The following is a 207,583-nucleotide window of genomic DNA, read 5'->3' on the forward strand; positions in this document are numbered from 1 at the left end:
ACGAGGGGAGGGACCGGTGCCGAACGGTGTGGCGTGCGCGATGTCGTGTGCAGTGCGCACCGGTCACTTTCCGCTCCTCGGTTCCCGAACCGGGTTGAGTTACCCCGGGCCCGCCGCCCTCACGCATCGATCCACCGTCGGGGCCACTTCCCGATCACCTTTGGCCGGGACTCGTCGCCGGGCGGCGCCGCGCCGCGGCACAGCGGGCCGTCGGACTCTGGTTAGCTGACGGCCCGTCAGTTATGGTCGCCCTGCCATGCCGACACGGAAGGGTAGGCGAGCGCCATGGAGACCCGACAGACCGGTCAGGCCCGTCCCCGGAGCCCGCAGCCGCCGGGGGCTCCCCGCTGGGTCGCGATGTTCCACGATCCGTCCTCACAGTCCTGGCGGGCCGCCGCGGAATCGCCCGACCGGGTGCCCGTGCTGTACGCGGTGGGCGAGATGACCCAGGTCACGCGAGCGCGCGGGGAGGACGTGACGGTCGATCTGTGGGGCCCTAAGGACGGCGCGTGGCACCGCTACGACACCTCCCCCGCTCCCGTGGCCGCCCCCGAGGCGCCCGAGCCGCCGCCTTCCGGCGACACCCCCGCGCCGACCAGGCTCGCGGAACGCATGGAGGACCGCCGGCACCAGGTCCTCATGGCGGGCCTGAGCAAGGCCGGTCTCTACGACCTCACCCCGGACGACGTCACGGCCGTCCGTGCCCTCGTGGACGGGGCCGACGAGACGACCCTGCGGCGGGTCGCCCACTGGCTGACCGTCGCCGCGGGTCAGCCGACGGCCGAGTAGCGCCTGTCTGGCGGGAGCAGGCCAGGTCAGGCCGGCGGGCGAGGCAGGTCCGGCGGAACAGGAGGGTCCGGCCGAGAACAGGAAGGTTCTGGCGGGACGGGCCAGGGCCGGAGTGGCGGCCGAGGCGGGCGAAGCAGGCCAGGCCGGGCCGGGCCGCTGGATCAGGCCAGGCCGACGGCACAGGCATGTCCGGCGGGTCGGCCGAGGCCGGCGGATCAAGCCGGGCCAGGCCGGCTGGTGAAGCCAGGCCAGGTCGGCGGGCCAGGCATGTCCGGCGGAACAGGCAGGTCCGGCGGGCCAGGCATGTCCGAAGGGTCGGGATGTCCGGCGGAACAGGGGATGTCCGGCGGAACAGGGGATGTCCGGCGGAACAGGGGATGTCCGGCGGGTCAGGCCTGGCCGGTGTCGACGGCGATCGCGGGGGAGCCTTCGGGGTAGCCCCAGCCGAACGACGCGAGGGCCCGGGCCCTGGCCTCCACGACCGCCATCCGCGCCTCCCGCTCGGCGGGGTCGACGTGGGCGGCCTGGCCCGTGGCCTGCCCGGCCCACTTGCGGTACAGGAGGCCGACCTCGGGGGTGAACCAGCCCCGGCTCACCGCGTTGAGCGCGAGCAGCAGACCGGTGTCCTCGGACGCGGGCAGCGCCATCCAGCCGCCCAGGGCCGCCAGCAGGTCCCGGCGGACGAAGAGGGAGGCCGGGTGGACCTGGGCGAGGAAGCCGTTCGCCTTCCAGTGGTCGAGCACGGCGCCCCGCTCGATCGGCCCGCCCGCGGGATCGCCAGGGAAGCCGACCGTGGAACCGTCCGGCAGCAGGTCCAGGACCCGGGAGGTCGCCCAGCCGAGGCCCGGATCGCCCTCCAGGGCGGCCAGGTCGCGGGCGAGGGCGCCGGGCGTGAGCCGGTCGTCGGCGTCCAGGATCTTCACGTACACGCCCCCGGCGTGCGCGAGCGCGACGGTACGGGCGACGCCGGGACCGCCGGGGCGCCCCTGGCGGAAGGTCACCCGCGGGTCGTCGGGGACGTGCGGGGCGACGGCGTCGGTCGTGCCGTCCTCCTGGACCACCCAGTGCCACTCCCAGCCCTCGGGCAGCTCCTGCTCGCGCAGCGATGCCCACGCCTCGGGCAGATACCGGGCCGAGGGGGCGTGGACCGCGGTGACGACGACGATGCGCCGGTCCACGGCGGCGTCGGCCGCCTTCCGTGTCGTCATGTCGGGCTCACCACCTCTCCAGACAGGTGGTGAACAGCAGCTCCGTACGGTCGGCGGGCAGTGTCACGTCGGCGATGTTCACGACCCGGTCGTCGATGTCGTACGAGGTCTTGCGCAGCAGGATCACCGGCGCGCCGGGCGGCAGCTCCAGCTCCCGGGCCTCCGCGGGGTGCGGTGCGCGGGCGGTGAGGCGTTCCTCGACACGGTCCACCTCGATGCCGACGGTGTGCAGCTGGCTCTGGGTGCCGCCGGGCCAGGGCTCGTTCGTCTCGTCCAGCAGCTCGGGGTTGGCGGCGATCATCTCGCGGACCAGATAGGAGGTGACCAGCGCGAAGGGCGCGCTCTCGGCGTCGTACCGGGTCCGGTAGGAACGCTCCAGGAGCACGGTGCCCGCGGGGACGCCGAACGCCTCCGCCAGCGCTCGCGGCGCCGCGAGGTCGCGGTACTGCGCGTGGAAGACCAGGTCGGGAGAGTCCAGGCCGGTGTCCTGCTCGGTCGCACCGGTTGTGGCACGCACTGTTCTCGGCGCGCGTGCTCGGTCCTTCTCCCACTGGTGCCGGCCGTTGTCGCGGACGACCGGGGTCCGTTCGCAGTTCTGGGGCACGGAGTCAGGTTAATGGGGGGCGTGGTGCGTACGGCGAAGGCCCGGGCGCTCCGGGGAGTCGCCGGGCCTGCATCGCGCGGTCGGTACGCAAGTCGCCGTCACGTCGTGCGTGGTGCTGAGCTGGTTTTCCTCAAGTCGGTGCTGCCAGGCGCTGCCTGGTGATGCCGTGTGAAGTTCCGTCTGTTCGTCACGTCCGTGCTGCTCCGGACGGGGGTGCGGCGCCCGGGGCTCAGCGCTGCAGCGGGATGGAGGGCTCGTCCGGTTCCGCGGTGTCGCAGGCGGTGGTGTCCTCGGCCGCGTCCGCGTCGGAGAGGGGACGGTGGCGGCAGCTGGGGGACTTGCCGTGGGCCTCGGCGAGGATGCGCTGCTTCATCGTGGGGGGCAGGGACCGGGTGGAGAACCAGTCCCAGGAGGAGGTCGCCGGCCAGTTCGTCGCCGAGGCGCTCCCGGTCGGCGCGCTGCCGGCGGTGGCCTCGCCGCGGGCGCGGGGGGCACCGACGTCGCTTCGGCTGCCGGCGTGGCCGACGTCGCCCACGTGGCGGGCGGTGCGCTCACCGACTCCGCTCGTGGGGCGGGCGTCGGCCTCAGCGATCCTGGTCTCACGGGCCCCGGTCTCACCAGCCCTGCTCTCAGCGGCTGTGCTCTCACCGCCCCTGCTCTCGCCGGTCTTGTTCTCGCTGCCGCCGGTGTTGCCGCCGCCGGTGTGCGTCGGTCCGGTCTGCGCCGTCGCGGTCGTGGCGGTCGACGTGATGAAGCCGAGCGCCGTGCACAGCGCGAGGAAGGCGGTGACGATGGCGGTCCACAGCTTCTTGACCCGGTTCTCGGTCATGCCCCTCACTTTCGGGTTGGGCGATTTGCGTACTTTGCTCATGATGTGTATGGGGGTCGGGAAGAGGGGGACCGACGCACACGACGGGGCGATGTTCCGATGAACACCACTCGGACGGGTGCACGTGCGACGACGGTTCATCGGGCTGCCGAAGGCGGGAGTTGAGAGGCCGACGCAGGTCACCGATCGATATCGGTCGGTGTGTATAGTCGGGCGCCAGAGGTCCCTTACGTCAAGGAAAGACGAGGTCGCGCGGTGAAGAAGCTTCTCCTGGTCGCACTGGCCGCCATCGGCGGGCTCCTCGTGTACCGCCAGATCCAGGCGGATCGCGCCGAGCAGGATCTGTGGACGGAGGCGACTGACTCCGTGCCCACGGGTTCGTGAGTACCGACACCAGAGACTGAGATCCAGCCAGACCCCGGCCGCCGTAGCGGTCGGGGTTTTGTGTTTCCGGTTGCGGACTCCTCGGCCCGGGGATAGAGGAGCGCGTTTCGGACGCTCGTACGGAATGCGGGGGCGGACGCCGGGGCGGCGGGGCAGGATGGGCCACGTTCGGACCAAGGCGAGGGGGCGGGTTTGATGGCCCGGCGGGCGGGGCGGGCGGCGGCTGGGCTGGGCGCCGTGGTCATGGGCGTGCTTCTGGCGGCGACGGTCCCGGCGCCCGGTGCCGTCGCCGCGCCGGACGTCCCGTCGTACGCCTTCGCCGACGACGTCCGTGACGCCCGCGCCGCGACCGGCACCGCGCAGGCCGCGCGCCTTGCGTCCGGAGCGACGTACAAGAGCGAGCTTCCGGCCGGTGAGAAGGCCTACTACCGCCTGGATCTCGACGCCACGTCGACCGCGTACGTCTCCGTCACCGCGATCCCCCGCCCCGGCAGCACGCCCGCCGTCGGCGACGGCGTCTCGGTCTCCGTCCAGGACGCTCGCGGCGCGAACTGCTCCTACGAGTCGGCCACGATCGGCGCCGCGCGCAGCCCGCAGCCGGTGACGGCCTGGGGCGCGCGGGAGATCAGGCCCGGGAAGGGGCTGTGCCAGAAGGCGGGCACGTACTACGTGGTCGTCGAGCGGACGGACACCGGCGCCGGCGAGGGTGTGGACGACCCCTGGGAACTGGAGCTCGCGCCCGTCTCCGAGCCGCCGCTCGTGCGGGACGACGCCACGAGCGTGCCCGAGGCGTGGGACTCCGCGACACCCGCGGCGCCCTCCGGGGAGCCGGTGGTGCGTTCCGGCGGCGCGGGCTTCACCGCGGCGACCGCCGTCGAGCAGGGTGTCTGGCGCGACGAGGTGGTCCCCGGCGAGACCGTCTTCTACAAGGTCCCCGTCGACTGGGGGCAGCAGCTGTACGCCGAGGCCGATCTGTCCGGCGGCACCGCGTCCGGGGCCGACTCCGCGTCCGCGTACGTGGTCGACGCGCTGGAACTGACGCTCTACAACCCGGTGCGGGCCAAGGTCGAGGCCCGGGGCACCGGCTACGGCGGCAGTGAGAAGTCGGCCTCCCTGGACCCCGTCCCGCCCGTCCGGTACGTCAACCGGTACGCCCCCACCGACCCCGTGAGCAGCCTGCGGTTCGCCGGCTCGTACTACCTCGTCGTCCATCTCGCCGCCCAGGTCGCCGAGCGGTTCGGCGACGGGCCCTACGAGGTGACGCTGCGCGTCCGTCTCGGCGGTACCGCGCAGGCCGGTCCCGGATACGCGTGGCGGCCGGTGCCGAGCGGGGTGTTCGGCGCCGACACGGGGTTGAGCCCGGCCGGGGGGTCCGCCGCGGGTGGGGGCGACGCCGTGATGACGGCGGTCGCGGTGGCCGGCCTCGGCACCGGAAGCGCGCTGCTGCTGTTCCTCGGCGGGTGGACCCTGACCGCCCGCCGGGCCTCCGCTCGGACTCGCGCCGGTCAGATACGGGCCAACGCCCAGAACCCCACGGCGTAGCAGGCCAGCGCGAGGAGCAGCAGCGGCACCGCGACCTTGGCGGGCGGTCCCGGCCGGCTCCGGCGCACGGCCCGGTGCCCCCGGCGCTGCGGGGCCGCCGGTACCGGGTCCTGGGCGGTGTAGGAGGCGGTGACCGCCTCGCCGTGGCGCCCCGGGGAGGCGGGCAGGGCGTAGGCGGGGTCGTGGGGGGCGGTGGAGAGGTACGGCTGCGGGGTGGGCGTGGGCGTGGGGGTGGCGGTGACCGTTGGCAGCGGGGGCGGCAGGTGGAAGCTGCCGGTGTCCGACATGGAGGGGGTGGGGGTGGGCGTCGGGGTGGGGGTGACCGTGGGGGGATGTGCGGGGAAGCGCGGCGCGCTCGGTGCGGAATGCGGCTCGGGCAGGCGGCCGGCGGTCCGCGGTACGGCTCCTGCCCCGGACTGACCGGCCGGGGACCCGCCCCCGGCGGCAGCCGACGAGGCGGCGCCGTGGCCGGCCCAGGCGGAGGGCGGGGTCCTGCCGGGAGCGGCCGGATGGGGAGCGGCGGCCGGGGTGTGAGGCGGGTGAGGTGTCTGAGGGGACGTTTCTCCTGGGCCGGCCGCGCCGGGGGGTGTGGCGGGCTGCGCGGGCAGGGAATCCGTGCCCGCAGGGACCGGGCCGGGGGGAGTGTCCGGCCGGAAGGGAAGCGACCCTCCGCCGGGGTGGGCCGTCCCGGGAGGCGTGGCCGGCTGGACCGGCGGGAGTCCCGCAGCCGGGTGGCCCGCGGGTGCGACGGCGCCGGGGTGGGCCGCGGCGGGCGGTGCCGTCGGCCGTGCGGGCGGGGTGCCCTCGGCGGGATGACCCGAGGGGGGAGTGGGGACCGGGCGCGCGAAGCCGGCGGCCGTACCCGCATGGCTGGGGGCGGGTGTCGTACCGGCGGGGCCGGGGGACGGTGTCGTACCGGCGTGGCGGGGGGTGGAGGTCGGACCGGGGTGGCCAGGGGTGGGGGGCGTACCGAGGCGACCGGGGGCGGACGTCGTACCCGCATGGCCGGGGGCCGGAGTCGCGCCGGGATGGCCGGGGCCGGGATCGGCACCGAGGTGGCCGGGGGTGGGGTTCGTCCCGGGGTGGCCAGGGCCCGGGTGCGCACCGGGGTGGCCGGGGGTGGGAGTCGTACCCGCGTTGCCGGACACCGGAGTTGTTCCCGCAGCGCCGGGTGTCGGGCCCATGGCCAGGTGGTCCGGGTGGTCCGGGTGGTCCGGGTGGGGTGGGGTTCCCGGGGGGACGGAGAGGGGAGCGGCGTCCGGGTGGCGCGGCGGCGGTGCTCCGCCCGGGCGTGTGGAGGGGGCCGTCCTCCGCAGTGGCTTCAGGGGGCCGTCGGGGGCGAAGCCCTTGGGGAGCGGGCCGAGTTGGTCGAAGATCTCGATGAGTTCGTCGTCCGGGCCGGGCTCGGGGAGGAGTTCGGCGGCGGCCGCCAGCGCCTTGCGCGCACCCGTGGCCGTACGGAAGCGGGCTTCGGGGTCGGGCTGCAGCAGCATGGCGACGACCTGCCACAGCGGTTCGGGAATTCCCTTGGGAGCGCCCGGGGTTCCGTGCTCGGTGAAGTACTGGACGAGCGCCTTGGTGTCCGGCTTGGCGCCTTCCAGGAGGTACAGCGCGACCAGGCCGACGGCGAACAGGTCGGCGGGGAAGGCGGGATCGGCACCCAGCATCTGCTCGGGAGCGAGGTAACCGGGCGTCCCCACCACGAGGTTGGTCTCGGTCAGGCGCGGTTCGCCCAGTCGCATCGCGATGCCGAAGTCGGAGAGCCGCAGCCGGGGACGGGCGGTGCCGGTGGCCTCCAGCAGCACGTTGGCCGGTTTGATGTCCCGGTGGACCACGCCTTCCGCGTGCACCGCCGCGAGCCCGGACAGCAACTGGTCGAGCAGGGTGCAGACGAACGCCGGCGGCAGCGGACCGTAGTCGCCGACGAGATGGACCAGCGAACCCCCGGCCACCAGGTCCATGGTGAACAGGACCTTGTCGTCGTCGGCGGCCCAGCTGGCGGGCGCGAGCACATGCGGGTGGTCGATCCTGAGCGCCTGTTCGCGGACGAACCGCAGCAGGGAGTGGGCGTCCCGCTGCTGGAGCACCTTGGCGGCCACATAGCGGCGACGGCGGTGGTCCCAGGCGCGCCAGACCGCGCCGACCCCTCCGCGCCCGATCGGGTCGGCCAGTTCGTACCGTCCGGCGAAGACCTCACCCATGGCAGTGCGTCGCTCCTCCCCCTCAGGTGTCCCCCCTGCTACCCCCTCGCTACCCCCGCGGCGAGCGATACGACCCCCGTGTCCCCCTGGTCCTCGGGGCGAGTACCCCGGGCCCCTCGGGTATGTCCCCCGTGCCCCCGTATGTGTCCCCCGTGGACCCCCGTGCGCGTCCCCCGTGGACGCCGTACTTGTCCCCCGTGGACCCCCGTACGTGTCCCCCGTCGGCCGGGCCGTGTGTCTCCACGCCCCTCCGGCCGCAGTCCTTCCCGCTGTTTCCGCGTCCGGCGCCGAACCCCCTTGGGGCGACCGGACCGGCGGATCAGTTCTGGTGGGACTGGTAGTGCGTGACCGCGTCCGAGGTACGGCCGGCGCCGTACACCCGGAGGAACTCTGCCAGTTCCGGGTGGGTCGGGGCGAGAGTGTCGGCGGCGTCGATGATGTCGCCCGCGGCGGCGACCGAGCGCAGCAGCGACTGGATCTCGCGGACCACCCGCTTGACCGTGGGCGCGCCCGAACTGCTCGTCGTGGCGGTGGTGTTGCTGAGCACGGAGCCCCCTTGCGACTGCTTGATCTCGTCCATCCGCTCGGTCGCCTCGGCGGCGCTGACGCTGCCGTCCGCGACCTGTCCGGCCAGTTCCTGGAGCAGCTGCACGCGCTGCACCACGGCCGGGTTTCCGATCTTCGCCCGCTGACCGCTCATCAGCTGGGACAGCATCGGTGCGGACAGTCCCAGGACTCCCGCGAGACGAGCCTGGTTGAGGCCAAGATCGTCGATGAGCTTACGGAAGAGCGCCCCCAGCGGCTCCCCGTACCAGTTCCGCTGCAGTTCCCGCGCTCTCGCGGTCGCTTCCTGCTGTGCGGCGTCCATTGCGTCTCCCCATCGCTTCCCCAGAACATCCACGGTTCGCTGTAGCGAACCACGTCGAGCATCTTACGGAGAGTGGTCATGCACGGGGACCCCCAATCTTTTTGCGAGATACCCCCGGTGACCCGGTACTCTGGTCTGCGGCGGCCGCCGGGACGGGTTCTCGGCCGGACGTCCCTTCCGGGGCCTTAGCTCAGTTGGTAGAGCGCTGTCTTTGCATGGCAGATGTCAGGGGTTCGACTCCCCTAGGCTCCACATCCGGAAAGCCCCTCTGACCTGTGGAAACACAGGACAGGGGGGCTTTTTCGACAGCCTGCCGGGGCAGCGTCGGCCGCCTGGCGGGTCCCCGGGCCGTTGTCCGCGGGGACGGGGGAGCCCGGACCGCCGCGCAGAACGGCCCCCGCCACGCAGGTCCGACCGCTGCCGCGGCGCAGGACGGCCGCCGCCACGCGGGACGGCCTCCGTGGCGCGTGCCGGAACCCCGCCCGGACCGAGGACGCCTCGCGGGAGCCGGTCCGCGGTCCAACCCCTCGGTCCGCGGGGTGATTTGGCTCCACGCTGCCGGGTGCACGGCGAAGGGCGGGAGACGTGGGAGTCTCCCGCCCCGGTGCGAGCCGTCGGTGGTGGGGCCGGTCAGCCGCGGTCGTCGCGGTCGGCCTCGTCCTCGGCCTGCTTCGCCTGGACCTCGGGGTCCAGGACGGAGGTGTCACCGCTGCCGTCCACCGAGGTCAGACCGCCCGATGCGGGGACCTCCGTGGGCGCGGGCGGTTCCACCAGCCAGTCGGGGTTGGCCTGCTTGTCCCACCACTTCCAGGCCGCGAAGGCACCTCCGGCGACCGCGCCGGCCACGGCCAGGGCCTTGGCGAGCTTGCCGGCCCGCGCCCGCCGCCGGTGCCGGCGCACGAGTTTCTCGATCTCCTTCGGTGTCACCTGGCCGCGCAGCGCGGCCAGCGCGGCGATGCCGCGGGCGGCGGCCTCGTCCTTCACGGGCAGGGCCGCGGCCACCGCCTGCTCGATCCTCGGCCGGGAGTACTCGGCGGCCTGGCGCGAGTACTCGGCGGCCTGCCGTGCGGCCAGGCGGGCACGGACCGCCGCCTCCTGCGCGGCCTGGTCGACCTTCGGTGGTACGTGCGTCCGCGCCTGTTCCAGCCGGGGCGCGACATGAGTGCCGTACTGCGTTCGGGCCTGCTCGGCGGCCAGCGACACCTTGGGCGCGAGTCGTACACGGGCCTCGTGCGCGTACTGCGAGGCCCTTTCCTTGGCCGTGTCGGCGTAGGGCGCCACCACTTCCGCGGCGTGCAGCACGCTGTCCTTCGCCGAGCCGGTCGCGGCGCGCACGCTGTCGATGCGGGTCACGGGTTCCTCCTCCTCGGTGGCGTACGGTATTTCGACTTTCCACCCTTTTACGGATCATGCCTGCCGAACGCCGACGGGGCACGTGCGGTCGGGCATCCGGGTGCCGGGGCACGTGCGACTGGGGCGAATTCGGGGCAACGGGGCCTTGTCGTCGACAATGCCACGGATCGGCTCCGGCCGCTCCCGTCCGTGCGAGGATCGGGGGATCACACGAGCACAACGGAAGGCACGATCGTGGCCGAGCAGCTCTACGCCACTCTCAGGACCGACAGGGGCGACATCGAGATCCGGCTCTTCCGGGACTTCGCCCCGAGGACGGTCGACAACTTCGTCGAGCTGGCCACCGGCGCGCGCGAGTGGGTCCACCCCGCCACCGGTGAGCGGACCACCGCCCCCCTCTACGACGGCACGGTCTTCCACCGGGTGATGAGCGGGTTCATGATCCAGGGCGGCGACCCGCTGGGCAACGGCACCGGCGACCCCGGCTACCAGTTCGCCGACGAGTTCCACCCGGAGCTGCGCTTCGACCGGCCGTATCTGCTGGCCATGGCCAACGCCGGCCCGGGCACCAACGGCTCCCAGTTCTTCATCACCGTCGCCCCCACGGCCTGGCTCAACCGCAAGCACACCATCTTCGGCGAGGTCGTCGACAAGGCGAGCCAGAAGGTCGTGGAGGACATCGCGGCCTCCGAGACCAACCCCCGCACCAACCGGCCCCTGAACGACATCGTCATCGAGTCGGTCGTCGTGGAGAAGCGCTAGGGATTGTCCGGGGCAGGAACCATCCGTCCCGCTCGTCCGTAAGGATGAGCAGGGCAGAGTCCCGTACGACGACGACCTAGGGGAGCCCATGGACCAGGCGCCAGGCAGCCGGCCGGACGACACCGACAGCGGCCTGCCCTCCTGCTACCGGCACCCGGGCCGGGAGACCGGCGTCCGCTGCACCCGCTGCGAGCGGCCGATCTGCCCGGAGTGCATGGTCAGCGCCTCCGTCGGGTTCCAGTGCCCCGAGTGTGTGCGGGCGGGCACGGGCACCGGGCATCCGCCGGCGGCGTCCCGCCCCCGCACCCTCGCGGGCGGCACGGTCGCGGGCGATCCCCGTCTGGTCACCAAGATCCTGATCGGGCTGTGTCTCGCGTTCTACCTGGTCCAGATGGCCGTGGGCGACGATTTCACCGTCCGCTTCGAGCTGCTCGGCCGGGCGTACGTGCCCGCCCTCGGGGAGGTCGAGGGCATCGCGGAGGGCCAGTGGTACCGCCTGCTGACCCCGATGTTCCTGCACGGCGGTGTCGTCCACATCCTGTTCAACATGCTCAGCCTCTGGTGGCTCGGCGGCCCCCTCGAACAGGCCCTCGGCCGCGCCCGCTACCTGGCGCTCTACTTCGTCTCGGGCCTGGCGGGCAGCGCGCTGACGTACCTGCTCGCCGAACCGAACCAGCCCTCGCTCGGCGCCTCCGGCGCCATCTTCGGCCTGTTCGGTGCCACGGCCGTCCTGATGCGCCGGATGCGCTACGACATGCGGCCGATCGTCACCCTGCTGGTGATCAACCTGATCTTCACCTTCGGGTGGAGCAACATCGCCTGGGAGGCCCACATCGGCGGCCTGGTCGCGGGTGTGCTCATCGGGTACGGCATGGTCCACGCCCCTCGCGGACACCGTGCCCTGGTCCAGTACGGGACCTGTGCGCTGGTGCTGGTGGCCGTGGTCGTGGTGACCCTCCTGAGAACCACCCAGCTCAGCTGAGCGCACTGTTGTCCACAGTGTGTGGCGAATCTTGTGCACAACGTGCGGGAACGCCGACGCCCCCTGTCATGGGCCTACGTTTACGCAGGTCAGGCAGGGGGCGAACGGGTTTTCGAAGAGTGGTGACTGCCGGTAGTTACGTCGTACCGGCGTCAACGTCCAGTGAGTTATCCACAGATCGTCGTTTCTTTTCCCCACTCTGTGGACAGCAACCTCGGGCCTGTGGATAACTCAGCGAACAGCCCTGGGGAGAGCTACTTCCACTGGGTGGAGACGCCGAAGCCCGCGGCGATGAACCCGAAGCCGACGACGATGTTCCAGTTGTCCAGGCTGTCGATGGGCAGCGAACCGTCGGTCACGTAGAAGACCACGATCCAGGCCAGCCCGATCAGGAACATGGCCAGCATCACAGGTGCGACCCAGGCCCGGCTGTTCAGCTTGATCGCGGTCGCCTGCTTGGCCGGCGGCGGCGTGTAATCGGCCTTCTTGCGGATACGTGACTTCGGCACGAGGGTCTCTCCTGTCGATGCGCTGCGTGGCCGCGCAGGTACTGGTCGGGCTCGGGGGCTGCGTACTAGGGGACTGAAGGGCTCCCCCGGGCGTCCGTTAGCGTAGTGCTTCTACGGCGCCGAAGGAGATAAGGGTACGTTGAGCAATTCTGCCGACTCCCCCGGGAAGGGTTCAACGCCCCGCTTCCGTCCCGTGCGGATGCTCACCGCGGGCGTCTTCGCCCTCGCCGGTCTCCTCTTCATCACCAGCTTCAACACGGCCAAGGGCACCAACCTCCGCACGGACGCGTCCCTGCTGAAGCTCTCCGACCTGATCCAGGAACGCAGTCACAAGAACGGCGAGCTCGACGAGTCCAACGCCGCCCTCCGCGACGACGTGGAGTCGCTGGCCGAGTCCGACGACGGCAGCACCAGCGCCGAGGACGAGAAGCTCGCGGGCCTGGAGAAGAAGGCCGGCACCCAGAAGCTCAAGGGCAAGGCCGTCACGGTCACCCTCAACGACGCCCCGCCGGACGCCACCGCCAAGCTCCCCGGCTACCCCGAGCCCCAGCCCGACTACCTCGTCATCCACCAGCAGGACCTCCAGGCGGTGGTGAACGCCCTGTGGAAGGGCGGCGCCGAGGGGATCAAGGTCATGGACCAGCGGCTGATCTCCACCAGCGCCGTGCGCTGCGTCGGCAACACCCTGATCCTCCAGGGCCGGGTCTACTCACCGCCGTACAAGATCCAGGCGGTCGGTGACCCGGAGAAGCTGCAGAAGGCCCTCGCGGACTCGCCCGCGATCCAGAACTACATGGTCTACGTCAACGTCTACGGACTCGGCTGGAAAGTCACCGAGGACGGGACGGTGACTCTGCCGGGCTACTCGGGCACAGTGGATCTGCACTACGCGAAGCCTGTGGAGTAACGAGTCCCTGTCGGAGCCGCCGGTGCGGGTGATCGTCAGAACGTTCAGCGAACTGTGCATCACCGTCGGCGCCGTCATCGTGCTCTTCGTCGCCTACGTGCTGTTCTGGACCGGCGTACGGGCCGACCGCGCCATGGGCGACCAGATCGACGCGCTGCACGAGCAGTGGGACCGGCACCCGGCCGCCGGATCCACCCCGGCCGCCGGCGCCTCCTCGCCCGCGCCGGAGCCGTACCGGGACGGAAAGCCCTTCGCGGTGATGTACATCCCGCGTCTTGGTTCCACGTGGAACAAGCCGGTCCTCGAAGGCACCTCGACCGGCACCCTGAAGAAGGGGCTCGGGCACTACACCGGAACGGCCCGGCTCGGGGCCACCGGGAACTTCTCCGTCGCAGGTCACCGGCGTACGTACGGCGACCCCTTCAAGGACTTCCCGAAGCTCGGACGCGGGGACGCGGTGGTGCTGACCGACGGGACCACCTGGTTCACGTATCGGATCGACAAAGGGCCCTACAAAACCGTGCCCTCGGACGTCGAGGTGATCGAGGCTGTGCCACGTAAGTCGGGGTATACGCGTCCGGGCCGGTATCTGACGCTGACCACGTGCGATCCGGAATGGGGGCACAGTCACCGGCTGATCGTCTGGGCGCACCTCGACTCCACACAGCCCGTGGAGGCAGGCGAACCGAAGGCCCTGCGCCGTTAGTCTGGTGGCGTACGGCGTGAGTCGGGTGCCGTGGTGCGACGGAAGGGACGGCATGTACGGCTGGATCTGGCGGCATCTGCCGGGAAACGCCTGGGTCAAGGCGTTGATCTCCATCGTGCTGGCGCTGGCTGTCGTGTATGTCCTTTTTCAGTACGTCTTCCCGTGGGCCGAACCGCTGCTTCCCTTCAACGATGTGACGGTGGACAACCAGTGAGCGCGCGCATTCTCGTCGTCGACAACTACGACAGTTTCGTCTTCAACCTGGTCCAGTACCTGTACCAGCTGGGCGCCGAGTGCGAGGTCCTGCGCAACGACGAGGTCTCCACCTCCCACGCCCAGGACGGCTTCGACGGCGTCCTGCTGTCGCCCGGTCCGGGCACCCCCGAGGAGGCCGGCGTCTGCGTCGAGATGGTCCGCCACTGCGCGGACACCGGCGTCCCCGTCTTCGGCGTCTGCCTGGGCATGCAGTCCATGCAGGTCGCCTACGGCGGTGTGGTGGACCGGGCGCCCGAGCTGCTGCACGGGAAGACCTCGCTGGTGGACCACGAGGGCAAGGGCGTCTTCGCCGGACTGCCCACCCCCTTCACCGCGACCCGCTACCACTCCCTGGCCGCCGAACCGGCGACCGTCCCGGCCGAGCTGGAGGTCACCGCCCGCACCCACGACGGGATCATCATGGGCCTGCGCCACCGCGAACTGCCCGTCGAGGGGGTGCAGTTCCATCCGGAGTCGGTGCTGACCGAGCACGGCCACCGGATGCTGGCCAACTGGCTGGTGGAGTGCGGCGACCAGGGTGCGGTGGCGAGGTCGGCGGGGCTCGCCCCGGTGGTGGGCAGGGCCACGGCGTGACCGCGCTGCGCCCCGAGCGCGAGGACTCGTACGGCACCGCGCCGTACGAGTCCTTCGGCGGTGACGCGTACGGCGGTCCCCGGGGGGACGGGTACGCCGGTGAGGCGTTCACGCAGCAGCTTCCGCCCATCGACGAGGAGACGGTGGCGCTGCGGATCCCGGAGCCGCCCCCGTCCGGATTCGGCGGCGCGGCCCTGTCGGCCTCTGGCGCCACAACAGCCTCTCCTGCCACCGGAACCACTCCCGGCGGCCGGGCGGCCCGCAGAAAGGCCGCCAAGGGCCGCCGTGGCCGTCACGGCGGCCCGCCGTCGGGCCCCGCGGACACCTCCGACCCCTCCCTCGCGCCGTCACAGGACGAGCGGCCGCTGTCGCGGATGGAGGCCCGCCGGCGGGCCAAGGCACGCAAGCCCAGCCCGGCGGTGGTGGCGAGCCGGGCGGTCGGCGAGGTGTTCATCACCACGGGCGTGCTGATGCTGCTCTTCGTCAGCTACCAGCTGTGGTGGACGAACGTGCGGGCGCACGCGCAGGCCAGCAGGGAGGCGGACAGCCTCCAGGACGACTGGGCGAGCGGCAAGCGCAACCCGGGCACCTTCTCCCCCGGGCAGGGCTTCGCGATCCTGCACATCCCCAAGCTGGATGTGGTGGTGCCGATAGCGGAGGGCGTCAGCAACAAGAAGGTGCTCGACAAGGGCATGGTCGGGCACTACGGCGAGGGTGCGCTCACCACGGCCATGCCCGGGGACAAGACCGGCAACTTCGGGCTGGCGGGACACCGCAACACGCACGGCGAACCGTTCCGGTACATCAACAGGCTCGAGAAGGGCGACGACATCGTCGTGGAGACGCAGGACGAGTACTTCGTCTACAAGATGGCGTCCCTGCTGCCGGTCACCTCGCCCAGCAACACCAGTGTCCTCGACCCCGTGCCGCCGCAGTCCGGGTTCACCGGACCGGGCCGCTACATCACCCTCACCACCTGTACGCCGGAGTTCACCAGCAAGTACCGGTTGATCGTCTGGGGCAAGATGGTCGAGGAACGGCCGCGCAGCAAGGGCAAGCCGGATGCGCTCGTCCAGTAGGAGCCTTGGGTAAGGGCCCTGCGACAGGGCTTCGAGTAAGGGCAGATGAACGTGGCAGCCACCACCGGCGACACCGAGCACGCACAGGACACGGACACGCCCGCGACGCCGCGGGGGCCGGGGCGCCGACGGGGCGGGAAGACCGCGCTCGCCGTCAGCTTCCTCGGCGAACTCCTCATCACGGCGGGCCTGGTCCTGGGCCTGTTCGTCGTCTACTCCCTCTGGTGGACGAACGTCATCGCCGACCGGCACGCCGACCGGCAGGCCGACAAGGTGCGCGACAACTGGTCCCAGGCGGACACCGGGCCGGGCGCGCTCGACACCAAGGACGGCATCGGCTTCCTGCACGTGCCCGCCATGAAGAACGGCGAGGTCCTGGTCGAGAAGGGCACGTCCGCGGAGGTCCTCAACGAGGGCGTCGCCGGCTACTACGTCGACCCGGTCAAGGCCACGCTCCCCGGCGGCAGGAACGGCAACTTCACCCTCGCGGCCCACCGCGACGGCCACGGCGCGAAGTTCCACAACATCGACAAGCTCGAGAAGGGCGACCCGATCGTCTTCGAGACGCGGGACAACTGGTACGTCTACAAGGTCTTCGCCGTCCTGCCCGAGACCTCGAAGTACAACGTCGAGGTCCTCGGCGCGGTCCCCAAGGAGTCCGGCAAGAAGAAGGCCGGCCACTACATCACGCTGACCACCTGCACCCCGGTCTACACCTCGCGCTACCGGTACGTGGTCTGGGGCGAGCTGGAACGGGTGGAGAAGGTGGACGCGGACCGGACGCCGCCGGAGGAACTGCGCGACTGACGCGGCTCCTTCGACGGCGGGAGGCATCCCCCGGCGGCCGGGCCGCTACTTCGGCTGGTAGTCCGAGCAGGTGTAGAAGCGGTCCCCCGGCTTGCTGGTGGCCTGCATGGTCACGATCCGCAGGCCGTGGGAGTTCTGCAGGGTGCTGGCCGTGTGCGTGACGACGTTGCGGCCCTCACCGCCCACGTGCCAGGGGTAGGTGGTGCTGGTGCCGTCGTAGTTGGCGGACACCAGCCGCAGCTTCGGCGCCCGGCCGTCGCTGCTCTTGTCGACGAGCTGGATGTCCACGTCGTACTTGGCCTTCGGCTTGCCGCTGCCGTCCAGCGTGACGTGCGCCTTGAAGGTGTTGTTCGGGTCGGTGCAGCTGAACTTGATCGCCACACTGGCCGCCGCCTCCGGAGCGGCCAGGCTGACCGCGCCGCCGGTGAGGGCGAGGGTGGTGACGATGGACGTGGTGATGCGGCGTGCAGCGGAACGCTTCACGGGTCTTCCCCCTGAAAGATCAGGAAAATCGGTCGCCCCCATCCGACACGTTCCGGCCGGCGTTCTGCAAACGAGAACACGAGCGGGGCCCGGCACTCGGAGGAGTGCCGGGCCCCGCTCGTCGAACCGCGAGGTCAGCGGCTAGTTGTTGCCGCCGATGAACCCACCGCCGTTGTTGCCGCCGTTGTTGCCGCCGTCGAACGCGACCAGGTTGACCGTCGTGCCCTTGTTCACCGTGCTGCCGGGGCTCGGGTCCGAGCTGAAGACGGTGGCGTTGTCGTCCTGGGAGCCGGTGATGCTGCCGACGTTCAGGCCGGCGTCCTGCAGCGCCTTCTTCGCGTCCTTCAGGCTCAGGCCCTGGAGGTTGGACGGGACCTGGGTCTGGGTGCTCTTGCCGATCTGGATCTGGACCGTGGTGCCCTTGTCGACCTGGGAGCCGATCTGGGGGCTGGTCGAGATGACCTTGCCGACCTGGTTCTGGTCCTGGGTGTCGACCTCGACGCAGTTGCCCGTCAGGTTGTTGGCCTGCATCTGGGCCTTCGCCGCGTCACAGCTCTGACCGGAGACGTCGGGGACGGTGGACTTCTCCTCGGCCTTGGCGATGGTGAGGGTGATGGTGGTGCCCTTCTCCACCTCGTCGCCGAGAGCCGGGTTCTGCTTCAGGACGGTGCCCGCCTTCTCGGTGGACGTCTCTTCCTTCGTCTCCACGGTGAACTGGTACTTGTCGTCCCCGAGGATCGACTTGGCCTCGTCCAGGGACTTGCCGAGGACACTCGGCACCGCCACCTTCGGCGCGCCCGTCGACACCACCAGATTGACCGTGGAGTTCTTCTTGACCTGGGTCTTGGGGTCGGGGTCCTGGTCGCAGATCTGGCCCTTGGGCTGGTCCTCGCAGGCCTTCTTCGTGACCTCACCGACCTTGAGGTCGACGTTGGTCAGCTGTTGCCGGGCATCCGCCTCGGTCTGCCCGATCAGGCTGGGCACGGGCACCGACTCGTTGTTCGTGTTGTTGCCGTCGAACGCCCACTTGCCGATCAGGATCGCTCCGACCAGCACCAGGACCGCGGCCACGATCAGCAGGATCGTCGAGGTGTTCGACTTCTTCTGGCGGCGCCGGTCCGGGCGGTCGTCGTAGCCGCCGTAGCCGTAGCCGCCGTCGTCCGGGTTCATGGGCGGCAGCATCGACGTGGCGCCGGCGTCCGCGGAGCGCATCGCCGTGGTGGCCTGGTCGTCGCCGTAGCCGTAGCCGACCGAGCCCATCGCCGCCGTGGCCGCGACCGGCTGGCCGTCGAGGCAGGCCTCGATGTCGGCGCGCATCTCGTCCGCGGACTGGTAGCGGTAGTTCGGGTCCTTGACCAGCGCCCGCAGGACGATCGCGTCCATCTCGGGGGTGATCTCGGGGTCGAAGACGCTCGGCGGCTGCGGCTCCTCGCGGACGTGCTGGTAGGCCACCGCCACCGGGGAGTCGCCCACGAAGGGCGGGCGGACCGTCAGCAGCTCGTACAGGAGGCAGCCCGTCGAGTAGAGGTCCGAGCGGGCGTCCACCTGCTCGCCCTTCGCCTGCTCCGGCGAGAGGTACTGGGCGGTGCCGATGACCGCCGCGGTCTGCGTCATCGTCATGCCGGAGTCGCCCATGGCGCGGGCGATGCCGAAGTCCATCACCTTGACCTGGCCGTTGCGCGTCAGCATGACGTTCGCCGGCTTGATGTCACGGTGCACGATGCCGCTTCGGTGCGCGTACTCCAGGCCCTGGAGGATGCCGATGGTCATCTCCATCGCACGCTCGGGCAGGAGCTTGCGGCCGCTGTGCAGCAGCTCACGGAGCGTGGAGCCGTCCACGTACTCCATGACGATGTACGGGATCGAGACCCCGTCGATGTAGTCCTCGCCCGTGTCGTAGACCGCGACGATCGCGGGGTGGTTGAGCGAGGCGGCCGACTGGGCCTCCCGGCGGAACCGGGCCTGGAAGGAAGGGTCGCGCGCGAGGTCCGCGCGCAGCGTCTTCACCGCCACGGTGCGGCCGAGGCGGGTGTCATGCGCGAGGTAGACCTCCGCCATGCCACCACGACCGAGCACATGGCCCAGCTCGTACCGGCCGCCGAGGCGACGCGGCTCTTCCATAGCTACCTACCAGCCCTCTCCGTCGGTCCCGACCGGCACACGTGTGCGGCCGGAGGCTGCCGTCCGGGCATACCGTACCCGGACGGCGCTGTGTGACCTGGCCAAGCCCGTCACCCGATGCAGGACCGGTATCGCAACGTGCACCGATGTGCAGGCAACGTGATGGGGGTCACTTCTTGCTGTCGATGACTGCCTTCATCACGCTCCTCGCGATCGGGCCGGCGAGACCACCGCCGGTGATGTCGCCGCGGTTGGCGGCGCCGTCCTCGACGACCACCGCGACGGCCACCGGCGCGCTGCCGTCGGACAGCTTCGCGTACGAGATGAACCAGGCGTACGGCTTCTCGCTGTTGTTGAGGCCGTGCTGGGCGGTACCGGTCTTGCCGCCCACCTTGACGCCGTCGATCCGCGCCTTGCCGCCGGTGCCCTGCGGGTCGTCGACGACCGTCTCCATCATCTTCTGCAGCTTCTGCGCGGTCTCCGAGGAGACGGCCTGCGACAGCTCCTGCGGCTTGGTGGCCTCCAGGGTGTCCAGGTTCGGGGCCTTGAGCTCGTCGACCATGTACGGCTTCATCAGCTTGCCGTCGTTGGCGACCGCCGAGGCGACCATGGCCATCTGGAGCGGGGTGGCGCGGTTGGAGCCCTGGCCGATGCCGTCCAGCGAGTTCTGCGGCCGGTTGTCCTCGGGGTAGATGGACTCGGCGGCGCGGACCGGGGTGTCCAGCTCCGCCTCGTTGAAGCCGAACTTCTCCGCCTGCGCGATCATCTTGTCGTTGCCGACGTTGTCGGCCATCTTCGCGAAGACGGTGTTGCAGGAGACCATGAGCGCGTAGCGCAGGGAGGCGTTCTCGCACTCACCGTGCTCGTTGGTGAGCTTGGTGGTGGACAGCGGCAGCGGGAACGGGTCCGGGGTGTCGGTCTTGTCGTCGATGTCGCCGACCTCGCCGTTCTCCAGCGCCGCCGCGGCCGTGACCACCTTGAACGTGGATCCCGGCGGGTAGGTCTCGCGCAGCGCGCGGTTGAGCATCGGGTCGTCGGGGTCGTTCTTCTTCTGGACCTTGTTCCACGCCTTGGCGTCCGCGTCGGAGGACCCGGCGAACTTCGACGGGTCGTACGACGGCGTGGAGACCAGCGCGAGGATCTTGCCGGTGGACGGCTCGATCGCGGCGACGGCGCCCTTCTTGTCGCCCAGGCCCTGGTACGCGGCCTTCTGCGCGGCGGCGTTGAGGGTGGTGACGACGCTGCCGCCCTCCTTCTCCTTGCCCGTGATCATGTCCAGGGTGTTGCGGAAGAAGAGCCGGTCGTCGTTGCCGGAGAGGATGCCGTCCTCCAGCCTCTCCAGCTGGTTGGCGCCGAAGGCCTGCGAGGAGTAGCCGGTGACCGGCGCCCACATGGCGCCGTTGGTCCAGGTGCGCTTGTACTTGTAGTCGCCGCTGGTCTCGACCGAGCCGGTGATGGCCTTGCCGTCGACGATGATGTCGCCGCGCGGGGTGGAGTAGCGGGTGATGTTGACGCGGCGGTTCTTGGTGTCGCTGGCGAGGCTGTCGGCCTTGACGTACTGCAGGTAGTTGTCGCGCAGCAGCAGGGTGAGGATCAGGAGGCCGCAGAAGATCGCGATCCGGCGCAGGGGCTTGTTCATGACGGGCGGACCACCTGGGTCATCTCGGCGTCGGGATTGGAGGCGGGGGCCGGGGCCGGGCGGCGTGCCGTGTCGCTGATCCGGATCAGGATGCCGATCAGTGCCCAGTTGGCGATGACGGAGGAACCGCCGTACGCGAGGAAGGGCATCGTCATACCGGTGAGCGGGATGAGGCCCATCACACCGCCGGCGACGACGAACACCTGGAGGGCGAAGGCGCCGGAGAGGCCGATGGCGAGCAGCTTGCCGAACGGGTCGCGGGCGGCGAGGGCGGTGCGCACGCCGCGCTCCACGATCAGGCCGTACAGCAGCAGCAGCGCCATGAGGCCGGCCAGACCCAGCTCCTCGCCGAAGGTGGCGAGGATGAAGTCGGAGTTGGCGGCGAACTTGATCAGTTCGGAGTGGCCCTGGCCCCAGCCGGTGCCCAGGGTGCCGCCCGAGCCGAACGCCCACAGCGCCTGCATGGCCTGCTCGGAGTGGCCGATGACGCCCTGCTGGGAGAGCGTGTACTCCTTCATCGGGTCGAGCCAGGCCTGGACACGCTGCTGGACGTGGCTCTCGAAGCTGGCCACGCCGACCGCGCCGACCGAGGACATCAGCAGACCGAAGACGATCCAGCTGGTCCGCTCGGTGGCGACGTACAGCATGATGACGAACATTCCGAAGAACAGCAGCGAGGTGCCGAGGTCCGTCTCGAAGACCAGGATCAGGATCGAGATGATCCACACGACGATGATCGGGCCGAGGTCGCGGCCGCGCGGAAGGTACAGGCCGAGCACGCGGCGGCTGGCGAGCGCGAGGGCGTCCCGCTTCACCATCAGATAGCCGGCGAAGAAGATCGCCAGGACGATCTTGGCGAACTCACCGGGCTGGATGGAGAAGCCGGCGACGGAGATCCAGATCTTGGCGCCGTAGATGTTCTGGCCGAGGCCGGGGACGAGCGGGAGCAGCAGCAGGAAGAGCGCCCCGACCATGGAGATGTAGGTGTAGCGCTGCAGGACGCGGTGGTCCTTGAGGAAGATCAGCACCACGACGAAGAGGGCGATGCCCATCGCCGTGTACAGCAGCTGCCGCGGCGCGGCCGTGCCGGCCTGCTTGATCTGCTGGAGCAGCTTGGACTGGTCCAGCCGCCAGATGGCGACCAGCCCGAGGCCGTTGAGCAGCGTGGCCAGCGGCAGCAGCAGCGGGTCCGCGTACGGCGCGAACTTGCGCACGACGAGATGGGCGACGCCGGCGAGCAGGCCGAGACCCAGCCCGTAGCTCAGCAGACCGGACGGCACCTGGTCGTTGATCGCGAGGCCCACGTTGGCGTAGGCGAACACCGGGATGACCACGGCGAACACCAGGAGCGCGAGCTCGGTGTTGCGCCGGCTCGGGGTGCCGATCGAGCCGATCGTGGACGTGTGGTGTGTCGGCGAATTGGTAGTACTGCTCATGGCGTGACAGGGCCTCTCACGGCTTGCCTACTGCTCACCGCACCGCGAGACGACCTTCTGCTCTTCCTCCGAGAGAGTGGGGCCGGGGCTGGGAGTGGCGGTCGCGGACGGGGACGGGGACGACGAACCCGACGGCTTGCTCGGGTTCGGGGTCGGGCTCGGTGATGCCTTGGACGTGAGGGACACGGGAGTGGTTCCCGTGCCGCCGGAGGCCTGGCCGGAGCCGGTCTTCGCACCGGCCGTGGTCTTGGCCGAGCCGGACTGCGCCTGCTTCTTGCACGCGGACGCCTGCACCGACAGTTCGTCGATCTTCTTCTGGGCGCTGTTCAGGCTGCCCTCGGGGATCGTCGCCTGGACCTGCTTCTGCTGGTACTCCGGGAGGTACTTGAGTTCGATCTCGGGGTGGTCCTTCTCCACCTTCGAGAGCGAGACCCAGGCCAGGTCCTGGCTGATGCCCCGGTACAGCGCGAGGTGCTCGCCGTTGGTGCCGACGTAGTACTGCGTCTGCGTCCAGCGCCAGCCGCCGTAGAGGCCGCCGCCGATGACGGCGAGGGTGAGGACGCTGTAGAAGGATCTCTTCAGCCACCTGCGGCCCTTGCGGGGCTTGACGAAGTCCTCGTCGGTGTAGTCCCCGAAGCCGTCGGTGGGGATGAAACCGGTCACGTCGCCGGAGCCGGGCGGGCCGAAGCCGCCCCCGCCGCCCTGGCCGTGGGAGCGCCTGCCGAGACCGGAGGCGCGGCCGGCCGGGGTCTGCATGATCCCGTTGTCGTGCAGCTGGTGCTGGTTCTCGGCGACGGCGCCGACCACCACCGGGGTGTCGGAGAGCTGTCCGGCGAGGGTGTCGCCGGTGTCCAGGTCGAGGACGTCGGCGACGATCACGGTGATGTTGTCGGGGCCGCCGCCGCGCAGTGCGAGCTGGATGAGCTCCTGCACGGTCTCCTGCGGGCCCTGGTAGCTGGCGAGGGTGTCCTCGAGGGTCTGGTGCGACACCACGCCGGACAGGCCGTCGGAGCAGATCAGATAGCGGTCGCCGGCCCGGACCTCGCGGATCGACAGATCGGGCTCGACGTGCTCACCGCTGCCCAACGCCCGCATCAGCAGGGAGCGTTGCGGGTGGGTGGTGGCCTCTTCCTCGGTGATGCGGCCCTCGTCGACCAGGCGCTGCACCCAGGTGTGGTCCTGGGTGATCTGGGTGAGGACGCCGTCGCGCAGGAGGTAGGCGCGGGAGTCGCCGACGTGGACCAGGCCGAGGCGCTGGCCGGTCCACAGCAGGGCGGTCAGGGTGGTCCCCATGCCTTCGAGCTGGGGGTCCTCCTCGACCAGGGAGCGCAGCTGGTCGTTGGCGCGCTGGACGGCGGTGCCGAGCGAGGTGAGGACGTCGGAGCCGGGGACGTCGTCGTCGAGGGCGACGATGGTCGAGATGGCCTCGGAGGAGGCGACCTCACCGGCGGCGGCGCCGCCCATGCCGTCGGCGATGGCGAGCAGGCGGGGACCGGCGTACCCGGAGTCCTCGTTGCCCTCCCGGATCATGCCCTTGTGCGATCCGGCGGCGAAACGCAGTGACAGACTCATGCGCACCTCGCCCGTCGGCCCCGGGTACAGCCGGTCGTGTCGAGCCACACTGCCCACCCTCCGGTCGGGAGCGCGCCGGGGGCCAGGGTGCCGGCCGCCGCGGCGTGCTCGCTCCGCTCGCACTCAGTCATGATGTAGCACTACTTCCGCAGCTCGATGACGGTCTTGCCGATACGGATCGGTGCGCCCAGCGGGATCGGCGTGGGGGTCGTCAGCCGCGTTCGGTCGAGGTACGTGCCGTTGGTGGAGCCCAGGTCCTCGACGATCCACTGGCCGTCGCGGTCCGGGTAGATCCTGGCATGGCGGCTGGAGGCGTAGTCGTCGTCCAGCACGATCGTGCTGTCGTGCGCGCGGCCCAGGGTGATGGTCTGGCCCTGCAGTGCGACCGTCGTGCCGGTGAGGGTGCCCTCGGACACGACGAGCTTCGTCGGGGCGTTACGGCCCCTGCGGCCGCCGGAGGCGGGCTGCTGGCGCTGCTGCGGGGGCGCCTGCTGGCGCTGTGCCTGCTGCGGTCGTCCCGCTTCCCGGCGCGAGCCGCGCTGAGTGACGCGCGTTCCGAACAGGTCGCTGCGGATGACCTGCACGGCCACGATCACGAACAGCCACAGTACGGCCAGGAAACCCAGCCGCATGACCGTGAGGGTCAGCTCTGACATTGCCCCCGCTTCACCCTTCGGCTTGCCTATAGATAACGGTGGTGCTGCCCACGACGATCCGCGAGCCGTCGCGGAGCGTAGCGCGGGTGGTGTGCTGCCCGTCCACCACGATGCCGTTGGTGGAACCGAGATCCTGGATCGTCGAGGGCGAACCGGTCCGGATCTCACAGTGCCGGCGGGACACGCCGGGATCGTCGATCCGCACGTCGGCCTCGGTGGAGCGGCCCAGCACGAGCGTGGCGCGGGAGATCTGGTGGCGGGTGCCGTTGATCTCGATCCAGTGCCGGGTGCGCGACCCGGGCGCCGGAGCGCCGGCGAGTCCGCCGCCCGCGGCGCCGGGGCGCTGGGCACCGGCGGCGGGCGGGTAGCCGTAGCCCCCGGGGCGGCCGGCGCCGGGCGGCGGCGCGGCGGGCATGGGGGGTGCGGCGGGGGCCCCGGCGGGCGGGTAGCCGTAGCCGTCGGCCCGCTGGCCGCCGCCGGCCGGCGCGGGCGCCTGCTGGCTGCTGGAGGAGGCGAGCGTACGGCTGCGGACCCGGTACAGGCCGGTGTCGAGGTCGTCCGCCTTCTCCAGGTTGACCTTGATCGGCCCCATGAAGGTGTAGCGCTGCTGCTTGGCGTAGTCGCGCACCATGCCGGCGAGCTCGTCGCCGAGCTGACCGGAGTAGGGGCTGAGGCGCTCGTAGTCCGGCGCGCTCAGCTCCACGATGAAGTCGTTGGGGACGACGGTCCGGTCGCGGTTCCAGATCGTCGCGTTGTTGTCGCACTCGCGCTGCAGCGCTCCCGCGATCTCCACGGGCTGGACCTCGGACTTGAAGACCTTGGCGAAGGTGCCGTTGACCAGACCCTCGAGACGCTGCTCGAACTTCTTCAGGACTCCCATGGGGCACCTCCTCCGTCGTGACTTGCGTCCCGCGTCCTGCTGCTTACCTGGTACTGCTTACTGATCGTATCCACGCGCCGGTGAATCGGCTGGTTCCCCCTGTCGGCCCCGTCGACGCGGCGTCGACACCTCTTCCGCACCTGCTTCCGTACCTGTTTTCTGCCCAGGATCGTAGAGGTGGCCGACGACCAGTGTCCCGCACCTGACTGTGGACCTCGTCCGGCTCCCGGGGAGACGGCCGCCACAGGTACGAGGTTGATACGTGAACCAGTCACCGCCGAGACGTACGAGGTTGCCGGCGGCCTCTCCAGGTGAACCTGTGCCCCGGATAAGGGATGTGAACGCACCCTGCCCAGCGTGCTAATGTTCTGCATGTCGGAAGGCGGCGGGACGCAGAGCCCGGAGCCCCAGGACACACCCAATGCGCGGGTGGCGGAATAGGCAGACGCGCTGGATTCAGGTTCCAGTGCCCGCAAGGGCGTGGGGGTTCAACTCCCCCCTCGCGCACCAGGGAGCACCGCAGGTGCTCCGGTTGCACCGACGGAACGGGCGGCATCGTGATCACGATGCCGCCCGTTCCTCTTTGTGTGGCCGGAAACACGTGGACCGCCGACGGCTCGGTGCCGTCGGCGGTCCGGCTTTTTTCAGGTGTGGATCTTCACTTGCCCTGCCGCGGGCCGGCCGGTCGTCCTGCCGCGGGCTCCGGCCGGCTTGTGAGGAAGGTCTCAGGGCGGGGTGACGTGGCCCATGGGGGTCCGGGTGCCCGGCGGCTCGGCGGCGCCGCGGGCGGGCTCGGCCGGGTCGAAGACCTCGTTCGGCGGGGATGCCGCAGTTCATGGGGAGTCCCCGCGCGTGGAGTCCGGAGCATGCGTCACGCCCTCTGAGGTCCGCGGGCTCAGGTCTGCGAGGGGCCGCGGAAGGGGCCGCGCAGAGCGGTGACCGTCGCGCTGAACACCTCCACGTCGTGCTGGGTGAGCGTCACGCGGGAGGAGACGTGGGTGGGGAGCTGGGAGGGGAGGATCTCGGCCTCGATCCAGCAGGGGGCGTCGAATTCGACGTAGCGGTGGAAGGTGCTGTCCATGCCCGTGATGACAGCGAAGTGCGGGTGGGCCAGGGCCTGGGCGGCCTGACGGGTGGCCTCGAGCAGCAGCATGCCGGGGGCGTGGTCGACGCGGTGGTCGAACAGGGCGGGGTGGCTCAGGTCGGTGCGGAGCTGGTAGCGGTGCTCGGTGTCCGTCGACGCGAGGACCACGTCCCGGGACCGGTCGCGGCCGACGCGCTGGGGCGTGAGGGGAGGGGGGAGCGGGATGGCCCGGGAGGCGGCGTGGTCGAGGTCGCCGTACGGACCGCGCAGCCGCTGGTACACCGCCGGGGCCTGGTTCGTGAAGTGGGTGTGGGCGGTGGCCAGGACCGCGCCGTCACGGATGACGTCGACCTTCATCGTCAGCGCGGCCAGTCGTCTGCCGCGGCGCACCACGTCGGTACAGGTGATCTTGGCGGTTATCTCGGCCGGAGTCGCCGTGCAGACCAGAGCCGCCGGGTCGGCGGTCCAGGTGAGGTGGTCCCAGATCTGCCGGTGGTCGAAGGGGGCGTCGTAGCCGAGGTGGCTCAGCAGGGGGACGGCCTGACGAATCGTTTCGGCGAGCAGTAGGGGATCGTGCAGGCTGTTGGCGGAATCGTAGAAACTGTGCGCTCGCGGCCACTGGGCGGTGACGGTGAAGGCGTCGTCGGCCTCTGCCTGGAAACCGGTCAGCAGCACTTCGCTCTGGGCTGCCTTGTGCACGTACTGCCGGGGGACGGTCGAGGTGAGGACCGGATGGTGCGCAGCGAGGACAGTCATCGAGTTGTCTCCCATACGGCGTGGCAAGCCTGTCGGATGGATGTGCTGCGTGCGTGGCGCGGACAGATGGCTCCGCAGGAGTGTCGCGAACGGCGCGACGGTCGATAAGATAAAGGACGATCATTTTTTTTGTCGAGAGGTTCAGCGTGAGTCCCAGGGCAAAGACCGAACGAGCCCCGCAGGAACGCGCGTTGCGTACTCGCGCGCTCATTCTGCGGGCTGCCGCGGAAGTGTTCGACGAGTTCGGCTTCAGCGGCGCGTCCATCAGCAAGATCATGAATCGCGCCGATGTCACGCAGGGCGCGATGTACTTCCACTTCGACTCGAAGGAGGAGCTCGCCCACGCGGTCATGGTGGGCCAGGGCGACGGGCTCCAGTTCCCGGAGGGTGAGGACGGCCTCCAGAGGCTGATCGACATCACGATCTACCTGGCGCACGAGCTGCAGACCAACCCCGTGCTGCGCGGCGGTGTGCGACTCGCGGTGGAGCAGGGCGAGTTCGGCATGCGCGACGCCCAGCCCTACCAGCAGTGGGTGGACACGTTCCGCGAACAGCTGTGTGCGGCCCGGGAGCGAGGAGAACTCAACCCGGCGGCTGACGAGGACGAGCTGGCGGTGCTGCTGGTGAGCGCGTTCTCCGGTACGCAGCTTTTCACCCAGGTCACCACGGGCCGCGCGGACCTGCCCGAGCGCATCTGCACGATGTGGCGGTATCTGCTGCCCGCAGCCGCGTCGGACGAGGCGCGCGGCTCCCTGACGGTCGATCCGGCCAAGCCCGGCACGCCCGGCCACCGCGGCACCTCCGACCGGTGAGAGCGACCGTTCTCGGCGCAACGGGCTTCGTGGGCCGGGCGGTGGTCCGGGACCTGCTGCTCCGGGGCGTCGCGGTCCGGGTGGCGGGGCGGCGTCCCGGACTCCGCCCGGGTGCGGACGGGCGGGGCTCCGAAGGGCCGGACGGCGTGGAACGGGTCTACGCGGACCTTCTGGAGCCCGGCTCGCTCCACGGGATGTGCGACGGCAGTGATGTGCTGTTCCAACTGGCCTCGTACATCGGTCCCGACGACGGGATGTGCCGGGCGGTGAACGAGCACGGCACGCGCGCGGCCGTCGCGGAGGCACGGCGCGCCGGGGTCGGGCACGTGGTGCTGCTGTCGACCACGGCCGTCTACGGCGCCGGCCCGCATCGTGGCATCGCCGTGGGCGAGATCGAGGCGGAGCCGGTGTCGGTGGTCAGCCGCACCCGGCTGGCCGGGGAGCGGTACGTGCTGGAGGCCGGCGGGACGGTCCTCAGGCCCGGCCTTGTCCTCGGCAGAGGGGACCGCTGGGTGGTGCCCGCGCTCGCGGACATGCTGCGCCGCGTTCCCGCCCGCTGGGACTCCGGGCGGGCGCTGCTCTCCGTGGTCGACGTCCATGACCTCGCCCGGCTGGTCGCCGGCGTCGGTGTGAGCGGCGAGGGGCTGGGGGTGCGGCACGCGAGTCACCCGACCCCGGTCCCGGTGAGCGACCTGATCGGCGAACTGGCCTCGCACGGCGTCCTCGACGTGCCCCTCGACGCATGGCCGCTCGACCGCTGCCTGGAACGGCTGAGGGCCACCGAGGGCTGGGTGAGCGAGCGTCAGTTCCGCCTGCTCGCCGAGGATCACTGGTACGCCGACTCCCAGGCGTGGTCCGCAGCCGGCGGGCCGCCGGCAGCGCATCCGCTGTCCGGCCTCGCCGGGGCGGCGGCCTGGTACCGCGCGCACATGGCCCACGCGGCCGCGGACGCCGGGACGGGCCGGCCGGCCCCGGCGGCCCGGGGCGTGCAGGGCAAGGTGCCAAATTCGCAACGAAGTAGTGGCGGGCAGCGGCCTCGATCCACCCAACCCGGTTAGATTCCGGAGTATCCGGTTTGGCGCCGGCGCGTCGTGCGGCCACTGGATGGCGTCGTGGGGGCGTTTCCGCCCGTTCGACCCGATGCCCGACGAGCAATCTTCCTCAGCTTCATACCGGGAGTGAACGTGGTGAGACAGGAGAGAGCCGAGCGGACCCGCCAGGCCCTCGTCGTCGCCGCCGCCAACGAGTTCGACCGGCATGGTTTCACCGGCACGCCGCTGTCCCAGATCAGCAAGGCCGCCGAGATGACCATGGGAGCGCTGTCCTTCCACTTCCCGTCGAAGATGGCCTTGGCGGTCGAAGTGTGTGCGCAGGGCTCCGTCGCCACCCGTGAGGCGCTCGACAGGGTGATGGCCGCGCCGCGGCCGGGACTGGCGGCCGTGGTCGATCTGACGGTGGAGCTGGTGCGGTTGCTGGAGCGGGATGTGCGCCCACGGGCGTTCGCGCGGCTGTCGCGCGAGGCGGTGTCGGAGTTGCCGAGCTGGAACTCGTTGTGGCTCACGGTGATGCGGGAGCTGCTGCACCGGACCCCCGCCGCTCAGGGGCTGGCGTCGGACCTGCGGGGTATGGAACTGCTGATGCGGTATCTGATGGCCGGGGCCGAGGCGTCCATCCGGGAAGGCGGCGCGTCGGGCGCCGTGGTGGACGAACTGAGGGACGTGTGGACGATGATCGGCCGCGGCCTGAACCTCGAGCCGCTCCCCGGGGTGGGGTCCGACGGCCTTCAGGAGTCTGACCGACCGGATCAGCGGCCGGCCGGGACTCGCTGACCCCGCCTGCGCCGTCGCCGCCCGGGCGCCCCCCGCTCACGCTGTTCGGCCGGGGTGGACGCGGTTTTGAAAAAAATAGAGATCGTTATGTATTCTTTTGGGGTCCGGCACTGAGGAGGAGTACCTCGCGAGTGGAGGAGATGTCCCATGTCCGCGCAGCGCTCGCTCTGGCCCCGGTCGGACATCACCGCCTTCGCGCAGCACCTGTTCGCGCTGCTGCCGCGCACCGACCAGCGCCAGTGGGCCGAGGCCTACCTGCGGGGCCTGCTGACCGTGTCCGGTCGCAAGTCGCTCCAGCGGCTGGCGTCGGCCGTTCCCGACTCCCCCACCGCCTCGCAGTGCCTGCAGCAGTTCATCAACGCCAGCCCCTGGGACTGGGTGCCGGTGCGCCGCGAACTGGCCCGCACCGTCGCGGCCGCGGGGCCGGTGACGGCCTTGACCCTCGGTATGGCCGTCATCCCGAAGCGGGGCGAGCACTCCGTCGGCGTGCACCGCAGGTTCGTCACCTCGGCCGGGCGCACGCTCAGCTGCCAGGTGGGCCTCGGGCTGTTCCTGTCGGACGAGGAGTGCAGCGTCCCGGTGGACTGGGAACTCGTCCTCGACCAGGGCTGGCGGGACGACGCGGACCGACTGCGCCGCGCCAGGGTCCCGGACGACGCGGCCCGCCGACCCGAGTGGGCCCAGGTGCTCGACCTGGTGGACCGGCGGGTGGCCGGCCCCCTGCCCTCCAGGACACCGATCGTCGCCGACCTCCATGACCTGCACGGCATGGACCGCTTACCGGCCGCACTGACCGAGCGGGGCCTGGACTACCTGCTGCGGCTCCCGCCCGGCCGGCTCCTCGTTCCCGCCGCCGGCACCCCGGTCCGCCCGGTGCCGGCACGCGGCACAGAAGCCCTCTTCCCCTCCGGTCCCGCCCGGCACCGGCCCCTGTCCCTTGCCTCGGTGCCGGTCAGGGTGGCCGGCACCGACGTCGCACACCGGCTCTGGTTCCACCGGCCGACGGCGGACCGCCGTGCGGTGCACCACTACCTCACGAGCATGGCCGACGCGGGAGCGGACCGGATCGCCTCCCTGCTGCGTCATGCGGAGCGCACCCGCGCCGCGGTGACGGCCCTGGGCGACAGCTTCGGCATGCTCCAGTTCGCCGGGCGTTCCTTTCCCGGCTGGCACCATCACATGACGATGACGTCCGCCGCGTACGCGTACAGCAGGCTGACCGGGGGCAGCGGGCCCGTCACGGCGCACACCACCACTCCCGCCTCGCCCTGGCACCGCCCGTACGACGGACCGGCGTCGCAGGGCCCCGTCGACCCGGGTCTCGCCGACGGCTCGACGACCGGCTGCCGTGTGGGCTCGAGGGCAGGATGAGAGAGGCCCCCGCGGCGGGCGGACCGTGATGATCCGCCACCGCGGGGGAGCCCCGCTTCCTGACACGAGCGGGTTCAGTCGCGCGGGCTCCGCGTGGCGCGCAGCAGCCCGGACACCGTCGGAGTCTCGAACAGCGCGTCCAGCGGCACTTCGGCGCCCAGCGCCTCGGTGGCCTGGGAGATCATCCGCAGCGCGTCCAGCGATCTGCCGCCCAGGTCGAAGAACGAGTCGTGCACGCCGATCGGCGACACCCCCAGGATCTCGGCGAAGATCCCGGCGAGGACGATCTCCTCCTCGCTGCTCGGCAGATCGGCGGCGGCCTCGCCCCGGTCCTGGAGATCCGTCGCCGCCAGTGCCGCCGAGTCCACCTGGCCGGAGGGAGTGAGGGGGATCCGTTCCACGGCGACGAAGGCGACCGGAGCGCCGGAGACCGGCACCAGCGCGCCGATCCAGCCCCGCAGGTCCTCTTCCCACGCCCCGCCGTCGGTCTGGTCCCCGGAGTCCAGCACGACGTAGGCTGCCAGACCGTCCCGTCCCCCGACCGGGCGGGCCTGCGCCACCGCGTCCCGGACACGAGGATGCGCACGGAGCCGGGCGGCGATGCCCGCGAGCCCGGTCGGCCGTCCGCCGAGCACGACCTGGTCGGCCGCGCGGCCCCACACCGTGATCGTGCCGTCGGGCAGGGGCCGGCCGACATCGCCCGTACGGCACAGCCGGGCACCGGGCTCGCCGTACGGATCGCCCGTGAAGCGGACCTCGGCATCGACCGGCTCCCCGCGATACGGCGAGGCGAGCCCGATGCCGCCGACGTGCACCTCTCCCACGCCGCCGACCGGTACGAGATTCCGGTCCCGGTCGAGGACCAGGAGACGGTCCCCGCAGGACGGGGAGACCGTGCCCCGATGCCGCACGAGCGGTCGAACCGACCAGGCCGAGGGCAGATAGCGGTCCACCACGCGGGTGTGCGCGCCGAACAGCGCGGTCACGATGCCCGTGTCCGCGTCGTCCAGACCGTCACCGTCGCAGACCACGACCCGCACCGCGTCGACGGTCGCCGTCACCTCGCGGCCGGAGGACCACCGGCGCAGGTCATGCGGGGTGGCGCCGAGGACGCAGGTGACCTTGTGGTGGTCGAGGACCTCGAAGACCGCCCCGGTGTCGGCCCGCTCCCGCGGGGGGACGAACGCGACCGCCGCCCCTGCGGCGAGGCTGCCCATCAGGTACCCCATGGCCACGGGGGACGTCGGCGGGGCGAGCAAGAGAACGACGTCCGAGGCCGACAGCTCGCAGGTCTTGACGACGTCCGCGGCGGACTGCGCGACGGCGCGGTGGGAGGAGACGGCCATGTCCGGCTCCGGCCCGGGCAGGACCGGCCAGACGCAGGCGGGGTCGTCGGGGCCCACCGTGACCTCCGGTGGGGTCGTCGGCAGACCGTCGTGCTCCACCGGGTCCGTGACACACGGCGTCCGGGGGTCCGTCATGCCGGTGCGCGAGCCGGCGGGACCGGGGTCGGCGCAGGCGAGCGGGTGCCCGGACCTGAGCACGCCGAGCGCGGCGACGACGGTGTCCGCGGAGCACGAGAGGCTGACCGCGACCGGCTCCCGGGCCGGGACGTCGCGAGCCGAGAGCCAGTGGGCGACCTGGTTTGCGCGGGCGTCGAGCTCCCCGTAGGTGAGCCGGCGATGCCGGCAGGTCACCGCCGGCGCGGCCGGGTCCCGCTCGGTGAGCGACACGTCCGGCAACACGGCGTTCTGCTCGCCGGGTGCCGGGCCGGGACGCGGGCGCAGCAGGACCGCCCGCTCGGCCGGCGGGACGGTGGCCAGCTCGGCCAGCCTGCGGTCCGGGTGCCGTGTCACCGTGTCGAGCGTGTGGACGACGTGGTCCAGCAGGCGCCGGGCGAAGTCGTCGGCATACCTGTGCCGGTCGTGGGTGAGGACGAGGTCCAGGCCGGGCCCCTCGACCGCCATCAGGGTGAGCGGGTCGTCGGTGCGCTGGAAGTACTCGATGCGCTCGACCGCGATCGCGTCGCGCTGCCAACGTGACTGGTCGATCGGGTAGTTCTGCACCATCACCGAGGTCTCGAACAGCGCCTGTCCTCCCGCCAGGCCGGTGGTGGCGAGCGCGGTGGGCAGCGGAAGGTACCCGTACTGCTGGAGTTCGAGCTGCCCGGCGTGGACGTCGGACAGCCAGTCCCGGACGCTCTGCCCGGGGGCCGTGCGGATGCGCGTGGGCAAGGTGTTGAGCAGGACGCCGACCATCTTGTCCGCGCCCGCGAGCTGCGGAGGACGTACCGTCAGCGCCGTTCCGAAGACGACGTCGGACGTGCCGGTGAACCGGCTGACCGTCAGGCCCCACGCGGCGTGGACCAGGGTGTTGAGGGTGACCCTGGCGCTCCGCGCTGCACCGCGCCAGCCGTCCGTGCGCTCCGGGGACACGGTGAGCCGCTGGTCCGTGTGGCGTTCCTGCCCGGGCTGGAGCCCGCCCCCGGCTTGCTCCGGCAGCACCGTCGCCACCCGGACGTCGCCCAGTCGGTACTGGAAGCTCTCCTCGGCCTCGACATGGTCCTGCCGGCCCAGCCACGCCACGTAGTCGCGATAGGGCCGGCGGCGGTCGAGCCGCACGGGACGTCCCCGGCTCGCCGCGTCGTAGGCGTCCAGCAGGTCGTTCAGGACGAGGTGCGTGCTCCATCCGTCCAGCAGGAGGTGGTGCAACGTCCACACCAGGACGTCGCGCCGGCCCGGAAGCCGCACGTGCGTGAACCGGGTGAGCGGGGGCCGCTTGAGGGAGAAGCCCCGTCGGCGGTCGGCCCGGACGAACTCGGCCAGAGCCGCTTCGGGGTCCTCGTGCCCGGAGAGATCGTGTGAGCTCACCGGTACGGGCGGGTTCCGGTGCACCACCTGCAGCGGGTTCCCGGGCGCCTCCGCGTGGAACGACGTGCGCAGGACGGGGTGCGCGTCCAGGACGGACGCGCAGGCCTGCCGCAGGGCGGAGTGGTCGAGCGGGCCGGCCAGCCTGCACACCAGCTGATTGACGAAGAGCTCGGGGTCCTGGTCGCGCAGGCAGTGCAGCAGCATGCCCTCCTGGAGGGAGGTCAGGGGGTAGACGTCCTCGACAGCGGGCTTCATCGTTGCGTCGTGTCCTCGTCGGTGTTCAGGCCGCTCAGCAGCTTGGTGAGCTGTTCCGAGTCGAGGCCGGACAGCGGGAAGTCATGCGGTGTGTAGGGGTGGTCCGCGCCACGCTCCAGTTCGCCGGCGGCCTTGTCCATCCGTGCCACGATCTCCTCCGCGAGCCGGTCGGTGAGCTTGTCGGACGCCAGGTCCCTGCGTCCGGTGACGGACACCCGCACCCGCCCGTCGTCGAGCCGGCCGGTCACGTCCAGCGCATGCCGGCCCGGCGCTCGTCCGGTCGCGACCTCGGTGAACAGGGGCGGCGGCGCCGCCGGGAGGCGCACGCGGATCGCCGCCTCGGGCCCTGCCGCCAACTGCTCCCGGACGGCCGGGTCGAGGCTGAGCGTGCGCAGCGCGCCGTGGCCCGCTCCGCCGTGCGGAACCGCGCGCCGGGCGGCCCGCACGGCCCGCACCTGCTCGCCCGTGGAACCGGCCTCGCCGAGGTCGGCGACGAAGGGGAAGGACGCCGTGCAGGCACCGATCGTCGTCGAGAAGTCGTGGTCCGCGGCCAGCCCTCGCCGGCCGTCGCACTCCAGGTCCACGAGGGTCCGGGAAACGCCGGTCCAGCTCCCGATCGCGCCCGCGGTGGCCGCGAGCAGGACGTCCAGCAGCTCGATCAGCGGCTGGTGCGCGAGCGTGTCGAGCAACGCGCGGGTGCGTTCCTCGCTCAGTTCGGCCGACGCGGTCACCTGCGCGTCCGGCCGCGGATCCGCCGGACCGGTGCCCCACGGCGTGCCGACCGACTGGGGAAGGCCGAGCCAGTACCGCAGTTCGCGGGCGGCCTCCTCGCTGCCCAGCCAGTCGTGGAGATGCCTGACCCAGCGGCTGAACGGCGTGGCCGGAGCGGGCGGAGCGGGCTGGGTGCCGTTCTCCAACTGCTCGTAGACGGACGAGATCTCGCCCAGGAGCAGCTCCTGGGCGTACCGGTCGGCGGCCAAGGGGTGAACGGCCAGGAAGAGATGGCCGGACTCCTCGGTGTCGAGCAGCGCCGCGGCGAGCACGGGGCCGGACGCCGGGTCCAGGCCGGCTGCCAGGTTCCGCACGAGGTGGCGCGCGGAGGCGGCGTACGTGTGCGTCGTAGAGCCCCGGATGTCGTGGTGGGCGAAGGCGATCGACCCGTCCGGCCCGGCCGCACTCTGGACCCACTGCGACGGGCCGTGCGTGAACCGGAGCCGCAGCGCCTCGTGGCGCTCGCACACGGTGGTGAGGGCGGTTCGCAGGAGCGCGGGGTCGAGTCTGCGCGCCGCACGCAGCTCGATCACGTCCGGCTCGGAGGGCTGTTCGAGGAAGGAGTGCTGGAACGGGCTCAGGGGGATGGTCTCCCCGCCGGTCCACCCGGCGACCGACAGACCGGGGTCCGCTTCGAGCAACGCGCTGCTCAGCGCGCGGATCGTCGGGTTGTCGAACAGCAGGCGGGTCGTCACCGCGAGCCCGAGGTCCCTGGCCCGGCCGCTGATGAGCACGCTGGTGATGGAGTTCCCGCCGAGATCGAAGAAGTGATCGTCCAGGCCGACCGCGGCTGTGCCGAGGGCCTCCCGCCAGAGCTCGGTCAGCACCGCCTGGAGTCGCTCGGTCCGCGGGCTCCCGGTGTCGGGCTCGATGCCGTCCCGAACGGTCATGACGTCTCCGTAGCGTGTCGGGCGGCCGGGGAGTGCGGGACGCGGCTGCCCGCGTTCCGCCGGACGCGGTTGAGATGTTCGAGTCCGGCGAGCACCTGGTCCGTCGGCACGCCGAAGTCGATGAAGCAGGCCAGCTCGTCGACACCGGCCGCCCGTGCCTGCTCCACGATCGCCCCGGCCTGCTCGACCGTGCCGAACAGCCCGCTGGTGCCGTAGTACCGGTCGAAGGAACGGCGGACCAGGAAGTCCACCTGAGCGTCGCTGAGGCTGCCCAGGTCCAGGCCTTGCAGGGTGTCGACGGCGGAGCGGGCTATCAGGTTGAAGGAACTCTTGAGATAGGCGATGAAGGGCTCGCGCACGGTGTCGAGCACGGCCTCCGGGTCGTCTCCCACGAAGGCGTGCAGCATGAGCGCGACATGGCCGGGCCGGCCGTCGTGATCGGGTCGTCCGGCGTGCGCCTCGCGGTAGACGGCGATCTTCTCGGCCAGCTCGTCCATGCTCTGCCCGAGCAGATGCGTGAGCACCCCCGCGCCGGCCTCACCGGCCGCGCGGAAGGTGTCCGGACTTCCGGCGCTGGTCAGCCAGACCGGGAGTTCCCGCTGCACCGGCCGTGGATAGACCTGTAGTTCGGCGGTGTTGCCGACGCCGTCGAGCGTCTTCATCGGGTCGCCCCGCCACAGCGCGCGCACCTGCTGCATGGTGTCGAGCACCGTCGTGCGGCGATCCGCGTACCCGCTCGGGTTCAGCGCGAAGTCCACCGGGTCCCAGCCGGAGGCGAAGGAGATCCCGGCCCGCCCGTGGGAGAGGTTGTCGACGATCGCCCACTCCTCGGCGATGCGCAGCGGATGGTGCAGGGCGGGAACGACGCTGCCCGCCCTGACCGAGACGCGTTCGGTGACCGCGGCCACGGCGGCACCGGTGACCGACGGATTGGGGTACAGCGCGCCGACCGAGTGGAAGTGGCGCTCGGGCGTCCACACTGCGGCGAAGCCGTTCCGATCGGCGAACTTCGCTCCCTCCAGGAGGAGTTCGTAGCTGTGACCCGCCCCGTCCGCACAGGTGCTGTCGGCGAAGTAGAAGAGGCTGAATTCCATTCTGCTCCCCAGTCCGGCTCGGCTCTTTCAGAGCGCGAGGCGCGCCCGCACCGCTGTCGGCCATTGCGAGGAGTCCGCGCCGTGTTCGTGCCGGAGGGCCAGAACGATGCGGTCCAAACCGAATGCCATGCAGGCGCTGTGTGTGTGGGAACCATCGGTGTTGCTGATGTCGAAAGCCTCACCGAAGTGTTCCTTGTGGTAATTGGCCGAGGCGATGGCCTGCGGCAGATCGTCGGTCAGCCGCGCGGTGATCTCCCATTTGAGCTGCTGCTCCCGTTGCGCGCGGCCCAGGAAGTCACCGGAACTCCCGAAGAACGGGTCGCTGGCCGGCACGGTCCGGGTGGACAGCCCCAGGTCGGTCAGCCATCGGCCGGCGGATCCCAGCGCCCGGTCCCGCCACCGTTCGACCGCGCTCGGCTGACCGAAGCGGACCACTTCGTACATCCGGAAGGAGCGCAGGCGCCCCGTCTCGAAGGTCTTCTCCTCCCGGTAGCAGGCCGCCTCGACGCTCAGGCAGGTCGGCGCGCCCAGGACCTCGCCGGCCAGCAGCGGATACAGGTGGTGGCATGCCGCCGAGGTGAGCACCAGGTCGGTGGCGGTCGGCTCGGAGCCGTCCGGGGAGCCGTGCACGGAGCCCAGCAGATGGGGGAAGGAGGCGGGGTAGCCCGCCCGCTCGGACGTGCTGCGGGAGATCACCGGCGGCGCGGCGAAGTGCTCCTGCCGTTCGGTGACGAACAGCGCGCCGATCCCGCGGCGCAGGCCGTCCACGATCTTCTCGTTCTCGCCGGAGGAGAGTGAGACACCCTGGGTTTCGGAGGTCGTTTCCTCCAGCCCGCGAATGTGCGACAAGCGTGCCATCAACGCCCCCACAATAATTTCCGGTCATCTGGCGCACGACACCGTAATGGCCGTGTGCGGCGTCTGACCAGACGGGTCTTCGATGGATTCCGGAAAATGCCGCCGACGCGGTGTTCAACTGATGCCCGGCCGCAGTTGAACACCCGGGTGTCCAACATCCGCTTGTTTCGGAGAATGGCGTCCATTAGGTTTTCGGCGGCTGTGCCGTCCGTCGGTCACGGGCCATCGATCCCGCGCAACCGAATGTGAAAGGCGATATGGCGTGACGAATTCCCCCACCTTTCACGACGTGCATTTCTCCGGGCTCAGGAGCAGAGTCTCCGAGCTCACCTGGGGACAGCGCTGGATCTGGGACGAGGTGCAGTGGTTCGCTCCGCACCACGAACACCTCAATGTGCCGCTGATCGTCGACGTGCCGGACGGCACCACGCTGCCCCGGGTGCTCGCCGCAGTGCGGACCCTGGTGGAGAGCCGGGAGTCCCTTCGCACGACCTACCCGCTGTCCGGGACGGGCGAGCCGCGCCAGAGTGTCGCCGCGCGGGGCGGGATCAGGGTGGAGGTGCGGTCGGCCGCCGGGGAGAGCCGTGCGGTCGCCGAGGCGTTCGCCGCGGAGTTGCGGCGCGTTCCGTTCGCGGTGGACGAACTGCCCTTCAGAGTCGGTGTCGTGGCGGACGAGGGCGGGCCCCGCCATGTCGTCGCGGTCGTCTTCCACATGTCGGCCGACGGCTGGGACATCGCCCACATCACCGCCGAGACGGAGCGGCTTCTCGCCGCACCGGCCACCTCGTCGATCCCGTCGGCCGGCGACCGGCTGCACCCGTCGGACCAGGCGGAACGGGAGCGCGGCGCCGAAGGGGCGCGGACGTCCGAGCGGTCGATCCGGTACTGGGAGGCGCAACTCGCCCGCGCTCCCGCCGTGATGCTGCCCGCCGGTGCGGGCGTTGCCGGCACACCGCGGTTCCAGGAGGTGGTGTGCGAGTCGGAGGCCATGGCCGTCGCGGTGCAGGTCCTGGCACAGCGGCTGCGGGTCAGCGAGACGGCGATCTTCCTGGCCGTCGCCGCCCTGCTTCTCGGCCGCCGCGCGGACGGCCCGGTGTGCTGCTTCACCGTGTGCTGCCACAACCGCATCGGCCCGGACGAGGTGGCGGCCACGGGCACCTTCGTCCAGGACGTGCCGGTGACGATCGATGTCGGTGACGTGACGTTCGCGGAGGCTGTGCGGCGGACGTGGCGGGCGCTTCTTCCCGCGTACGCGGCGGGGAAGTACGATCCGGTCCGGGCCGCCGCGGTGGTCGAGGAGGCCGTGCGCCGCCGGGGCTCGGACGTCGATCTGTCCTGCACGCTCAACGTCATGCTGGGCGCGAACGGTGACGGCCCCGACCTCGTCGGGTCGGCCGGAGCGGCCACGCGCGATGTCGTCCAGGCGTTGCGGTCGAGGACCCGGATGAGCGGGAAACCCGGTCGGGACCGGGACCGCTTCGGCCGGAGGTTCTATCTGCGGGCCCACAACTTCTCCGGGGCCGTGCTCATGTCGCTGCGGGTCGACACCCTGGCCATGCCCGTCGCGGACGCTGTTTCGTTTCTGCAGAGCATGGAGCAGACTGCGGTCGAGGCGCTGGCGGACACCGAGCGGACGCAGGGCGCCGGCGGACCCGTGTGAGCGGGCCGCACCAGGGCGTTCCCGCGTTCAAGTGCGGCTCGTCCGCACTTGCCCGGAACTCGGGAGGCGGGTGACCGGCAGGCTCCCCGCGAACACCCCGAGGAGCTCCGTGGCGAGCCGGTCGTCGGACTCGGCGCCGCGCAGCAGGGCGGTGAAATCGTCGTCCAGGGGTGCCAGCGAGGCCTGGCGGCACACGAACTCGAACATCGCCGCGCGACCGGTGTCGCGGCGCGCGGCATACCGGCCCAGGGCGCGTTCCCAGGGCAGTTCGCCGGAGAGTCCCTGGTGGACGGCGCGGGCGAGCAGGTCGGCGTCGGTGAAGGCGTCGGAGATCCCGTGCGCCCCGATCGGGTCCTTGTGCTGGCCCGCGTCCCCCGCCAGGGCCCAGCCGGGACCGTAGGGGCGCCGGAAGTAGTTGGGCAGACGGCCCGCGGCGCGGACCCGTTCAGCCGGGCGCCGGCCGCGCACCCGTGCGGCCAGTTCGGGAAGCCGCTCCAGTGTGCTCAGGTACAGCTGCTCGGGGCCGCCGCGGTGGGCGAGGAACTCGGCGCGGGGCAGGGTGAGCGCCACCGTGGTCAGCGCGTCATGGGTGGGCCACATCGCCGCTCCCAGCCCTGGCCGTACGAAGGTCCGCACTCCGTCGACGGGCAGGTCCGTCCAGTAGGCGTAGAGAGTCGCGGCGAGCGGACCCCGGTCGTGGGTGAACGGGGCGTCCACCGCCCGGGCGACCGTCGAGTTGCGTCCGTCGGCGCCGACCACCAGACGGGCCGTCGCGGTGAAGGGGACTCCCCGCTCGTCGTGGCCGCGGACGCCGGTGACGACACCGTCCTCCTGGACGACCTCGCGCACCGAGCAGCCCTGGCGCACCTCGGCACCGGCCTCGGCCGCGGCCTCCACCAGGAGCGCGTCCAGGACGTACCGCCGGGGCGCGTAGGTGACCGCCGGGGTGTCACGGGCGAGGGGGGTGCCCGCGAGGACGGTGTCGCCGAAGTCGACCCGGAGCCGCTCGATGGGCGGGCACCCGGTGGCCGCCAGGCGGTCCAACAGGCCCCATGAGGAGAGGAGTTCGACTCCTGGGCGCAGCACCCAGTGGGTCGAGAGCGTGTCACTGGGGAAGTGCGCGTGGTCCAGGACCAGCACGGAGTGCCCGGCTCGGGCGAGCAGCATCGCCAGCGGCGAGCCGGCGCACCGGGCTCCGACCACGATCACGTCGTACGAGGTCATGGCCGGTGACTGTAAGGGCCACCGGGTGCGCCGGTCGATGTCTGATGCGAACACGGGCACAACGGTGTGCGGTGGGCCGATCACCCGTAGTCTCCGTCGCGCTGTCAGGGAAACGGCGGCGGTTCAAGGAGACGCGACCATGCCGGAAGTCGAGGAGAGCCCTGCCGTCGGGCAAGGGGAATGCGATACGGCCGCTGCGGTGCTGCGGTCCCATCCCCAGGTCCGAGTGGCGGCTGTGGAGTACGTGGAGGACCCCGGGGGCGCCGGGGCGGGCCTGGTGGCCCGGGCCGTGCCCGAGGCGGGCCCCGGCCCGGTGGGGACGGGCACGGCCGACGCGGTCGTGGAGGCCTGGCAGGCGGTCTTCGACGACTGCTACGAAGTGGCGGGGCTGGACGACGATCCGGTCACCGCCGGCATCACCGGGTGGACGGACAGCCTCACCGGGCAGCCGGTCCCCGCCGCGCAGATGGCGGAGTGGGTGGACACGACCGTCGCCCGCCTGGCCGCCCTGCCGCACCGCAGGATCCTGGAGATCGGGGCGGGCACGGGCCTGCTCATGAACCCGCTGGTGCGCGCCCTCGCTCCGGAGGTCTACACGGCCACGGACTTCTCGGCGCGGTCGGTGGACCTGTTGCGGGAGCTGGCCGGTGAACTGGCCGGACCCGCGCCGAGGACCGGGATCACCGTCGAGCAGGCGGAGGCGACCGCGCCGCCGCCGGGTGGGCCGTACGACCTGGTGATCGTCAACTCGGTGGTCCAGTACTTCCCGTCGACGCTGTATCTGGAGGAGGTGCTGCGGCAGGTGCTCCCGTCGGTCGTGCCCGGCGGACACGTGTTCCTGGGCGACCTGCGGCATGCCGGTCTGCGGGAGGCCTTCGCCTGTCTGAAGCACCGTCGCAGGTCCGGGGCCGACTCCTCCGCCGTACCGGTGCGGGTGCGGGTCGACCGGGAACTGCGGCTCGACGGGGAGCTCAGCCTGCTGCCGGACCACTTGCACGCGCTGCCCGGCCGGTTCGACCGGCTGACGGGGGTGGACACCGCCCCGCGCAGGGGTGCGGCGCCGAGCGAGATGACGCTGTTCCGGTACGACGCCGTCCTGCACGTCGGCTGTTCGCTGCCGGCGGGCGAGGCGGAGTGGCACGACGGCGGGGAGTTGACCGCCGACGAGGTCCGGGCCCGGCTCGCGGACGCGGCCGCACCGTTCGGCTTCCGCGGAGTCCCCAACGCACGGCTGGCCGAAGCGCTCGCGCTGCGCGGCGTGCGGGGAGAGGCAGGCCCGGAGCGCGGCCGGGAGGTGCGGCCCGGAGCGGATCCCGAGCAGCTGGCCCGGCTGGTCGAGAAGGCCGGCTGGACGGCGGGGCTGCGGTGGACACCGGGCGACGGCGAGGGCAGGTACGACCTGTGGTGCACGCCGCCCGGCCGGGAGGGCAGCGCGCCGTGCCGGACCGTGCCGGGCGCCGCGGGCACCGCGCCGTCGTACCGGCAGCCGGTCTTCTCGCCGCGCGGGGAGCTGAGCTGGGCGCGGGCCGTGCTGTCGGCGGTCAACGCCGAACTGCCGTCCGGACTCGCCCTGCGACAGCTGAGCGCGGTCACCGCGCTGCCCTGATCCGGGCCGCGTCCTCGCAGCGGGGACCGGCAGCCCACCAGTCCGAAGGAGCAGAATGGTCGCGCACGTCCGACATGTGTCGCTCGGGGTCCCGGACCTCGTCGCGGCACGGGAGTTCTACGAGAAGCGCTGGCAGCTGGAGCCGGTAGGCACCGAGGGCGATCGGCTCTATCTCGGCGCGGGATGTCCGGAGAGCCACGTCCTGCGGCTGCGTGAGACCGCCGAACCGCGGGTCGACCTGATCTCGTTCGCCGCCTCGTCGGCGGCGGAGGTCGACGAGATCGCCGAGCGGGTGGTCCGTCATCCGCAGGCGAGGATGGTGCGGGAACCCGGGGTCCGCGAGGACCTCGGGGGAGGCTACGCGCTGTGGTTCCTCGACTGTGACGGTCGTACGGTCGAGGTGTCCGCGGACGTGACCGGCCGTCCCTTCCGGCCCGTGGAGGAGGAGGAGACCCGCCCGGTCGGGATCGGCCACGTGGTGCTGAACACCCCCGATCTGCAGGCGGCCCGTCTCTTCTACGAGTCCGTGCTGGGCTTCCGGGTCTCCGACTGGGTCGAGGACATCATGTGTTTCCTGCGCACCGGGCGCGCCCATCACGTCATCGCCTTCACCCGGGCACCGCACACGTCCCTCAACCACGTGGCCTTCGAGATGCGGGGCCTGGACGAGTTCATGCGGGCCACCGGCGCGTTGATGCGTGAGGGACTGGCGCCGCTGTGGGGGCCGGGCCGGCACGGGGTGGGGCGGAACACCTTCTCGTACTTCCGTGACCCGTCCTCGGGTTTCGTCCTGGAGTACACCACCGCGGCGCAGATGATCGACGACGAGCACGGGTGGACGCCGAAGGTGTATCCGGCGACGGCCCAGACCACCGATGTGTGGGGGACGGCCAACGCACGGGACGAGCTGGTCTCGACGGCCCTGCGGGGCGTTCCGGACGCCGGCCTGTGGTCGGCCCCGCCGGTATGAGCGCGCCGCGGGTCGGCCGGAGGGACCCGTCGGCGGGCGTGGCCCTGGTCACCGGCGGTTGCTCCGGCATCGGCCGGGCCGTCGTCGAGGACTTCGTCGCCCACGGGTACGACGTCGTCGTCCTCGATCAGGACGCTCCCTCACGGCCCCTTCCGGAAGCGGTGACGCTGGTCCGGGGCGATGTGTGCAGTGCGCGGGACAACGCGCACGCCGTGGCCGTCGCCGTGCGGGAGTACGGGCGTCTCGATGTGTTCGTCGGCAACGCGGGTGTCCACGACGCCGGCGCGGGGCTGCGCGACCTGCCCGCGGAGGAGCTGGCCGAGGTCGCGCGGCGGGTCCTGGACGTCGATGTCGTGGGCTATGTGCTCGGGGCTCGGGCCGCCGTCGGCGAGCTGGAACGGACCGGCGGCTGCATGGTGTTCACCCTCTCCGACGCGTCGTTCCTGGTGAGCGGCAACGGTGCCGGGCTGTCGTACGCGGCGGCCAAGCACGCGGCCCTGGGCGTGGTGCGTCATCTGGCGGCCGACCTGGCACCCCGGGTGCGCGTCAACGCCGTGGCCCCGGGCGGCGTCGTCACGGGGCTGCGGGCCGTGAGGGGGGCGGGCGCCGCGCCCAGCGCGGTGTTCGAGACCCCGGAGCCCATCGAGCGGGTCATCCAGGAGTACAACCCCTTGGGTGTCGTCCTGACGCCGCAACAACTGGCGCCTCTCTACCGCATGCTGGCCTCACCCCTCTCGGCGGGGATGACCGGCGAAGTGCTGCGTCCCGACGGCGGCCTCGCGGTGCGCTGAGCCCCGCCCTCCCCCGTTCCGTGCCCGCACCGGTGATCCACCGGTGCGGGCACGGTCGCGTTGTACACCTCTCAAAAAAAAGAGAATGAATGGTATCCTTTTTTCCTCGATCGTCGTGTGCATGTCGAACGTCTTCATCGGGGAGCCGCATTGGATGCCAGCGAGCATTGTGGGAAGACAGCTGACGACGCCCTCGCCTACGTGACGCGATGTCAGGCGGAGTCACTGAGTCGCGACGTGGAACTGATCGCGATCGACGAGCTGGTGACCGTCGGCTCGCCGCGGATCTCGGGCGAGGATCCCGCGTACGTACAGTCCCTGGCGGAGAGCGAGTCGGAGCTTCCGCCGATCATGGTGCATCGCCGCACCATGCGGGTCATCGACGGCACCCACCGCCTGCGCGCCGCCGAACTGCGTGGTCAGAAGCAGGTGGCCGTCCTCTTCTTCGAGGGCGAGGAGTCCGACGCGTTCGTCGTCTCCGTGGCCGCGAACGTGACCCACGGGCTGCCGCTGTCCCGGGAGGACCGCATCGCGGCCGTGCGGCACATCTTCGTCTCCCATCCGCACTGGTCCGACCGCGCCGTGGCGACCGTGACGGGCCTGTCGGCCAAGAAGGTCGCCGAGGTGCGCCGCGGCATGGACGAGGGCGCGGCGGCGCCGGCCGTGCGCGTGGGGCTGGACGGCCGCGTTCGCCCGGTCAACTCCGCGCACGGGCGGGAGCTGGCCAGCCGGCTCATCCGGGAGAATCCGGAGGCGTCCCTGCGCGAGATAGCCCGGCAGGTGGGGATCTCCCCGGCAACCGTCGCCGACGTACGCGAACGGCTGCGCCAGGGCCGGGACCCGGTGCCGCTGAAGCTGCGCGGCGGGCAGTCCCAGACGGAGCGCCTGCCCCGGTCGCTGGCCGACAACACCGTGCCCCTGCTGCGCAGCCGTCCGCTGTCGGACCTGACGCCGATCTTCGACACGCTGCGCCGCGACCCGTCCATGCGCTTCAACGACGTCGGCCGCATGGTCCTGCGGTTGTTCGACACGTGCGCGCTCGCCGCGCGCGAGCAGCAGAAGATCGCCGACACGGTGCCCCACCACTGCCGCGGCCTGGTCGCCGAACTGCTCGTCGGCTACGCGGAGGTGTGGCGCTACCTCGCCGAAGACCTCAAGGACAGCGACGGGTTCCCGCACTCGCCCGCCGTATGACCGCCCGGCACGTTCCCCTGTTCAACTGCGTGACCGCAGCGGTTGAACGGACACATCGCTCGACCCGAGCACGCAGCGAGGAGAGAACATGGTTCAGGCCACTGCCGATCCGGCGACCCGGCCCGTAGGCCGCGACGACGGACCCCGCCCGGCTCCGCCCTACCGGGCCCAGCCGCCGAGCGCCCCGGCCGCGTTGACGGCCCTCCTCCTGTCGGACGGCGAGAGTCCCGCCCTGCTGCACCTCGCGGGCCAGCTGACCCACGCACTCCAGCGGCGCGGGTTACTCGCGATACTGCACCCCGAGCCGGCCGGCCGGACCGAGCGGGAACGGTTCCGCGGCTGGCTGCGCACCCTGGGCGTCGGCGCCCTGGTGCAGGTGGGCGGGACGTCCCGGTGCGACAGGCCGTCGCGGCAGGTCCAGGCGTCCCTGTCGGGGGGCATACCGCTCTACGGTGTGCGGTTCCCCGCCGAGGAGTCCGCCGGGCTCCACTTCTGCGTCGACGACGAACTCGCGGCGGACCAGGTGCTGGGCTACCTCCGTGGTCTGGGGCACACCGCGATCGGCTGCCTCCTCGACGGCCCGGGACAGTCGGCGGCCACGGGCCGGGAATCGACGTACCGCGCCCGGGGCATCCAGCGGGTGAGCCTGACCTCCACCACCCCGGAGGGTGTGCGCGCGGCGACCGACGCCTTTCTCGACGCCGGGTGCACCGCCGTCGTCTGCGGGAGCGCCCTGCTCGCGCTCGGCGCGCTCGCCACGATCCGGGACCGGGGGCTGAGCGCGCCCGGCGACCTGTCGTTGATCAGCCTGGAGGACGCCCCGCCCGGCCGTTTCGCGGAACCGACCCTGACGGCCCTGCAGCCGCCCGTGCGGCAGATGGCGGAGAGCGTGGCGGACGTACTGCGCGAGGCGCTGGTCGACGCGCCGACCCCGGTTCCGCGGCTGCGGTTCCTCGGCGCCTCGGAGCTGCGCTACGCGCCGGACCTCGTCGTCCGCGGTTCCACCGGCCCGGCCCCGGTCGCAGGCCCGGCATGCTGAGGCTCGCGGCCACCGACCTGGACGGCACGCTCCTCAGGAGCGACCTGACCGTCGCCCCGCGCACCCTCGCCGCACTGCGCGCGGCCCGGCGGCGCGGAGTACGGCATCTGATCGTGACCGGCCGGCCCGCCGCCGACTGCGCGCCGGTCTTCGCGGCGCTGGACTACGAGGGAATCGCCGTCTGCGGACAGGGAGCCCAGCTGTACGACGTGTCGGCGCGGCGCATGCTGTGCACCGCGTCCCTCGAACGGGACCTGGCCCGTGCCCTGGTGGCGAAGGTGCGTGAGGAACTGGCCGCGCAAGAGGTGCGCGGTGCGCTCCACCTGGCCGTCAACACCTCGGGACCGGACGCCGAGTTCGTGCGGACGCCCGGATTCACCGTGGGCGGCGCCCTGTCGACCGTGCGCACCTGTTCCCCCGCCGAGCTGTGGAACCGTCCCGTCGACCGGGTGTTCCTGCGGCACGACGGGCTCGCCGACGACGCTCTCGCGGAGCTGGTCGCCAAGGTGTGCGAGCCCGGAGCCGGCGTCACGCACTCCGACCGGGGCGTGGTCGAGATCCTGCCCCCCGGCACCGACAAGGGAACGGGACTGGCCCGGGCCGCCGCGCTGCTGGGCATCGACCTCGCCGACGTGGTGGCGTTCGGCGACATGCCCAACGACATCCCCCTGCTCGGCCGGGCCGGCCACGGCGTGGCGATGGCCAACGGCCACTGGTCCCTGAAGGTCGTGGCCGACGAACTGGCGCCGCACCACGACGACGACGGAGTCGCCCGGGTCCTGGAGCGACTGACCGGCCTCGGCGCCGCGGGGGACGGGGCCGCCGTCCCCGTCCAGCCATCGGAAAGGAACTCCGCATGCGTGTCGACCTGTTGACCCGCGAGTACCCTCCCCACGTCTACGGGGGCGCGGGCGTGCACGTGGCCGCTCTGGTCGAGCATCTGCGCTCCCTGGTCGACCTGCGCGTCCACTGCTACGGGCCGGACGCCGGCACGGGGCCGGACGCGACCGGCGGGCCCCGGGTCCGCTCGCACGCGGTGCCGGACACCCTGCGCGGGGCGAACCCCGCCCTGCAGGCCGTCGCCGTAGGGGCGGCCATGGCCGACGCGGTGAGCGGGACCTCCGTGGTGCACAGCCACACCTGGTACGCCTGCCTGGCTGGCAGCCTCGCCCAGCGCCTGCACGGGGTCCCGCATGTGGTCACGGCACACAGCCTCGAACCCCTGCGACCTTGGAAGGCCGACCAGTTGGGCGGGGGATACCGGCTGTCCTCCGCCATGGAGGCGAGCGCCCTGAACACGGCCGACCGGGTCATCGCCGTCTCGCGGGCCATGGCACGGGACATCACCAGGCTCCACCCCGGGCTCGACCCCGGTCGCGTCACCGTCGTGCACAACGGCATCGACACCGAGGCGTACGCCCCCGATCACGGCACCGACGCACTGGAGCAGTACGGCATCCCCCTCGACCGCCCCATCGTCGCCTGCGTCGCCCGGATCAGCCGGCAGAAGGGCCTGGACCATCTCCTGCGTGCCGCACGGCATTTCGTCCCGGGCACGCGGCTGGTCATCGTCGCGCAGAGCGCGGACACGCCGCGGCAGAGCGCCGAGTTCGCCGAGCAGGTGGCCGCGCTGAGGGCGCAGGGGCACGCCTGCCACTGGATCAGCGGACCGTTCCCCCGCCGCGCCCTGGTGCAACTGCTCACCCACGCCCGGGTCTTCGTCTGCCCGTCGGTCTACGAGCCGCTCGGCATCGTCAACCTGGAGGCCATGGCCTGCGGCACCCCCGTGGTCGCCTCCGCCACCGGAGGCATCCCCGAAGTGGTCGACGAGGGGCGGACCGGCATGCTGGTGCCGCTGCGTCACGACGACACGCCGGACGGACAGCCGGACGAGCCGCTGGTCTTCGCCAAGGACTTCGCCGGCCGCGTCAACGGGCTCATCGAGGATCCCGGCGTCGCCGGGCGGATGGGCGAGGAGGGCCGGCGGCGGGTCGTCCGGGAGTTCTCCTGGCGGCGTGCCGCCCAGCAGGTCAGCGACATCTACACCGACCTGGTCGGCTCCGGCGCCGCCTGAGTCTGTTCCTCCGTCCACGGAGCACGCCGCTGCGTGGGCGGTTGAGCATCTCCTGGGCGGGCGGGCCCGCCGCTCGTATGGTCGGCCGAGGCGTGGGAGCCGACGCGGGAGGTGCTCGTGCCGGAATACGAAGTCCCGCTGGAGCGGGGTGCCGTGGGCGATGGGCCGCTGGACGGGGGAGAGCTGACATGACGAGACCGGTGACGTCCTCCGAACGGGCGGCCGGGACGGTGCGCGGCGACGGCTGGCTGACCGGGCCCCGGCCGCGCGACACGGCGGTGAGCCGTTTGTACTGTCTGCCCTGGGCCGGGGCGGGAGCGGCGGTGTACCGCGCGTGGGCCGAGTGGCTCCCGGCGGACGTCGAAGTGGTTCCCGTCGCCCTGCCCGGCCGGGAACGGCGGCTGCGGGAGGAGCCGTTGCGCACGGTGGAGGAGGTGGCCGAGGCACTGACTCCGGTGCTGCTGGAGGACGCCGATCGGCCCTACGCCCTGTTCGGGCACTCCATGGGGGCACTCGTCGCCTACGAGACCACCCTGCGCATGGCCGCGGCCGGCCTGCCGCCGCACCGCCTCTTCGTCTCGGGTTCGCGCGCGCCGCACCGCGCCCTGCGCTACGGCGGGCTGAGCGGCCTGGAACCGGGTGCGTTCCTGGCGGCCGTACGCCGCTTCCAGCCGGAGTCCGGCGGCGCCCTGGACGACGACGAACTGGTCGAGCTGATCCTGCCCGCGCTGCACGCGGACTTCGCCGCCGCGGAGAACTACCGTGCACCGGCCGGCCGCCAGGTCCCCTGTCCCGTCACGGCGTTCGGCGGTGACAGGGACCCGCTGGTCAGCGCCGCGGACGTGACCGCCTGGCACCGGCATGGCGGCGGCGCCTTCACCGAGCACACCGTCGGAGGCGGGCACCTCTTCGTGGTCACCGCGGGGAGGCGGGTGTGCGAACTGCTCGCCGAGTACCTGACGTGACACGGGTGGTACGGAAAGGGGAAGGCGCCGGAGCGGAAGTCCGCTCCGGCGCCTTCGCCCTGTGGGCCCGTGCCTCATGCCTCCTGGTGGTGCATCACGTGCTTGATCCGGGTGTACGCCTCGAAGCCGTACACGGACAGGTCCTTGCCGTAGCCGGAGTGCTTGAACCCGCCGTGCGGCATCTCGGAGGGGAAGCCGAGGTGGGTGTTGACCCATACGGTGCCGAAGTCGAGGCGGGTGGTCATGCGCATCGCCCGGCCGTGGTCGCTGGTCCACACCGCCGAGGCCAGCCCCTGCTCCACCCCGTTGGCGAGCTTCACCGCCTCGTCCTCCGTGACGAAGGACTGGACCGTGACCACCGGGCCGAACACCTCGGTCTGCACGATCTCGTCGTCCTGCCGGACGCCGCGGATCACGGTCGGTGCGAAGAAGTACCCCTCGTCGCCCACCCGTTCACCACCGGTGACGATCCGGGCGTGCTCCGGCAGCCGGGCGAGCAGACCGGTCACCCGCTCCAGCTGGGACGCGTTGTTCAGCGGGCCGTAACCGGCGTCCGGGTCGCCGGGCGGGCCGGGCCGCACGGCGTGAGCCGCGGCGGCCAGGCGCTCCACGAACGTGTCATGGACGCGCTCGTCGACCAGCACCCGGGTGGCCGCGGTGCAGTCCTGCCCGGCGTTGCCGAAGGCCCCTTCCACGATCTTCGCGACGGCCGCGTCCAGGTCGGCGTCGGCGAAGACGACGACCGGCGTCTTCCCGCCCAGCTCCAGGTGGACCCGCTTGAGGCTCCGTGCTGCGGTGCGTGCCACATCGATGCCCGCCTCGACCGATCCGGTCAGCGAGACCATGGCCGGCACCGCGTGGTCCGTCATCGACCGGCCGGTGGACGGCCCGCCGCAGACCACGTTCAGCACGCCGGCGGGCAGGAATTCCGCGGCCAGTTCGGCGAACAGCAGGGCGGAACGGGGCGTGGTCTCGGCCGGTTTGAGGACCACCGTGTTGCCCGCCGCGATGGCCGGCGCGCTCTTGAGCACGGCCATCAGCAGGGGGAAGTTCCACGGCGCCAGCTGGGCGCAGACGCCCACCGGCTCCCGCCGCACATAGGAGGTGTGGCCGGGGGTGTACTCCGCGGCCGAGCTGCCCTCCAGGATGCGGGCGGCGCCCGCGAAGAACCGGAGCTGGTCCACCATCAGAGGGATCTCGCCCGCCGCGGCGGCGCTGCCGGTGTCGAGCAGCTCGGCCGCGGCGAACTCCTCGGCCCGCTCCCGCAGCGCGTCGGCGATGTGCAGCAGCGCCTCCTGGCGGGCCGCCGGAGCGGTGCGGCGCCAGCTCTCGAAGGCGGCCGCCGCCGCACGCATGGCGGTGTCGACGTCCTCCGGGCCGCTCAGCGGAGCCAGGGCGCTCGCGGCGCCGGTGCACGGGTCGAGCAGTTCGGCGTAGCGGCCCTCGGCCGGCTCTGTCCTCTTGCCGTCCACGAAGTTGGAGAGTGCGGGCAGCGTCATCGGGTTCTCCTCGGTGGGGCCCCGGCCGTGGGACGGCCGGGGGTACGGGCGGGGCTGCGGTGCACGGGTCATGCGGCCCCGGGCACGGCCGCCGTCGTGGTGTCCGCGACGCGGAGCTCGGTGAAGCCGTGGAAGCCCAGGTTGTTGTTGTAGTTCAGGCTCTGCGGCACCACGCGCAGTCCGGGCATCCGGCGGTAGAGCGTGGTCAGGGCGATGCGCATGGTCTGGCGCACCAGGGGGTCCCCGAAGCACAGGTGGCGTCCGGCACCGAAGGTGAGGTGCCGGTTGGGGGCCGGCCGGTCCAGGACCAGCTCGTCGGCCCGGGAGAACTGCTGCGGGTCGCGGTTGGCGGAGGCCACGTAGAGCATCAGCGGCCGTCCGGCAGGCAGCACGATCTCCTCCCCCGCCGCGGTGGTGTACGGCATGTCCTCACGCGCCACCCGGCCCACGAACTGCACCGGGGTGCAGAAACGCAGCAGTTCCTCGATGGCGTCGGGTATGGCCGCCGGGTCCAGAAGAAGGGCCCGCTCGGCGGCCGGGCGCTCGTCCAGCACCTGCACGCTGTTGCCGATCAGGTAGCGGATGGAGGCGACTCCGGCGAACAGCAGCAGAGCCGCCTGGGCCACCACGTCCTCCTCGGAGAACCGGTGCCCGTGCACCTCCGTGGTGCGCAGCGTGTGCAGCAGCCCGCCCTCGCGGGCCGCGTGCTCGGCGCACTCGGCGGAGGCCAGGAACTCGGTCAGCTCCCGTGTGCTGGCCTGGGTGCGCTTGAGGTGCTCGACGGTCACCTGCGTCGAACCGAAGAGGTGCGCGATGTCGTCGGTCCAGCGCGTCAGCTCCGGGTGCGCGTCGACCGGGACACCGAGCACGTCGGCGATGACCATGGAGGGCAGCGGGAAGGCGAACTCCGTCATCAGGTCGAAGCCGGCGGGGTCGACCGAGTCGAGCAGACGGTCCACCAGACCCTGGATGCGGGGTTCGAGCCACTCGTCGGTGAACGGCCGGTAGCTGTTGTTGGCCTGACGGCGGTTGCGGGTGTGCTCCTTGCCGTCATGGAACGCCAGCCATCGCTCGTACACGCCGATCATGTCGGCGAACTCCTCGCGTTGTGATTCCGGAAGGAACCAGAGCGGGACGGCGGCCCGGGCGTTCGAGAGGCGTTCGTCCTTCATCAGCCGCAGACAGTCCTCGTAGCTGAAGAAAAGCCACGCCCCGCCGAAGATGCGGTCCGACCGGAAGGCGGGGCTCTCGGTGCGCATCTTCGTGTAGAAGGAGAAGGGGTTCGGAATGTATTCGAAGTCGTTGTGCGTGAATTCTTCCGCAGAAAGGTCCTGGATCGGCAACGGTTTTCCTCCGTCTCGAATGAACCGATGAAGCGGCGCGGCGGGGCGCGGCACCGACCCACTAGAACAGGGCGCCCAGGCGGCAGGCAATGCCGTACAGGAAGTTGAACGGCGCTGTTTTCCCGCGAACTCTGACACTGGTCAGAGCGCAGTTCGGGGGACTAACCTGCCGCAGCATCAATGCCGAATCGGCGTGCCATCGGCCCTGAAAAGGCGGAGCAGGAATTGAGTGAAAGAGCGCGCGCAGACACTGCGCAGAACACCTATCGGCTCGACCGTCGGGCATTCTCCGACGAGGGCGTCCTGAAGGAGGAGTTCCAGCGGGTCTTCCGCCCGAACTGGCAGTTGATCGGCTTCGAGTCCGAGCTCCCGGACGCCGGTGACTACGTGGTGCGCCGGCTGGGCGACGACGGTGTCATCGTGGCGCGGGACGAAGAAGGCCGCATCACCGTCATGCTGAACTCGTGCAGCCACCGGGGCACCCAGCTGTGCCGTGCCACGTTCGGCAACGCCGCGCACTTCCGGTGCAGTTACCACGGCTGGACGTACGCCAATGACGGCCGTCTCGTGGGTGTCCCGAGCATCCGGAGCAACTACCCGCCGACGTTCCGCAAGAAGGACTACGACCTGCCGCGGGCGAGGTGCACGGTCTACCGCGGTTTCGTTTTCGCGACCTGGAACGAGCAGGCACCGCCGCTGGAGGAGTACCTCGGGGACTTCCGCTGGTACCTGGACGCGCTGCTGGACCTGACCGGCGGCGAGTGGGAGGTCTACGGCCCGCCCCAGCGCTCCGTCGTCAAGGGCAACTGGAAGATCGCCACCGACAACTTCGCGGGCGACGGGTACCACATGCAGACGACCCACCAGGCCGCCTTCGAACAGGGAATCTACGGCAGCAGCCTGGCCGACGGAACCCTGGGCAAGGGCGAACTGGACCTGATGGGGGTGAACGTCAGCACCCCGCAGGGGCACGCGGTGCGGGCCGGCTACGTGGTGGAGAAGGCCGACCCCACGCTCCGGCGCGATCTCTCGCAGCCGGCGTACCTGGGCTATCCCCGCGAGGAATGGCCGCGCTTCACCGCCGGGCAGACCGAGGAACAGGTGCGGTTCAACTCGCACTGCGAGGTCGTCCACGGCGTCGTCTTCCCCAACGCCGCGTTCCTCAGCGTCTCTCACGACCGCGCCGTCGGGCGTGAGGGCGACCCGCTGACGAAGTACTTCGTCTGGCGGGTGCACCAGCCGATCGACGCACGGCACACCGAGTGCACGTACTGGACGCTGGTGCCGCGGTCGATGAGCGAGGAGTGGAAGCAGCGCTCGTACGCCTTCCAGGCGCGCTCGCAGTCGGCCGGCGGAATCCTCTTCGAGATGGACGACTTCGAGAACTTCGCCCGTATCGACGCGGCCATCGCCGGAAGCGTGGCGGACGACGCGCCCACCGACCTGTCGCTCGGCATGGGCCTCGGGCGCCCCGTGCCCGACTTCCCGGGCCCCGGACGGGCGGAGTTCATCACCCTCTCGGAACACAACCAGCGCGGCTTCTACCGGCGTTGGTCGGAGCTCATGGAGGACCCTCGTGACTGACCCCGGCACGGTGCCGGCGGGCGGACCGGCGCGTCTCCTGCCCGAGCATCAGCCTTTCCCCGCGCGCGTCGCACGCCACCGGGAACTGGACGCCCCGCTGCGGGACTTCCTCAGCGAGGAGGCGGCGCTGCTGGACGACCGCGACCACCCGGAGTGGCTCGCCCTGCTGGAGGAGGACTTCCTCTACCAGGTGCCGGTGCCGCTGCTGCGCGAGGACCCGGACTTGCCGCGGCACAGCGACCGGGCGATGCTCTTCGAGGCCACCAAGCACGTCCTCGCCATGAAGCTCGGCCGCGTCGGCCTGCGCCACGCCTGGTCCGACCGCCCCGGTGGGGTACTGCGCCACTTCCTCGGCTCCGTCCGGGTGTTCAGCACGGCCCAGGAAGGGACGTGGCGCGTCGACTGCGGCGTACTCGCCACCTGGAGCCGGGGCCGGGACGAGGGCGCCCTCGCCACCGCCGACCGCCAGGACATCGTCACGGACCTCGGCGACGGCCGGTACCGGCTGGTGCGGCGCCGGGTGCTGCTGGACACCGAGGTGCCCACCCATGAACAGCTCTCCATCATCTTCTGACGGCCTCGACGGCAGGAAAGTCATATGAGCGGACTCGCGTGGAGCCCCACGGGGCGGCAGGAAGCGGAACTGTGCAGGATCGTCTGCGAATCGGCGGCCGTGCGGGTGGCGGCCTCCCCGCTGGGCAACGGGATGCGGCTGCGGCTCACGTCGGAACGCACCGGCGCGGAGGTCCTGCTGGACGCCACCGTGCTCGATGCCCTGTGCCATCTCACCCCGCCGCACGCCGTCGAACTGGTGCGGTCCGTCACGGAGTCCGGCTCGCTCGGTTCCGGCGGCCGGGAGCCGCGGTGAAGCCCGCGCCCTTCGACTACCAGGCCCCCCGCACCCTCGACGCCGCCCTCGCCCTGCTGGCGGGACCCGACCGGCCGGTGACACCGCTGGCCGGCGGGCAGAGCCTGGTGCCCCTGCTGAACCTGCGGCGGCACCGCCCCGCGACCGTGGTCGACCTCAACCGGGTCGCCGGGCTCGCCGGGATCCGGGTGGGCGCGGACGCCGTACGCATCGGCGCGATGACCCGGCTGCGGTCTCTGGAGACCGACCCGGGCCTGCTCGGGGCCCTGCCCGTCCTCGCGGAGACCGTCGCCGAGGTGGCCCACCGGCAGATACGGCACCGCAGCACGTTCGGCGGATCGCTGTGCCACGCCGACCCGTCGGCACAACTGCCCGCGGTCGTGCTGGCCCTGGACGCCCGGCTGACGCTGCACAGCGTCCAGGGCGCACGGACGCTGACGGCCGAGGAGTTCTTCCTGGGGGCCCATGTCACCGCCCGGCGGCCGACCGAACTGCTCACCGCCGTCGAGATCCCCCGTCGAACCGGCCTGCGCCACCGCTTCGAGTCGGTGACCCGGAGAGGCAACGCCGGCGGCCCCCTCGTCGGCGTCTGTCTCGGCGTCGCCCTGGACGGCCCCGTGGTCACCCGGGCTCGCATCGCCGCGTCCGGCGTCGCGGACCGCCCCGTGCGACTGCGGGAAGCGGAGCAGGCCCTCGTCGGTCACCGGCTCGACGGCGCCCTCGACGGGGTCCTGGACGCCGTCGGCATCCCGACTCCCCCCGACGACCTGCACGGGAGCAGCGCCTACCGCGCCGACATGCTGCGCGTCGTCCTGCGCCGCGCGGCCCTGCACCTGGCAGCCGTAAGGAGTGGCTCATGAGATCCACACAGATCACACTCACCGTCAACGGAACCGTGCGGTCCGCTCCGGCCGAGGCGCGCACCCTGCTGAGCGACTTCCTGCGCCACGGCCTCGGGCTGACGGGCACCCATGTGGGCTGCGAGCAGGGCGCCTGCGGGGCATGCACCGTGCTGGTCGACGACGAGCCGGTCCGCTCCTGCCTGATGCTCGCGCTGCAGGCCGACGGCCGCCGGGTGGAGACCGTGGAGGGAATCGCGCCCGAGGGCGAACTCGACGGTCTGCAGCGGTCGATGAGCGCGGCGCACGGACTGCAGTGCGGGTTCTGCACCCCCGGACTGCTCATGGCCCTGCGCCACGCCGAGCGCGTGGGGCTCGGGGCGGCGGAGGCCGTGGCCGACGTCCTGCCCGGCCACATCTGCCGGTGCACCGGGTACGGCGGCATACGGTCGGCCGTCCGCGAGCACTGGGAGCGGGCGGGGGAGGACCGATGAGCGCGCGCGATCCCCTGGTCGGCCGCTCCCTCCCGCGTCTGAACGACACCCGGCTGCTGCGCGGCGACGGCCGGTACGTCGACGACATCGACGACATCGGGGCCCTGCACGCGGTCGTCCTGCGCAGCACCGAGGCGCACGGCCGTGTCGTGCGCTTCGACGCCACGGCGGCCCGGGCGAGCGGTGAGGCCCGGCTCGTCCTGGGGCCCGACGACATCGCCGAGTGGCTGGCACCGCTGCCCACCACCTGGCGGCTGCCCGGTCAGCGGGCCCGGCACGTCGACCCGCAGGCCGGCGTCGTGCGGTACGTGGGACAGCCGATCGGCCTGGTGGTGGCGGACAGCCGGGCCCTCGCCGAGGATCTCGCCGAACGCGTCGCGATGGACATCGAACCGCTGCCGGCCGTCGTGGGCATCGACGAGGCACTGGCCGAGGGCGCGCCCCTGACCCACCCCGACGTCACCGGCAACGTGGCCGGGCGGATCCACTTCGGCGACCCCGTCGAGGAACTGGAGGGCGTCTTCGCGACCGCGCCGCACGTGGTGGAGCGGCGTCTGTCCATCCAGCGGGCCAGTCACAGCCCGCTGGAACCGCGGGGACTGCTCGCCGAGTGGGTCCCCGCGGTACGCCGTCTCACCGTGTGGAGCAGCACGCAGGCACCCCACGTGGTACGGCGGGAACTGGCGGCGACCCTCGGGCTGCGCGTCGACGAGATCAGGGTGGTCGCGCCCGACGTCGGCGGTTCCTTCGGCGGCAAGGTGACGTTGCACGTCGACGAGGCACTGGTCTGTCTGGCCGCCGTGCTCCTGGGCGGCCGGGTGAAGTGGATCGAGGACCGCGCCGAGAACCTGACCGCCGCGTACCAGGGCCGTGGGCAGCAGGCGTGGGCGCGGCTCGCCCTGGACGACACGGGCCGCTTCCTCGCCGTGCACGCGGACGTCAAGGGCGATCTCGGGGCGTTCTCCATCCAGGCGGGTTCGGGCCCCTTCCAGGTCACCGGACTCGCGCTGGAGGGGCCCTACCGGTTCGAACGGGCCGGGGCCACGGTCACCGGCGTGTACACCAACGCCGTCCCCACCGGCGCCTACCGGGGGTACGGCATGCAGGAGGCCGCCTGGATCAGGGAACGCCTGATCGCCGAGGCGGCCCGGGAACGCGGCCTGGACCTCGTCGGCCTCCAGCTGCGGAACATGATCGAACCGCACGAGATGCCGTACACCACCCGCACCGGGATGACGTACGACAACGGCGACTACCCGTCCGCCCTGCGGCGCGCCGCGGCCATCGCCGCCGGGCACCGGCGGCCCTCGACCGACACCGTACGGCGCGGTGTCGCGGTGAGCGCCGGGGTCGAGATCACCGGCTTCGCGCCGACGGCGCTGCTGGAGGCGTTCGGGATCGACTGGAGCGGGTGGGAGAGCGTCCGGCTGCGCGTCAACCACGACGGCACCGTCGTCGTCTTCTCCGGCGTCGTCGGCATCGGCCAGGGCATCGAGACGGCACTCGCCCAGATCACCAGCGACCATCTCGACGTCCCGCTCGACTCGGTCACGGTCGAGCTGGGCGACACCGCGACCTCCCCCTACTCGGACCTCTCCTCGCAGGCCAGCCGCTCGCTCACCCTGGCCGGCGGGGCGCTGGTGCGGGCCTGCGCGCGGATGCGGGAGCGGATGACCGCCCTGGCCGCCGCTTCTCTCGGCGCCGACCCGGCGGAGGTGACCCGGGAGGGAACCGTCTTCCGGGCCGTCGGCCGCGACACCACGAGGACCTGGGCCGAGGTCGCCTCGCGCGGCTGGAAGGGCTGGGGGCGGCCCGACCCCGACCGGATCCAGCTGGAGGAGTCGGTCGACTTCGACCCGCCGGCCCTCACCTTCTCCTACGGCGCCCACGGGGCCGCGGTGGCCGTCGACGTGGAGACCGGACAGATCGCCGTCGAGGACTACTGGACGGTCAACGACAGCGGTGTGGTGGTCAATCCGCTCATCGCCGCCGGCCAGGTCGTCGGCGGGGTCGCCCAGGGTCTGGGCATCGCCCTGCTGGAGGAGGCACTGCACGACCCCGTCACCGGCCGGCCACTGACCACCGGGTTCGGCGACTACACGCTGCCCTCCTCGGGCGACGTGCCCACCGTGTCCGTCGAGGAACGGTCCACCCCCAGCGAGGTGACCCCCGGCGGGTTCAAGGGGCTGGGCGAGGGCGGCGCCATCCTGCCGCCGGCCGTCGTCGCCAACGCCGTCTCCGACGCCGTGCCCGAGATAGGTGAGGCACTGACGGTCTCGCCGCTGTCGCCCGAGCGGGTCTGGTCGGCTCTGCGGGCCGCGAAGCCGGACCGGGACTGACAGTCCGAACGCCAGAAGGAACCAGTCCGATCCAGTCAGAGGGACGACATGACCCCAACCGTGCGCGACACCACTTTCGACCTGCTGCGGTCGCTGGGCATGACCACCGTCTTCGGCAACCCCGGGTCCACGGAACTGCCCATGTTCCAGGACTTTCCCGAGGACTTCCGGTACGTGCTCGGCCTCCAGGAGTCCGTCGTGGTGGGCATGGCTGACGGCCACGCCCAGGCCACCCACGACGCGGCGCTGGTCAACCTGCACTCGGCGGCGGGCGTCGGCCATGCGATGGGCGCCCTCTTCACCGCCCACCGCAACCGCACACCCCTGGTGGTGGTGGCGGGCCAGCAGGCACGCTCCCTGCTGGCCGGGGGGCCGTACCTGCTCAACGACGACCCGGCCCTGCTGCCCCGGCCGTACGTCAAGTGGAGCCGGGAGCCCGGCCGTCCGCAGGACGTCCCGGCCGCGATCGCCCGCGCCTACCACCTGGCCATGGCCCCGCCCCGGGGACCGGTGCTGGTGTCGGTGCCGGCCGACGACTGGGGGGCCCCGGCCGAGCCGCTGCCCGAGCACAGGGTCAGCACCGCCGTGCGCGGCGACCCCGACCTCGTCGGCGCGATCGGCCGGGCCCTCGCCGCGGCCGCCCGGCCGGCCCTCGTCGTGGGCGCCGCCGTCGACCAGGAACGCGCCTTCGACGACGTGATCGCCCTCGCGGAGCTGCACCGGGCCCGGGTGTGGGCCGCCCCCATGTCGTCCCGGTGCAGCTTCCCCGAGGACCACCCGCTCTTCGCCGGCTTCCTGCCGCCGGTGCGCACGGGCATCGTGGAGCAACTCGCGGGGCACGACGTGGTGCTGGCCGTCGGAGCACCGGTGTTCACGTACCACGTCGCGGACAGCGGCCCCGTCCTGCCGCCGGGGACCACGCTGTTCCAGCTCACCGACGACCCGGACACGGCCGCCTGGACCCCCGTGGGCACCTCGGTACTGACCAGCATCGGGCAGGGTGTGCGGGACCTGCTGGCACACCCGCCGTCGACCGAGCGCCGGGACCCTCCCGCACGGCCCCGGCCGTCCAGGGTGGCGCAGGGGCGGGGCGCGATCGGCCAGCCGCTGCTGATGCAGACGCTCGCCGGACTCAGACCGCCGGACAGCGTGATCGTCGAGGAGGCGCCGAGCAGCCGCCCGGTCATGTGCGAGTACCTGCCCAACACCGGGCCGGAGAGCTTCTACACCTGTGCCAGCGGGGCGCTCGGCCACGGACTGCCCGCCGCGGTGGGCATGGCGCTCGGCCGGCCCGGCCGCAGGGTCGTCGCGATCGTCGGCGACGGCTCCGCCATGTACTCCGTCCAGGCCCTGTGGTCGGCGGCGGAGCTCGGCCTCCCGCTCACCGTGATCATCGTCAACAACCGCTCCTACGCCACGGTGGAGCGGTTCGCCGAGCGCTTCGGCATCGACAAGCCGGTCGGCACCGCCCTGCGGGGGCTTGACTTCGTGGGCCTCGCCCGTGCGCAGGGATGCGCCGCGGCCCGCGTCGAACGGGCCGAACTGCTCCCCGACGCCCTGCGGACCGCCCTCACCTCGCCCGGCCCCCACCTGCTGGAGGTCGTCACCACGGCATGAGGCACGGGCCCCGTGCCCCCTCCCCCTGCGCAGCCCCCCCCCGCGCACCGCCGCGGGGGCTGCGCACCCCGACACGCACGCACACGGAACACGGCCGAAAGACGGGAAGAGCAGATGACCCAGCGGACCGAGGAAGAAACCCGCCGGCAGATCCGCGAGATCGTGATCAGCATGGCGCCGGACGCCTCCCGCGCCGACGAGCAGGATCCGGACCTGGTGGAGACACTCGGCTACCACTCACTGGCCCTCCTGGAACTCGCCTTCGCGCTGGAGGACGAGTACGCCCTGCCGCCCATCGATCAGGAGAGCGCACAGCGCATCCGCAAGGTCAGCGACGTGGAGGACTACGTGCTGGCCCAGGTGCGGGCCGAGGCCGCCGACGGAGGCGCCCGGTGATCGACGAGCGGCTGCGTACCGTTGTCTCGCGCGCGCCCGACCGCACCGCCGTCGTCTTCGGCGAGCGCCGCCTGAGCTACCGGGAACTCGGCGAACAGGTGGCCGCGGTGCGCACCGGCCTCGGCCGCCTCGGGGTGGCCGAGGGGGACCGTGTTCTGATCATGCTGCCCAACTGCCCCGAGTTCGTGATCGGTTACTTCGCCACGGCCGGACTGCGGGCCCAGGTGCTGGCGCTGGACCCGGATGCGACCGAGCAGGAGGTCCGGGTCCGGTCCGAGGACCGCGTGCCGGCCGTCGTGATCACCGACGCCGCCCGGCTGCCCCTCGTCGAACGCCTCGGCCGCGGCTGGTCCCGCGCACCGCGGACGATCGTCGTCGGCGCGGCCCCGGAGGGAGCCCTGTCCTTCGGCACCGTGGCCCGCGGCCCGGGCCGGCCCGCCGACGCACCGGAGCCCGACGACGCCCCCTGGGTCGTCACCCACTCCTCCGGGAGTACGGGGGAGCCGAAGCGGATCGAGCGCAGCCGGCGCAATCAGCTCGCCGAGGCGGACCACATCATCGCCTCCGCGCGGATCGACGGCGACGACGTGATCCTGTGCCCCGTTCCGCTGTTCCACGCGCTCGGGCAGTTCTGCTGCATGACCGTCGCGCTCCTGGCCGGTGCGACCCTCGTGCTGGTTCCGCCGGGCGACGACGGCCCCGGCGGGAGCGCCGGACTCGACGTGGGGCGCGTGCTCGGGCTGCTGCGACGGCACCGGGTGACCGTCTTCCCCACCGTGCCCTACCTCCTGGCCGCGCTCTCGGACTGGCCCGAGGACCGGGAGGCCGATCTGTCGTCGGTGCGCCTGTGCCTGTCCGGCAGCAACTTCCTCGGCCCCGGCGTGCGCGAGCGGTTCCAGGCACGCTTCGGGGTGCGCGTGCGGCAGACGTACGGCAGCTCCGAGGCGGGCAGCGTCTCCTGGGACTGCGACCCCGACACCGTGGTCGCCGACTCCGTGGGCCGCCCGTTGCAGGGGGTCACCGTGGACATCCTGGACGAGGCGGGTGACCCGCTGCCGCCCGGCGAGACCGGGGAGATCGCCGTCACCAGCGCCGCCGTGATGAGCGCCGGTGACGGGCCCGGCCCGGTCGGACCGCGCGCCGCCGGGCGCTACCTGACGGGCGATCTCGGCCGCCTCGACGCCGACGGCCGGCTCTACGTCAGCGGGCGCAAGCGGATCCTGATCGACTCCGGCGGCCACAAGGTCAACCCGGTCGAGGTCGAGGACGTCCTCGCGCAGCATCCGGAGGTCGCCGAGGCGGCCGTGGTGGGCGTTCCGCTGCCGGGCGGCGGCGATCTGCTGGTCGCTGCCGTGCTCCCGAGCGGAGGGCCGGACGCCGCGACGGACCAGGAGGCCCTCGCCGCGCACTGTGCGCGGCACCTCGCCCGCCACAAGGTGCCGGCGCGCTTCACGCGCGTGGACGTCATCCCCCGCACCCCGCTCGGCAAGGTGCGCCGCGCCGAACTGGCCGCCCTGCTGGACGCGGACACCGCGCCCGGCGTCCCGTCCGCCGACGGGATCTGGGACGAGCCCGACGCCGGGGTGCGCACCCGGAAGATCGTCGCGCATCTGCTGGCCTGTGCGGCCGCCCTCACTCCGGCGGCGTCCGCGGAGCCGACCCCGGCCACCACCGTGCGGGACCTGGGACTGGACTCACTGGGCGCGCTGCGGCTGAAGATGATGCTCCAGGACAGCCTGCGCCGCACGGTCGGCCTGGCCGAGCTGCTCTCCGGGACCACCGTCGGGGAGCTGGCCCGCAGGCTGGCCGAGCGGCCGGGCGAGGCCCTGGCGCCGCTGTCGCCCGAGGCACGCCCCACCGGTGAGTTCCCGCTGTCGGACAACCAGCTGTCGATCTGGCACGCGGACCAGGTGGCCCCCGAGAGCGCCGCCTACAACCAGAGTTTCGCCGCCCGCATCACCTCCGGGCACGACGCGGAGCTGCTTCGGCGGACCTTCCAGGCGCTGGTCGACCAGCACGCCGTCCTGCGCACCACCTTCGCGGTGCGCGCCGGGAGACCGTTCCAGCGGATCGCCGCCCGCGCCCGGGTCGACTTCGAGACGGTCACCCGACCCCTCGGAGCCGACGAGCTGCGGCACGAGCTGAACGCCGAGGCCTTCCGGCCCTTCGCCCTCGAGACGGAGTTCCCCCTGCGGGTGCGCCTGTACGAGCACGCGGCCGGCGGCCCCGTACTGCTGGTGACGCTCCATCACATCGTCACCGACTTCTGGTCGTTGGTGACGATGCTCCGGGACATGGAGGCGCATCACACGGCGCTGTCCACCGGAACGGAGCTCTACCGGCCGCCGCAGCCCTACACGTACGTCGACTACCTGCGCTGGCACGCCCGGGCCGTCGAAGGCGCCGAGGGCGAACGCGACTGGGAGCACTGGCGGAAGGTGCTCGGGGATCCGCCGCCGGCGCTGGAACTCCCGCTGGACAAACCCCGGCCCGTCGTCCAGGCCCAGCGCGGCGCCACCCACTTCCACGCGCTCGCTCCCGACTGTGTCGCGGAACTGGGGGAGTTCGCCCGCGCCCACGGCACCACGTCCTACGTCGTGCTGCTCGCCGCCTTCCACGTCCTGCTGCACGGCTGGACGGGCGAGCAGGACCTCGCGCTCGCGGCGATCACCACCAACCGGCAGCGCCGCGAGTTCCAGGACGTGCTCGGCTACTTCGTCAACCCCGTGGTCTGCCGCACCCGGATCGACCCGGAGGAGTCCTTCGGGGACCTGTTGGAGAAGGTCCGCGGCACGCTGCTGGAGGGCCTGGAACACCAGACGCTGCCCTTCGCGCGGATCGTCGAGCGGCTCGGACTGCGACGCGAACGCGGGCGGGCGCCCCTCGTCGAGGTCGCCTTCGGCCAGAACAAGCCGCAGCACGGGGACCGGCTCGGGGTCAGCCGGTTCCTCACCGGGGACGGCGGCCAGGTGCTGAAACTGGGCCGCCTCACGCTGGAGTCGGTGCCGCTGCGCCAGCGGGGCATGGTGTACGACCTGTCCGGCGCCGTCTATGAGGCGGACGACTCGATCTCCCTCGCCTGGGAGTACAACACCGACCTGTTCACCGGGGCCACGGTCGCCCGGCTGGCCGCCCAGTTCGAGAGCACGTTGCGCGCCGTCCTGCGCGACCCGGAGCGCCCCGTGGGGCGGACGGACGTCCTGGACCCCGTCGGCCGGGACCTGTTGCTCTCCGCTTCCCGTGGTGAGGCCCGAGACCCGGGGGAGACGGAGCCGGTGCCCGCGGCGCTGGTGCGGCTGGCGGCCGAGGCACCGGAGGCGACGGCCCTGGAGACCGACGAGGGACGGCTCACCCGCCGCGAACTGGTCGACCGTGCCGTCGCGTTCGCCGGGCGCCTGACCGACACGGGCGCTCCGCCCGGAGCGGTCTGTCTGCTCTGGCTGCCGCACGGCGCCGATCTCGCCGTCGCCGGTCTCGGCGGGCTCCTGGCCGGGCTGGTCCCCGACGCCGTCCCCGTGGACACCCCGCCCGCGCAGGTCGCCGCCGCGGCGTCCCGGGACGGCGCCCGCCTGATGGTCACCACGGTGGCCGGCCGAGCCCTGCTCGGTGCGGTCGACCTGCCCGTGGTGTGCGCGGACGAACCCGTGCCCGGCGGGACGACGCCTCGGCCCGGCTCGCCGCCGGCGCCGGCCGGCGCCCCGGACGGCAGCGGGCCCGCGCTGGTCCAGCACACCTCCGGGGTGACCGGTCCGGCGCGCACGGCCGTCCTCGACCACGGGGCGCTGGCCGCGTGGTCGCGTCAGCTCCGGGAGAGCCACGGCTCCCTCGACGGGGTCCTGGTGCACGGCGCCGTGGCGCCGGACCGCGCGCTCGCCCGGCTGCTCGTGGTGCTGGCCGCGGGCGGCAGTGCCGTTCTCACCGGCGCCGGGGCGACCCCGGCGGAACTGGCCGCACTGCTGACCGGCGAACGGCACTTCGCCCTGGTGTCCTGCACCCCCACCGAACTGTCCGGGGTGGTGCCACGGCTGGACGGACGGCCGCTGCGCGCGGACGCCGTCGTGCTCGGCGGCGAACCGCTGGCCGGCAGCCTGGTGCGGGAGCTGCGTGAGAAGGCCGGGCCGGTGCGCGTCCTCAACGAGTACGGCGGCGCCGACCTCCTGCCGGTGATCAGCTCCCACGAGATTCCACCGCACGGCCCGGACGACGCTCCGTTCGTCCCGGTCGGCCGCCCGGTGTCCGGCATCGACCGCTACGTCCTGGACGCCACGGGGCGGTTGTGCCCGCCCGGGGTCGTGGGGGAGCTCTGCGTGTCCCCGTCGGGCGCCGACGGTCCGCCGCAGCGTACCGGCGACCTCGCCCACTACCGGCCCGACGGCGACGTCGTGGTCGTCGGCCGCGCGGGCGACCGTACGACGGTCCGGGGCTACCGCGTGGAGCCGGCGCTGCTGGAGGCGGCCGTGCTCGGGCTGCCGGAGGTGTCGGGGGCGCTCGTCGTCGCCGACGCGGACGGCGGACTGGTGGCGCACGTCGTACCGCGCGGTGCGGGGCTGACGGCGGCGGCCGTGCAGGACGCGCTGCGCCGACGGGTGCCCGAGTACATGCTGCCGTCCCGGTGCCTCCTGGCCGACCGCCTGCCAGCGGCGGCCAACGGCAAGACCGCGCGGCGGCCCGGCGAGGCGGCCGGCACCGCCGGCGAGGACGACGGCCCCGAGGACACCGGCGCGCACATGACGCCGATGGAGGCCCGGCTGGCCGCGATCTGGTCGGAGATCCTGGGCGTGCCGGAGGTACGGCCCGACGACGACTACTTCGACCTGGACGGTGACTCGATCACCAGCCTGCGGATCGTGTCGCGGGCCGCCGACGAAGGCATCACGATCACCCCCCGCCAGCTCTTCACCTGTCCCGTGCTGCGCGAACTCGCCGCCGTCGCCCGGTTCGCCGACACCCCGCCCACGCCGCCGCCCGCGCCCGTGGACGCCGTCCCGGACTCCGACACGATCCCGCTCGCCCCCGTCCAGCAGTGGTTCTTCGACCTGACGCTCGCCGAACCCGACCACTGGAACCAGGCCGTCCTGCTCCGGACCACCGGGCCGGCCGATCGCGCCACGCTGGTGCGGGCCCTGCGAGCGGTCGCCGACCACCATCCCGTCTTCCGGCACCGTTTCCACCCGCCCGCCGAGGGCTCCGCCTGGCGGCAGTCCTACGACCCCGAAGGCGAGCCGATCCGCATCCTGGAGGACGTCTCCTCCGCCACCCCCGAGGAGACGGCGGCCGAACTGCACGGCCTGATCGGCCTGGAGAAGGGGCCGCTGCTCGCGGCGGCGGTCCGGTCGGCCGGCGAGGCGGGCGCCGCGCATGTGCTGCTGGTCGCTCACCATCTGGTCGTCGACTTCGTCTCCTGGCAGATCGTCGTCGACGACCTGACCCGGGCCTACCGGCAGCTCGGCGAGGGGCGGCCCGTACAGCTGCCGCCCCCCACCGTGCCCTACGCGCGCTGGACCGAACTGCTGCGCGACCACGCGGAGTCCACCGCCGTCCGTGCCGAACTCGACCGCTGGGCACCCCCCGAGGCGGTCGAACCGCCGACGACGCGGCCCCCGCGTCCCGGGCTCGAGGGCGATGCGCGGGTGGCCACGGCCGACGTGCCACCGGAGGTCACCGCCCGGCTGCTCGGCCGTGCCGGCAGTGAACCGGGAAACCGCGCACAGGATCTGGTGCTCGCCGCGGTCGTCTACGCCGTGTCCCGCTGGACCGGCCGGCGCCGGGTCGCCGTCGACGTCGAACGGCACGGCCGCGACGACCTGTTCCCCGGGGCCGACCCGGGCCGCACGGTCGGCTGGTTCACGGTCATGCACCCGGTGCGCGTCGAGTTGCTGTCGGCGGTGCGACCCCTCGCGGTGCACCGCGCGGTCCAGGAGGAACTGCGCCGGCTCCCGGACGACGGTCAGGGTTACGGCCTGCTGCGCCACACCAGCGCGGATCCCGTCGTACGGGAACGCATGGCCGGCCTGCCGCCCGCCACCGTCAACTTCAACTACCTGGGCCGTCTGGGTGACCTGCTCGGCGGCTCCGACCGGCAGGTGCGCGAGGGACAGCTGTTCACCACCGAGACACTCGGCGAGGTCGGCGACCGTGGCCCCGGCAACGCCCGCCCCTACGAGCTGGAGATCAGCGCGATGCAGGTCGCCGACCGGCTGCGGCTGCGCGTCGTGCACGACGCCGACGGCGCGCGGCCGCCCGTCGACGAGCTGCTCGCCCTGGCGGTCACCGCCCTGGAGGCACTCGCCGCCCTGCCGGCGGACCCGGACCACTGACCGGGCCCGCCGTGAAATCGTCCACTGTCACCGCAAGGAGACCATTCATGTCCCCGGGCAGCTTCCCCCATCCGAGCCCGACCGGCACCGAGCTGCGCAAGGACGTGCGTGCCGCCTGGGCCGCCGCCCTGGAGCACGAGGCGTTCACCGACGACGAGGACTTCTTCGACGCCGGCGGCCACTCGCTGCTCGTGGCCCGCATCATGGCCGACCTCGGCAAAGCCGTCGGGCGCCGGCTCCCCCTGCGCCTGTTCTTCGACCACCCCACGGTCGCCGACCTGTCCGACACCATCGAAGCCATCCTGGCGGACGACGGAGGAGAACCCCGATGACCCGGACGGACGAGCGGCTCCCGCCGCCCGCCTGGAACACCACCGCGCGGGAGTTCCGGCGCACCGCGACCGTCGTGCAACTGCTGCGCGAGGCGGCCGCCCGGCACCCGCACCGCCCCGCGCTGGTGGCGGGCGACGGCACGGCGGTGGACCATGCCGAACTGGACGCCCGGAGCGACCGCGTCGCCCGGCTTCTGCACGACAGGGGCGTGGGCCGCGGCAGCTTCGTGGCGCTGTACTGCGAACGGGCCCCGCACGCCGTCGTCTCGCTGCTGGGCGTGCTGAAGTCCGGGGCGGCGTACGTGCCGATCGATCCGGCCTGGCCGCGTAAACGCGTCGTCCGTCTCCTCGGCGACCTCGGAGTGCGGTGCGTGGTCACCAGCGCGGCGCACCTGCGCACCATTCAGGAGCTGCGCTGGGAGACGCAGACCGTGACCGAGGTCGTCTGCCCGGACCTGGAGTCGGAGACGACCTGGGCGGACGTGCTCGACCCGGAGATGGTCGAGGAGTTCTTCGACTTCCTGTCCGGCGAGCCGGACCCGCTGGAGGCCGCGGGATTCAACCTCCGCCGCTCGGAACGCCCCTACACCTCCGCCGACGTGGAGCGGTACGCGCGGCACGTTGCCGCGCTGGCCGGCCGGGTGACCGGACCCGGCGCGGACATCCTGGAGGTCGGCTGTGGTTCCGGCCTCATCATGGAAGCCCTCGCCCCGACGGCACGTCGCTACGTCGCCACCGATCCGTCGGGGGTCGCCGTGCGCCGCAACCTGGACACCGCGGCGGCCGGCGGATTCGCCATCGAGGGGCGCCGAGCCTACGCCCACGAGGTGGCCACCGCCGTCGAGGGGCCGTTCGACCTGGTGGTGCTGGCCAGCACGGTCCAGTTCCTGCCGGACATGGACTACCTGCTGCACACCCTCGACTCGCTGACCGGCCTGCTCCGCCCCGGCGGCACCATCCTGCTGGCGGACCTGATCGACCCCGACGCCGAGTCCCATGCCGGGCTGCGGGTGCCTCAGGCGCTGCTGCGCCGGCTGCCCGAGGTGCTGCCCGGTGTCGGGGAGGTGGAGGTGCTGCGGCGCGCCGAGGGTACGTTCACCGGTGAACTGGCCCACCGCTACGACGCGTTGATCCGCGTGGCGCACCCGACCGCGCGGGCCGGGCGCAGGTGCCGGGTGTGGACGGCGGCGGACGTGGCGGTCCGTCCCGCGCTCCCGCTGCCGGATGCGGTCACCGCCGACGATCTCGCCTACGCCATCTTCACCTCGGGCTCCACCGGGGTCCCGAAGGGCGTCCTCGTCCAGCACCGCTCGGTCGTCAACCTCGTCGAGTGGCTCAACGGCACCTACCGGGTCGGCCCCGAGGACCGGGTGCTCTTCGTGACGTCGTTCTGCTTCGACCTGTCGGTGTACGACATGTTCGGCGTGCTCGCCGCGGGGGGCTCGGTGCGCGTCGCGACCCAGGACGAGATCGCCGAGCCCGAGACCCTGGTGGACATCCTGGAGGCGGAGCCGATCACCCTCTGGGACTCGGCGCCCGCGGCCCTGTCCATGCTCACGCCCTACCTCGGGCTGCGCGAGGCCCGCGGCCGTGACGGACTGCGGCTGGTGCTGCTGAGCGGCGACTGGATTCCGCTCGCCCTGCCGGACGAGGTGCGCGAGGCGTTCCCCGGGGCCGAGGTGGTGGCGCTCGGCGGGGCCACGGAGTGCACGGTGTGGTCGAACCACTATCCCGTGGCGGAGGTGGACCGGGAGTGGCCGAGCATCCCGTACGGCAGGCCCATGATGAACGCCCGCTACTACGTGCTCGACGAGGACCTGCGGCCGTGCCCCGTGGGGACGCCGGGCGACCTGTACATCGCCGGGGAGTGCGTCGCCGTCGGCTACGCCGGGAGCCCGGTGCTCACCGCCCGGAAGTTCCTGCCGGACCCCTGGTCGCCCGTCCCCGGTGCCCGCATGTACCGCACCGGGGACCGGGCCCGCTGGCTGGACGAGGGCGTCCTCCAGTTCCTCGGCCGTCTCGACGACCAGGTGAAGGTGCGCGGCTACCGCATCGAACTCGGCGAGGTGCACAGCGCGCTGGCCGGCTGTCCCGGTGTCCGCGCGGCCGCCGTGGTCCCGGTGGACGTGCCCGGCGGAAAGGACCTGCACGCGTTCTACGTGCCGGTCCATGAGACCCCGCCCGACGTGCAGGAGATACGGAGGTTCCTGACGACGCTGCTGCCCTCGTACATGGTGCCGAGGCGGATCACGGCCGTGGACGCCCTGCCGCTGACGGCGACCGGCAAGGTCGACCGGGGTCTGCTGACCGCACGGTCCTGACCGGAAAGGGCCGCCCGCCGACGCCGGCGGGCGGCCCTTTCCGGTGTGCGTGCCGCGGAGGTGCGTGTGCCGTTCCTCAGGCGACCGCCGTCAGGTCGAAGGGCGCACCGGACGGCCTGGGCTCCCCCATGAAGTGCACGATCTCCTCGTGGTTGGTGGAGAGCACGGCGTTGAGGGCGCCGGTGCGGTAGTAGAGGTCGACCCGCGTGGGCTCGGGCGTCAGGTCGGCCTCCTCGTTCGCCCGGAGCAGGGCGAGTGCGGCCGGCACGTTGTGGCTCAGCACCACGCCCTCGCGCACCGCGTACCGGCACCCGGCCTCTTCCACCACCGGCAGTGAGTCGTCGCAGACGGGCTGGGTGAGCAGGTCGTAGCGGAACACCTCGTCGAGGAACGCCTGGTGTACTCCGGCCAGCCGCGGCCGCACCGCCTCGCGCCACCACTGCTCCAGAGCCCGCCGGCCCGCGGGGTCGGTGAACAGGTAGCCGATGGCGGTGGCGTACGCCGGTGCGCCGCCGCCCTCCGCCCGGTTCGCGGCCTCGCGCAGCGGAGCGGCGTCCGGCGACGCGGTGCTCTCCACCCAGTCGGCCAGGCTGTTCAGCACCTGCGACTGCTGCCACCCCGCCAGCACACGCAGGGGAGTCCAGCAGTGCCGCAGCACCGCGTTCTCCGCGATCACCCGCGCCCAGAACAGGAAGCGCTGCATACGGGCGTTGTCCTCGAGCGACATCGTGCGGTGGGCCAGCACGTACTCGAAGTCGTCGTCGTTCCCGCGCAGCGCGACGATCCCGTGGAGCTCCTTGTTCTCGGCGTAGTCGGTGTTCGGCAGCAGCATGATCGGGTACACCGCGATCCGTGAGACGTGCTGCGCGAGTTCGTCATAGCCGTGCAGGAACGACTCCACCGTCTCGCCGGGCGCCCCCCAGATCAGCTCCGCGTAGCACTCCAGGCCCTCCTTGTTCAGCCACTCCACGAGGTCCCGCCAGTCGTTGACCTTCATGTTGCGGCGCTTCATGGAGGTGAGGGCGTCCGAGCTCAGCGACTGCAGCGCCAGCGTGAACGAGCTGCGAAGCCCGGACTCCTTCATCTGCCGGACGATGTCGTAGAAGACTTTCGACTTGTTCTTCGCCCACGACGTCTCGAAGGCCCGCGGGAATCCGTACTTCTCCTTGATCTCCACGAGGTCGTCGACGAATTCCCGGTCGATGGGCAACATGCCGAAGTTCGCGTCGCAGGCCACGATGGTGTGCACCCCGTGCAAGGCGAAGAGCTCCAGTTCGGACTTCAGCCGCTCCCGGGAGAAGGCGCGCACCCGCTGGCCGACGGCACCGCCCCAATAGCAGAACGCGCATTTGTAGGGGCAGCCGCGGTTCGTCTCGATGAGGGCGACGTCGTAGCGGAAATTCCCTTCCTCGTCGAGAAGGTCGATGGCGCCGGTGAGGAACGGCGACGGAATGATGTCCAGGTCGTCGATGCGGCCGCGCTCCTCGTTGGTGATCGTGGTGCCGTCCACGCGCCGCCACGAGATGCCCTGGACGGCGCCCAGCCGGGTGCGGGGCACGTGGTGCAGTCGCGCCCGGACCAGTTCGCGGAAGGTCAGCTCACCCTCCCCGTTGACGACGACGTCGACCTCCGGATAGAGGCGGAACAGTCGTTCGGCCTGGCCAGAGGCGTGGGTGCCGCCGAAGACCACCCAGCCGTCGGGGTTGAGCTGCTTGTAGGTCGCGGCGAGTGCGCCGAAGGCCCGTACGTTCCAGCCGAGCACCGAGAAGGCCAGCACGTCGGGGATCCGGCCGCCGAACAGCCGCTGGGCCATTTCGGCGTGGGTCACCTTGCCACGGAAATTACAGATTTCCACCGAGGTGTTCTCGCGCAGTTCGGCATCGTCCAGGATCATCGCCTTGAGATATCCCGACGCCAGGGGCATGGACTCCAGCGGCATGTCCCAGACGCCTTGCTGGACCAGCAGTACTTCGAGTTTCGCCTCAGGCATTTCTCGACCTCCCGTGCAGGAGCGGTAGCGGGCGCGGACAGAGAAATGATCGCCCCCGGATATCGTCGAGAAAAGCGCCACATTGAACGCAGGCGGACGGCGGTGTGCCGTACATTTAGCATGGCCTGTATGTGCAGAGTCAGAGAGCTTGTCGAGATATCAGGAAATTCCGATGCGCGGAGCGTCCTCTATGCCGTTCCGCACGCCGGTGCGGGAGTCGCGGCGGTCAAGCGGATGTGCCGCTCGCTCCCGGACCGGTGGCTCACCGTGGGCGTCCGGCTGCCGGGCCGGGAGTCCCGCACCCGGGAGGAGCCCCTCACTGATCTGAACCGCCTCACCGACGGGCTCGCGAAGAGCATCGGCGAGCACGCCGGGGACCGGGAAATCCACCTCTACGGCCACTGCGCCGGCGCGATCATCGCCTACGAGGTGGCCCGGCGACTGCCCGCCGCCCGGCTGCGCGGGCTGGCCGTCTCCGCCCACCAGTCCCCGGACCGCGTTCCGGTGGGCGAGGTCTGGCGATGGCCGCGCGAGGAGTTCCTGGCCCGGGTGCGGGAGGACGGCTACCTCCCCGACGAACTCGTCGGGAACCCGGAGTTGCTGTCCCTGGTCGAACCGGCGCTGCGTGCCGACTACCGGGCGATCGAGTGCCACCACCACGACCCGGAGGTCATCGACGTGCCCGTCCTCGCCCTGCTGGGCACGGAGGAGCACGCGGTGCCGGTCGAGGACATCCGGTCCTGGGGGGAGTGGACCTCGGCGGGTTTCGGCCTGGAGCTGCTGCCCGGGGGGCACAACCTGCTCTCCGACAGCCCCGTCGAGGTGGCGCGCGCCATCGACCGGCGGTTCGGCTGACACCGGGGCCGGGCGGACCGGGCGTCGGCGTGGCTCGGTCCCTGAGCCTGTGAACGGCGTCTCAGCGGGTGGGGCGGTCGTGCCGCCGCACCCGCTCGACGGTGCGGACGGCGGCCCCGTCCAGCAGATCGAGCCGCTCCAGTCCGCTCACCACCGGCGCCGTCAGCAACCCGACCTGTGCCAGCAGCGGGACCACCCGGGAGAACAACGACCTGCGGTAGGCCGCCAGTCCGGGATCCCCGAGTGCGAACCGCGCGCCGTCGCGGGCGTTCACCCCGAGCCGTTCCCACACGTCCGCCAGCAGGAACCGCCGGCGCAGCAGTGCCACCGACTCCAGGACGAACTCCTCGCGGTCCGCCCGTTCCGCGGCGGTCAGTTCGGGCAGGATTTGGTTCAGCATCAGGACGCCGAAGGAGACATGACGGGCCTCGTCCCGCGCGACCTTCACCATGATCTGCTTGATCAGGTCGTCGTGGAAGGCCGCCCCCGCCAGCCGGAAGCCGGCCAGGGCCACCGGCTCCACCAGACACTGGATCGCCAGCGCCGTGTACTCCCACTCCCGGGCCGTCAGGGCGTCCGAGAACAGCGACCGCAGCGCCTCGGTCACCGGATACGGCCGCGGTATGTGCTCCCGCGCATACCGCGAGAAGGCCTCCACATGACGGGCCTCGTCCCCGGCCTGGCTGATGACGCACAGCTTGGACTCCACATCGGGCAGCGCCTCGGCCAGCCGGGCGCAGGCCACCAGTGCCGCCTGCTCACCGTGCAGGAACTGGCACACCATCCAGCCCTGCACCTCCCAGCGGAACGCGTCCCAGGCGGCCTTGCCCCGCTTGGCCAGGGGGGAGGAGGTGAAGGTGCCCAGGGCGTGGGCCGAGCCCTCCGGGAGCGGGGCGCCGAACGGCACGGGGAGGGACCAGTCGATGTCGGTCGACGCGTTCCACTGGGCGAGCTTGGCCGACTCGTACAGGTGGGACAGGCGGGTCGGAGGCGTGTCGTACTCCCAGCTGAGCACGGCGCTGACGGGGACGCTGACGGAGAGCCGGGCGTCCCCGGGCGGGGACGTGGTCATCAGGACGTCCCGAGGTCGCCCACCGGCCGGTCGGGGGCATCGGCCACGCGGACCGCCATGCGGGCGAAGTCGTCGACGAACCGGTTCACCCACGCCGTCTCGAACCTTCGCCGGTCGTACCAGACGATGCCCTGGATGCCCGTCCGCGTGGGAATGAGGGCGAACTCCAGGTCGAAGCGGGTGCCGCCGCCGCTGGGCGGCCCGACCTGGCTCACCTCGAGCCCGTCGAGCGACAGCGCATACTCCGGACCGGCCATCACCTGGAACAGGATGTTCTCCAGCCCCGGACCGCGCTCCCCCTGGGCCTGCGGCACCAGGTGGTAGGGGATCTCCTGATTGCCCAGCGCGTCGTACACGATGTCCCGGCCGGCCTCCAGGACGTCTTCGAAGGTCGGCCGCTCGGGCATGGTCAGCCGCAGCACCAGCAGGTTCGTCAGGAAGCCTACGGTCTCGACGAGTTCGGGGCGGATCCGGTTGGCGAACATCGAGGCGACGGCCACGTCGGTGTCGCCGGTGTAGGCGTGCAGCACGGACGTGAAGACCGCGAGGCCGGCGACGAACGTGGTGAGGCGACGGGACCGGCAGATCTGCGTCAGGGCCGCGACCGCCTCCTCGGGGAGGTCGAAGGTGTGCGTGCCGGGCAGTTGGGGGCCGTCGGCGCGGCCCGCGGGCCGTCCCGGCAACGCCGGCGGCCTGGCCCCGGCAAGCCGGGTCCGCCAGAACTCCTGCTGCTCCGCGAGCAGGCCCGTCTCGAACCGCGTGCGCTGCCATTCGCTGAAGTCCAGGTACTGCATCGCCGGGGGCACCGACCGGGGCAGGACGCCCGGCTGCCCGGGCCGGTAGAAGCGGCCGAGGTCCCCGGCCAGTACGCCACCGGACCAGCCGTCGGTGGAGAGGTGGTGGATGGTGAGCATCAGCACCGCTTCCTCGGGCGACACATCGAGGAGCGCCGCGCGGACCGGGGACACCTCCAGGTCGAAGGGGGTGCGCACCAGTTCCCGCATGGCCCGCTCCAGGGCGCCCGGCGCGTCGTCGACCCGGCGGGACTCCAGCGGCACCGGACGGGGCTCGCGCACACGCTGCACCAGGCGCCGGCGCTCGGTGTGATACGTGGTGCGCAGGGCCTCGTGCCGGACCACGAGGCAGTCGAGCGCGGCCTGCAGGGCGGTCCGGTCGAGATCGCCCCGAAGCCGGTAGAACACCGGCACGGCGAGCGGTGACTCCGGTCCCCGGTAGTGCTCCATGAGCCCCAGCAGCCGCTGGCCGAGTGAGGCGGACCCGCCGCGCTCGACGGCGGCCGTCCCGGCCGTACGGGCAAGGTCGGTCATCTCGGTCATGGCGTCATCCCCGGGCCGTGAGCGAATCGCCGGCCGTGGCCGGTGGGGTGGGCAGCAGGCGCAGATCGAGCGGGCGGATGTCGTGCCACAGCGTCTCCACCCGGCGCAGGCACTCCTCCTCCGTCCCGGAGGTGCCCTCCGGGAACCAGCCGTCGGGAACAGTGCGCTCGGCCGGCCACAGCGCGTACTGCTCCTGTGCGTTGACCACCACGTGGTAGCGGCGGGGAACGGCATCGTCTGCCATGAATCGTCCCTTCGTGAGTAGGGCGGTGCGGTCGTACGTCACAGGGCGCGGCTCTTCGGGGCGGGCGTCCGGTGCGGGCCGGCCGCGGCCGCAGCGGCGGAGGGCGCCGGTGAGCACACCGTGCCCAGCCGGTCGGCGAGGTGGGCCTCCCACATCGCCCGGCGCCGTGGTTTAGCGCTGGAGGTGCGCAGCACCGTGCCCCGCGGTCCGGCCACCACCACGACGGCGAGGTCCGGGACCCGGCGCCGCAGCAGTTCGGTCAGCTCCGTGACCCAGGGACCGGGCCGGCGCTCGACGACGGCCACCGCGGTGTCGACCCCGTGGGCCGTGCCCAGCAGGACGGCGGCACCGGCCGTCCGCAGCGACTCCAGCCCCGCCAGGCACGCCTCCAGCTCCTCGGCGAACACCGTGGTGCCCCGGCACTTGAGGCTGTCGCCGAGCCGTCCGACCACGTACAGGTCACCGTCGTGCACGAACCCCGAGTCGCCGGTGCGGAACTGACGTCCGCTGAAGCCCCCGCGCTCCGGTCGCTCCTGCCCGCCGTCCGCGTGTCCGTCGGCGTATCCGTCGGCCACCGAGGGGCCGGAGACCACGATCTCGCCGACCCGCCCGTCGGACAGCGGCCGGCCGAGCCGGTCGGTGATGAGCACCTTGCCGCCGGCCACCACGGGGCGGCCACAGGAGACCAGGGGCACGGCGCGGTCGGCGTCGTCGGCGGGGCGCATCCGGTGGCCGACGGTCAGCGTGGCCCGGTCGGCGAGCAGTTCCCGCGGTTCCTCGTCGAGCGGCGATCCGGTCACCGCGAGCGTCGCCTCGGCGAGCCCGTACGCGGGCAGCAGCGCGCGGGACGCGAAGCCGTGGGGGGCGAGCAGGGCGGCGAAGTCCTTCAGCACGTCCGGCGGGATGCGTTCGGCGCCCACGATGACGGCCCGCCAGGCGGCGAAGTCCATCCCCTCGAGCGCCTCGTGCGGCACCCGCCGGGTCACGTGCCGGAGCCCGAACGCCGGGGACGCGGTGAGCCGGGCGCTCCCTGAGCCGAAGACGCGCAGCCACTCGGTGGGGGAGCGCAGGAAGTCCTCGGGGCGCATGACCCACAGGTCGGCGCCGCTCGACACGGGGGTCAGCAGACAGCCGATCAGCCCCATGTCGTGGTGGAACGGCAGCCAGGACGCCGTGGCGTCCTCCGCCTCCATCCTCAGCCAGCGGCGGATGCCCCGGATGTTCGCGGACAGGGCCTCGGCCGAGACGGCCACGGCCCTGGCCGGCCCGGAGGACCCGGAGGTGAACTGTACGAGTGCCCGGTCCGCGGGAGGCCGCGCCACCTGGCGTCCGCCCGGGTCCGCGGACAGCTCCCCGACGGTGACCGCGAGCACCCGCGGCCGGTGGCGGCCGGTGGCGGCCGCGCGAAACGTACCGGCCCACTCCGGGCGGGTGACCACGACGGAGGGCCGTACAGCATCGAACGTCCGCTCGGTGCGGCGCCGGTGCTCCTCCGGGTCCTCGAACAGGGCCGGGGCGGCGTGCGGGCTGAAGGCGGCACCCGCGGCCGTCGCGCCGAGGAGGGCCGTCACGAACTCGGGCGTCGAACCGGTGGCGGCGACGACGACGTCGCCCGGAACGACTCCCTCCGCCCGGAGCCGGTCGGCCAGCGCGAACCCGGCCCGGGCGAGAACGGGGTACGGAGAGAAGTCCCAGCCGCCGCGTCCGTCGTAGAACCTGATGCCGCGCCGGGGATCGGGGTCGGTGAGGGTGCTCAGCAGGGGATGGCCTGTCATGACACGCAGCTCCAGTCGGCGTCCGGGCGGGCTAGCTGCCTGTACGGACCGGGTGGTCGGCGGGCTTGGCGAGCGCGGCCAACGGTGCGGTGCGCACCGCCTTGTTGGCCGAGGTGAGGACGGCCAGGACCACCATCCACACCGAGAGCACGAGGACGACCTCGTCGGCGCCCAGCGCGGTGATCAGCGCGCCGCTGAGCAGCGTTCCCAGGGACAGGGCGCCCATGGTCAGGGTGGACTTGGCGCTGCTGACGCGGCCGCGCAGTTCGTCCGGGGTGATGGCCATCCGGTAGGTCGACATCGCCACGGCGTACACCGGTGCCACCAGGGACTCGACGGCCGCGACCACACCGAGCGAGGTGGGGTTCGGCGCGACCGCGTACAGCGGGAAGCCCAGAGCCTCGACCCACAGCATCGTCACCGCGATCTTCCCGAGCGGGTAGCGCTTGACGATGCGGTCCGACACGAGCGCACCGAGCAGGGCACCGACGGCGGCGCCGCTGAAGATCATGCCGATCTCCACGGAGGACGCCCCGACCTGCTGCGCGAGCACGACGATGACCAGATAGCCCGCGCCGTACCGGACGTTGTCGGCGGCGCTCGTCAGGGTCAGGAACCGGATCACCGGCTGGTGCCACAGCCAGGTCAGTCCCTGGTGGATCTCCGTGGTCAGCCGGGGAGGCTTCTCGGTGCGCCGTTCCTGCTGGAAGTCGCGCCGGATGAGCCGCAGGCTCGCCGCGGACACCAGGAAGGACACCGCGTTCAGCGCGAACGGCACCACGCGGCTGAGCGAGTACATGGCTCCCGCCGCGACGGCCCCGAAGATGCGGACGGTGTTGTTGACGGTCTCGCCGTAGCCGAGCGCTGCCGACAACTGGCTCTTCTCGACGACATTGGGCAGGGCGGCGCTGTTCGCCGACATGAACAGGGTGCTGAGCACCCCGTTGAGCGTGGCGACCACGTACAGATGGGGCAGCGTGACCCGGTCCAGGGCCAGCGCCAGGGCCACCGTGCCGATGAGCGTGGCGCGTCCGACCTCGCACCAGATCATGGTCGTCTTGCGCGGCCAGCGGTCGGCCAGTGCCCCGCCCACCAGACCGAAGAGCAGGAACGAGGCGGTGCCCAGGCTGGTGACCACACCGGCCTGGGTCGCGGAGCCCGACACTGCCAGCACGACCAGCGGGAGGGCGAAGAACTGGGCCTGGTCGCCGACGAAGGAGACGACCTGCCCGCTGAGCAGCAGTCGGAAGTCCCGGTTGCGCCAGACCGAGGAAGTGCCGGGGCTGGGGTCGGCCATCGGTGCGTGCCCCTTTCGGAAAGCTGAGCGTGGGTGCGGACAACGGCCGGTGAACGTAGTCGAGCGCCGGACCGTCCTACAAGGGACAGCGTGAGCAGGGGTGTTCAACTGCGGCCGGGCCGCGGTTGAACGGAGCGGGAGGCGTATCGCGGTCGGGTCACGGCGGTGGCCACCAGGTCGCCGGCCACCCGCCAGCGCCCCGAGAAACCCGTGGGGCACGAGCCGTCCGGCCCCGGGCCGAGCAGGATGCGCGCGGTGAGCGTGCCGTCCCGGTACAGCGTGACCTCGGCGTCCTGGAATCCGAGCCACACCCGCATCAGCGGGAACCACGCCTTGTAGACGGATTCCTTGGCGCTGAACAGCACCCGGTCCCAGCAGATCCCGGGCGAGGCCCGGGACAGCAGCTCCAGCCTGCTCCGCTCGACCGCGAGCGTCACCCCCGGGAGCACGCGCGGCGGCAGCGGCCGGTGGGGCTCGGCGTCGATGCCGAGGACGGCGAGCGCGTTCGCGCGGGCGACCGCCGCGGCCCGGTACCCGGGGCAGTGCGTGAGGCTGCCGATCACGCCGGGCGGCCAGACGGGCGCCCGGCGCTCGTCGTTGAGCAGGGGTGCAGGGCACAGTCCGAGGCCGGCCAGTGCCCGGTGGGCGCAGCCGCGCGTCGTGGCGAACTCCCGTCGTCTGCTGGGCACGGAGTCCTTGACGGCGGTCTCTTCCTCGGGGAAGAGCAGCACGTCCGCCCGGTCACCGAACGACTCGGCCCACACCGCGCCCGGCGGCAGAACGTCCCGGAGCAATGACGACCGTTCCATGGGGCCGACATGATCGACGCCCTGCGGGCCTGGGGCCAGCCACTGTTCACGCGGCCTCCGGCACGGTGATCGCAGGCCGTTGCGAAAAAAACAAACGTTCTGTTTGATAGGCCCTGGTCGAGCGGGCGGCCTCCACCGGCCTCCCCCGTGGCGCCGCTCATCGCGCCGAGGCCGCCCGCCCCGGCATCCCTTCCGCCTTCCCCGCACGCGCTCCAGCGGGTTCGCCCGTCCCTGTCCGTCGTTGCCCTGCCGCGCCTACACGCGAGGATCCACGTGTCACTGACAGAGAACCGCATCAGCCCGCCACGGGCTCCGAGGCTCCCGGCCGGCCGCGTCGCGCACCCCGCGGCGGCCCTGGCGCTGCTGGTGAGCAGCCACTTCATGCTCAACCTGGACTCGGCGATCGTCGAAGTCGCCCTGCCCACCATCAAGAACTCGTTCGGCGTCGGGCTCTCCGAGCTGTCCTGGGTGGTCAACGCCTACGTCCTGGCCTTCGGCGGCTTCCTGCTGCTCGGCGGGCGCCTGGGCGACATCCTCGGACGACGCCGGACGTTCACCGGCGGGCTCGTCCTGTTCGCGCTCGCCTCGCTGCTCGGAGGCGTCGCCACCACACCGGAGCTGGTCGTCGTCGCACGCGCGGCCCAAGGGCTCGCCGCCGCGGTCATCTCGCCGACCGCGCTCTCGCTGCTCGTGCAGATCTTCCCCAACGGCACGCCCGCCGAGCGGGCCCGGCGCAACAAGGCCCTCGGCACCCTCGGAGCCGTCGCCGCCACCGGCGGATCGGCTGGCTACTTCCTCGGCGGCGTCCTGACGGACACCCTGGGCTGGGAAGCGACCTTCCTCGTCAACGTGCCGATCGCGGCCTGCGCCGCCGTGTGCGCCGGGCGCCTGCTGCCCCGCGACGAGGCCCGCGCCGCGCACGCCCGCCTCGACCTGGTGAGCGCGCTCACCGGCTGCACCGGTATGACGCTGCTGGTGTACGCGCTGCTCGGCGCCGAATCCGCCGGGATACGCACCCCGCGGACGGTGGGCTTCGCCGCACTCGCCCTCGTTCTGCTGGGCCTGTTCGTGCTCCGTCAGCGGCGCAGCGACGACCCCCTGTTCCCGCTGCGGATCCTCAAGCACCCCGCCGTGCGCGGCGCCAACGCCGTGGCCGCCCTGATCAACATGGCCATCGGCCCGGTCATCTTCTTCCTCAGCCTCTACATCCAGCAGGTGCTCGCCTACTCGCCGTTCGCCGCCGGCATCGCCATCCTCCCGATCGTCGTGTCGATCACCGTGGCGTCCAGCCTGACCGGCCGCCTCCTGGACCGGCACGGCCCGCGAGCCGTGACCGTCACCGGCCTGACCCTGTTCGCGGCGGGCCTCGTCTGGCTCTCCCAGGTCTCCGGCGACGCCTACTGGGCGCAGGTGCTCGGCCCCGAGTGCCTCATCGGCTTCGGCGGCGGCCTCGTCTTCGTCACCTTCACCGTGTGCGGCACCAGCGGCCCGGACGACCAGGACTCGGGAGCGGCCTCGGGGGTGCTGACCACCTCTCAGAAGATCGGCAGCGCCGCCGGCCTGGCGGTGCTCACCGGCATCGCCTCGGTCGCCCCCGGCGGCGCCTCGGCCGCCTCCGGCTACGGCTTCGCGTTTCTCGCCGCCGCCGTACCGGTGCTGCTCGCCGTGGCCGCGAGCGCGCGCTGGATCCCCGCCCGCCCCCAGCAGTGAGGAGGTCAGCCGTGAAGTGTCTCTTCGTCACCCAGGAATACGCCCCCCTCTTCGCCGAGGGCGGGCTCGCCCTGACCAGCAACGCCCTGCCCGCGGCGCTGCACGCCCGGCACGGCTTCGAGCACGACCTCGTGCTGCCCTACTACCCGTGGCTGGTGGAACGCCTGGGGCTGCGCACCGAGGAGGTGTGCCGACTGCCGGAGACGGAGGTCGCGGGCCGCCGGGCCGCCGCCTCGGTGGTACGGCTGCTCGATCTGGACGCCCCGTGCACGGTCTACCTCGTGCGCTGCGACGCCTGGTACGCACGGGACGGGATCTACTGCGACGACGACTACGTGCCCTTCGCCGACGAGGCCGAACGCGCCGCCTTCTTCGGCCACTGCGTGGCCGAGTGGGTCCGACGGGACCGGCGCGACTATGACCTCGTCCACGGCAACGACTGGCAGTCGGGCGCCGCGCTCGCCGCGCTGCGCGCCCACGACCGGGACCGGCCGAACCTGCTGACCGTGCACAACGGCATGTACCAGGGCAGCCTGCGCGGCCGCCCGTTGGACCGGTTCGCCCTGCCCGAGGCGGCCGTACGGCTCCTTGAGCGGTACGGGGCCGATGACCCCAGCCTGCTGCTGCTCGGCCAGTTGTCCGCCGACTCCGTCGTGACGTGCAGCCCCGGCTACGCACGCGAGATGACCGACGAGTTCGCAGGCACCCCGGTGGGCGCCGCGCTGGCGAGGACGCGCACACGGGGCATCGTGTTCGGGGTGGACACCCGGGTGTGGGACCCGGCCGCCGAGGGCCGCTCCAGCATTCCGTACGGGCCGCTGGACGTGCACACCGGCAAGGCGCGCAACAAGGGGGAACTCCAGCGCCGGCTGGGCCTCCGGGAGGACCCGGACATCCCGGTCATCGGCGTGTGTTCGCGCCTGGTGCCGGCGAAGGGAACGGACCTTCTGCTGGAGGCGCTCGCCCCGCTGACCCGGGCCGGCCGGGCACAGCTCGCCCTCGTGGGCCCGGCCACCGCGGAACTGCGGCCGGCGCTGGCCCGGACGCTGGAGGAGTCCGCCGGGAACGTCGCCCACCTGCCCCGGTTCGACCAGGACGCGGCCTGGCTGGTCTACGCCGGTTCCGACTTCACGATCATGCCGTCGCGGACCGAGCCCTGCGGGCTCAACCAGCTCATCTCCTACCGTTACGGCACCCTTCCCCTGGTGAGCCCGGTGGGCGGGCTGCGCGACACCGTCGTCGACCTGCGTGTCGACCCGGAGCGCGGCACGGGGATGTTCATCCCGCGCCACACGGCGCGGAGCGTCCGGGACACCGTGTGCGAGGCCCTGGCCTGGCGAGCGGAGCGGCCCGGCGCGTTCGCCGCGGCACGGTCACGGGTGATGAAAGAGGACTGGTCGTGGAACCGCACGGCCGACCGGTACGCCGAGATCTACCGCACGCTGACGGTACGTCCTTCCCCGCCGCCCGCCGGCGGCACCCGGCCTCTCCCCCGCATCGTCGTCCGGGACGAGCCCGAACTGGTCGCCGCGGCCGGGACGGGAAGCGCCTCGTGAGGCCGGGACCGCGGGCGAGGGGGACGGCATGCTGACGCTCGCCGCCGATCTGCGCCGATGGCGTCGGGAGGGACGGGAGTTCGCGGTGGCGACCGTCATCGCGACCCGGGGCAGTGCGCCCCGGGAGCCCGGAGCCGCCCTGGCCGTGGACCGGGACGGCCAGGTGATCGGTTCCGTGTCCGGAGGCTGTGTGGAGGGCGCGGTCTACGACCTGTGCCGGCAGGCCCTGGCCGACGGCGCCGGTACCGTGGCGCACTTCGGCTACAGCGCCGCCGACGCCTTGGCGGTCGGCCTCACCTGCGGGGGCGCGATCGACGTGCTGGTCACACCGGTGACCGGGGGGCGGCGGGCGGAGGTCCTGGACACCGCGCTCGACGCCGCCGACGCGGCCGAGCCGGTGGCACTGGTCCGTGCCACGGACCCCGCGCCGGGCCCGTCCGACGGCGGTCTCCTGGCGGTGAGCTCCGACGGGTCGTACCGCGGCTCGCTCGGCGGCACGCCGGAGTGGGAGGGCGCCGTGGCGAAGGACGCGGCCGCGCTGCTCTCCGCCGGCCGCACCGGCCTGCTGGGGCCGGACGCCGGCAGCCGTGCCGCCGACGGGCTCTTCGTCGAGACGTCGGTGCCCCCACCGAGGCTCATCGTGTTCGGTGCGACGGATGTCGCCGCCGCGGTGGTACGGGTCGGCGCCTTCCTGGGCTACCGGGTCACGGTCTGCGACGCCCGCCCGGTGTTCGCCACCGCGGCCCGGTTCCCCGAGGCGGACGAGGTTGTCGTGGCCTGGCCGCACACCTACCTCGCCCGAACCGAGGTGGACGGGCGCACCGCACTGTGCGTGCTGACCCACGACCCGAAGTTCGACATCCCGCTCCTGGTGGAGGCGCTGCGCCTGCCCGTCGCCTACGTGGGCGCGATGGGATCCCGCCGCACCCACGAGGAACGTGTGGCACGGCTGCGCGAGGAGGGCGTCGGGGAGCCGGCCCTGGGCCGGCTCCGGTCCCCCCTCGGGCTGCACCTCGGCGGGCGGACGCCCCAGGAGACCGCCGTGTCCGTCGCCGCGGAACTGATCGCTCTGCGCCGGGGCGGCACCGGGGTTCCGCTCACCGGTTTCTCCGGGCCCGTCCACGGCCCGATCCCGGCCGCGGCGCTGTGACCGCTCGCTGTTTCCCGAAGCACCGGCCCCGGGCCGGTACCGCCAAGGAGCATGGAGGACGACCGTGACATCGACCGCAGAAACGGCACCCGTCCCGTGGGAGTCCCATGTAGGGCGGGGTGTTCACCTCTACGTGGACGGGAGGAGGTACATCGACTGCGCCTCGGGGACCTTCAACCTCTCCCTGGGGTACGCGCTCCCCGAGGTCACCGACGCCCTCCACGCCCAGCTGGACAGGTGCGCCCACCTGTCCTCCGAACTGACCAGGCCCAAGTCACAGGAGATCTTCGGGCTGCTGCGCCCGTTCCTGCCCGACCACATCGAGAGCCACTGGTTCCGGGACCTCACCGGGTCGACCGCGAACGAATGCGCCGTCCGCATCGCCCAGAAGGCGACGGGAAGGACGGACGTCGTCTCGCTGTTCCTCTCCCACCACGGGCAGAGCATCACGGCCACCGGGATGTCCGGGAACGCCTTCCGGCAGCGGAGCTTCACCCTGCCGTTCGCCGGCTCGCTGAAGATACCCGCCCCCGACTGCGCCAACTGCTTCTACCGCCAGACTCCGCACAGCTGCGGCATGCTGTGCGCGAGGCGCCTCGAGGACTTCGTCGAGTTCGCGTCGAGCGGACGGGTCGCCGCCCTGATCGTCGAACCCGTCCTCGGCAACGGCGGCAACATCACCCCGCCCGCCGGGTACTTCTCCGTCCTGCGGGAGATCTGTGACCGGCACGGGATCCTCGTCATCGCCGACGAGGTGCAGACCGGGTTCGGCAGGACGGGCACCTTCTTCGCGTCCACCGGATTCGCCAAGGACCTGAAGCCGGACATCATCACCTTCGCCAAGGGAGCGGGCGGCGTCGGGATTCCCGTCGCCGGCGTCCTGATGCGCAAGGAACTGGACGTCCTCGAACCCTGGGAGCACTCCACCACCTCGGGCGCCAACCCGTTGGCCCTGGTCGCCCTCGAAGCGACGGTGAAGTACATCCGGGACCACGACGTCCTGGACAACGTGGCGCTCGCCTCCAAGCTCCTCAAGGACGGGCTGACCGAACTCGCCGCGGACTTCGGATCCGTCGGCGCCGTCAAGGGCGTCGGGCTGATGCTCGGCTTCGACCTGCCCTCGGCCGCCGCCGTGGCCCGGTTCATCGCGATCGCCCGGGAGAACGGCCTGATCGTCCGCGGAAGCCGCTACGGGTTCGGCAACACGGTCAAGGTCAGGCCCGCCCTCACGGTCTCCGAAGACGAAGTGCAGGACATCCTCCACACCCTGCGAACCTCCCTCGAACAGCTGGAAAGCGAGTGACCCCCATGCGCGCGCTCAAGTACCACGGTGCCTGGAACATAGCCCTCGAAGAGGTCCCCGACCTGCACGCGACCCGTCCCGACGACGTCGTCGTCGACATCGAGTTCTGCGGCATCTGCGGAACGGACCTCGGCATCGTCGCGGGTTCCTACCCGATCGCCGTACCCGGAGTGACCCTCGGCCACGAGGCCACCGGCGTGGTGGCCGAATGCGGGTCCGCCGTCACCGGCGTCAAGGTCGGCGACCGGGTGGTGATCAACCCCACGCCGTACTGCGGCACGTGCCGCATGTGCCGGACGCAGCGGATCAACCACTGCGTCAACAAGACGGGTACCGAGAGCGGCGTCAGCTACGACGGCGCCTTCGCCGACCGCTTCCTGACCACCTCGGAGTTCGTCCACGTGCTCCCCGACCACGTGTCCCTCCGAGCGGCGGCGCTCACCGAGCCCCTGAGCTGTGTGCTGTCCGGAGTACGCAAGATCCAGCCGCCGACGATGGCCGCCCACACCTACGTCTTCGGCGCCGGCCCGCTCGGCCTGCTCTACGCCTGGGCGCTGAGCCTGAAGGGACTCGCCCCCGCGGTGATCGAGACCTCGCCCGAACGGCTCGCGTTCGCCGCGGACCGACTGCCGGAAGGGGCCCGTGCCTGTGCCTCCCTCGACGAGGCGAGGGCCGGCCACTTCGGCGACCCCGAAGCCCCGCTCGACGTCGTGGTCGACACCACCTCCGGGCTGCTGGAGGAGCTGTACCCGATGCTGGCCTGCGGCGGCACCTTCATGTCGGTCGGCCTGAAGGAGAAGCGGTTCACGATCGACGGCATGCACCTCGCGGACCGCAGCCTGTCGGTGATCGGCTCGATCGACAGCCTCCACGGCTCCTTCCTGGAGGCCTTCCACCTCATCACCAGCGGGCGGATCCCGGCCGAGCGCCTGGTGAGCCATGTCGTACCGATCACCGAGTTCGAGGACGGCTTCGCCCGGCTCGGATACGACATCCCGAACAAGTCCGCCGGGCCGGCCCGCTCGGCCAGCTGCAAGGTTCTCTTCGACATCGCATCCGCACGGAGCGCCGCATGAGCAAGCCCAAGGTCAGCATCGTCATCCCCTACAAGCAGCGCCTGGACAACCTCCGGCTCTGCTTCGCCTCACTGGCCGAACAGACCATGGACCGCGTGGACTTCGAGGTGGTCGTCGGAGCCATGGAGTACGCGCCGGAGTACGTCGACCTGTGCCGGGAGTACGCCGACCGCCTCACCGTCGTCTCCGTGCTGTCCGCCGAGACGTGGCAGATCACCCGCGCCCGGAACATGGCCATGCGCCAGGCCTCCGGAGAGGTCACGGTCCAGCTGGACGCGGACATGGCGCTGCCGCCGCGCTTCCTGCAGAACCTCTACGACACCTACTTCGCCTACGGGCAGAAGGTCTGTGTCATAGGCCAGATGATCGGCTACGACAACAACGGCAGCGACGTCGGCAGCGTCGAGGTCGCACCGTTCAGCCACTACCGGGCCAGGCTCGCCGAACTCGACGCGGCCGAGGAGGTCCGGCTCGACATGCGGATGCACGTCGACCATGTCATCCCCTGGGCGTTCGCCTGGACCGCGCTGATCGCCCTGCCCACCGCGCTGGTCCGTGAGCACGACCTCTACTTCGACGAGGACTTCCGCGGCTACGGCGTCGAGGACCTGGAATGGGCCCACCGGATCTCTGCCACGGGTACCCCGCTCCTCATGGGTGGGGACGTCTACGGGATCCATCTGCCGCACCCGCGCAGTGTCGCGGGCAACCGGGACACGGAGCGGCTCAACTACCGCCGCTTCGTCCGCAAGTGGCCCGGTACCGACGTGGAACTCGCGGCAGCTTTCGGCGACTTCGAGGCCAACGGCCTGGCGGTCGGCTTCAAGCGGGAACTGGCGGCCGCCCTCGGCGCGGGCGGCCGCGAGGCCGCCGTGGTCCGTGGCGAGGTGGACGGAGTGAGCACCCTGGTCGTCGGCGCGGTCACCGGGCGCGGGCAGACCGAGGTCCCCGTCGGCCTCGGTGTCCGGTTCGACGCCCATCCACGGCCCGAGGTGCTCCCGATCGCCGGACTGGCCCTGCCTTACGACGACCGGAGCATCGACGTGTGCCATGTGCTCGCCCCCGTGCTCCGCCTCTCCGAGCAGTACCGCGAGGCCGTCCTCGCGGAGGCCGAACGGGTGGCGAAGACGGTGGTGCGGCCCGCCGAGGAAGCGCCCGCAGCAGCGGCCTGACCCGCGGTCAGCGCATTCGACCCCTCATTGGAGCACCCATGTTCGACGCCATGCGGTGGCTGAACGAGCCGCCCCACTGGTCCGTGGAGGACGAGGCCCTCGTCGTCACCACCGGCAACCGGACGGACTTCTGGCGGGAGACCTTCTACGACTTCGTCCGCGACGACGGTCACTTCCTCGGCCGGGACGTGACGGGGGACTTCACCGCGCAGGTCACGCTGGCGGGGCAGTACGAGACGCTGTACGACCAGATGGGCCTGATGCTGCGGGTGGACCGGAACAACTGGATCAAGGCCGGCGTCGAGTTCACCGACGGGCGCCCCCACCTGAGCTGCGTCGTCACCCGGGACTTCTCCGACTGGTCCGTCGTCGCCGCACCCGACGTCGGCGACGACGTCACGCTGCGGTTGACCCGGCACGGCAGCGCGGTCCGGGTTCAGTTCCGGACCGTGGGCGGCGACTGGCGACTGCTGCGACTGGGCTACTTGCCGCTGCCCGCGACGTGCCGGGTCGGTGTCATGGCCTGCTCTCCGCAGCGGGCCGGATTCACCGGCAGGTTCAGCGGTTTCGCGGTCACCGGGCCGATCTCGCCGGATCTCCATGCCTGAGACCCGGCGGGACACCACCGCCGACCGGAGCGGCCTTCGTCTGGCCCGGGACCGCGTGTTCGTCTCGGCGCTGCTGACGACCGCGGTGCCGGTGACCCTGCAGGCCCTGATGTCGACGTCCCGCACCATGGTCGACGCCGTGCTGGTGGCCCGTCTCGGCACCGATGAGATCGCCGCCATCGGCTACGGCAGCCGGGTCGTCTTCGTGGTCATGCTCGCCACCATGGGCATGGCCGACGGCGGCGGCGTCGTCGTCGCCCAGTTCTGGGGAAGCCGTGACAAGGTCAGGACCAGGCGGGCGGCCGCGGTGACCACGGCCGTCACCGTCGCCATGGCGTCCGCCGCCTTCCTCGCCTGCCTGCTCTGGGCGGAGCCGATGGTCGCCCTCGCCACGCAGGACCCCCGGTTGATCGAACTGGGCTCGCAGTACGTCAGGGCCGTCAGCGGGATGATCCTGCCGTTCGCGGTGATCTCGTCGCTGGCGGCGGCCCTGCGCTGCATCGGCCGCGCCCGGATCGCCGCGCTCTGCGCCCTCGTCGGCATCGCCGTCCATCTCACGCTGGCGTACGGGCTCGTCTACGGCAACTGGGGGCTGCCCGCGTACGGCGTCCGCGGGGCGGGCTGGGCGACCCTGATCAGCACGAGCGTGGAAGCGCTGCTGCTCACGGCCTATGTCTGCACGACCCGCAGCCCCATGGCCTTCCGCGTGCGTGACTGCCTCGACGGATTCCGGGACGGCAGCGCCGCGAAGATCGGGCGGGTCGGCATGCCTGTCTCCGCCAGCTCCACCTCCTGGGCACTGGGCATCCTGGCCTACAGCATCCTGGTGGGCCGGGCGGGCACCCTGGAACTGGCCGTCCTGTCCATGGTCAACCCACTCGAATCGTTCGCGATCGCGGTCTTCATCGGCGTCTCCACCGCGGCCGGCGTCATGGTGGGCGGCAGCCTGGGAGAACGGGACCCGGAGCGGACGTGGAGCCTGAGCAAAGCGCTGCTGAGCTGGACGGCGGGCACCGCGGCGGTGACCGGTCTCGTGCTGCTGTCGGCCTACGGCTGGCTGCCGTTGCTCTACGCGGGGGTCGGCCCGGCGACCCTCGACGTCGCCCGCGACACCGTGCTGGTACTGGGCGTGGTCTTCGTCTTCCGGGCGATGAACATCACCATCCAGAACGGGCTGTTGCGTGCCGGCGGCGACACGATGTTCGTCCTCAGGACCGACATCCTCACCCAGTGGGCGGTGGCGGTGCCGCTCACGGCTCTGGTGACGCTTGTCTGGCACGTCCCGTTCCCGCTGGTGTTCCTGGCCGTCAACACCGAGGAGATCGCACGGTTCCTCATCAGCGGGCGCAGGTTGCTGAGCCGTCGGTGGATGCGCGTCCTGATCGACTGAGAACCGGACCCCGAGCAGCGAAAGGTACCCCCGTGTCCACCTCACTCGCCCCCGTCCTGCACGATCTCGCCGTGCGCGCGGCCCGTCTGGGCGGCGACGAACTCCGGCTGCGTGCCCAATCCTTCACTCAGACGGGCTGCAAGTCCTCGGCCACCGACCCGGTGACGGACGCCGACCTCGCCAGCGAGCGTGCGGTCGGCACGCTCATCGCGTCCGAGCGTCCCGAGGACGGTCTCCTCGGTGAGGAAGGCTCCGACAGGGCCTCGCGCAGCGGACTGCGCTGGGTGGTCGACCCGCTCGACGGCACGGTCAACTATCTCTACGGCATTCCGCATTGCGCCGTGAGCATCGCGTGCCAGCAGTCGTACGGCGACGGTTGGCGGACCGTCGTCGGTGCCGTCTACGACGTCGTCCGCGACGAGATGTTCACGGCAGTCCGCGGCTGCGGTGCCGCGGTGAGCGGCCGGCCGCTGTCCGTCAACGACCCCGTGGAGCTCTCCGCGGCTCTGGTCGCCACGGGCTTCTCGTACCGGGCCGCCGCGCGTGCGCGCCAGGCCGCCGTCCTTCCCGCCCTGCTGCCCGCGGTACGCGACCTGCGCAGCGGCGGGAGCGCCGCACTGGAGCTGTGCTGGGTCGCGGCCGGCCGGTGCGACGCGTACTACGAGGACGAACTCGCCCTGTGGGACTGGGCCGCCGGCGCGCTGATCGTGAGCGAGGCCGGTGGCACCGTCACCGCGCTCGACGGAGGGGTCCTGGCCGCGGGACCGGCTCTGCATGGTGACCTTCGTGATCATCTCCGTGGCCAGGGTGGTGGGGAGAACGGCCGCGCGGCGCGGGAAACGATCTCTGGCGCCCCGCATGGCGGCTGACCAGCGGCTTTCTTGGGCGGTGCGAGCCGCGGGGTGGCTGGTTTCACGTGAAACATCGCGTGGTGGGTCGCGAAACCGCTGTGACGTCTTGTTGCCGGCGAGGATTCCGCCCCCGGAATCCTGTCGGGGATTCCGCCGGGAGTTGTCCACATCCCCCGAGTTGTCCACAGGGGCTGACGCGATTCGGCCGTCGAGCGGTACGGTCGGCTCGAATTGATCGACGCGGATGGATGTGCGGGGGAGGCGGTCGCCATGGCCGAGACCGAGGCCGGGACAGTGGGAGGCGGTGCGCGGAGGCTGCCTCACGTGCGCGGATTCGCCCAGTGGTCCACGACGGGGGACGAGGCGGTCTCGCCGAAGGAGCGGGGCAAGGCGCTGCGCGAGCGGGTGCCGCGGTCGGCGCACGCGCGGCTCGATCCGGACGCCTCCCGTCCCGACGCGGTGACGGCGGTCGAGGAGTCCAACCAGGGCCGGATCCCGGAGCTGACCCCGATACGGGTCGGCCGGATGGCGGCCACCCCGTTCGCGTTCCTGCGCGGCTCGGCCGGTCTCATGGCCCACGACCTCGCCCGTACCCCGATGACCCGCGTCCGCGCCCAGATCTGCGGTGACGCCCACGCGGCCAACTTCGGCCTGTACGGCGACGCCCGCGGCGGCCTGGTCATCGACCTGAACGACTTCGACGAGACGGTCCACGGCCCCTGGGAGTGGGACCTCAAGCGGCTCGCCGCCTCCCTGGTGCTCGCGGGCCGCGAGGCCGGCGCCGACGAGGACACCTGCCGCAAGGCGGCCCACGACGCGGCGGGGGCCTACCGGCGCACCATGCGTCTGCTGTCCCGGCTTCCGGTGCTCGACGCGTGGAACGCGATCGCCGACGAGGAGCTCGTCTCCCACACCGACGCCCACGACCTGGTGGGCACGCTGGAGCGGGTCTCGGAGAAGGCGCGGGCCAACACCAGCGGGCGGTTCGCGGCGAAGTCGACCGCCCCGACCGAGGACGGCGGCCGCGCCTTCGTCGACGCCCCGCCGGTGCTGCGCCGGACCCCGGACGCGGAGGCCGCGGCGGTGGCGGCGTCCCTGGAGCCGTATCTGGCGACGCTCTCCGAGGACCGCCATCCCCTGCTGGCCCGGCACGCGGTGCACGACGTCGCCTTCCGGGTCGTCGGCACGGGCAGCGTGGGCACACGCTCGTACGTCGTCCTGCTCCTGGACCACCGGGGCGAGCCGCTGATCCTCCAGGTGAAGGAGGCGCGCGCCTCCGCCCTGGTGCCGCATCTGCTGACGGCCGGCTTCGAGACGCCCGCCGAGGACCACGAGGGCCGCCGGGTGGTCCTCGGCCAGAAGCGGATGCAGGTCGTCAGCGACATCCTGCTGGGCTGGACGACGGTCGACGGCCGGCCGTTCCAGGTGCGGCAGTTCCGCAACCGCAAGGGCAGCGTCGACCCGGCCGCGCTCGCCGCCGACCAGGTCGACGACTACGGCCGGATGACCGGCGCCCTGCTGGCCCGCGCCCACTCGCACAGCGCCGACCCCCGCCTGATCGCCGGCTACTGCGGCAAGAACGAGGAGCTCGACGAGGCGATCGCCGCCTTCGCGGTCACCTACGCCGACCGCACCGAGGCGGACCACACCGACCTGGTGACGGCGGTCCGGGCGGGACGGATCGCGGCGGAGACGGGGGTGTGAGGGCGGGGCCGCTCCAGGGGGAGCACGGAAGTCTCGGCAAGGAGCCCCCTTGGCCTAGGCTGGTCGGGTGACGACCCCCGAAGCTGAGCAGCCGCGGCCCGAGGAGCGGCTGGAACAGGCCGTGCGGGCCGCCGAACAGGCGTTGATCGAGTTCGAGATCGCGGTGGAGACCTTCCGCGTCGAGGTCGAGAACTTCTCGCGGCTCCACCACCAGAAACTCGGCCCGATGTACGCCCGGCTCGACGAGCTGGACGCGCAGATCGCCGAGGCGCGGGCCGCCCGCACCGGCGACCCCGAGGATCTGCGCACGGCGCAGGAGGCGCGGGCCCGGGTGCTGCCGATTCCCGGGGTCGAGGAGCTGTTCCACGGCTGGATGGACGGGCAGGGCCTGTTCCCGGAGGCCGTGGCGATGCTCACAGACCAGTCGGTGCGCCCGCCGGAGCGGGTGCGGCCCAGCGAGGAGGCCCGCAAGCTCTACCGCGAGCTGGCCCGCAAGGCCCACCCCGACCTGGCGCAGGAGGACGCGGAGCGGGCGCGGCGCGAGGAGTTCATCACCCGCGTCAACGCCGCCTACGCCCGCGGCGACGAGGCCATGCTGCGGGAGCTGGCCGAGGAGTGGGCGGCCGGCCCGGCGCCCGCCGAACGCCGCCCGACCCCCAGCGAGGAGCTCTACGCCCGGCTGGAGTGGCTCGCCGAGCGCAAGGAACTGCTCACGACGGTCGCCCGCAACCTGGAGGACAGCGCCATCGGCTCCATGCTGCGGATGGCCCCGGACGACCCCGACCGCCTCCTGGACGAGATCGCGGAGCAGCTGCTGGCCGACGTCGCCGCGAAGGAGGCGGAGCTGGCGCAGCTGGTGGGGTAGCCGGGACCCCCGTGCCGGGTGGCGTTTCGGGTAGCGTCGGGGCCATGAGTTTCGGAGCTGGTGTGCCCACGGTCGAGGTCGGCGAGATCAAGGACGGCGACTTCCTGCTGGACGTGCGTGAGGACGACGAGTGGCAGGCGGGTCACGCCGAAGGCGCGCTGCACATTCCCCTCAGCGAGTTCGTCGCCCGCTACGGCGAGCTGACCGAGGCGGCCCCGCAGGACGGACGGGTCCATGTGATCTGCCGCTCGGGCGGCCGCTCGGCCCAGGTCACCATGTACCTCGTCCAGCAGGGGATCGACGCCGTGAACGTCGACGGCGGGATGCAGTGCTGGCACGCCCTCGGCCGTCCCGTCGTGACCGAGGGCGGCCGGCCGGGGTCCGTCCTGTAGGGCGCCTCGGCCCTCAGCCGAGGGGGTGGGCGGCCAGCAGGTCGCCCAGGGCCTCCTCGTGCGCCGCCGCAGGCCCGAGCGACAGCTCCAGGTGTTTGGCCCAGGCGTGGTACCGGTGCAGCGGGTAGTCGACGTCGGCGCCGAACCCGCCGTGCAGATGCTGTGCCGTCTGCACGATCCGCCGCACCCCTTCGGAGGCCCAGATCTTGGCCACGGCGACATCTCCGGAGGCGGGCAGCGCACCCGGCGCCCCGGAGGCGATCCGCCACGCCGCCTGCCACAGGGTGACCTCCATCGCGCGCAGGTCGATGAAGCGGTCGGCGGTCTGCACGGCGACGGCCTGGAAGCTGGCGATCGGGTGCCCGAACTGTTCCCGCTTGCTCGCGTAGTCGCTGGTCATCTCGAGGACACGGTCCCCGAGGCCGAGCGCCAGCGCGCATGTCCCGGTGGCCAGCAGCGCCCGCAGCCACTCCCAGGCGCCGTCGGCCGTGATGACGTCGCGGGCCGGGATCCGGGCGGACTCCAGCCGCAGTTCGCCGAGCCGCTCGCCGCTCGTGGAGATCTGCTCGGCCAGCGTGGTCCCCTCCTGTCCGCGCGCGACCACGGCGAGGACGCTCCGGTCGTCGCCGGTGTGCGCCGGCACGAGGACGAAGTCCGCCTCGTACGCCCAGGGCACCGCCGTCTGCACCCCGTCCAGCACCCAGTCGCCGCCGCCCCCGCCCGTGTCACGGCCGCCGTCCTGCCGGGCGGTCACGGCGAGTTCGGCCGCGTCGTGCCCGCTGCGGCCGTTCGCGGCGACGGTCAGCGCGATCTCGCCCCGCCCGGCCCGCGCCAGCAGCGCGGACCTCAACTCCGTTCCGCCGTAGGCCTGTACGGCCGCGGCGGCCGCGCTGGTCTCCAGCAGCGGGACCCGGGCCAGCACCTTGCCGGCCTCGCGCAGCACCAGGCACAGCGCGACGGCGTCCAGGCCGGCCCCGCCGGACTCCTCGTCGAGCAGCAGGCTCAGCAGGTCCGCCGCGGCGATCCTGGCCCACAGCGCCCGGTCGAGGTCGTCGGCGACGGGGCGGCCCTGGGTGAGCGCGGGGCTCGGCACGCCGTCGGGCGCGACCCCGGCGAACACCCCTCGCGCCGCCTCGGCCGCCGCCTGCTGCTCCTCGGTGAAGGTGAAGTCCACGGCCTGTCCTCCCGACGGGTCAGCTGATCTGACGGAGCGTCAAGATAGAACAGGTTCTAGAAGAAGGGAACGTCCGGGCGTCAGCGGTCGAAGTCCACCTCCACCGCCTCGGTCAGCGGATGCGACTGGCAGGCCAGCACATATCCGGCCTCCGTCTCCTCGGGCTCCAGCGCGAAGTTGCGGTCCATGCGGACCTCGCCCGAGACCAGGAAGGCCCGGCAGGTGCCGCACACGCCGCCCTTGCAGGCGTAGGGCGCGTCGGGCCGGTTGCGCAGGACCGTGTCCAGGACGGACTCGCCGTCCCGCACGGGCCAGCTGCCGCCCCGGCCGTCGAGCCGGGCGGTCACGGTGCTGTGGGCGGGCGCCGCCGCGGGCGTGGGGTGTGCCGCGCCGTCCACGTGGAAGATCTCCTCGTGGATCCGGGAGCGGGCGACCCCGAGCTCCCGCAGGGCCCGCTCGGCGCCCTGCACCAGCCCGAACGGCCCGCACAGGAACCAGCCCGCCACCTCCGCCACCGGCAGCAGCGCCGGCAGCAGCCCGGCCAGCCGCTCCTGGTCCAGCCGTCCGGACGGCAGCCCCGCCTGCTGCTCCTCCCGGGACAGCACGGTGACCAGCTGCAGCCGCTCGGGATAGCGGTCCTTGAGGTCGGCGACCTCCTCCAGGAACATCGTCGAGGCCGCCGTACGGTCGCCGCGGATCAGGCAGAACCGGGCGCCGGGCTCACGGGCCAGCAGGGTGGAGACGATCGACAGCACCGGTGTGATCCCGCTGCCGCCGACGACCGCCGCGTACAGGCCGGGCGCCGGGTCGAGCGTGAACCGTCCCGCCGGGGTCATCACCTCCAGCTCGTCACCGACGGCGATCTCCTTCAGCGCGTACGTCGAGAACGCGCCGCCCTCGACCAGCCGCACGCCCACCCGCAGGGTGCGCGGGCCCTCGCCGGAGGGGTCGGGGGCGGGTGAGCAGATGGAGTACGTCCGCCGGATCTCGGTGCCGTCGGCGACGCGCCGCAGGGCGAGGTGCTGGCCGGCCCTGTGCCGGTACTCCTCGCGCAGTTCCCCGGGAACGGTGAGGGTGAGGGCGACGGAGTCGTCGGTGAGCCGGTCCACCGCGGCCACCGGGAGCGGGTGGAAACGGGCCATCACAACTCCTTGAAGTGGTCGAAGGGTTCACGGCAGGCCAGACAGCGGCGCAGCGCCTTGCAGGCGGTGGACGAGAACCGGCTGAGCAGTTCGGTGTCGGCGGAGCCGCAGTGCGGGCAGCGGACCGGGTCCGGGTCGGCGCCGAGGGTCCGCGTCGGCCCGAGGGCCAGTGGCACCGGGCCGGGTTCGCGCACGGCGCGGGGCGGCGCTATGCCGAACTCCCGCAGTTTGCGGCGCCCTTCGGCGGTGATGTCGTCGGTCGACCAGGCGGGCCGCAGCACCATGCGGACCGTGACCTCCCGCATGCCCCGCTCCCGCAGCGCCTGCTCTATGTCCCGCGCCATCGTCTCCAGCGCCGGGCAGCCGGTGTAGGTCGGGGTCAGCTCGACCTCGACCGCGTCGGCGCCGCGCAGGTGCACCGCGCGCAGGACGCCCAGCTCCAGGAGGGAGAGCACCGGCAGCTCGGGGTCGGGGACCGCACCGGCGATCTCCAGGAGTTCGGTCTCCAGCGCGGTGGCCGTCACCATGACGCCCCCGGGTGGCTGCGGTGCAGGTGCTGCATCTCGGCGAGCATCCGCCCGAAGGGCTCGGTGTGCAGGCCCTGGCGGCCCGCCCCGGCGGTCCAGGCGCCGGACCGCGGACCTTCCGGCAGCGCCAGTCCGGCCCGGTGAAGCACGGCCCCGACCGACTCCAGCCAGGGCGTCTCGATTCCGGCCGGGTCGGTGTCCAGGCCGTCCACGGGGCGGAACATCTCCCCGGTGAACCGCCACAGGGCCGCGCACGCCCGCTGCATCCGCTCGTGGCTGGTCTGCGTGCCGTCGCCGAGCCGCAGGGTCCACTGCTCGGCGTGGTCGCGGTGGTAGGCGACCTCCTTGACGGCCTTCGCGGCGAGGCCGGCGAACGGCCCGTCCCCGGCGGCCAGTTCGGCGTACAGGAGGTGCTGGTAGGTGGAGAAGTACAGCTGGCGGGCGATGGTGTGCGCGAAGTCGCCGTTGGGCTGTTCGACCAGCTGGAGGTTGCGGAAGGCGCGTTCCTCCCGCAGATAGGCCAGTTCGTCCTCGTCGCCGGCCATGGACAGCAGGACGCGGGCCTGGCCGAGCAGGTCGAGCGCGATGTTGGCGAGGGCGACCTCCTCCTCCAGCACGGGCGCGTGGCCCATCCACTCCCCGAGCCGGTGGGAGAGCACCAGGGCGTCGTCGCCGAGGGCGAGCGCGGCGGCGTCGAGCCGGGCGGTCGTGGTCACAGGTGCTTCACCCCTTCCGGGATCTCGTAGAACGTCGGGTGCCGGTACGGCTTGTCGGCGGACGGCTCGAAGAACGGGTCCTTCTCGTCCGGTGAGGAGGCCGTGACCGCCGCGGACGGCACCACCCAGATCGAGACGCCCTCACCGCGCCGGGTGTACAGGTCGCGGGCGTTGCGCAGGGCGAACTCCGCGTCGGGCGCGTGCAGGCTCCCGGCGTGGGTGTGGGAGAGGCCGCGCCGGGAGCGCACGAAGACCTCCCACAGCGGCCAGTCGGTGTTCGTCATGCCTGTCCCACGCCCTTCTCGTCCGTGTGCCTGGCCGCGTAGGCGGCGGCCGCCTCCCGAACCCAGGCGCCCTCGTCGTGGGCCCGCCTGCGCTGGGTGATCCGCTGTTCGTTGCACGGGCCGTTGCCCTTGAGGACCTCCTTGAACTCCGTCCAGTCGATCGGACCGAAGTCGTGGTGGCCCCGCTCCTCGTTCCACCTGAGGTCCGGGTCGGGCAGGGTGAGGCCGAGGGACTCCGCCTGCGGGACGCAGATGTCGACGAAGCGCTGGCGCAGCTCGTCGTTGGAGTGGCGCTTGATCTTCCAGGCCGTCGACTGCGCGGAGTGCGCGGACTCGTCGTCGGGCGGCCCGAACATCATCAGGGAGGGCCACCACCAGCGGTCCACGGCGTCCTGCGCCATCGCGTGCTGCTCGGGGGTGCCCCGGCTGAGGGCCAGCAGCAGCTCGTACCCCTGGCGCTGGTGGAAGGACTCCTCCTTGCAGATGCGGACCATCGCGCGCGCGTACGGGCCGTAGGAGCAGCGGCACAGGGGGACCTGGTTGGTGATCGCGGCGCCGTCCACGAGCCAGCCGATCGCGCCGACGTCCGCCCAGGTCAGGGTGGGGTAGTTGAAGATCGAGGAGTACTTCTGGCGGCCCGAGTGCAGCTTGTCCAGCAGCTCGTCGCGGCCGACGCCGAGGGTCTCGGCCGCGCTGTACAGGTAGAGCCCGTGGCCGGCCTCGTCCTGGACCTTCGCCATCAGGATGGCCTTGCGGCGCAGGGAGGGCGCGCGCGTGATCCAGTTGGCCTCCGGCTGCATGCCGATGATCTCGGAGTGGGCGTGCTGGGCGATCTGCCGCACCAGCGTCGCGCGGTAGGCGTCGGGCATCCAGTCGCGGGGCTCGATGCGCTCGTCGGCGGCCACGGCGGCGTCGAAGGCGCGCTGGTGGGCCTCGTCGCCTGTGCCGGTCCCGCCCGCGCCGCTCCCGGCGGGCGGCCGTGCGGCGGCCGTCTGGTGGGCGGCTGCTGTCGCCATGCGGTCCCCCTTGATCGCTTCCTGTCGCTCCCGACCGATCGTTCGGTCCGTTCGGATCCATGGTGGGACGGCCGTCGTAGGGTGTCAACCGCTGTGGATAACCTGCGGGCAGGGAGGGGCTGCGCCGCACGGGTGGGGCTGAGTACCGTTCGCGATTGCGCGACGCAGCAGGAACGGGAAGTCGACCGGAATCGGGGATCGGGGCGGAATGGACGCGTACGACGGAGGGCCCGAGGCCCCCCGCGGAGGCAGGGACGCCTCAGGGGGGCCGACGACGCCGGAGGAGCCGGAGGCCCGGACTGCGGCCGTGAGCGGCGACGCCCCTCCCCCCGGGAACCCCGGACCCCGCACCGGCGTGGCCGCGCTCTCCCCGCGCTACCAGATAGCCGCCGCCCTCGCGCTCGCCGTCGTCGCGGTCACCGTCTGTGCGCACCTGGGAATGGTGTTCCTGCACGTCGCACCGTCGAACACGGTCACCAAGGCGCACGGCGAGGCGATCGACGACTGGGTCTACCCGGAGTTCGAGCAGAACTGGAAGCTGTTCGCGCCCAACCCGCTGCAGCAGAACATCGCCGTCCAGGTCCGCGCCCGGATCCACACCGCGGACGGCGGCACGCGCACCACCGGCTGGTACGACCTGTCCGCACAGGACGGCCGGGCCATCGACGGCAACATCGTGCCCAGCCACACCCAGCAGAACGAGCTGCGCCGGGCCTGGGACTTCTTCACCGCCACGCACGGCACCGACAACCGCCCCGTCGGCCTGCGCGGCGCCCTGTCCGAGACCTATCTGCGCCGCATCGTGGTGCTGCGCATGGACCGCGGCGGCGCGGCCGGCGCCGGTGAGACGGTCGAGCAGGTCCAGGTCCGCTCCAGCACCACCAACGTGACCCCGCCGAAGTGGAGCACCGAGAAGGTGTCGACGAAGCCGGCGTACCGGGTGCTGCCCTGGTGGTCGGTGCCGGACGCCGAGGCCGAGGGAGGCGTGCGGTGAACCGCTTCACCCTGTCGGTGTCGGCCGCCATCGCGCGGGTCACCGAGTCCGCGCACGGCCCCTACCAGAGCGCCGTGGTCCGGATCGGTTTCAGCGCGACCTGGCTGTTGTTCCTGTTGCGCGAGTTCCCCCACCGCGAGGAGCTCTACGGCCCCGACAGCCCCTGGAGCTGGATCCTGGCCCGGCAGCTGATCGGCAGCAATGGCGCGTTCACGGCCCTGATGTGGTCGGACGGGCGGGTGTGGTTCGAGATCGTCTACGCGCTCGCCGTGCTCGCGAGCGCCCTGCTGCTGGTGGGCTGGCGCACCCGCACGATGTCGGTGCTGTTCATGGTCGGGGTGCTGTCGCTGCAGAACCGCAGCGTCTTCATGGGGGACGGCGGCGACAACGTCCTGCACCTGATGGCGATCTACCTGGTGTTCACGCGCTGCGGCCGGGTGTGGTCGCTGGACGCCCGCCGCGCGGCCCGCGCCGAGGAGGCGCACGCGCGGGGCGAGCGGATCTCCGACCGGGTCGGACCGGCCCTGTGGCTCGTCTGCGGGCTCGTGCTGAGCACCGTGACGGCGGCGGGCCGGTTCCACAGCCACTGGACCGTTCCGGTGCTGCTGTGGACGGTGTGGGCCGCGCACGCCCTGTGGTGGGCCGTGTGCCGCCGGACGCGGTCGGCGGAGCCGCGGATCCTGCTCGACGTGATCGCCAACATCCTGCACAACGCGGCCCTCGTCGTGATCATGGCCGAGGCCTGTCTGATCTACGCGACGGCAGGCTGGTACAAGGTCCAGGGCCTGCGCTGGCAGGACGGCACCGCCGTGTACTACCCGCTGCACCTGGACTACTTCTCGCCCTGGCCCGCGCTCGGCGATCTGCTCTCCAGCAGCGGCACCATGGTCATGCTGGTGACCTACGGCACCGTGATCGTCCAGGTCGCCTTCCCGTTCACGCTGTTCAACCGGCGGGTGAAGAACGTGCTGCTGGCGGTGATGATCACCGAGCACGCCGCGATCGCCGTGATCCTCGGTCTGCCCTTCTTCTCCCTGGCGATGATCGCCGCGGACGCGATCTTCCTGCCCACGCCGTTCCTGCGCCGGCTCGGCGGCTGGGCGGTCCGCGCGCGCACGCTGGTGTTCTCGCGCGACGGCCGTACGCCGGTGCCCGAGCCGCGGGCACCCGAGAACCCCGAGCCCAGCCACGTAGGCTCCCCGTCATGACCGACCCCGTGAGCGAGTGGCACCGTCTGGCCGGCTCGCACGTCCTGCTGGACGGCTTCCACGCCCTCAAGCACGCCGTGCGCTTCGGGGCCGAGGTGCCGGTCGCGGTCACCGCCGACCGGGCGGCGGCGCTCGCCCTCGCCGACGAGCTCGCCCCCGACGTACGCGGGACGCTGGACGCCCTCCTCACGGAGGTCCCGGAGACGACGTACGCCTCGCTGGTGCCGCGCCCGCACCCCACGGCCGTGGCCGCGCTGGCCGTACGGCCCGCCCGCGAGACCCAGCTGGCGAGGCTGGCGCACACGCCCCGCACCGCGCCCGTCGTGGTCCTCGACAACCCGCGCAACCTCGGCAACGCGGGGGCCGTGATCCGGCTGGCCGCCGGCTTCGGCGCGACCGGCGTGGTCACCACCGGCACGCTCGACCCCTGGCACCCGACCGTGGTGCGCGGCGGGGCGGGCCTGCACTTCGCGACCGCCGTGGAGCGGCTGGCCGTGGCCGAGCTGCCCGCCGGGCCGGTGTTCGCCCTCGACCCGGAGGGCGACGACCTGCGGGGCGTCGACCTCCCGGACGACGCCCTGCTGGCCTTCGGCTCGGAACGCAGCGGCCTCTCCGCCGGACTGCGCGCGCGGGCCGACCATCTGCTGTCGCTGCCGATGCGGCCCCAGGTCTCCAGCTACAACCTGGCGACCAGTGTGGCGATGACGCTGTACCACTGGAGCTGCGGAGCGCACGGCGCCCCCTGAGGGGCCCGGGTGCCGTGTCGCCGTGTCCCCGTGCGGCTCCGCCGCGTGAGCGCGAGCGGCCGCGCCGAACCGGGGGCCGCGCCGTTCGGCCGGCCCCCGGGCTCTCAGGCGTCCCTGCGCACCTCGACGACCCGGAACCGGTTGGCGACGAACGCGCCGTCGCACAGCGCGGCGTTCGCCGCCGGGTTGCCGCCGGAGCCGTGGAAGTCGGAGAAGGCGGCCGTCTGGTTGACGTACACCCCGCCGGTGAGGTTGAGGGACAGCTGGGCGGCCTCCTCCAGGCAGACCTCCTCGACCTCCCGCTCGATCTCGGCGTCCGTGGTGTACGCGCCGACCGTCATCGCGCCCTTCTCGCGCACCGTGCGCCGCAGCAGGGCGAGGGCGTCGGCGGCGGAGTCGACGGCGACGGCGAAGGAGACCGGGCCGAAGCACTCGCTCATGTACGCGGCCTCGTCGTCCGGCTTGGCCCCGTCCAGCTTCACGATCACCGGGGTGCGCACGATGGCGTCCGGGAACTCGGGGTTGGTCACCTCGCGGGAGGCGAGGGCGACCTCGCCGAGGCCGGCCGCGGCCTCCAGACGGGCCTTGACGTCCGGGTTGACGATCGCGCCCAGCAGGGCGTTCGCGCGCGCGTCGTCGCCGAGGAGGCCGTCGACGGCGCGGGCGAGGTCGGCGACCACCTCGTCGTAGGTCTTCGGGCCCTCGTCCGTGCGGATGCCGTCGCGGGGGATCAGCAGGTTCTGCGGGGTGGTGCACATCTGGCCGCTGTACAGGGACAGGGAGAACGCCAGGTTGGCGAGCATGCCCTTGTAGTGCGCGGTCGACTCCACGAGCACCGTGTTGACGCCGGCCTTCTCGGTGTAGACCTGCGCCTGGCGGGCGTTGGCCTCCAGCCAGTCGCCGAAGGCGGTCGAGCCCGTGTAGTCGATGATCTTGATGTCGGGGTGGGTCGCCAGGGTCTTGGCGACGCCCTCCCCCGGGCGCTCGGCGGCCAGCGCGACCAGGTCGGGGTCGAAGCCGGCGCCGGCCAGCACCTCGCGGGCGACCTGCACGGTCAGCGCGAGCGGCAGCACCGCGCGCGGGTGGGGCTTGACCAGGACCGCGTTGCCGGTGGCGAGGGAGGCGAACAGACCCGGGTAGCCGTTCCACGTAGGGAAGGTGTTGCAGCCGATGAGCAGGGCGATCCCGCGCGGCACCGGCGTGAAGGTCTTCGTCATGGCGAGCGGGTCGCGCTTGCCCTGGGGCTTGCTCCACTCGGCCGTGGCAGGGGTGCGGACCTGCTCCGCGTACGCGTACGCCACCGCCTCCAGTCCGCGGTCCTGCGCGTGCGGGCCGCCCGCCTGGAAGGCCATCATGAACGCCTGGCCGGAGGTGTGCATGACCGCGTGCGCGAACTCGTGCGTCCGGTCGCTGATCCGCTTGAGGATCTCCAGGCAGACCACCGCGCGGACCTCCGCGCCCGCGTCCCGCCAGCGGCGCTGCCCGGCCCGCATGGCGGGCAGCAGCACGTCCACGTCCGCGTGCGGGTAGGTCACGCCGAGGGCGATGCCGTACGGGGAGACCTCGTCGCCCACCCAGCCGTCGGTGCCGGGCTGGCCGAGGTCGAGCCGGGTGTTCAGGAGGGCGTCGAAGGCGGCCTTGCCGGCCGCCGCGTCCAGGCTGCCGTTCTCCCCGTAGGCCTTGGGGTGCTCCGGGTGCGGGGACCAGTACGCGCGGGTGCGGATCGCTTCCAGGGCCTGGTCGAGGGTGGGCCGGTGCTGGGCGATCAGTTCGTGCGCGGTCGGTTCGGCGGCGGCCATGCGGGACCAACTCCTCGTCTTGAGAACTCTCCGTCGAGCTCATGACCTGGCGGAAACATGGGCAGGAACAGCCAGTCAGGGCTAGAGTAACCGAACGATCGGTCGGGACAAGGGGGCCTGCCGCATCTGTGGAAAACCCCGTGCGGGAGGATCGCGCACATGACAGCACTCGACCTCAGCAGCCCCGTGGCCGTCGTCGGCACCGGCACCATGGGCCAGGGCATCGCCCAGGTCGCGCTGGTCGCGGGCCACCCCGTACGGCTGTACGACGCCGTCCCCGGCCGGGCCCGGGAAGCGGCCGCCGCGATCGGCGCCCGCCTCGACCGGCTCGTCGAGAAGAACCGTCTCGCCGGCGCCGACCGGGACATCGCGCGCGCCCGTCTGCGGCCCGCCGAGAACCTCGCCGACCTCGCGGACTGCGGTCTGGTCGTCGAGGCCGTCCTGGAGCAGCTGGACGTCAAACAGGACCTCTTCCGCCGCCTGGAGGAGGTCGTCGGCGAGGACTGTCTGCTCGCCACCAACACCTCCTCCCTGTCGGTGACGGCCATCGGCGGCGCCCTGCGCAACCCGGGCCGCTTCGTGGGCCTGCACTTCTTCAACCCGGCGCCGGTGCTGCCGCTGGTCGAGGTCGTCTCCGGGTACGCCACCGACGTCACGTCCGCCACGCGCGCGTACGAGACGGCACGCTCCTGGGGCAAGACGCCGGTCGCCTGCGCCGACACCCCCGGCTTCATCGTCAACCGCATCGCGCGGCCGTTCTACGCCGAGGCGTTCGCCGTCTACGAGGCGCAGGGCGCCGACCCGGCCACCATCGACGCGATCCTGCGCGAGTCCGGCGGCTTCCGGATGGGCGCCTTCGAGCTGACCGACCTGATCGGCCAGGACGTCAACGAGTCGGTCACGCACTCCGTGTGGCAGTCCTTCTTCCAGGACGTGCGCTTCACCCCCTCGCTCGCCCAGCGCCGCCTGGTGGAGTCCGGCCGTCTGGGCCGCAAGACCGGCCGGGGCTGGTACGACTACGGCGACGGGAGCGGCACCGCCGAGCGCGCCGAGCCGCACACCGCCGAGAAGCGGCAGGCGCCCGCCTACGTCGTCGCCGAGGGGGACCTGGGCCCCGCCTCGGAACTGCTCGCGCTGATCCGCGAGGCGGGCATCCAGGTCCGCGAGGACGAGGAGGACCACGGCACCCGGCTGGTGCTGCCCGGCGGCGGCCAGCTCGCCCTCGCCGACGGCCAGACCTCCGTGGAGTTCCGCGACGTCGTGTACTTCGACCTCGCCCTGGACTACCGCAAGGCCACCCGCATCGCCCTGTCCGCCTCCCAGGACACCTCCCAGCAGACCCTGTCCGAGGCGGTCGGCCTGTTCCAGGCGCTCGGCAAGGACGTCAGCGTCATCGGCGACGTCCCCGGCATGATCGTCGCCCGCACGGTCGCCCGGATCGTCGACCTCGCGCACGACGCCGTCGCCAAGGGCGTCGCCACCGAGGAGGACATCGACACCGCGATGCGCCTCGGGGTGAACTACCCCCTCGGCCCCTTCGAGTGGAGCCGCCGGCTGGGCCGCATGTGGGCCTTCTCCCTCCTGGACGACCTGCACGAGCGCGACCCCTCCGGCCGCTACGCCCCGTCCCTCGCCCTCTACCGGCACTCCTTCGCCACCGAGAAGCGGGAGGGCGCCTCGTGACCACCGCCAAGCGCGACACGTACACCCCGGAGACCCTGCTCTCCGTCGCGGTCCAGGTGTTCAACGAGCGCGGCTACGACGGCACCTCCATGGAGCATCTCTCCAAGGCTGCGGGCATCTCCAAGTCGTCGATCTACCACCACGTGGCCGGCAAGGAGGAACTGCTGCGCCGGGCCGTCAGCCGCGCCCTGGACGGTCTGTTCGGGATCCTCGACGAGGAGCACGCGTGCGTGGGGCGCGCCGCGGAGCGTCTGGAGTACGTCGTGCGGCGCATGGTCGAGGTGCTCATCGGCGAACTGCCCTACGTCACGCTGCTGCTGCGCGTGCGCGGCAACACCGACACCGAGCGGTGGGCCCTGGAGCGCCGCCGCGACTTCGACCACAAGGTCGCCGAGCTGCTGAAGGCGGCCGCCGCCGACGGGGACCTCCGGGTCGACGTGGAGGTGCGGCTCGCCACCCGGCTGGTCTTCGGAATGATCAACTCGATCGTCGAGTGGTACCGGCCGGGCGGCCGCGGGATGGCCGAGGGCGACGTGGCCGACGCGGTGGTGCGGCTGGTCTTCGGCGGCCTGCGCACCGAACGCTAGGTCGTGTCCGCAAAGTCCCGCCTGCCTCGCGACGCCCGGCACGTGCTCTCGCCGCACCGGGCGAAAGCCCGAGTACACCCAGTACGAGGCCTTCCGCCCGGCACGCCGAGAGCACGCCCCGGACGCCGCGAGGCCCGCCCTGCGGGCGAACGGCGGGACTTTGCGGACACGACCCAGGGCCTGTCGCGCAACAGGCCCCAGCCCTCACCCCTGCGGCTCCAGGTCCTCCTCCTCGAACACCAGCAGTGTTCGGGTGCTGAGCACCTCGGGGATGGCCTGGAGCCGGGTCAGCACCACCTCGCGCAGCGCCCTGTTGTCGGACGTGTGCACCAGCAGCAGGACGTCGAAGTCCCCGCCCACCAGGGCGATGTGGGAGGCGCCGGGCAGCTGTCTGAGCTGCTCGCGCACGGTCCGCCAGGTGTTCTGCACGATCTTCAGCGTGATGTACGCGCTCGTCCCCTGACCCGCGCGCTCATGGTCGACCCGGGCGCCGAAGCCGCGGATCACCCCGTCCTCGACGAGCCGGTTGATCCGTGCGTAGGCGTTGGCGCGGGACACGTGCACCCGCTCGGCCACCGACCGTATCGACGCGCGTCCGTCCGCCTGGAGCATCTGCAGGATGTCCCGGTCGATGGCGTCGAGCGGCCGTGCCGGAGGAAGCTCCTCCCCGCCCTCCGGGCTCTCGGCCATTTGTTCAGATGCCATGTCCCCCCGCCTCTCCGCCATGGACGTACTGCGTCCATCTCAAGCTGTGGAGAACCGTTTGTCCACAGCCTCGGGGCCCCTGTAGCCAAAATGTGCCGGCGACCGAACAATCGGTAGGTGAGGCGGGTCACAAGCCGACACGCCTCCCGTAGCCGCTCCCACGAGGAGGTGCCGTCATGACGGTCATGGAGCAGCGGGGCGCGTACCGGCCGACCCCGCCGCCCGCCTGGCAGCCCCGCACAGATCCCGCGCCGCTGCTGCCCGACGCCGAGCCCCATCGCGTCCTCGGCACCGAGAAGGCCGCCCAGGCCGACCCGGAGCTGCTGCGGCGGCTGTACGCCGACCTGGTGCGCGGCCGCCGCTACAACACGCAGGCCACCGCCCTGACCAAACAGGGCCGGCTCGCCGTCTACCCCTCCAGCACCGGCCAGGAGGCCTGCGAGGTCGCCGCCGCGCTGGCCCTGGAGGACCGCGACTGGCTCTTCCCGAGCTACCGCGACACCCTCGCGGTCGTCGCCCGCGGCGTGGACCCCGTCGAGGCGCTCACACTGCTGCGCGGCGACTGGCACACCGGCTACGACCCGTACGAGCACCGCGTGGCCCCCCTGTCCACGCCGCTCGCCACCCAGCTCCCGCACGCCGTCGGTCTCGCGCACGCCGCCCGCCTCAAGGGCGACGACGTGGTCGCGCTCGCCATGGTCGGCGACGGCGGCACCAGCGAGGGCGACTTCCACGAGGCGCTGAACTTCGCCGCCGTCTGGCAGGCCCCGGTCGTCTTCCTGGTCCAGAACAACGGCTTCGCGATCTCCGTGCCGCTCGCCAAGCAGACCGCCGCTCCCTCCCTGGCCCACAAGGCCGTCGGATACGGCATGCCGGGCCGCCTGGTCGACGGCAACGACGCCGCCGCCGTGCACGAGGTCCTCACCGACGCCGTACGGCACGCGCGCGAGGGCGGCGGCCCGACCCTCGTCGAGGCCGTCACGTACCGCATCGAGGCGCACACCAACGCCGACGACGCGACCCGCTACCGCGGTGACGCCGAGGTCGAGACCTGGCGCGAGCACGACCCGATCCTGCTCCTCGAGCGCGAGCTCACCGCCCGCGGTCTGCTCGACGACGACACCCGGCAGGCCGCGCGCGACGCCGCCGAGGCGATGGCCGCCGACCTGCGCGCCCGCATGAACCAGGACGCGGCCCTCGACCCCATGGACCTCTTCGCGCACGTGTACGCCGAGGACACCCCCCAACTGCGGGAACAGCGGGCCCTGCTGCGGGCGGAGCTCGACGCGGAGCAGGCCGACCAGGGGAGTGCGCACCGATGACGACCGTCGCCCTCAAGCCCGCCACCATGGCGCAGGCCCTCACCCGCGCGCTGCGCGACGCGATGGCCACCGACCCGTCCGTGCACGTCCTGGGCGAGGACGTGGGCACCCTCGGCGGTGTCTTCCGGGTCACCGACGGGCTCGCCAAGGAGTTCGGCGAGGACCGCTGCACCGACACCCCGCTCGCCGAGGCCGGCATCCTCGGCACCGCCGTCGGCATGGCCATGTACGGTCTGCGCCCGGTCGTGGAGATGCAGTTCGACGCCTTCGCCTACCCGGCGTTCGAGCAGCTCATCAGCCATGTCGCCCGGATGCGCAACCGCACCCGCGGCCGTATGCCCCTGCCGATCACCGTCCGCGTCCCCTACGGCGGCGGCATCGGCGGCGTCGAGCACCACAGCGACTCCTCCGAGGCGTACTACATGGCGACTCCGGGGCTCCATGTCGTCACGCCCGCCACCGTCGCCGACGCCTACGGCCTGCTGCGCGCCGCGATCGCCTCCGACGACCCGGTGGTCTTCCTGGAGCCCAAGCGGCTGTACTGGTCCAAGGACTCCTGGAACCCGGAGCACCCGACGGACGTCGAGCCGATCGGCCGAGCGGTGGTCCGCCGCCCCGGCCGCAGCGCCACCCTCATCACCTACGGCCCGTCGGTTCCGGTCTGCCTCGAAGCCGCCGAGGCGGCCCGTGCCGAGGGCTGGGACCTCGAAGTCGTCGACCTGCGTTCCCTGGTGCCCTTCGACGACGAGACGGTCGCCGCCTCGGTCCGCCGCACCGGCCGCGCCGTCGTCGTCCACGAGTCGGGCTCCTTCGGCGGCCCGGGCGGCGAGATCGCGGCCCGGGTCACGGAGCGCTGCTTCCACCACCTGGAGGCACCGGTCCTGCGGGTCGCCGGCTTCGACATCCCCTACCCGCCGCCGATGCTGGAGCGCCACCACCTGCCCGGCGTCGACCGCATCCTGGACGCCGTGGCACGGCTGCAGTGGGAGGCGGGGAACTGATGGCACAGGTGCTGGAGTTCAAGCTGCCCGACCTCGGTGAGGGCCTCACCGAGGCGGAGATCGTGCGCTGGCTGGTCCAGGTCGGCGACGTGGTCGCCGTCGACCAGCCGGTCGTCGAGGTCGAGACGGCCAAGGCGATGGTCGAGGTGCCCTGCCCCTACGGCGGTGTGGTCACCGCCCGCTTCGGCGAGGAGGGCACCGAACTGCCCGTCGGCGCCCCGCTGATCACGGTCGCCGTCGGCGCACCGGCCTCCGGCGGTGACACCGAGGGCTCGGGCAACGTGCTGGTGGGCTACGGCACCTCGGAGGCGCCCGCGCGACGCAGGCGAGTCCGGCCGGCGCAGCCCGCACCGGCGGCCCCCGCACCGGCCGCGTCGGAGCCGGCCGCGGCTCCCGCCGCGCCCACCGGCCCGGAGGGGCTTCTCCCGGCGCCCGACGGCCCGGCCCGCGGCCGTGAGCTGCCGGCGCATCCGGAAGGCCCCGTCCCGGTGATCTCCCCCCTCGTCCGCCGGCTCGCGCGCGAGAACGGCCTGGACCTGCGGGAGCTGACGGGCTCCGGACCCGACGGACTGATCCTGCGGGCGGACGTGGAGAACGCGCTGCGGGCGGCGGCCGCCCGGCCGGCTCGGCAGCACCCTCGGCCGGCGGCCGCGCCGCACGCGGAACCGACGCCCGCCCCCGCGGCACCGCCCGCCGCCTCCTCCTCCGCCCTCACCGGCGGCCACCGCGTCCCCCTCAAGGGCGTCCGGGGTGCCGTCGCCGACAAGCTCTCCCGCAGCCGCCGCGAGATCCCCGACGCCACCTGCTGGGTGGACGCCGACGCGACGGAGCTGATGCGCGCCCGTACGGCGATGAACGCGGCCGGAGGCCCGAAGATCTCCCTCCTCGCCCTCCTGGCCCGTATCTGCACGGCCGCCCTGGCCCGGTTCCCCGAGCTGAACTCCACCGTCGACCTGGAGGCGAGGGAGATCGTCCGGTTCGACCACGTGCACCTGGGCTTCGCCGCGCAGACCGAGCGGGGGCTCGTCGTCCCCGTCGTCCGGGACGCCCACGCCCGGGACGCCGAGGGGCTCACCGCGGAGTTCGCCCGGCTCACCGAGGCGGCCCGGGACGGCCGCCTCACCCCCGGTGAGCTGACCGGCGGGACCTTCACGCTGAACAACTACGGCGTGTTCGGCGTCGACGGCTCCACGCCGATCATCAACCACCCCGAGGCGGCCATGCTCGGCGTCGGCCGGATCGTCCCCAAGCCGTGGGTGCACGAGGGCGAGCTGGCCGTGCGCCAGGTCGTCCAGCTCTCGCTCACCTTCGACCACCGGGTGTGCGACGGCGGCACGGCCGGCGGCTTCCTGCGGTACGTGGCGGACTGCGTGGAACAGCCGGCGGTGCTGCTGCGCACGCTGTGATCACGGGACACCCGCGTTCCGTGTGATCGAGGCGGCCCGCATACTCAGGGGGTGACCTCGATCGAGCTCTCCGGCACCCCGGCCGGCCGTCCGGCGGGGCGGGCCACCGCCCCGTACGACGCCGTCGTGCTCGCCGGCGGCGGCGCCCGGCGCCTCGGCGGCGCCGACAAGCCCGCCGTGCGCGTGGGCGGGCGGGCGCTGCTCGACCGGGTGCTCGCCGCCTGCGCCGGCGCCCGCACCACCGTCGTGGTCGCCGACCCCCGGCCCACCGCCCGGCCGGTGCGCTGGGAGCGCGAGGATCCGCCGGGCGCGGGCCCCGTGGCCGCGCTGGACGCCGGTCTGGGCGCCACCACGGCCGACGACGTCCTCGTCCTCTCCGCCGACCTGCCCTTCCTCGCGGCCGGCACCGTACGGCGGCTGCTGGACGCCCTGCGCGCCGGCGCGGCCGAGGGCGCGCTGCTCACCGACGCCGACGGCCGCGACCAGCCGCTCGTCGCCGTCTACCGCACGGCCGCCCTGCGCCGGGAGCTGGCGCTGCTGACCGCGGCCCACGGAGGCCTGACGGGGCTGCCCCTGCGCCGGCTGACCGCCGGGCTCGACCTCACTCGCGTCCCCGACCCCGTCGCGTCCTTCGACTGCGACACCTGGGACGACATCGCCACCGCCAGGACACGGATCAGGGAGCATGAGCACGTGTTGGACGAATGGATTTCCGCAGTCAAGGACGAGCTCGGCGTCGACCTCGACGTCGACACCGGCGTGCTGCTCGACCTCGCCCGGGACGCCGCCCACGGGGTGGCCCGGCCCGCGGCGCCGCTGACCACCTTCCTGGTCGGCTACGCCGCCGCACAGGCCGGGGGAGGCCCCGAGGCCGTCGCCGAGGCGGCCCGCAAGGCCGCCGCCCTGGCCCTGCGCTGGGCGGAGGAGGCGGAGCAGGAGGGCTCCGGCACCGCCGGGCCCGGAGACAAGGGACCGGACGCCGGATGACCCGCCGCGGCATCCGGGAGGGCCGGGACAGGGAGGGCCTCGACGCGGAGGACCTCGACGTCGAGGAGGTGCTCGCCCTCGTGAACGACGGCAAGGGCCCCGCCCGCCCGGCCGGTGACCCCGGAACCGGGCCGGGGGCCGCGCGGGCCGAAGGCGGGGGCACCCGCCCCGCCCACGGCACCCCTGCCCCGGACCCCGGTCACGGGGCGTCCCCCGCGGGCGACCGCCACCGCCACCGGGCCACCGCCTGGCCCGAGGCCCGGACCGTCGCCGCCCGGGCCGCCCGCTTCCACGCCGCCCGCCGCGCCCCCGTCTCCGTGACCCTCGGCGACGCCCTCGGCCTCGTCCTCGCCGCCCCCCTGACCGCCCTCACCGACCTGCCCTCCTTCGACACCTCCGCCATGGACGGCTTCGCGGTCGCGGGCCCCGGCCCCTGGCTGGTCCGGGACGAGGGCGTGCTCGCCGGGAGCGCCGCGCCCGCGGCCCTCGCCGACGGCGAGGCAGCCCGTATCGCCACCGGCGCCCGGATCCCCCCGGACACCACCGCGGTCCTGCGCAGCGAGCACGGCCGCACCGACGCCCAGGGCCGGCTGCACCCCCTCCGGGACCTGAGCCACGGCCAGGACATCCGCCCGCGGGGCCAGGAGTGCCGCAGCGGCGACCAGTTGCTGCCCGCCGGCGCGGTGGTGACCCCGGCCGTGCTCGGCCTCGCGGCGGCCGCCGGGTACGACACGCTGGCCGCCGTGCCCCGTCCCCGGGTCGAGGTGCTCGTCCTGGGCGACGAACTGCTCACCGAGGGCCGCCCGCACGACGGTCTCATCCGGGACGCGCTCGGCCCGATGCTGCCGCCCTGGCTGCGGGCCCTGGGCGCCGAGGTCACGGCCGTGCGCCGGCTCGGCGACGACGCGGAGGCCCTGCACCGGGCCGTCACCTCGTCCGCCGCCGACCTGATCGTCACCACCGGCGGCACCGCCTCCGGCCCGGTCGACCACGTCCACCCCGTCCTGCGCTGCGTCGGGGCCGAACTCCTCGTCGACGGCGTCCAGGTGCGTCCCGGCCACCCGATGCTGCTGGCCCGCATCAGGGACGACCAGCACCTCGTCGGCCTGCCCGGCAACCCCCTGGCGGCCGTCTCCGGGCTGCTCACGCTGGCCGGCCCGCTGCTGGCCACCCTGGCCGCCCGCCCGGTACCGGAGCCGTACACGCTGCCCTTGCGGGACGAGGCCCACGGGCATCCGTACGACACCCGGCTCGTCCCGGTGGTGCTGCGGGGCGACCACGCCGTGCCGCTGCGCTACAACGGGCCGGCGATGCTGCGGGGCATCGCGGCGGCCGACGCCCTGGCCGTCGTACCGCCGGGTGGTGCCCGGGCGGGTCAGGAGACGGAACTCCTCGACCTGCCGTGGGCGACGGCCGGGGTCGCCGCCTGTTTCACGTGAAACATCACCGCCCTGATGGAGCCGCCCTCCTGCGCCGCGAAGGGCGGCGTCTCACGCCTGTTCGGGTGCCGGGACGGCGCGGCGGACCGTGATCACGCGGTCCCCCTGCCGGAACTGTGTGAGCCGGGGGTCGGCGTAGTCGATCAGTTCCCTGCCCCGGACGACCGCCACGACCAGGTCCGCCGAGCTGCGGGGCGGCTGCCCCGTCTCCCCCTCGGTGACCGGGCGTTCGACGATGTCCAGCCCACTGCCGAGGGTCATCAGGTCCTCCAGGGTCTTCGCCACGGTCGGGCTGACCATCGAGACGCCGAGCAGCCGGCCGGCGGAGGAGGAGCTGGTGACCACGGTGTCCGCCCCGGACTGGCGGAGCAGCGGCACGTTCTCGTCCTCCCGGGCGGCCACGACGATCGTGGCGCGCCGGTTCAGCTGCCGGGCCGTCAGGGTGACCAGGGCGGCCGTGTCGTCCCGCTGCGGGGCCACGATCACCCGGGAGGCGCGCTGGACCTCGGCCCGCCGCAGCACCTCGCTGCGGGTGGCGTCCCCGGTGACCGCCACCAGCCCGTCGTCACCGGCCGCTTCGGCGGCCTTGTGCTGGGTGTCCACGACCACGATCCGGTCCCGGGCGATGCCCTGCCCGACGAGCGTCTTCACCGCGTGCCGGCCCTTCGTGCCGTACCCGACGACCACGACGTGGTCGCGTGTGCGCATCCGCCAGCGATGGATGCGGACCTGCTGCCGGGTGCGCTCGGTGAGCACCTCCAGGGTGGTGCCGACCAGGATGATCAGGAACACCACGCGCAGCGGGGTGATGACGAGGATGTTGACCAGCCGGGCGGTGTCGCTGACCGGGGTGATGTCGCCGTAGCCGGTCGTGGAGAGGGTGACCGTGGCGTAGTAGGCGGCGTCGAGGAAGTCGACGGAGCCGTCGGAGTTGTCGTGGTAGCCCGCGTGGTCGGCGTAGACGATCAGCGTGGTCAGGGCCAGCACCATCAGGGCGAGGGCGAGGCGGCGCAGCACCTGCAGGAGCGGCGGCGCGCCCGCGCTCACCGGCATCGTGATGGAACGCCCCGCCTCGGCGTCGTCGCGCGCCTCCGTCCGGGAGCGGTACCAGAGGGACCTGAAGAGGGAGAGCCGCATCGGGCCGGCGGGCTGTCGTTGCTGGTCCTTCATCGCGCGCCCCCTGTGGCCGTGATCCGATCGATGGGCACCATGGTTCCCGGCGGGCCGGTGCCCGTCAGGAAGCAACACGGTCCATGAGCCCGCATCCGTTCCCGTTCCGGAGGTCCCCTTGCGCGACCACATTGTCGTCGTCGGATTCGGTACGAAGGGACGGTCCGCGATCCGGACGGCCTGTGCGTCGGGGCTGCGCAAGGACCAGGTCGTGGTGATCGACCCCAGCGCGAAGGTGATCGACGCGGCGACCGCCGAGGGCTACGAGGGCGTGGTCGGGGACGCCACCCGCAGCGAGGTGCTGCGGCAGGCCGAGGTGCAGCGGGCGGGGCGGATCATCATCGCGACCCAGCGCGACGACACGGCCGTGCTCGTGGCGCTGACGGCCCGCCAGCTCAACCCCGCCGCGAAGATCGTGGCCGCGGTGCGGGAGGAGGAGAACGCGCCGCTGCTCAAGCAGTCCGGCGCCGACGAGGTCATCACCAGCGCCGGAGCGGCCGGCCGGCTGCTGGGACTGTCGGTGCTCAGCCCTTCGGCCGGTCTGGTCATGGAGGACCTGATACAGCAGGGCAGCGGGCTGGACCTCGTCGAACGGACCGTCACCAAGGCGGAGGCGGGCCGCGGTCCCCGCGAGACGGCCGACCTGGTGGTCAGCGTCGTCCGCGGGCACCGGGTCCTCGCCTACGACGATCCGGCCATCGGCGCCCTGCAACTGACGGACCGGCTGATCACGATCGTCCGCGTCGACTAGGGCCTGTTGCGAAAGTGGCGTCGCGCGGCAGGCGCCACTTTCGCAACAGGCCCCAGGGCCTCTCGCCGGATCGGGCCGGGCGCCGGGATGCCGGCGGGGCCGTCCGCTCGGGAGGGCTCGGGGTACCCGGCTTTCCCGGAGGGCCCGGACCGGGGCCGAGGGGTAGCGTCCCTCCCATGCATGCGATCACGATTCCCGAACCTGGTGGTCCCGAGGCGCTGGTGTGGGACGAGGTCCCCGATCCCGTACCCGGCGAGGGCGAGGTCCTGGTCGAGGTGGTGGCCAGCGCCGTCAACCGCGCCGACATCCTCCAGCGCCAGGGCTTCTACGACCCGCCGCCCGGCGCCTCCCCCCACCCCGGCCTGGAGTGCTCGGGGCGGGTCGCCGCGCTCGGCCCGGGGGTCTCCGGCTGGACCGTCGGCGACGAGGTGTGCGGGCTGCTCTCGGGCGGTGGCTACGCCGAGAAGGCCGTCGTCCCGGCCGGCCAGCTGCTGCCCGTGCCCGAGGGCGTGGGCCTCCGGCAGGCCGCCGCGCTCCCCGAGGTGACCTGCACCGTCTGGTCGAACGTCTTCATGGTCGCCCACCTGCGCCCCGGCGAGACCCTGCTCGTGCACGGCGGCTCCAGCGGCATCGGCACCATGGCGATCCAGCTCGCCAAGGCGGTCGGCGCGAAGGTCGCGGTCACCGCCGGGACGAAGGAGAAACTGGACCACTGCGCGGAGCTGGGCGCGGACATCCTGATCAACTACCGCGAGCAGGACTTCGTCGACGAGCTGAAGGCGGCCACCGGTGGCGCCGGTGCCGACGTCATCCTCGACAACATGGGCGCGAAGTACCTGGACCGCAACATCCGCGGCCTGGCCGTCAACGGACGGCTCGCGATCATCGGCATGCAGGGCGGCGCCAAGGGCGAGCTGAACATCGGCGCCCTCCTGGCCAAGCGCGCGGCCATCAGCGCGACCTCGCTGCGGGCCCGTCCGCTCGGCGAGAAGGCGGCCATCGTCGCGGCCGTGCGGGAACACGTCTGGCCCCTGATCGCGGCCGGTCATGTCCGTCCCGTCGTCGACCGCGAGGTCCCGATGAGCGACGCGGCCGCGGCGCACCGGGTCGTCGAGGACAGCGGCCATGTCGGCAAGGTGCTGCTGGTGACGCCGTCGTCACCGGAGGCGTAGGGGATCCGCGTCAGGGCCGCCGCAGCCGCAGGGCGGCGAGGCCGAGGGCGAGGCCGAGGCCGATGAGGACGAGCCCGCTGCCCAGCGGCAGGATCCGCAGCACGGGCCCGGCCCGCTCCCCTCGCGCGGCGGCCCGCCCCAGGCCCTCCTCCGGCGCCGCGGAGTCCACCGGCGCGGCGGCGGCCTCGTCGGACGACTCCGGCACGGCCTCGGGGTCGGCTCCGGCGGAGGCACCCGAGTCCTCCGCCTCGTCCTGCGCCGTCCCGTCCTCCCCCGTCTCCTCCTCCGTCTCCTCCTGCTCCGTCTCCTCCTCCTCCGCCACGTCCGGCCGTCCCGGCCGCGCCCGCCCCTCACCGGCCCGGCTCCCGGCCCGGTCGGGCCCGGTGGAGGAGGGCGACGGACGGGCGGCCACCGGGGCGACGGCGTACGTCGGTACGCTCCCGTTCGTCGATACGCCCCCGTACGACGCGACACCCCCGTACGCCGGCCCACCCCCGGCCAGCAGGACAGCCGTTCCCACCCCCACCGCACACAACCCCCGCCGCCATGGAGTCACGCCCGTGACCCCCTCCCGGTGTCAGTCGCCAAGGAATGAGGCCACCAGCCTCCCCTTCCGGTGATCGGCCCGCATTCCGGACGGGGCCGAACGTGTGCCGGCCAGGACGCCGGACGGAAACGGTGGATCACTCCCCGAGGGGGGCACCACGATGATGAGGTGGTGGCGTGCGAGAGAATGGCGGCATGGAGATGCCGAGGAACGAAAGGTCGCCGGAGACCGCCCAGAAGATCCTGGTCGTGGGCCAGGACGGCATGGCGCTCGGCGGCGTCGACGCCGACGAGGACTCCCGTGAGATCCCGGTGACGGAGCAGGTCGAGCAGCCGGCGAAGGTCATGCGGATCGGCAGCATGATCAAGCAGCTGCTGGAGGAGGTGCGCGCGGCTCCCCTGGACGAGGCGAGCCGGGCCCGGCTGAAGGAGATCCATGCCAGCTCGGTGAAGGAGCTGGAGGACGGCCTGGCGCCGGAGCTCGTCGAGGAACTGGAGCGGCTCTCCCTGCCGTTCAACGAGGACTCCACCCCGAGCGACGCCGAACTGCGCATCGCGCAGGCTCAGCTGGTGGGCTGGCTGGAGGGCCTCTTCCACGGCATCCAGACCACCCTCTTCGCCCAGCAGATGGCCGCCCGCGCGCAGTTGGAGCAGATGCGCCGCGCACTGCCCCCGGGCGTGGTCCACGAGGGCGTCGACGACCCGCGTGCCGGCGGCCGTTCGGGCGGGCCGTACCTGTAGGCACAGCGTGTTCCCACAGCCGTAGACGACTCAAGGGCCCGGCGGGAAGCCGGGCCCTCCTTTTCTGTGCTCAGGACGCCGGGTTGCCCGTCGACACGCTCAGCTCGATCTCCGGCATGTCCTCCGGGTCGACGTCCGTCCCGGCGGAGGGGAACTGGTCCATGACCGCGCCGTCGCCGTAGGTGTTCTCGTCCACGTACTTGATCTTCATCTTCCAGCCGGCCGCCTGGAAACAGGACTTGACCGACTGGAGGTACTTGAACTTGAAGTCCGGCACCCGGACCTTGTCGGGGTCGTTGTACGACTCCTCCGGCTCGGAGCACTCCGTCGACTCGATGGTCTTGGACGTGTCCGGACCGCGGTAGCCCGCCGCCTTCGTCGCCGACGCGGAGGCGCTGGAGCCGCCGCCGCCCCCGCCGGTGTCGTCGTTGTCGTTGAACGCCAGGCTCAGGAGCAGCGCGCCCACCGCCACCACCGCGACCACGGCCGAACCGATGACCACCGTCTTGTTGCCCTTGCCCCCGCCCGGGGACCCGGGGGCCGGGGACTGGGGGGAGAGGTTGTACGCCGGAGGCGTGGGCGGGCCCTGCTGGTGACCGTAGGCCGGGGCCGGCGTCTGGTAACCGCCCTGCTGCGGGTAGCCGTACGACGGGGCCGGCGCCGGGGTGCCGTACGGGTTGTGCGCCGGGGCCGGCTGGTACGGGGTCTGGACGTTGCCCAGGGGCGGCTGCGGGGTGTTCTGGCCGATCGGCGGGAAGACGGCGGAGCCGACGCCCGCGCCGCTCTGCGCCGGGGTGCCCGGGACGATGCTCGGCGGAGCCGCCTGGCAGGAGGCGGCGACGCGCAGGCACTCGTCGCGCATGGCGACGGCGGTCGGGAAACGCTCGTTCGGGTTCTTCTTCAGCGCGCGGGCGACCAGCGCGTCCAGGGCCGGCGGCAGGGACCGGTTGATCGAGGAGGGCGCCACCGGCTCCTCCTGCACATGCGCGTACGCGATCGCCAGCGGCGAGTCCGCGTCGAACGGCAGCCGGCCGGTGACCAGTTGGAACAGCATGATGCCGACCGAGTACAGGTCGGAGCGGGCGTCCACGCCACGGCCCAGCGCCTGCTCGGGCGAGAGGTACTGCGGGGTGCCGACGACCATGCCGGTCTGCGTCATCGAGGTGACGCCGGACTGCATCGCGCGCGCGATGCCGAAGTCCATCACCTTGACGACCCCGCGCTTGGTCATCATCACGTTGCCGGGCTTGATGTCGCGGTGGACCAGGCCCATCTCGTGGCTGATCTCCAGCGCGGCCAGCACGTCCGCAGTGATCTTCAGCGCCTTGTCGGCGGGCATCGCGCCCTGCTGCCGTACGTCCTCGTCGAGCACCGAGCCGAGGGGGCGGCCCTCCACGTACTCCATGACGATGTACGGCGTCGTCAGGCCGCCCACCTCGTCCTCGCCGGTGTCGAAGACCGAGACGATGTTGGTGTGCGTGAGTTTGGCCACTGCCTGGGCCTCGCGGCGGAAGCGCTCGCGGAAGGCCTGTTCACGGCCCAGTTCGGTGTGCAGCGTCTTGATCGCGACCTGGCGGTCGAGCACCGAGTCGTAGGCGAGATGCACCGAGGCCATGCCGCCCTGGCCGAGCAAGTCGCGCAGCTGATAGCGGCCGCCGGCGAGCGCCCGCCCCGCGTGCCCGCCCTGTGCGCCGTCCTGGCTCATGTTCCCCGTCCCCCGTAGGCCTTCAGGCGCCGTTGTCTGCCGCTGACCGTCGTCGCTGCCGTTGACTGCCATTGATCGAAAGTGCTATTCCCGGCCAAGTCTGCCGCAGGGCACTGACACGTCAAGCTCGGTGCCCGTTCCGTGACCCTACGAGAAAGAAGCGTCGCGGAAGCGTTACAGGTGGCTTGCGGCCGGTGCACAGGATTTGCACGTCGGCAGGTCGTACAGGTTTGATGACCGGTCCGTCGCGGACCGGCGGCGGAGCTCGTCAGGGGCTCATCCGGGACCGGAGGCTTGCGCGGAGGCTGTAGCGTGGCCGACGGAGACCGTAACAACACCGCGCGCACCGCGGGCAGAAACGACGGCGAGGACTGATGGCACAGCAGCGCGCTCAGGGCCCGTCCGACCCCGAGGCGACTGGCGGCGGTATGTCAGACGCGCCGGAGAACTGGGGCAACGGCGGGCTGGTCGGCGACGGCCGGTACCGGCTGACCCGGAGACTCGGGCGGGGCGGTATGGCCGAGGTGTTCGCGGCCGAGGACGTGCGTCTCGGCCGCACCGTCGCGGTCAAGCTGCTGCGCGCCGACCTCGCCGAGGACCCGGTGTCCAAGGCCCGCTTCACGCGCGAGGCCCAGTCGGTGGCCGGTCTCAACCACCACGCGATCGTCGCCGTGTACGACTCCGGCGAGGACTTCGTGGGCGGCCAGAGCGTGCCGTACATCGTGATGGAGATCGTCGAGGGCCGCACCATCCGCGACCTCCTCCTCACCGCCGAGGCGCCCGGCCCCGAGCAGGCCCTGATCATCGTCTCCGGGGTGCTGGAGGCGCTCGCCTACTCGCACCAGCACGGCATCGTGCACCGCGACATCAAGCCGGCGAACGTGATCATCACGCACAACGGCGCCGTCAAGGTGATGGACTTCGGCATCGCCCGCGCCCTGCACGGCGCGTCCACGACGATGACGCAGACCGGCATGGTCATGGGCACCCCGCAGTACCTCTCCCCGGAGCAGGCGCTCGGCAAGGCCGTCGACCACCGTTCCGACCTGTACGCCACGGGCTGCCTGCTGTACGAACTCCTGGCGCTGCGCCCGCCGTTCACCGGCGAGACCCCGCTGTCGGTGGTCTACCAGCATGTCCAGGACATCCCGATGCCGCCGTCGCAGACGTCCGAGGGGACCTGCCCGCCGGAACTCGACGGCCTCGTCATGCGGTCCCTCGCCAAGGAGCCGGACGACCGGTTCCAGACGGCCGAGGAGATGCGCGGACTCGTCCAGTACGCGCTGCAGATGCTGTACGACCAGGGCGGCCACACCGGCACCTGGAACACCGGTCCGGTCACCCTGCCCGACGGCCGTACGCCCTCCAGCGGCTTCGCGAGCACCACGGTCCTGCCCCACCACGACGGCTCCAGCACCTCGCAGATCCCGCAGCCGATCCTGCCCACGGGCTACGGCGGCGGCGACGACGGCGGCTTCGAGGGCCACGGCAACAGGGGGAGCGGCCGGGGCAAGCTGTGGGTCCTGGCCGTCCTCGCGGTGATCGCCATCGCGGCGGGTGTCGCGCTCGCGCTGCAGAACAAGGACACGGGCACCGGCGACCCCGGCACCACGAAGTCGCCGAGCGCGACGCAGTCCGCGACCGACGAGGAGTCCAGCGCCGCGCCGACCGACGAGTCGACCGAGGAGTCCACGGACGACACCTCGGACGACAGCACCGGCTCGGGCTCCGGCTCGTACGACACCCCGCAGTACACGCCCTCGGACACCCCGTCGTACACGCCGTCCGAGACGGCCACCAGCGAGCCGACCGACACGGAGACGGACCCGGGCACCTCCGAGGAGCCGACCGACCCGACGACGAGCGACCCGGGGGCGGACGGCGGCACCAGCGCGGGCACGACCGACGGTTCCGCGAACGGCGGTACGGACCAGGGCAGCACCAGCCTGGGCGCGGGCCTCGGCGGCAACTGACCCCTGTCCGTACCGTGGTGAACAGCCGTCGGCCGTGAGGCGCCGCCGGCCGTGAGGCCCCGTCCGTCCGCGCCCGCGCCGCACACCGCGTCGTGCTCACGGGTCCACCACACGCCGGGCGCCGGGGCCGCCGGGGACGGGGAGCCCGCGCGGGTGTCGCCGCGCGCGTAGTGCCTCCTCCGCACGGGGCCGCACGCGCGCACGGGGCCGCACGCGCACGGGGCCGCACGCGCGCCGGGGAGCGTGTCGTTCCCGCGCGCCCTCATCACGCGCTCCTGGCCGGCGTGCACCACCCCCGGCAGGCCCCCGCCCACGGGCCGGATGCCGGGGCCCACGGAAGGCCCGCCCGGAATCCGCGGCGGCCCCTCCGGCCGACGCTCCCCAAGTGGACTCTTCCCGTGACCTGGCTCACCGAGATAACGTGCCGTTGTTCCGGCCCCCTGCAAGGCTGTGACCAGGCAAGGTTCCCGATTTCGCGATTTACTTGGAAATCCAAGCAAAAACGCAGGTCAGGAGGGGTTTCACAGAAATGTGGAGCACTGGGTAACGTGCCTGTTGCAGGGCGCTCGCCGGGGCACCTGTCACGCCCGTGCCCGACACGGCCGCACCCACCCTGTGCGTCCGCGGGGGCGCAGGTGAGCCGCTCCCCCAGGCTCCTGAACGGAGCTGGGGGGACCCCCAGGCCCCCGGCGAACCCGGGTAGCCGGACCGACGGAGGAGCACACGTGACCGTGGAGAGCACTGCCGCGCGCAAGCCGCGACGCAGCGCCGGAACCAAGAGCACGGCCGGCAAGCGCACGACCACAAGGAACGCGCCGAACGCCGAGCCCCAGCTCGTACAACTTCTGACGCCCGAGGGCGAGCGCGTCAAGAACGCGGAGTACGACAAGTACGTCGCGGACGTCAGCCCCGAAGAGCTCCGCGGCCTGTACCGCGACATGGTGCTCACCCGTCGCTTCGACGCCGAGGCCACCTCCCTGCAGCGCCAGGGCGAGCTGGGCCTGTGGGCGTCGCTGCTCGGCCAGGAGGCCGCCCAGATCGGCTCCGGCCGGGCGCTGCGCGACGACGACTACGTCTTCCCGACCTACCGCGAGCACGGCGTGGCCTGGTGCCGCGGGGTCGACCCGACCAACCTGCTCGGCATGTTCCGCGGGGTGAACAACGGCGGCTGGGACCCCAACGGCAACAACTTCCACCTCTACACGATCGTCATCGGCTCCCAGACGCTGCACGCGACCGGGTACGCGATGGGCATCGCCAAGGACGGCGCGGACAGCGCGGTGATCGCCTACTTCGGCGACGGCGCGAGCAGCCAGGGCGACGTGGCCGAGTCCTTCACCTTCTCCGCCGTGTACAACGCGCCGGTGGTGTTCTTCTGCCAGAACAACCAGTGGGCGATCTCCGAGCCGACCGAGAAGCAGACCCGCGTCCCGCTCTACCAGCGCGCCCAGGGCTTCGGCTTCCCCGGCGTCCGTGTCGACGGCAACGACGTGCTGGCCTGCCTCGCGGTCACCCGCTGGGCCCTGGAGCGGGCCCGCAACGGCGAGGGCCCCACCCTCGTCGAGGCGTACACGTACCGCATGGGCGCCCACACCACCTCCGACGACCCGACGAAGTACCGGGCCGACGAGGAGCGCGAGGCGTGGGAGGCGAAGGACCCGATCCTGCGCCTGCGCCGGCACCTCGAGGCCTCGAACCACACGGACGAGGGATTCTTCGCGGAACTCGAGACGGAGAGCGAGGCGTTGGGCAGGCGGGTGCGCGAAGCGGTCCGCGCCATGCCGGACCCGGACCACTTCGCCATCTTCGAGAACGTGTACGCGGACGGGCACGCGCTCGTCGACGAGGAGCGCGCCCAGTTCGCCGCCTACCAGGCGTCGTTCGCGGACGAGGGGGGTAACTGAGATGGCTGAGACCTTCAAGAACATGGCCCTGGCCAAGGCGATCAACGAATCGCTGCGCCGCGCCCTGGAGGCGGACCCGAAGGTCCTCGTCATGGGCGAGGACGTCGGCAAGCTCGGCGGCGTCTTCCGTGTGACGGACGGCCTGCAGAAGGACTTCGGCGAGAGCCGTGTCATCGACACCCCGCTCGCCGAGTCCGGCATCGTCGGCACCGCGATCGGCCTGGCCCTGCGCGGCTACCGCCCGGTGGTGGAGATCCAGTTCGACGGCTTCGTCTTCCCGGCCTACGACCAGATCGTCACCCAGCTCGCCAAGATGCACGCCCGCTCTCTGGGCAAGGTCAAGATGCCGGTCGTCGTCCGCATCCCCTACGGCGGCGGCATCGGCGCGGTCGAACACCACTCCGAGTCCCCCGAGGCGCTGTTCGCGCACGTGGCGGGCCTGAAGATCGTGTCGCCGTCGAACGCCTCGGACGCCTACTGGATGATGCAGCAGGCCATCCAGAGCGACGACCCGGTGATCTTCTTCGAGCCCAAGCGGCGCTACTGGGACAAGGGCGAGGTCAACACCGAGGCCATCCCCGGCCCGCTGCACAAGGCCCAGGTGGTCCGCGAGGGCACCGACCTGACCCTGGCCGCGTACGGCCCGATGGTGAAGCTCTGCCTCGAGGCCGCCGCCGCGGCCGCCGAGGAGGGCAAGAACCTGGAGGTCCTGGACCTGCGCTCGGTCTCCCCCCTGGACTTCGACTCCCTCCAGACGTCGGTCGAGAAGACCCGCCGCCTGGTCGTGGTCCACGAGGCGCCGGTGTTCTTCGGCTCCGGCGCGGAGATCGCGGCCCGGATCACCGAGCGCTGCTTCTACCACCTGGAGGCCCCGGTGCTCAGGGTCGGCGGCTACCACGCCCCGTACCCGCCGGCCCGCCTGGAGGAGGAGTACCTGCCGGGTCTGGACCGGGTGCTCGACGCCGTCGACCGTGCCCTGGCGTACTGAGGAGAGGGTCGTGACGACGATGACGCAAGCGTCCGTACGCGAGTTCAAGATGCCGGACGTCGGTGAGGGACTCACCGAGGCCGAGATCCTCAAGTGGTACGTCCAGCCCGGCGACACGGTCACCGACGGCCAGGTGGTGTGCGAGGTCGAGACGGCCAAGGCCGCCGTCGAACTCCCCATCCCCTACGACGGTGTGGTCCGCGACCTGCACTTCCCCGAGGGCACCACGGTGGACGTGGGCACGCCGATCATCGCGGTGGACGTGACGGGCGGCGCGGCCCCCGCCGAGGCCCCGGCCCCGGTGGAGGCGCCCGCCCCGGCCCCCGTCGCCCAGGAGCCCGAGGAGAAGAAGCCGGAGGGCCGCCAGCCGGTGCTCGTCGGCTACGGCGTGGCCGCCTCCTCCACCCGGCGCCGCCCCCGCAAGGGCGTCGCGATCCCGGCCCAGGAACCCGCGACCGCGGCCGTCCAGCCCGAGCTGAACGGCCACGGCGGCGCCCCGGCCGTGCAGGAGCGCCCGCTGGCGAAGCCGCCGGTGCGCAAGCTGGCCAAGGACCTCGGCGTGGACCTGACGACCGTGGTCCCGACCGGGCCGGGCGGCATCATCACGCGCGAGGACGTGCACGCGGCGGCGGCCCCGGCCCAGGCGCCCGCGGCCGAGCCGGCGACACAGGCCCCGGCCCCGGTCACCCCGCCCGCACCCGTGTCCGTCCCGGCCTACGACACGGCACGCGAGACCCGGGTCCCGGTCAAGGGGGTCCGCAAGGCGACGGCGGCGGCGATGGTCGGCTCGGCGTTCACCGCGCCGCACGTCACCGAGTTCGTGACGGTCGACGTGACCCGCACGCTGAAGCTCGTCGAGGAGCTGAAGCAGGACAAGGAGATGCAGGGCCTGCGGGTCAGCCCGCTGCTGCTGATCGCCAAGGCCCTGCTGGTCGCGATCAGGCGCCACCCGGAGATCAACGCCTCCTGGGACGAGGCCGCACAGGAGATCGTGGTCAAGCACTACGTGAACCTGGGCATCGCCGCGGCGACCCCGCGCGGCCTCCTGGTGCCGAACATCAAGGACGCGCACGCGAAGACGCTGCCGCAGCTGGCGGAGTCCCTGGGCGAGCTGGTCGCGACGGCGCGCGAGGGCAGGACGTCCCCCGCCGCGATGCAGGGCGGCACGGTGACGATCACCAACGTCGGCGTCTTCGGCGTCGACACCGGCACCCCGATCCTCAACCCCGGTGAGTCGGCGATCCTCGCGGTCGGCGCGATCCGGCTCCAGCCGTGGGTCCACAAGGGCAAGGTGAAGCCCCGCCAGGTGACGACCCTGGCGCTCTCCTTCGACCACCGGCTGGTGGACGGGGAGCTGGGCTCGAAGGTGCTGGCGGACGTGGCGGCGATCCTGGAGCAGCCGAAGCGGCTCATCACCTGGGCCTGAGCGGCGAGCAGTGAGCGGGAGCCGTGCGCCCGGAAAGGGCGCACGGCTCCTGGCACGCACGGCGACGACGCCCCGGACACCGGGTCCGGGACCCGCCTACGCCGGGACGTGCACCGTCTCCACCCGGCTCGCCACCAGCCGCTCCCGTTCCCGCCGGGCCGCCCGACTGCGCAGGCGCAGGATCTGGCTCACCCCCAGCGCCTGGAGGACGAACACCGCCGAGAAGGCGATCGTGTAGTCGCCGCCGGTCGCGTCCAGCAGCACACCGATCGCGAACAGGGTCGTCATGGACGCCACGAAACCACCCATGTTGGTGATGCCGGAGGCCGTGCCCTGACGCTCCGGCGGGTTCGCGGGGCGGGCGAAGTCGAAGCCGAGCATGGAGGCGGGGCCGCAGGCCCCCAGCACCACGCAGAGGACGACGAGCAGCCACATCGGGGCGTGGTCGGCGGGGTAGGCCAGCGTCACCGCCCACATGAACGCCGTCGCGGCCACCGTGCCCAGCGCCAGCGGGAGCCGCGCGCCGTGATGACGGGCGACGACCTGGCCGTAGACCAGGCCCACGACCATGTTGGACAGGACGACCAGCGTCAGCAGTTCGCCCGCCGTCGCCCGGGACAGACCCTGGGCCTCCACCAGGAACGGCAGGCCCCACAGCAGCAGGAACACCATCGCGGGGAACTGGGTCGTGAAGTGCACCCACAGCCCCAGCCTCGTCCCCGGCTCCCGCCAGGACGCGGCGATCTGCCGGCGGACGTACGCGGCGCCCCGGTGCGGGAAGGGTTCGGGCTCGTGGCCCTCGGGGTGGTCCTTGAGGAAGAGGACGAGGAGGACGAGCACCACCACACCCGCCAGCGCGCTGCCCGCGAAGGCCGGCGTCCAGCCGACGCCGTGCAGCAGCCGGGCCAGGACGAGCGTGGAGACCAGGTTGCCCGCCATGCCCGCCAGACCGGCGAGCTGGGCCACCAGGGGGCCGCGGCGGGCCGGGAACCAGCGGGTGCCCAGGCGCAGCACGCTGATGAACGTCATCGCGTCCCCGCAGCCGAGCAGGGCCCGCGAGGCGAGCGCCATGCCGTACGAGGGGGAGAAGGCGAAGCCCAGCTGGCCGGCGGTGAACAGGACGACGCCGATCGTCAGCACCTTCTTGGTGCCCAGACGGTCCACCAGCAGGCCGACGGGTATCTGCATGCCCGCGTAGACCAGGAGCTGCAGGATCGAGAAGGTCGACAGGGCCGAGGCGTTCACATGGAAGCGGTCGGCCGCGTCGAGGCCGGCGACCCCCAGCGAGGTACGGAAGATGACGGCGACGAAGTAGACGGAGACGCCGATCCCCCAGACGGCCATCGCGCGTCGCCCGCCCGGGGGATCACCCGGAAGGGTGGAGTGGGATCCGGTGCGGGTGACGCTCATCGGACCTCACCCCGTGCCAGGTGGGAGAACCAGCCGACGTGCCGGTGGACCAGTCCCACGGCCGCCTCCGCGTCGCCCGCGCGCAGCGCCTCCAGGATCTCCTCGTGCTCCGTCAGCGTCTTGGCGACGCGGTCGGGGTGGGAGTGCAGTACGGCGACGCCCATGCGCAGCTGGCGGTCGCGGAGCTGGTCGTAGAGCCGGGAGAGGATCTCGTTGCCCCCGGCGCGGACGATCTCCGCGTGGAAGCAGCGGTCCGTGACCGCGGCCGCCGCCAGGTCGCCCGCCGCCGCCTGCTTCTTCTGCCGCGCGAGCAGCTCCTCCAGCCGCTCGATCAGGCCGGGCGGGGCGGGGACGGCCTTGCGCGCCGCGTGCTCCTCGACGAGCAGCCGGGTCTCCACCACGTCCGCGATCTCCTGCGCGGACACCGGCAGGACCAGCGCGCCCTTCTTCGGGTACAGCTTGATCAGGCCCTCCACCTCGAGGCGGAGCAGCGCCTCGCGCACGGGGGTGCGGGAGACCCCGACGGCTTCGGCCAGCTCGCCCTCGGTGAGGAGGGTGCCGCCTTCGTAGCGGCGGTCCAGGACGCCCTGCTTGACGTGGGCGTAGACGCGGTCGGCGGCGGGCGGTTGCTTGAGGGAGACGGGGGCCGAGGCGGGGGCGGGCGGGGCGGACGATGGCATGTCCACAGGATAGATACAACATGTGCGCATCGGGGGGACCGTCCGGCATGCGGGACCCGTGCCGGCCCCGTCCGGGGTAATCAGAAATTCGTCCCAGCGAATGCACAACCATCTGTGCTACTTACGTGTCACATACGTGCGGCCCCACTGACCCTCTCCATGCCAACTCGGCCGCACTTCAGGGGCATTCGACATAATCGGGGTATTTCAGTTGATAACCGCCACCAAGGGCATCCGAGTTCGCAGAGCCGCCGCCGTCCTCGCCACGGCCAGTGCAGTGCTCGCCGGAGGAGTCCTCACCGCGGCACCCGCGCAGGCTGTCACGACGCCCACGCTCACCGCCAAGGGCGCGTACCTGATGAACAGCACGACCGGCACGACGCTCTACAGCAAGTCCGCCGACACCAAGAGGCTCACCGCCTCCACCACGAAGGTCATGACCGCCAAGGTCGTGCTCTCGCAGACGAACCTCAACCTGGACACCAAGGTCACGATCAAGAAGGCGGTCAGCGACTACATGGTCGCCGAGGGCTACCCCTCGTCGGCCCGCCTGATCGTCGGTGACAAGGTCACCGTCCGTCAGCTGCTGTACGGGATGATGCTGCCGTCCGGCTGTGACGCGGCGATGGCCCTCGCCGACAAGTTCGGTACCGGCACGACGGTCGCGGCCCGCACCAAGAACTTCATCGCCAAGATGAACAACATGGCCGCGAGCCTCGGCATGACGAACACGCACTTCGACTCGTTCGACGGCCTCAGCAACGGCTCCAACTACTCGACGCCGCGCGACCTGACGAAGCTCGCCCGCAGCGTGATGAAGAACTCCACGTTCAAGTCCGTCGTGAAGACCAAGTCGTACACGGCGAAGACGATCACCTCGTCCGGCGCCACCCGCACCATGGGCACCTGGACCAACACCAACACGCTGCTCGGCTGGAACGGCACGCTCGGTGTGAAGACCGGCTCCGGCACCGAGGCGAAGTACTGCCTCATCTTCGCCGCCACGCTCAACGGCGAGTCGGTCATGGGCACCGTCCTCACGGCTCCCGACGCCGCGAGCCGCACGGCCGACGTGAAGAAGCTGATCAACTACGGCTACGCCAAGATCAGCTGACGCCCGTCACCGCACCACGCGCAGGGGCCCCCGTGATCCACACGGCGGGCCCCTTCCGCTGTCCCGCCCGCCGTCACTCCCCGAGCTCGTACACGAACCACACCCGGTGCGTCCCGTCGGCCTCCACGGCCAGCCCTCCGGTGCCCGAGATCCCGGCCAGTTCACCGGTGCCGCTGGACGGTACGACGGTGAAGAACTCCGCGCTGCGGTCAGCGCCGGTCGTGGTCGCCGAGTGCGCGAAGTTGAAGGTGCCCTCCCTGCCGTTCAGCGCCCCCTCGAACGACTCCATGGCCACATAGGTGCCGACGCCCGTGGCCTGGTCGAACGCGGCGGTGAACAGGGTCGCCGAACGCCCGGTGACCTCCCCCTCGTACCGCTTCTCCATGGTCGCGACGCCGACCGGCAGGGCCGTGGACACGGCGGGCTCGGGCCGCAGCCCGGTGGGGACGAACGCATGCACGCTGAAGGTTCCGTCGGCTCTCATACGACGACGGTAGCGAGGGGGACCGACAACCGGGGCGGGCCGGGACACCCGCCGCCCCGCGGCGGCACCCCCGGGCTACCTCGTGACGGTGAAGTTCCGCAGGATCGCCGCCGTCAGCTCCGGCTCGCCCTCCGCCTTCACCCGGTCCGCGACCGCCTCCGGCGACACCCGGCCGCAGGCGAGGCGGACGAACGTCTCCCAGTCCAGGGAGAAGGAGGCGGCCGGCCCGAGCGCGGGGGCCGTCTCCAGGGTGCCGCGGCCCTGGATGTCGACGCGGATGGTGCGCAGGAACTCGATCGGGCCGTGCACGTCGAAGACGACCGCGGAGCTGCGCGGGGCGTCGGCGCGCTCGGCGACGACGGACGGCAGCTCGGCCAGCAGCACGTCACGGGCGATGTGCGCGCCGGGGGAGTCCAGGTTGCCGGGGCGGCCGAGGGCGGCGCGCAGGTCCTGCTCGTGCACCCACACGTTGAACGCGTGGGTGCGCATCGACTCCTCCAGCGTCAGCTCCGTGCCGAGGGGGCCGCGGACGATCGTCCCCGGCTGCCGCGTCTCGTTCCGCAGCTGGCGGTTGCGGCGGATGATCATCAGCTCCAGCTCGGACGTCATCTCCGGCGCCGTGTGGTGACGGCGGACGTCCACCTGCATCTCCATGTACCGCTGGAAATCGTTGGTGACGTGGAAGAGGTCGCGCGGGAGCGAGTGGATCGGGCGGGGGTCGCCGTACATCTCACTGTCGAGGCCGATGACGTGGGAGACCACGTCCCGGACCGACCAGCCCGGGCATGGGGTCCGCCAGTTCCACTCGCCCTCCACAAGCGGCTGCACCAGCTCGGATATCGCTTCGATGGAGTGCGTCCAGGCGTCGGCGTAGGGCTGGAGGGTGGGATGCAGACTCACGGAACGGGACCCCTCGGCGGTCGGTACACGGGCAGGTGGTGGCGGGGTGGCGGCGTTGCCAGCGGGAGGCGGTGACGGTCGGCGGCTGTCGGCGGGTGTCTTGGAACGCTAAGTTACGCTGCTGTGAGGCACCCCGGCAGTGCTTTCGTGTGACGATCGTAGGCCCGTGTGGACGGCTCGAATGCCAGGACGGTGGTAGTGTGCGCGCCTCTCTGATCCAGATCGCCGTAGAAGAGGGCGAAACGGTCGAATCGCGGCGGGCTCGGGTCGCCTCGCTGGTACGGGAACAGGCCGGGGCCGCGGACCTCGTCGTGCTGCCGGAGCTGTGGACGACCGGGGCCTTCGCCTACCAGGAGTTCGGCACCGAGGCCGAGCCGCTGGAAGGGCCCACGTACGAGGCCATGGCCAAGGCCGCGAGCGACGCGGGCGTGTGGCTGCACGCGGGCTCGATCCCCGAACGGGACCCCGAGGGCCCGCTCTACAACACGTCCCTCGTCTTCTCCCCCTCCGGTGAGCTCGCCGCCGCCTACCGCAAGATCCACCGCTTCGGCTTCGACAAGGGCGAGGCCGTGCTGATGGGGGCGGGACGGGAGCTGGTGACGGTCCGTCTGCCCGGGACGACCGTCGGCGTGGCGACCTGTTACGACCTGCGCTTCCCCGAACTCTTCCGCGGGCTCGTCGACGCCGGCGCCGAGACCCTCGTCGTCCCCGCGGGCTGGCCGGAGCGCCGCCGGGCGCACTGGACGCTGCTGGCCCGGGCGCGGGCGGTCGAGAACCAGGCGTTCGTGCTCGCGTGCGGAACGGCCGGGACGCACGCCGGAGTTCCGCAGGCCGGTCACTCGATCGTGGTGGACCCCTGGGGCGAGGTGCTGGGCGAGGCCGGCCCCGGCGAGGAGATCCTCACCGTCGACTTCGACCCGGCGAAGGTCACCGCGACCCGCGAGCAGTTCCCGGCCCTGAAGGACCGCGTGCTCGGCCTGCGCACCCCCACCCGTTAGTCGTCCTCCCGCTCCTTCTCGGCGAGGTGGATCACACACACCGTCACCGCGATCAGCAGCGCCGGGTCCGCGTCCTCCCGGACGACGTCGACGCCGTACGTCTCCCGCACGTGCAGCCAGCGCCGGGAGACCACGGCGAGCAGCTCACCGTCGTACTCGATCGCGAACTCCCGGTCGAGGATCTTCCCGCTGACGTCGAGTTCGGTGCTGCCGTCCGCCAGGGCGACCCGGTAGTGGTTGCGCAGCAGCGACAGCCGCTTGCGGCGGACGGTGGCCAGCGGCTCGCCGTCCCGCTCGATCACCATCGTGTCGCGCAGGGCGAACATCTTCTGGCGGATGTCGATCAGGACCCGTCCCTGCGTGTCCTTCAGTTCGAAGGTGTCCCGCAGCCGCATCGCCTTGCCGTCGACGAGGTAGACCTTGGTGCCCCGGTCGTCCTCGATCCAGTAGTCGTCACCGATCGCGAGGAGCCGGTCGCGTACGAGGAATCTCATGTCCTCACCGCTTCCCCGGCGGCCGGTCCGAAACGCCGCCGATAGGCCGACGGGCCGAGCCCGGTCTCCCGCCGCGCCCGCACCCGCGGGCGACGGCGATCCCGCGAAGTGCCCGGCGTGCCGGGTCCACCGGCGGGACCGGGGTGTCCCCGGTCCGTCCCGCCGCACGGAAGGCGGGGCGGACCGGCCGCCGTCGGTGCCGGCCGGGCGTCAGACGCCGTAGCCGTCGCTGTAGCCGTCCCCGTGCCGGCGATGCCGGTCGTCCTCGACCACCGTCGTCGTGGTCGGGGGAACCATCACGCGCCGACGCCGGGCGATGCTGCTGAACGTCGTCACACCGATCAGGCCGACGATCATCAGAATGACGCCGACCAGGTCGAGGTTGACCCCCTGCATGTCCCAGTCGGTCGCGAACGTGAGGATGGCTCCCACGGCGATAAGGATGATGCACCCGCCGAGGCCCATGAGTGTCGCCTCCCTGTACGGTCCGGTGTCTCCGGTCTCCGCTCCGCACGGGCGGGTACCCCCGTTCGAGTGAACTAGCCCTCCAGGAACGCCACCAGTGCGTTGGCCAGGAGATACGGGTCGGCGTCGCCGCACAACTCCCGGGCGCTGTGCATGGACAGGATCGCCACCCCGATGTCGACGGTGCGGATCCCGTGCCGGGCCGCGGTGATGGGGCCGATGGTCGTGCCGCACGGCATGGAGTTGTTGGAGACGAAGGACTGGAACGGGACGTCCGCCTTCTCGCAGGCGGCGGCGAACACCGCGCGGCCCGTACCGTCCGTGGCGTAGCGGTTGTTGACGTTGACCTTCAGGATCGGGCCGCCGTTGACCCGCGGGTGGTGCGTCGGGTCGTGCCGCTCCGCGTAGTTGGGGTGCACCGCGTGGCCCGTGTCGGAGGACAGGCACACGGTGCCCGCGAAGGCCCTCGCCCGGTCCTCGTACGAGCCGCCGCGCGTCAGCACCGAGCGCTCCAGCACACTGCCGAGCAGCGGCCCGTCCGCGCCGGTGTCGGACTGCGAGCCGTTCTCCTCGTGGTCGAAGGCGGCGAGCACCGGGATGTACGGCAGCGCCGCACCGCCGGTCGCCACGGCCGCCAGCGCCGCCGTGCCGGCGTGCACGGACAGCAGGTTGTCCATGCGCGGCCCGGCCACCAGCTCCTGGTCGCGGCCCAGGTAGGCGGGCGGCTCCACGGAGTGCGTCATCAGGTCCCAGCCGGTGACCTCGCCCGCCGGGATGCCCGACTCCTCCTCCAGGAAGGCGATGAGGTCGCCGTCGCGCACGTCGTTCCCGAGGCCCCAGACCGGCTGGAGGTGACGCTGCTTGTCGAGCTTGAGGCCGTCGCTGTTGACCGCCCGGTCGAGGTGGATGGCGAGCTGGGGGACGCGCAGCAGCGGGCGGCTCACGTCGACCAGGCGCGTCGAGCCGTCCCGCAGCGTGAGCCGGCCGGCGATGCCCAGGTCGCGGTCGAGCCAGGAGTTGAGCAGCGGTCCGCCGTAGATCTCCACGGCGACCTGGCGCCAGCCGTGCGCTCCGGTGTCGGGCAGCGGCTTGACCCGCAGGTTCGGGGAGTCGGTGTGCGCGCCGACGACCCGGAAGGGGGTGTGGGGCGCCGCGCCCTCGGGGACGTACCAGGCCACGATCGCGCCCCCGCGCAGCACGTACTTGCCGCCGCTCGTCCCGTCCCAGGCGTCCGTCTCGGCGACCTGCCGGAAGCCGGCCTTCTCCAGCCGCGCGGCCGCGTTCGCGACGGCGTGGTACGGCGACGGGCTCACCGTGAGGAAGGACATGAGGTCGTCGGTGTGGCCGCGGTCGAAGCGGGAGGGTTCGCTCATGGGTTCACCTTAACGACGGACGAGGGCCCACTCCCGGAGAGAAGGGGAGTGGGCCCTCGTGAAGGTGCGCGTGCCGCCCGCGGCCGCGGCGCGATGTCCTAGAACGCCGCTTCGTCCAGCTCCATCAGGTCGAGCTCGACGCCCTCGGCGATCTTGCGGGCCAGGGTGACGCCGGGCAGGACGTTGGCCGCGAAGAACCGCGCCGCGGCGATCTTGCCGGTGTAGAAGGCCTTGTCCTTGGCGGAGGCGGTCTCCAGCTTCTCGGCGGCGATCGCGGCGCCCTTGAGCAGCAGGTAGCCGACGATCACGTCACCGGAGGCGAGCAGCAGGCGGGTGGTGTTCAGGCCCACCTTGTAGATGTTCTTGACGTCCTGCTCGGTGGCCGCGAGGTCGGTCAGCATCAGGCCGACGATGGCCTCCAGCTCCACGGCCGCCTTCGCGAGGTGCTCGCGGGCGCCCGCCAGCTCCTCGCCGCCGGTGCCGAGCGCCAGGAACTTCTTGATGTCCTCGGCGAGGGAGTTCAGCGCGGCGCCCTGGTTGCGGACGATCTTCCGGAAGAAGAAGTCCTGGCCCTGGATGGCGGTGGTGCCCTCGTACAGGGTGTCGATCTTGGCGTCGCGGATGTACTGCTCGATCGGGTACTCCTGGAGGAAGCCGGAGCCGCCGAAGGTCTGCAGCGACTGGGCGAGCTGCTCGTAGCCCTTCTCCGAGCCGTAGCCCTTGACGATCGGCAGGAGCAGGTCGTTCAGCGCGTGCTCGGCCTTGGTGTCCTCGCCCGCGGCCTCCTTGACGGCGATCGCGTCCTGGACGGAGGCGGTGTAGAGCACCAGCGCCCGCATGCCCTCCGCGTACGCCTTCTGCGTCATCAGCGAGCGGCGCACGTCGGGGTGGTGGGTGATGGTGACCTTCGGCGCGGTCTTGTCCATGAAGTTCGCCAGGTCGGGACCCTGGACGCGCTCCTTGGCGTACTCCAGCGCGTTGAGGTAGCCGGTGGAGAGGGTGGAGATCGCCTTCGTGCCGACCATCATGCGCGCGAACTCGATGATGCGGAACATCTGGCGGATGCCGTCGTGCTTGTCGCCGATCAGCCAGCCCTTGGCGGGGTGCTTGTCGCCGAAGGTCATCTCGCACGTGTTGGAGGCCTTCAGGCCCATCTTGTGCTCGACGTTGGTGGCGTAGACGCCGTTGCGCTCGCCCAGCTCGCCGGTCTCGAAGTCGAAGAGGTACTTGGGCACGAGGAAGAGGGAGAGGCCCTTGGTGCCGGGACCGGCGCCCTCCGGCCGCGCGAGCACGTAGTGGAGGATGTTCTCCTCCATGTCGTGCTCACCGGACGTGATGAAGCGCTTGACGCCCTCGATGTGCCAGGAGCCGTCCTCCTGCTGGACCGCCTTGGTGCGGCCGGCGCCGACGTCCGAGCCGGCGTCCGGCTCGGTGAGGACCATGGTGGAGCCCCAGGTCCGCTCGACGGCGATCTGGGCGATCTTCTTCTGGACGTCGTTGCCCTCGTCGTAGAGGATGCCGGCGAACGCCGGGCCGGAGGAGTACATCCACACGGCCGGGTTCGCGCCGAGGATCAGCTCCGCGTACGACCAGATCAGGGACGGCGGAGCCGTCGTGCCGCCGATGCCCTCGGGCAGCCCGAGCCGCCAGTACTCCGAGTCCATGAAGGCCTTGTAGCTCTTCTTGAAGGACGCGGGCACCGGCGCGGTGTTGGTCTCCGGGTCGAAGACCGGGGGGTTGCGGTCGGCGTCGGCGAAGGACTCCGCCAGTTCGTTCTCCGCGAGGCGGGTGAGCTCCTCGAGGATGCTCTTCGCGGTCTCGGTGTCCATCTCCTCGAAGGGGCCGGTGCCGTACAGCTTGTCGCGTCCCAGTACTTCGAAGAGGTTGAACTCGATGTCGCGGAGATTCGACTTGTAGTGCCCCATGGCGATGGCTCCGTAGAGAGATCGGCGAGGCACTTGGATCCTCGCGCCAGTTCACTTACCAACTAGTAGCTCCGATGATGCTACCCGTCGGTAATAAGCCGCAACCCCGATCCGGCCAACTGTGACAGGTCCCACCGGAACGTCCGTCCCTCGTCTCCTCGCCGCCCGCCCGGCGCTCTCGGTACGCTTGCGCCCATGTACGGATACGGCCCGCCCATGGACGGTGGTGCTGCTCAGCAGCAGTACGCCCCGCCGCCGCAACAGCAGATGCCCGGCGGGTACGGGCAGCAGCCGCCCCTGTACCCCGAGCCGTCCCCGCCCTCCCTCGCGGACGCGGTCCGCGCCTTCACCACCGGGCAGATGGCCGCCGAGGACTTCCAGCAGGTCTTCGCGACCTCCAAGGTCTACTGCCCGCGCGGCGACAACCCCGGTTTCCTCGCCCTGCACAACACCCAGCAGCCGGTGATCCCGATGTTCACCTCCCTCAAGGAGCTGCGCCGGTACGCGGGCAAGGAGTCCAAGTACTTCGTCATCACCGGCGCCGAGGTGATCGACCTGCTGCCCACCGGCTACGGCTTCGTCCTCGACATGGAGGGCGAGCACCGGATGGTCTTCGACGCCAAGGCGGTCGAGCAGATGGTCGACTTCGCCATGCGCAGGATGTACGGCTGAGTCCTCCCCCGGCGGCCCTCCCCGCGCGGAAACCCGCTCCCCGCTTGTCACAGGCATGCCATAGGGTGCCTTCAGGCAGCCGCGCCCCGCGCGCAACCGCTCTTCCGCGGTCGCGCCCGGGTGCCGCGCGGCGCTCTCAGTACCCGGCGATACCGGGTCTTTCCTGTGGGGGTTCATCACTGTGCGCATGCGCAGCACTTCGGCCGCGACGGCACTCGCGGTCCTCTTCAGCTCGGCGGCACTGAGCATCGCGGCGGCGGGGACCGCCTCGGCCGCCGCCACCACCGTCACCAGCGTCGGCGGTCTGGTCGTGGACGGCACCCTGCAGCGGGTGTTCGTCGGCGACGCGGCGAACGGCCGGATCCTCGCATCCGACTACAACGGCACCCTCGTCGACCTGAACGCCGGCTTCGGCAGCGTCAGCGACCTGGCCCTCTCGGACGACGGCAGCACCCTGTACGCGGCCCTGCCCGACACGCACCAGATCCTCGCGCTCGACCCGGCCACCCTGGACGTCAAGCGGACGTACGCGATCCCGACCGGCACCGGCCCGCGCCACCTGGCCTTCGCCGGCGGCAAGGCCTGGTTCTCGTACGGCGACCAGTGGGACGGCGACATCGGTTCCGTCGACCCGGCGGTGGACCCGGCGAGCGGGGCCGACCCGGTGGCGCTGGCCCAGCTCCCCACCGAGGGAACGGGGTCCGGCCTGTGGGGGCAGGCCCTGCTGGACACCGACCCGACGCGTCCGGGCCTGCTGGCCGTCGGCGAGACCGGGGACTCCACGGGCACCGAGGCCGTCCTCGACGTGTCGAGCGGCACGGCCCGGGTGGTCGCCTGGCACGACACCTCGTACGCCCTGAACGACGGCGTCCGGGACATCGACCTCGCCGCGGGCGCCGACGAGGTGATCGTCAACGGCTCCGCCCGGCACGCCTACGCCAACGGCACCCTCACCAAGGCCGGCGCCTACCCCGACGCCTGGGGCGGCGACGTCGCGTCGAACGGGATGGTCGCCCAGTTCACCCCCGGCAAGGTCGCGGTCTACCGGCCGAACGCCACCCAGCCGCTGCGTACCTACGCCGTCGGCTCGGCCTCCGACTACACCGCCGCCGCGGACGTGCGCTGGGCGCCGGACTCCTCGCGGATCTTCGCGCTCGTTCCGGGCGGCGGCACCAACACGCTCAAGGCCCTCACCCAGCCGACGCTGAACGTGCCGACGCTCACGGTGAACGCCCCGAGCTCGGCGACCCGCGCCAAGCCGCTCTCGGTCACCGGCAAGATCTCGGCGACGGTCCCGCTGCCCGCGGGCGTCAAGCTCTCCGTGACCCGCACCGACCTCGACAGCCCCAGCGGCAAGGCGCTGGCGGCCGTCACGGTCAAGGCGGACGGCACGTACTCCTTCACGGACACCCCGCCGGCCGGCGGCACGGTCACCTACAAGGTCACCTACGCCGGCGACGCCGAGCACACCGCGGTCTCCGCCTCCGACAAGGTGACGGTGTCCCGCGCCGCGACGAGCCTGAGCCTGAACAACAACGGCAAGCTGTACAACTACGGCACCGACGTCAAGTTCACGGCGCACCTCGGGACCACCTACAAGAACCGCACGGTCGAGATCTGGGCCGACCCGTACGGCGCCGACAAGCCGAAGAAGCTGATCAAGAAGGGCACGGTCAACTCCAGCGGCAACATCGCCGCCGTGGTCGACATGACCCGCGACACGACCGTCACCGCGGTCTTCGCGGGCGACGCCCGCTACAAGCCCAGGACCGTGAAGGTCACGTCGTACGCGCGGGTCAAGATCTCCACGGCGGTCTCCAAGCACTACAAGACGGCCAAGATCGGTTCGACGAACTACTACTGGTTCCACAAGAACACCGACCCGCTGCTCACCACGACGATGACCTACTACCCGGGGCGTCAGCAGCGCTTCGACCTCCAGGTCTACTACCAGGGTTCGTGGTACTCCACGGACTCCGAGTACTTCCCCGTCGGTTCGGACGGGAAGTCGGCCGTGAGCCTCGGGGCGCCCGGTGAGGCGGGCATCCGGGCCCGGATGCGCTCGGTGTACGTCAACGGCACGTCCGGCGACAACGTGAACTCGACGACGTACGGCTCCTGGAAGTACCTGTACTTCAGCAACTGATCCCTCGTCCGAGGGACGACACGGCCCGGAGGGAATGTCCTCCGGGCTTTCGTCGTTCTGGGGTGGCAGAAAGTTCAACGCTCAACTAACCTGGGACGCACGTCGCCCAAGGAGGTACGGACAATGCCTGCAGTGACCGTCGAGAACCCGCTGACGCTGCCGCGTGTCACCGCGCCGGCCGAGGCCGTGGCCCGTCCCGTGCTCGGGGTGACGACCGCGCCCAGCGGCTTCGAGGGCGAGGGCTTCCCGGTGCGCCGGGCGTTCGCCGGGATCCACTACCGCCACCTCGACCCGTTCATCATGATGGACCAGATGGGCGAGGTGGACTACGCGCCGGGAGAGCCCAAGGGCACCCCCTGGCACCCGCACCGCGGCTTCGAGACCGTCACCTACATCATCGACGGGATCTTCGACCACCAGGACAGCCAGGGCGGCGGGGGCACCATCACCAACGGCGACACCCAGTGGATGACGGCCGGCTCGGGCCTGCTGCACATCGAGGCGCCGCCGGAGCACCTCGTCATGTCCGGCGGCCTCTTCCACGGCCTCCAGCTGTGGGTGAACCTGCCGGCCAAGGACAAGATGATGGCGCCGCGCTACCAGGACATCCGGGGCGGCAACGTCCAGCTGCTGACGACCCCGGACGGCGGCGCGCTGCTCCGGGTCATCGCCGGTGAACTGGACGGCCACGCGGGCCCGGGCATCACGCACACGCCGATCACGATGATCCACGCGACCCTCGCGCCCGGCGCCGAGATCACCCTCCCCTGGCGTGAGGACTTCAACGGCCTGGCCTACGTCCTGGCGGGCAAGGGCTCGGTCGGTGCCGAACGCCGTCCGGTCCACCTGGGCCAGACCGCGGTCTTCGGCGCGGGCTCCTCGCTGACCGTCCGCGCGGACGAGAAGCAGGACTCCCACACCCCGGACATGGAGGTCGTCCTCCTCGGCGGACAGCCGATCCGTGAACCCATGGTCCACTACGGCCCGTTCGTCATGAACACCAAGGACGAGCTGATGCAGGCCTTCGAGGACTTCCAGAAGGGCCGCCTGGGGACGATCCCGGCGGTGCACGGCATGACCGAGAGCGGGCCGCAGGAGGCGTGAGGCCAGGCCGACCTCCGGCCGACGCACGACGTACGACGTGAAGGGCCCCGTCCCCCGAGGGACGGGGCCCTTCACGTCGCCCACGGGTGCGCGGGGCGGCGGGGCGAGGGGGGGGGAGTCTTCCCGCGTGGTCGTGGCTCTCGCGTCGCGGCCTAGGCCGCGTACGCGGTCGCGTCCGCCGGGGCCGGGGTCGGGGCCGGCGCCTGGGGCGGAGCCGGGTCCAGGCCCAGGCCCGCTCGCGCCGTGCGCAGATGTTCCAGGCCCTCCTCCGCCACCCGTGTCACCTCCGCGTACTCCGCCGCCGTGCGGGCCGTGACCAGGCGGGTCCGGGCCTCGCGCCGGCATTCCGCCGCCCTGGTCAGGGCGCGGGCCGTCTCCTCGTCCGCGCTCGACCAGGTGCGGGCGTCCGGGGGGACCAGGCCGCCGGTCAGACGGACCAGGACGTGGTTGGCCTCCGCCTCCGCGTCGAGGTCGGACGGGGGGCGGCCGGCTCGGCCCCGGCGCTGGGCCACGACCCCGGCCGCCGCGCCGATGATCAGCAGTACCGAGAGCGCGATCGCCCATCCCATGGCCGTTCCTCCCTTGTCCCGCCGACCCTCGCCGGCGCCCTCCTCCTCCATGAGAAGGCAGGCCGCTGTGATCGCCCCCCGGGATTCCTGTGCGGTACCGGTGAGGTTGCCAAGGGGGTGGACAAGAGGGGCGTGACTCAGGCGGGTCGCGGGGCGGTCGGGCGGCCGCCGGGTGAGTGCGGAGCCCGGTCACCGCCGGCCGGCGGTGACCGGGGGTCCGGGGGGTGTCAGGTCGCCGAAGGGGAGGCCGAGGCGCTCGGCGGGGGCGGGGCGTCCTGGCCGTCGTGGGTGGCCTCCGGGTCCACGCCCACGGTCAGGCTCGCGTGGACGCCCTTCGTGATGTCCCGCCTGTCGTAGCGGAGCCTGAGCAGGCCGCCCGTCGTGCCGCTCTGGTCGTAGATCGTGTCCTCGGACAGCAGGGTGCGCTCGGCGGTGTTCGAGGCGTACGGCTCCACGGTCTCCGTGGCGACCACCGACTCCTCGTCGAAGAAGAACTGGCCGGTGTGGCAGGTGTGGCCGCCCTCGTAGCCGGCGTCGGTCCACTCGCCGTCCACGTGGACCTTGGTGTGGATGTGGACGCAGCGGCCGCGGTACCAGCCGGGGAAGACCGTCCTGAAGGTGACGTGGCCGTGCCGGTCGGTCTTCCAGGTGCCGCGCAGGTAGCGGGTGTCGTCGGTCGGCTCCTGGTGGCCGCCGGGGTTGCCGCCCGGGGGCGCGCCGGTCGGCGAGCCGGTGGGGGGCTCGCCCGTGGGGGCGGGGCCGCCTCCGCCGTTGCCCATGCCCTCGTAGCCGGAGTAGACGCCCGCCGCGTCGCAGTGCCAGATGTCGACGGCCGCGTTCCGGATGGGCCGGCAGGTCTCGGCGTCGATCACCTTGAGGCTGAGGAGGAGGGGGATGCCCTCGCGGTCCTCCGTGACGTCCCGGCGGATCTTGTCGGCGTCGATGTAGTAGGGGCCCTCGACGGTCTCCGAGGTGAGGACGTAGCAGTCCTCGGGGAGCCCGTCCTTCGTGGCCGGGGTGCGCTCCCCGGCCACCGCGTCGACCGCCAGCGCGCCGCCGCCGAGTCCCGCCACGGCGAGCGCGCCCGCGCCCACCGCGACGACCCGGCGACGCGTCGGATCGGTCGGTGAAGGGGCCGGCTGGGGTTCCTGTGTGTCTCCCGTCATGGACATGGAAAGTAGGGAGGAAGCCTGTCAGCGAGCTGAGAAAACGGCACCCTTTCGCGCTCCCGCGCGAAAGGGGCCGGAAATCGACGTACGGACGATCCGGGGTCAGCTCGTGCCGTCGTGGGTGGCGTCGGTGTCGACACCCATGGTGAGGGAGCCGGTCACGCCCTTGGCGATGTTCTTCTTCTGGTACTTCAGCTTGAGCAGGCCGCCCGTCGTGCCGCTCTGGTCGTAGATGGTGTCCTCGGTGAGCGTGGTGCGCGTCGTGGTGCTCGTCGAGTACGGCTCCACCTCGGCGGACAGGAGCACCGACTCCTCGTCGAAGAAGAGCTGGCCGGTGTGGCAGGTGTGGCCGCCCTCGTAGCCGGCGTCGGTCCACTCGCCGTCCACGTGGACCTTGGTGTGGATGTGGACGGTCCGGCCCTGGTACCAGCCGGGGAAGATCGTCTTGAAGGTGACACAGCCCTTCTTGTCGGTCTTCCAGGTGCCCCGCAGATAGCGGGTGTCGCTGGTCGGCTCCTCGTGGCCGCCCCCGCCACCGCCGGACGGCGGCTCACCGGTCGGCGTACCGGTCGGCACGTCGGTGGGGGTGCCCGTGGGGGCGTCGGTGGGCGCGTCCGTGGGGGCGGTGCCGCCGCCCTGGGAGAAGCTCTCGTAGCCGGAGTAGAGGCCGAGGGCGTCGCAGTGCCAGATGTCCACGGCCGCGTCGGCGAGCGGCTTGCAGGTCACGGCGTCGATCACCTTGAGCTGGAGGGTCAGCGGGATGCCCTCCTTGTCCTCGGTGATGTCCTGGCGCAGCTTGTCGGCGTCGATGTAGTACGGCCCCTCGGTGGTCTCCGAGGTGAGCTTGTAGCAGGTCTCCGCCGTGCTCGACGCGGACGCGGTGCTCGTCGCCTCCGTCGTCTCGTCGGCCGAGGCGTTCATGGCCAGCGCACCGGCCGCGCCGACGCCGACCACGGCCGCACCGCCCGCCACGACGACCTTGCGCCGCGTCATGTTCCTTTTGTGCTGGGGGCCTTCAGGCCTTTCGTTTCCCGTCATGCCCCGGACGCTAGGTAAGAAGACTGTCCTCACCATGGGCGACGACTGTGGGTTCCTGAGAAACCTGAAGCCGCCGGCCGCCGAAACGAAAAGGGGGCGGGAAACCGGCCTCGGTTCCCGCCCCTCCTCGAGCGTCCTACTTGGGCTGCGGCTTGCGCACCGACAGGTGCAGCTCCCTCAGCCGGGCCTCCTCCAGCTCCGTCGGCGCGCCCATCATCAGGTCCTGGGCGTTGCCGTTCAGCGGGAAGGCGATGGTCTCCCGGATGTTCGGCTCGTCCGCGAGCAGCATGACGATGCGGTCGACGCCGGGGGCGATGCCGCCGTGCGGCGGGGCGCCGAAGCGGAAGGCGCGCAGCATGCCCGCGAACTTGTCCTCGACCGTCTCCCGGTCGTAGCCCGCGATCTCGAACGCCTTGAGCATGATCTCCGGCTCGTGGTTCCGGATCGCGCCGGAGGACAGCTCGACGCCGTTGCAGACGATGTCGTACTGCCAGCCGAGGATGTCCAGCGGGTCCTGGGTCTCCAGGGCCTCCAGACCGCCCTGCGGCATCGAGAACGGGTTGTGCGAGAAGTCGATCTTCCCGGTGTCCTCGTCCCTCTCGTACATCGGGAAGTCGACGATCCAGCAGAAGCGGAAGACGCCCTCCTCGAAGTGGCCGGCCCGCTTGGCGGCCTCGACGCGCACCGCGCCCATGATCTTCGAGACCTCGTCGAACTCGCCCGCGCCGAAGAACACGGCGTGCCCGGCGGCCAGCGACAGGCGCTTGGTCAGCTCGGCCACGTTCTCCTCGGTGAGGAACTTCGCGATCGGGCCGGTCAGCGAACCGTCCTCGGCGACGCGCACCCAGGCCAGGCCCTTGGCGCCGAGCGAGATCGCGTACTCGCCGAGCTGGTCGAAGAACTTGCGGGGCTGGTCCTGGACGGCCGGGACGGCCAGCGCGCGGACGTGCTTGCCGGCGAAGGCCTTGAACTCCGAGCCCTCGAAGACATCGGTGATGTCCACCAGCTCCAGCTGGGCCCGCAGGTCCGGCTTGTCCGAGCCGTACTTCAGCATCGCCTCGCGGAACGGGATCCGCGGGAACGGCGAGGTGACGTGCCGGCCGCCGCCGAACTCCTCGAACAGCTCGGTCATCAGCTTCTCGACCGGCTGGAAGACGTCCTCCTGCTCGACGAAGGACATCTCGATGTCGAGCTGGTAGAACTCGCCCGGCGAACGGTCCGCGCGCGCGTCCTCGTCACGGAAGCAGGGCGCGATCTGGAAGTAGCGGTCGAAGCCGGAGATCATCAGCAGCTGCTTGAACTGCTGCGGCGCCTGCGGCAGCGCGTAGAACTTGCCCGGGTTCAGGCGGGAGGGGACCACGAAGTCGCGGGCGCCCTCGGGGGAGGTGGCCGACAGGATCGGGGTGGCCATCTCGTTGAAGCCCAGCGCCGTCATCTTGTGGCGGATCGCCGAGATGACCGCCGTGCGCAGCATGATGTTGCGGTGCATGCGCTCGCGACGCAGGTCCAGGAAGCGGTACTCCAGGCGCCGCTCCTCGTTGACCCCGTCCTCGGTGTTGATCGTGAAGGGCAGCGGCTGGGCCGCGCCGAGCAGTTCGACCTCGCCGACCTCGACCTCGACCTCACCGGTCGGCAGGTCCGCGTTGACGTTCTCCGCACCGCGCGAGACGACCTTGCCGTCGACCCGGACCGTCGACTCCTTGGTCAGCTTGTCCAGCGCCTCGTACGCGGGCGTGCCCGGGCGGGCGACGAGCTGCGTGATGCCGTAGTGGTCGCGCAGATCGATGAAGAGGATGCCGCCCAGGTCGCGCCGATTGTGCAGCCAGCCACTCAGCCGGACGTCGGTACCGACGTCAGAGGAGCGGAGCTCGCCGCAGGTGTGGGACCTGTACCGATGCATCGTCGTTCATCCAGCCTTCGCGGATAGGGGTTGTGTTTCACGTGAAACACGACCCAGGGTACCGGGCGCCCCGATGTCGCCTCCCCTCCATTCCCCGGGGAGGGCGGGGAAGGCGATCAGTGGCAATTTTCGATTCCGTCTTCCTAAAGTGGGGCAATGCGCGCTGGCGAGTCACTGCCCGCCGTGGGGGAGGTCCTCGCCTCCCTCGCGACCGGCCTGTGGCACTGGAGTACTGCCACCGGGCTGGTCACGGTCGACGCCGAGGCTGCCCGGCTGCTCGGCCTGCCCGCCGAGCAGACCGTCCTCACCGAGGCCCAGACCCGGGCCCGGCTGCACCCCGTCGACTGGAACGAGATCACCGGAGTGGTCCAGCTCGCCGTCGCCGAGGGCACCCTCGCCGAGGTGCGCGTCCGGATCATGGACGACCAGGGGCGGGTCGTCCGGGTGGTCCGCAGCCGCTCCAAGCCCTCGTTCGACCCCGAGAACAAGGCGTACGAGCTGATCGGCACCCTTCAGGAGGTCACCGAGCCGCGGCCGGGCACCCCCGCCGGGAACGCGGCCGTCACCGGTGACTGGCGGCGCTCGCGGGAGGCGTTCCTGCTGGACGCGGGCCGGGCGCTGGCGGAGGCGCGGTCCACGGAGGAAGTGCTGCGGGTCGCGGCGGGCCTGGCGATGCCCGGGTTCTCACCGGACGGGCTCGCCGTCTTCGGGGTCGACGGGGACCGGCTGACGATCATCGGCCACCACGGGCAGCAGCCCGGCGACGAGGGTCCCTTCACCCATATGCCCGTGGCGACGGACTACCCCGCCGCCGAGGTCGTGCGTACCGGCCGGGCCGTCTATCTCTCCTCGCCCCAGCAGTACAAGGAGCGCTACCCCCTCACCTGGCCGCTGGCCGTCCACTTCGGCCGGGAGTCATGGGCGTTCCTGCCGCTGACGGTGGCCGGGCGGACGATGGGCGCCTGGATGGCCGCCTTCACGCACCCGGTGGCCTTCACCCCGGACGAGCGGTCCGTGCTCACCACGGTCGCCCGGATGCTCGCCCAGGCCCTCACCCGAGCGGGCGCCGCCGAGACCCAGCGCGAGCTGACCGACGGCCTCCAGCGCTCCATGCTGCCCACGCTCGGCCCCGAGATACCGGGCCTGACCCTGGCCGCCCGCTACATACCGACCGGCGGCGGCCTCCAGGTCGGCGGCGACTGGTACGACATGATCCCGCTGCCCAGAGGCCGGTTCGCGCTGGTCATCGGGGACGTCCAGGGCCATGACGTCCGCGCCGCCGGGCTCATGGGCCAGCTCCGCATAGCGCTGCGCGCCTATGCCGCCGAGGGCCACCGCCCCGACGCCGTGCTCTCCCGCGCCTCCGGCTTCCTGCACGGCATCAACCAGGCCGGGAACGACACGGACCTGCGCTTCGCGACCTGCCTGTACATCGAGGTCGACCCGGCGACCGGCGTACTGGAGGCCGCGCGGGCCGGGCATCTCGACCCGGCCGTCCGGATGGCCGACGGCACGGTCATGGTCCGCGCCACGGCCGGCGGGCTGCCGCTGGGCATCGACCCGGCCGCCGACTACCCCACCACCCGGCTCGCCCTGGAGCCCGGCGAGACGCTGATGCTGTGCACCGACGGCCTGGTGGAGACCGGCGGCCACGACCTCGACACCGGCTGGCGGCGGATCCGCGAGATCCTCGAAGGCGACGAGGCAGATCTGGAGGGCCTGGCCGACGCGCTGGTCCAGGCGGTGCACGGCCCCTCCTCCCACCACACCCGGGGCCCGCTCGCCGACCGGCGCGGCGACGACATCGCCCTTCTGCTGCTGTGCCGGCACGGCGGGGAGGGCTGCGGACCGGCCGCCGCACCCGCACGGACCCCCGTGCGGCGCACCATGCTGACGGTCGCGCAGGCCGAACCCGAGCGGATCGCCGTGGGCCGGCAGCAGCTGCGCGAGCTGCTGCACGACTGGCCGAGCGAGGACCAGGTCGACTCGGCGGTCCTGCTCGTCTCCGAGACCCTCACCAACGTCCTCGTCCACACCGACGCCGACGCGCTGCTGGTCGCCGAGGTCACCGGGGCACCCGGCGAACGCCGGATCCGCATCGAGGTCACCGACAGCAGCGACGACCTGCCCCACAAGCGCCGCCCCGGCGAACTGGCCTCCTCCGGCCGCGGCCTGGTCCTCATCGAACTCCTCGCGAACACCTGGGGAGTGGCCCCGCGCGGGGAGGGCAAGACCATCTGGTTCGAGCTCTACGAGGCCGACGGCCCGGGCGGCGCCGACGGTCCGGGCGGCTCGGGACCGGCGTAACGCGCCCGCAGCTCGTGCAGGACGCCGAAGGCCGCCGCGGTCAGCGGGACGGCGAGGAGCATGCCGAGGATGCCGGCCACGGAGGCTCCCGCGGTGATGGCCAGCATCACGGCGGCGGGGTGCATCTGCACGGTCCGGCTCTGGATCGCCGGCTGGAGGACATGCCCCTCCAGCACCTGCACGGCGAGGACGACCCCCAGCGCCCACAGCGCGATGACGAACCCGCGGTCGGCGAGGGCGACGAGCACGGCGACGGCCCCCGAGAGGAAGGCGCCGAGGTAGGGGATGTAGGCGCCCACGAAGACGAGCGCCCCGAGCCCCACGGCACCCGGCACGTCGAGGACGAGCAGCCCGACGGTGATGCACACCGCGTCGATGAAGGCGATGACGGTGGTCCCCCGCATGAACCCCTCCATCGCCGCGAAGGCCCGCCGCCCCATCGCCTCCAGGGTGTCGCCGGTCCCGCCCGGGGCGACGGAGCGCAGGGACTCGGCCGCCCGGTGCGCGTCCCGCAGGAAGAAGAAGACGAGCAGCAGGGCCAGCACGGCCATGGCGATGGTCTCGCCGACGACGCTGACCCCGCTGATCACATTGGAGGCGGCCGTCCCGCCGAACTTCGTCAGCAGCTCCCTGGCGTTGGAGGCGAGGTCGTCCAGCGAGGTCCCGGCCGCCCCGAAGTGGTCGGCGACGCCCTGCGCCGCGCTCCTCAGCGAGGCGACGATCTCGTCCCCGGTGTCGATCAGTGCGGCGACGACGATGTACACCGCCCCTCCGACGACCGCGACGACGGCGACGCAGGTCAGCGCCGCCGCCGTCGAACTCGGCACCCGCGCCTTCACCAGCCTCCCGTGCAGCGGCCTGAGCAGCGCGGTCCCGAGCAGCGCGAGCAGCACCGGCGTGACGGCCGTACGGAACGTCGCGCACAGCCGGATCCCGACGTACGCCACGCCCGCGACGAGCAGGATCACCGCACACCAGGCGGCGAGCCGGCGCACGGGCACGGGGAGCAACTGCACACGACCAGCGGACCACGGCCCGGCCGGATTGTCCTGCACGGACGGCCGGCCGGGTGACGCTCCGTCATATGGCGGCCGTCACGAGAGCGTGGTGTACCCGCCCCAGCCCGAGCCGATCAGCGTCCGGGACCCGAAGGAGCCCTTGCCGTCGCCGTACTGCCGGTACAGCTTCCCGGCGGTGTCCCGGGCCACGAGATCGGCCCGCCCGTCCCGGTTGAGGTCCCCGGCGCCCACGACGGCGTCGTAGGAGGAGCCCCAGGAGGCGAACAGCTTCACCCGTGCCGAGAAGGTGCCCTTCCCGGTGCCGGGGTACCGGTAGAGGTTGTTGGCCTTGTCCTGCGCGATCAGGTCACCGTTGCCGTCGCCGTCGAGGTCCCCGGCGCCCACGATCCTCTTGTACGTCTTCACGTTGTCGTACAGCTTCACGCGGGACGACAGCTTGCCGGTGCTGGTGCCCTTGAACAGGTACAGCGTGCCGGTGGAGGAGGCGCGGGCGATCAGGTCCGGGCGGCCGTCGCCGGTGACGTCACCGGGGGAGGTGAGGACGTCGTACTGGTTCCAGCCGCTGGTGGCGAGCGTGGTGTACGCCGTCGACGGCTTGACCGCCGCGTTGCAGCCCGGCTTGTACAGGCGCAGGGCGCCGCTGCTCAGCCGGACGAGGACGTCGTTGCAGCGGTCGCCGCTGAGGTCGCCGACGGGGACGGCCGTGATGCTCCTCGGCCAGCCCGTGCCGGTGACCTTGCCCGAGAACGTCCCGCCGCCGGTGCCCTGGTGGACGGTGAGCGCGCCGGAGGTGGTCAGGGTGAGCAGGTCGCCGAGGCCGTCGGGACCGTCCACGCCGCCGTGATCGTGGCGGACCGGGGAGCCCTTCGTGAGGAAGCCGGTGCCGCTGCCCACCGTGCCGGCCGCCGAGGTGCCCAGGCCCGTCGCCCTCAGGGTCCATCTGTAGGCGCCGTTGGGGAAGCGGACGCCGTCCGAGGTCAGGCCGTTCCAGTGGGCCTCGGCATACGCCGTGGTGGCGCCGCCGGTGATCGTGCGGGTGGCCTTGCCCGTCGGGCCGCTCTGCACCGAGGCGATGGTCAGGGACCAGGCGGTGACGGGGCGGGACAGCAGCCAGACGGCACTCCAGTAGTTCGCGGAGCCGAGCGAGCCGTACTCGCCGGCCTCCGTCCTGAAGGCGGCCGGTGCCGAGGGGGTGACGCCGGTCGTGGCGACGTGCGTGCGCTCGTAACCGTCGAACCAGGCGACCAGGCCCGTGTACTCGTCCACCGTCCAGCGGTGGCGGCGGTCGGTGTCCGGGCCGGTGCCGGGAACGCCGGAGGCCAGCGTGCGGGTGGTGCCGCCGGCCGCCTCGGTGAGGACCAGCTCGTCCGTGGCGTGGTCGTGGCGCACCGTGAACCCGTCCCCCAGCAGGACGTCGCCCGGGGTGACCGCGGCCGACGTGCCCGCCTTGGTGTCGTACACGCCCGCCGAGGCCGTGCCGCACGCCCAGTACAGCCAGCGGCCCGCCGCCTGGAGCTCGGTCGGAACGCAGTCGGCGCCCGGCAGGGTGACCGTGCCAAGGGTCTTGGCGTCGGTCAGGCTGTACGAGGTGACCTGGCCGGCGGTCGAGCCGGCGCTGAAGAGGGTGGAGCCGTTCAGGGCGGCGGCGCGGCCACCGCGCTTCAGCCTGAGGCCCTGGCCGATCTCCCACACGTACTGCGTGGGCGAGGCGCCGCCCGACTGGTAGACGACGTAGTCGTCGGAGACGTCGACGATCCTGCCGCCCGAGGTGTCGAAGTCGATCGGCCCGGAGGAGCCGATGACCTTGATCCGGTCGAGCTTCTGATCGGTCTCGCCGGTGTACGTGGTGAGGTAGACGTCGTCCGGCTCGTAGCCCGTGTTGCCCCAGAGGGGGGCGCAGCTGACGCCGGTGTACGGGCAGGTGGCGCTGATCTTGGCGCTGTCGGTGGCGGCGGAGGAGGCCAGAGCCGTGCCGGCGTCCGTGGCGAGGGTGCGGACGGAGGTGGCGCCTCCGGTCTCCACCACACGCAGGCTTCCCCGGCTGAGGGCGAGGCCGGTCTTGACGTTCTCCACGGCCGGGATCCGGGCCGCCCTGGTGAGGACGGGCGTACCGTCCTCGGCGCCCGGACCGACGCGCTGCAACCACCAGTCGTCCGCGCCGGTGCCGCCGGAGACGAGGGCGGTGCCACCGGGGGCGGGCAGGGCGTAGGCGCCGGATGCCGCCAGCAGGATCTGCGAGGCGCCGTCGGTGAGTGACACGGCCGCCAGCTTCGTCCAGGAGACGGAGGCGGCGTCCAGGGGCAGCAACAGGCGGTCGCCGACGAGCACGGGGGCGCCGTGCGGCTCGCCGGGGTTCGGCAGGCCGTACGTCTGCTCCTCGCCGGCCGGGTCGTTCCGGGACTTCAGGTGCAGGGCACCGCTGTCGGGGTCGTACCAGCCGAAGCGGTCCTCGCCCAGGACGGGGTACGCGCCGTGGACGACGTCCTGGAAGGCGGGGGTGGACACGGCCGTGCCGACGTCGACGTAGGAGAGCGAGCCGCTGCCCTTGACGAGCACGCCCCGGGAGTCGGCGGCGGCCACCGTGTTGTCCGCGAGGGTGGTCGCGCCGTCCCCGGTGATCGTGCGCTCGCGCCGGTCGCCGCCCGGGAAGTCGATGAGTGTGTGGCCGGTGACGACCGTCTCACCGGCGAGGGCGCGGTAGTAGTGGTCCGAGGTGACCGTGGAGGTCTCGCGCGTCGCCGGGTTCCACAGGGTGACGGACTTCGACGACAGGGCGGTGGGCAGGGCGACCAGGTCGCCGTCGGAGCCGTACCAGGCGCTGCGGCACACGCTGGTGACGGTGGCGCAGGGCAAGGCGGGCGTGTAGACGCCGTCGGCGGTCGACACGGTGACCGTGGCGCCGGTGGCGTAGTCCGTCCACAGCAGTCCGTCGACTCCGCTCTGCCGGTGCAGATAGCCCGACTGCCCGGCCACCAGGGGCCGTTCGGTGCGCGGTTCGGCGGAGGCCGGGTCGGTGAGTGTGATCTCGGTGGTGCCGCTGGTCGTACCGGTCGCTCCGGCGGTGCCGCCGCCGACGGCGGTGACGACGGCCGCTGCGGCGACCGCGAGTGCGGAGACGGCGGCGGTCACACCGGCCGTTCTCCGGGCGTGCCTGCCCACGTGCTTGTCCCTCCCCCACGAGGGCCCCCTGCCCTCGCCCGAGTGAGCGGACTTTAGCAGGGCTTTTCCCGCGCTTTACCGGCGGGTTCCCGCGGTTTCACACGAGGCGGAGGGCCGGGGCGGGAACCGTGGCGGACCACGGCCCCGCCCCGCTCCCGGGGTCGTACCGTGGCGGTCAGAACAGGCCCTTGTAGCGGTCGAAGCCGCCGCCGATCCTGGTGCGGCTGCCGTACGAACCCCTGCCGTCGCCCAGCTGGCGGAACAGGCTGCCCGCCGAGTCGCGCGCGAGCAGGTCGCTCTTCCCGTCGCGGTTGATGTCGCCGACGCCGACCACCACGTTGTACGAGGAGCCCCAGTTGGAGAAGATCTTCGTCCGCGCGGAGAAGGTGCCGTTGCCCTTGCCGTAGTACCGGTACAGGTTGTTCGACGTGTCCTGCGCGATCAGGTCGCCGATGCCGTCGCCGTTGAGGTCCCCGGCGCCCACGACCTTCTTGTACGTCTTCCAGTTGTCGTACAGCTTCACGCGCGCGGACAGGCCGGCCGTGCTCGTGCCCTTGTAGAGGTAGACCGCGCCGGTGGAGGCGTTGCGGGCGATCAGGTCGGGGCGGCCGTCCTTGGTCACGTCACCGGGGTAGGTGAGGACGTCGTACTGCTTCCAGCCGGTCGTGGAGATCGTCTTGTACGTCGTCGAGGGCTTCGGCGCGGTCCCGCAGGCCGGCCGGTACGCGCGCAGGGCGTCGCCGACGCGGACGAGGACGTCGTTGCAGCGCTCCCCGTTCAGGTCGCCGAACGGCACCGCCTTGATGCCCGTCGACCAGCCCGTGGCGGCCGCGCCCGTCTCGAGCTGTCCGGTGCCGTCGCCCAGGACCCACTGGATCCGGCCCGAGGCGTCGAGCTGGAGCAGGTCGCCGAGGCCGTCCGGGGTGACCTCGTGACCGCCGAAGTCACGGAAGGCCGGGCTGCCGCCGGTCACCGTCACGGTGCCGGTGCCCAGGGCCGACGGGGTGCCCGAGCCCCACTGCACGGCCTTCAGTGTCCAGGTGAACCGGCCGTTGACGGCCATGGCACCGGTGCTGGTCCGGCCGTTCCAGACCGGGGCGACGGTGGTGGAGCCGGTCGCGGGGTCGGCGCTGCCGGTGAGGGTGCGCACGGTCCTGCCGGCGGTGTCGGTGAGGGTGAGCGTCCAGGAGGCGACCGCGGAGTTCGTCGTCCAGACCGGCTTCCAGGCGGCGCTGGAGGAGGTGGTGCCCTTGAGGGACACGCCGGCCGGGACGGTCCGGTCCGTCACCTTCAGCGTGGGCCAGGCGGTGCGGGCGGCGGTCACGTCCGTGTCGGCCGAGATGGTGGACGCCGGCCCCCAGACGGCGGTGGCGGCACCGGCGGCGTTCGCGGCGATCTCGCCCCGCACGCTCTTGCCGCCGCCCACCCGGCGGGCGGACGTCCACGCGCCGTCGGCGAGGGTCGCCTCCCACAGGGACTCGGTCTGTCCGCCGGCGTCCAGCTCCGGCCACAGGGCGTGGACCGAGCCGTCCGGGGCGATGGAGGTGTCCGAGGTGTACTGCGCCTCCCCGGCGGACAGGGTCTTCGGCGCCGACCACGCGGCGGCGGAACTGTCGTACGTGGTGGTCCGCACGTCGTCGGCGCCCGTGGCCCGGTCGGTCCAGACGAGGGTGACGTCGCCGTCGGCTCCCACCAGCGGCTCCGGAACCTCGGCGGGGTCGCCGACGGCGGTGGCGGCCGTCTGCGGCGCACTCCATGCCGAGGCCGCGTCGGCGCGGCGCACGGTCTGGAAGGTGCCGTTCGCGTCCTGCCACACCAGATGCACCGAGCCGTCCGGGGCGGAGGCCAGCGCGGGCGGCTTCCGGGAGGCGGTGATCTCCTGCGGGGTCGGCCAGACGTAGGTGTCGAACGGCCTGGTGTTGGTCATGACCCGGTAGTACTGGGTGTTCACGGACATCCAGTACGACACGACGAGCCCGCCCTGCCCGTCGTACGCGATCCGCGGGTGCCCGACGGTCCCGTAACCGGAGACACCCGCGTACGTGGCGGCATTGCTGACCTGCGCCGGTGCGGACCAGCTGTCCTGCGCGACGAGGGTGGCGGCGTACGCCTCGCTCCTGCCGGTCCGCCACACCCGCTGGCTCCACACGGCGGCGAGCGTCCCGCCGGGCCCCACGGCGAGGTCGGGGGACTCGAAAGCCGTGTTCGGGTCCGTGGCGATCACCGTGGGCTGCGACCAGGCGGACTGCCCGGCGCCCAGGGCGGCGGAGGCGACGTGCGCGGTGGTGGTCCACAGCAGGGCGACCGATCCGTCCGGCCGTGCCGCGAGTCGTGCCTCGCCGACGACGTCGGCGACCGCGACCTGCTTGGTCCAGGTGTCGCTGTTCGCGGGGCGCGTGGCCGAGTAGAGGTTGCCGGTGCTGTTCTGGGTCCAGACGGCCACGGCGGTGCCGTCCTTGGTGACGACGACGTCCTGGACCTGGGACTTGTAGCCGTGGAGCGTCGCCGGGCCCGTCCACGGCGGCAGCACGGTCGCCGCGGCGGCCGGAGCGGCCGGCAGCGCGGCGCCCGCGAGGACGAGTGAGACGGTGACGAGTGCGGTGGCCGCGGCGCGACGGCGCGACGGCAGGGCTGATCGGCCCATGTGTGTGGATTCCCCTCCCCGTAGGGGCGTTCGCCCCCCGATGGGCACCTTAAGCGGCTCGTGAGGGAATCGTGAAGGCGTTCGAACGAGTGGCGGACGGGACGGGAGAAAAACTTTCGGTTCGCGGCAACTCTTCATGCCCCGGCGGCCACTGACAGGACGTAAGCCCGCTCCTCCCCGTAAGGATCCCCCGTGGCAGCTCCCTCCCACCGCCGGTCCCTCCGCGCCCGCCGCACCCTCGTCGTCTCCGCCGCCGTCGTGGCGGCCGGCGTCGGCGCCGGGGTCGTCGTGATGAACGCGAACGCCGGGACCGTGGACCTGTACCACCAGACGCTCGCCGCCAAGGACGGCTGGGCCTCCTCCGGCACGGGCACGACCGGTGGCACCAAGGCCGACGCCGCGCACACCTTCACCGTCTCCACCCGCGCCGAGCTCGTGAAGGCGCTGGGTTCGGCGTCCGACACCACCCCCCGGATCATCAAGATCAAGGGCACGATCGACGCCAACACCGACGACTCGGGCAAGAAGCTGACCTGCGCCGACTACGCGTCCGGCACCGGCTACTCGCTGTCGGCGTACCTGAAGGCCTACGACCCCGCCACGTACGGCACCTCCAAGCTGCCCTCCGGCACCCAGGAGAAGGCCCGCGCCGCCGCCCAGACCAAGCAGGCGAAGAACATCGTCTTCAAGGTGCCCGCCAACACCACGATCGTGGGCGTGCCCGGCACCGGCGCCGGCCTGACCGGCGGCATGCTCCAGATCCAGAACGTGGACAACGTCATCGTCCGCAACCTGGCCTTCTCCGCCACCGAGGACTGCTTCCCGCAGTGGGACCCGACCGACGGCGACGACGGCAACTGGAACTCCAACTACGACTCGGTCACCCTGCGCGGCGCCACCCACGTCTGGGCCGACCACAACACCTTCACCGACGCGCCCCACCTGGACAGCGCCAACCCCACGTACTTCGGCCGCGAGTACCAGATCCACGACGGCGCCCTCGACATCACCAAGAGCTCCGACCTGGTGACCGTCTCGCGCAACCAGTTCACCAACCACGACAAGACGATGCTGATCGGCAGCAGCGACAGCGAGCCCGCCGGCAAGCTGCGCGTCTCCCTCCACCACAACGTCTGGAAGGGCATCGTCCAGCGCGCCCCGCTGGCCCGCGTCGGGCAGGTCCACATCTACAACAACTACTACGACGTCACGACCCTCAACGGCTACGCGGTGCAGTACAGCATCAACTCCCGCGCCAAGGCCCAGGTCGTCGCCGAGAACAACTACTGGAAGGTCCCGTCCGGCGGCAAGGTCGCCAAGCTGCTCAGCGGCGACGGCACCGGCTCGGTCAAGGGCTCCGGCAACCTCGTCAACGGCACGGTGACCGACCTCGTCGCCGCGTACAACGCGGCCTCCTCCAAGGACCTGAAGACGACGGTCAACTGGACGCCGGCCCTGACGGCGGGCCTGGAGTCCTCGGCGAAGAACCTGCCGACCTCGCTGCCGACGACGACCGGCGCCGGCGTGCTCAAGTAGCGGCAGGCCCTCCGGGGCCGCCCACAGACACGCGAGGGCCGGGTGACCACGAGCCCCCGGCCCTCGCGTCCCCGCCTCAGGTGTCGTAGGTGCCGTCCCACGGCTCGCCGAAGCCGAGGCGGTCCGGGTACAGCTCGGCCCAGGACTCGCCGTCCTCCTCGCGCACCACGAGACCGAACCGCACGCCTTCGACGACGAGCTGGAAGGGCCGGATCGCGATGTCCGTGTAGGACCGGCGCGGGAGGCTGCGCAGCAGGGTCGCCAGATGGACGCGGGCCCGGGTGAGGACCGAGGCGTCGCCGTGCGGGTCGCGCATCTGTTCGGCCCAGGTGCCGGCACACCAGATCTCCGAGTCGCGGTGGTGGCCGTCGGCGTCGAAGAGGTGCAGCACGGTGTAGAGCCGTTTGTGCTCCTCCCAGCCGTCGTCGAGGGCGAACCCCTCGGGGAAGGCGTAGGTGACCGACGCGAGGAACTGACCGTGCGCGTACCGGCCGATGGACTCGGTGCGCTGCCTCGGTGCGTAGGCGATCGGTATGACCTCGGGGACTGCCATGGCGGAAACCATAAGGGTCGGCGCGAAACAACGGTGGCCCAGGATGCTCGATTCCCGGCCGCCGGCGTTTTCCGCGGGCCGATCGGCGGCCCTCCATGCGGCCTGCCGCCGGTTCGGGACGGGTCACGCGAGCCTCATGACCTCGTTCTCAGGAGTCAGCAACCAGCGGAAATGGTCCACGAGCGGCTCCACCAGGTACGGATCACGCAGCACCACACCGAGTTCGATGTTGTCGGACAACGCCCGGCCCTCCGGAGGCCGGTCCGCGTACCGGCCGGCCTCGCTGCCATCACCCGGGTCTACTCGTCCGCGAAGATGTCTTCGGCCGTCGGGGCCGTGACAGCCCGACGGTGCCAGTGGCGCAGGATTTCGGGGTCGCCACAGCCGGTGATGCGTTCCCGGACGGCTTCGGGGACATTGATGCCGCGCACTTCCAGGACGTCCATGACGTCCTCGGCGGCGCGTCGTGCTTCGCCCTCGGCTCGGCCCTCGTCGCGGATTTCCTCGGAGAGGGGTGACTTGTAAAAGGAGAGGTCCACGGCCACCAGTTTCCTCCACAGTCGTGCGGCTGGGTACTTGCCCAGGCCTTGTGCGATGAGTTCGATGATGGGGTTGGCGATGCTCTGCGGTGTGTCCCGTAGAGCGGTCGTCATTGATTTGAGTATGACCCCGGCGTCGGGATGCCTGGCGTGAGTGATGGCGGACAGCGTGGCGAGGGCGAGGTCTTTGCGGACTTCTGCCGGGTCCGTGATCACCGGTATGTTGTGCGGTCCCGCGACCAGTGGCCGCAGGGTCAGCAGCGGCCACTGGCGAGGTCCGAAGCTGACCTCACGCGCGGCCCATTCCGCTGTGGCGCGGTCCTGGCAGACGACCAGGAGTATCGGCTGCAGCCGGTACTTGGTGAGCAGGTACGAGGCGTAGTACGCCCAGCTGGCGGGCTTGTCCGGATCCTTCCCGCCCTGGGCCTCGATCGCGAGGAGCAGCGGCTCGTCGTCCTCCGTATCCAGCCGCAGGAGGGTGTCCACGCGGCGTTCGACGGGGCTGGTCTCGGTGAGGTCGTTGGGCAGGACGGTGACCGAGGTGGGCTGGGGTAAGCCGATGCCGAGTACCTCGGACACCCCGGAGAAGAGGCCCGGATATTGCTGGAAGATGCGGTGCATCGCCTCGTGCGGCGAGCTGACCATACGGATTCCTGGGGGTGAGGTGACAGGGGACGGAAGGTATTGCCTCCGGCACATGCCAGCGCATTTCTGTGGTGAGCGTATGAGTGCTGTTTCGCCTGAGGGGAGCGCAGCCGATGGTGTTCACCTGGAAGGGTGAGGGCGGCTGGCGGACTGATTCCCGGCGGGCGCCGGATGCTGGGCGACTCGTCAGGTGGTCGTGGGCACCGGTTCCCGGCGTTCGAGGCAGTCGCGGCAGTGGTGTGGGTCGGCGCCTCGGTAGCCGTGGTCGCAGGTCTCGCAGTTGCGGAGGGGGTGCCGGACGGGCGGGGGTGGTTCGGGGGCGCGGAACGGCGGCAGGGGCGGGAGCTGGGCCGTGAGGCGGTGGGCCAGGAGGGCGGCCGGGCGGCGCAGGGGCTCCGGAGGCAGGTCGTTGGTGAGGGCGTGGCGTACGGCGGTGGGGGTGAGGTCCCGTTCCAGCCAGGCGACGACGCCGGGGGCGAGGTGTTCGGCGTCGGTGGCGGAGAGGAGGAGGCGGGGGTCCTTGCGGCGCAGGCCGGCGAGGACGTCGGTGGCGGTGCGGAGGAGGCCTGGGGAGGTGTACGAGGGTTTCGGTACGGCGGGGAGGGCCGCGCGGCGCGGGGGTTTCCGCTGCGGGGCGGTGGCCGCGCGGCGGGCCGGGGGCTTGGGCGGTTCCGCTTCGGACGCGCCGCGGTCGTGGTCGTGGTGGCGGCCGGGCTGGTTGCAGGAGACCGTGCGGGTGACGATCCGGCCGGTCGGGGTGCGTTCGCGGGTGCGGCGCAGGTAGCCGTGGGTTTCCAGCTCGCGCAGGGCGGCGGCGATCCGGGTCGGGCCCTCGGGGAAGCGGGCGGCGAGGGTCTTGATGCCGATGGGGGCGCCGGTCGGGAGGGACTGGATGTGACAGGCCAGTCCGATCGCCAGCAGCGACAGGTCCGGGTGCTGGGCGAGGTGGTTGCCGATCACCGTGAAGCGGGTGGTGTGACGGGTGTTGTCGTGGGTGACGCCGCCGGGGTGCCCCTTGGCGTGGGCCTGCCGGTAGGGGTGGTTTTTCCCGCTGTTACGGGACTGGGCGTGCGGGCGCACGCTAGTGTTTTGGGTGTCCATCGGGAAGGGTCGACTTCCTTGGTGGTCAGGCCCTCGCATTGGGATTGCCGTCCCGGCGAGGGCCGTCGCATGTCTGGGGTTGTTGTGCCGTGTCGTGCTGCGCTGAGCGTAGGGCAGACAACCGGTCGTAAATCCAATTCAGTTGGTGATGTTCACTCGCGAGAGTGAGCCTGCTCCGTGGGCGGGAGGGGTGGGGCTTGGTGGGTTTTCTTTCTCTCCCGTGGTCCTTGGAAAAGACGGCCGACGGCACCGGAACCCACACGGCCGGGTTCCGGTGCCTGTGCCGTTTCCGCTGGTCAGGATGGCGGTAGATCGAGTTCCGCCCATACGGTCTTGCGGGGGACCGGTCCCAGCTTCACGCCCCAGCGGTCGGCGAGGGCGTCGACGAGGAGCAGGCCGCGTCCGGATTCGGCGTCGGGGGTGGGCGGGCAGCGGCGCGGGAGGTCGTCACCCCGGGTGTCCGTGACTTCGATGCGGAGGGTCGCGTCGCGGGTCAGGAGGGCGAGGCGGAAGTCGCGTCCGGGGAGCCGGCCGTGGGTGGCCGCGTTCGCGGCGAGTTCGGCGACGAGGTGTTCGGCGGCCTCGGCGACGCGGTGGGGCAGGTCCCGGTCGCGCATCCAGTCCGTGGCGAGGAGCCGGGCGAGGCGGGCGCCGCGGGGCGTGGGTGACAGGAGCACGCCGAAGTGGTCGGCGGGCGGCAGTAGTTGGGTGGACTTTTCGCTGTTCACGTGACCGAGCGTGGCCGTCCGTGCTTACCGTGAACAGTGACGGCGCTGATACGTAGGGTGACTGTCCGGAGGTTGTCGGCCGCTGTCCGGACCGTCGGAAACGGGCCTACGGGTAAGGGCGTTACGGCACGGCGGTACGACAGAGGGGTGCGGTATGTCGGTGGACGGCGAGGCGGTACGGCTCCGGACCGAGGCGGACGAGCCGGGGTGGGAGGTGGACCCGGACGACGAGTGGGGGGTGGCCGTACTCGCCACGGTGGGGCGGCAGTTGAGGCTGCGGCGGGAGTCGGTGGGGATGCGGGCAGCCGACTTCGCGGTGGCGGTCGGGTACGGGGAGGACCTCGTCTACAAGGTCGAGGGCGGGAAGAGGATCCCCCGGCAGGAGTACCTGGACAAGGCCGACGAGGTGCTGGGCGCGGGTGGGCTCATCGCGGCGGCCTGGGAGGACGTGAAGAAGGTCCGGTACCCGAAGAAGGTTCGGGAGCTGGGGAAGCTGGAAGGCAAGGCGGTCGAGATCGCTCTATACGAGTGCCACATCATCCCTGGGCTGTTGCAGACGCCGGAGCATGCACGATCAGTGATCGGGGCAGCGCAGCCGCCGTATTCGCCGGATGATGTGGAGCGCATGGTGGCCGCTCGTCTGGCCCGGCAGTCGGTCTTCGAGCGCTCGCCCGCTCCCGCGCTCAGCTTCGTCCTGGAAGAGGGGGTCCTGCGGCGTCCCATCGGAGGCAGAATGGTGTGGCGTCAGCAGCTTGAACGTCTGCTGGAGGTGGGGCGGTTGCACAACGTTGTTCTTCAGGTGATGCCGATGGACTGCGACACCCACTCCGGCCTGGACGGTCGGATCGAGCTGCTGAAGTTCCCGGACGGTACGGCGGTGGGCCGCTCCGACGGCGCTTTCAATGGTCGGCCGATCCACGAACTCAAACACTTGCGCATCCTTGAGCTGCGGTATGGCACCATCCGGGCTCAGGCGCTCTCACCACGGGAGTCGCTGGCCTTCGTCGAGCAACTGCTGGGAGAGACATGATCCGCAAGACCACTGCCGGGGACGCCTCCGAGCTGGCGTGGTTCAAGAGCAGCTACAGCGGCGGAAACGACGGCAACTCCTGCGTCGAGCTTGCTCTCACCCCCGGCACCGTGCACGTCCGCGACTCCAAGAACGTCGAGGGCCCCCGGCTGGCGCTCGCGCCCGGTGCGTGGGCGGACTTCGTGGCGTACGCCTCGGAACGCTGACTCAGCAACGGCACGCGCCCCGCACCTGGTTGTCACCGGGGCGGGGTGCGTTGGCGTACGGCTCGAAGTCCAGGCGTGGAGTGAGCGTTGAAAGTGCGGTCCGTCCGATGTGCTCGGGCTGCTCGTCGACCAGAAACTGCCGCCGGTCGGCCTGGACCTGCCGACGACCCGTGTGGTCCGAACAGGTGCCGGGCCGTGTGCGGGAGGTGCTGCTGTGTCGACTGGGGAGCCGCGGTCCCTCGTCACCGCTCCTACCGGCGATCACGGGGCTCTCCCTGGCCTTCACGATGACGGCAAGATCAGGGAGGGGCGGGGGGGGGGGGGGGGGGGGGGGGGGGGGGGCCCCCCCCCCCCCCCCGCCCCCCCCGCCCGGCGTCCGGATTCAGGCGGCCGGCTCGCCGCCGAAGCGCTCCTTGTACGCCGCCAGGTCGTCGTCCGTGAGCTTGGCGAACAGGACCGGCGGGACCGTGAAGGGGGTGCCGGCGGGGACGGAGGCGAGGGCGCGGGCCTCGTCGGCCGTGACCCAGGTCGCCGTGTCGTCCGTGAGGGCGAACGCCTCCCGCATGGTCCTCGCCGTCGTCGGGATGAAGGGCTCCGACACCACCGCGTAGAGGTGGATCAGGTTCATCGCCGTCCGGAGCGTGAGGGCCGCGCCATCCTTGTCGGTCTTGATCTCCAGCCAGGGGGCCTTCTCCTCCAGGTAGGAGTTGCCCGCGGACCACAGGGCGCGCAGGGCGGCGGCCGCCTTGCGGAACTGGAGGCTCTCCATGTGGCCCTCGTACTCGGCCAGCAGCTCGGCGATCTGCTCCCCGAGCTTCGCCTCCGCCGCACCGGCGGCGCTGCCCGCCGGCACCTCCTCGCCGAAGCGCTTCCTGGAGAAGGACAGGACGCGGTTGACGAAGTTGCCCAGGGTGTCGGCGAGGTCCTTGTTGACCGTCGCCGTGAAGTGCTCCCAGGTGAAGGACGAGTCGTCCGACTCGGGGGCGTTGGCGATGAGGAAGTAGCGCCAGTAGTCGGCCGGGAGGATGTCGAGCGCCTGGTCGGTGAAGACGCCGCGCTTCTGCGAGGTCGAGAACTTCCCGCCGTAGTACGTCAGCCAGTTGAAGGCCTTGACGTAGTCGACCTTCTTCCACGGCTCGCGCACGCCCAGCTCGGTGGCCGGGAACATCACGGTGTGGAAGGGGACGTTGTCCTTGGCCATGAACTCGGTGTAGCGGACCGTGTCGTCGGCCTCGTACCACCAGGACTTCCAGTCCCGGTTCTCCGGGTCCTTGTCCGACCACTCCTTCGTCGCGCCGATGTACTCGATCGGGGCGTCGAACCAGACGTAGAAGACCTTGCCCTCGGCGGCCAGCTCCGGCCAGGTGTCGGCCGGGACCGGGACGCCCCAGTCCAGGTCACGGGTGATGGCGCGGTCGTGCAGGCCCTCGTTCAGCCACTTGCGGGCGATGGAGGAGGCCAGCTGCGGCCAGTCGTCCTCGTGGCGGGAGACCCACTCCTCGACCTCGTGCTGCAGCTTGGACTGGAGGAGGAAGAGGTGCTTGGTCTCGCGGACCTCGAGGTCGGTGGAGCCGGAGATCGCCGACCGCGGGTTGATCAGGTCGGTGGGGTCGAGCACCCGGGTGCAGTTCTCGCACTGGTCGCCGCGGGCCTTGTCGTAGCCGCAGTGGGGGCAGGTGCCCTCGACATAGCGGTCCGGGAGGAAGCGGCCGTCGGCCGGGGAGTACACCTGGCGGATCGCCCGCTCTTCGATGAAGCCGTTCTCGTTCAGACGGCGGGCGAAGTGCTGGGTGATCTCGACGTTCTGCGGCGACGAACTCCGGCCGAAGTAGTCGAAGGCCAGCGCGAAGCCGTCGTAGACCGCCTTCTGCGCGTCGTGCGCCTGCGCGCAGAACTCGCCGACGGGGAGACCCTGCTCCTTGGCGGCCAGCTCGGCGGGCGTGCCGTGCTCGTCCGTCGCGCAGATGTAGAGGACGTCGTGGCCGCGCTGGCGGAGGTACCGGGAGTACACGTCCGCCGGGAGCATGGACCCCACCATGTTGCCCAGGTGCTTGATTCCGTTGATGTACGGAAGGGCGCTGGTGATGAGGTGTCGAGCCATCGGGGGCTGCTCCCAGGTCGGTCGTTTTGTGAGGCTTGGAGTCTTGAAATCGTAGCCGACATGGGTGGGCCGCCCGCCTCCCGTTTTGAGGGGTGGGAAGCGGGCGGCCTGATCACGCCGGGTCGCGGGTGCCGCGGGTGCCGCCGGCACCGGGGGGTGTCACGGGCGCCAGTCGGCCAGCACGCCCTCGTAGAGCTCCTGGTCGGTGAGTTCGCGGGGGGTGGGGCCCGCGTGGAAGAAGGCCGTGTTGCCGGTCTTCAGCTTGCGGAGGTAGTCGAAGGCCTTGTTGTCGTGCTCACCGAAGGCGACGAAGGAGAAGAACACGGTGGGGTGGTTCTTCTCCGCGTCGGTGAGGGACTGGGTGGCGGGGGTCTTGGCGTCGGGGGCGCCGTCGGTCTGGAAGACGACGAGGGCGGGGCGGCCCTGCCCGTGCTCGCCGTGGTGGCCCACGACCGCCTCGACGGCGGCGTGGTAGCTGGTACGGCCCATGCGGCCGAGGCCGGCGTGCAGCTCGTCGATCCTGTCCTCGGGGTCGGTGAGGGTGAGGTCGGCGGTGCCGTCGAGCTCCGTCGAGAAGAAGACGACGTGGACCTTGGCCTCGGGGTCCAGGTGGGCCGCGAGGGCGAGGGTCTGGTCGGCGAGGGACTGGGCGGAACCGTCCTTGTAGTACGGCCGCATCGACGCGGAGCGGTCGAGCACCAGGTACACGGAGGCCCGGGCACCGGTCAGACCGAGCTTCTCGAGACCGTCACCGGCGGTGCGGTAGGCGGCGACGAGGTGAGGGGCACTGTCCTGAACGCGGGCGAGCGGCGTCGCCGCGTCCCCGCCCGGCTCCCCCTCGGCGGCAGCCGCGAGCACCGGCTCCGGAGCGGCTCCGGAGACCTCGGCTACGGCAGCGGCCGGCTCGGCCTCGGGCTCGGCGTCCGCTTCGGCGGCGGGCTCGGCCGCCGGTTCGGCGGGGGTGTCGGCGGCGGCCTCGGGCTCGGCCTCGGCGTCCGCCGGGGTCTCGGCCACCGGCTCCGCCTCCGGCGCGTCGGTGGGCGTCTCAGCCTCGGCTTCGACGTCCGCGGCGGCGGGGGTCTCGGCTTCGGCGTCAGCGGCGGCGGCGGGGGCGTCGGCGGCCTCGGGCTCCGCCTCGGCAGCGGCCGGAGCGGCCTCGGCCTCAGCCTCGGCCTCGGCCTCGGCCTCGGCGTCCGCCGGGGTCTCGCCCTCAGGCTCGGCCTCGGCCTCGGCTTCCGCGGGAGCCTCCGCGTCCGCTTCGGCGGGGGTCTTGCCGGTGGGCTCGGCCGCCGGTTCGGCGGGGGCGTCGGTGGCGGCCTCGGGCTCCGTCTCCGGTTCTGCCTCAGCGGCGGCGGCGGCCGGCTCCGGCTCCGGCTCGGCGGAGGCTTCCGCCGCGGGCTCGGCCGCCGGTTCGGCGTCCGCGTCGGCGGCGGCCTCTGCCGGGGCCTCCGGCTCCTCGGCGGCAGCCGGCTCGGGCTCGTTGTCCGGCGTCGGCTCGGCCAGGGCAGCCTGCTCGGCCACCGGAGTGGGCTCCGCCGCCGGAGCCTGCTCCTCCGACGGAGTGGCCTCCTCCGGCTCGCCCGTGTCCTCGGTGTGCGCGTCCGCCGAGCGGGTCGGCTTGGGGACGGTGACGTTGTCGAAGGCGGCCGAGACGAGTTCGTGCTCCTCGTCGGTCGCCGGGCGGGGCTCGGGGATCTGGGCGGTGGGCGCCGGGGCGCCCTCGGTGCCCGGGGCGGGGTCGGAAGACTCCGGTGCGTGATCCCGCGGCTCCTCCCGCGAAGCAGCCGGTTCCTGCGAAGGAACCAGTTCCGCACCCTCCGCCTCGGCGGTGCGCTCCTTGCGTGAGCGGCCGAATGCGTTCCGAAGGCGAGTGAGAATGCCCATGCGCGCAACCCTTCGCGTGAGTTGAAGCCCGTCAATCCCTGGCCAGGACGGACACGTAAGGTTAGCGGCCCCCCGTGGCGATCTTGGGCAGGGGTGAGTGAGGGGAAGCGGGGTGTGTCAACACCGCCTCCGGGCCATCCGGCGGCCGCGCCCGTGCCGAATCCGCCGCCCGCCCCAACACCCTTGTGCTGCCGGGGATTCACTCCGCGTTCACCCCGTCGCCGCGCCTGCGCACATACGTGCCCCTACCGTCACGCTCACACCAAGGGCACGCAAGGGGAGAGTAAAGGTGCGCAAGCTGCTGCCGCTGATCGGAACGCCGTCCCAGTCCCACCCCGGCGGGCGATCCGCCATGACCTGTCGTTTCCGGTGTGGTGACGCCTGCTTCCACGAGGTGCCCAACACCAGCGACAACGCCTACGTCGGTGATGTCATCGCGGGGGCCCTCAGCCGCCGGAAGGTGATGCGCGCCGCCGCCGTGGTGACCGTCGCGGCCACCGCGGGAGCGGCCGGCGCGCTGCCGGCCGCCGCGACGACCGCCGCGACGGCCACCGGGCCGTCCCACGGCACACCCACCGGAGCCGCGGCCCGCGGCCTGCGCTTCACCCCCGTCCCGCCGAACACCGCCGACGCCGTCACCGTCCCGGACGGCTACCGGCAGAACGTCGTCATCCGCTGGGGCGAGCCCATCCTGCGCGGCGCCCCCGCCTTCGACCCGGAGAACCAGACCGCCGCCGCCCAGGCCGGCCAGTTCGGCTACAACAACGACTTCCTCGCCCTGCTCCCCCTCCCGGGCGAGCGCCGCCGCCAGCTGCTCGTCGCCAACCACGAGTACACGGACGAGGTGCTGATGTTCCGGGGCTACGACCCCGCCGCTCCGACCCGGCAGCAGGTGGAGGTCGCCTGGGCGGCGCACGGGCTCGCCGCCGTCGTCGTGGAGGAGGACCGCAGGACGGGGGCGCTCACCGCCGTACCCCGCCACCCCCTCAACCGGCGGGTCACCGCCACCACCGAGTTCCGGCTGACGGGCCCCGCCGCCGGATCGGACCTGCTCAGGACCTCCGCCGACCCGGCCGGCACCAAGGTCCTCGGCACCCTCAACAACTGTTCCGGCGGCACCACCCCCTGGGGCACCACCCTGCACGGCGAGGAGAACTTCAACCAGTACTTCGCCCACGGCAGCCGGCCCACCGACAAGCGGTACGGGATCGGGACCGGGGCCACCGAGCGCAAGTGGGAGCGGTTCGACAAGCGGTTCGACGTCGCACAGGAGCCCAACGAGGTGCACCGCTTCGGGTACGTCGTCGAGTTCGACCCGTACGACCCGTCCTCCACGCCCCGCAAGCACACCGCCCTCGGACGCTTCAAGCACGAGGCCGCCACCGTCCGGCTGACCGACGACGGGCGGCCCGTCGTCTACTCCGGTGACGACGAGCGGTTCGACTACTTCTACAAGTTCGTCGGCAGCAAGCGCATGCGGAAGGGGTCGTCCCGCGCCGTGCGCGAGCACAACCTCTCGCTGCTCGACGAGGGCACCCTGTACGTCGCCCGCCTCACCGGCGACTCCCCCGCGATCGAGATCGACGGCACCGGCAAGCTGCCGGCCGACGGGGAGTTCGACGGCAGCGGCGAGTGGATCCCGCTGGCCACCGCCACCGCCGGGGGCGCCGTCTCGCACGTGGAGGGCATGACCGCGGAGGAGGTCTTCGTCTTCACCCGCCTCGCCGGTGACAAGGTCGGCGCGACGAAGATGGACCGGCCCGAGGACATCCAGCCCTCGCCGGTCACCGGCAAGGTGTACGTCGCCCTCACCAACAACGGCAACCGCGGTGTCGGCACGAACGCCAAGGCCGACGAGGCCAACCCGCGCAACGCCAACAAGCACGGGCACATCCTGGAGCTGACCGAGCGCCGGAACCGGCCGGAGAGCACGTCCTTCGCCTGGTCGCTGTTCCTCGTGGCCGGCGACCCGGAGGACCCGGCCACCTACTTCGCCGGCTTCCCCAAGGACGAGGTCAGCCCCATCTCCTGCCCGGACAACGTCGCCTTCGACCCGTACGGCAACCTGTGGATCTCCACCGACGGCAACCAGCTCGGCTCCCACGACGGCCTCTTCGGCGTGGCCACGCGCGGCGCGCGGCGCGGTGAGCTGAAGCAGTTCCTGACCGTGCCGACCGGCGCCGAGACCTGCGGGCCCGTCATCCAGGACCGGCGGGTGCTGGTCGCCGTACAGCATCCGGGGGAGATCGACGGGGCGTCCGTGGAGAAGCCGGCCAGCACCTGGCCCGACGGGCCCGGCAAGATCGTCCGCCCGGCGGTGGTGGCGGTGTGGCGCGCGGACGGCTGCGACATCGGGAACTAGGCGGGGGCGGGGGCGCGGCCCGAGCGGCAGGACCGCCCGTGGGCCGCACTCACCGCGGCGAGCGGCACCCCCCGCACACCGGGCGCCGAACGGCCGCCGCCGCGGGCGCCGGCCGGGCGCGTCAGCGGAACTCCCGGACGACCTCGATGCGCCCGACGATGTGCGCGTTGAACTCGTCGAGTTCCTCCGCCGGTACCCACAGCTCCAGGATGGTCTCTCCCCCGGCCTGGCGCACCGGATACCGCCGCAGGAACTCCGTGTCGACCTCGAACCGCGTGACGTGGCCGGATCCGGAGGCGGGCACGTTCCAGTCCCGCGCGATCCGCACCGCGTAGTCCTCGTCGAGCACCGGATAGAAGATCGGCTGCTCGGGCAGGCGCGGCGGCCAGGCCGTCCAGCCGGAGGCCTCCACCAGCGCCAGCTCCTCGGGGCCGGTGGGGCGCCAGAGGGTCGTGGTCTTCCGGGTCGGGGAGCTCATGAGCGGGACGGTAGCCGGGCGGGCGGGGCCCGGGCCATGGGATTACGACGCGTCGACCCTGGCCAGGAAGGCCCCCAGCACCTCGTTGAACTCGGCCGGCCGCTCCAGGTTCGGCATGTGGGCCGCGCCCTCGACGACGTGCAGGACGGAGTCGGGGAGCGCCGCGTGCATCGCCCGCGCGTCCGGGACGGGGGTGTACGCGTCGTCGGCGCCGACCACGACCAGGGCCGGGACCGTGACCCGGCTCAGCAGGCCGCGGTAGTCCGGGCGTTCGGCGCGACCGCGCAGGGCCGCCGCCGCTCCCTCCGGGGGCGTCGACGTCATCATGCGGTGGACGTGCGCCTTGACGGCCGGGTCGGCGTACGGGGCGACCATCTTCTCCAGCACCTCGTCGGCGTAGCCGCGCATGCCCTCGGCGAGGAGGCGGTCGGCCGTCTCGTTGCGGGCCAGCCTGCCCCCGGCCGTCTCCGGGTCGGGGAAGGTGTCGGCGAGGACCAGGCCCCGGACGCGGCCGGGGAACCGCCCGTAGCAGTCCATCGCGATCTGGCCGCCCATGGAGAGGCCGGCCAGCACGAAGTGCTCCACCTTCAGTTCGTCCAGGAGGGCCTCGACGTCCTGCGCGAAGTCGGACAGGAGCGTGATGCCGGGGACCACCGGGGAGGCGCCGTAGCCGCGCAGGTCGGGGGCGATCACCCGGCGGCCGGTGGCGAACGCCTCGATCTGGGGGGTCCACATCGTGTGGTCGAAGGGGTGTCCGTGGACGAGGACAAGGGGGAGAGCGGGGGAATGCGCGTCGCCTTTGTCCTCGTATGCGAGGAAGGGGGTCATGTCGGCGACCCTAGGGCGGCTCACATCCTCGGTGCAATAAGATCTTTGCTCTCGGTGCAATCCCAAGGAGGGCCGGCGTGGGTGACTTCCGGGCCATCGCCGACCGGATCGCCGGTGACATCGCCTCCGGGCGGCTGCGCCCCGGTCAACAGCTGCCTCCGCAGCGGTGGTTCGCGCGACGGCACTGCATCGCGCCCTCCACGGCGGGGCGGGTCTACGGCGAACTCGTGCGGCGCGGACTGGTCGTGGGCGAGGTCGGGCGCGGCACCTTCGTCCGGGCCGCCCCGGAGCCGGCGCGGGGGCGGGCGCTGATCGAGGCGGCCACCGCCGCACCCGTCAACCTGGAGCTCAACTACCCGGTGGTGGCGGGGCAGTCCGAGCTGCTGGGGCGGGCCCTCGCCCCCCTGCTGCGGGCCGACGTGCTGACGGAGGCGCTGCGTCCGGCCGCCGCCGCCGGGACACCCGCCGCGCGCGAGGCCGCCGCCCGGCTGCTCGGACTGCCCGACTGGCGGCCCGGGCCGGACCGGATCCTCTTCGCGGGCAACGCCCGCCAGGCCATCGCCGCCGCCCTCGCCTCCCTCGTCCGGCCCGGCGGCCGGGTCGGGGTGGAGGAGCTGACGTATCCGCTGGTCAAGGAGGTCGCCGGACGGCTGGGGATCGTCCTGGTGCCGCTGGCCGGCGACGCGGAGGGCGGAGTACGGCCCGACGCGCTCCGCGCCGCCCACCGGGCCGCCCCGCTCTCCGCGCTGTACCTCCAGCCGACCCTGCACAACCCGACCTCGGTGACCATGACGGACCCGCGGAAGCAGGAACTCGCTTGCGCCGTCGCCGACTTGGACATCCCCGTGGTCGAGGACCGGATCTGGTCCTTCCTCCACCCGGACTCCCGGCCCTTCGCCGCCCACGCCCCCTCCCTCACCCATGTCGTGGACGGGCTGTCCAAGCGGGTCGCGCCGGGGCTCACCGTCGGCCTCCTCGTCGTACCGGAGGGCCGGGCGGAGGCCGTGGGGGCCGCGGTGCGGTCCGGGGGGTGGAGCGCGGCGGGGTTCGCGCTGGAGGCGGCCGTGCGGTGGGAGGCGGAGGGGATCGTGCGGCGGCTCGTCGAGGAGAAGCGCGCGGACGCGGCCCGGCGGCAGGCGGTGCTCGCCGAGCACCTCGGCGGGTTCTCCGTACGGACCGACCCGCGGGCCTACTTCGCCTGGTGGGAGCTGCCCGCGCGGTGGCGGGCGGACACCTTCACCGCCGCTGCCGCCGCGCACGGCATCGCCGTCACGCCGGGCACCGCCTTCGCCGTCGACCCGCACCGCACCCCGGACGCGGTCAGGCTCGGGCTCGCGTCGGCTCCGGCGGAGGAGCTGGCGCGGGCGTTGCGGACGCTCGCGGGCGTCGCGGCGGGCGGCCCGCCCGCACGTACCTCGTGAGCCAGGTCGCCGCGGCGACCGTCAGGCCGACGCCGAGCAGGAGCCAGGCCGCGGTGCGCAGGGTGGTGGTGAGGGCGTCGTAGACCGCGGCGGCGGCCGGGCGGTGGGCCGGGTCGGGGAGGTCGGCGAGGGTGAGGTGGCGGCCGATGGCGACGGCGAGGCCGAGGAAGGCGCCGCCGAGCGCGGTGCCGAGGGCGGTCGCGGTGATCGCGCGGCGGCGGCAGGCGGCGACGGCGATGCCGCCGGCCGCGAAGACGACGGCCGCCAACGGAAGCCAGAAACCGGCGACGTCGAGCACGTGGTAGCCCTTCCGTAGGGTGGCCAGGTCGTCGGGCGGCAGCAGGGCCACCCGGGTGTGCTCGATCGGGATGCGCTCGGCGAACGGCACGTGGTCGAGGGTCATCTGGTGCTTCAGGGGGGTCGTGACGGTCGCCAGGTCGACCGTCACCGGGCCGTCGTCCCGGTCGGCGCGCTCGTCGTTCAGCGCTCTCATCACGGCCGTGTGCGCGGCCTCGTTGCCCGCGTCCCAGGCGGTCCGGTAGGCGCGGGTCGAGGTGAACGAGCGGACCGCGTCCCGCGTGAACAGCGGGCTCATCCCGGACTCGCGGGCCACCCCGTCACCCACCGTGTCCGCCACGGCGTCCCGTACGGCGGGGTCGGAGGCGAGCGGCGCCATCGCGGTGACGTAGCTGCGGGTGTCGGTGAGGCCGTACGCCGCCCAGGCCGCGAGCGTGCCGAACGGCACGAGCAGGCAGGCCAGGGCGGTCAGGACGGCCGAGACGGCGGTCCGCAGGCTTCGGGACACGCCTCCAGGCAACGGGCTGGGCGCGGCCCACGCCAGCCGGCCTGAGCCGTACGGGTGCCCCTGGGACTGCCGGGATCCATGGGGCCTGTGGGGCCTCCGGTGGAGCGTTCACCCGAACGGGTGTTTCCTGGTTCTGGGGAGAAGGAGGCCGATCATGCGCACCACTCCGGCTCTGCGGACACTGGCCGCGGCTCTTGTCACCGGTGGCACCCTCGCCGTGACCACGGCGGGAACCGCGGCGGCGGCCCCGCCGACCAGCGGCGACGACCATCCGATCCGGGGCACCGTCGTCTCCCGCACCGACCTGAACGTGCGACAGCAGCCCACCACACACTCCGCCGTGGTCGCCTCGCTGGCGCCCGGCAGCCACGACCAGGTGCAGTGCAGGGTCGTGGGACAGAGCGTCAACGGCAACCCGTACTGGTACTGGCTCCTCGGCGCCCAGGGCTGGGCCAACGCGGCCTTCGTGGACACCCGCGGCGCCCGCGTGCCGGCCTGCGCCGACCCGTGCCCGCGGTGGAAGGACGGGGACTGGACCAACTGGGACGACCCGTTCACCGACAGTTCCTTCAGCGTCTCCGGCTCCGGCTCGTTCAGCGTCTCGGGCTCCTGGAGCTTCAGCGCCGGCGGAACGTCACAGACCTCGTCGGGTGGCTGGGAGTGGATCCCGGTCGGCCGGTGAGTGGAGGGATGAGGGAAACGCATGGGCCCCGGCCGACCGCCGGGGCCCATGTGCGTGCCGCGCTCCGTGCGGGCCGCGTCAGCGGATGCGGTGTCCCTCCGCGTCCTCGTGCGTGTAGTAGCGGTAGAACAGGACCACGAAGACGCTCGCCGCGATCGCCAGGCCCATGGCCGTCGAGCGCAGCACGGTCTTGTCCGTCTGGCTGTACATGAAGCCGAAGGCGCTGCCCCAGAACGCCGCCCACAGCAGGGCGTGCAGTTCACGCGGCAGACGGGGGGTCATCGCGGCCACGCCCATCCACAGCGCCGCGAACACGATCGTGCTGGCGAAGCCCAGCAGGAGGTTCCAGCCGGTGATGGGGCCGCCGGCGCGGCTGTTGGCCGCCACCCAGTAGCCGTAGACGAGCCCCAGCGCGACGGGGACCGCCCACCTCGCGATTCGGTGGGTCCGTTCGCTGAAGATGTCGGGAGTCCTGGCCGGCCGGGCCGGCGTCAGTGCGGGTGCCGCATGAGCCATGAGAGCGCTCCTCTCTCTCCTCGCCCCCGACTTCCAGGGCACACCTGGCCGCGGGCGGTGGCAAGTCGGGTGCGTCGAGTACCCGGATGCGGGCCGCCTCACCCCGTGGTTCGCTGACCTCATGCGCGACTCCGGGGGCCAGGGAGGCCACGGGGGCCACGGTCCGCTCGACCGCGGCCTTCCGCGTACCCGGCGCCGGGACGTCCTGCAACGCCACCAGCTGCTGCAGATCCGGGGCCGCAGCGTGACCTGGCTGGTGCCGCTGACGGTGCTCGTCGCCATCACCTTCGCCGACTTCCACACCACCGGAGAGTTCCGGATCGTGTCGTGGTGCGTGTTCGTCTCCGCGATCGCCGCCGCGCTGTGCGGGGTGTGGACGACGGCGCTCTTCGCGGTCCTCGCGCTCGCCGTCTACGTCGCCAGCGACGCCGCCTGGCCCACCGAGTACCGGGAGGGCCCGGCCGACTTCGTGCTCGTCCTCGTCGGCGGGGTGCTGTCCGTGCTCGCCTCCTCGGTCCGGGTGCGCGGCGAGCTGCGGATGCTGCACATGATGGACATCGCGGAGACGACCCGGCGTACGGTGCTGCGCCCGCTGCCGCCGGGCTGGGGCGGCCTCGACCACGCGGCCGTGTACCTCGCCGCCGATGCCGACGCCCGGGTGGGCGGCGACTTCTACGACATCCAGCCCGGACCGCACGGCACCCGCGTCCTCCTCGGCGACGTGCAGGGCAAGGGGCTGGGCGCGGTGGACGCGGCGGCCGCGCTGCTGGGCACGTTCCGGGAGGCGGCGTACCACGAGGCGGACCTGGCGACGGTCGCCGGCCGTCTGGAGACCCGGATGCGGCGGCACCGGCTGCACACCGTGGCGCTGGGGCGCGACGACGGGGACCGGTTCGCCACGGCCGTGCTGATGGGGTTCCCCGTCGGGGACCGCGGGGTGGCCGAGGTGGTCGGGTTCGGTCACGAGCCGCCGCTGGTGGTGGGGGCGGCGGGGGTACGGCCGCTGCCCTGCGGGGACGGGCTGCCGCTCGGGCTCGCCGACCTGGCCGGGGCGGGCGGGACGCCGTCCGCGCTGCGGGTGAAGATCGCCGCAGGGGAGACGTTGCTGCTGGTCACGGATGGGGTGACGGAGGCCCGGGACTCCGCCGGCGTGTTCTACCCGCTGGCCGAGGAGGTCGCCGCGGCGGTGCGCCGGGACGCCCGCGCGGCGGAACCGGCCCGCCTGGTGGCGCTCGTCCGGGACGGCACGCTGCGCCACTGCGGCGGCCGCCTCGCCGACGACACGACGATCTTCGCGGTACGACGGACCGGGCCCGCGGCGGCGCAGGGCGCGTCGGGGGCGGGGAGCGCGTCGGGGGCGGTCCCGGACCGGGGTGACCGGGGCCCCGTACGGGGACGTTCGCAGGTCTGAGGCAGACCTTTGCAGCAGCAGCCGTTACGGTGCTGAGGTACTGATCGACAGGGGGAGGGGACCATGCCCGGAACCGTGCTGCTGCTGGCGGCCTCGCCCGTGGGCAAGGGGTGTCTGGTGGACGCGGCGTCCGTCCTCCCCGTGCTCGCGGCCGTGCCGCCCTCCGTGCTGGCCGGAACGGACACGGCGAACGTCGTCGAGCTGGCCGATCCGCTGGAGCCGCAGGCCGTGCTCACCCGGCTGCGGGCCGCGGCGGCGGCGGCCGGGCCGCTGACCGTGTTCGTCACCGGGCAGCTGCAGCTCGACCGGCGGCAGCGTCTGCCGCACCTCGCGCTCGCGCGGACGACTCCGTCGACCGTGCGGTACACCGGGTTTCCCTGGCACTGGTTCCGCGAGGAGCTGCGGCTGCGGGCGGCCGGGACGACGACCGTGGTGGTGGATCTGCACGCCGACGCGGAGACCTGGGGCTGGCTGCGGGGCCACGCGCTGGAGTGCGGGCCGACGGTCGCCGTGTACGGGCGGGTGGCGCCCCCGCCGGGGCGGCGGGCGGTGGCCGCGCCCACGTACATGAAGGCCGTCGCGACGATACTGCGGAGCGGCGGGCGGCCGGGGGCCGAGCAGCTGCACCAGATGGCGCTGGGGCGGATCGCGGGGGAGGGAGAGGTGGGGGACCTCGTGCTGTCCGGGGCCACCCGGCCGGGTCTCGCCCCCGCCGCGCCGGCCGCCCCCGCCCCACCCGTCCCCGCCCTTCCCGCCTCCGGGGGCCACCGTCCCCAGCCCACCGTCACGGCCCTCGCCGTGCCCCGTCCCCAGGCCCCGGCCGGGCCGGCCGGCGACCCCCACGCCGCCATCTCGAGCGCCGTCCAGGCCGGGCGGCACGTCGACGCCGACGCCCTCGCCGCCCGGTGGGAGCAGGCCGCCGCCGCCTCCCACGGGGTGGGCTCCGAGGAGGCGCTGCACTGGGCCGAGGTGCGGGCCGACCTCGCGATGTTCGCGGGGGACGCCGAGCGCAGTTGCCGTACCTGGATGGCGGTCGCCGCCGCGCGGCTGGCCGCCGGGCAGGCGGTCGACGCCCCCGCCGTGGAGGCGGCCGTGGACCGGGCGCACCACCAGTGGGGGCGGATAGGCGACGCGGGGCGGGCCCGTGCACTGGGGCCCGCGCTCGCGGAGCTGCGCGGCCGGGTGCCCGGCCGGCGGCAGGGCGCGCTGGACCATGTCCGGCGCCAGCTGGAGCAGTTGCAGCTTCAGGCGTGATCCCGCCGGACGGGCCCGGGAGCGCGTGCCCGGCGTCGCGCGGCAGGCGCCGCCTTCCCGCCGGGCTTCAGCGGCCCGCCGCGTGTTCCTGGGCCGCCGGGGCGGGCGGGGGCGTGGAGGTCGCTCTGGCCGGGATCGCGTTGGCCGCGGTGATCAGGGTCGCGGCGGCCAGGACGGCGGCGGCGAGGGCCCTGGCGTAACGGCGTCCGTGGTGGGCGGATGTGGGTCCGGGCACGGCAACCTCACAACATCGGCGAACTACGGCTCACGACACTCATGTATTAAGCATGCTTAACTCGCCGTTTAACGTAGGGGCTGCGATAGTCCAACGGCAAGGGGCACAGGGGGAGTTGGGGGGCCGAGGCGTGGGAGAACGGGACGAACCGGAGGTCATCGGGCGGCGCGTGCAGCGGATGCGCGTCGAACAGGGCCTGACCCAGCGGCAGCTGGCGGAGCCGACGTACACGCCCGCCTATGTCTCCACCCTGGAGGCCGGACGGGTGCGGCCCTCCGACGAGGCGCTCCGGCACATCGCCGAGCGGCTCGGCGTGGACTTCGAGGAACTGGCCACCGGGCGCTCGCCGCGGCTCGTGACCGACCTGCGGCTCCGGCTGACCGAGGCACAGCGGGCCCTCGCCACGGGTGAGGCGGAGGAGGCCGCGGCCCAGTACGCCGTCCTGCTCACCGAGGCCGAGACGCACGGGCTCGCCGAGGAGCAGGCCACCGCGCTGCTCGGACTCGGCGAGTGCGAGATCTCCACCGGTGACCTGGAGAAGGCCCGGGTGTACTTCGAGCGGGCCGAGGGGTGTCTGGCCGACGCGCCGCTCCCCGCGCGGGTCCCGGCGCTGCGGGGACGGGCCGTCGCCCACTACCTCGCCGGTGAACTCCGTTACGCCGTCTATCTGCTGGAGTCCACCCTCGACGAGCTCAACCGGGGCGGCCTGCACGACCCCGACGCGCTGCTGCTGCTCTACGCCTCCGTCATCGGGCCGTACATGGACATGGGCGCCCACGCCCGCGCCGCGCAGGCCGCCGAGTTCGCGCTCGCCCTCGCACCCCGGGTCGCCGACCCCGCGCTGGTCGCCCGGATGCACCGCTCCGTCGCCCGCACGCTCCTCGCCGAGGGCCGTCTCGCCGAGGCCGACGCGTCCCTCGCCAAGGCCGCCGACCTGTACCGCCACCTCCAGCTCCGTACCGAACTCGCCAACTGCCACTGGATGCGCGGCTACGTCTACGCCCAGAACGGTCAGCTGGAGCGCGCCGAGGAGGAGCTGAAGCAGGCGCAGACCATGCTCGCCGCCCAGCGCGCCGCGCTCTACGGCAGCCAGGTCGCCGTCGAGCTGGCCGACGTACTGCACCGCAGGGGCAGGTCGCAGGAGGCCGCCGCACTCCTTCACGGCGTCCTCGGGGACCTCTCCCCCGAACGCGGCGCCGTCCACGCCGCCGCCGCTCACCGGCTGCTCGGCATCATCGCCGAGGACGCGCGGGACACGGAGGCCGCCGAGGAGCACTACGTCCGGGCGCTGAGCCTGCTGGAACGGGCGGGCGCCGCCGGTGATCTCGCCGACCTGTGCCGGATGCTGGGGGACCTGCTGCGCCGCACGGGACGGGTGGAGGCCGCGCTGGACGCCTACCGGACGGGCCTCGGTCACCGCACGGCACCGGGCACGACGACCCTGGGACCGGCCCCGGCCCAGCCACCGCTCTAGGACGGCCCCGGGCACGGTCCCCGTTGACGGCCCCGGGCACGGTCCCCGGAACGGCCCCGGGCACGGTCCCCGGAACGGCCCCGGGCACGGCCCCTGGCACGGCCCCTGGGACGGCCCCGGCACGGTCCCGAGACGGCACCGGCATGGTCCCCGGGATGGTCCCCGGCATGGCCCCGGGATGGCCCCGGGATGGCCCCGGCACGGTCCCCGGCTGGGACCGGCATGGTCCCCGGCATGGCCCCGGCTGGGACCGGCATGGTCCCCGGGACGGCCCCGGGATGGCCCCAGGCACGGTCCCGGGACGGCCCCGGCATGGTCCCCGGGGCCCCAGGATGGTCCCCGGGACGGCCCCGGCACGGTCCCCGGCATGGCCCCCGGGACGGCCCCGGCACGGTCCCCGGCATGGCCCGGGATGGCCCGGGTATGGCACCGGACGGGGGACGGTCCGTCGGTCACAGCGGCCTCTGCGGTGGTTGCCGGGCTGCCCACAGCCTGTCCCTCTAGCGTGCGCCGGGTGCAGAACCAACGGACTGTGGGCGACAACCTGCGGGTCGTCGTGCGCGCGTTCGTGTACGCCGTGGTCGGCGGGGCCGCGCTCGTCGCCATCGCGACCGTCGTGTCCGTGCTCGGGCCGACGCTCGCGCTCGACCTCTACACGCCACCGGTGGCCGCGTGGTGGACCGTGTTCACCGCCGTCGTCGTCCAGGGCGTGCCCTTCCTGCTGCTCGGCACGGTCGTCTCGGCGGCCATCGGCGCCTTCGTGTCCGAGCGCGCCCTCGGACGCCTCCTGCCCCGCAACCCCGCGCTCGCCGTGCCCGTCGCGGGTGTCGCCGGGGCCGTGCTGCCGGGGTGCGAGTGCGCGTCCGTGCCGGTGGCCGGGAGCCTGATGCGGCGCGGGGTCGCCCCGGCCGCGGCCCTCGCCTTCCTGCTCTCCGCGCCCGCGATCAACCCCGTCGTGCTCGTCGCCACCTCCCTCGCCTTCCCGGCCCGGCCGGAGATGGTCCTGGCCCGGCTGCTCGCCTCACTCGGTACCGCCGTGGTCATGGGGTGGCTGTGGGCGCGGTTCGGCAAGGAGGAGTGGCTGCGGACGCCGGGGCGGGAGGCCCCGCACAGCACCGGCGTTCGTGCCTTCCTCACCGGTCTCCAGCACGACTTCCTGCACGCCGGCGGCTTCCTCGTCCTGGGAGCGGCCGCCGCGGCGACCTTCAACATCGCCGTCCCCCGGTCGGTGCTCGACGTCTTCACCGGCTCGGCGTGGCTCGCGGTGCCGCTGCTGGCCCTGCTCGCCGTCGTGCTGTGCGTGTGCAGCGAGGCCGACGCCTTCGTCGCCGCCTCGCTCAGTGCCTTCCCGGCCACCGCCCGGCTGGCGTTCATGGTGGTCGGCCCGATGGTGGACCTGAAGCTCCTCGCGCTGCAGGCGGGCACCTTCGGCCGCTCCTTCGCCGCCCGGTTCGCGGCCGTCACCTGGCTGGTGGCCGTGGCGGCCGGCGTGCTGGTGGGGTGGTGGCTGCTGTGAGGCGGTACGGCCCGGCGGCGCTGCTCCTGCTCACGGGCGCGGCGGTCCTGCGGATCACCCTGTTCGGCGACCTCTACCTGCGCTACGTGCAGGCTGGCCTGCGCCCGTACCTGATCGTCTCCGGGGCGGCCCTGGTGCTGCTGGGACTGATCACCCCCGTCCTCAAGTCCCACCCCCACCACCCCCACCACGGCTCCCGCACCGCGTGGCTCCTCACCCTCCCCGCCCTCGCCCTCCTCCTCTTCCCGCCCCCCGCCCTCGGCTCCTACAGCGCCGCGCGGGAGGCCGCCCAGCGGGCCGCGCGGGGTGTCGGCACCTTCCCGGCCCTCCCCGCCGGGGACCCCCTCGACCTCACCGTCGCCGAGTTCAGCTCCCGGGCCGTCTACGACAGCGGCCGTTCCCTGAAGGGCCGTACCGTGCGGCTGACCGGCTTCGTCACCCGGGACGACGACGGGACCTGGTACGTCACCCGGCTCGTCGTCAGCTGCTGTGCCGCCGACGCCACGACCGGCAAGGCCGAGATCCGGGGCGCCGACGCCGACGCACCGCCCACCGACACCTGGGTGACGGTCACCGGCACCTGGCGGCCGGAAGGCGCACCGGGCTCGGACGAGGCCTGGCCGCCGGTGCTGGACGCGGAGAAGGTGACGCGGGTGCAGCAGCCCGCGGATCCGTACGAGAAGCCGTAGGCGGCGCGGGTTCCCGCGGTGGGCGAAGGGTACCCGGCGGTCGCGGGAAGTGGTCGGACCAGTCCCTTTCGCGGAGGTGGTCGCCGTGCGCGACCGGGAGCGGGAGCGGATCGCGGCGGTGATCGCCGACGCGGTGCGTGGTGCCGAACCGGGAGAAGTGCCCGGGCGGCTGTGCGCCGCTGCCGTGCGGCTGCTGCCGGTGAGCGGCGCGAGCGTGTCGCTGTGCGGCGAGGGGATGCCGGTACCACTGAGCGCGAGCAGTGAGCGGGCCGCGCATCTGATGGAGGTGCAGGCCACCCTGGGCGACGGACCCTGTCTGCGGGCCGCCGAGACCGGGGTGCCCGTGTTCGCCTCCGATCTGACGGCCGGCCGGGACGCCTTCCGCTGGCCGGTCTTCGCCCAGCAGGCGGCCGCTGCCGGGGTGCGCGCGGTGTACGCGCTGCCGCTCGGCGACCGCACGCTCTGCGTGGGCACCCTCGACCTCTACCGGGACGTCCCCGGCGAACTGGCCGGCGACGAGGTGCGCACCGCACAGCTGGTGGCGGACGTGGTGATGGCGGCCCTCATGACCCTGCCGCTCGCGGAGGACGACGGTCTGCGCCCGCCCGGCGAGGAGCCCTGGCTGAGCGCCCTCGCCGCCGACCACGACGTCGTCTACCAGGCCGTCGGCATGGTCATGGCGCAGCTGGGCGTCGGCGCGGACGAAGCTCTGGCCCGGCTGCGCGCCCACGCCTTCGCCCACGGCCACACGGTCCTGGACGAGGGCCGCGACGTGGTGGGCCGCCGAACCCGCCTCGACGACCCGGACTGAAACCCCCCTCCGACACCACCCCGACGAACCCCCTCACCGACGGCCCCGACAGCCCGGGGCGCCGAGCGAGCCGCGTCCCGCGGGAGAGGGTCAGACCTGGACTCTGCCCTGTTTTCTGACGTCCGCCAGGCGGCGCACGCCGAGTTGCACGGCGGCCTGGGTCGCCTCGTTGGGGACGTCGCCCAGGCCGCCGTTGGTCAGGGCGAAGGCGTCCTCGCCGGCGCGGACGGCGGCGACGTCCAGGGCGAGGACGGTCGGCTCGCCGTCGGCGTTGTCCTCGGCGGTTCCCCAGAGCGTCAGCGACACCCGCAGCCCCTGCCGGGCGTCCCCGACCTCCGGCAGCGGCAGCTCGGTGACCTGCACGTCCTCCACGGTGTCCGGTCCGGCCGTGGCCGTGAACCGGGCGCACTTCTGCGGCAGCGACCGCAGCCAGGCCAGCGTCCGGTCCACGTCCGCCGGGCGCCTGCCGGTGAGCTGGTAGCGCAGCTGGGCCGCGCTGTCGGGGTCGTCGAGCCCGACGACCGCGCGGGCGGGCTCGCCGAACAGTTCGTCGGCGTAGAGGGCGTCGAGCAGTTTCTGGCACTCGGCGACGGGCGTGCTCGCCTTCAGCAGCTCGTCCCGCCAGGTCGCCGCGCCCCGGGTCGGGACCCAGGGCGCGCCGAGGTCGGTGTCGGTGATGAGCGCCGCCTGCGCCTGGGTGTCGGTGAGGACGGACGGGGTGGCCGACGTGGCGGGCGCGGACGCCGACGCCCGGGCGGTCGGGTCGGCGGGTTCGGCGGTCGGCGGGTGCTCCAGACCGAGGGCGGCGCACCCGGTGACCGTCGTGAGCAGCAGCGAGGAGACCAGGAGAGCGCGGCGGGTCATGGAGGGTGCCTCCTGAACGGGGATGCGGACCTCCTCTCACGGCACCATCGCGGCCCCGACGCGACCAGCGCGGCGGGCCGTACGGGTTACCGGCGTTGCTGCGCGCGGTGGAAAACCCGTCGTCCCCGGTCCGCCCGCGCTGCTACGGTCCCCGCATGCAGCGCGCCCTGCCGTCCCTCACGACGACGCCGGAGACAGTCCCGGCGCGCTGATCCACGACTGGATGACCGAAGCCCCGGGGCGAGTGCCCCGGGGCTTCTTCGTGGCTGCTCGTCCCCGACCCGGAGGAGCAGCCATGCACGACCACCGCCGCCTCGGCCGCGAACTCGGCCTCTTCGACACCGATCCCCTGATGGGCGCGGGCCTGCCGTACTGGCTGCCCGACGGGGCGACCGTGCGCCACACCCTGGAGGAGTACGTCCGTGAGGCCGAGCGCGCGGCCGGCTACCGGCACGTGTACTCGCCGGTCCTCGGCAAACGCGAGCTGTACGAGATCTCCGGCCACTGGGACCACTACGGCGAGGACATGTTCCCGCCCATGCAACTCGGCGCGGAACAGGTGATCCTCCGCCCCAGCCTCTGCCCCCACCACGCCCTGATCTACCGCTCCCGCTCCCGCAGCCATCGCGAACTGCCCCTGCGGATGGCCGAGGTGGGCGGCATGTACCGCTCCGAGCTGTCCGGGGTGCTCGGCGGGCTCACCCGGGTCCGGGCGATCCAGCTCAACGACGCGCACATCTTCTGCACCCTGGACCAGGCCGTCGAGGAGGCCCGCGCGGCTCTCGCCCTGATCGGCCGCGCCTACGCCGACCTGGGCATCCGCGCCTCCCGGTACCGTCTCTCGCTCCCTGGCGAGGGCGGCAAGTACGTCGCCGGCCCCGGCCTGTGGAGCCGGGCCACCGCGCTGCTGCGGGAGGTGCTGGACGGCTCGGGGGTGGCGTACGAGGAGGCCGAGGGGGAGGCCGCCTTCTACGGCCCGAAGATCGACGTGCAGATCGCGGACCGGGCCGGCCGCGAGGCGACCCTGTCCACCATCCAGATCGACTTCCACCAGCCCGAACGCTTCGACCTGCACTACATCGGCGCCGACGGGGCGAAGCACCGCCCGGTGATGGTGCACCGCAGTGTCATCGGCAGTGTGGAGCGGGCGGTGGCGCATCTGATCGAGGAGCACGGCGGGGCGTTTCCCGCCTGGCTGGCGCCGGTCCAGCTGGTCGTGCTGCCGGTGTCGCAGGCGCAGGAGGAGGCCGCGGCGGAACTGGTGCGCGGGGCGTCGGGGGCGGGGCTGCGGGCCGAGGTCAGTGGTGAGGGCACTCTCGGGGCGCGGATCCGGGCGGCGCGGCTGGTGCCGTATCAGGCGGTGATCGGCGCGCGGGAGGCGGCGGACGGGCTGGCGGCCCTGCGGCTGCGGGACGGCCGCCGGCCGGGAGCGCTGCCGGCGGGCGAACTGCTGCGCCGGATCGGGGAGCGGGTCGCGGCCCGCGGAACCGGGCTGTGGGCGTGAGCGCCTGCGCATAGGGTGCACGCACCGACGGCTCGACGGAAGGATCTCCCGAGGTGACCGACCAGCCCATCCCGGTGATCATCGACTGCGACACGGGGGTCGACGACGCCCTCGCCCTGCTGCTCGCCGTACGCCACCCGGGCCTGGACCTGCGCGCGGTCACGTGTGTGGCGGGGAACACCGGCGTCGACGGGGTGGTCCGCAACACGCTGACCGTGCTGGAGGCGGCGGGCGCCGGGGACGTCCCGGTCGCGCGCGGCGCCGCCCGCCCGCTGATCGAGCCGGCCCGCTCGGCGACCGTGCACGGTCTGGACGGCATGGGCGACCTCGACGGTCTGCCCGCCCCGGTCCGCACCGCCGTCGACGTGGACGCGGTGACGCTGCTGCGCCGCGAGATCCTCGCCTCCCCGCGCCCGGTGACCCTGATCCCCACCGCCCCGCTCACCAACATCGCCCTGCTGCTGCGGACCCACCCCGAGGTGACCCGCAACATCGAGCGGATCGTGTTCATGGGCGGCGCGGTGGCCGTCGGGAACGCCACCGCGGTCGCGGAGTTCAACGTGTGGCACGACCCGGAGGCGGCCGCGATCCTGCTGTCCGCCGAGGTGCCGGTCACCATGTACGGGCTGGACGTGTTCCGGCGGGTGGTGGTGCCGGGGGCGGACGTACGGCGCCTGCGCGCGAGCGCGGAACCCGGCACCCGTCTGGCCGGTGAACTCCTCGCCCACCGCCCGTCCGCCCCCGAGTCCGACGGCGACGAGCTCGCCGGCGGGCTCGGCGACGCGGGCGCGGTCTGCGCGGTCGTGGACCCGGCGGGTATCGCGACCCGGCTGCTGCACGTCGAGGTCTCCCTGGCCCCCGGACCGGCCCGGGGCCAGACGATCGTCGACCGCCGTCCCCGCCCCGGCGAGTCCGAGGTCCACGGGGGCGCCCGCGCACCCCAGCTGGTCGACGTGGCGCTGGACGTGGACGTGGAGCGGTACGTGAAGCTGTATCTGGAGACGGTGGAGCGCGCCTAGAGGGGGCCGGTCCCGGCCTCCCCGGCGGCGTCCGGGGTGCCCTCGTCCGCGGGTGCGGCGGCCGCGGCGAGCTCGGCGAGGTCGGGCAGCATCCCGGCGAGCGCCTTCAGCAGCTTGTCCATGTCCACCACCTCGGGCAGCGGGAAGTAGAGGAAGCACACCCCGTCGTCCGTGCGGGAGACCGCCGGTGCCGCGAACCTCGTCAGGCGGTCCGGCAGATCGGAGGCGTAGAACCGCTCGGCCGTCGCCGCGGAGCCGTTCTTGCTCATCGGCAGGTACGGAAGGTCCCCGCCGAACCGGAGGTTGAGCTCCGCGGCACTCCAGTGGCGCTCCAGGCGCAGCATGGGCCCGCTGCCGCGCACCTCGAAGAACACGATGAGCCAGTGCTGCATGTCCCTGCGCCCCACCGGTTCCCAGCGCCTGGCGACGGTGACCCGGTGGCCGCCGAGCGTGCCGGTCACGGCGAAGCCGGGCACCGTCCGCAGCAGCCAGGGGAAGTGGCCCGCCCACCGGCCCTCTCCGTCCCGGCGGCCCTCGATCCGCTTCCAGCCCGGACGGGCGGCCAGGGCCCGCATCGCCCGGTCCGCCTTGCCGGCCCGGCGCGCGGTGCGGAACGCGAGCGTGCCTCCGACGACGAACGGCGCCAGGAGGATGGCCGACCACATGATCCAGGGGAGCATGGACGTCCCTTCCTTCCGCGCCGGGGACCGGGGTGCCCCCGTATCGTCCCGCCCGGGCGGCGGCGGGACATCGGTGGATCTACGTAGAGCCCTACGGAAGTCCCCGTGTCGTCGGCCGGGGGGTCCAGCGTTCCTCCACCCTGGCGAACCGCCAGTAGGCGATCGCCGCCGCCCACACGAGCACGAACAGGCCGACGATGACGTATCCGACGTTGTCGAGGTCGAGCGCCGCGATCCGGCCGGTGACGCCGTCCGTCAGGCGGAACTTCTCGTGCAGGACGCCGACCAGCTCGATCGTGCCGATGAAGAAGGCGACGGCGATGGACAGGCCGGTGATGGCGAGGTTGTAGAAGACCTTGCGGACGGGGTGGGAGAACGCCCACTGGTAGGCGAAGTTCATGAAGGTGCCGTCGAGGGTGTCGAAGAGGCTCATCCCGGCGGCGAACAGGAGGGGGAGGCAGAGGATCGCGTACCAGGGCAGTCCGGCCGCCGCCCCGGAGCCCGCCATCACCATCAGGGTGACCTCGGTGGCGGTGTCGAAGCCGAGCCCGAAGAGGAAGCCGAGCGGGAACATCTGCCCGGGCCGGGACACCGACTTGGTCAGCCGGCCGAGGATCCGGTTCATGAACCCGCGGGAGTCCAGGTGCTGTTCCAGCTCCCGCTCGTCGTACGTCCCCTCCCGCATCGCCCGGAAGACGCGCAGGATCCCCCTCAGGGCGACGAGGTTGAGGGCGGCGATGAGGTAGAGGAACGTGCCGGAGACGGTCGTGCCGAGGAAGCCGAGGACCTGGTGGGTGCGTGAGTCCTCGTTCATCACCGTGCCGGCGAGCCGGGTGCCGCCGGCGATGAGCGCGGCGAGGAGCACGACCACGCTGGAGTGCCCGAGGGCGAACCAGAACCCCACCGACACCGGCCGCTTGCCGTCCGCCATCAGCTTGCGGGTGGTGTTGTCGATCGCGGCGATGTGGTCGGCGTCGAAGGCGTGCCGCATGCCGAGGGTGTAGGCGGTGACGCCGAGCCCGATGCCGAAGGCCTTGTTCCCGACCTCGTAGTGACCGGGCACGACGAGCAGGAAGAGGATGCCGAAGGCCAGTACGTGCAGGCCGGCTATGGCGGCCATCAGCCCCGCCGTCCTGACGGTGTCCTCGCGCCGCCATCGGAAGGCGGCGGCTCCGGGCAGGGCGACGGGCTCGGTCATGCGGTCACGCTCCAGCACCTCGTGGATCACTTCGTGAGATGCCGTGGCCGGTCTCCTGGCTGCGGGTGCCGACGTCTCCGGCCCGCCTTCCCGGCCGTCTCATGACGGCCAGTGGCTGTCCCGCGGGGGGACTCGGGCCGGGGACTCCCCGATCACAGTGGCGAGGGCCGCTCCGGTGTCGCACCGGATTCCCGAACACCACGACCCGCCCACCGTAACGTACGGCCGCCCCGGCTCCACGAGGGTGCCGGGGCGGCCGTACCGGAGAGGCGCGGGTCAGGCGCGGGTCGCCTTGCGGCGGCGGGTGGCCACCACGATCGCCGCGCCGCCGAGCAGCAGGGCGGCGGCGCCGCCCGCGATCAGCGGGGTGGCGCTGTTCGCGCCGGTCTCGGCGAGGTCGCCACCGCCGCCGTCGGGCGTGGTGGCGGGGGCGGTGGTCGACTCGGAGGCGGACGGGGCCGGGGTGCTCGACTCCGACTCGGGCTCCGACGCCGTCGGCGACGGGGTCGTGCTCTCGGACGACGAGTCCGACGGCGGGGCCGAGGAGGCGGGCGCCGACGGCGACTCACCGCCGCCGGCCGGCGGGGACGACGACGGCGGCTGCTCGGTGACCGTGCAGTCCTTCGTGCCGCCGTTCCACGCGGCGATCAGCTTGTCCTTGATGACCGGCCGGTCCGGTCCCTTGGGCAGTTCGCCGTGCTCGAAGCCGTCCTTGGCGTCGAGCTTGCCGTCGAACTTCACCGCACCGCGGTAGAGGTCGATCTGCGCGTAGCAGCCGGCGTCGGGGACGGAGATGTCGAGCGTGTCGGTCTGCCCGGGCTTGACGGTCACCGAGTCGAAGTCGACGAAGACCTGCTCACCGGAGGTGCCGAAGGTGGCGCCGTGGGCGAGGTAGGAGGCCAGGGAGGCGGTGCAGGTGCTCGCGTCGCCGGCCGTGCGGACGCTGATGTGGACCTCGCCGTCCTGGGTCGGCTTGAGGTTCTGGTCGTCGACCCGCACCGAGTCGAAGAAGTTCTTGCCGTCGAGCGAGAACTGGCAGCGGTCGGTCCCCGTCTCGGTGCCCGCGCCGGTGCCCGGCTGGTAGTGACCGCCGGTGTTCCAGCCGTCCCCGCCGGGGGTGCCGGACTGGGCCCAGGCGCCGGAGGCGGCGGCGACGGAGGCGGCGCAGAGGGTGAGCGAAGCGGCGCCCGTCCCCAGCAGGCGGCGCACGGTGACACGTCTCGCTATGGACATGCGTATCCATTCTTGGCGAATGCCAGGGCAAAGCCAGGGCTGATTGGTCAGATCAGAAGAAACACGGGGCCCTTCGGTCACAGGCGCCACAGTGTCCGCCCATCGTCGTGTGGACGTGAGAGCGCTGTCAACCTGGTGCAAAACCTGGGGAGTTCAAGCTTCCATCACGACTTCGTCACGTGCGGAACGATCCCCTCCGGACCGTCAGCACGTTCACTTTCCCGGCAACTTGGACAGACTTCCGTTCGTGACCGACATCTCCTCACGCAACCCCGACTGGTGGCGCCAGGCCGTCGTCTACCAGGTGTACCCGCGCAGCTTCGCCGACGCCGACGGAGACGGCCTCGGCGACCTCCCGGGGGTCACCGGCCGGCTGCCCCACCTCGCCGCCCTCGGCGTGGACGCGCTCTGGCTCAGCCCCTTCTACCCCTCCGAACTGGCCGACGGGGGCTACGACGTCGCCGACCACCGCGACGTCGACCCGCGCCTGGGCACCCTCGCGGACTTCGACGCGCTGGCCGCCGAGGCCCACCGCCTCGGACTGAAGGTGATCGTCGACCTCGTCCCCAACCACACCTCGCACCAGCACCCCTGGTTCCAGGAGGCCCTGGCCGCCCGCCCGGGCTCCCCGGCCCGCGAGCGCTACGTCTTCCGCGACGGACGCGGCGCGCACGGCGAACTCCCGCCCACCGACTGGCAGTCGGTCTTCGGCGGCAGCGCCTGGGAACGCGTCCCGGACGGCCAGTGGTACCTCCACCTCTTCGCCCGTCAGCAGCCCGACCTCGACTGGGACCACGAGGAGGTCCGCGAGGACTTCCGCACCACCCTGCGCTTCTGGTCCGACCGGGGCGTCGACGGCTTCCGGGTGGACGTGGCCCACGCCCTCGCCAAGGACCTCACCGAACCCCTCCGCGACCTCGGCGCGCCGGACCTGAGCGGCGAGCAGGCCCTCGCGCGGCTGCCTCCCGGCACCCACCCCTTCTACGACCGCGACGAGGTCCACGCGATCTACCGCGACTGGCGCCGCGTCCTCGACGCCTACTCCCCGCCCCGCACGGCGGTCGCCGAGGCCTGGGTGCCGGGCGCCCGGCGCGCCCTGTACGCCCGTCCCGACGAACTGAACCAGGCCTTCAACTTCGAGTACCTGCAGGCCCCCTGGGACGCGGACGCGCTCCGCCGGGTCATCGCCGACTCCCTCGCCACGGCCCGCGCCGCCGGCGCCTCGGCGACCTGGGTGCTGTCCAACCACGACGTCGTACGCCACCCGTCCCGCCTGATGCTCCCGCCCGGAACCGACGAGAACACCTGGCTGCTCTCGGGTGGCAATGCACCCGCCGTGGACGAGGCGCACGGCCTGCGCCGGGCCAGGGCGGCCACGCTCCTGATGCTGGCGCTGCCGGGATCGTCGTACGTCTACCAGGGCGAGGAGCTCGGCCTGCCCGAGGTCGCCGGTCTCCCCGTGGAGGCCCTCCAGGACCCGCTCTGGGAACAGACGGGCCGCGTCCGCAAGGGCCGTGACGGCTGCCGGGTGCCCCTCCCGTGGACGGCCACGGGACCGTCGTACGGCTTCGGCGCGGCCGGGGCCTGGCTGCCGCAGCCGGCGTCCTTCGCCCGGTACGCGGTCGAGGCGCAGGACGGCGTGGCGGGCTCCACCCTGGAGCTGTACCGCACGGCCCTGCGCCTGCGCCGCAAGCTGCTCGACGGCGAGGAGCTGACCTGGCAGCCGGACACCCCGCCCGGCGTGCTGGCGTTCGCCCGCTCGGACGGCTGGCGGTGCGTCACCAACCTGTCGGACGAGCCGGTGCCGCTGCCGCCGGGGGAGGTGCTGCTGAGCAGCGCGCCCCCGGACGGCGACGGGCCCGGCCGGCCGGGGGCGCTGCTCCCGGACACGACGGTCTGGCTGGCCTAGGGGGTGCCCGCCGGCCCGCCGGGCGCGGGCTATCCGCCCGTGTTCTGGTTCGCGTTCTGGTTCCCGGCCGCCGCGCCGCCCGCGATGCCGTCGATGTCCACCGGGGTGGACGTGGCGTTCGGCGGCGGGGTGAGCACGACCTGCGGCTGACCGGCGGGCGGGGCCGGCGGGGTCAGGTCCGACTTGGGCAGCTTGGGCGGCGTGGTCTGCTGGAAGAGCGTCGAGTCGAAGTCGACCAGGCCGGTCTTCTCCATCACCGTGATGTGGTCCAGGACGGTGTCGTTGGCCTGGTCGGCCAGGGCGCGCACCAGGGAGTTCTTCGTCGTCGAGCGGACCTTCGCCACGGTGTTGAAGATCGAACCGTGCGTCATGCGCAGGATGTTGGCGAAGTCGGTGTCGAACTGGGCGCCGGTCTCGCCCTTGAGCTGGGTCACGAAGCCCTCCTGCTGGGGGCTCGCCACGTTGGGCAGCGTGATGTTCAGCATCGGGGCGATCTTGCGGCAGGTGGTGTCGAGGGCCGCGTGGCCGTCGACGAGGTGCTCGCTCGCGGTGAGGACCGCCTTGCTCGTCCCCTTCTGCAGTCCGATCTGGCCCAGCGGGTACTCCCACAGACCGGCGGCCCGCACCTTGACCACGAAGTCCCGGTCACCCTCGGTCAGCGGACCCCACTGGGTGTTGGCGATGACTCTGTCGGTGGACGTGGACACCGTGTCCAGCCCCAGCATCGAGGGGTAGGCCAGGGCGCCCAGGGTCAAGGTCAGGGCTCCGCCCACGAAGAGAGTTCCCATCGCGTTCCGCGAGAGTTGCACCGTTCCTCCTGCCCGTTCGGGGATCCGCCGGTGGTGTGGCTCCGGCGGGGTCGGACGCAGAGAGGTACGGAGAAACAGGCGCCGCGACTCTATGAACTTCGTAAAATCTTTGCGAGGCGGTGAGTTCTCTCGGAGAGCCGCTGCGCCGGGCCGCCGGGAAGGGCGGCCGCGGGGGTGGGGTGGCCCTCCGGTCGGGCGTTCGGGTGCGGGGCCACCCGTACGGACCTGTCGGGGGATCGTTCGCGGCGTTCGGCGGGTCGAATGGGGGGATGACGTTCGACGAGGAAGAGACGGAGAGCGGGGGCGGCGCGCCCTTCAGCCGGCCGGCGCACGCCGCACGGCTGCACCGGGCAGCGGACCAGGCGGCCGCCGCTCGCCTCACCGGTCTCCTCGTCACCGCCGGACCGGACCTGACCTGGCTGTGCGGCCACCGCCCGGGGACCGCCCCGGACCGGCTCACCCTGCTCGTCCTCACCCCCGAAGCCCAGCCCCGGCTCCTGGTGCCCGCCCGCGACCGCGCGGACGCCTCGGCGGCCCCGGCCGCGGCCGCCCTGCGCATCACGGCGTGGGAGGACGACCAGGACCCGTACGCGACGGCGGCCGGTCTGCTCCTTCCGCACGGCCACTACGGGATCTCCGACACCACCTGGTCCCTGCACCTCCTCGGTCTCCAGGAGGCCCTGCCCCTCACCACCTACCGGCCCCTGTCCACCGCCCTCCCCCTGCTCCGGGCGGTGAAGGACGACGACGAGCGGACCCGCCTCGCCGCGGCGGCCGACGCGGCGGACGCGACGTACGAGGCGATCCTGGCCGTACGGTTCACCGGCCGCCGCGAGTCCGAGCTGGCCGCCGACCTCGCCCGCCTGCTGCGCGTCCACGGGCACGACCGGGTCGACCTCGCCCGGGTCGCCTCCGGGCCCCACGGCGCGAACCCCCACCACCGGCCCGGCGACCGCACGGTGGAACCCGGTGACACGGTGGTCCTGGACTTCGGCGGCCGCATGGACGGCTACGCCTCCGCCGTCACCCGCACGGTCCACGCGGGCCCGCCGCCGGACGAGGTGCGGCGCCTGCACGAGATCGTCCGCGCGGCCCAGCAGGCCGCCGTCGAGGCGGTGCGTCCCGGCGTGCCGTGCGCGGAGATCGACCGGGTGGCCCGCGCGGTCCTCACGGACGCCGGGTACGGCGGGAGCGCCCCTCCCGTCACGGGCCACGGCGTCGGGGTGACCCCGGACGAGCCGCCGTACCTCGCGGCGGGCCGCACTCAGCTCCTCGCGCCCGGCATGTGCTTCTCGGCCGGGGCGGGGATCCTGCTGCCCGGCCGCCTCGGGGTGCGGGTCGCGGACGTCGTGACCTGTACGGCGGACGGGGCCCGGCGGCTCGGCGGTGCCGCCCGCGACCTCGCGGTGGTGGCCTGACTCAGGCCATCCAGAAGAACACCGCCGTCATCCGCTTCTCCTCCAGCGTCGTACCGGCGTAACCGGTCGCGCTGTGCACGAGGTTGGCGTGGTAGAGCAGCAGCCGGTTGTACCTGTGCGGAACCCGTACGTCCTCCTCGAAGGCGTCGGGTGCGACGAACCGGGTGCCGAGGGCCTCGACGAGGTTGTGGTGCGGGGCCTGGACGACATTGCCGCCGAGCCGTCCGCCCGGCAGGGACTGCCGGTAGAAGCTGGTCCCGCAGTCCTTGGGGACGCCGGGGTTGAGGTAGAGGACGGCCGCGTACCGGCACAGCGCACGGGAGTCGGAGTGCGGCCGGGGAGTGCTCTCGCCCTCGCCGACGACCTGGACGCAGTTGTGGTTGAGGGTTCCGCCGCCGGGCGCCTGCTGCACCCACAGCTCGCGCGCGCCGGTCGCCTTCCTCACCAGCCTTTCCACCCGGGCCAGTTCACCGGGTTCGAGGGCGGGCATGGCGCGCAGTCCGGGCCAGCTCTCCGCGGTGTACGGGTGTCCCCTGACCCAGTCGTCCCTGGCCAGGCAGCGCTCCCGGATCGCCGCGACGCCGGCCTCGGGGAAGACGTCGTCCAGCACCCAGTAGTCGCGGCCCCGGGTGGGCTTGCGGTAGGGGAGGACGGGCAGGACCGCGCCGGGCCGCGGTTGTGGCATGGACATGCGGTAAATCTAGGCCGGGGGCCCGTCAGGACTCGCCCGCGGTTTTCCCCGGAGTCCGGCGAGAACTGGTCAACGGTTCGTCAATCCGGGTCAAGGGCAGCCCTGTCACCGGCCGCGCGGGTGCCGGGCCGCCCGTCCCGTGCCGGGACGCCCCGTCTCAGAAGCCCTCCCCGAGCACCCGTTCCACCAGGCGGAGCTGGGCGTCGGTCAGCCCGGGGTCGGCGAATTCGACCGGCGGCTGGTCGTCCACGGTCAGCGTGTACTGGTAGGCGTCGGGCACGCCGGGCCCGGGCGGGGGCCGCTCCCCGGTCCCGGCGAGGACCTCGTGCGCGAGCCGTTCCAGCGCCGCCCCGTCGGGCCGGGCGGAGGTGTCCACGTCGGCCCGGCGGGGCATCCCGAGCAGCCCGCCGCTCCTGATCATCCGGATGCGCATGCCGAGCGGCCTCAGTGGACGCTGAGACCCACGTCGGACCAGGCCTTGACCACCGACTCCAGCTCGTGCCGGGTGCCGTAGAGGCGCTCCGCCGTGTCCGTCGTCGCCTGTGCGAACTCCTCGAAGCCGCAGGTCTCGGAGAGCTGCCCGGAGGTGATCGTCTCGTACCAGATCCGTCCCGCCCGCTCCCAGGCGAAGCCGCCGATGGCGGTCGCGGTCAGGTAGAAGGCGTGGTTGGGGATGCCGGAGTTGATGTGCACGCCGCCGTGGTCGAAGCCGCCGGACACATAGTGGGTCATGTGGCTCGGCTGCGGGTCCCTGCCGCCCAGCAGCTGGTCGTCGAACGCGGTGCCCGGCGCCTTCATCGACCGCAGGGCCTGTCCGCGCACGGCCGGGGTGAAGACGCCCGCCCCGATCAGCCAGTCGGCCTCGTCGGCGTTCTGGCGCCGGGCGTACTGCTTGACGAGCGAGCCGAAGACGTCCGAGAGCGACTCGTTGAGCGCGCCGGACTGGTCCTGGTAGACGAGGCCGGCGGTGTACTGCGTGATGCCGTGGACGAGTTCGTGGGCCATGACGTCCATGGGGATGGTGAAGTCGTTGAAGACATGACCGTCACCGTCGCCGAACACCATCTGCGAGCCGTCCCAGAACGCGTTGTTGAAACGGCGACGGTAGTGGACCGTCGCGTCCAGGGGCAGGTTCGCGTCGTCGATCGAGTGGCGGCCGTAAGCCTCCTGGAAGAACACGAAGGTGATGCCGAGGCCTTCGTAGGCGCGGTTGACGGTGCCGTCCAGGGACGGATCGCCGGCCTCCCGCCGCACCACGTCGCCGGGCAGCGCCGAACTGGTGTGGGTGTCGTAGAGCGTCCGCTCCAGCACGAACTCCGCGGGCGGGGCGGGTGCCGCGAGGCTGGGCGTCTCGATCCGGTTCTGCCGGAAGTCGGCGTCGATGGCCAGCGTGTTCTCGGCGGCCTCGCGGACACGGGGATTGTCCGCCTCGGTGAGCTTCTCGAGGATGTACGGCGGCAGGATGCCGCAGACGCAGCGCATGGGGGTCCCTCCTTCGGAGGGCTTGCGGTGAGGTCCTTCCCGGAGGGCCTTGTGGAAAAGGCGTCCGGAAGGCGGTGAGGTGACTCACGAGTCCCCTGCCACGGGGACTCGGAGCGGGGGCCGCGTTCTCACGCGGGCCGTGCGGGTCCCATGTTTCTCATTCTGCGCCGGTGGGCGGTGTCGCGCATGCGGGGACGGTGACGGCCGGTCAGTACCGCACCGCCCGTGCCACCTCCGCCTTCGGATCTCCCGGCAGGTCGCGGTTGCTGCGGGCCGTCGCCGTGCCGGTCCTGCCCGCGGGCACGTCGGAGACGGTGACCACGACCGTGTCGAGGCGGCTGCCCCCGGAGTCGGTGAAGTCGACCTGGACGGCGAAGGACTTCGTCGAGTCGGTGGTGTTGGAGACGGTCACCCGAACCGTGGTGCGGCCGTCCTTGTCCGTGTCCGGAGTGCCGAGACCGGCGGCGGACGTCACGTCGACGCCGTTCTTGATCTCGTCCAGCCGCCGGCCCGCCTCCGCCGTCGCCGACGCGAACGCCGACGCCGCCCGGGAGGCGAGCGAGGACGCGGCCGCGGAGGCCCTGCCGCCCAGGGACTCCGCCGCGGAGGCGGCCTTGCTGGCGGCCGACGACACGGACGAGGGGGTCTCGTCGTCCGAGCAGCCGGTCAGCGCGACGGCACAGCAGATCGCCGCCGTCAGCAGCGGCACGCCCCTGGTACGCGGCATCTCGCCTCCCGGTGTCTTCTCGCGGGCCTCCCTCCAGTGAAGGGGCGGCCGGCTCCCTCCGCATGCCGGGTCGTCCGGACGGATGGGCGGCGGCCGCGGGTGTCCCGCCGGTGCGAGGTCAGCGCCGCGCCTGCCTGTACCGGCGCGTCAGTGCCACGATCCGCGCCTGGCCGGCCCCGGCGTTCAGCGCGGTCGGCAGGTCGTCCGGGCACAGTGCGCCGGCTCACTCTCCCCCGCGAGCAGACGGTGAGCCCACTGGGCGTGGCCATGACTGTCGGGAAGCGGAACAACCACCACGTCGTCGTCCTCGGCGCCGGCTGCACCGGCATGCTCGCCGCGATCCGGCCCGACCACCGCACCCGGCGCACCGGGGTGCGCGTCAGGCACCTCAGCCGACCGGCGGGGCCTGCGCGGCGAGGGCGGCGAGGGGTGCGCCGGTGAGGTGGCAGACCCGCCAGTCGTCGATGATCCGGACGCCGATCGACCGGTAGAAGGCGATCGTCGGCTCGTTCCAGGCCAGCACGCACCACTCGAAGCGCTCGTAGCCCCTGCGGGTGCACACCGCGGCGAGGGCGGCGAGCAGCGCCTTGCCGTGGCCCGCGCCGCGCGCCCCCGGGCGGACGAACAGGTCCTCCAGATGCATGCCGCGCACCCCGGTCCAGGTGGAGAAGCTCGGGAACCACAGGGCGAACCCGACGGTCCCGGCCGTCCCGTCGTCCTGGGCGATCAGCGCGTAGGCGGCGGGCAGTTCGCCGAACAGCGCCTCACGCAGCTGCTCCTCGGTGGCGCGGACCTGCTCCACCTCCCGGTGGTAGGCGGCCAGTTCACCGATCATGGCGCGGATCTCGGGGACGTCGTGGACCGTGGCGGCTCGGATCATGGTGGGGAGCATGAGCCACGGGGGCGGACGGTGTCCATCGGCTTCTGCCGGACTCCGGACGGGCCCTATCTCCTCAGGTCCACGTCCTTGCGCCGCAGCCACGGCAGCGGGGCCACCGCCGACCCCATGTAGGGCGTGATCCGCACCTCGAAGTGCAGATGCGGGCCGGTGACGTTGCCGGTGGCGCCGGAGAGGCCGATACGGGTACCCGGCGCGACCCGGTCGCCCCGGCGGACGTCGATCCGGGAGAGATGGGCGTACTGGGTGAAGTAGCCGTCGGGGTGGCGGATCACCACCTGGTTGCCGAAGCCGTCACCGCAGGTGGTGGCGCGGACGGTGCCCGGACCGACGGCGAGGACGGGGGTGCCGGCGGGCACGGCGAAGTCCTGCCCGGTGTGCCGGCGCGCCCAGTGCGTGCCCCGGGCCGCGTAGCCGGCGGAGAGCCAGTAGCCGAGGGTGGGCGCGGTCCAGGGACCACCGGTGCGGTGGTGGGGGTCGCGGCCGCGCCGGCCGACGGGGCAGCGGCCGGACCGTCCGGAGGGGTCGACCGCGACCGGGTCGCCGACGTCCTTCTCCGTCGCCCGCAGCAGGTCCCACAGGCCGGAGCGGACGGCCTCGCGGCGGCGCTCGGCGGAGCCGATCTGGTCGGGGCGGGCGCCGGCCTCCGTGAGCCGGTCGACGAGCAGCCGGGCCTCCTCGTGGGCGAGGACGGCGCCGGCCGCCGTACGGGAAGCGCCGCTGCCGCCACCCCCGGCACCGGCGGGCACGGCGGCGAGCAGGACGAGCAGCAGGGACAGTCCGGCGGGCACAATAGCGAGGGAGTGTTCTCGTCGCATCTTGGGATCATCCGACCGGCGGTGGGGGCGGGGCGGGCCACGCCGCCGGACGCGCACCGGGTTTTCAGCCGAACGGCCCCGTCATCAGCCGGCGGTACACGTCCGACGACCTCGGGTTCGCGGCGCACCGCCACACACCGTGCGGGCAGTAGTCGCTGATGGTCTGGTAGAGCGGCCGGTGCCGCGCGAACCAGCCGAGCATGCCGCGGACGTACGCCGGGTTGTCGCCGTTGCGGAACAGACCCCACTCGGGATACGAGAACGGCTTGCCGTGCTCCCGCGCGAACCGTACGTGCGCGGCGAGGCCGTACGGCTCGTGGACCTGTTCCTCGAAGGACATGCCGGGCGGCTGGTCGTAGGCGTCCATGCCGAGGACGTCGACGTACCGGTCACCCGGGTAGCAGGCCGTCCACGGGACGGCGTCCCGCCCCCGGTTCGGGGCGAACTCGAAGCGGAACCGCTGCCCGGCCACGGACCGCATGGTCTCGACGATGCGCACCCAGTACGCCTTCCAGGCTGCCGGATCCGGCCCGCACCGGTGGGTGTAGGTGATCCCGTTCATCTCCCAGCCGACGACCAGCACGGTGTCCGGGATCCCGAGCGACACCAGCCGCCGGGCCAGCGTCCGGAAGTGCCCGTCGTACGCGCCGTCCGCCCCCCGGCGCAGCAGCCCGCGCACCACACGGTCGGGCAGGTGCGCCTCCGCGCGGTCCAGCATCGGCACGTTGAGCACGAACAGCCGGTCGGCGCGGGCCCGTCGCCACTGCGCCCAGTGGGGGAGATCACCGGGCGCCCCCTCGATGTGGCTCCACCTGTCCCCCGCCAGATAGGCGTGCCCGACCCGGGGCGTGGCCGGCCCCAGCCACCCGTCGAGTCCGGAGATCCGCCGCACCCCCTCGGAGCCGTACCCGACGTAGGCCCCGAAGGGGGCGGGCGGCGGACCGCTGGCGGTCTTCCCGTCGGGCACCCCCGCCGCCCGCTCCCGGCCGGGCGCGCACGCGCCCGCGGCGAGGAGGACGAGTACGGCCAGTAGGAGCGTCAGGAAGGGGTGACCGGGGCGAAGGGGGCGTACAGCCGACTGAAGCACCGGCTCATGATGACCCTGCGCGCCCCGGCCGCGCCCCGGACTCGCCACCGGACCACCCGTACCGGGGACGAGGTTCCCGCACCAGGAACACGTCCACCGCGTCCTCGCGCTCCGGCACGAACCCGTGCCGCTCGTACAGGCGGCGGGCCGGGCTGCCCTGGAGCACGTCGAGCCGGACCCGCAGGCCGTCGCGGTCGGCGCGGTCCAGCAGGCCGGTGAGGACGGCGGTGCCGATGCCCCGGCCCTGGGCGTGCGGGGCGAGGTAGAAGTGCTCCAGCCAGTGCGCGTCGTCGGCCGGACGCAGGGCCACGCAGCCGACGAGCGCGCCGCCGGCCTCGATGACCAGGGTGTGGGCGGGCGCGAACCCCTCGCGCAGCCGCTGCCGTACGCGGTGCTCGTCGTAGCGCCCGAGCCGCTCCAGGTCGGCCCGCATCGCCACCGCCCGCACCTCCGCCAGCGCCTCGACGTCCGCCGCCGTGGCCGGCCGTGTCTCCCAGTCCGCCATGGCGCCGATGCTACGGGCGGCCCGTGGGGCGCCCGGCACCGCCTTCTTCACGGTTCGTCGTCCGATTCTCCCCCAACAGGCAACCCCAGCACGCCATTTACCTGTCTCACAGGGTGCTCGCAGTCCTCGGCCGGGCGGGCGCGTGGGGTGCGCCCGCCCGTGCACCGGCCGGGGTGCGGGCTGTCCAGTCCGATGCCACTGACCATGGCACTCGCAGACGAGGAACCGATGACCAGACCGCAACACCGCAAGGGCCTCAAGCGCGGCGCGTTCGCCGCGGGGGCCGCGCTGACCGTCGTCGCCGTCGCCGGGGCCGCTCCCGGCGCCGGCGCGGCACCGCAGAGCACGGCCGGCAAGCCGAAGCTCAAGCTGATCGCCGCGTCGAAGGCCGTGACCCTCGACCGGTACGAGTGGGACGGGGGATTCCAGCTCGACTTCGACCTCGGCACCTATCTGACCGTCGACAACGCGCCGCTCGAGTTCAAGACGACGCGTAAGTCGTACAAGGATCCGGTCGTCGTGCAGCAGGTCCTGCGCAACGGGTCGAAGGTGACCACGAAGAAGCTGCCCGCCGGGCTCGTCAAGGACTTCAGGGGGCTGCCGGGCTTCCTGGAGATCTCCGTGAAGAACAGCGCCGGGGCGGAGGTGAAGAAGGTCAAGAGCACCTTCTGCCCCAACAACGCCGCCGGACGGCTGCGGCCCGACGCCCCGGCCACCTCGCACTATCCGGAGAGCTGCCCCACCAACCCGTTCACCCTCGGATCGGTGTGGGGCGTGGAGAAGGGCTGGGCCGCCAACACCACCACCTACGAGTACGACAACCCGGTGGACCTGCCGGCCGGCGAGTACACGGCCAAGGTGTCGGTCGCGAAGAAGTACCGGGACCTGTTCGGCATCCCCAACGACCAGCCGACCATCAAGGTGACCGTCCGGCAGAACAGCGACGGCGGCGAGGGCGGCGGCGCCGGGCTCGCCCGCGGCGGCTCCGCCATGTCCCACGGCACGGACCACAGCGGCATGGACCACAGCGGCATGGACATGGGGGGTGCCGGGCACCACTACGGTCCGCGCGGCGCCGACGCCCCCGTCCCCTCCGCCCTCTCCCACGCCCTGGAGGACCGCGGCCTCGCCCACCACCTCGGTGACGGCGCCGGTCACACCGACGGCTCGCGTGTCGCGCCCGCGCTGAAGGCCAACACCAAGCGGCCCACCGGCCGGGCGGGCGTTCCCGCCGACGCGCCCAAGCCGGACCTGCGTTCGCTGCCCGCCTGGGACATCGCGGTCACCGACGGCGAGGACGGCGACGCCCCGGGCAAGGACTACCTCGCCTTCAGCGCCAACGTCTGGAACGCCGGCCCCGCGCCGCTCGTCGTGGACGGCTTCCGCAAGCAGGGCGCCGACCTGATGGACGCGTACCAGTACTTCTACGACGCCAAGGGCAAGCAGATCGGGTACGCCCCCACCGGCACCATGGAGTGGGACCCGCGGATCGGCCACGAGCACTGGCACTTCACGGACTTCGCCAGCTACCACCTGCTGTCCGCGGACAAGAAGGAGATCGTCAAGAGCGGCAAGGAGGCGTTCTGCCTCGCCAACACCGACGCGGTCGACTACACGGTGAAGAACGCCAACTGGCACCCGTACAACACCGATCTGTCCACCGCCTGCGGCGAGCAGAACTCCATCTCCGTGCGCGAGGTGCTCGACGTCGGCTCCGGTGACACGTACACCCAGTACCGTCCCGGCCAGTCCTTCGACGTCACCGACCTGCCCAACGGCACCTACTACATCCAGGTCGTCGCCAACCCGGCCAACCGCCTGAAGGAGACCAACCTCAAGAACAACATCTCGTACCGCAAGGTGGTCCTCGGCGGCACGCCGGGCGCCCGCACGGTGAAGGTCCCGCCGTACGACCTGATCAACGCCCCGTAATTCCGCGACCCCACCGCCCCGGCCCGCCTCGGCGGGCCGGGCGCGTGGGCCCTCGGCGTACGGACTTCCCTGGCGGACCGCCCGGCGGATCCACGGTGCCCGACGGCGGTCCGGCCGGGTGCCCGCCGTCAGCCGAACATGCCGGGCTCGTAGTCGCCGGCGGGCTGCTGCACGACGACGTTGAGCCGGTTGTAGGCGTTGATGAGGGCGATCAGGGAGACGAGGGCGGCGAGCTGGTCCTCGTCGTAGTGCTTGGCCGCGGCCTCCCAGGCCTCGTCGCTGACACCGCCCGCCGCGTCGGCGATCCGGGTGCCCTGTTCCGTCAGCTCCAGGGCCGCGCGCTCGGCGTCGGTGAAGACCTTGGCCTCCCGCCAGGCGGCGACCAGGTGGAGGCGCTGGGCGGTCTCCCCGGCGTGCGCGGCGTCCTTGGTGTGCATGTCGGTGCAGAAGCCGCAGCCATTGATCTGGCTGGCGCGGATCTTCACCAGTTCCTGGGTCGCGGCCGGCAGCGTCGAGTCCGAGACCGCCTTGCCCGCCGAGTTGATGTACCGCAGGAACTTGCCGGCTACGGGGTTGGCGAAGAGGTTCAGACGAGCTTCCATCGTGAGCTCCCGTGTTCTGGTCGGTGGGTTACACCTCTCTGACGGAACGGCCCGGCGAAGTGTGACCGGTGCGCGTGTGACGTGAGCCACACCCCCGGCGCCTCCCCGGCAGGTCGACGTACGCGGTGGTTTCTGACGGACCGGAGGCAACCGTCGGACGGCAAGGCGAGTCTCCTGAGACGTCTGTGCTCGCCGGACGTATTCCTTCTTGCGTGTAGGGTTCCGGCGTTCGGCGGTGACCTCGCCGACGGTCCGAGCACGGTGTACGGGGCGTAACGGCCGATGCGGAGGAGCGAGCGCCGGTGAGTGGAACGAGGAGGCGCGGGCGTACTCCGCTGGAGGCGGCCGGCCGGGGGAACGCGGGCAGGAGCACGGGCCGTACCAGGCTCACCCGGCGGGGGCGGATCGTCGCCTGGGGCGCCGGGGTGACCTCGGTGGTGGTCCTCGGGGTCGGCGGGGTCGGCGCCTGGATCTACCAGGACCTGAACGGCAACATCAAGCAGGCCGACGTCGACGACAAGCTGGGCGAGGACCGGCCGGAGAACCTCAGTCCCGGCTCGAAGAACATCCTGCTCGTCGGGTCCGACAGCCGTGACGGCGCCAACGCCGCCTACGGCAGGGACCTGACCACCATGCAGTCGGACACGCTGATGGTGCTGCACATCCCCGCGAACCGTGAGTGGGCCTCGGTGGTCTCCTTCCCGCGTGACTCGTGGGTGCGGATACCGTCGTGCGAGAAGGGCGACGGCAGTTCGTCCGACCCGCACCACTTCAAGATCAACGAGGCGTTCGCGATCGGCGGCAGCGGCGGCAAGGTCGCCGAGGCCGCCGCGTGCAGCATCAAGACCATCGAGGCCAACACCGACCTGCGCATCGACCACTTCATGTCGATCGACTTCTCCGGGTTCAAGGGGATGGTCGACGCGCTGGAGGGCATCGAGGTCTGCCCGGAGGAGGCCATCCACGACGAGAAGGCCCACCTGGACCTGGAGGCGGGCTGCCAGACCGTCAAGGGCGAGAAGGCCCTCGGGTATGTCCGTACTCGCTACAGCGTGGGCGACGGCTCCGACATCGGCCGCATCGGCCGCCAGCAGGAGTTCATGGACGCGCTGGCGAAGAAGGCCCGGTCCAAGCTCACGGACGGCGACGCGATGTACGGCTTCCTGCAGTCCGTCACCAAGTCCCTCACCGCGGACCCCGACCTGGCCGGCATCAAGCCGCTGTACGGGCTCGCCAACGAGCTGAAGGGGGTCCCGGGCGACCGCCTGAGCTTCCTCACCGTGCCCAACTACGGCCGTGAGGCGGACGATCCGAGCGACCAGGCCAACGTCGTCTGGCAATACCCGCAGGCCGCCGACCTGTTCACCTCCCTCGCCAGGGACAAGGAGGTCACCAAGGCGCAGGTGGACGCCGCGAAGAAGGACGTGGTGTACGCGTCCTCCGTGAAGGTCCAGGTGCTCAACGGCACCGGCGTCGGCGGGCGCGCGGCCGCGGTCGCCAAGCGGCTCACCGAGGCCGGCTACAGCCTCGCCGGCACGGGCAACGCCCCCGCGTCGGTCACCAGGACGACCGTCACCTATCCGGCGGGACTGGAGCGCCAGGCGGCGGTGCTCGCCTCGCGGCTGCCGGGTGTCCGCGCGGTGCGGGACGCTTCGGCGACGGCCGGTGTGGTCACCGTGGTGGTCGGGCCGGACCTGAAGGTCGAGGACGTCGCCTGACCGGCTTCTGATCATCGGTGGTGCACAGGTGGTCCCCGGATGGGGTAAAGTTGATCTCGAGCCGGTCACCGGGAAACAAAAACGGTGAACGACCTCTGCGTTGGTGGTCCAAGGAAAGACGTCCCGCTTCCTGCGGGGAGATGCAGGTGCAAGGCCTGCCCGGCGCTCCACTTCGACGAGTCCCATCCCGTGTCAGGCGGGGTGGGGCTCTTCGTTTTTCCCGCTCTCTCCCTCGCCTCCTTATTGCTTGAGTGAGGCAAGCATCTGTACTGTGGGGTAATGTCCCCACCGCCACCGGCCGCCCGGGTCCCCGCGGATGTGATCGCGATCGAGCGGTCCCTCACCCGCATCACCTACCTGGCCGGACGCGCCCGCCGGCACGGGCAGCTCATGTCGCTCGCCGGACTCCCGCTGGACCGGGCCGCGGTGGCGATCCTGCGCCACCTGGCCGAGGACGAACTGCTGCGCCCCGGCGTGCTGGCGGTACGCCTCTCCGTGGAGGCGTCCCATGTCACCCGCCAACTCAGCCAGTTGGAGAAGTCCGGCCACGTCACCCGCGTCCCCGACCCGGACGACCGCCGCGCCCGGCTGATCCGCCTCACCGCCCGCGGCCGCACCGCCGTGCACCGCATCCGGGACGCGGGCCAACTGGGCATGCAGGCGGCCCTGGCGGACTGGCGGCCCGCCGAACTCCACCAGCTGGCCCAGCTCTTCGAACGCCTGGTTGCGGACTTCGTGGCCCACACGGAAACCCCGACGGGGCACCCCTGACCCGCGTCTTCACGACCCGCCCCTGAAGAGGAGGAGCCCCGCACACGGCGGGATCCGTGCGAGGGGAGTGGGGGTGTGAGGCGCGTGGGCGGGTCCGGTCGTGGAACCGGTCGCCGGGCCCACCTCTTCACCTTCGGACGGGGCCGGTGGGTGCAAGGCCTGCCCGGCGGATCACGCCGGGCAGGTCGCGGCCGGCCGCGACCTGCCCTTCGCGGCCGGCCGTCGGTCCGTCGTCAGGACGCGTTCGCGTGGGACGGGCCGAAGAACTCGATCTCGGCGATCGCCACCTGCTTGCTCGCGGAGGCGCCGTACGCCGACTCGATCGTGAAGCGGACCTTGGTGACCTCGCCGACGCGGAAGGCGCGGCGCTGGCCGCCCGCCTGCTGGTCGAGGACGAGTTCGCGGGTCGTGGTCGTGCCGTCCTTCAGGGTGATCGTCGCCTTGACGCGGTGCGGCAGGGCCGACTCGGTGAGCTGGTCGGGGCGGGTCGAGGTGCCGGAGGTGATCACCAGGTCGAGCAGGCGGGTCGGCTCGCTGAAGCGGGCCTCGATCCACTCGCCCTCGCCCGACTGCGAGACCCCCGGCCCCCACCAGCTGTTGTTGATCTTGTCGAAGGCGAGGTCCGGCTTGTGACCGGGGTACGAGCGGGACGCCGCGAACGCGTCCGGTGACACCGCCGCCCGCTTCGCGAAGTGGTCCTTGGTGGCCTGCACGGCGGCCGGGGCGTTCACGCCGGCGACGATCAGAAGGGTGAGGACGACCGCGGCCATCACCCAGGTGACGATGCGGTCGAAGGTGCGGCGCAGCCGCGGGCGGTCCCCGGCCCACGGGGTCTCGCCGCGGCCGAACAGGCGCCGCCACCACGGGAGCCGGACCGAGGAGCGGTCCTCCAGGGTCATGGGCATCGCGCAGCGCGTGCAGTAGTGCCGGTCGGGGCGGTTCGGCGTGGCGCACCAGGGACAGGCGACGCCGTTCTCCTCGCCCTGGACCGGTCCCGGCGCGCGGACCTGCGGCCGGTCCGCCACCGGGACGCCCGGCAGCACCGGCGCGACGGAGGGCGGTGCGGCGGGCGCGGGCTCCTCCGGTTCCACGACGGGGACGAGGAGGGAACGGGCCCGGGCCGCCATCGTGTCGCCGAGGGCGGGGGCCGGTGTGGTGGGCGCCGTCCCGTCGTCGTCGGCCGTGGCCGTCGTCGGGGGGAGCGCCGGGAGGGGGGTCTCCGTGGTGTCCTCGTCGTCCTCGTCGTCCTCGGTGCGGTGGTCGTCGGCCGCCGGGGGCTCGGGGGCCCGGTCCTCGTCGCGGGCGCGCTCCGAGGACCGCGGTGCCGCCGACGGGGCGGTGGAGGACGCCGTACGGGAGGCCGCGGCCGGGTCGGGGCGTTCCGCGCCGGAAGCCGGTGCGGACGCGGACGAGGCGGCGGGGGCGCCGGCGGACCCGGAGCCCGTACCCGCGCCGGCGGACGGCGTGGCCGCGGCGGACGAGGCCGTCCCCGATCCCGTCGCGGCCCGCGCCGGGGTGCGGTCCGTCCAGCTCAGTACGGCCCCGCACGCGTCGCAGAAGGACTGGCCGGGTTCCGCCCGGGTGCCGCACTCGGCGCAGTTCTGGGTGGTCATCTCTCCGGGATCCTTTCGGCGACGGTCACCGTGACCGTGTAGGGCATGTGGGCGGGGCGGGCGGCGGCCACGAGGGCGTCCAGGCGGTGTTCGTCCGCCGGGCGGGGGTCCGGCAGGCGCAGCGTGACGTGGAGGTGCGGGCGGTGGTCGCCGGGGAAGGGGCCGAGGGGGCGGGCGCTCCACGCCGAGCCACCGCTCTCCTCGATCTCCGGCTCCACGCCGAACGCCAGCCGGATCGCCTCGGACAGGCCCCGGCGGGTGCCGCGCACCCGGTGCAGATACGCGGCCGCGGCCACGGCGGCCCGCAGCCTGGGCTCCGGTTCCGTGCCGTCGGTCTCCGCGCCGACCCAGCCCGACAGCCAGCGGGTGAAGTCGACGGGGGCGAGGGCCGGGTCGAAGTAGGAGGGCAGACAGTCCAGGACGTTGAGGATCGGCGCCATGACCTCGTCCAGGCCGGCGACGAAGCGCTGCGCGAGGTCGTCGTCCGCGAACACGGCGGGCAGCATCGCGCCGATCGGCGCGGACGAGCCGAGCCCGTCGACCGAGCCCCTCACCGGCTGCCTCCTTCCCGGCGCGGGACGGCGCGCCCCGGGGACGCGGGGCCGGGCCGGCCGGCGGAGCGCCCCCTCACGCGCCGTCTCCGATCACGCGGACCCGGTGGTCGTACGAGAACACCAGGGCCGGCGCCGCCAGGTCGATGCGGTCGGTGGCCTCGCCGCGCTTGCCGGTCAGGGGGTCGGCGGGGTGCAGGATGACCTGGTCGACCAGCTCCACTCCCGGCACGCGCTGCAGCACGGCGAAGACCTCGCCCGACTGCACCGGGCGGCCGAACGGCCAGCCCTTTCCGTCCGCGCCGCCGGTCAGCGGGTCGAGGTGCCGGTACAGCGCGTCGTGGGCCTGGCGGCGGACCCGGTCGGTGTCGACGCCGCGGAAGGCGTGCACCGTCGCGACCACCGTCACGCCCTGGTAGTACGGGGGGCCCACCGCCAGCCTCGTACCGATCAGGCGGCGTTCGTCCAGGTGCCGCATGATGCGGTCCAGCAGGGCGTCGCCGGGCACCAGTTGCTCGAAGCGGAGGCGGCCGCCGGGGTCCGGGACCGCCTGCGGGACCACCAGCACCCGTACCGCGTACGAGCCGTGCTCGTCGGGCTCGCCCTCCAGGCAGGTGATGCGGGCCGTCTCGGGGGCCGCGCGGCGCGCCAGCTCCTCGTAGTCGCGCAGGGTCACCGCCCGCTCCTGGGCGCGCAGCGTGATCGGCGCCCGGAGCTTCGCCTCCTCCACCGTCTCGCCGTCGACCCCGCCGCGCGCGGCCTCCCGGTTGACGACCTCGGAGACGTACGGCACGGAGGTGCGCAGGACCTGGACGGCGCCGCGCGCCACGTTGCCGGCCCGGCCGCCGCCCGTGCGGTAGCGGCGGGCCCGGACGACCGCGCCCTTGGGCGCCACGGCGCCGTACTGGCGCAGGGTGCCGTCGGGTTCACGGACGGACGGGCCGAAGGCGATCTCGCCGGTGGCCGCGTCGAGGGTGACATGACGGTCGTCGGGGCCGGAGGCGGCGAAGTGGGGGACCACCTGCCAGTCGGCCCAGCCCTCGTGTTCGGCGGTCTGCAGGAGGAGGGGCGGGTCGTCGCCGACCACGGGGGCGTGGGCCAGGCGCAGGCGCTGGCCGGGCAGGCCCGTCGACTCGCCGAGCGCCTCGTCGTACACCGTCTCGGCGTGCACGGCGGGGGCGGTGCCGCCGACCGTGAACGCCTCGGCGGAGCGGACCGTGGGCGACAGGGTGTAGAAGGGCTGGCCGGGCAGGGGTTCGGTGACGCGGCAGCGCAGCCAGCCGGCCTCCTGGCCGCCGGAGCGGGACAGGACGTGGCCGCCCGGGACGTGCAGGACGACCTCGCCGGGGCGGTTGAGGCCGCCGGTGCCGTCGCGGTCGACCTCGCAGGGCTGCCAGCCGTCCTCCGTCCACGCCTCCCAGACCAGGGGCGGCTGGCGGGGGTCGACACCGACGCCGTCGACGCGGCTGTCGAGTTCCAGGGCCACGGCGCAGTGCGGGACGGCCGCGCTCAGGCCGAGCAGCATGCAGTCGCCCGGGGCCGGGGCCTCGGCGAAGCACAGCACGTCCTTGCCCTCGGCGAGGTCGGTGGTGACGTCGGTGACCGGCTCGCCCCGGTGCTGGACGACCAGATGGGCCAACGCGCTCGGTACGACGGCGAGTTCGCGTTCGGTCGCGAAGACGACCGCCTCCTCGCTCTCCGTCCGGACCGTGGCCACCTCGGTGCCGGTCGGCAGCAGGACCGTCTCCTCCTGGGGCGCGGACAGCCAGAAGGTGACGTCCGTGCGGGCCGCCGACGGCGGGAAGAGCCGGATGCCGACCAGGTCCAGGAAGGCCAGGTGGTTCTTGTCCGGGACCCGGTTGAGGCGGTAGACGATCTGGTCGGCCATGTGGGCGACCGTCTCGACGAGCGTGACGCCCGGGTCGGAGACGTTGTGGTCGGTCCACTCCGGCGCGCGCTGCTGGATGTAGCGCTTGGCGTCGTCGACGAACTGCTGGAAGCGGCGGTCGTCCAGGTTGGGGGAGGGCAGGGCCATCAGCGGTCGCTTTCAGGAGCCGGACCGGAGACCGGGCCGGGTGCCGGACCGGAGGAGTCCGGCTCGTCGTGGGACGGGATGACGTAGAAGGGGAAGACGAGACTGCGCGGGTTGTTGGTCCCGCGGATGGAGTAGCGGACGTCGATCCACAGCACGCCCTGCTCGCCACCGGCCGTGACCTCGACGTCGTTGACCTCGATGCGCGGCTCCCAGCGGTCCAGGCTGGTGTACACCTCGTGCTGGATACGGCCGGCCGTCGCCTCGTTGACCGGGGCGAACACCAGGTCGTGGATGGCGCAGCCGAACTCCGGGCGCATGGGGCGCTCGCCCGGCGCGGTGGCGAGGATCAGCCGGATCGCCTCCTCGATCTCGCGCTCGCCGCTGACCAGGGCGATGCCTCCGGTGGGGCCGATGCGCAGCGGAAACGCCCAGCCCGACCCGACGAACTGTTCGGCCATCAGACGGCCACCCTCCTGAGGAAATGCCCGGCCCTCACGGGATCGGATACGGCTTGTTGTTGACCATCACGACGCCCTGGAGCAGGAGCGTGGCGGCCCGGATGCCGACATTGGCGGTGGCGTTGACCTGGATGGTGCCGCCCGCGCCGAGGGTCGCGGCGCCGCCCGCCTTGAGGCTCAGCGCCCCCATCGCGTCCACGGACACGACGCTGGACAGCGACTTGACGTTGACCGGGCCGGTGCCGCGGATGTCGAGCAGGCCGCCGCTCTTGATGGTGAGTTTGCGGCCCGCGCTGAGCGTGAGTTCGGTGCCGGCCTCGACGGACACCGAACGGCTGCCGGTGATCTTCACGGTGCCCTTGCTGTCGACGGTGATCTCCGTCTTCGTACGGTCCAGGTTGATGACGAGCTTGTCGTCGCCGGAGGTGACCCGGACGCCCTGCTTGCGGCCGCCGGTCTTCTGGCTGAGCAGGTCGACGCGATTGCCGTCGCGGTCGGAGAGGGTGTGCCGGGCGGCGCGGCGGCGGGCGCCGTCGTGCAGCGGCACGTCCTTCACCGGGGTCGGCCTGTCCTTGCCGTTGTAGAGGCCGCCGATGACGTACGGGTGGTCCAGGGCGCCCCGGTCGAAGGCGACGAGCACCTCGTCGCCGACGTCGAGCGGGAAGATCGACCCGCCGTCCTTCCCGCCCCACTGCATGACCCGCGTCCAGTCGCTGATGTAGACGTCGTCGAGCCAGGGGAACTGCAGCTTCACCCGGCCCTGCTTCAGCGGGTCCTGGATGTCGGTGACGAGGGCGTTGGTGGTGCCGGGCAGGCTGAGGCCGTTCTGCGCGCCGCCGCCGGAGGCGAGGCCGTACAGGGACCGCCACTGGCGGCCGCTGACGGTCACCCAGGCCTCGTAGTGCTTGCCGTCGCCGAACACATGACGGACGGAGGTGGCGGTGTACTTGCCCTCGAAGGGCGCCCCGACGTCGGCGAGGGTGACGGGCAGCCCCGGGCGGAGCTTCGGGGTGCCGCGCGCGACGACCTCCAGCTCGGCGAAGGAGCCGGTGACGTCGTCGGCGAGGGCCTCGGCGGCGAACCTCACCTCCGACTGCCGGTCGTACGGCGTCTGCGCGTCGACCAGCCGGGTGGGCTTGAACTTGGCGGCGGCCTCGCCGGGGGTCGTTCCGATCTTGATGCCGGGGTTGGTGGTGGCGGGCGCGGTGGCGGTCAGCGCCTTCTTGGTGGTGACGTCCCAGCCGCGGGCCTCGACATAGGCGACCTGCTCGGCGGAGGTGACGGCGGCGCGCAGCCGCAGGATGTCGGTGCCTGCCTCCAGGACGTACGGGCTCTTCTCGCCCGGGGTGGAGGTCGGCGGCGCCCCGGTGGCGGGGTCGGGCTTGACGAACTGGAACTTCCCCTTGGCGTCGACCGACATGACCATCTCGTTCTCGTCGGCGAGGCGGGCGAGGAAGTCCCAGTCGGTGACGTTGGCCTGGCTGATGAACTCGTAGACGGTCTTGGTGGACTGGATCCTCCCCACGGGCACGCCGGCCTGGGCGGCCAGTTTGCGCGCGATGTCGGAGGCGCTCTGGTTGCGGTACGCGGCGATCCGGCGCTGGCGCATCAGGCGGTGGCCGGCGTCGTAGCCCCGGATGACGGTGAAGGAGCCGGTGCCGTCGTAGTCGGCCTCCAGGCCGCAGACCTCGCCGGTGAGCAGGGGGTCCCCGGCGCCCTGGCCGTCGGCGATCGGCGTGAGGACGACCGGGGTGCCGAACTTGACGCCCAGCTTGCCGAGGACGAGCCGGTAGGGGTCGCGGAAGGTCAGCCGGAAGGAGGCGGGCACGCCGAGCCCCTGGTCCACCCAGCCCTCCACGAGCAGCGGGGCGAAGTCGGGCGGGAGCGGGCTGCCGCCCAGGGTGACCTTGATGATGCTGGAGAACGCGGTCGCCACCATCAGGCACGCACCTCCCCGGCGGACGGGAGGATCAGCTCGATGCCGGTGGGCAGCCGGGTGGGGTCGTCGATGCCGTTGGCCTCGGCGATGGTCCGCCAGGCGGCCGTGTCGCCGTACTCGCGCCAGGCCAGCGACTGCAGCGAGTCGCCCGCCACGACCCGGTGGACGCGCTGGGCGGTCAGCGCGCCGGAGGTCGGGTTCTGGCCCTTGGTCTTGCTGGGGATCTCGTGCAGCCGCACCTGGCAGGTGGCGCGGATGGGGACGCCGGTGGTGCCGAAGAGGGAGTAGGTGACGTCGACACTGCTGACGTAGGCCGTGAAGTGCACGGTGGAGAAGGAGCCCCACTGGAAGACCACCCAGGGCGGCGAGGGCTGGTTGGCCGCGATGCTGCCGGTGGTGACCTCGCAGCAGTCGAACAGCGCCTCCACCTTCTGCATGACGGTGTTGCTGTCCGGCTGGTCGGAGGAGTCCAGGAAGATCTCCACGCTCATCTCGCGCGGCTCCGGGCCCATGAACTCCGGCTTGGAGCCGTCGCGGACGGCGGCCGTGGGGGTCACCTTCCACAGTGCCCGGCGGGCCACCTGGAGCTGGGCCGGGTTGAACTCGAACGCGAAGGATTTGCGCAGCCCGCCCGGTGTGGTGCTGGTGCCGACCGGCGGTTCGTGGATCGAGAGGGTCGCGCGGACCAGGCTTTTGCCCGCGCCGCTCCTGCTGCCCTTGGCCATGATGTGTGTCCTCGCTCCCGGCCTAGTCGGTGAAACCGTGGTGGGTGATCTCCAGGACCTCCGTGGCGACGCCCGGGTTCGCGGGGTCGAGGGAGGGGCCCTGCCAGCTCACCGGCAGTACGTCGATCAGGCCCCAGCGGGCCACCTCCGAGCCGTCGGCCCGCAGGGCCGCGATCTGCGCGGTGGGGCGGGTCACCCCGGTGGTGATCGAGGAGATCCACTTGGCCACCTTGGTGGTGTCCGGGGTGAGGGGCCGGGTCAGGCGGATGGTGGAGAACGTGACGCGGGAGGGGAGCGCCCACACGAATCCGTTGTTGCCGCCCTCCTGGCGGTGCTCGATCTCCACCTGGGAGGACAGTCCCTCGCACCCGTTGAAGTAACCGAGGCTCTCGCCGTCGATGGTCAGGGTGAAGAAGATGGTGGAGCCCGGGTCGAGATCGCGGGACATCGAGGGGTCTGGCCTTTCTGGGGGCGCCGCTCAGTGGCGGGGGTCGCGGAGTCTGCCGATTCGTTCGCGGTCCAGGCGGAGTTCGGTGCGCAGGAGGCGGGTGATGCGGCCGGTGAGGCGGTGGGTCAGTTCGTCCAGCTGGAAGTCGGTGAGGGCGCGGGGGTCGAAGGGGGGAGGCGGGGGCGCGTCGGGGGCGGAACCCGGGCCGGCGTCGGCACGGGCGGTGGCGGTGGGGGGCGGCTTCGGCGGGGTCCGGGGCACGGCCGGAGGCGCGGGGGCCTCGCGTCGCTGGACGGCCGGGGCGGCCGCGGGCGGGGGCGTGGGGGCGGGGAGCGGTGCCGGCGCGGGCAACGGGGGCGCGCTCGCGGGGGGTCGGGGTGCCGGGCCGCGCGCGGGGAGGGGCGGGGCGCCGAGGGCGGCGGTGCGGGGCTGGACCACGGGCACGGCATCCGTGCCGGGGGCGGTGCGGCGCAGCGGTACGGGGGCGGTGACCGCGCGGCGCTGGACGACGGGGGCCGGAAGCGGCGCCACGGGCAGCGGCATGGCGCGCTGAACCACCTCCGGCGGAGGGGCGGTCGGCGCGGACCGCGGTGCGGGGACGGTGCCGCCGGGGGGTGCGGGTGTGCGGGCCGTGCCGGGCGCGCGGTCGAGCGGGGTGGCGTCCGCGGGGCGGGCGGGGAGGGGCGCCCCGAGGACGGGGCGCGCGGGGGGCCGCGGCGCGCTCTGGACGGCGGGTGCCGGCTTGAGGGGGGCGCCCAGGCCCGTACGGGGGCGGGCGGTCGCGGTGGGGGCAGGGGCGGCGGAGGCGGGACCGGCCGGCACCGCGTCGCCCTGACGGCCGCGTACGGACCGCTGCACGGGGGCCGGGCCGGGGGGTGTCGCGGGCGCGGGCGCGTCGAGGGGCGTGGGCGCGGTCGCGGGTGGTGTGCCGGGGCCCGGTGTGCCGGTGGTGTGCGCCGAGGTCGCGTCGTGCGTACGGGGGTGCTGGTGTCCGGGTGCGGCGGGTGGGGTGGCCTGCGGGGGCGTGGACGTGCCGGTGTTCCGGCGGGAGGGCAGGGCTCGCTGGACGGGGTGCGCGGGGCCGGCTGCCGGGGGCGCGGAGGTGGAGGCGCGGTCGTCGGGGCCCGGGAGGGCGTCCTGGTGCCGGGCCGGCGGCGGCGCGACGGACGCCGGGAGCGCGGACGCGGATGCGTGGTCCGGCGTACGAGAGACCGTCCGCCGGGCCGGGTGGCCGGCGGAGAGCGGGGTGGACGCGGGCGTGGACACCGACCGCTGGAGGGGGTGCCCGTCGGCAGGGGCGGGCACCCCGTCGGCCGCTTCCGGTGGGGGGACCGGGGCGGCCACCGCCACCGGGCCCGGACCCGGCGCGGGTTCCTTGCCGGACGCCGGCCGGTCGCCGTCGGCGTCCGTGCCCCGGGGCGCGGCCGGAGCCGGTGCGGTGGGGGCGGACGGGAGACGGGCGGGCAGCGTACGCCGCTGCACCGGGGCCGGGGCCGACCTGGTCAGAGGGACGGCGGCCGCCGACGTACGCGGTGCGGCCGGGGCCACACGGATACCCCGCGCAGGGGTCGGCGCCGGCGGGTGCACGGGCTCCACCGGGCGCCGTGGCGCGACCGGGCGGGCCGCGGGCGAAGCGGCGGGGCGCGACGGTGCGGCCACCGGCGGGGCGGCTTCCGGCTGGGCCGGCCGCGACGGCGTGGACGCCGGGCCGGCCGACGGCACGCCGGGACGCGCGGAAAGCGCTCCGGGCAGGACCGGGGAAGGCCCCGGCCCGGCCGAAGGGGCTCGCTGCACGCCGGGCACGCCTCCGGGGAGACCCGGCCCCGCACCCGGCAGGGCCGCCCCGGTCCAGGGGAGACTCGGCCCGGTGCGCGGCGGGGCGGTCGCTGCACCCGGCGGGGTGGACGCGGGTCCGGGCAGGGTGGGGCTGGTTCCCGGCAGGGCCGACGTGGCTCGCTGTACGACGGGCGCGGCTCCGGAGCGTCCCGGTCCGGTCCCGGGAAGCGCCGGTGCCGTTGCCGCAGGCCCCGGCAGGGCGGGCGCGGTTCCCGGCTGGGCGGTCGTGTGTGCGGGCGGTG

177 protein-coding genes, 2 tRNA genes, 1 pseudogene and 1 riboswitch are annotated in these 207,583 nt (G+C 72.5%); of the genes and pseudogenes, 92 read left to right on the top strand and 88 right to left on the bottom strand.

What is annotated here, in order from left to right:
- Positions 1-285: 285 nt before the first annotated feature.
- On the top strand, positions 286-789 hold the full coding sequence (locus ACFY2L_RS19890) for a hypothetical protein (RefSeq protein ID WP_390822933.1): 504 nt from the start codon (positions 286-288) through the stop codon (positions 787-789).
- A 389-nt stretch (positions 790-1,178) separates the two neighbouring features.
- On the opposite strand, the gene ACFY2L_RS19895 is transcribed toward ACFY2L_RS19890, so the two are convergent.
- From ACFY2L_RS19895 to ACFY2L_RS19905, 3 genes are all read right to left on the bottom strand, one after another.
- Positions 1,179-1,997, bottom strand: coding sequence for a glycosyltransferase family 2 protein (locus tag ACFY2L_RS19895; protein ID WP_390822934.1), 819 nt, complete (start codon positions 1,995-1,997; stop codon positions 1,179-1,181).
- 7 nt (positions 1,998-2,004) lie between these two features.
- Entirely contained in the window at positions 2,005-2,601 is a 597-nt protein-coding gene (locus tag ACFY2L_RS19900) for a UTRA domain-containing protein (protein WP_390822935.1), read from the bottom strand.
- A gap of 229 nt (positions 2,602-2,830) precedes the next feature.
- On the bottom strand, positions 2,831-3,430 hold the full coding sequence (locus ACFY2L_RS19905) for a DUF6344 domain-containing protein (RefSeq protein ID WP_390822936.1): 600 nt from the start codon (positions 3,428-3,430) through the stop codon (positions 2,831-2,833).
- A gap of 255 nt (positions 3,431-3,685) precedes the next feature.
- Here ACFY2L_RS19905 and ACFY2L_RS19910 point away from each other — a divergent pair, with 255 nt between their 5' ends.
- Positions 3,686-3,814 (top strand): DLW-39 family protein, encoded by a 129-nt coding sequence (locus ACFY2L_RS19910; protein WP_003999697.1) that lies wholly within the window; start codon positions 3,686-3,688, stop codon positions 3,812-3,814.
- Between the two features lie 195 nt (positions 3,815-4,009).
- Positions 4,010-5,356: a hypothetical protein gene (locus ACFY2L_RS19915; protein ID WP_390659770.1), complete on the top strand. Its 1,347-nt coding sequence runs from the start codon at positions 4,010-4,012 to the stop codon at positions 5,354-5,356.
- On the opposite strand, the gene ACFY2L_RS19920 is transcribed toward ACFY2L_RS19915, so the two are convergent.
- Together ACFY2L_RS19920 and ACFY2L_RS19925 are read right to left on the bottom strand one after the other, a co-directional pair.
- Positions 5,320-7,557: a protein kinase gene (locus ACFY2L_RS19920; RefSeq protein ID WP_390822937.1), complete on the bottom strand. Its 2,238-nt coding sequence runs from the start codon at positions 7,555-7,557 to the stop codon at positions 5,320-5,322. The genes ACFY2L_RS19915 and ACFY2L_RS19920 overlap by 37 nt on opposite strands.
- A 319-nt stretch (positions 7,558-7,876) precedes the next feature.
- Entirely contained in the window at positions 7,877-8,425 is a 549-nt protein-coding gene (locus ACFY2L_RS19925) for a helix-turn-helix domain-containing protein (RefSeq protein ID WP_390659768.1), read from the bottom strand.
- Positions 8,426-8,604: 179 nt separating this feature from the next.
- Here ACFY2L_RS19925 and ACFY2L_RS19930 point away from each other — a divergent pair.
- Positions 8,605-8,677, top strand: a tRNA-Ala gene (locus ACFY2L_RS19930).
- Between the two features lie 378 nt (positions 8,678-9,055).
- On the opposite strand, the gene ACFY2L_RS19935 is transcribed toward ACFY2L_RS19930, so the two are convergent.
- Positions 9,056-9,778 carry a DUF5324 family protein gene (locus tag ACFY2L_RS19935; RefSeq protein WP_390659767.1) on the bottom strand — a complete coding sequence of 241 codons (723 nt, stop codon included), beginning with the start codon at positions 9,776-9,778 and terminating at the stop codon, positions 9,056-9,058.
- A 234-nt stretch (positions 9,779-10,012) separates the two neighbouring features.
- Here ACFY2L_RS19935 and ACFY2L_RS19940 point away from each other — a divergent pair, with 234 nt between their 5' ends.
- Together ACFY2L_RS19940 and ACFY2L_RS19945 are read left to right on the top strand one after the other, a co-directional pair.
- The gene (locus ACFY2L_RS19940; RefSeq protein WP_390659766.1) at positions 10,013-10,540 is read left to right on the top strand and encodes a peptidylprolyl isomerase; all 528 of its coding nucleotides are present in this window, start codon (positions 10,013-10,015) and stop codon (positions 10,538-10,540) included.
- 88 nt (positions 10,541-10,628) lie between these two features.
- On the top strand, positions 10,629-11,522 hold the full coding sequence (locus tag ACFY2L_RS19945) for a rhomboid family intramembrane serine protease (protein ID WP_390659765.1): 894 nt from the start codon (positions 10,629-10,631) through the stop codon (positions 11,520-11,522).
- 254 nt (positions 11,523-11,776) lie between these two features.
- Here the strand turns inward: ACFY2L_RS19945 and crgA are convergent, their stop codons facing one another.
- Positions 11,777-12,031, bottom strand: coding sequence for a cell division protein CrgA (crgA, locus tag ACFY2L_RS19950; protein WP_046727637.1), 255 nt, complete (start codon positions 12,029-12,031; stop codon positions 11,777-11,779).
- Between the two features lie 139 nt (positions 12,032-12,170).
- Between crgA and ACFY2L_RS19955 the strand changes: the two genes are divergently transcribed.
- The 6 genes from ACFY2L_RS19955 to ACFY2L_RS19980 are packed head-to-tail and all read left to right on the top strand — an operon-like array spanning position 12,171 to position 16,379.
- Positions 12,171-12,938, top strand: a complete 768-nt coding sequence (locus tag ACFY2L_RS19955) for a DUF881 domain-containing protein (RefSeq protein WP_390659764.1) — start codon at positions 12,171-12,173, stop codon at positions 12,936-12,938.
- Positions 12,939-12,960: 22 nt separating this feature from the next.
- Positions 12,961-13,644: a class E sortase gene (locus ACFY2L_RS19960; RefSeq protein ID WP_390659763.1), complete on the top strand. Its 684-nt coding sequence runs from the start codon at positions 12,961-12,963 to the stop codon at positions 13,642-13,644.
- 52 nt (positions 13,645-13,696) lie between these two features.
- On the top strand, positions 13,697-13,858 hold the full coding sequence (locus ACFY2L_RS19965) for a hypothetical protein (RefSeq protein WP_390659762.1): 162 nt from the start codon (positions 13,697-13,699) through the stop codon (positions 13,856-13,858).
- Positions 13,855-14,493 carry an aminodeoxychorismate/anthranilate synthase component II gene (locus tag ACFY2L_RS19970; RefSeq protein ID WP_390659761.1) on the top strand — a complete coding sequence of 213 codons (639 nt, stop codon included), beginning with the start codon at positions 13,855-13,857 and terminating at the stop codon, positions 14,491-14,493. The genes ACFY2L_RS19965 and ACFY2L_RS19970 overlap by 4 nt, the downstream gene beginning before the upstream one ends.
- Complete coding sequence (locus ACFY2L_RS19975) at positions 14,490-15,572, top strand: class E sortase (RefSeq protein ID WP_390659760.1); 1,083 nt, start codon at positions 14,490-14,492, stop codon at positions 15,570-15,572. Before ACFY2L_RS19970 ends, ACFY2L_RS19975 begins: the two co-directional genes overlap by 4 nt.
- A gap of 45 nt (positions 15,573-15,617) precedes the next feature.
- The gene (locus ACFY2L_RS19980; protein ID WP_390659759.1) at positions 15,618-16,379 is read left to right on the top strand and encodes a class E sortase; all 762 of its coding nucleotides are present in this window, start codon (positions 15,618-15,620) and stop codon (positions 16,377-16,379) included.
- Positions 16,380-16,424: 45 nt separating this feature from the next.
- Here the strand turns inward: ACFY2L_RS19980 and ACFY2L_RS19985 are convergent, their stop codons facing one another.
- The 7 genes from ACFY2L_RS19985 to ACFY2L_RS20015 form a co-directional block, all read right to left on the bottom strand.
- Positions 16,425-16,862, bottom strand: a complete 438-nt coding sequence (locus tag ACFY2L_RS19985) for a hypothetical protein (RefSeq protein ID WP_390659758.1) — start codon at positions 16,860-16,862, stop codon at positions 16,425-16,427.
- A gap of 141 nt (positions 16,863-17,003) precedes the next feature.
- The gene (gene pknB / locus ACFY2L_RS19990; RefSeq protein WP_390822938.1) at positions 17,004-18,983 is read right to left on the bottom strand and encodes a Stk1 family PASTA domain-containing Ser/Thr kinase; all 1,980 of its coding nucleotides are present in this window, start codon (positions 18,981-18,983) and stop codon (positions 17,004-17,006) included.
- A 169-nt stretch (positions 18,984-19,152) separates the two neighbouring features.
- Entirely contained in the window at positions 19,153-20,622 is a 1,470-nt protein-coding gene (locus ACFY2L_RS19995) for a peptidoglycan D,D-transpeptidase FtsI family protein (protein ID WP_390822939.1), read from the bottom strand.
- Complete coding sequence (locus ACFY2L_RS20000; RefSeq protein ID WP_390659755.1) at positions 20,619-22,058, bottom strand: FtsW/RodA/SpoVE family cell cycle protein; 1,440 nt, start codon at positions 22,056-22,058, stop codon at positions 20,619-20,621. Before ACFY2L_RS20000 ends, ACFY2L_RS19995 begins: the two co-directional genes overlap by 4 nt.
- A gap of 27 nt (positions 22,059-22,085) precedes the next feature.
- Complete coding sequence (locus tag ACFY2L_RS20005) at positions 22,086-23,630, bottom strand: Stp1/IreP family PP2C-type Ser/Thr phosphatase (RefSeq protein ID WP_390659754.1); 1,545 nt, start codon at positions 23,628-23,630, stop codon at positions 22,086-22,088.
- A gap of 140 nt (positions 23,631-23,770) precedes the next feature.
- Entirely contained in the window at positions 23,771-24,286 is a 516-nt protein-coding gene (locus ACFY2L_RS20010; protein WP_390659753.1) for an FHA domain-containing protein, read from the bottom strand.
- A 10-nt stretch (positions 24,287-24,296) separates the two neighbouring features.
- Positions 24,297-25,166, bottom strand: coding sequence for an FhaA domain-containing protein (locus ACFY2L_RS20015; protein ID WP_390822940.1), 870 nt, complete (start codon positions 25,164-25,166; stop codon positions 24,297-24,299).
- Between the two features lie 423 nt (positions 25,167-25,589).
- On the opposite strand from ACFY2L_RS20015, the gene ACFY2L_RS20020 reads away from it, so the two are divergent.
- Positions 25,590-25,676: transfer RNA gene (locus ACFY2L_RS20020), tRNA-Leu, on the top strand.
- Positions 25,677-26,061: 385 nt separating this feature from the next.
- On the opposite strand, the gene ACFY2L_RS20025 is transcribed toward ACFY2L_RS20020, so the two are convergent.
- On the bottom strand, positions 26,062-27,006 hold the full coding sequence (locus ACFY2L_RS20025; RefSeq protein ID WP_390659751.1) for a ScbA/BarX family gamma-butyrolactone biosynthesis protein: 945 nt from the start codon (positions 27,004-27,006) through the stop codon (positions 26,062-26,064).
- Positions 27,007-27,197: 191 nt separating this feature from the next.
- Between ACFY2L_RS20025 and ACFY2L_RS20030 the strand changes: the two genes are divergently transcribed.
- The 4 genes from ACFY2L_RS20030 to ACFY2L_RS20045 all read left to right on the top strand — a co-directional run bounded on the left by ACFY2L_RS20030 (position 27,198) and on the right by ACFY2L_RS20045 (position 31,018).
- Complete coding sequence (locus tag ACFY2L_RS20030) at positions 27,198-27,818, top strand: ScbR family autoregulator-binding transcription factor (RefSeq protein WP_390659750.1); 621 nt, start codon at positions 27,198-27,200, stop codon at positions 27,816-27,818.
- The gene (locus ACFY2L_RS20035) at positions 27,815-28,876 is read left to right on the top strand and encodes an NAD-dependent epimerase/dehydratase family protein (protein WP_390822941.1); all 1,062 of its coding nucleotides are present in this window, start codon (positions 27,815-27,817) and stop codon (positions 28,874-28,876) included. The genes ACFY2L_RS20030 and ACFY2L_RS20035 overlap by 4 nt, the downstream gene beginning before the upstream one ends.
- Positions 28,877-29,005: 129 nt before the next feature.
- The gene (locus ACFY2L_RS20040; RefSeq protein ID WP_390822942.1) at positions 29,006-29,647 is read left to right on the top strand and encodes a TetR family transcriptional regulator; all 642 of its coding nucleotides are present in this window, start codon (positions 29,006-29,008) and stop codon (positions 29,645-29,647) included.
- A 147-nt stretch (positions 29,648-29,794) separates the two neighbouring features.
- Positions 29,795-31,018, top strand: a complete 1,224-nt coding sequence (locus ACFY2L_RS20045; protein ID WP_390659747.1) for an IS701 family transposase — start codon at positions 29,795-29,797, stop codon at positions 31,016-31,018.
- A 74-nt stretch (positions 31,019-31,092) separates the two neighbouring features.
- On the opposite strand, the gene ACFY2L_RS20050 is transcribed toward ACFY2L_RS20045, so the two are convergent.
- Genes ACFY2L_RS20050 through ACFY2L_RS20065 form a run of 4 tightly spaced genes read right to left on the bottom strand, consistent with a single transcriptional unit; the run spans position 31,093 to position 37,756 of the window.
- Entirely contained in the window at positions 31,093-34,143 is a 3,051-nt protein-coding gene (locus tag ACFY2L_RS20050; protein ID WP_390822943.1) for a condensation domain-containing protein, read from the bottom strand.
- The gene (locus ACFY2L_RS20055) at positions 34,140-35,804 is read right to left on the bottom strand and encodes a condensation domain-containing protein (protein WP_390659745.1); all 1,665 of its coding nucleotides are present in this window, start codon (positions 35,802-35,804) and stop codon (positions 34,140-34,142) included. The genes ACFY2L_RS20050 and ACFY2L_RS20055 overlap by 4 nt, the downstream gene beginning before the upstream one ends.
- Positions 35,801-36,898 (bottom strand): MupA/Atu3671 family FMN-dependent luciferase-like monooxygenase, encoded by a 1,098-nt coding sequence (locus ACFY2L_RS20060; RefSeq protein ID WP_390659744.1) that lies wholly within the window; start codon positions 36,896-36,898, stop codon positions 35,801-35,803. The genes ACFY2L_RS20055 and ACFY2L_RS20060 overlap by 4 nt, the downstream gene beginning before the upstream one ends.
- A gap of 27 nt (positions 36,899-36,925) precedes the next feature.
- On the bottom strand, positions 36,926-37,756 hold the full coding sequence (locus ACFY2L_RS20065; protein WP_390659743.1) for a hypothetical protein: 831 nt from the start codon (positions 37,754-37,756) through the stop codon (positions 36,926-36,928).
- Between the two features lie 262 nt (positions 37,757-38,018).
- Between ACFY2L_RS20065 and ACFY2L_RS20070 the strand changes: the two genes are divergently transcribed.
- Positions 38,019-39,416 carry a condensation domain-containing protein gene (locus ACFY2L_RS20070; protein WP_390822944.1) on the top strand — a complete coding sequence of 466 codons (1,398 nt, stop codon included), beginning with the start codon at positions 38,019-38,021 and terminating at the stop codon, positions 39,414-39,416.
- Positions 39,417-39,443: 27 nt separating this feature from the next.
- On the opposite strand, the gene ACFY2L_RS20075 is transcribed toward ACFY2L_RS20070, so the two are convergent.
- Positions 39,444-40,640 carry an FAD-dependent oxidoreductase gene (locus ACFY2L_RS20075; protein ID WP_390659741.1) on the bottom strand — a complete coding sequence of 399 codons (1,197 nt, stop codon included), beginning with the start codon at positions 40,638-40,640 and terminating at the stop codon, positions 39,444-39,446.
- Between the two features lie 139 nt (positions 40,641-40,779).
- Between ACFY2L_RS20075 and ACFY2L_RS20080 the strand changes: the two genes are divergently transcribed.
- The 8 genes from ACFY2L_RS20080 to ACFY2L_RS20115 all read left to right on the top strand — a co-directional run bounded on the left by ACFY2L_RS20080 (position 40,780) and on the right by ACFY2L_RS20115 (position 49,279).
- Positions 40,780-42,246: a class I SAM-dependent methyltransferase gene (locus tag ACFY2L_RS20080; protein ID WP_390822945.1), complete on the top strand. Its 1,467-nt coding sequence runs from the start codon at positions 40,780-40,782 to the stop codon at positions 42,244-42,246.
- Between the two features lie 55 nt (positions 42,247-42,301).
- Entirely contained in the window at positions 42,302-43,216 is a 915-nt protein-coding gene (locus ACFY2L_RS20085; RefSeq protein WP_390659739.1) for a VOC family protein, read from the top strand.
- Positions 43,213-44,007, top strand: a complete 795-nt coding sequence (locus ACFY2L_RS20090) for an SDR family oxidoreductase (protein WP_390659738.1) — start codon at positions 43,213-43,215, stop codon at positions 44,005-44,007. Before ACFY2L_RS20085 ends, ACFY2L_RS20090 begins: the two co-directional genes overlap by 4 nt.
- Before the next feature lie 237 nt (positions 44,008-44,244).
- A complete protein-coding gene (locus ACFY2L_RS20095; protein ID WP_390659737.1) occupies positions 44,245-45,201 on the top strand; it encodes a winged helix-turn-helix transcriptional regulator in 957 nt (318 codons plus the stop codon).
- Positions 45,202-45,289: 88 nt separating this feature from the next.
- Positions 45,290-46,240 carry a substrate-binding domain-containing protein gene (locus ACFY2L_RS20100; protein ID WP_390659736.1) on the top strand — a complete coding sequence of 317 codons (951 nt, stop codon included), beginning with the start codon at positions 45,290-45,292 and terminating at the stop codon, positions 46,238-46,240.
- Positions 46,234-47,115, top strand: a complete 882-nt coding sequence (locus ACFY2L_RS20105; RefSeq protein ID WP_390659735.1) for an HAD family hydrolase — start codon at positions 46,234-46,236, stop codon at positions 47,113-47,115. Before ACFY2L_RS20100 ends, ACFY2L_RS20105 begins: the two co-directional genes overlap by 7 nt.
- A complete protein-coding gene (gene glgA, locus ACFY2L_RS20110; RefSeq protein WP_390659734.1) occupies positions 47,097-48,314 on the top strand; it encodes a glycogen synthase in 1,218 nt (405 codons plus the stop codon). The genes ACFY2L_RS20105 and glgA overlap by 19 nt, the downstream gene beginning before the upstream one ends.
- A 188-nt stretch (positions 48,315-48,502) precedes the next feature.
- Complete coding sequence (locus ACFY2L_RS20115; protein WP_390659733.1) at positions 48,503-49,279, top strand: thioesterase II family protein; 777 nt, start codon at positions 48,503-48,505, stop codon at positions 49,277-49,279.
- 74 nt (positions 49,280-49,353) lie between these two features.
- On the opposite strand, the gene ACFY2L_RS20120 is transcribed toward ACFY2L_RS20115, so the two are convergent.
- The gene (locus tag ACFY2L_RS20120; RefSeq protein ID WP_390659732.1) at positions 49,354-50,778 is read right to left on the bottom strand and encodes an aminobutyraldehyde dehydrogenase; all 1,425 of its coding nucleotides are present in this window, start codon (positions 50,776-50,778) and stop codon (positions 49,354-49,356) included.
- A gap of 68 nt (positions 50,779-50,846) precedes the next feature.
- Positions 50,847-52,121: a cytochrome P450 gene (locus tag ACFY2L_RS20125; protein WP_390659731.1), complete on the bottom strand. Its 1,275-nt coding sequence runs from the start codon at positions 52,119-52,121 to the stop codon at positions 50,847-50,849.
- A gap of 225 nt (positions 52,122-52,346) precedes the next feature.
- On the opposite strand from ACFY2L_RS20125, the gene ACFY2L_RS20130 reads away from it, so the two are divergent.
- The 11 genes from ACFY2L_RS20130 (at position 52,347) to ACFY2L_RS20180 (ending at position 69,228) form a co-directional block, all read left to right on the top strand.
- On the top strand, positions 52,347-53,705 hold the full coding sequence (locus ACFY2L_RS20130; protein WP_390659730.1) for a Rieske 2Fe-2S domain-containing protein: 1,359 nt from the start codon (positions 52,347-52,349) through the stop codon (positions 53,703-53,705).
- Positions 53,698-54,279 (top strand): aromatic-ring-hydroxylating dioxygenase subunit beta, encoded by a 582-nt coding sequence (locus ACFY2L_RS20135; protein WP_390659729.1) that lies wholly within the window; start codon positions 53,698-53,700, stop codon positions 54,277-54,279. Before ACFY2L_RS20130 ends, ACFY2L_RS20135 begins: the two co-directional genes overlap by 8 nt.
- Before the next feature lie 24 nt (positions 54,280-54,303).
- Complete coding sequence (locus ACFY2L_RS20140) at positions 54,304-54,573, top strand: hypothetical protein (RefSeq protein WP_390659728.1); 270 nt, start codon at positions 54,304-54,306, stop codon at positions 54,571-54,573.
- Positions 54,570-55,433: an FAD binding domain-containing protein gene (locus ACFY2L_RS20145; protein WP_390659727.1), complete on the top strand. Its 864-nt coding sequence runs from the start codon at positions 54,570-54,572 to the stop codon at positions 55,431-55,433. The genes ACFY2L_RS20140 and ACFY2L_RS20145 overlap by 4 nt, the downstream gene beginning before the upstream one ends.
- Positions 55,430-55,906, top strand: a complete 477-nt coding sequence (locus ACFY2L_RS20150) for a (2Fe-2S)-binding protein (RefSeq protein ID WP_390659726.1) — start codon at positions 55,430-55,432, stop codon at positions 55,904-55,906. Before ACFY2L_RS20145 ends, ACFY2L_RS20150 begins: the two co-directional genes overlap by 4 nt.
- Complete coding sequence (locus tag ACFY2L_RS20155; RefSeq protein ID WP_390659725.1) at positions 55,903-58,245, top strand: xanthine dehydrogenase family protein molybdopterin-binding subunit; 2,343 nt, start codon at positions 55,903-55,905, stop codon at positions 58,243-58,245. The genes ACFY2L_RS20150 and ACFY2L_RS20155 overlap by 4 nt, the downstream gene beginning before the upstream one ends.
- 60 nt (positions 58,246-58,305) lie before the next feature.
- The gene (gene mdlC / locus ACFY2L_RS20160; protein WP_390659724.1) at positions 58,306-59,862 is read left to right on the top strand and encodes a benzoylformate decarboxylase; all 1,557 of its coding nucleotides are present in this window, start codon (positions 58,306-58,308) and stop codon (positions 59,860-59,862) included.
- 114 nt (positions 59,863-59,976) lie between these two features.
- On the top strand, positions 59,977-60,258 hold the full coding sequence (locus ACFY2L_RS20165; RefSeq protein ID WP_390659723.1) for a hypothetical protein: 282 nt from the start codon (positions 59,977-59,979) through the stop codon (positions 60,256-60,258).
- A complete protein-coding gene (locus tag ACFY2L_RS20170) occupies positions 60,255-66,575 on the top strand; it encodes a condensation domain-containing protein (protein ID WP_390822946.1) in 6,321 nt (2,106 codons plus the stop codon). The genes ACFY2L_RS20165 and ACFY2L_RS20170 overlap by 4 nt, the downstream gene beginning before the upstream one ends.
- Positions 66,576-66,622: 47 nt before the next feature.
- Complete coding sequence (locus ACFY2L_RS20175; RefSeq protein WP_390659721.1) at positions 66,623-66,907, top strand: acyl carrier protein; 285 nt, start codon at positions 66,623-66,625, stop codon at positions 66,905-66,907.
- Positions 66,904-69,228, top strand: coding sequence for an amino acid adenylation domain-containing protein (locus ACFY2L_RS20180; protein WP_390659720.1), 2,325 nt, complete (start codon positions 66,904-66,906; stop codon positions 69,226-69,228). Before ACFY2L_RS20175 ends, ACFY2L_RS20180 begins: the two co-directional genes overlap by 4 nt.
- A gap of 76 nt (positions 69,229-69,304) precedes the next feature.
- Here the strand turns inward: ACFY2L_RS20180 and ACFY2L_RS20185 are convergent, their stop codons facing one another.
- Positions 69,305-71,218: a KedN5 family methylcobalamin-dependent radical SAM C-methyltransferase gene (locus ACFY2L_RS20185; protein WP_390822947.1), complete on the bottom strand. Its 1,914-nt coding sequence runs from the start codon at positions 71,216-71,218 to the stop codon at positions 69,305-69,307.
- A gap of 129 nt (positions 71,219-71,347) precedes the next feature.
- Here ACFY2L_RS20185 and ACFY2L_RS20190 point away from each other — a divergent pair, with 129 nt between their 5' ends.
- Complete coding sequence (locus ACFY2L_RS20190) at positions 71,348-72,073, top strand: thioesterase II family protein (protein WP_390822948.1); 726 nt, start codon at positions 71,348-71,350, stop codon at positions 72,071-72,073.
- A gap of 61 nt (positions 72,074-72,134) precedes the next feature.
- Here the strand turns inward: ACFY2L_RS20190 and ACFY2L_RS20195 are convergent, their stop codons facing one another.
- From ACFY2L_RS20195 to ACFY2L_RS20220, 6 genes are all read right to left on the bottom strand, one after another.
- A complete protein-coding gene (locus ACFY2L_RS20195) occupies positions 72,135-73,145 on the bottom strand; it encodes a ferritin-like domain-containing protein (protein WP_390659717.1) in 1,011 nt (336 codons plus the stop codon).
- Positions 73,145-74,482, bottom strand: coding sequence for a condensation domain-containing protein (locus ACFY2L_RS20200; protein ID WP_390659716.1), 1,338 nt, complete (start codon positions 74,480-74,482; stop codon positions 73,145-73,147). Before ACFY2L_RS20200 ends, ACFY2L_RS20195 begins: the two co-directional genes overlap by 1 nt.
- Before the next feature lie 4 nt (positions 74,483-74,486).
- On the bottom strand, positions 74,487-74,726 hold the full coding sequence (locus tag ACFY2L_RS20205; RefSeq protein WP_390659715.1) for an MbtH family protein: 240 nt from the start codon (positions 74,724-74,726) through the stop codon (positions 74,487-74,489).
- Between the two features lie 38 nt (positions 74,727-74,764).
- Complete coding sequence (locus ACFY2L_RS20210) at positions 74,765-76,501, bottom strand: AMP-binding protein (protein ID WP_390822949.1); 1,737 nt, start codon at positions 76,499-76,501, stop codon at positions 74,765-74,767.
- A gap of 31 nt (positions 76,502-76,532) precedes the next feature.
- Positions 76,533-77,798, bottom strand: coding sequence for an MFS transporter (locus tag ACFY2L_RS20215; protein WP_390659713.1), 1,266 nt, complete (start codon positions 77,796-77,798; stop codon positions 76,533-76,535).
- Positions 77,799-77,902: 104 nt separating this feature from the next.
- Positions 77,903-78,592: a 4'-phosphopantetheinyl transferase gene (locus tag ACFY2L_RS20220; RefSeq protein WP_390659712.1), complete on the bottom strand. Its 690-nt coding sequence runs from the start codon at positions 78,590-78,592 to the stop codon at positions 77,903-77,905.
- A gap of 288 nt (positions 78,593-78,880) precedes the next feature.
- Here ACFY2L_RS20220 and ACFY2L_RS20225 point away from each other — a divergent pair, with 288 nt between their 5' ends.
- From ACFY2L_RS20225 to ACFY2L_RS20280, 12 genes are all read left to right on the top strand, one after another.
- Positions 78,881-80,317 carry an MFS transporter gene (locus tag ACFY2L_RS20225; RefSeq protein WP_390822950.1) on the top strand — a complete coding sequence of 479 codons (1,437 nt, stop codon included), beginning with the start codon at positions 78,881-78,883 and terminating at the stop codon, positions 80,315-80,317.
- Positions 80,318-80,328: 11 nt separating this feature from the next.
- A complete protein-coding gene (locus ACFY2L_RS20230) occupies positions 80,329-81,873 on the top strand; it encodes a glycogen synthase (RefSeq protein ID WP_390659710.1) in 1,545 nt (514 codons plus the stop codon).
- A 28-nt stretch (positions 81,874-81,901) separates the two neighbouring features.
- Positions 81,902-83,023 (top strand): XdhC family protein, encoded by a 1,122-nt coding sequence (locus ACFY2L_RS20235; RefSeq protein ID WP_390659709.1) that lies wholly within the window; start codon positions 81,902-81,904, stop codon positions 83,021-83,023.
- A 64-nt stretch (positions 83,024-83,087) separates the two neighbouring features.
- Positions 83,088-84,326: an aspartate aminotransferase family protein gene (locus ACFY2L_RS20240; protein ID WP_390822951.1), complete on the top strand. Its 1,239-nt coding sequence runs from the start codon at positions 83,088-83,090 to the stop codon at positions 84,324-84,326.
- A 5-nt stretch (positions 84,327-84,331) separates the two neighbouring features.
- On the top strand, positions 84,332-85,402 hold the full coding sequence (locus ACFY2L_RS20245) for a zinc-binding dehydrogenase (protein ID WP_390659707.1): 1,071 nt from the start codon (positions 84,332-84,334) through the stop codon (positions 85,400-85,402).
- Positions 85,399-86,574: a glycosyltransferase family 2 protein gene (locus tag ACFY2L_RS20250; protein WP_390659706.1), complete on the top strand. Its 1,176-nt coding sequence runs from the start codon at positions 85,399-85,401 to the stop codon at positions 86,572-86,574. Before ACFY2L_RS20245 ends, ACFY2L_RS20250 begins: the two co-directional genes overlap by 4 nt.
- 38 nt (positions 86,575-86,612) lie before the next feature.
- Entirely contained in the window at positions 86,613-87,182 is a 570-nt protein-coding gene (locus tag ACFY2L_RS20255; RefSeq protein WP_390822952.1) for a DUF1349 domain-containing protein, read from the top strand.
- Entirely contained in the window at positions 87,175-88,572 is a 1,398-nt protein-coding gene (locus ACFY2L_RS20260; RefSeq protein ID WP_390822953.1) for an MATE family efflux transporter, read from the top strand. The genes ACFY2L_RS20255 and ACFY2L_RS20260 overlap by 8 nt, the downstream gene beginning before the upstream one ends.
- A gap of 32 nt (positions 88,573-88,604) precedes the next feature.
- Complete coding sequence (locus ACFY2L_RS20265; RefSeq protein ID WP_390659703.1) at positions 88,605-89,441, top strand: inositol monophosphatase family protein; 837 nt, start codon at positions 88,605-88,607, stop codon at positions 89,439-89,441.
- Between the two features lie 252 nt (positions 89,442-89,693).
- Positions 89,694-91,127: a DUF2252 domain-containing protein gene (locus tag ACFY2L_RS20270; protein ID WP_390659702.1), complete on the top strand. Its 1,434-nt coding sequence runs from the start codon at positions 89,694-89,696 to the stop codon at positions 91,125-91,127.
- Positions 91,128-91,194: 67 nt separating this feature from the next.
- On the top strand, positions 91,195-91,992 hold the full coding sequence (locus ACFY2L_RS20275; RefSeq protein ID WP_390659701.1) for a J domain-containing protein: 798 nt from the start codon (positions 91,195-91,197) through the stop codon (positions 91,990-91,992).
- A gap of 62 nt (positions 91,993-92,054) precedes the next feature.
- Positions 92,055-92,384: a rhodanese-like domain-containing protein gene (locus ACFY2L_RS20280; RefSeq protein ID WP_390659912.1), complete on the top strand. Its 330-nt coding sequence runs from the start codon at positions 92,055-92,057 to the stop codon at positions 92,382-92,384.
- Positions 92,385-92,397: 13 nt separating this feature from the next.
- Here the strand turns inward: ACFY2L_RS20280 and ACFY2L_RS20285 are convergent, their stop codons facing one another.
- The 6 genes from ACFY2L_RS20285 to paaA form a co-directional block, all read right to left on the bottom strand.
- Positions 92,398-93,558: an acyl-CoA dehydrogenase family protein gene (locus ACFY2L_RS20285; protein ID WP_390822954.1), complete on the bottom strand. Its 1,161-nt coding sequence runs from the start codon at positions 93,556-93,558 to the stop codon at positions 92,398-92,400.
- 80 nt (positions 93,559-93,638) lie between these two features.
- Complete coding sequence (locus ACFY2L_RS20290; RefSeq protein WP_390822955.1) at positions 93,639-94,700, bottom strand: 2Fe-2S iron-sulfur cluster-binding protein; 1,062 nt, start codon at positions 94,698-94,700, stop codon at positions 93,639-93,641.
- The gene (gene paaD, locus ACFY2L_RS20295) at positions 94,700-95,227 is read right to left on the bottom strand and encodes a 1,2-phenylacetyl-CoA epoxidase subunit PaaD (protein WP_390822956.1); all 528 of its coding nucleotides are present in this window, start codon (positions 95,225-95,227) and stop codon (positions 94,700-94,702) included. The genes ACFY2L_RS20290 and paaD overlap by 1 nt, the downstream gene beginning before the upstream one ends.
- Complete coding sequence (gene paaC, locus ACFY2L_RS20300; RefSeq protein WP_390659697.1) at positions 95,221-95,943, bottom strand: 1,2-phenylacetyl-CoA epoxidase subunit PaaC; 723 nt, start codon at positions 95,941-95,943, stop codon at positions 95,221-95,223. The genes paaD and paaC overlap by 7 nt, the downstream gene beginning before the upstream one ends.
- Entirely contained in the window at positions 95,940-96,227 is a 288-nt protein-coding gene (gene paaB / locus ACFY2L_RS20305) for a 1,2-phenylacetyl-CoA epoxidase subunit PaaB (RefSeq protein WP_390659696.1), read from the bottom strand. Before paaB ends, paaC begins: the two co-directional genes overlap by 4 nt.
- Entirely contained in the window at positions 96,224-97,243 is a 1,020-nt protein-coding gene (gene paaA, locus ACFY2L_RS20310; protein ID WP_390822957.1) for a 1,2-phenylacetyl-CoA epoxidase subunit PaaA, read from the bottom strand. The genes paaB and paaA overlap by 4 nt, the downstream gene beginning before the upstream one ends.
- Before the next feature lie 208 nt (positions 97,244-97,451).
- On the opposite strand from paaA, the gene ACFY2L_RS20315 reads away from it, so the two are divergent.
- Genes ACFY2L_RS20315 through ACFY2L_RS20325 form a run of 3 tightly spaced genes read left to right on the top strand, consistent with a single transcriptional unit; the run spans position 97,452 to position 100,191 of the window.
- On the top strand, positions 97,452-98,237 hold the full coding sequence (locus ACFY2L_RS20315; protein ID WP_390659694.1) for a DUF5819 family protein: 786 nt from the start codon (positions 97,452-97,454) through the stop codon (positions 98,235-98,237).
- The gene (locus tag ACFY2L_RS20320; protein WP_390822958.1) at positions 98,234-99,445 is read left to right on the top strand and encodes an HTTM domain-containing protein; all 1,212 of its coding nucleotides are present in this window, start codon (positions 98,234-98,236) and stop codon (positions 99,443-99,445) included. The genes ACFY2L_RS20315 and ACFY2L_RS20320 overlap by 4 nt, the downstream gene beginning before the upstream one ends.
- Positions 99,442-100,191, top strand: a complete 750-nt coding sequence (locus ACFY2L_RS20325) for a TrmH family RNA methyltransferase (protein ID WP_390822959.1) — start codon at positions 99,442-99,444, stop codon at positions 100,189-100,191. Before ACFY2L_RS20320 ends, ACFY2L_RS20325 begins: the two co-directional genes overlap by 4 nt.
- Positions 100,192-100,295: 104 nt before the next feature.
- Here the strand turns inward: ACFY2L_RS20325 and paaN are convergent, their stop codons facing one another.
- Positions 100,296-101,990: a phenylacetic acid degradation protein PaaN gene (gene paaN / locus ACFY2L_RS20330; protein WP_390822960.1), complete on the bottom strand. Its 1,695-nt coding sequence runs from the start codon at positions 101,988-101,990 to the stop codon at positions 100,296-100,298.
- Positions 101,991-102,149: 159 nt separating this feature from the next.
- Between paaN and ACFY2L_RS20335 the strand changes: the two genes are divergently transcribed.
- Positions 102,150-103,673, top strand: coding sequence for a 3-hydroxyacyl-CoA dehydrogenase (locus ACFY2L_RS20335; RefSeq protein ID WP_390659690.1), 1,524 nt, complete (start codon positions 102,150-102,152; stop codon positions 103,671-103,673).
- Entirely contained in the window at positions 103,670-104,260 is a 591-nt protein-coding gene (locus ACFY2L_RS20340) for a TetR/AcrR family transcriptional regulator (RefSeq protein ID WP_390659689.1), read from the top strand. Before ACFY2L_RS20335 ends, ACFY2L_RS20340 begins: the two co-directional genes overlap by 4 nt.
- A 204-nt stretch (positions 104,261-104,464) precedes the next feature.
- Here the strand turns inward: ACFY2L_RS20340 and ACFY2L_RS20345 are convergent, their stop codons facing one another.
- The gene (locus ACFY2L_RS20345; protein ID WP_390659911.1) at positions 104,465-104,950 is read right to left on the bottom strand and encodes an Lrp/AsnC family transcriptional regulator; all 486 of its coding nucleotides are present in this window, start codon (positions 104,948-104,950) and stop codon (positions 104,465-104,467) included.
- Between the two features lie 191 nt (positions 104,951-105,141).
- Here ACFY2L_RS20345 and pdhA (ACFY2L_RS20350) point away from each other — a divergent pair, with 191 nt between their 5' ends.
- From pdhA (ACFY2L_RS20350) to ACFY2L_RS20370, 5 genes are read left to right on the top strand one after another with little or no spacing between them, the layout of a single operon-like run.
- Positions 105,142-106,287 (top strand): pyruvate dehydrogenase (acetyl-transferring) E1 component subunit alpha, encoded by a 1,146-nt coding sequence (pdhA, locus tag ACFY2L_RS20350; RefSeq protein WP_390659688.1) that lies wholly within the window; start codon positions 105,142-105,144, stop codon positions 106,285-106,287.
- Positions 106,284-107,288, top strand: a complete 1,005-nt coding sequence (locus ACFY2L_RS20355) for an alpha-ketoacid dehydrogenase subunit beta (protein WP_390659687.1) — start codon at positions 106,284-106,286, stop codon at positions 107,286-107,288. Before pdhA (ACFY2L_RS20350) ends, ACFY2L_RS20355 begins: the two co-directional genes overlap by 4 nt.
- Positions 107,288-108,694: a dihydrolipoamide acetyltransferase family protein gene (locus tag ACFY2L_RS20360; RefSeq protein WP_390822961.1), complete on the top strand. Its 1,407-nt coding sequence runs from the start codon at positions 107,288-107,290 to the stop codon at positions 108,692-108,694. The genes ACFY2L_RS20355 and ACFY2L_RS20360 overlap by 1 nt, the downstream gene beginning before the upstream one ends.
- Positions 108,695-108,754: 60 nt before the next feature.
- Complete coding sequence (locus ACFY2L_RS20365) at positions 108,755-109,681, top strand: NTP transferase domain-containing protein (RefSeq protein ID WP_390823198.1); 927 nt, start codon at positions 108,755-108,757, stop codon at positions 109,679-109,681.
- Entirely contained in the window at positions 109,678-111,120 is a 1,443-nt protein-coding gene (locus tag ACFY2L_RS20370; protein ID WP_390822962.1) for a molybdopterin molybdotransferase MoeA, read from the top strand. Before ACFY2L_RS20365 ends, ACFY2L_RS20370 begins: the two co-directional genes overlap by 4 nt.
- Before the next feature lie 51 nt (positions 111,121-111,171).
- On the opposite strand, the gene ACFY2L_RS20375 is transcribed toward ACFY2L_RS20370, so the two are convergent.
- The gene (locus ACFY2L_RS20375; protein ID WP_390822963.1) at positions 111,172-112,290 is read right to left on the bottom strand and encodes a potassium channel family protein; all 1,119 of its coding nucleotides are present in this window, start codon (positions 112,288-112,290) and stop codon (positions 111,172-111,174) included.
- A gap of 118 nt (positions 112,291-112,408) precedes the next feature.
- On the opposite strand from ACFY2L_RS20375, the pseudogene ACFY2L_RS20380 reads away from it, so the two are divergent.
- Both ACFY2L_RS20380 and ACFY2L_RS20385 read left to right on the top strand, forming a co-directional pair.
- A pseudogene (locus ACFY2L_RS20380) lies at positions 112,409-113,041 on the top strand (potassium channel family protein); the annotation flags it as partial.
- Between the two features lie 176 nt (positions 113,042-113,217).
- Positions 113,218-114,213 carry an NAD(P)H-quinone oxidoreductase gene (locus ACFY2L_RS20385; protein WP_390659683.1) on the top strand — a complete coding sequence of 332 codons (996 nt, stop codon included), beginning with the start codon at positions 113,218-113,220 and terminating at the stop codon, positions 114,211-114,213.
- 10 nt (positions 114,214-114,223) lie between these two features.
- On the opposite strand, the gene ACFY2L_RS20390 is transcribed toward ACFY2L_RS20385, so the two are convergent.
- Positions 114,224-114,625, bottom strand: a complete 402-nt coding sequence (locus ACFY2L_RS20390) for a hypothetical protein (protein ID WP_390822964.1) — start codon at positions 114,623-114,625, stop codon at positions 114,224-114,226.
- 329 nt (positions 114,626-114,954) lie between these two features.
- Here ACFY2L_RS20390 and ACFY2L_RS20395 point away from each other — a divergent pair, with 329 nt between their 5' ends.
- Complete coding sequence (locus tag ACFY2L_RS20395; RefSeq protein ID WP_390659909.1) at positions 114,955-115,500, top strand: bacterial proteasome activator family protein; 546 nt, start codon at positions 114,955-114,957, stop codon at positions 115,498-115,500.
- Positions 115,501-115,570: 70 nt separating this feature from the next.
- Here the strand turns inward: ACFY2L_RS20395 and ACFY2L_RS20400 are convergent, their stop codons facing one another.
- Positions 115,571-117,205, bottom strand: a complete 1,635-nt coding sequence (locus ACFY2L_RS20400) for a protein kinase (RefSeq protein ID WP_390822965.1) — start codon at positions 117,203-117,205, stop codon at positions 115,571-115,573.
- Between the two features lie 371 nt (positions 117,206-117,576).
- Here ACFY2L_RS20400 and ACFY2L_RS20405 point away from each other — a divergent pair, with 371 nt between their 5' ends.
- From ACFY2L_RS20405 to ACFY2L_RS20420, 4 genes are all read left to right on the top strand, one after another.
- Positions 117,577-119,178: a protein kinase gene (locus tag ACFY2L_RS20405; protein WP_390659908.1), complete on the top strand. Its 1,602-nt coding sequence runs from the start codon at positions 117,577-117,579 to the stop codon at positions 119,176-119,178.
- Between the two features lie 725 nt (positions 119,179-119,903).
- On the top strand, positions 119,904-121,082 hold the full coding sequence (gene pdhA / locus ACFY2L_RS20410; RefSeq protein ID WP_390659680.1) for a pyruvate dehydrogenase (acetyl-transferring) E1 component subunit alpha: 1,179 nt from the start codon (positions 119,904-119,906) through the stop codon (positions 121,080-121,082).
- Position 121,083: 1 nt separating this feature from the next.
- Entirely contained in the window at positions 121,084-122,070 is a 987-nt protein-coding gene (locus tag ACFY2L_RS20415) for an alpha-ketoacid dehydrogenase subunit beta (protein ID WP_390659679.1), read from the top strand.
- A 10-nt stretch (positions 122,071-122,080) separates the two neighbouring features.
- A complete protein-coding gene (locus tag ACFY2L_RS20420; RefSeq protein WP_390659678.1) occupies positions 122,081-123,496 on the top strand; it encodes a dihydrolipoamide acetyltransferase family protein in 1,416 nt (471 codons plus the stop codon).
- Positions 123,497-123,592: 96 nt separating this feature from the next.
- Here ACFY2L_RS20420 and ACFY2L_RS20425 read toward each other — a convergent pair whose 3' ends face one another.
- A complete protein-coding gene (locus tag ACFY2L_RS20425; RefSeq protein WP_390659677.1) occupies positions 123,593-124,906 on the bottom strand; it encodes a nitrate/nitrite transporter in 1,314 nt (437 codons plus the stop codon).
- Entirely contained in the window at positions 124,903-125,586 is a 684-nt protein-coding gene (locus tag ACFY2L_RS20430; RefSeq protein WP_390659676.1) for a GntR family transcriptional regulator, read from the bottom strand. Before ACFY2L_RS20430 ends, ACFY2L_RS20425 begins: the two co-directional genes overlap by 4 nt.
- Positions 125,587-125,797: 211 nt before the next feature.
- Here ACFY2L_RS20430 and ACFY2L_RS20435 point away from each other — a divergent pair, with 211 nt between their 5' ends.
- Positions 125,798-126,700: a D-alanyl-D-alanine carboxypeptidase family protein gene (locus tag ACFY2L_RS20435; protein WP_390659675.1), complete on the top strand. Its 903-nt coding sequence runs from the start codon at positions 125,798-125,800 to the stop codon at positions 126,698-126,700.
- A gap of 73 nt (positions 126,701-126,773) precedes the next feature.
- Here the strand turns inward: ACFY2L_RS20435 and ACFY2L_RS20440 are convergent, their stop codons facing one another.
- Positions 126,774-127,184: a DUF3224 domain-containing protein gene (locus ACFY2L_RS20440; RefSeq protein ID WP_390822966.1), complete on the bottom strand. Its 411-nt coding sequence runs from the start codon at positions 127,182-127,184 to the stop codon at positions 126,774-126,776.
- Positions 127,185-127,259: 75 nt separating this feature from the next.
- Complete coding sequence (locus tag ACFY2L_RS20445; protein WP_390659673.1) at positions 127,260-128,084, bottom strand: maleylpyruvate isomerase family mycothiol-dependent enzyme; 825 nt, start codon at positions 128,082-128,084, stop codon at positions 127,260-127,262.
- Between the two features lie 200 nt (positions 128,085-128,284).
- Here ACFY2L_RS20445 and ACFY2L_RS20450 point away from each other — a divergent pair, with 200 nt between their 5' ends.
- Positions 128,285-129,082, top strand: coding sequence for a carbon-nitrogen family hydrolase (locus ACFY2L_RS20450; RefSeq protein WP_390659672.1), 798 nt, complete (start codon positions 128,285-128,287; stop codon positions 129,080-129,082).
- Here the strand turns inward: ACFY2L_RS20450 and ACFY2L_RS20455 are convergent.
- The 4 genes from ACFY2L_RS20455 to ACFY2L_RS20470 form a co-directional block, all read right to left on the bottom strand.
- Positions 129,079-129,576, bottom strand: a complete 498-nt coding sequence (locus ACFY2L_RS20455) for an LURP-one-related/scramblase family protein (RefSeq protein ID WP_390659671.1) — start codon at positions 129,574-129,576, stop codon at positions 129,079-129,081. The genes ACFY2L_RS20450 and ACFY2L_RS20455 overlap by 4 nt on opposite strands.
- Before the next feature lie 210 nt (positions 129,577-129,786).
- The gene (locus ACFY2L_RS20460; RefSeq protein WP_390659670.1) at positions 129,787-130,041 is read right to left on the bottom strand and encodes a DUF6458 family protein; all 255 of its coding nucleotides are present in this window, start codon (positions 130,039-130,041) and stop codon (positions 129,787-129,789) included.
- 74 nt (positions 130,042-130,115) lie between these two features.
- Positions 130,116-131,414 (bottom strand): M18 family aminopeptidase, encoded by a 1,299-nt coding sequence (locus ACFY2L_RS20465; protein WP_390659669.1) that lies wholly within the window; start codon positions 131,412-131,414, stop codon positions 130,116-130,118.
- A gap of 98 nt (positions 131,415-131,512) precedes the next feature.
- On the bottom strand, positions 131,513-133,339 hold the full coding sequence (locus ACFY2L_RS20470) for an acyl-CoA dehydrogenase (protein ID WP_390659907.1): 1,827 nt from the start codon (positions 133,337-133,339) through the stop codon (positions 131,513-131,515).
- Between the two features lie 195 nt (positions 133,340-133,534).
- Here ACFY2L_RS20470 and ACFY2L_RS20475 point away from each other — a divergent pair, with 195 nt between their 5' ends.
- The 3 genes from ACFY2L_RS20475 to ACFY2L_RS20485 all read left to right on the top strand — a co-directional run bounded on the left by ACFY2L_RS20475 (position 133,535) and on the right by ACFY2L_RS20485 (position 137,261).
- On the top strand, positions 133,535-134,011 hold the full coding sequence (locus ACFY2L_RS20475) for an SseB family protein (protein ID WP_390659668.1): 477 nt from the start codon (positions 133,535-133,537) through the stop codon (positions 134,009-134,011).
- 187 nt (positions 134,012-134,198) lie between these two features.
- Positions 134,199-136,157 carry a YncE family protein gene (locus ACFY2L_RS20480; RefSeq protein ID WP_390822967.1) on the top strand — a complete coding sequence of 653 codons (1,959 nt, stop codon included), beginning with the start codon at positions 134,199-134,201 and terminating at the stop codon, positions 136,155-136,157.
- Between the two features lie 123 nt (positions 136,158-136,280).
- Positions 136,281-137,261: a pirin family protein gene (locus ACFY2L_RS20485; RefSeq protein WP_390659666.1), complete on the top strand. Its 981-nt coding sequence runs from the start codon at positions 136,281-136,283 to the stop codon at positions 137,259-137,261.
- A 152-nt stretch (positions 137,262-137,413) separates the two neighbouring features.
- On the opposite strand, the gene ACFY2L_RS20490 is transcribed toward ACFY2L_RS20485, so the two are convergent.
- The 4 genes from ACFY2L_RS20490 to aspS form a co-directional block, all read right to left on the bottom strand.
- Positions 137,414-137,830, bottom strand: a complete 417-nt coding sequence (locus ACFY2L_RS20490) for a hypothetical protein (RefSeq protein ID WP_390822968.1) — start codon at positions 137,828-137,830, stop codon at positions 137,414-137,416.
- 227 nt (positions 137,831-138,057) lie between these two features.
- Positions 138,058-138,996 (bottom strand): intradiol ring-cleavage dioxygenase, encoded by a 939-nt coding sequence (locus ACFY2L_RS20495; protein ID WP_390822969.1) that lies wholly within the window; start codon positions 138,994-138,996, stop codon positions 138,058-138,060.
- 105 nt (positions 138,997-139,101) lie between these two features.
- A complete protein-coding gene (locus tag ACFY2L_RS20500) occupies positions 139,102-140,037 on the bottom strand; it encodes a dioxygenase (RefSeq protein WP_390822971.1) in 936 nt (311 codons plus the stop codon).
- Positions 140,038-140,173: 136 nt separating this feature from the next.
- Complete coding sequence (gene aspS, locus ACFY2L_RS20505; RefSeq protein WP_390659662.1) at positions 140,174-141,937, bottom strand: aspartate--tRNA ligase; 1,764 nt, start codon at positions 141,935-141,937, stop codon at positions 140,174-140,176.
- 156 nt (positions 141,938-142,093) lie between these two features.
- Between aspS and ACFY2L_RS20510 the strand changes: the two genes are divergently transcribed.
- Positions 142,094-144,244: a SpoIIE family protein phosphatase gene (locus tag ACFY2L_RS20510; RefSeq protein WP_390659661.1), complete on the top strand. Its 2,151-nt coding sequence runs from the start codon at positions 142,094-142,096 to the stop codon at positions 144,242-144,244.
- On the opposite strand, the gene ACFY2L_RS20515 is transcribed toward ACFY2L_RS20510, so the two are convergent.
- The 3 genes from ACFY2L_RS20515 to ACFY2L_RS20525 form a co-directional block, all read right to left on the bottom strand.
- Positions 144,187-145,260 carry an AI-2E family transporter gene (locus tag ACFY2L_RS20515; RefSeq protein WP_390659660.1) on the bottom strand — a complete coding sequence of 358 codons (1,074 nt, stop codon included), beginning with the start codon at positions 145,258-145,260 and terminating at the stop codon, positions 144,187-144,189. The genes ACFY2L_RS20510 and ACFY2L_RS20515 overlap by 58 nt on opposite strands.
- Before the next feature lie 78 nt (positions 145,261-145,338).
- Positions 145,339-148,392 carry an FG-GAP repeat domain-containing protein gene (locus tag ACFY2L_RS20520; RefSeq protein WP_390822972.1) on the bottom strand — a complete coding sequence of 1,018 codons (3,054 nt, stop codon included), beginning with the start codon at positions 148,390-148,392 and terminating at the stop codon, positions 145,339-145,341.
- A 205-nt stretch (positions 148,393-148,597) separates the two neighbouring features.
- Positions 148,598-151,066 (bottom strand): FG-GAP repeat domain-containing protein, encoded by a 2,469-nt coding sequence (locus tag ACFY2L_RS20525; protein WP_390822973.1) that lies wholly within the window; start codon positions 151,064-151,066, stop codon positions 148,598-148,600.
- 192 nt (positions 151,067-151,258) lie between these two features.
- On the opposite strand from ACFY2L_RS20525, the gene ACFY2L_RS20530 reads away from it, so the two are divergent.
- Positions 151,259-152,602, top strand: coding sequence for a polysaccharide lyase family 1 protein (locus tag ACFY2L_RS20530; RefSeq protein ID WP_390822975.1), 1,344 nt, complete (start codon positions 151,259-151,261; stop codon positions 152,600-152,602).
- A gap of 76 nt (positions 152,603-152,678) precedes the next feature.
- Here the strand turns inward: ACFY2L_RS20530 and ACFY2L_RS20535 are convergent, their stop codons facing one another.
- The 4 genes from ACFY2L_RS20535 to ACFY2L_RS20550 form a co-directional block, all read right to left on the bottom strand.
- A complete protein-coding gene (locus tag ACFY2L_RS20535) occupies positions 152,679-153,155 on the bottom strand; it encodes a hypothetical protein (protein ID WP_390659656.1) in 477 nt (158 codons plus the stop codon).
- 299 nt (positions 153,156-153,454) lie between these two features.
- Positions 153,455-154,339 carry a hypothetical protein gene (locus ACFY2L_RS20540; protein WP_390659655.1) on the bottom strand — a complete coding sequence of 295 codons (885 nt, stop codon included), beginning with the start codon at positions 154,337-154,339 and terminating at the stop codon, positions 153,455-153,457.
- Positions 154,340-154,525: 186 nt separating this feature from the next.
- Complete coding sequence (locus ACFY2L_RS20545) at positions 154,526-155,440, bottom strand: helix-turn-helix domain-containing protein (RefSeq protein ID WP_390822976.1); 915 nt, start codon at positions 155,438-155,440, stop codon at positions 154,526-154,528.
- A 296-nt stretch (positions 155,441-155,736) separates the two neighbouring features.
- Entirely contained in the window at positions 155,737-156,168 is a 432-nt protein-coding gene (locus ACFY2L_RS20550; protein ID WP_390659653.1) for an ATP-binding protein, read from the bottom strand.
- 154 nt (positions 156,169-156,322) lie between these two features.
- On the opposite strand from ACFY2L_RS20550, the gene ACFY2L_RS20555 reads away from it, so the two are divergent.
- Both ACFY2L_RS20555 and ACFY2L_RS20560 read left to right on the top strand, forming a co-directional pair.
- The gene (locus ACFY2L_RS20555; protein ID WP_390822977.1) at positions 156,323-157,198 is read left to right on the top strand and encodes a helix-turn-helix domain-containing protein; all 876 of its coding nucleotides are present in this window, start codon (positions 156,323-156,325) and stop codon (positions 157,196-157,198) included.
- Positions 157,195-157,404: a DUF397 domain-containing protein gene (locus ACFY2L_RS20560; RefSeq protein ID WP_390822978.1), complete on the top strand. Its 210-nt coding sequence runs from the start codon at positions 157,195-157,197 to the stop codon at positions 157,402-157,404. The genes ACFY2L_RS20555 and ACFY2L_RS20560 overlap by 4 nt, the downstream gene beginning before the upstream one ends.
- 382 nt (positions 157,405-157,786) lie before the next feature.
- Here ACFY2L_RS20560 and metG read toward each other — a convergent pair whose 3' ends face one another.
- Both metG and ACFY2L_RS20570 read right to left on the bottom strand, forming a co-directional pair.
- A complete protein-coding gene (metG, locus tag ACFY2L_RS20565) occupies positions 157,787-159,505 on the bottom strand; it encodes a methionine--tRNA ligase (protein WP_390659650.1) in 1,719 nt (572 codons plus the stop codon).
- Positions 159,506-159,664: 159 nt separating this feature from the next.
- Positions 159,665-161,389, bottom strand: coding sequence for a VWA domain-containing protein (locus ACFY2L_RS20570; RefSeq protein WP_390822979.1), 1,725 nt, complete (start codon positions 161,387-161,389; stop codon positions 159,665-159,667).
- Between the two features lie 289 nt (positions 161,390-161,678).
- Between ACFY2L_RS20570 and ACFY2L_RS20575 the strand changes: the two genes are divergently transcribed.
- Positions 161,679-163,751, top strand: a complete 2,073-nt coding sequence (locus ACFY2L_RS20575; RefSeq protein WP_390822980.1) for a PhoX family protein — start codon at positions 161,679-161,681, stop codon at positions 163,749-163,751.
- Between the two features lie 121 nt (positions 163,752-163,872).
- Here ACFY2L_RS20575 and ACFY2L_RS20580 read toward each other — a convergent pair whose 3' ends face one another.
- On the bottom strand, positions 163,873-164,229 hold the full coding sequence (locus tag ACFY2L_RS20580) for a hypothetical protein (protein WP_390659647.1): 357 nt from the start codon (positions 164,227-164,229) through the stop codon (positions 163,873-163,875).
- Between the two features lie 42 nt (positions 164,230-164,271).
- Entirely contained in the window at positions 164,272-165,057 is a 786-nt protein-coding gene (locus ACFY2L_RS20585) for an alpha/beta fold hydrolase (RefSeq protein WP_390659646.1), read from the bottom strand.
- Positions 165,058-165,134: 77 nt separating this feature from the next.
- Between ACFY2L_RS20585 and ACFY2L_RS20590 the strand changes: the two genes are divergently transcribed.
- Entirely contained in the window at positions 165,135-166,478 is a 1,344-nt protein-coding gene (locus ACFY2L_RS20590) for a PLP-dependent aminotransferase family protein (protein WP_390822981.1), read from the top strand.
- Here ACFY2L_RS20590 and ACFY2L_RS20595 read toward each other — a convergent pair.
- Positions 166,378-167,283 carry a hypothetical protein gene (locus tag ACFY2L_RS20595; protein WP_390822982.1) on the bottom strand — a complete coding sequence of 302 codons (906 nt, stop codon included), beginning with the start codon at positions 167,281-167,283 and terminating at the stop codon, positions 166,378-166,380. The two genes, ACFY2L_RS20590 and ACFY2L_RS20595, sit on opposite strands and share 101 nt — an antisense overlap.
- A 154-nt stretch (positions 167,284-167,437) precedes the next feature.
- On the opposite strand from ACFY2L_RS20595, the gene ACFY2L_RS20600 reads away from it, so the two are divergent.
- Positions 167,438-167,965, top strand: coding sequence for an SH3 domain-containing protein (locus ACFY2L_RS20600; RefSeq protein WP_390659643.1), 528 nt, complete (start codon positions 167,438-167,440; stop codon positions 167,963-167,965).
- Between the two features lie 78 nt (positions 167,966-168,043).
- Here ACFY2L_RS20600 and ACFY2L_RS20605 read toward each other — a convergent pair whose 3' ends face one another.
- Positions 168,044-168,481, bottom strand: coding sequence for a hypothetical protein (locus ACFY2L_RS20605; RefSeq protein ID WP_390659642.1), 438 nt, complete (start codon positions 168,479-168,481; stop codon positions 168,044-168,046).
- A gap of 121 nt (positions 168,482-168,602) precedes the next feature.
- On the opposite strand from ACFY2L_RS20605, the gene ACFY2L_RS20610 reads away from it, so the two are divergent.
- Positions 168,603-169,892, top strand: coding sequence for a PP2C family protein-serine/threonine phosphatase (locus tag ACFY2L_RS20610; RefSeq protein ID WP_390822983.1), 1,290 nt, complete (start codon positions 168,603-168,605; stop codon positions 169,890-169,892).
- Between the two features lie 63 nt (positions 169,893-169,955).
- Positions 169,956-171,146, top strand: coding sequence for a hypothetical protein (locus tag ACFY2L_RS20615; RefSeq protein WP_390822985.1), 1,191 nt, complete (start codon positions 169,956-169,958; stop codon positions 171,144-171,146).
- Positions 171,147-171,213: 67 nt separating this feature from the next.
- Here the strand turns inward: ACFY2L_RS20615 and ACFY2L_RS20620 are convergent, their stop codons facing one another.
- Entirely contained in the window at positions 171,214-171,381 is a 168-nt protein-coding gene (locus tag ACFY2L_RS20620) for a hypothetical protein (RefSeq protein WP_390659639.1), read from the bottom strand.
- Positions 171,382-171,511: 130 nt separating this feature from the next.
- Here ACFY2L_RS20620 and ACFY2L_RS20625 point away from each other — a divergent pair, with 130 nt between their 5' ends.
- The 4 genes from ACFY2L_RS20625 (at position 171,512) to ACFY2L_RS20640 (ending at position 175,871) form a co-directional block, all read left to right on the top strand.
- Complete coding sequence (locus tag ACFY2L_RS20625) at positions 171,512-172,855, top strand: helix-turn-helix domain-containing protein (protein ID WP_390659638.1); 1,344 nt, start codon at positions 171,512-171,514, stop codon at positions 172,853-172,855.
- Between the two features lie 514 nt (positions 172,856-173,369).
- On the top strand, positions 173,370-174,371 hold the full coding sequence (locus ACFY2L_RS20630; RefSeq protein WP_390822986.1) for a permease: 1,002 nt from the start codon (positions 173,370-173,372) through the stop codon (positions 174,369-174,371).
- Entirely contained in the window at positions 174,368-175,060 is a 693-nt protein-coding gene (locus ACFY2L_RS20635) for a TIGR03943 family putative permease subunit (RefSeq protein WP_390823199.1), read from the top strand. Before ACFY2L_RS20630 ends, ACFY2L_RS20635 begins: the two co-directional genes overlap by 4 nt.
- Before the next feature lie 85 nt (positions 175,061-175,145).
- Complete coding sequence (locus ACFY2L_RS20640) at positions 175,146-175,871, top strand: GAF and ANTAR domain-containing protein (protein ID WP_390659636.1); 726 nt, start codon at positions 175,146-175,148, stop codon at positions 175,869-175,871.
- A 90-nt stretch (positions 175,872-175,961) separates the two neighbouring features.
- Here the strand turns inward: ACFY2L_RS20640 and ACFY2L_RS20645 are convergent, their stop codons facing one another.
- Positions 175,962-176,735, bottom strand: a complete 774-nt coding sequence (locus tag ACFY2L_RS20645) for a hypothetical protein (protein ID WP_390822987.1) — start codon at positions 176,733-176,735, stop codon at positions 175,962-175,964.
- A gap of 295 nt (positions 176,736-177,030) precedes the next feature.
- Between ACFY2L_RS20645 and thrS the strand changes: the two genes are divergently transcribed.
- Together thrS and ACFY2L_RS20655 are read left to right on the top strand one after the other, a co-directional pair.
- Complete coding sequence (gene thrS / locus ACFY2L_RS20650; RefSeq protein WP_390822988.1) at positions 177,031-178,239, top strand: threonine--tRNA ligase; 1,209 nt, start codon at positions 177,031-177,033, stop codon at positions 178,237-178,239.
- Positions 178,240-178,292: 53 nt separating this feature from the next.
- Positions 178,293-179,258, top strand: a complete 966-nt coding sequence (locus ACFY2L_RS20655) for a nucleoside hydrolase (protein ID WP_390659633.1) — start codon at positions 178,293-178,295, stop codon at positions 179,256-179,258.
- Here ACFY2L_RS20655 and ACFY2L_RS20660 read toward each other — a convergent pair.
- The 3 genes from ACFY2L_RS20660 to ACFY2L_RS20670 all read right to left on the bottom strand — a co-directional run bounded on the left by ACFY2L_RS20660 (position 179,255) and on the right by ACFY2L_RS20670 (position 182,369).
- The gene (locus ACFY2L_RS20660) at positions 179,255-179,938 is read right to left on the bottom strand and encodes a hypothetical protein (protein WP_390822989.1); all 684 of its coding nucleotides are present in this window, start codon (positions 179,936-179,938) and stop codon (positions 179,255-179,257) included. The two genes, ACFY2L_RS20655 and ACFY2L_RS20660, sit on opposite strands and share 4 nt — an antisense overlap.
- A gap of 91 nt (positions 179,939-180,029) precedes the next feature.
- On the bottom strand, positions 180,030-181,136 hold the full coding sequence (locus tag ACFY2L_RS20665) for a HoxN/HupN/NixA family nickel/cobalt transporter (protein ID WP_390822990.1): 1,107 nt from the start codon (positions 181,134-181,136) through the stop codon (positions 180,030-180,032).
- A 27-nt stretch (positions 181,137-181,163) separates the two neighbouring features.
- A riboswitch (cobalamin riboswitch) is annotated at positions 181,164-181,354 on the bottom strand.
- A gap of 58 nt (positions 181,355-181,412) precedes the next feature.
- Positions 181,413-182,369: an LAETG motif-containing sortase-dependent surface protein gene (locus ACFY2L_RS20670; protein ID WP_390659630.1), complete on the bottom strand. Its 957-nt coding sequence runs from the start codon at positions 182,367-182,369 to the stop codon at positions 181,413-181,415.
- 247 nt (positions 182,370-182,616) lie between these two features.
- On the opposite strand from ACFY2L_RS20670, the gene ACFY2L_RS20675 reads away from it, so the two are divergent.
- Complete coding sequence (locus ACFY2L_RS20675) at positions 182,617-184,278, top strand: glycoside hydrolase family 13 protein (protein ID WP_390659629.1); 1,662 nt, start codon at positions 182,617-182,619, stop codon at positions 184,276-184,278.
- A gap of 29 nt (positions 184,279-184,307) precedes the next feature.
- Here the strand turns inward: ACFY2L_RS20675 and ACFY2L_RS20680 are convergent, their stop codons facing one another.
- Positions 184,308-185,051, bottom strand: coding sequence for a DUF4142 domain-containing protein (locus tag ACFY2L_RS20680; protein ID WP_390823200.1), 744 nt, complete (start codon positions 185,049-185,051; stop codon positions 184,308-184,310).
- Positions 185,052-185,356: 305 nt separating this feature from the next.
- Here ACFY2L_RS20680 and ACFY2L_RS20685 point away from each other — a divergent pair, with 305 nt between their 5' ends.
- Positions 185,357-186,505: a M24 family metallopeptidase gene (locus ACFY2L_RS20685; protein WP_390659627.1), complete on the top strand. Its 1,149-nt coding sequence runs from the start codon at positions 185,357-185,359 to the stop codon at positions 186,503-186,505.
- 1 nt (position 186,506) lies between these two features.
- Here the strand turns inward: ACFY2L_RS20685 and ACFY2L_RS20690 are convergent, their stop codons facing one another.
- The 8 genes from ACFY2L_RS20690 to ACFY2L_RS20725 form a co-directional block, all read right to left on the bottom strand.
- Positions 186,507-187,196, bottom strand: coding sequence for a DUF6445 family protein (locus ACFY2L_RS20690; RefSeq protein WP_390659626.1), 690 nt, complete (start codon positions 187,194-187,196; stop codon positions 186,507-186,509).
- A 157-nt stretch (positions 187,197-187,353) separates the two neighbouring features.
- On the bottom strand, positions 187,354-187,629 hold the full coding sequence (locus ACFY2L_RS20695) for a protealysin inhibitor emfourin (RefSeq protein ID WP_390659625.1): 276 nt from the start codon (positions 187,627-187,629) through the stop codon (positions 187,354-187,356).
- 11 nt (positions 187,630-187,640) lie between these two features.
- Entirely contained in the window at positions 187,641-188,678 is a 1,038-nt protein-coding gene (locus ACFY2L_RS20700; protein WP_390659624.1) for a M4 family metallopeptidase, read from the bottom strand.
- Between the two features lie 208 nt (positions 188,679-188,886).
- Entirely contained in the window at positions 188,887-189,405 is a 519-nt protein-coding gene (locus tag ACFY2L_RS20705; RefSeq protein ID WP_390822991.1) for an FxLYD domain-containing protein, read from the bottom strand.
- Positions 189,406-189,793: 388 nt separating this feature from the next.
- On the bottom strand, positions 189,794-190,285 hold the full coding sequence (locus ACFY2L_RS20710; protein ID WP_390659622.1) for a GNAT family N-acetyltransferase: 492 nt from the start codon (positions 190,283-190,285) through the stop codon (positions 189,794-189,796).
- A gap of 65 nt (positions 190,286-190,350) precedes the next feature.
- Positions 190,351-191,121 carry a M23 family metallopeptidase gene (locus ACFY2L_RS20715; RefSeq protein WP_390822992.1) on the bottom strand — a complete coding sequence of 257 codons (771 nt, stop codon included), beginning with the start codon at positions 191,119-191,121 and terminating at the stop codon, positions 190,351-190,353.
- A gap of 64 nt (positions 191,122-191,185) precedes the next feature.
- Entirely contained in the window at positions 191,186-192,208 is a 1,023-nt protein-coding gene (locus ACFY2L_RS20720) for a glycoside hydrolase family 26 protein (RefSeq protein WP_390659620.1), read from the bottom strand.
- 4 nt (positions 192,209-192,212) lie between these two features.
- Positions 192,213-192,713, bottom strand: coding sequence for a GNAT family N-acetyltransferase (locus ACFY2L_RS20725; RefSeq protein WP_390822993.1), 501 nt, complete (start codon positions 192,711-192,713; stop codon positions 192,213-192,215).
- Between the two features lie 228 nt (positions 192,714-192,941).
- On the opposite strand from ACFY2L_RS20725, the gene ACFY2L_RS20730 reads away from it, so the two are divergent.
- Positions 192,942-194,645: a lysyl oxidase family protein gene (locus ACFY2L_RS20730; protein ID WP_390659618.1), complete on the top strand. Its 1,704-nt coding sequence runs from the start codon at positions 192,942-192,944 to the stop codon at positions 194,643-194,645.
- A gap of 128 nt (positions 194,646-194,773) precedes the next feature.
- On the opposite strand, the gene ACFY2L_RS20735 is transcribed toward ACFY2L_RS20730, so the two are convergent.
- Positions 194,774-195,247: a carboxymuconolactone decarboxylase family protein gene (locus ACFY2L_RS20735; protein ID WP_390659617.1), complete on the bottom strand. Its 474-nt coding sequence runs from the start codon at positions 195,245-195,247 to the stop codon at positions 194,774-194,776.
- A gap of 404 nt (positions 195,248-195,651) precedes the next feature.
- On the opposite strand from ACFY2L_RS20735, the gene ACFY2L_RS20740 reads away from it, so the two are divergent.
- Complete coding sequence (locus ACFY2L_RS20740) at positions 195,652-196,965, top strand: LCP family protein (RefSeq protein WP_390823201.1); 1,314 nt, start codon at positions 195,652-195,654, stop codon at positions 196,963-196,965.
- 279 nt (positions 196,966-197,244) lie between these two features.
- The gene (locus ACFY2L_RS20745) at positions 197,245-197,736 is read left to right on the top strand and encodes a MarR family winged helix-turn-helix transcriptional regulator (RefSeq protein WP_390822994.1); all 492 of its coding nucleotides are present in this window, start codon (positions 197,245-197,247) and stop codon (positions 197,734-197,736) included.
- Positions 197,737-197,969: 233 nt separating this feature from the next.
- Here the strand turns inward: ACFY2L_RS20745 and ACFY2L_RS20750 are convergent, their stop codons facing one another.
- From ACFY2L_RS20750 to ACFY2L_RS20785, 8 genes are all read right to left on the bottom strand, one after another.
- Positions 197,970-199,349, bottom strand: a complete 1,380-nt coding sequence (locus tag ACFY2L_RS20750) for an NADase-type glycan-binding domain-containing protein (RefSeq protein ID WP_390822995.1) — start codon at positions 199,347-199,349, stop codon at positions 197,970-197,972.
- On the bottom strand, positions 199,346-199,903 hold the full coding sequence (locus ACFY2L_RS20755) for a phage tail protein (protein WP_390659614.1): 558 nt from the start codon (positions 199,901-199,903) through the stop codon (positions 199,346-199,348). Before ACFY2L_RS20755 ends, ACFY2L_RS20750 begins: the two co-directional genes overlap by 4 nt.
- Before the next feature lie 73 nt (positions 199,904-199,976).
- Complete coding sequence (locus ACFY2L_RS20760; protein ID WP_390659613.1) at positions 199,977-201,935, bottom strand: putative baseplate assembly protein; 1,959 nt, start codon at positions 201,933-201,935, stop codon at positions 199,977-199,979.
- Positions 201,935-202,393: a GPW/gp25 family protein gene (locus tag ACFY2L_RS20765; RefSeq protein WP_390659612.1), complete on the bottom strand. Its 459-nt coding sequence runs from the start codon at positions 202,391-202,393 to the stop codon at positions 201,935-201,937. The genes ACFY2L_RS20760 and ACFY2L_RS20765 overlap by 1 nt, the downstream gene beginning before the upstream one ends.
- A gap of 34 nt (positions 202,394-202,427) precedes the next feature.
- A complete protein-coding gene (locus ACFY2L_RS20770) occupies positions 202,428-204,332 on the bottom strand; it encodes a VgrG-related protein (RefSeq protein WP_390659611.1) in 1,905 nt (634 codons plus the stop codon).
- Positions 204,332-205,057 (bottom strand): tail protein X, encoded by a 726-nt coding sequence (locus ACFY2L_RS20775; RefSeq protein WP_390659610.1) that lies wholly within the window; start codon positions 205,055-205,057, stop codon positions 204,332-204,334. The genes ACFY2L_RS20770 and ACFY2L_RS20775 overlap by 1 nt, the downstream gene beginning before the upstream one ends.
- 22 nt (positions 205,058-205,079) lie before the next feature.
- Positions 205,080-205,505 carry a phage tail protein gene (locus tag ACFY2L_RS20780; RefSeq protein ID WP_390659609.1) on the bottom strand — a complete coding sequence of 142 codons (426 nt, stop codon included), beginning with the start codon at positions 205,503-205,505 and terminating at the stop codon, positions 205,080-205,082.
- A 30-nt stretch (positions 205,506-205,535) separates the two neighbouring features.
- Positions 205,536-206,987 carry a hypothetical protein gene (locus ACFY2L_RS20785; protein WP_390822996.1) on the bottom strand — a complete coding sequence of 484 codons (1,452 nt, stop codon included), beginning with the start codon at positions 206,985-206,987 and terminating at the stop codon, positions 205,536-205,538.
- Positions 206,988-207,583: the final 596 nt, after the last annotated feature.

This window comes from Streptomyces sp. NPDC001381 (assembly GCF_042895685.1).
Lineage (GTDB): Bacteria > Actinomycetota > Actinomycetes > Streptomycetales > Streptomycetaceae > Streptomyces.

Bases quoted from the DNA above. Each gene is read 5' to 3' on its own strand.
- ACFY2L_RS19890 (WP_390822933.1), top strand. From the start codon at position 286: ATGGAGACCCGACAGACCGGTCAGGCCCGTCCCCGGAGCCCGCAGCCG.
- ACFY2L_RS19895 (WP_390822934.1), bottom strand. From the start codon at position 1,997: ATGACGACACGGAAGGCGGCCGACGCCGCCGTGGACCGGCGCATCGTC.
- ACFY2L_RS19905 (WP_390822936.1), bottom strand. From the start codon at position 3,430: ATGACCGAGAACCGGGTCAAGAAGCTGTGGACCGCCATCGTCACCGCC.
- ACFY2L_RS19915 (WP_390659770.1), top strand. From the start codon at position 4,010: ATGGCCCGGCGGGCGGGGCGGGCGGCGGCTGGGCTGGGCGCCGTGGTC.
- ACFY2L_RS19920 (WP_390822937.1), bottom strand. From the start codon at position 7,557: ATGGGTGAGGTCTTCGCCGGACGGTACGAACTGGCCGACCCGATCGGG.
- ACFY2L_RS19925 (WP_390659768.1), bottom strand. From the start codon at position 8,425: ATGGACGCCGCACAGCAGGAAGCGACCGCGAGAGCGCGGGAACTGCAG.
- ACFY2L_RS19945 (WP_390659765.1), top strand. From the start codon at position 10,629: ATGGACCAGGCGCCAGGCAGCCGGCCGGACGACACCGACAGCGGCCTG.
- ACFY2L_RS19965 (WP_390659762.1), top strand. From the start codon at position 13,697: ATGTACGGCTGGATCTGGCGGCATCTGCCGGGAAACGCCTGGGTCAAG.
- ACFY2L_RS19980 (WP_390659759.1), top strand. From the start codon at position 15,618: ATGAACGTGGCAGCCACCACCGGCGACACCGAGCACGCACAGGACACG.
- pknB (WP_390822938.1), bottom strand. From the start codon at position 18,983: ATGGAAGAGCCGCGTCGCCTCGGCGGCCGGTACGAGCTGGGCCATGTG.
- ACFY2L_RS19995 (WP_390822939.1), bottom strand. From the start codon at position 20,622: ATGAACAAGCCCCTGCGCCGGATCGCGATCTTCTGCGGCCTCCTGATC.
- ACFY2L_RS20000 (WP_390659755.1), bottom strand. From the start codon at position 22,058: ATGAGCAGTACTACCAATTCGCCGACACACCACACGTCCACGATCGGC.
- ACFY2L_RS20005 (WP_390659754.1), bottom strand. From the start codon at position 23,630: ATGAGTCTGTCACTGCGTTTCGCCGCCGGATCGCACAAGGGCATGATC.
- ACFY2L_RS20010 (WP_390659753.1), bottom strand. From the start codon at position 24,286: ATGTCAGAGCTGACCCTCACGGTCATGCGGCTGGGTTTCCTGGCCGTA.
- ACFY2L_RS20015 (WP_390822940.1), bottom strand. From the start codon at position 25,166: ATGGGAGTCCTGAAGAAGTTCGAGCAGCGTCTCGAGGGTCTGGTCAAC.
- ACFY2L_RS20025 (WP_390659751.1), bottom strand. From the start codon at position 27,006: ATGACTGTCCTCGCTGCGCACCATCCGGTCCTCACCTCGACCGTCCCC.
- ACFY2L_RS20045 (WP_390659747.1), top strand. From the start codon at position 29,795: ATGTCCGCGCAGCGCTCGCTCTGGCCCCGGTCGGACATCACCGCCTTC.
- ACFY2L_RS20050 (WP_390822943.1), bottom strand. From the start codon at position 34,143: ATGAAGCCCGCTGTCGAGGACGTCTACCCCCTGACCTCCCTCCAGGAG.
- ACFY2L_RS20055 (WP_390659745.1), bottom strand. From the start codon at position 35,804: ATGACCGTTCGGGACGGCATCGAGCCCGACACCGGGAGCCCGCGGACC.
- ACFY2L_RS20060 (WP_390659744.1), bottom strand. From the start codon at position 36,898: ATGGAATTCAGCCTCTTCTACTTCGCCGACAGCACCTGTGCGGACGGG.
- ACFY2L_RS20065 (WP_390659743.1), bottom strand. From the start codon at position 37,756: ATGGCACGCTTGTCGCACATTCGCGGGCTGGAGGAAACGACCTCCGAA.
- ACFY2L_RS20075 (WP_390659741.1), bottom strand. From the start codon at position 40,640: ATGACCTCGTACGACGTGATCGTGGTCGGAGCCCGGTGCGCCGGCTCG.
- ACFY2L_RS20080 (WP_390822945.1), top strand. From the start codon at position 40,780: ATGCCGGAAGTCGAGGAGAGCCCTGCCGTCGGGCAAGGGGAATGCGAT.
- ACFY2L_RS20085 (WP_390659739.1), top strand. From the start codon at position 42,302: ATGGTCGCGCACGTCCGACATGTGTCGCTCGGGGTCCCGGACCTCGTC.
- ACFY2L_RS20090 (WP_390659738.1), top strand. From the start codon at position 43,213: ATGAGCGCGCCGCGGGTCGGCCGGAGGGACCCGTCGGCGGGCGTGGCC.
- ACFY2L_RS20100 (WP_390659736.1), top strand. From the start codon at position 45,290: ATGGTTCAGGCCACTGCCGATCCGGCGACCCGGCCCGTAGGCCGCGAC.
- ACFY2L_RS20105 (WP_390659735.1), top strand. From the start codon at position 46,234: ATGCTGAGGCTCGCGGCCACCGACCTGGACGGCACGCTCCTCAGGAGC.
- glgA (WP_390659734.1), top strand. From the start codon at position 47,097: ATGCGTGTCGACCTGTTGACCCGCGAGTACCCTCCCCACGTCTACGGG.
- ACFY2L_RS20115 (WP_390659733.1), top strand. From the start codon at position 48,503: ATGACGAGACCGGTGACGTCCTCCGAACGGGCGGCCGGGACGGTGCGC.
- ACFY2L_RS20120 (WP_390659732.1), bottom strand. From the start codon at position 50,778: ATGACGCTGCCCGCACTCTCCAACTTCGTGGACGGCAAGAGGACAGAG.
- ACFY2L_RS20140 (WP_390659728.1), top strand. From the start codon at position 54,304: ATGAGCGGACTCGCGTGGAGCCCCACGGGGCGGCAGGAAGCGGAACTG.
- ACFY2L_RS20150 (WP_390659726.1), top strand. From the start codon at position 55,430: ATGAGATCCACACAGATCACACTCACCGTCAACGGAACCGTGCGGTCC.
- ACFY2L_RS20155 (WP_390659725.1), top strand. From the start codon at position 55,903: ATGAGCGCGCGCGATCCCCTGGTCGGCCGCTCCCTCCCGCGTCTGAAC.
- ACFY2L_RS20165 (WP_390659723.1), top strand. From the start codon at position 59,977: ATGACCCAGCGGACCGAGGAAGAAACCCGCCGGCAGATCCGCGAGATC.
- ACFY2L_RS20175 (WP_390659721.1), top strand. From the start codon at position 66,623: ATGTCCCCGGGCAGCTTCCCCCATCCGAGCCCGACCGGCACCGAGCTG.
- ACFY2L_RS20180 (WP_390659720.1), top strand. From the start codon at position 66,904: ATGACCCGGACGGACGAGCGGCTCCCGCCGCCCGCCTGGAACACCACC.
- ACFY2L_RS20185 (WP_390822947.1), bottom strand. From the start codon at position 71,218: ATGCCTGAGGCGAAACTCGAAGTACTGCTGGTCCAGCAAGGCGTCTGG.
- ACFY2L_RS20190 (WP_390822948.1), top strand. From the start codon at position 71,348: ATGTGCAGAGTCAGAGAGCTTGTCGAGATATCAGGAAATTCCGATGCG.
- ACFY2L_RS20195 (WP_390659717.1), bottom strand. From the start codon at position 73,145: ATGACCACGTCCCCGCCCGGGGACGCCCGGCTCTCCGTCAGCGTCCCC.
- ACFY2L_RS20200 (WP_390659716.1), bottom strand. From the start codon at position 74,482: ATGACCGAGATGACCGACCTTGCCCGTACGGCCGGGACGGCCGCCGTC.
- ACFY2L_RS20205 (WP_390659715.1), bottom strand. From the start codon at position 74,726: ATGGCAGACGATGCCGTTCCCCGCCGCTACCACGTGGTGGTCAACGCA.
- ACFY2L_RS20210 (WP_390822949.1), bottom strand. From the start codon at position 76,501: ATGACAGGCCATCCCCTGCTGAGCACCCTCACCGACCCCGATCCCCGG.
- ACFY2L_RS20215 (WP_390659713.1), bottom strand. From the start codon at position 77,798: ATGGCCGACCCCAGCCCCGGCACTTCCTCGGTCTGGCGCAACCGGGAC.
- ACFY2L_RS20235 (WP_390659709.1), top strand. From the start codon at position 81,902: ATGCTGACGCTCGCCGCCGATCTGCGCCGATGGCGTCGGGAGGGACGG.
- ACFY2L_RS20245 (WP_390659707.1), top strand. From the start codon at position 84,332: ATGCGCGCGCTCAAGTACCACGGTGCCTGGAACATAGCCCTCGAAGAG.
- ACFY2L_RS20250 (WP_390659706.1), top strand. From the start codon at position 85,399: ATGAGCAAGCCCAAGGTCAGCATCGTCATCCCCTACAAGCAGCGCCTG.
- ACFY2L_RS20255 (WP_390822952.1), top strand. From the start codon at position 86,613: ATGTTCGACGCCATGCGGTGGCTGAACGAGCCGCCCCACTGGTCCGTG.
- ACFY2L_RS20260 (WP_390822953.1), top strand. From the start codon at position 87,175: ATGCCTGAGACCCGGCGGGACACCACCGCCGACCGGAGCGGCCTTCGT.
- ACFY2L_RS20270 (WP_390659702.1), top strand. From the start codon at position 89,694: ATGGCCGAGACCGAGGCCGGGACAGTGGGAGGCGGTGCGCGGAGGCTG.
- ACFY2L_RS20290 (WP_390822955.1), bottom strand. From the start codon at position 94,700: ATGGCCCGTTTCCACCCGCTCCCGGTGGCCGCGGTGGACCGGCTCACC.
- paaD (WP_390822956.1), bottom strand. From the start codon at position 95,227: ATGGTGACGGCCACCGCGCTGGAGACCGAACTCCTGGAGATCGCCGGT.
- paaB (WP_390659696.1), bottom strand. From the start codon at position 96,227: ATGACGAACACCGACTGGCCGCTGTGGGAGGTCTTCGTGCGCTCCCGG.
- paaA (WP_390822957.1), bottom strand. From the start codon at position 97,243: ATGGCGACAGCAGCCGCCCACCAGACGGCCGCCGCACGGCCGCCCGCC.
- ACFY2L_RS20315 (WP_390659694.1), top strand. From the start codon at position 97,452: ATGGACGCGTACGACGGAGGGCCCGAGGCCCCCCGCGGAGGCAGGGAC.
- ACFY2L_RS20325 (WP_390822959.1), top strand. From the start codon at position 99,442: ATGACCGACCCCGTGAGCGAGTGGCACCGTCTGGCCGGCTCGCACGTC.
- paaN (WP_390822960.1), bottom strand. From the start codon at position 101,990: ATGGCCGCCGCCGAACCGACCGCGCACGAACTGATCGCCCAGCACCGG.
- ACFY2L_RS20335 (WP_390659690.1), top strand. From the start codon at position 102,150: ATGACAGCACTCGACCTCAGCAGCCCCGTGGCCGTCGTCGGCACCGGC.
- ACFY2L_RS20345 (WP_390659911.1), bottom strand. From the start codon at position 104,950: ATGGCCGAGAGCCCGGAGGGCGGGGAGGAGCTTCCTCCGGCACGGCCG.
- pdhA (WP_390659688.1), top strand. From the start codon at position 105,142: ATGACGGTCATGGAGCAGCGGGGCGCGTACCGGCCGACCCCGCCGCCC.
- ACFY2L_RS20355 (WP_390659687.1), top strand. From the start codon at position 106,284: ATGACGACCGTCGCCCTCAAGCCCGCCACCATGGCGCAGGCCCTCACC.
- ACFY2L_RS20360 (WP_390822961.1), top strand. From the start codon at position 107,288: ATGGCACAGGTGCTGGAGTTCAAGCTGCCCGACCTCGGTGAGGGCCTC.
- ACFY2L_RS20370 (WP_390822962.1), top strand. From the start codon at position 109,678: ATGACCCGCCGCGGCATCCGGGAGGGCCGGGACAGGGAGGGCCTCGAC.
- ACFY2L_RS20375 (WP_390822963.1), bottom strand. From the start codon at position 112,290: ATGAAGGACCAGCAACGACAGCCCGCCGGCCCGATGCGGCTCTCCCTC.
- ACFY2L_RS20385 (WP_390659683.1), top strand. From the start codon at position 113,218: ATGCATGCGATCACGATTCCCGAACCTGGTGGTCCCGAGGCGCTGGTG.
- ACFY2L_RS20395 (WP_390659909.1), top strand. From the start codon at position 114,955: ATGGAGATGCCGAGGAACGAAAGGTCGCCGGAGACCGCCCAGAAGATC.
- ACFY2L_RS20400 (WP_390822965.1), bottom strand. From the start codon at position 117,205: ATGAGCCAGGACGGCGCACAGGGCGGGCACGCGGGGCGGGCGCTCGCC.
- ACFY2L_RS20415 (WP_390659679.1), top strand. From the start codon at position 121,084: ATGGCTGAGACCTTCAAGAACATGGCCCTGGCCAAGGCGATCAACGAA.
- ACFY2L_RS20425 (WP_390659677.1), bottom strand. From the start codon at position 124,906: ATGAGCGTCACCCGCACCGGATCCCACTCCACCCTTCCGGGTGATCCC.
- ACFY2L_RS20430 (WP_390659676.1), bottom strand. From the start codon at position 125,586: ATGCCATCGTCCGCCCCGCCCGCCCCCGCCTCGGCCCCCGTCTCCCTC.
- ACFY2L_RS20440 (WP_390822966.1), bottom strand. From the start codon at position 127,184: ATGAGAGCCGACGGAACCTTCAGCGTGCATGCGTTCGTCCCCACCGGG.
- ACFY2L_RS20455 (WP_390659671.1), bottom strand. From the start codon at position 129,576: ATGAGATTCCTCGTACGCGACCGGCTCCTCGCGATCGGTGACGACTAC.
- ACFY2L_RS20460 (WP_390659670.1), bottom strand. From the start codon at position 130,041: ATGGGCCTCGGCGGGTGCATCATCCTTATCGCCGTGGGAGCCATCCTC.
- ACFY2L_RS20465 (WP_390659669.1), bottom strand. From the start codon at position 131,414: ATGAGCGAACCCTCCCGCTTCGACCGCGGCCACACCGACGACCTCATG.
- ACFY2L_RS20470 (WP_390659907.1), bottom strand. From the start codon at position 133,339: ATGGGGCACTACAAGTCGAATCTCCGCGACATCGAGTTCAACCTCTTC.
- ACFY2L_RS20475 (WP_390659668.1), top strand. From the start codon at position 133,535: ATGTACGGATACGGCCCGCCCATGGACGGTGGTGCTGCTCAGCAGCAG.
- ACFY2L_RS20480 (WP_390822967.1), top strand. From the start codon at position 134,199: ATGCGCAGCACTTCGGCCGCGACGGCACTCGCGGTCCTCTTCAGCTCG.
- ACFY2L_RS20485 (WP_390659666.1), top strand. From the start codon at position 136,281: ATGCCTGCAGTGACCGTCGAGAACCCGCTGACGCTGCCGCGTGTCACC.
- ACFY2L_RS20490 (WP_390822968.1), bottom strand. From the start codon at position 137,830: ATGGGATGGGCGATCGCGCTCTCGGTACTGCTGATCATCGGCGCGGCG.
- ACFY2L_RS20495 (WP_390822969.1), bottom strand. From the start codon at position 138,996: ATGACGGGAGACACACAGGAACCCCAGCCGGCCCCTTCACCGACCGAT.
- ACFY2L_RS20500 (WP_390822971.1), bottom strand. From the start codon at position 140,037: ATGACGGGAAACGAAAGGCCTGAAGGCCCCCAGCACAAAAGGAACATG.
- aspS (WP_390659662.1), bottom strand. From the start codon at position 141,937: ATGCATCGGTACAGGTCCCACACCTGCGGCGAGCTCCGCTCCTCTGAC.
- ACFY2L_RS20510 (WP_390659661.1), top strand. From the start codon at position 142,094: ATGCGCGCTGGCGAGTCACTGCCCGCCGTGGGGGAGGTCCTCGCCTCC.
- ACFY2L_RS20525 (WP_390822973.1), bottom strand. From the start codon at position 151,066: ATGGGCCGATCAGCCCTGCCGTCGCGCCGTCGCGCCGCGGCCACCGCA.
- ACFY2L_RS20535 (WP_390659656.1), bottom strand. From the start codon at position 153,155: ATGGCAGTCCCCGAGGTCATACCGATCGCCTACGCACCGAGGCAGCGC.
- ACFY2L_RS20540 (WP_390659655.1), bottom strand. From the start codon at position 154,339: ATGGTCAGCTCGCCGCACGAGGCGATGCACCGCATCTTCCAGCAATAT.
- ACFY2L_RS20545 (WP_390822976.1), bottom strand. From the start codon at position 155,440: ATGGACACCCAAAACACTAGCGTGCGCCCGCACGCCCAGTCCCGTAAC.
- ACFY2L_RS20555 (WP_390822977.1), top strand. From the start codon at position 156,323: ATGTCGGTGGACGGCGAGGCGGTACGGCTCCGGACCGAGGCGGACGAG.
- ACFY2L_RS20560 (WP_390822978.1), top strand. From the start codon at position 157,195: ATGATCCGCAAGACCACTGCCGGGGACGCCTCCGAGCTGGCGTGGTTC.
- metG (WP_390659650.1), bottom strand. From the start codon at position 159,505: ATGGCTCGACACCTCATCACCAGCGCCCTTCCGTACATCAACGGAATC.
- ACFY2L_RS20570 (WP_390822979.1), bottom strand. From the start codon at position 161,389: ATGGGCATTCTCACTCGCCTTCGGAACGCATTCGGCCGCTCACGCAAG.
- ACFY2L_RS20580 (WP_390659647.1), bottom strand. From the start codon at position 164,229: ATGAGCTCCCCGACCCGGAAGACCACGACCCTCTGGCGCCCCACCGGC.
- ACFY2L_RS20585 (WP_390659646.1), bottom strand. From the start codon at position 165,057: ATGACCCCCTTCCTCGCATACGAGGACAAAGGCGACGCGCATTCCCCC.
- ACFY2L_RS20600 (WP_390659643.1), top strand. From the start codon at position 167,438: ATGCGCACCACTCCGGCTCTGCGGACACTGGCCGCGGCTCTTGTCACC.
- ACFY2L_RS20605 (WP_390659642.1), bottom strand. From the start codon at position 168,481: ATGGCTCATGCGGCACCCGCACTGACGCCGGCCCGGCCGGCCAGGACT.
- ACFY2L_RS20610 (WP_390822983.1), top strand. From the start codon at position 168,603: ATGCGCGACTCCGGGGGCCAGGGAGGCCACGGGGGCCACGGTCCGCTC.
- ACFY2L_RS20615 (WP_390822985.1), top strand. From the start codon at position 169,956: ATGCCCGGAACCGTGCTGCTGCTGGCGGCCTCGCCCGTGGGCAAGGGG.
- ACFY2L_RS20645 (WP_390822987.1), bottom strand. From the start codon at position 176,735: ATGACCCGCCGCGCTCTCCTGGTCTCCTCGCTGCTGCTCACGACGGTC.
- thrS (WP_390822988.1), top strand. From the start codon at position 177,031: ATGCACGACCACCGCCGCCTCGGCCGCGAACTCGGCCTCTTCGACACC.
- ACFY2L_RS20660 (WP_390822989.1), bottom strand. From the start codon at position 179,938: ATGCTCCCCTGGATCATGTGGTCGGCCATCCTCCTGGCGCCGTTCGTC.
- ACFY2L_RS20665 (WP_390822990.1), bottom strand. From the start codon at position 181,136: ATGACCGAGCCCGTCGCCCTGCCCGGAGCCGCCGCCTTCCGATGGCGG.
- ACFY2L_RS20670 (WP_390659630.1), bottom strand. From the start codon at position 182,369: ATGTCCATAGCGAGACGTGTCACCGTGCGCCGCCTGCTGGGGACGGGC.
- ACFY2L_RS20685 (WP_390659627.1), top strand. From the start codon at position 185,357: ATGACGTTCGACGAGGAAGAGACGGAGAGCGGGGGCGGCGCGCCCTTC.
- ACFY2L_RS20690 (WP_390659626.1), bottom strand. From the start codon at position 187,196: ATGTCCATGCCACAACCGCGGCCCGGCGCGGTCCTGCCCGTCCTCCCC.
- ACFY2L_RS20695 (WP_390659625.1), bottom strand. From the start codon at position 187,629: ATGCGCATCCGGATGATCAGGAGCGGCGGGCTGCTCGGGATGCCCCGC.
- ACFY2L_RS20700 (WP_390659624.1), bottom strand. From the start codon at position 188,678: ATGCGCTGCGTCTGCGGCATCCTGCCGCCGTACATCCTCGAGAAGCTC.
- ACFY2L_RS20705 (WP_390822991.1), bottom strand. From the start codon at position 189,405: ATGCCGCGTACCAGGGGCGTGCCGCTGCTGACGGCGGCGATCTGCTGT.
- ACFY2L_RS20710 (WP_390659622.1), bottom strand. From the start codon at position 190,285: ATGATCCGAGCCGCCACGGTCCACGACGTCCCCGAGATCCGCGCCATG.
- ACFY2L_RS20715 (WP_390822992.1), bottom strand. From the start codon at position 191,121: ATGCGACGAGAACACTCCCTCGCTATTGTGCCCGCCGGACTGTCCCTG.
- ACFY2L_RS20725 (WP_390822993.1), bottom strand. From the start codon at position 192,713: ATGGCGGACTGGGAGACACGGCCGGCCACGGCGGCGGACGTCGAGGCG.
- ACFY2L_RS20730 (WP_390659618.1), top strand. From the start codon at position 192,942: ATGACCAGACCGCAACACCGCAAGGGCCTCAAGCGCGGCGCGTTCGCC.
- ACFY2L_RS20735 (WP_390659617.1), bottom strand. From the start codon at position 195,247: ATGGAAGCTCGTCTGAACCTCTTCGCCAACCCCGTAGCCGGCAAGTTC.
- ACFY2L_RS20745 (WP_390822994.1), top strand. From the start codon at position 197,245: ATGTCCCCACCGCCACCGGCCGCCCGGGTCCCCGCGGATGTGATCGCG.
- ACFY2L_RS20750 (WP_390822995.1), bottom strand. From the start codon at position 199,349: ATGACCACCCAGAACTGCGCCGAGTGCGGCACCCGGGCGGAACCCGGC.
- ACFY2L_RS20760 (WP_390659613.1), bottom strand. From the start codon at position 201,935: ATGGCCCTGCCCTCCCCCAACCTGGACGACCGCCGCTTCCAGCAGTTC.
- ACFY2L_RS20765 (WP_390659612.1), bottom strand. From the start codon at position 202,393: ATGGCCGAACAGTTCGTCGGGTCGGGCTGGGCGTTTCCGCTGCGCATC.
- ACFY2L_RS20770 (WP_390659611.1), bottom strand. From the start codon at position 204,332: ATGGTGGCGACCGCGTTCTCCAGCATCATCAAGGTCACCCTGGGCGGC.
- ACFY2L_RS20775 (WP_390659610.1), bottom strand. From the start codon at position 205,057: ATGGCCAAGGGCAGCAGGAGCGGCGCGGGCAAAAGCCTGGTCCGCGCG.
- ACFY2L_RS20780 (WP_390659609.1), bottom strand. From the start codon at position 205,505: ATGTCCCGCGATCTCGACCCGGGCTCCACCATCTTCTTCACCCTGACC.